This window comes from Methylobacterium sp. CM6246 (assembly GCF_054818005.1).
The window spans coordinates 2164807-2391036 of the sequence record NZ_JBTXKY010000001.1 but is presented as its reverse complement, the minus strand read 5'-3'; the positions used below and the strand labels follow the sequence as shown (position 1 = coordinate 2391036).

General features: G+C 68.8%; 208 protein-coding genes, 1 tRNA gene and 1 pseudogene (2 of these 210 cut by a window edge). 97 read left to right on the top strand and 113 right to left on the bottom strand.

The annotated features are described in order from the left end of the window. Nucleotides 1–1178: the 3' portion of a methyl-accepting chemotaxis protein gene (locus tag ACYQPG_RS11730; RefSeq protein WP_147937694.1), read on the top strand. Its footprint begins 970 nt before the window's first position; 1178 of the gene's 2148 nt are visible here — the last part of the coding sequence; its start codon lies off the left edge, out of view; the stop codon is at nt 1176–1178. Between the two features lie 126 nt (nt 1179–1304). Here ACYQPG_RS11730 and ACYQPG_RS11725 read toward each other — a convergent pair whose 3' ends face one another. Further along, nucleotides 1305–2717, bottom strand: coding sequence for an ATP-binding protein (locus tag ACYQPG_RS11725; protein ID WP_461231002.1), 1413 nt, complete (start codon nt 2715–2717; stop codon nt 1305–1307). After that, nucleotides 2714–3469: a response regulator gene (locus ACYQPG_RS11720; protein WP_187278305.1), complete on the bottom strand. Its 756-nt coding sequence runs from the start codon at nt 3467–3469 to the stop codon at nt 2714–2716. Before ACYQPG_RS11720 ends, ACYQPG_RS11725 begins: the two co-directional genes overlap by 4 nt. A 129-nt stretch (nt 3470–3598) precedes the next feature. On the opposite strand from ACYQPG_RS11720, the gene ACYQPG_RS11715 reads away from it, so the two are divergent. Next, nucleotides 3599–4843: an acyl-CoA dehydrogenase family protein gene (locus ACYQPG_RS11715; RefSeq protein WP_461231001.1), complete on the top strand. Its 1245-nt coding sequence runs from the start codon at nt 3599–3601 to the stop codon at nt 4841–4843. Between the two features lie 130 nt (nt 4844–4973). Continuing rightward, nucleotides 4974–6830 (top strand): glycoside hydrolase family 15 protein, encoded by a 1857-nt coding sequence (locus ACYQPG_RS11710; protein WP_461231000.1) that lies wholly within the window; start codon nt 4974–4976, stop codon nt 6828–6830. Between the two features lie 169 nt (nt 6831–6999). Here ACYQPG_RS11710 and ACYQPG_RS11705 read toward each other — a convergent pair whose 3' ends face one another. The 4 genes from ACYQPG_RS11705 to ACYQPG_RS11690 all read right to left on the bottom strand — a co-directional run bounded on the left by ACYQPG_RS11705 (nt 7000) and on the right by ACYQPG_RS11690 (nt 11181). Continuing rightward, a complete protein-coding gene (locus ACYQPG_RS11705) occupies nt 7000–8556 on the bottom strand; it encodes a DUF2336 domain-containing protein (protein ID WP_461230999.1) in 1557 nt (518 codons plus the stop codon). Continuing rightward, complete coding sequence (locus tag ACYQPG_RS11700; RefSeq protein WP_147906160.1) at nt 8553–9656, bottom strand: lytic transglycosylase domain-containing protein; 1104 nt, start codon at nt 9654–9656, stop codon at nt 8553–8555. The genes ACYQPG_RS11705 and ACYQPG_RS11700 overlap by 4 nt, the downstream gene beginning before the upstream one ends. Before the next feature lie 304 nt (nt 9657–9960). Then, nucleotides 9961–10590: a flavin reductase family protein gene (locus ACYQPG_RS11695; protein WP_147906102.1), complete on the bottom strand. Its 630-nt coding sequence runs from the start codon at nt 10588–10590 to the stop codon at nt 9961–9963. A gap of 27 nt (nt 10591–10617) precedes the next feature. Beyond that, nucleotides 10618–11181, bottom strand: a complete 564-nt coding sequence (locus ACYQPG_RS11690; RefSeq protein WP_147906103.1) for a nitroreductase family protein — start codon at nt 11179–11181, stop codon at nt 10618–10620. A gap of 136 nt (nt 11182–11317) precedes the next feature. Here ACYQPG_RS11690 and ACYQPG_RS11685 point away from each other — a divergent pair, with 136 nt between their 5' ends. Continuing rightward, complete coding sequence (locus tag ACYQPG_RS11685; RefSeq protein ID WP_147906104.1) at nt 11318–12241, top strand: hypothetical protein; 924 nt, start codon at nt 11318–11320, stop codon at nt 12239–12241. 9 nt (nt 12242–12250) lie between these two features. Here the strand turns inward: ACYQPG_RS11685 and ACYQPG_RS11680 are convergent, their stop codons facing one another. Further along, the gene (locus ACYQPG_RS11680) at nt 12251–13141 is read right to left on the bottom strand and encodes a DMT family transporter (RefSeq protein ID WP_461230998.1); all 891 of its coding nucleotides are present in this window, start codon (nt 13139–13141) and stop codon (nt 12251–12253) included. Between the two features lie 266 nt (nt 13142–13407). On the opposite strand from ACYQPG_RS11680, the gene ACYQPG_RS11675 reads away from it, so the two are divergent. Further along, nucleotides 13408–13806 carry a PRC-barrel domain-containing protein gene (locus ACYQPG_RS11675; RefSeq protein WP_461230997.1) on the top strand — a complete coding sequence of 133 codons (399 nt, stop codon included), beginning with the start codon at nt 13408–13410 and terminating at the stop codon, nt 13804–13806. Nucleotides 13807–13936: 130 nt separating this feature from the next. Here the strand turns inward: ACYQPG_RS11675 and ACYQPG_RS11670 are convergent, their stop codons facing one another. Next, nucleotides 13937–14332 (bottom strand): hypothetical protein, encoded by a 396-nt coding sequence (locus ACYQPG_RS11670; RefSeq protein WP_246692229.1) that lies wholly within the window; start codon nt 14330–14332, stop codon nt 13937–13939. A gap of 133 nt (nt 14333–14465) precedes the next feature. Between ACYQPG_RS11670 and ACYQPG_RS11665 the strand changes: the two genes are divergently transcribed. From ACYQPG_RS11665 to ACYQPG_RS11655, 3 genes are read left to right on the top strand one after another with little or no spacing between them, the layout of a single operon-like run. Next, on the top strand, nt 14466–14942 hold the full coding sequence (locus ACYQPG_RS11665; protein WP_461230996.1) for a DUF2231 domain-containing protein: 477 nt from the start codon (nt 14466–14468) through the stop codon (nt 14940–14942). Next, the gene (locus ACYQPG_RS11660) at nt 14939–16279 is read left to right on the top strand and encodes a PQQ-dependent sugar dehydrogenase (protein WP_461230995.1); all 1341 of its coding nucleotides are present in this window, start codon (nt 14939–14941) and stop codon (nt 16277–16279) included. Before ACYQPG_RS11665 ends, ACYQPG_RS11660 begins: the two co-directional genes overlap by 4 nt. Beyond that, nucleotides 16203–16559, top strand: coding sequence for a ribosome modulation factor (locus tag ACYQPG_RS11655; RefSeq protein ID WP_461230994.1), 357 nt, complete (start codon nt 16203–16205; stop codon nt 16557–16559). Before ACYQPG_RS11660 ends, ACYQPG_RS11655 begins: the two co-directional genes overlap by 77 nt. 69 nt (nt 16560–16628) lie before the next feature. Here the strand turns inward: ACYQPG_RS11655 and ACYQPG_RS11650 are convergent, their stop codons facing one another. The 8 genes from ACYQPG_RS11650 to ACYQPG_RS11615 all read right to left on the bottom strand — a co-directional run bounded on the left by ACYQPG_RS11650 (nt 16629) and on the right by ACYQPG_RS11615 (nt 23388). Next, a complete protein-coding gene (locus ACYQPG_RS11650; RefSeq protein ID WP_187193564.1) occupies nt 16629–16787 on the bottom strand; it encodes a hypothetical protein in 159 nt (52 codons plus the stop codon). A 324-nt stretch (nt 16788–17111) separates the two neighbouring features. Beyond that, complete coding sequence (locus ACYQPG_RS11645; RefSeq protein ID WP_461230993.1) at nt 17112–17456, bottom strand: hypothetical protein; 345 nt, start codon at nt 17454–17456, stop codon at nt 17112–17114. Nucleotides 17457–17489: 33 nt separating this feature from the next. Further along, the gene (locus ACYQPG_RS11640) at nt 17490–19178 is read right to left on the bottom strand and encodes a methyl-accepting chemotaxis protein (protein ID WP_461230992.1); all 1689 of its coding nucleotides are present in this window, start codon (nt 19176–19178) and stop codon (nt 17490–17492) included. Between the two features lie 185 nt (nt 19179–19363). Further along, complete coding sequence (locus ACYQPG_RS11635; RefSeq protein ID WP_461230991.1) at nt 19364–19930, bottom strand: helix-turn-helix transcriptional regulator; 567 nt, start codon at nt 19928–19930, stop codon at nt 19364–19366. Beyond that, entirely contained in the window at nt 19931–20332 is a 402-nt protein-coding gene (locus ACYQPG_RS11630) for an AraC-like ligand-binding domain-containing protein (protein WP_461230989.1), read from the bottom strand. A 434-nt stretch (nt 20333–20766) separates the two neighbouring features. Next, nucleotides 20767–21408 carry a hypothetical protein gene (locus ACYQPG_RS11625; protein WP_461230988.1) on the bottom strand — a complete coding sequence of 214 codons (642 nt, stop codon included), beginning with the start codon at nt 21406–21408 and terminating at the stop codon, nt 20767–20769. A 235-nt stretch (nt 21409–21643) separates the two neighbouring features. After that, nucleotides 21644–21719, bottom strand: a tRNA-Lys gene (locus ACYQPG_RS11620). Nucleotides 21720–21822: 103 nt separating this feature from the next. Next, on the bottom strand, nt 21823–23388 hold the full coding sequence (locus ACYQPG_RS11615) for a 2-isopropylmalate synthase (RefSeq protein ID WP_461230987.1): 1566 nt from the start codon (nt 23386–23388) through the stop codon (nt 21823–21825). A gap of 411 nt (nt 23389–23799) precedes the next feature. Between ACYQPG_RS11615 and leuB the strand changes: the two genes are divergently transcribed. From leuB to ubiB, 3 genes are all read left to right on the top strand, one after another. Next, nucleotides 23800–24909 (top strand): 3-isopropylmalate dehydrogenase, encoded by a 1110-nt coding sequence (gene leuB / locus ACYQPG_RS11610; RefSeq protein ID WP_461230986.1) that lies wholly within the window; start codon nt 23800–23802, stop codon nt 24907–24909. A gap of 86 nt (nt 24910–24995) precedes the next feature. Further along, nucleotides 24996–25778, top strand: a complete 783-nt coding sequence (ubiE, locus tag ACYQPG_RS11605; protein ID WP_147853575.1) for a bifunctional demethylmenaquinone methyltransferase/2-methoxy-6-polyprenyl-1,4-benzoquinol methylase UbiE — start codon at nt 24996–24998, stop codon at nt 25776–25778. 67 nt (nt 25779–25845) lie between these two features. Further along, nucleotides 25846–27408 (top strand): 2-polyprenylphenol 6-hydroxylase, encoded by a 1563-nt coding sequence (gene ubiB, locus ACYQPG_RS11600; protein WP_461230985.1) that lies wholly within the window; start codon nt 25846–25848, stop codon nt 27406–27408. Nucleotides 27409–27466: 58 nt separating this feature from the next. On the opposite strand, the gene ACYQPG_RS11595 is transcribed toward ubiB, so the two are convergent. After that, entirely contained in the window at nt 27467–30421 is a 2955-nt protein-coding gene (locus tag ACYQPG_RS11595; RefSeq protein ID WP_147937723.1) for a response regulator, read from the bottom strand. Further along, nucleotides 30418–31632, bottom strand: coding sequence for a cell division protein ZapE (zapE, locus tag ACYQPG_RS11590; RefSeq protein WP_461232458.1), 1215 nt, complete (start codon nt 31630–31632; stop codon nt 30418–30420). The genes ACYQPG_RS11595 and zapE overlap by 4 nt, the downstream gene beginning before the upstream one ends. Before the next feature lie 327 nt (nt 31633–31959). Here zapE and ACYQPG_RS11585 point away from each other — a divergent pair, with 327 nt between their 5' ends. Continuing rightward, the gene (locus ACYQPG_RS11585) at nt 31960–32553 is read left to right on the top strand and encodes a GNAT family N-acetyltransferase (protein WP_461230984.1); all 594 of its coding nucleotides are present in this window, start codon (nt 31960–31962) and stop codon (nt 32551–32553) included. A gap of 6 nt (nt 32554–32559) precedes the next feature. On the opposite strand, the gene ACYQPG_RS11580 is transcribed toward ACYQPG_RS11585, so the two are convergent. Together ACYQPG_RS11580 and ACYQPG_RS11575 are read right to left on the bottom strand one after the other, a co-directional pair. Beyond that, complete coding sequence (locus tag ACYQPG_RS11580; RefSeq protein WP_461230983.1) at nt 32560–33321, bottom strand: ComF family protein; 762 nt, start codon at nt 33319–33321, stop codon at nt 32560–32562. A gap of 18 nt (nt 33322–33339) precedes the next feature. Then, nucleotides 33340–33585, bottom strand: coding sequence for a hypothetical protein (locus ACYQPG_RS11575; protein WP_419829461.1), 246 nt, complete (start codon nt 33583–33585; stop codon nt 33340–33342). A 181-nt stretch (nt 33586–33766) separates the two neighbouring features. Here ACYQPG_RS11575 and ACYQPG_RS11570 point away from each other — a divergent pair, with 181 nt between their 5' ends. Further along, entirely contained in the window at nt 33767–34660 is an 894-nt protein-coding gene (locus tag ACYQPG_RS11570; RefSeq protein ID WP_419829460.1) for a methyltransferase domain-containing protein, read from the top strand. Further along, nucleotides 34657–35025 (top strand): DUF427 domain-containing protein, encoded by a 369-nt coding sequence (locus ACYQPG_RS11565; protein ID WP_461230982.1) that lies wholly within the window; start codon nt 34657–34659, stop codon nt 35023–35025. The genes ACYQPG_RS11570 and ACYQPG_RS11565 overlap by 4 nt, the downstream gene beginning before the upstream one ends. A 110-nt stretch (nt 35026–35135) precedes the next feature. Here the strand turns inward: ACYQPG_RS11565 and ACYQPG_RS11560 are convergent, their stop codons facing one another. The 5 genes from ACYQPG_RS11560 to fabA all read right to left on the bottom strand — a co-directional run bounded on the left by ACYQPG_RS11560 (nt 35136) and on the right by fabA (nt 40417). Next, nucleotides 35136–36665 (bottom strand): DUF6880 family protein, encoded by a 1530-nt coding sequence (locus ACYQPG_RS11560; protein ID WP_461230981.1) that lies wholly within the window; start codon nt 36663–36665, stop codon nt 35136–35138. A 29-nt stretch (nt 36666–36694) separates the two neighbouring features. Continuing rightward, a complete protein-coding gene (locus tag ACYQPG_RS11555) occupies nt 36695–36934 on the bottom strand; it encodes a DUF2188 domain-containing protein (RefSeq protein ID WP_461230980.1) in 240 nt (79 codons plus the stop codon). A 375-nt stretch (nt 36935–37309) separates the two neighbouring features. Next, nucleotides 37310–38140 carry an enoyl-ACP reductase FabI gene (fabI, locus tag ACYQPG_RS11550; RefSeq protein WP_147906123.1) on the bottom strand — a complete coding sequence of 277 codons (831 nt, stop codon included), beginning with the start codon at nt 38138–38140 and terminating at the stop codon, nt 37310–37312. Between the two features lie 371 nt (nt 38141–38511). After that, a complete protein-coding gene (fabB, locus tag ACYQPG_RS11545; protein WP_461230979.1) occupies nt 38512–39738 on the bottom strand; it encodes a beta-ketoacyl-ACP synthase I in 1227 nt (408 codons plus the stop codon). Between the two features lie 142 nt (nt 39739–39880). Beyond that, nucleotides 39881–40417, bottom strand: coding sequence for a 3-hydroxyacyl-[acyl-carrier-protein] dehydratase FabA (fabA, locus tag ACYQPG_RS11540; protein ID WP_461230978.1), 537 nt, complete (start codon nt 40415–40417; stop codon nt 39881–39883). 223 nt (nt 40418–40640) lie between these two features. On the opposite strand from fabA, the gene irr reads away from it, so the two are divergent. Next, nucleotides 40641–41156: a Fur family transcriptional regulator Irr gene (gene irr / locus ACYQPG_RS11535; RefSeq protein ID WP_147854769.1), complete on the top strand. Its 516-nt coding sequence runs from the start codon at nt 40641–40643 to the stop codon at nt 41154–41156. Nucleotides 41157–41672: 516 nt separating this feature from the next. Here the strand turns inward: irr and ACYQPG_RS11530 are convergent. Further along, nucleotides 41673–42236, bottom strand: a complete 564-nt coding sequence (locus ACYQPG_RS11530) for an SH3 domain-containing protein (RefSeq protein WP_461230977.1) — start codon at nt 42234–42236, stop codon at nt 41673–41675. Between the two features lie 358 nt (nt 42237–42594). Here ACYQPG_RS11530 and ACYQPG_RS11525 point away from each other — a divergent pair, with 358 nt between their 5' ends. Continuing rightward, nucleotides 42595–43593: a 2-hydroxyacid dehydrogenase gene (locus ACYQPG_RS11525; RefSeq protein ID WP_147906128.1), complete on the top strand. Its 999-nt coding sequence runs from the start codon at nt 42595–42597 to the stop codon at nt 43591–43593. Between the two features lie 15 nt (nt 43594–43608). Here ACYQPG_RS11525 and ACYQPG_RS11520 read toward each other — a convergent pair whose 3' ends face one another. Both ACYQPG_RS11520 and ACYQPG_RS11515 read right to left on the bottom strand, forming a co-directional pair. Next, entirely contained in the window at nt 43609–44235 is a 627-nt protein-coding gene (locus tag ACYQPG_RS11520) for a cyclic nucleotide-binding domain-containing protein (RefSeq protein ID WP_147906129.1), read from the bottom strand. Nucleotides 44236–44325: 90 nt separating this feature from the next. After that, nucleotides 44326–45663, bottom strand: coding sequence for a flavin monoamine oxidase family protein (locus ACYQPG_RS11515; RefSeq protein WP_461232457.1), 1338 nt, complete (start codon nt 45661–45663; stop codon nt 44326–44328). A 189-nt stretch (nt 45664–45852) separates the two neighbouring features. Here ACYQPG_RS11515 and ACYQPG_RS11510 point away from each other — a divergent pair, with 189 nt between their 5' ends. Beyond that, the gene (locus tag ACYQPG_RS11510) at nt 45853–46557 is read left to right on the top strand and encodes a sulfate transporter family protein (RefSeq protein ID WP_147906130.1); all 705 of its coding nucleotides are present in this window, start codon (nt 45853–45855) and stop codon (nt 46555–46557) included. 91 nt (nt 46558–46648) lie between these two features. Then, a complete protein-coding gene (locus ACYQPG_RS11505; protein WP_461230976.1) occupies nt 46649–47947 on the top strand; it encodes an efflux RND transporter periplasmic adaptor subunit in 1299 nt (432 codons plus the stop codon). Between the two features lie 289 nt (nt 47948–48236). On the opposite strand, the gene ACYQPG_RS11500 is transcribed toward ACYQPG_RS11505, so the two are convergent. Further along, complete coding sequence (locus ACYQPG_RS11500; RefSeq protein WP_147906166.1) at nt 48237–48593, bottom strand: cupredoxin domain-containing protein; 357 nt, start codon at nt 48591–48593, stop codon at nt 48237–48239. A 232-nt stretch (nt 48594–48825) separates the two neighbouring features. Here ACYQPG_RS11500 and ACYQPG_RS11495 point away from each other — a divergent pair, with 232 nt between their 5' ends. Next, nucleotides 48826–51705, top strand: a complete 2880-nt coding sequence (locus ACYQPG_RS11495) for an EAL domain-containing protein (protein WP_461230975.1) — start codon at nt 48826–48828, stop codon at nt 51703–51705. Between the two features lie 38 nt (nt 51706–51743). Here the strand turns inward: ACYQPG_RS11495 and ACYQPG_RS11490 are convergent, their stop codons facing one another. The 7 genes from ACYQPG_RS11490 to ACYQPG_RS11460 form a co-directional block, all read right to left on the bottom strand. Continuing rightward, on the bottom strand, nt 51744–53126 hold the full coding sequence (locus ACYQPG_RS11490) for a class II 3-deoxy-7-phosphoheptulonate synthase (protein ID WP_461230974.1): 1383 nt from the start codon (nt 53124–53126) through the stop codon (nt 51744–51746). 418 nt (nt 53127–53544) lie between these two features. Then, nucleotides 53545–53865, bottom strand: a complete 321-nt coding sequence (locus tag ACYQPG_RS11485; RefSeq protein ID WP_147906134.1) for an RNA polymerase sigma factor region1.1 domain-containing protein — start codon at nt 53863–53865, stop codon at nt 53545–53547. 54 nt (nt 53866–53919) lie between these two features. Further along, nucleotides 53920–55302, bottom strand: a complete 1383-nt coding sequence (gene gor / locus ACYQPG_RS11480; RefSeq protein WP_461230973.1) for a glutathione-disulfide reductase — start codon at nt 55300–55302, stop codon at nt 53920–53922. Beyond that, nucleotides 55299–56570 carry an O-antigen ligase family protein gene (locus ACYQPG_RS11475; protein ID WP_461230972.1) on the bottom strand — a complete coding sequence of 424 codons (1272 nt, stop codon included), beginning with the start codon at nt 56568–56570 and terminating at the stop codon, nt 55299–55301. The genes gor and ACYQPG_RS11475 overlap by 4 nt, the downstream gene beginning before the upstream one ends. Before the next feature lie 200 nt (nt 56571–56770). Then, complete coding sequence (locus tag ACYQPG_RS11470; RefSeq protein WP_147906137.1) at nt 56771–57334, bottom strand: DUF2059 domain-containing protein; 564 nt, start codon at nt 57332–57334, stop codon at nt 56771–56773. A 31-nt stretch (nt 57335–57365) separates the two neighbouring features. Next, nucleotides 57366–58079 carry a ribose-5-phosphate isomerase RpiA gene (gene rpiA, locus ACYQPG_RS11465; RefSeq protein WP_147906138.1) on the bottom strand — a complete coding sequence of 238 codons (714 nt, stop codon included), beginning with the start codon at nt 58077–58079 and terminating at the stop codon, nt 57366–57368. Nucleotides 58080–58209: 130 nt separating this feature from the next. After that, nucleotides 58210–58674, bottom strand: coding sequence for a hypothetical protein (locus ACYQPG_RS11460; RefSeq protein ID WP_147906139.1), 465 nt, complete (start codon nt 58672–58674; stop codon nt 58210–58212). Nucleotides 58675–58802: 128 nt separating this feature from the next. On the opposite strand from ACYQPG_RS11460, the gene gph reads away from it, so the two are divergent. Then, complete coding sequence (gph, locus tag ACYQPG_RS11455; protein WP_147937741.1) at nt 58803–59501, top strand: phosphoglycolate phosphatase; 699 nt, start codon at nt 58803–58805, stop codon at nt 59499–59501. Between the two features lie 4 nt (nt 59502–59505). On the opposite strand, the gene ACYQPG_RS11450 is transcribed toward gph, so the two are convergent. Further along, on the bottom strand, nt 59506–60660 hold the full coding sequence (locus ACYQPG_RS11450) for a pyridoxal phosphate-dependent aminotransferase (RefSeq protein ID WP_461230971.1): 1155 nt from the start codon (nt 60658–60660) through the stop codon (nt 59506–59508). A gap of 78 nt (nt 60661–60738) precedes the next feature. Next, nucleotides 60739–61398: a DUF1345 domain-containing protein gene (locus ACYQPG_RS11445; protein ID WP_147937742.1), complete on the bottom strand. Its 660-nt coding sequence runs from the start codon at nt 61396–61398 to the stop codon at nt 60739–60741. Nucleotides 61399–61534: 136 nt separating this feature from the next. On the opposite strand from ACYQPG_RS11445, the gene ACYQPG_RS11440 reads away from it, so the two are divergent. The 4 genes from ACYQPG_RS11440 to aat all read left to right on the top strand — a co-directional run bounded on the left by ACYQPG_RS11440 (nt 61535) and on the right by aat (nt 65390). Continuing rightward, entirely contained in the window at nt 61535–62341 is an 807-nt protein-coding gene (locus tag ACYQPG_RS11440) for a DsbA family protein (protein ID WP_147937743.1), read from the top strand. Nucleotides 62342–62602: 261 nt separating this feature from the next. Then, on the top strand, nt 62603–63070 hold the full coding sequence (gene accB, locus ACYQPG_RS11435) for an acetyl-CoA carboxylase biotin carboxyl carrier protein (protein WP_147906144.1): 468 nt from the start codon (nt 62603–62605) through the stop codon (nt 63068–63070). 195 nt (nt 63071–63265) lie between these two features. Further along, on the top strand, nt 63266–64618 hold the full coding sequence (accC, locus tag ACYQPG_RS11430) for an acetyl-CoA carboxylase biotin carboxylase subunit (RefSeq protein WP_147906145.1): 1353 nt from the start codon (nt 63266–63268) through the stop codon (nt 64616–64618). Between the two features lie 88 nt (nt 64619–64706). Beyond that, nucleotides 64707–65390 carry a leucyl/phenylalanyl-tRNA--protein transferase gene (aat, locus tag ACYQPG_RS11425; protein ID WP_147906146.1) on the top strand — a complete coding sequence of 228 codons (684 nt, stop codon included), beginning with the start codon at nt 64707–64709 and terminating at the stop codon, nt 65388–65390. Between the two features lie 3 nt (nt 65391–65393). Here aat and ACYQPG_RS11420 read toward each other — a convergent pair whose 3' ends face one another. Beyond that, on the bottom strand, nt 65394–66050 hold the full coding sequence (locus ACYQPG_RS11420) for a DUF2155 domain-containing protein (protein ID WP_147906147.1): 657 nt from the start codon (nt 66048–66050) through the stop codon (nt 65394–65396). A gap of 231 nt (nt 66051–66281) precedes the next feature. Further along, nucleotides 66282–66698: an NADH:ubiquinone oxidoreductase subunit NDUFA12 gene (locus tag ACYQPG_RS11415; protein ID WP_147906148.1), complete on the bottom strand. Its 417-nt coding sequence runs from the start codon at nt 66696–66698 to the stop codon at nt 66282–66284. A gap of 514 nt (nt 66699–67212) precedes the next feature. Here ACYQPG_RS11415 and ACYQPG_RS11410 point away from each other — a divergent pair. Beyond that, nucleotides 67213–70944, top strand: coding sequence for a vitamin B12-dependent ribonucleotide reductase (locus ACYQPG_RS11410; protein WP_461230970.1), 3732 nt, complete (start codon nt 67213–67215; stop codon nt 70942–70944). A gap of 481 nt (nt 70945–71425) precedes the next feature. On the opposite strand, the gene ACYQPG_RS11405 is transcribed toward ACYQPG_RS11410, so the two are convergent. Both ACYQPG_RS11405 and ACYQPG_RS11400 read right to left on the bottom strand, forming a co-directional pair. Further along, nucleotides 71426–71728 (bottom strand): DUF3862 domain-containing protein, encoded by a 303-nt coding sequence (locus tag ACYQPG_RS11405; RefSeq protein WP_461230969.1) that lies wholly within the window; start codon nt 71726–71728, stop codon nt 71426–71428. Between the two features lie 67 nt (nt 71729–71795). Continuing rightward, nucleotides 71796–73010 carry an efflux RND transporter periplasmic adaptor subunit gene (locus ACYQPG_RS11400; RefSeq protein WP_461230968.1) on the bottom strand — a complete coding sequence of 405 codons (1215 nt, stop codon included), beginning with the start codon at nt 73008–73010 and terminating at the stop codon, nt 71796–71798. A 135-nt stretch (nt 73011–73145) separates the two neighbouring features. Between ACYQPG_RS11400 and ACYQPG_RS11395 the strand changes: the two genes are divergently transcribed. Together ACYQPG_RS11395 and ACYQPG_RS11390 are read left to right on the top strand one after the other, a co-directional pair. After that, the gene (locus ACYQPG_RS11395; protein ID WP_461230967.1) at nt 73146–76298 is read left to right on the top strand and encodes an efflux RND transporter permease subunit; all 3153 of its coding nucleotides are present in this window, start codon (nt 73146–73148) and stop codon (nt 76296–76298) included. A 241-nt stretch (nt 76299–76539) separates the two neighbouring features. Continuing rightward, the gene (locus tag ACYQPG_RS11390; protein ID WP_147908554.1) at nt 76540–77532 is read left to right on the top strand and encodes a DUF808 domain-containing protein; all 993 of its coding nucleotides are present in this window, start codon (nt 76540–76542) and stop codon (nt 77530–77532) included. Nucleotides 77533–77781: 249 nt separating this feature from the next. On the opposite strand, the gene ACYQPG_RS11385 is transcribed toward ACYQPG_RS11390, so the two are convergent. The 4 genes from ACYQPG_RS11385 to ACYQPG_RS11370 form a co-directional block, all read right to left on the bottom strand. Continuing rightward, complete coding sequence (locus ACYQPG_RS11385) at nt 77782–78510, bottom strand: SDR family NAD(P)-dependent oxidoreductase (protein WP_461230966.1); 729 nt, start codon at nt 78508–78510, stop codon at nt 77782–77784. Continuing rightward, the gene (locus tag ACYQPG_RS11380; protein WP_461232456.1) at nt 78507–79142 is read right to left on the bottom strand and encodes a DUF938 domain-containing protein; all 636 of its coding nucleotides are present in this window, start codon (nt 79140–79142) and stop codon (nt 78507–78509) included. The genes ACYQPG_RS11385 and ACYQPG_RS11380 overlap by 4 nt, the downstream gene beginning before the upstream one ends. Before the next feature lie 598 nt (nt 79143–79740). Next, nucleotides 79741–80031 (bottom strand): hypothetical protein, encoded by a 291-nt coding sequence (locus tag ACYQPG_RS11375; protein ID WP_147908552.1) that lies wholly within the window; start codon nt 80029–80031, stop codon nt 79741–79743. 188 nt (nt 80032–80219) lie between these two features. Continuing rightward, nucleotides 80220–80471: a PilZ domain-containing protein gene (locus ACYQPG_RS11370; RefSeq protein WP_461230964.1), complete on the bottom strand. Its 252-nt coding sequence runs from the start codon at nt 80469–80471 to the stop codon at nt 80220–80222. Nucleotides 80472–80647: 176 nt separating this feature from the next. Here ACYQPG_RS11370 and ACYQPG_RS11365 point away from each other — a divergent pair, with 176 nt between their 5' ends. Further along, a complete protein-coding gene (locus ACYQPG_RS11365) occupies nt 80648–80848 on the top strand; it encodes a hypothetical protein (protein WP_147908550.1) in 201 nt (66 codons plus the stop codon). Between the two features lie 482 nt (nt 80849–81330). Here ACYQPG_RS11365 and ACYQPG_RS11360 read toward each other — a convergent pair whose 3' ends face one another. Then, nucleotides 81331–81555 (bottom strand): hypothetical protein, encoded by a 225-nt coding sequence (locus ACYQPG_RS11360; RefSeq protein WP_147908549.1) that lies wholly within the window; start codon nt 81553–81555, stop codon nt 81331–81333. A gap of 603 nt (nt 81556–82158) precedes the next feature. Between ACYQPG_RS11360 and ACYQPG_RS11355 the strand changes: the two genes are divergently transcribed. Further along, entirely contained in the window at nt 82159–82413 is a 255-nt protein-coding gene (locus ACYQPG_RS11355) for a hypothetical protein (protein WP_147908548.1), read from the top strand. A 556-nt stretch (nt 82414–82969) separates the two neighbouring features. Here the strand turns inward: ACYQPG_RS11355 and ACYQPG_RS11350 are convergent. The 5 genes from ACYQPG_RS11350 to ACYQPG_RS11330 all read right to left on the bottom strand — a co-directional run bounded on the left by ACYQPG_RS11350 (nt 82970) and on the right by ACYQPG_RS11330 (nt 84856). Continuing rightward, nucleotides 82970–83266, bottom strand: coding sequence for a hypothetical protein (locus ACYQPG_RS11350; protein WP_461230963.1), 297 nt, complete (start codon nt 83264–83266; stop codon nt 82970–82972). Between the two features lie 62 nt (nt 83267–83328). Beyond that, nucleotides 83329–83541, bottom strand: a complete 213-nt coding sequence (locus ACYQPG_RS11345; protein ID WP_147908546.1) for a hypothetical protein — start codon at nt 83539–83541, stop codon at nt 83329–83331. A gap of 98 nt (nt 83542–83639) precedes the next feature. Then, nucleotides 83640–84023, bottom strand: a complete 384-nt coding sequence (locus tag ACYQPG_RS11340; RefSeq protein ID WP_461230962.1) for a VOC family protein — start codon at nt 84021–84023, stop codon at nt 83640–83642. Nucleotides 84024–84068: 45 nt separating this feature from the next. Beyond that, nucleotides 84069–84308, bottom strand: coding sequence for a 3',5'-cyclic-nucleotide phosphodiesterase (locus ACYQPG_RS11335; RefSeq protein WP_147908544.1), 240 nt, complete (start codon nt 84306–84308; stop codon nt 84069–84071). Nucleotides 84309–84547: 239 nt separating this feature from the next. Next, nucleotides 84548–84856 carry a GCG_CRPN prefix-to-repeats domain-containing protein gene (locus ACYQPG_RS11330; protein ID WP_461232455.1) on the bottom strand — a complete coding sequence of 103 codons (309 nt, stop codon included), beginning with the start codon at nt 84854–84856 and terminating at the stop codon, nt 84548–84550. Nucleotides 84857–85236: 380 nt separating this feature from the next. Between ACYQPG_RS11330 and ACYQPG_RS11325 the strand changes: the two genes are divergently transcribed. Next, a protein-coding gene (locus ACYQPG_RS11325) for an IS5 family transposase (protein ID WP_461230961.1) occupies nt 85237–85994 on the top strand; the annotation gives its coding sequence in 2 pieces (ribosomal slippage) (nt 85237–85567 and nt 85567–85994; 759 coding nt in all). A gap of 350 nt (nt 85995–86344) precedes the next feature. Then, a complete protein-coding gene (wrbA, locus tag ACYQPG_RS11320) occupies nt 86345–86998 on the top strand; it encodes an NAD(P)H:quinone oxidoreductase (protein ID WP_461230960.1) in 654 nt (217 codons plus the stop codon). Here the strand turns inward: wrbA and ACYQPG_RS11315 are convergent. From ACYQPG_RS11315 to ACYQPG_RS11305, 3 genes are all read right to left on the bottom strand, one after another. Then, nucleotides 86995–87228, bottom strand: coding sequence for a hypothetical protein (locus ACYQPG_RS11315; protein ID WP_461230959.1), 234 nt, complete (start codon nt 87226–87228; stop codon nt 86995–86997). The genes wrbA and ACYQPG_RS11315 overlap by 4 nt on opposite strands. A 488-nt stretch (nt 87229–87716) precedes the next feature. Further along, nucleotides 87717–89762: an ATP-binding protein gene (locus tag ACYQPG_RS11310; protein ID WP_461230958.1), complete on the bottom strand. Its 2046-nt coding sequence runs from the start codon at nt 89760–89762 to the stop codon at nt 87717–87719. After that, nucleotides 89762–91270, bottom strand: a complete 1509-nt coding sequence (locus tag ACYQPG_RS11305; protein WP_461230957.1) for an ATPase domain-containing protein — start codon at nt 91268–91270, stop codon at nt 89762–89764. Before ACYQPG_RS11305 ends, ACYQPG_RS11310 begins: the two co-directional genes overlap by 1 nt. A 430-nt stretch (nt 91271–91700) precedes the next feature. Between ACYQPG_RS11305 and ACYQPG_RS11300 the strand changes: the two genes are divergently transcribed. Both ACYQPG_RS11300 and ACYQPG_RS11295 read left to right on the top strand, forming a co-directional pair. Then, complete coding sequence (locus ACYQPG_RS11300; RefSeq protein ID WP_461230956.1) at nt 91701–94664, top strand: response regulator; 2964 nt, start codon at nt 91701–91703, stop codon at nt 94662–94664. A gap of 247 nt (nt 94665–94911) precedes the next feature. Further along, the gene (locus ACYQPG_RS11295) at nt 94912–97554 is read left to right on the top strand and encodes an MHYT domain-containing protein (protein ID WP_461230955.1); all 2643 of its coding nucleotides are present in this window, start codon (nt 94912–94914) and stop codon (nt 97552–97554) included. Nucleotides 97555–97961: 407 nt separating this feature from the next. On the opposite strand, the gene ACYQPG_RS11290 is transcribed toward ACYQPG_RS11295, so the two are convergent. The 3 genes from ACYQPG_RS11290 to ACYQPG_RS11280 are packed head-to-tail and all read right to left on the bottom strand — an operon-like array spanning nt 97962 to nt 102222. Beyond that, nucleotides 97962–100460 carry a two-component system VirA-like sensor kinase gene (locus tag ACYQPG_RS11290; protein ID WP_461230954.1) on the bottom strand — a complete coding sequence of 833 codons (2499 nt, stop codon included), beginning with the start codon at nt 100458–100460 and terminating at the stop codon, nt 97962–97964. Further along, nucleotides 100457–101458, bottom strand: a complete 1002-nt coding sequence (locus ACYQPG_RS11285) for a cytochrome-c peroxidase (protein ID WP_461230953.1) — start codon at nt 101456–101458, stop codon at nt 100457–100459. Before ACYQPG_RS11285 ends, ACYQPG_RS11290 begins: the two co-directional genes overlap by 4 nt. A gap of 2 nt (nt 101459–101460) precedes the next feature. Continuing rightward, complete coding sequence (locus ACYQPG_RS11280) at nt 101461–102222, bottom strand: response regulator (protein WP_461230952.1); 762 nt, start codon at nt 102220–102222, stop codon at nt 101461–101463. A gap of 376 nt (nt 102223–102598) precedes the next feature. Between ACYQPG_RS11280 and ACYQPG_RS11275 the strand changes: the two genes are divergently transcribed. The 4 genes from ACYQPG_RS11275 to ACYQPG_RS11260 all read left to right on the top strand — a co-directional run bounded on the left by ACYQPG_RS11275 (nt 102599) and on the right by ACYQPG_RS11260 (nt 106390). Further along, the gene (locus tag ACYQPG_RS11275; protein WP_461230951.1) at nt 102599–102925 is read left to right on the top strand and encodes a hypothetical protein; all 327 of its coding nucleotides are present in this window, start codon (nt 102599–102601) and stop codon (nt 102923–102925) included. Between the two features lie 185 nt (nt 102926–103110). Then, the gene (locus ACYQPG_RS11270) at nt 103111–104274 is read left to right on the top strand and encodes a glycosyltransferase (protein WP_461230950.1); all 1164 of its coding nucleotides are present in this window, start codon (nt 103111–103113) and stop codon (nt 104272–104274) included. Continuing rightward, nucleotides 104265–105536, top strand: coding sequence for a multidrug effflux MFS transporter (locus tag ACYQPG_RS11265; RefSeq protein WP_461230949.1), 1272 nt, complete (start codon nt 104265–104267; stop codon nt 105534–105536). The genes ACYQPG_RS11270 and ACYQPG_RS11265 overlap by 10 nt, the downstream gene beginning before the upstream one ends. Further along, the gene (locus ACYQPG_RS11260) at nt 105533–106390 is read left to right on the top strand and encodes an alpha/beta fold hydrolase (protein WP_461230948.1); all 858 of its coding nucleotides are present in this window, start codon (nt 105533–105535) and stop codon (nt 106388–106390) included. Before ACYQPG_RS11265 ends, ACYQPG_RS11260 begins: the two co-directional genes overlap by 4 nt. Before the next feature lie 203 nt (nt 106391–106593). Here the strand turns inward: ACYQPG_RS11260 and ACYQPG_RS11255 are convergent, their stop codons facing one another. Then, nucleotides 106594–106848, bottom strand: coding sequence for a hypothetical protein (locus ACYQPG_RS11255; RefSeq protein ID WP_461230947.1), 255 nt, complete (start codon nt 106846–106848; stop codon nt 106594–106596). A 249-nt stretch (nt 106849–107097) separates the two neighbouring features. On the opposite strand from ACYQPG_RS11255, the gene ACYQPG_RS11250 reads away from it, so the two are divergent. Both ACYQPG_RS11250 and ACYQPG_RS11245 read left to right on the top strand, forming a co-directional pair. Continuing rightward, nucleotides 107098–108336, top strand: a complete 1239-nt coding sequence (locus ACYQPG_RS11250; protein ID WP_461230946.1) for a cytochrome P450 — start codon at nt 107098–107100, stop codon at nt 108334–108336. Between the two features lie 1014 nt (nt 108337–109350). Continuing rightward, nucleotides 109351–110247 (top strand): adenylate/guanylate cyclase domain-containing protein, encoded by an 897-nt coding sequence (locus tag ACYQPG_RS11245; protein WP_461230945.1) that lies wholly within the window; start codon nt 109351–109353, stop codon nt 110245–110247. Nucleotides 110248–110478: 231 nt separating this feature from the next. Here ACYQPG_RS11245 and ACYQPG_RS11240 read toward each other — a convergent pair whose 3' ends face one another. Genes ACYQPG_RS11240 through ACYQPG_RS11230 form a run of 3 tightly spaced genes read right to left on the bottom strand, consistent with a single transcriptional unit; the run spans nt 110479 to nt 115381 of the window. Next, a complete protein-coding gene (locus ACYQPG_RS11240; protein WP_461230944.1) occupies nt 110479–111825 on the bottom strand; it encodes an NCS2 family permease in 1347 nt (448 codons plus the stop codon). Continuing rightward, nucleotides 111825–114557, bottom strand: coding sequence for a molybdopterin-dependent oxidoreductase (locus tag ACYQPG_RS11235; RefSeq protein WP_461230943.1), 2733 nt, complete (start codon nt 114555–114557; stop codon nt 111825–111827). Before ACYQPG_RS11235 ends, ACYQPG_RS11240 begins: the two co-directional genes overlap by 1 nt. Beyond that, entirely contained in the window at nt 114554–115381 is an 828-nt protein-coding gene (locus tag ACYQPG_RS11230; protein ID WP_147908528.1) for an FAD binding domain-containing protein, read from the bottom strand. Before ACYQPG_RS11230 ends, ACYQPG_RS11235 begins: the two co-directional genes overlap by 4 nt. A 144-nt stretch (nt 115382–115525) precedes the next feature. Here ACYQPG_RS11230 and pucL point away from each other — a divergent pair, with 144 nt between their 5' ends. The 3 genes from pucL to ACYQPG_RS11215 all read left to right on the top strand — a co-directional run bounded on the left by pucL (nt 115526) and on the right by ACYQPG_RS11215 (nt 119926). Then, complete coding sequence (gene pucL / locus ACYQPG_RS11225) at nt 115526–116368, top strand: factor-independent urate hydroxylase (protein WP_461230942.1); 843 nt, start codon at nt 115526–115528, stop codon at nt 116366–116368. 574 nt (nt 116369–116942) lie between these two features. Further along, nucleotides 116943–118427: a methyl-accepting chemotaxis protein gene (locus ACYQPG_RS11220; RefSeq protein WP_461230941.1), complete on the top strand. Its 1485-nt coding sequence runs from the start codon at nt 116943–116945 to the stop codon at nt 118425–118427. A gap of 323 nt (nt 118428–118750) precedes the next feature. Beyond that, nucleotides 118751–119926: a glycosyltransferase gene (locus ACYQPG_RS11215; RefSeq protein WP_461230940.1), complete on the top strand. Its 1176-nt coding sequence runs from the start codon at nt 118751–118753 to the stop codon at nt 119924–119926. 395 nt (nt 119927–120321) lie between these two features. Here the strand turns inward: ACYQPG_RS11215 and ACYQPG_RS11210 are convergent. After that, nucleotides 120322–121414 (bottom strand): annotated as a pseudogene (locus ACYQPG_RS11210) (IS630 family transposase). Nucleotides 121415–121771: 357 nt separating this feature from the next. Here ACYQPG_RS11210 and ACYQPG_RS11205 point away from each other — a divergent pair. From ACYQPG_RS11205 to ACYQPG_RS11195, 3 genes are all read left to right on the top strand, one after another. Continuing rightward, a complete protein-coding gene (locus tag ACYQPG_RS11205) occupies nt 121772–122056 on the top strand; it encodes a cupin domain-containing protein (RefSeq protein WP_147910533.1) in 285 nt (94 codons plus the stop codon). A 402-nt stretch (nt 122057–122458) separates the two neighbouring features. Next, nucleotides 122459–124156 (top strand): methyl-accepting chemotaxis protein, encoded by a 1698-nt coding sequence (locus ACYQPG_RS11200; RefSeq protein ID WP_461230939.1) that lies wholly within the window; start codon nt 122459–122461, stop codon nt 124154–124156. 235 nt (nt 124157–124391) lie between these two features. Continuing rightward, nucleotides 124392–125351, top strand: coding sequence for a substrate-binding domain-containing protein (locus ACYQPG_RS11195; RefSeq protein ID WP_461230938.1), 960 nt, complete (start codon nt 124392–124394; stop codon nt 125349–125351). A 69-nt stretch (nt 125352–125420) separates the two neighbouring features. On the opposite strand, the gene ACYQPG_RS11190 is transcribed toward ACYQPG_RS11195, so the two are convergent. From ACYQPG_RS11190 to mdcA, 8 genes are all read right to left on the bottom strand, one after another. Next, complete coding sequence (locus ACYQPG_RS11190) at nt 125421–126902, bottom strand: aldehyde dehydrogenase (RefSeq protein WP_461230937.1); 1482 nt, start codon at nt 126900–126902, stop codon at nt 125421–125423. Between the two features lie 71 nt (nt 126903–126973). Further along, nucleotides 126974–127957, bottom strand: a complete 984-nt coding sequence (gene gmd / locus ACYQPG_RS11185) for a GDP-mannose 4,6-dehydratase (RefSeq protein WP_461230936.1) — start codon at nt 127955–127957, stop codon at nt 126974–126976. Between the two features lie 176 nt (nt 127958–128133). Beyond that, nucleotides 128134–129054, bottom strand: a complete 921-nt coding sequence (locus ACYQPG_RS11180; RefSeq protein ID WP_461230935.1) for an acyltransferase domain-containing protein — start codon at nt 129052–129054, stop codon at nt 128134–128136. Continuing rightward, a complete protein-coding gene (gene mdcG, locus ACYQPG_RS11175) occupies nt 129051–129746 on the bottom strand; it encodes a malonate decarboxylase holo-[acyl-carrier-protein] synthase (RefSeq protein ID WP_461230934.1) in 696 nt (231 codons plus the stop codon). Before mdcG ends, ACYQPG_RS11180 begins: the two co-directional genes overlap by 4 nt. A gap of 270 nt (nt 129747–130016) precedes the next feature. Further along, nucleotides 130017–130733, bottom strand: a complete 717-nt coding sequence (gene mdcE, locus ACYQPG_RS11170) for a biotin-independent malonate decarboxylase subunit gamma (RefSeq protein WP_461230933.1) — start codon at nt 130731–130733, stop codon at nt 130017–130019. Further along, entirely contained in the window at nt 130720–131649 is a 930-nt protein-coding gene (locus tag ACYQPG_RS11165; RefSeq protein WP_461230932.1) for a biotin-independent malonate decarboxylase subunit beta, read from the bottom strand. The genes mdcE and ACYQPG_RS11165 overlap by 14 nt, the downstream gene beginning before the upstream one ends. A 2-nt stretch (nt 131650–131651) precedes the next feature. Beyond that, nucleotides 131652–131960: a malonate decarboxylase acyl carrier protein gene (gene mdcC / locus ACYQPG_RS11160; RefSeq protein ID WP_147910524.1), complete on the bottom strand. Its 309-nt coding sequence runs from the start codon at nt 131958–131960 to the stop codon at nt 131652–131654. Between the two features lie 148 nt (nt 131961–132108). Then, nucleotides 132109–133755 carry a malonate decarboxylase subunit alpha gene (gene mdcA / locus ACYQPG_RS11155; protein WP_147910127.1) on the bottom strand — a complete coding sequence of 549 codons (1647 nt, stop codon included), beginning with the start codon at nt 133753–133755 and terminating at the stop codon, nt 132109–132111. Between the two features lie 224 nt (nt 133756–133979). Between mdcA and madL the strand changes: the two genes are divergently transcribed. From madL to ACYQPG_RS11140, 3 genes are read left to right on the top strand one after another with little or no spacing between them, the layout of a single operon-like run. After that, nucleotides 133980–134417 (top strand): malonate transporter subunit MadL, encoded by a 438-nt coding sequence (gene madL / locus ACYQPG_RS11150; protein WP_461230931.1) that lies wholly within the window; start codon nt 133980–133982, stop codon nt 134415–134417. A 5-nt stretch (nt 134418–134422) separates the two neighbouring features. Further along, entirely contained in the window at nt 134423–135223 is an 801-nt protein-coding gene (gene madM / locus ACYQPG_RS11145) for a malonate transporter subunit MadM (RefSeq protein ID WP_461232454.1), read from the top strand. Nucleotides 135224–135250: 27 nt separating this feature from the next. Beyond that, nucleotides 135251–135922, top strand: coding sequence for a GntR family transcriptional regulator (locus ACYQPG_RS11140; RefSeq protein WP_419829421.1), 672 nt, complete (start codon nt 135251–135253; stop codon nt 135920–135922). 402 nt (nt 135923–136324) lie between these two features. On the opposite strand, the gene ACYQPG_RS11135 is transcribed toward ACYQPG_RS11140, so the two are convergent. Then, on the bottom strand, nt 136325–136720 hold the full coding sequence (locus tag ACYQPG_RS11135) for a cell division protein ZapA (RefSeq protein WP_147910125.1): 396 nt from the start codon (nt 136718–136720) through the stop codon (nt 136325–136327). Between the two features lie 38 nt (nt 136721–136758). Further along, nucleotides 136759–137046, bottom strand: a complete 288-nt coding sequence (locus ACYQPG_RS11130; RefSeq protein WP_147910124.1) for a DUF4164 family protein — start codon at nt 137044–137046, stop codon at nt 136759–136761. A gap of 549 nt (nt 137047–137595) precedes the next feature. Between ACYQPG_RS11130 and gap the strand changes: the two genes are divergently transcribed. The 7 genes from gap to ACYQPG_RS11095 all read left to right on the top strand — a co-directional run bounded on the left by gap (nt 137596) and on the right by ACYQPG_RS11095 (nt 143523). Further along, nucleotides 137596–138600, top strand: coding sequence for a type I glyceraldehyde-3-phosphate dehydrogenase (gene gap, locus ACYQPG_RS11125; protein ID WP_147910123.1), 1005 nt, complete (start codon nt 137596–137598; stop codon nt 138598–138600). Nucleotides 138601–138682: 82 nt separating this feature from the next. Beyond that, nucleotides 138683–139153, top strand: a complete 471-nt coding sequence (locus ACYQPG_RS11120; protein ID WP_147941424.1) for a hypothetical protein — start codon at nt 138683–138685, stop codon at nt 139151–139153. A 25-nt stretch (nt 139154–139178) separates the two neighbouring features. Continuing rightward, nucleotides 139179–140381 (top strand): phosphoglycerate kinase, encoded by a 1203-nt coding sequence (locus tag ACYQPG_RS11115; RefSeq protein WP_461230930.1) that lies wholly within the window; start codon nt 139179–139181, stop codon nt 140379–140381. 22 nt (nt 140382–140403) lie between these two features. After that, nucleotides 140404–140598 carry a hypothetical protein gene (locus ACYQPG_RS11110; RefSeq protein ID WP_147941422.1) on the top strand — a complete coding sequence of 65 codons (195 nt, stop codon included), beginning with the start codon at nt 140404–140406 and terminating at the stop codon, nt 140596–140598. A gap of 165 nt (nt 140599–140763) precedes the next feature. Beyond that, a complete protein-coding gene (gene fba, locus ACYQPG_RS11105) occupies nt 140764–141834 on the top strand; it encodes a class II fructose-bisphosphate aldolase (protein WP_147910119.1) in 1071 nt (356 codons plus the stop codon). A 16-nt stretch (nt 141835–141850) separates the two neighbouring features. Continuing rightward, nucleotides 141851–142495, top strand: a complete 645-nt coding sequence (locus tag ACYQPG_RS11100; RefSeq protein ID WP_419829420.1) for a thiamine phosphate synthase — start codon at nt 141851–141853, stop codon at nt 142493–142495. Next, the gene (locus ACYQPG_RS11095; protein ID WP_461230929.1) at nt 142492–143523 is read left to right on the top strand and encodes a tetratricopeptide repeat protein; all 1032 of its coding nucleotides are present in this window, start codon (nt 142492–142494) and stop codon (nt 143521–143523) included. The genes ACYQPG_RS11100 and ACYQPG_RS11095 overlap by 4 nt, the downstream gene beginning before the upstream one ends. A gap of 363 nt (nt 143524–143886) precedes the next feature. Here ACYQPG_RS11095 and ACYQPG_RS11090 read toward each other — a convergent pair whose 3' ends face one another. The 9 genes from ACYQPG_RS11090 to ACYQPG_RS11050 form a co-directional block, all read right to left on the bottom strand. Beyond that, entirely contained in the window at nt 143887–144336 is a 450-nt protein-coding gene (locus ACYQPG_RS11090) for a cupin domain-containing protein (protein ID WP_461230928.1), read from the bottom strand. Further along, nucleotides 144333–144743: a carboxymuconolactone decarboxylase family protein gene (locus ACYQPG_RS11085; RefSeq protein ID WP_147910115.1), complete on the bottom strand. Its 411-nt coding sequence runs from the start codon at nt 144741–144743 to the stop codon at nt 144333–144335. Before ACYQPG_RS11085 ends, ACYQPG_RS11090 begins: the two co-directional genes overlap by 4 nt. A 10-nt stretch (nt 144744–144753) precedes the next feature. Then, nucleotides 144754–145179 (bottom strand): DUF779 domain-containing protein, encoded by a 426-nt coding sequence (locus ACYQPG_RS11080; RefSeq protein WP_461230927.1) that lies wholly within the window; start codon nt 145177–145179, stop codon nt 144754–144756. Nucleotides 145180–145329: 150 nt separating this feature from the next. Next, nucleotides 145330–146853, bottom strand: coding sequence for an aldehyde dehydrogenase (gene adh, locus ACYQPG_RS11075; protein WP_419829416.1), 1524 nt, complete (start codon nt 146851–146853; stop codon nt 145330–145332). 353 nt (nt 146854–147206) lie between these two features. Continuing rightward, on the bottom strand, nt 147207–147554 hold the full coding sequence (locus ACYQPG_RS11070; RefSeq protein ID WP_461230926.1) for a DUF3325 domain-containing protein: 348 nt from the start codon (nt 147552–147554) through the stop codon (nt 147207–147209). After that, nucleotides 147551–149041 (bottom strand): PepSY domain-containing protein, encoded by a 1491-nt coding sequence (locus ACYQPG_RS11065; protein ID WP_419829415.1) that lies wholly within the window; start codon nt 149039–149041, stop codon nt 147551–147553. Before ACYQPG_RS11065 ends, ACYQPG_RS11070 begins: the two co-directional genes overlap by 4 nt. A 29-nt stretch (nt 149042–149070) precedes the next feature. Beyond that, complete coding sequence (locus ACYQPG_RS11060; RefSeq protein ID WP_419829414.1) at nt 149071–149382, bottom strand: iron transporter; 312 nt, start codon at nt 149380–149382, stop codon at nt 149071–149073. A 320-nt stretch (nt 149383–149702) separates the two neighbouring features. Further along, nucleotides 149703–149972, bottom strand: a complete 270-nt coding sequence (locus ACYQPG_RS11055; RefSeq protein ID WP_147910109.1) for a hypothetical protein — start codon at nt 149970–149972, stop codon at nt 149703–149705. Between the two features lie 94 nt (nt 149973–150066). Further along, nucleotides 150067–150873: a cold-shock protein gene (locus tag ACYQPG_RS11050; RefSeq protein ID WP_419829413.1), complete on the bottom strand. Its 807-nt coding sequence runs from the start codon at nt 150871–150873 to the stop codon at nt 150067–150069. Between the two features lie 313 nt (nt 150874–151186). On the opposite strand from ACYQPG_RS11050, the gene ACYQPG_RS11045 reads away from it, so the two are divergent. From ACYQPG_RS11045 to ACYQPG_RS11030, 4 genes are all read left to right on the top strand, one after another. Further along, on the top strand, nt 151187–151660 hold the full coding sequence (locus ACYQPG_RS11045) for a response regulator (protein ID WP_147856525.1): 474 nt from the start codon (nt 151187–151189) through the stop codon (nt 151658–151660). Nucleotides 151661–151787: 127 nt separating this feature from the next. After that, complete coding sequence (locus ACYQPG_RS11040; protein ID WP_419829412.1) at nt 151788–152870, top strand: Ppx/GppA phosphatase family protein; 1083 nt, start codon at nt 151788–151790, stop codon at nt 152868–152870. Between the two features lie 10 nt (nt 152871–152880). Continuing rightward, on the top strand, nt 152881–153609 hold the full coding sequence (locus tag ACYQPG_RS11035; protein ID WP_419829411.1) for an RlmE family RNA methyltransferase: 729 nt from the start codon (nt 152881–152883) through the stop codon (nt 153607–153609). Nucleotides 153610–153618: 9 nt separating this feature from the next. Continuing rightward, entirely contained in the window at nt 153619–154374 is a 756-nt protein-coding gene (locus ACYQPG_RS11030) for a hypothetical protein (RefSeq protein WP_147908205.1), read from the top strand. Between the two features lie 224 nt (nt 154375–154598). On the opposite strand, the gene ACYQPG_RS11025 is transcribed toward ACYQPG_RS11030, so the two are convergent. The 5 genes from ACYQPG_RS11025 to ACYQPG_RS11005 all read right to left on the bottom strand — a co-directional run bounded on the left by ACYQPG_RS11025 (nt 154599) and on the right by ACYQPG_RS11005 (nt 162196). Then, nucleotides 154599–155762, bottom strand: a complete 1164-nt coding sequence (locus ACYQPG_RS11025; protein ID WP_461230925.1) for a DUF4167 domain-containing protein — start codon at nt 155760–155762, stop codon at nt 154599–154601. 420 nt (nt 155763–156182) lie between these two features. Further along, nucleotides 156183–157076 carry a peptide chain release factor N(5)-glutamine methyltransferase gene (gene prmC, locus ACYQPG_RS11020; RefSeq protein WP_419829408.1) on the bottom strand — a complete coding sequence of 298 codons (894 nt, stop codon included), beginning with the start codon at nt 157074–157076 and terminating at the stop codon, nt 156183–156185. An 8-nt stretch (nt 157077–157084) separates the two neighbouring features. Then, entirely contained in the window at nt 157085–158170 is a 1086-nt protein-coding gene (gene prfA / locus ACYQPG_RS11015) for a peptide chain release factor 1 (RefSeq protein ID WP_147908208.1), read from the bottom strand. Nucleotides 158171–158391: 221 nt separating this feature from the next. Then, complete coding sequence (gene ptsP / locus ACYQPG_RS11010) at nt 158392–160653, bottom strand: phosphoenolpyruvate--protein phosphotransferase (RefSeq protein ID WP_419829407.1); 2262 nt, start codon at nt 160651–160653, stop codon at nt 158392–158394. 307 nt (nt 160654–160960) lie between these two features. Further along, nucleotides 160961–162196, bottom strand: coding sequence for an aspartate kinase (locus tag ACYQPG_RS11005; RefSeq protein ID WP_147939223.1), 1236 nt, complete (start codon nt 162194–162196; stop codon nt 160961–160963). Nucleotides 162197–162477: 281 nt separating this feature from the next. On the opposite strand from ACYQPG_RS11005, the gene ubiG reads away from it, so the two are divergent. The 6 genes from ubiG (at nt 162478) to ACYQPG_RS10975 (ending at nt 166795) form a co-directional block, all read left to right on the top strand. Next, nucleotides 162478–163239, top strand: a complete 762-nt coding sequence (gene ubiG, locus ACYQPG_RS11000) for a bifunctional 2-polyprenyl-6-hydroxyphenol methylase/3-demethylubiquinol 3-O-methyltransferase UbiG (protein WP_147908211.1) — start codon at nt 162478–162480, stop codon at nt 163237–163239. Between the two features lie 46 nt (nt 163240–163285). Continuing rightward, nucleotides 163286–163858: a YbhB/YbcL family Raf kinase inhibitor-like protein gene (locus tag ACYQPG_RS10995; RefSeq protein WP_461230924.1), complete on the top strand. Its 573-nt coding sequence runs from the start codon at nt 163286–163288 to the stop codon at nt 163856–163858. A 163-nt stretch (nt 163859–164021) separates the two neighbouring features. Next, nucleotides 164022–164639, top strand: coding sequence for a PAS domain-containing protein (locus tag ACYQPG_RS10990; RefSeq protein WP_147908213.1), 618 nt, complete (start codon nt 164022–164024; stop codon nt 164637–164639). Between the two features lie 216 nt (nt 164640–164855). Continuing rightward, a complete protein-coding gene (gene ykgO, locus ACYQPG_RS10985) occupies nt 164856–164981 on the top strand; it encodes a type B 50S ribosomal protein L36 (protein ID WP_003601867.1) in 126 nt (41 codons plus the stop codon). Nucleotides 164982–165164: 183 nt separating this feature from the next. Continuing rightward, nucleotides 165165–165785 carry a tetratricopeptide repeat protein gene (locus ACYQPG_RS10980; RefSeq protein WP_419829405.1) on the top strand — a complete coding sequence of 207 codons (621 nt, stop codon included), beginning with the start codon at nt 165165–165167 and terminating at the stop codon, nt 165783–165785. Then, entirely contained in the window at nt 165782–166795 is a 1014-nt protein-coding gene (locus ACYQPG_RS10975) for an alpha/beta fold hydrolase (RefSeq protein ID WP_461230923.1), read from the top strand. Before ACYQPG_RS10980 ends, ACYQPG_RS10975 begins: the two co-directional genes overlap by 4 nt. Nucleotides 166796–166798: 3 nt before the next feature. On the opposite strand, the gene pyk is transcribed toward ACYQPG_RS10975, so the two are convergent. The 3 genes from pyk to ACYQPG_RS10960 form a co-directional block, all read right to left on the bottom strand. Next, nucleotides 166799–168235, bottom strand: a complete 1437-nt coding sequence (pyk, locus tag ACYQPG_RS10970) for a pyruvate kinase (protein WP_147854294.1) — start codon at nt 168233–168235, stop codon at nt 166799–166801. A gap of 119 nt (nt 168236–168354) precedes the next feature. Next, nucleotides 168355–168846, bottom strand: a complete 492-nt coding sequence (locus tag ACYQPG_RS10965; RefSeq protein WP_246692219.1) for a DUF1036 domain-containing protein — start codon at nt 168844–168846, stop codon at nt 168355–168357. After that, nucleotides 168812–170125: a glycerate kinase type-2 family protein gene (locus ACYQPG_RS10960; protein ID WP_147908216.1), complete on the bottom strand. Its 1314-nt coding sequence runs from the start codon at nt 170123–170125 to the stop codon at nt 168812–168814. The genes ACYQPG_RS10965 and ACYQPG_RS10960 overlap by 35 nt, the downstream gene beginning before the upstream one ends. A 194-nt stretch (nt 170126–170319) precedes the next feature. Here ACYQPG_RS10960 and ACYQPG_RS10955 point away from each other — a divergent pair, with 194 nt between their 5' ends. From ACYQPG_RS10955 to ACYQPG_RS10945, 3 genes are all read left to right on the top strand, one after another. Continuing rightward, nucleotides 170320–171084, top strand: coding sequence for an N-formylglutamate amidohydrolase (locus ACYQPG_RS10955; RefSeq protein WP_419829403.1), 765 nt, complete (start codon nt 170320–170322; stop codon nt 171082–171084). Nucleotides 171085–171145: 61 nt separating this feature from the next. Then, nucleotides 171146–171454, top strand: coding sequence for a DUF1244 domain-containing protein (locus tag ACYQPG_RS10950; protein ID WP_147939246.1), 309 nt, complete (start codon nt 171146–171148; stop codon nt 171452–171454). Between the two features lie 101 nt (nt 171455–171555). Further along, nucleotides 171556–171852 carry a DUF2312 domain-containing protein gene (locus ACYQPG_RS10945; protein ID WP_058190202.1) on the top strand — a complete coding sequence of 99 codons (297 nt, stop codon included), beginning with the start codon at nt 171556–171558 and terminating at the stop codon, nt 171850–171852. 111 nt (nt 171853–171963) lie between these two features. Here the strand turns inward: ACYQPG_RS10945 and ACYQPG_RS10940 are convergent, their stop codons facing one another. Further along, entirely contained in the window at nt 171964–173790 is a 1827-nt protein-coding gene (locus tag ACYQPG_RS10940; protein ID WP_461230922.1) for an alkaline phosphatase family protein, read from the bottom strand. 561 nt (nt 173791–174351) lie between these two features. Between ACYQPG_RS10940 and ACYQPG_RS10935 the strand changes: the two genes are divergently transcribed. The 4 genes from ACYQPG_RS10935 to ACYQPG_RS10920 all read left to right on the top strand — a co-directional run bounded on the left by ACYQPG_RS10935 (nt 174352) and on the right by ACYQPG_RS10920 (nt 179262). Then, a complete protein-coding gene (locus tag ACYQPG_RS10935) occupies nt 174352–175509 on the top strand; it encodes an ABC transporter substrate-binding protein (protein ID WP_419830018.1) in 1158 nt (385 codons plus the stop codon). Between the two features lie 105 nt (nt 175510–175614). Beyond that, the gene (locus tag ACYQPG_RS10930) at nt 175615–176487 is read left to right on the top strand and encodes a branched-chain amino acid ABC transporter permease (protein ID WP_147854574.1); all 873 of its coding nucleotides are present in this window, start codon (nt 175615–175617) and stop codon (nt 176485–176487) included. Nucleotides 176488–176492: 5 nt separating this feature from the next. Next, nucleotides 176493–178547 (top strand): branched-chain amino acid ABC transporter ATP-binding protein/permease, encoded by a 2055-nt coding sequence (locus ACYQPG_RS10925; RefSeq protein ID WP_147908220.1) that lies wholly within the window; start codon nt 176493–176495, stop codon nt 178545–178547. Continuing rightward, nucleotides 178540–179262 (top strand): ABC transporter ATP-binding protein, encoded by a 723-nt coding sequence (locus ACYQPG_RS10920; protein ID WP_461230921.1) that lies wholly within the window; start codon nt 178540–178542, stop codon nt 179260–179262. The genes ACYQPG_RS10925 and ACYQPG_RS10920 overlap by 8 nt, the downstream gene beginning before the upstream one ends. Before the next feature lie 76 nt (nt 179263–179338). On the opposite strand, the gene ACYQPG_RS10915 is transcribed toward ACYQPG_RS10920, so the two are convergent. Then, nucleotides 179339–180379, bottom strand: coding sequence for an aspartate-semialdehyde dehydrogenase (locus tag ACYQPG_RS10915; RefSeq protein ID WP_461230920.1), 1041 nt, complete (start codon nt 180377–180379; stop codon nt 179339–179341). Nucleotides 180380–180650: 271 nt separating this feature from the next. On the opposite strand from ACYQPG_RS10915, the gene ACYQPG_RS10910 reads away from it, so the two are divergent. Continuing rightward, nucleotides 180651–181553, top strand: a complete 903-nt coding sequence (locus tag ACYQPG_RS10910) for a hypothetical protein (RefSeq protein WP_419829400.1) — start codon at nt 180651–180653, stop codon at nt 181551–181553. A 136-nt stretch (nt 181554–181689) separates the two neighbouring features. After that, a complete protein-coding gene (locus ACYQPG_RS10905; protein WP_147939229.1) occupies nt 181690–182112 on the top strand; it encodes a hypothetical protein in 423 nt (140 codons plus the stop codon). A 264-nt stretch (nt 182113–182376) separates the two neighbouring features. Here ACYQPG_RS10905 and ACYQPG_RS10900 read toward each other — a convergent pair whose 3' ends face one another. From ACYQPG_RS10900 to ruvA, 7 genes are all read right to left on the bottom strand, one after another. Then, the gene (locus ACYQPG_RS10900; RefSeq protein ID WP_147908223.1) at nt 182377–183345 is read right to left on the bottom strand and encodes a hypothetical protein; all 969 of its coding nucleotides are present in this window, start codon (nt 183343–183345) and stop codon (nt 182377–182379) included. A gap of 123 nt (nt 183346–183468) precedes the next feature. After that, a complete protein-coding gene (locus ACYQPG_RS10895) occupies nt 183469–184113 on the bottom strand; it encodes an alpha-ketoglutarate-dependent dioxygenase AlkB (RefSeq protein ID WP_461230919.1) in 645 nt (214 codons plus the stop codon). Then, complete coding sequence (locus tag ACYQPG_RS10890; RefSeq protein WP_147908225.1) at nt 184114–184752, bottom strand: 2,3-bisphosphoglycerate-dependent phosphoglycerate mutase; 639 nt, start codon at nt 184750–184752, stop codon at nt 184114–184116. 24 nt (nt 184753–184776) lie between these two features. Next, entirely contained in the window at nt 184777–185574 is a 798-nt protein-coding gene (gene dapB / locus ACYQPG_RS10885) for a 4-hydroxy-tetrahydrodipicolinate reductase (protein ID WP_461230918.1), read from the bottom strand. Nucleotides 185575–185713: 139 nt separating this feature from the next. Continuing rightward, nucleotides 185714–186211 (bottom strand): bacterioferritin, encoded by a 498-nt coding sequence (gene bfr, locus ACYQPG_RS10880; RefSeq protein ID WP_147908227.1) that lies wholly within the window; start codon nt 186209–186211, stop codon nt 185714–185716. Nucleotides 186212–186254: 43 nt separating this feature from the next. Continuing rightward, nucleotides 186255–186527, bottom strand: coding sequence for a (2Fe-2S)-binding protein (locus tag ACYQPG_RS10875; protein WP_147908228.1), 273 nt, complete (start codon nt 186525–186527; stop codon nt 186255–186257). Between the two features lie 227 nt (nt 186528–186754). After that, nucleotides 186755–187372: a Holliday junction branch migration protein RuvA gene (gene ruvA / locus ACYQPG_RS10870; protein WP_147908229.1), complete on the bottom strand. Its 618-nt coding sequence runs from the start codon at nt 187370–187372 to the stop codon at nt 186755–186757. 154 nt (nt 187373–187526) lie between these two features. Here ruvA and ACYQPG_RS10865 point away from each other — a divergent pair, with 154 nt between their 5' ends. From ACYQPG_RS10865 to ACYQPG_RS10790, 16 genes are all read left to right on the top strand, one after another. After that, nucleotides 187527–188147, top strand: coding sequence for a YceI family protein (locus ACYQPG_RS10865; RefSeq protein ID WP_461230917.1), 621 nt, complete (start codon nt 187527–187529; stop codon nt 188145–188147). Between the two features lie 213 nt (nt 188148–188360). Continuing rightward, complete coding sequence (locus tag ACYQPG_RS10860; RefSeq protein ID WP_147939236.1) at nt 188361–188732, top strand: hypothetical protein; 372 nt, start codon at nt 188361–188363, stop codon at nt 188730–188732. A 177-nt stretch (nt 188733–188909) separates the two neighbouring features. Beyond that, complete coding sequence (gene rplU, locus ACYQPG_RS10855; RefSeq protein ID WP_147854182.1) at nt 188910–189224, top strand: 50S ribosomal protein L21; 315 nt, start codon at nt 188910–188912, stop codon at nt 189222–189224. 64 nt (nt 189225–189288) lie between these two features. After that, entirely contained in the window at nt 189289–189555 is a 267-nt protein-coding gene (gene rpmA / locus ACYQPG_RS10850; RefSeq protein WP_147908232.1) for a 50S ribosomal protein L27, read from the top strand. A 185-nt stretch (nt 189556–189740) separates the two neighbouring features. Continuing rightward, nucleotides 189741–190346: a GNAT family N-acetyltransferase gene (locus ACYQPG_RS10845; RefSeq protein WP_461230916.1), complete on the top strand. Its 606-nt coding sequence runs from the start codon at nt 189741–189743 to the stop codon at nt 190344–190346. Nucleotides 190347–190467: 121 nt separating this feature from the next. Further along, complete coding sequence (gene obgE, locus ACYQPG_RS10840; protein WP_147854180.1) at nt 190468–191502, top strand: GTPase ObgE; 1035 nt, start codon at nt 190468–190470, stop codon at nt 191500–191502. Between the two features lie 342 nt (nt 191503–191844). Beyond that, nucleotides 191845–192960 (top strand): glutamate 5-kinase, encoded by a 1116-nt coding sequence (proB, locus tag ACYQPG_RS10835; RefSeq protein WP_147908234.1) that lies wholly within the window; start codon nt 191845–191847, stop codon nt 192958–192960. A gap of 162 nt (nt 192961–193122) precedes the next feature. Then, nucleotides 193123–194421 carry a glutamate-5-semialdehyde dehydrogenase gene (locus tag ACYQPG_RS10830; protein ID WP_419829395.1) on the top strand — a complete coding sequence of 433 codons (1299 nt, stop codon included), beginning with the start codon at nt 193123–193125 and terminating at the stop codon, nt 194419–194421. A 34-nt stretch (nt 194422–194455) separates the two neighbouring features. After that, nucleotides 194456–195130, top strand: a complete 675-nt coding sequence (locus ACYQPG_RS10825; protein WP_461230915.1) for a nicotinate-nucleotide adenylyltransferase — start codon at nt 194456–194458, stop codon at nt 195128–195130. A 96-nt stretch (nt 195131–195226) separates the two neighbouring features. After that, complete coding sequence (gene rsfS / locus ACYQPG_RS10820; protein WP_147908236.1) at nt 195227–195577, top strand: ribosome silencing factor; 351 nt, start codon at nt 195227–195229, stop codon at nt 195575–195577. 222 nt (nt 195578–195799) lie between these two features. Beyond that, complete coding sequence (rlmH, locus tag ACYQPG_RS10815; protein ID WP_461230914.1) at nt 195800–196294, top strand: 23S rRNA (pseudouridine(1915)-N(3))-methyltransferase RlmH; 495 nt, start codon at nt 195800–195802, stop codon at nt 196292–196294. 69 nt (nt 196295–196363) lie between these two features. Beyond that, complete coding sequence (locus ACYQPG_RS10810; protein ID WP_461232452.1) at nt 196364–197668, top strand: murein hydrolase activator EnvC family protein; 1305 nt, start codon at nt 196364–196366, stop codon at nt 197666–197668. Then, the gene (locus ACYQPG_RS10805) at nt 197668–199008 is read left to right on the top strand and encodes a S41 family peptidase (RefSeq protein WP_147908238.1); all 1341 of its coding nucleotides are present in this window, start codon (nt 197668–197670) and stop codon (nt 199006–199008) included. The genes ACYQPG_RS10810 and ACYQPG_RS10805 overlap by 1 nt, the downstream gene beginning before the upstream one ends. Before the next feature lie 171 nt (nt 199009–199179). Continuing rightward, nucleotides 199180–200415 carry a divergent polysaccharide deacetylase family protein gene (locus tag ACYQPG_RS10800; protein WP_147908239.1) on the top strand — a complete coding sequence of 412 codons (1236 nt, stop codon included), beginning with the start codon at nt 199180–199182 and terminating at the stop codon, nt 200413–200415. A gap of 72 nt (nt 200416–200487) precedes the next feature. After that, nucleotides 200488–201054: an RNA pyrophosphohydrolase gene (locus ACYQPG_RS10795; protein ID WP_147908240.1), complete on the top strand. Its 567-nt coding sequence runs from the start codon at nt 200488–200490 to the stop codon at nt 201052–201054. Between the two features lie 21 nt (nt 201055–201075). Next, a complete protein-coding gene (locus tag ACYQPG_RS10790) occupies nt 201076–201708 on the top strand; it encodes a DUF2939 domain-containing protein (RefSeq protein WP_461230913.1) in 633 nt (210 codons plus the stop codon). A 184-nt stretch (nt 201709–201892) separates the two neighbouring features. Here ACYQPG_RS10790 and ACYQPG_RS10785 read toward each other — a convergent pair whose 3' ends face one another. Both ACYQPG_RS10785 and ACYQPG_RS10780 read right to left on the bottom strand, forming a co-directional pair. After that, a complete protein-coding gene (locus tag ACYQPG_RS10785) occupies nt 201893–202288 on the bottom strand; it encodes a photosystem reaction center subunit H (protein ID WP_147908242.1) in 396 nt (131 codons plus the stop codon). A 21-nt stretch (nt 202289–202309) separates the two neighbouring features. Continuing rightward, nucleotides 202310–202744 (bottom strand): response regulator, encoded by a 435-nt coding sequence (locus ACYQPG_RS10780; protein WP_461230912.1) that lies wholly within the window; start codon nt 202742–202744, stop codon nt 202310–202312. 207 nt (nt 202745–202951) lie between these two features. Between ACYQPG_RS10780 and ACYQPG_RS10775 the strand changes: the two genes are divergently transcribed. From ACYQPG_RS10775 to ACYQPG_RS10760, 4 genes are all read left to right on the top strand, one after another. Next, nucleotides 202952–203626, top strand: coding sequence for a YoaK family protein (locus ACYQPG_RS10775; protein ID WP_147908244.1), 675 nt, complete (start codon nt 202952–202954; stop codon nt 203624–203626). After that, complete coding sequence (locus tag ACYQPG_RS10770) at nt 203623–204636, top strand: WD40 repeat domain-containing protein (RefSeq protein ID WP_461230911.1); 1014 nt, start codon at nt 203623–203625, stop codon at nt 204634–204636. Before ACYQPG_RS10775 ends, ACYQPG_RS10770 begins: the two co-directional genes overlap by 4 nt. An 83-nt stretch (nt 204637–204719) precedes the next feature. Beyond that, on the top strand, nt 204720–205244 hold the full coding sequence (locus ACYQPG_RS10765) for a DUF2937 family protein (RefSeq protein WP_461230910.1): 525 nt from the start codon (nt 204720–204722) through the stop codon (nt 205242–205244). A gap of 115 nt (nt 205245–205359) precedes the next feature. Next, the gene (locus ACYQPG_RS10760) at nt 205360–206592 is read left to right on the top strand and encodes an AEC family transporter (RefSeq protein ID WP_461230909.1); all 1233 of its coding nucleotides are present in this window, start codon (nt 205360–205362) and stop codon (nt 206590–206592) included. An 8-nt stretch (nt 206593–206600) separates the two neighbouring features. Here ACYQPG_RS10760 and ACYQPG_RS10755 read toward each other — a convergent pair whose 3' ends face one another. Both ACYQPG_RS10755 and ACYQPG_RS10750 read right to left on the bottom strand, forming a co-directional pair. Continuing rightward, nucleotides 206601–207605, bottom strand: coding sequence for an alpha/beta hydrolase (locus tag ACYQPG_RS10755; RefSeq protein WP_461230908.1), 1005 nt, complete (start codon nt 207603–207605; stop codon nt 206601–206603). Between the two features lie 130 nt (nt 207606–207735). Next, nucleotides 207736–209046, bottom strand: coding sequence for an RsmB/NOP family class I SAM-dependent RNA methyltransferase (locus ACYQPG_RS10750; protein WP_419829391.1), 1311 nt, complete (start codon nt 209044–209046; stop codon nt 207736–207738). 206 nt (nt 209047–209252) lie between these two features. On the opposite strand from ACYQPG_RS10750, the gene ACYQPG_RS10745 reads away from it, so the two are divergent. Continuing rightward, nucleotides 209253–209438, top strand: a complete 186-nt coding sequence (locus ACYQPG_RS10745; protein WP_419829390.1) for a hypothetical protein — start codon at nt 209253–209255, stop codon at nt 209436–209438. 188 nt (nt 209439–209626) lie between these two features. Here ACYQPG_RS10745 and panE read toward each other — a convergent pair whose 3' ends face one another. The 3 genes from panE to ACYQPG_RS10730 all read right to left on the bottom strand — a co-directional run bounded on the left by panE (nt 209627) and on the right by ACYQPG_RS10730 (nt 213294). Next, nucleotides 209627–210571, bottom strand: a complete 945-nt coding sequence (panE, locus tag ACYQPG_RS10740) for a 2-dehydropantoate 2-reductase (protein WP_461230907.1) — start codon at nt 210569–210571, stop codon at nt 209627–209629. A gap of 176 nt (nt 210572–210747) precedes the next feature. Further along, complete coding sequence (gene guaB, locus ACYQPG_RS10735; protein WP_461230906.1) at nt 210748–212241, bottom strand: IMP dehydrogenase; 1494 nt, start codon at nt 212239–212241, stop codon at nt 210748–210750. Between the two features lie 162 nt (nt 212242–212403). Next, nucleotides 212404–213294 carry a DUF3313 domain-containing protein gene (locus ACYQPG_RS10730; protein ID WP_147909778.1) on the bottom strand — a complete coding sequence of 297 codons (891 nt, stop codon included), beginning with the start codon at nt 213292–213294 and terminating at the stop codon, nt 212404–212406. Nucleotides 213295–213500: 206 nt separating this feature from the next. Here ACYQPG_RS10730 and ACYQPG_RS10725 point away from each other — a divergent pair, with 206 nt between their 5' ends. Next, nucleotides 213501–214949 carry an MFS transporter gene (locus ACYQPG_RS10725; protein ID WP_461230905.1) on the top strand — a complete coding sequence of 483 codons (1449 nt, stop codon included), beginning with the start codon at nt 213501–213503 and terminating at the stop codon, nt 214947–214949. 5 nt (nt 214950–214954) lie between these two features. On the opposite strand, the gene ACYQPG_RS10720 is transcribed toward ACYQPG_RS10725, so the two are convergent. From ACYQPG_RS10720 to ACYQPG_RS10705, 4 genes are all read right to left on the bottom strand, one after another. Beyond that, nucleotides 214955–215485 carry a DoxX family protein gene (locus tag ACYQPG_RS10720; protein ID WP_461230904.1) on the bottom strand — a complete coding sequence of 177 codons (531 nt, stop codon included), beginning with the start codon at nt 215483–215485 and terminating at the stop codon, nt 214955–214957. Nucleotides 215486–215560: 75 nt separating this feature from the next. Further along, nucleotides 215561–216832, bottom strand: a complete 1272-nt coding sequence (locus tag ACYQPG_RS10715) for a multidrug effflux MFS transporter (protein ID WP_461230903.1) — start codon at nt 216830–216832, stop codon at nt 215561–215563. 87 nt (nt 216833–216919) lie between these two features. After that, nucleotides 216920–218218, bottom strand: coding sequence for an MFS transporter (locus ACYQPG_RS10710; RefSeq protein WP_147909775.1), 1299 nt, complete (start codon nt 218216–218218; stop codon nt 216920–216922). A 37-nt stretch (nt 218219–218255) separates the two neighbouring features. Beyond that, a complete protein-coding gene (locus ACYQPG_RS10705; RefSeq protein WP_461230902.1) occupies nt 218256–218741 on the bottom strand; it encodes a MarR family winged helix-turn-helix transcriptional regulator in 486 nt (161 codons plus the stop codon). A gap of 92 nt (nt 218742–218833) precedes the next feature. On the opposite strand from ACYQPG_RS10705, the gene ACYQPG_RS10700 reads away from it, so the two are divergent. Beyond that, nucleotides 218834–223678 carry an NAD-glutamate dehydrogenase gene (locus ACYQPG_RS10700; protein WP_461230901.1) on the top strand — a complete coding sequence of 1615 codons (4845 nt, stop codon included), beginning with the start codon at nt 218834–218836 and terminating at the stop codon, nt 223676–223678. A 15-nt stretch (nt 223679–223693) separates the two neighbouring features. Here ACYQPG_RS10700 and ACYQPG_RS10695 read toward each other — a convergent pair whose 3' ends face one another. The 3 genes from ACYQPG_RS10695 to ACYQPG_RS10685 form a co-directional block, all read right to left on the bottom strand. Continuing rightward, a complete protein-coding gene (locus ACYQPG_RS10695; protein ID WP_147909773.1) occupies nt 223694–224869 on the bottom strand; it encodes an MFS transporter in 1176 nt (391 codons plus the stop codon). Nucleotides 224870–225014: 145 nt separating this feature from the next. Beyond that, nucleotides 225015–226013: a LacI family DNA-binding transcriptional regulator gene (locus tag ACYQPG_RS10690; RefSeq protein ID WP_461230900.1), complete on the bottom strand. Its 999-nt coding sequence runs from the start codon at nt 226011–226013 to the stop codon at nt 225015–225017. 43 nt (nt 226014–226056) lie between these two features. After that, nucleotides 226057–226230, bottom strand: partial view of an IS5 family transposase gene (locus ACYQPG_RS10685; protein WP_461230899.1) — the 3' portion only. Its footprint extends 636 nt past the window's final position; only the last 174 of its 810 coding nucleotides appear in the window; its start codon lies beyond the right edge, outside the window; the stop codon is at nt 226057–226059.

The following is a 226230-nucleotide window of genomic DNA, read 5'->3' as shown; positions in this document are numbered from 1 at the left end:
TGGTGGCGGAGCAGTCGCAGGCGGAGGCGATCGACGCCGTGCGCGCGCTCTCCCGCAACCTGCTGCTGATCGGGCTCTGCGTCCTCGCCGGGACGGCCGTGCTCGGCCTGCTGCTGGCGCGCTCGATCGTGTCGCCGCTCGGCGCCCTGACCCGCGCCCTTAAGGCGCTCGCCGAACGCCAGGCGCTCAGCGACGTACCGGGCAGCCGGCGCCGGGACGAGATCGGCGATATCGCCCGCGCCGTGGTCATCATCCGCGACGTGTCGCTGGAGGACGCGGCGCAGCAGCTCCAGACCACCGAGGCGGCGCGGCTGCGCGAAGAGCAGGCCCGCCGCGCCATGCTGCAGGATCTGGCGAGCGGCTTCGAGACGTCGGTCGGCGGCATCGTCGATGGGCTGACCCGGGGCGTGGCGGCCCTGCAGGGCGCGTCCGGAACCATGCGGGTCGCCGTTAGCGGCACGTCGGAGCGCTCGACCAGCGTCGCCAGCGCCGCGCGCCAGACCGCCGACAACGTCGATGCCGTGGCTGCGGCCGCCGAGGAACTCGGCGCCACCGTGCAGGAGATCGGGCGTCAGGTCGAGCAGGCAGCCGGCATGTCGGCCACCGCGGTCGGCGAGGCCAAGCGGGCCGAAGGCACGATGGCGGATCTCGCCGCCGCCGCCACCCGCATCGGCGACGTGGTCGGGATGGTCTCGACCATCGCGGGCCAGACCAACCTGCTCGCTCTGAACGCCACGATCGAGGCCGCCCGCGCCGGCGAGGCTGGCCGCGGCTTCGCGGTGGTCGCGGCCGAGGTCAAGGAATTGGCGACCCAAACCAGCCGGGCCACCGAGGAGATCGGCCGGCAGGTTGCGTCGATCCAGGCGGTGACCGGCGGCGTCTCCGAGGCGATCCAGGGCATCGTGTCCCAGATCGAGGCGATGAACCACGTCTCCACCAGCATCTCGGCGGCCGTCGAGGAGCAGGGCGTCACCACGCAGGACATCGTCCGCAGCATGGGCCAGGCCTCGACCGGCACGAGCGGGATGACCGCCGACATCGCCGAGGTCGCCCGGGTCGCCAGCGATGCCGGCGAGGCCGCCGCCTCCGTGGCGCAGGCCTCGGACGAACTCGCCGCCCAGTCGGAGCAGCTCCGGGCCGAGGTCTCGCAGTTCCTGCGCAACGTCCGGGCAGCCTGAGCATCAATCCGAACGGTGGCCACCGGCGTTCGGACATCGTCGATGGGGATCAGAGAGCGAGCGCATCGTGCCGGTCACCGGCACGATGCGCGAAGCAGACCGAAGGCGGTTGGGCTCGGACGGCCGTCAGGCAGCCCGGGCCGGTAGCGAGCCTTGGGATCTCTGTGCCGCCCGGCTCGCATAGGCTTGCGCCGCGAGCGGCAGCTCGATGGCGGCGCACAGGCCGCCCTCGCGCCGGTTCTCCAGGGTCAGGCGGCCGTTATGCGCCTCGACGATCGCCAGCACGATCGATAGGCCGAGGCCGAAACCGCTGGCCTCGTTGAGATTGCGGGCGCGGTCGCCGCGCACGAAGGGCTGCAGCATCGCGTCGCGTTCGGTCTCCGGGATGCCGGGGCCCTGATCGAGTACGCAGATGCGGATGCCGCGCTCGGAGGATTCCATCTGGACCTCAGCCCCTCCGCCGTACTTGACGGCGTTGTCCACCAGGTTGGTGATCGCCCGCTGCAATTCCTCCGGGCGGCCCTGCACCAGGACGTGGCGGCTGCGGGCGACGCTCACGGGCGCGCCGAAATCCGAGAAGTCGTCGCAGACCGTCTGGACCACCGAGGCGAGGTCCACGAGGCTCAGGCTGCTGGCATCCCGCGTCTGCCCGTCCCGCACGAAGGACAGGGCCGCCTCCACCAGGCCGTTCATCTGGTCCAGGTCGCGCAGGGTGGCCGTGCGGGTGTGCTCGTCCTCGATGAACTCGGCGCGCAGGCGCAGGCGGGTGATCGGCGTCCGCAGGTCGTGGCTGATCGCCGCCAGCATCTGGGTGCGGTCGTCGATCAGGCGGCGCACCCGGGCCCGCATCCGGTCGAGCGCCCGGGAGACGGCCAGCACCTCGCGGGGGCCTGCCGTCGGAAGCGCGACGTGGTCGTCGTGGGTGCCGAACGCCTCGGCTGCTCCGGCCAGCCGCGCCAGCGGCGCCGTCAGCGCCCGGGTCGCCCAGACGCAGAGCAACGCGAGAGTGAGGGCCAGGAACACGACCGTGAAAATCAGGGCCCCCTGCCGGGGCGGGCGCAGCGGCGCGTTCGGCAGCGTGGCCTGCAGGGTCGCGCCCTTGGGCGTGATCATCCCGATATGCAGCTGCCCGTCCGACTGCGTCTGTGCCGGATCCTGCGTGCTCAGATCCACCAGGGTCACGTGCCGGCCGGCGCCGACGCGCAGGCGACGGATGACCGGGAGGTCGGGCACGGGGGCCGCGTCCGGCGGGACCGTCCCGTCCCAAGCCTCGACCCGCATCAGCGGGAGGCTGCGCCCGCTCGCCAGCAGGGCCGGCCGCGCGGCTGGGTCCGCCTCGTCGAGGAGCCGCACCAGCGTGGAGAGCCGGCCCGCCGCGACGCCCGGCAGCGTGTCCGGATTCTGCGGCTCGTGCAGGAGGAGGAACGCCGCGGTGGCGACCATGTGGGCCACCGCGATCCCGGCCACGACCAGCAGGGCGATCTGCCCCGCGATGCTCTGCGGACGCAGGCGGGCGCGCAAGGATCGGAACGCGCTCATGACCGGGTCACTTCGGGGGTGAACAGGTAGCCGCCCGAGCGGATCGTGCGGATGAATTCGGGATTGCGCGTATCCCGCTCGATCTTCTGGCGGATGCGCGAGATCAGCACGTCGATGCTGCGCTCGAACGGCCCTGCCGTGCGGCCCTGGGTCAGGTCGAGCAACTGGTCGCGCGACAGCACGCGGCCCGGCCGCAGGCAGAGCGCGTGCAGCAGCTCGAACTCCGCGCCCGTCATGGCGATGCGGGCGCCTTCCGGCGACAGCACCTGCCGGAGCGACACGTCCAGCGTCCAGCCCGAGAAGTGCAGGCGGCGGCGCTCGTCCGGGTCGGGTGCCTCGGCGGCCACCCGGCGCAGGATCGCCCGGATCCGGGCGAGCAGCTCGCGCGGATTGAACGGCTTGGCCAGGTAGTCGTCGGCCCCGAGTTCCAGGCCGAGGATGCGGTCGACCTCCTCGGATTTGGCGGTCAGCATCAGGATCGGGATCTGAGAGGCGCTGCGCAGGCGGCGGCACAGGCTCATGCCGTCCTCGCCCGGCAGCATCAGATCGAGCACGATCAGGTCGATCCGAGCCTCCGCCAGCGCCCGGTCCATCTCGTTGCCGTCGCCCGCAAGCGTCACGCGGCAATCGTTGCCGCGCAGGTAGCGGGCGACCAGGGCCGAGATCTCGCGATCGTCCTCGACCACGAGGATGTGGGGTGTGGCGGGTGCGTTCATCGCGAAGGATTCGGCGAGCGGATCGGCGAGCGTCATCAGGTTATTATGCGCCGACGCGGCGATTATTCGAAGATGGTTGCGGGAACCATTTTGTAAGCGCGTGTTTCCAGCTTTGCCGTGCCGCGTGGCCATGAATGCAGCGGTGGGTGAAAGCCGGGGGAACGCATGAGCACGATGGCGCACAAGCCTGATCCGATCGCCCCGAAGCCACCCGAGCTGGCCTCGCCCTGGCACGATCCGGCCCGGGCCGCGCTCCAGGCCGAGGCCCGGGCCTTCGCGCACGACGTCGTCCTGCCGCTTGCTGACGAGCTCGATCCGCAGAAGGCCGAGATGCCCCGCGGGCTCATCGAGGCCATGGCCGAGAAGGGCTGGTTCGGCATCACGATACCCGAGGCGCAGGGCGGCCTCGGTCTCGGGGTCTTCGAATATTGCCTCGTCTCGGAGGAGCTGGCCCGGGCCTGGCTGTCGGTGGGCAGCATCCTGGCCCGGGGCCAGGGCCTCGGCACCCAGACCCTCGACCCCGAGCGCCGGGCGGATCTGCTGCGCCGCTCGGCCCGGGGCCACTGGATCGGCTCGATCTCCCTGTCGGAGCCCAATGCCGGCTCGGATCTGGCCGGCGTGCAGACCCGCGCGGTGCGGGACGGCGACACCTGGGTGATCACCGGCACAAAGCGCTGGGCGGGCTTCGCCAAGGGCGCCGACTTCATCGAGGTCCTCGCCCGCACCCGAGACCCGGAGCCCGGCGAGTCCCGCTCGGCCGGTCTGGAGCCGTTCCTGGTGGTGAAGGAGCGCGACAGCTTCCCGCCCGGGGTGACCGGCCGGGTGATCGACAAGATCGGCTATCACGGCTTCCAGACCTTCGAGCTCGCCCTCGATGGTGTGCGCGTGCCCGAGAGCGACCGGCTCACCGGCCTCTACGGCGACCAGGGCGCCGACGCGGATTCCGGCGGCTTCGCCTCGGTCCAGCGCGGCCTCAACATCGCCCGGGTCCACACGGCGGCCCGCGCCGTCGGCGTGGCGCGCGCGGCGGTGGAGGACACCCAGGCCTACCTGCAGGAGCGGGTCCAGTTCGGCCACCCGATCGGCGATTTCCAGGCCCTGCGCTTTGCGCTCGCCGACATGGCCGCGGAGGTCGCCCAGGCTCGGGCGTTCTGGCAGCAGGTCGCCCACCTGCTCGACCAGGGCGAGCCCGCCGAGAGCGAATCCGCCATGGTGAAGCTTCTGGCGACCGAGATGGCGGTGCGCGTGACGAACCAGGCGATGCAGCTTCACGGCGGCAACGGCTACACCACCGAGCGGCGGGTCGAGCGCTACTGGCGCGACGCGCGCCTGACCACGATCTTCGAGGGCACCAGCGAGATCCAGCGGCGGATCATCAGCGACCGGATGCTGCCGCGGCCCAAGGCCTGATCGGTCGCTCCTGGCTTTAGACCCGTGCGGCGAATCGTCGAGCGGGACTCCCCGCCCGGGGTCGTTTGGCTAACTCACGATAGGTTCGTTCCATGCCGTACCAGCGGCGCGATCGCCTTTCGGAAGCCCTGTGTCCAAGCCCATCAGCGATTACGCCCTCATCGGCGACACCCATTCCTGCGCGCTGATCGCGCGGGACGGCTCGATCGACTGGCTGTGCTGGCCGCGCCACGATTCGCCGGCCCTGTTCCTGAAGCTCTTGGACGACGACAAGGGCGGCGCGTGCAGCCTCGCCTTCGACGGGCTCACCGAGACCGTGCGCCGCTACGTGCCCGACACCAACATCCTGGAGACCACCTTCACCACGTCGACCGGCCGCGCCCGGCTGATCGACGTGATGCCGGTGAATCCGCCGAGCCCCGAGCCCGAAGAGGGGCCAGACGGCGAGGGCGAGAGCCGCCTGATCCGGCTGCTCACCTGCGAGAGCGGGCGGGTCGCCGGCCGGTTCGTGGTGCGGCCGACCTTCGACTACGCACGCCGGCCCTGCACGCCGATCGTCGAGGACCGATCCGTGCTGTTCGAGGCCGGGGATTGGCGCCTGCGCGTCAACGCCTTCCCGGAGCCGCAGCTGCAGGGCGATACGTCCGAGGTCCTGTTCGACCTCGCCGAGGGCGAGACCGCCTACCTGGTCCTGACCCATGGCGAGGACCAGGAAGATGCCTGCATCGAGGATTTCGCCGGGGCCCAGCGCCGCATGGAATCCACGACCGAGTATTGGCGCCGCTGGAGCGCCCGCAGCAGCTACAACGGCGCCTACCGGGACGCGGTGATGCGCTCGGCCCTGTGCCTGAAGCTGCTGACCTACTCGCCCTCGGGCGGCATCGTGGCGGCGGCCACCGCCGGGTTGCCGGAGGCGGTGCCGGGGGACCGCAACTACGATTACCGCTTCACCTGGATGCGCGACGCGGCCTTCACGGTGACGGCCTTCGTAATGCTGGGCTACGTCCGCGAAGCCTCCGAATTCCTGCGCTTCCTGCGCGAGCGCGACGGCTCGTACGGGCGCGAAACCAAGCTGATGTACGGCATCAGCGACGGCATGCCGCCCGAGGAGGTGCTGGAACATCTGGCCGGCTGGGGCGGAGTCGGACCTGTCGTGATCGGCAACCTGGCCGAGGCCCAGGACCAGCACGACATCTACGGCGAATTGCTGCGGGCGCTGTGCGTGTTCCTGGAGGCCGTCGACTACGACCCGCCCGAGAAGGTCAACGACCGCCTGCCCGAGGTGCTCGACAACCTCACCGCCCGGGCGATCCGTCACCGCCACGATGCCGATCACGGCATCTGGGAATTGCGGACCGGCCCGCGTCAGCAGGTCCACACCAAGGCGATGATCTGGGTAGCACTGACGGACGCGGCCCGGATCGGCCGCAACATCGAAGGCGTCCCCGCGGAGAAGATCGCCGAATGGGAGCGGATCGCCGCCGAGATCCGGGCGGAATACCACGACAAGGGCTGGAACCCGGAGAAGCAGGCCTATACCGGGGCCTACGGCTCGCACCACCTCGACGCGGCGGTGCTGCGGGTCGCCCTGTTCGGTGCGCTGGATCCGAGCGACTCGCGTACCCGCTCGACGCTGGCGGCGATCGAGCGCGAGCTGGGCGACGGCGACCTGATCTACCGCTACCGCATGGATGACGGGCTGAAGGGCGACGAGGGCACGTTCACGGCCTGCGCGTTCTGGCGCGTCGGGTGCCTTGCGCTGGACGGGCGGACCCGCGAGGCCAAGGCGGCGTTCGAGCGCCTGATCGCCCGCGGCAACGATGTCGGCCTGTTCGCGGAGGAGATCGACCCGGCCACCGGCGAGCAGCGCGGTAACACGCCGCAGGGCTTCTCTCATATGGCGCTGATCAACGCGGCCCTCCGACTGGAGGACAGCATCGAGCGCTTCGGCCTCGTCGACGCGATCGAGCAACGGGCGGCCGAATAGGTCCATTCACGGACGCATCCGTCAGCCCGCCTGCGTCAGGCGAGATCCGATCTTCCCGGGCGTCGGAAGCGGCACGGATGCGTCAGGTGCCATCTCGTCATTCCGGGCTCGCCTGCCGCCCCGGAATGACGGGGCGTTTGCATGAACGGCGCCAAGCTGTTCGCTTCGATCAGGCTGCGATCCTGATCTCCTCGTCCGACCCGGTATCCGCGCCGGCGCGGCTCGCCTGGAACTCGTCTAGTAGGTCGGCGCCGAGCCCGTCGAGGACCTCCTGCATGGCGGCCTGGACCACCGGATCCTCGTCCTTCGGCTCCGTGCGGTACCAAGCCAGGATCTGTTCGGGCAGCGCGTCGAGGATCGCTCCGACCGGGTTGCGCGGTTCGGCTATGGCCGGCGCGCCATCCGCACGCGCCGCGATCGCGGGCTCGACCGTGGCCTGATCGGGCATCTCCACCGGCGCGGCGATCCCTTCCGCGACGATCTCGACGGCGCTCGCTGGCGCGAAGGCGGTACGCCGCTGGCTTTCGAGGGCGGCGCGCCAGGCGGCGTCCGCAGCTTCGGCCTCGCGGCGGGCGGTCTCGCGCGTCATCGCCTCGGCCGCAACGGCGCGGGCGACCTCCCGAGCCTCGTCGCGGGCGGCCTCGGCCTCGTAGCGGGTCAGCAGCGCGACCACGGCGTGCATCTCGGGCGCCGGCAGGTCCGTGCAGGCGTCGATGGCGGATTCGATCATCCGGCGCGACAGGCCGGCGCCGCGCAGGCCGCCCGCGGCCGCGTGCCGAGCCGCGAGTGCCGCCTGCATGGCCGGCAGCAGAGCCTCCGGCAGCCCGGCCTTGCGGTGCAACTCCGCGAAGGCCCGCGGATCCCGCGAGGAATCCCGCATGGCGCGGGTGATCCCGGCATAATCCTGTCCCGAAAGGTCGGCGAGGGCGGCGTGGACGAAATCGGTCCGGCCCGACAGGACGGCCCGGAGGATCAGGCCCGCGGTGAGCTGCCGGGTGGTGCGCAGATGCGCCACCAGGCGCGCCACCGCGGCGACCCCCGAATCGTCGCAGGTCTCGAGGGCCACGCGCTCGCCCGCCTCGCGGCTCATCCGGTCGCAGCGCTCGGTGCCGATCCAGCCGCGCGCGATCACGAACTGGGACAGCGCCTGGGCAACCGCGAGGCCGATCGTGTAGCGCACCTCCGGCGGCAGATCGGACCGGCGCAGCAGCGCCTCACGCAGGCGGGCTTCGGTGCCGTGGCGCTCGATCATGCGCAGCATCCGGCCCGCGGTGATCTTCGCGGTGGGATTCGCGGCGAGCACCACCAGGGTCCCCAGCTCGCCGATCTCGGCGAGTGCCCCCGACACCGGCGGGGACAGGTGGTGCCGGGCAGCGATCACCGCGCGGGTGGTCTCGTCGCCGAGCGCGGCGGCGTCGACCAGGTCCGCGTCGGTGAGCACCGGCGAGCGGGCCAGGACCAGGCGCGCCACCTCGGGCACGTCGCAGGACAGGGCGACCACCAGCGGCCGCGGCGTGCGGGCCGAGGCGGCACAGGTCTCGGCGAGCGCCCGGCGGACTAGGGGCGACGGGTCGTCCAGCAGCGACAGCAGCGCGGTCTTGGCCTCCCAGGCCTCGTCGGCGGAGAGGTCGCCGTACAGGAAGGCCCGCGCCAGCGCGGTGGTGGCCTCGGCCCTGCGGCCGGCCGAGGCGTTCTGGGTCCAGGCCAGGAACTCGCGGATGATCATGGGCCGCTCCGGGGGGCGAACAGGCTGTTCCTGATGCCGGTGGTGGATCCCGCGGCGGCGAGATCGGCCGGGCGGCGGGGCGGCAGCGGCGGGTTGACCAGGGCGAGGCCTGCCGGCGTCGGCGCCGGTTCTGCGAGCGCGCCGGTGGTCGCGGGCTCGGCGACGGAAGCGACGAGCGGCGCCTCCGCGCCGGAGCGCGGGAAGTAGGTGGGCGCAGGGTGCTGGGTCGGCGGCGCGGCGTTGCGGGCCTGCCAGAGGCGCGCTGCGGCGTCGGAGGCCGCTCCGCGCTGCTCGGTTTGGAACAGGCTGCGCAGGTCGGAGGTGCCGCCGAACGCGGTGGCGGTGCTGGCATAGGCCGTGGCCGCCTGCGTGGGCGGGGCGCCGTCCTGGCGCAGCACGGTCAGGTCGGTGGCGGCGGTGGCACTCTGCACGGCGCCCTGCGCGGCGGCTGCGAGGTTGGCGTAGAGTTCGGCGGCGCTGCGCGGCCGGCCCGTCCGGTCGTAGAACAGGGATCGGTTGGCTGCGGCCGCCTCCGGCAGGTCGAGGGCCGCGGCCCGGGCCGGGAAGGCGCGGGCGGTGGAGATCAGGGCAGCTGCGCCCTTCGCGCCGAGGACATGCGCGGCGTAGAGGTCACCCGCAGTGGGGTCGCGCCCGAGGGCTGACGCGAGGGCGTCGGAATTCTGCTGGGTCAGGGCGCCGGCGAGCGTCGCGGAGATCTTCGGATCGCGCCGCAGGTCGAGGATCGCCTGGCGCTGCTCGGCATCCGGGACCGCGTAGGTGCCGTCGGATTGCCGGGTTATGGCGTCCGCCTGCGCCTGGAGGCCGAGTTTCGGCCCGGCATTCTTCATCACCCCGAGCCAGGTCTGCTCGATGAACTGGAACAGGCCGGTGGCGGAGGAGGTCCCGGCCTTGGCCGCCGGATCGAGGGCGGATTCCCGCCGGGCCGTCGCCAGCAGGTAGTCGAACCCGACGCCGCTCGCCATCGCGCCGTCGCGGATCGCCTGGACCACCGGCCCGGAGGCGGCCGAGCCCGCGGCCGCCCGTGCCTGGGCGGGCGGGCTGCTTTCCGATGGGCTGGACGGCGTGGTGAACAGGAACATCCGGGCGCGCACGGGGTCTGAGGACACCGTGAACCTGCGCCGCTTATGGTAAACAACTCCTCAATCGATGTTGCGCTATGTTATGCGCGCTTCTCCATCATCGACGGAGAACCACGCCCCTCTCCTTGCCGCCTGGAACGTCAGTGGACGGGGATCCGCGACACGGCACGGAACGTGCCGCAGCGAACACGCCGCCCGCTGTCCCGGCCCGGATCCCGGGTCGCATCACGCCGGTGCCGTATGCGTGCGGGAAGGGGCGGTGCAAAACGTCCACCCCTCGGCATCGTCAGGTTCAACGGCGGCTTCAGGATCCGCTGAACTCGGCCGCACCCTTGGGCCGGCGCATCTGGAAGCGGGTTTCCGCGGTGGCATGGAAATAATCGAAATACCCGCCGCGCATGATGGGATGCATCGCGGCGGTGTCGACCATGCCGTCCGAGACGAACCGCTCATCGACGTAGATCGACACGACCTGGCCGATCACCAAGAAGTTCTCCGCCTTGCCGCCGCCGAGCGGCACCAGCGGGACGGTCTGGAGCCAGCGGCACTCCAGGGCGGCGGGCGAGGCCGCCACCCGGGGCGGGCGCACCTTCTGCGATGGGGCGGTCTCCAGGTTGGCGAACGCGAACTCGCTTTCGCCCCGCGGCAGGGGCGCCGAGGAATCGTTCATCCCGTCGCGCAAGTCCCAGGTCGCCAGGCTGCACACGAACTCCGCGCCCTCCTCGGCGAAGGTCATGGCGTCCTTCCGACCCGAGGACGAGAACGCCACCATGTCGTCGGCGACCGCGTTGAAGAACGAGTAGGGCGCGAGGTTGAGCTTGCCCTCGCGGCTCATGGCGCTGATCCAGCCGATCGGCCGCGGCGCCACGATCGCCTTGAGGGGGTTGTGGGGAAGCGCGCGGTTCTCGCGCGGAATCTCGAGATCGTAATGCACGAATGCGCCTTCTGAGACGGACCGCACTCAGAGATAGGTCACGATCTCGGAAAGACTCGGCCGCGGGCGATCTGACGGCACCTCGCGGGCCCGGCCGATATGCACGAACCCGGCGAGCTTCTCGGACGGCGCAAGGCCCAGCCCATCCAGCACGCGGCGATCGTAGGCGTACCATTCCGTCAGCCACGACGTGGCGAAGCCCGAGGCGTTGGCCGCGACTACGAGGTTCATGGTGGCGGCGCCGACCGAGAGAAGCTGCTCCCATTCGGGGATTTTCACGTGCGGGCCGGTGCGGGAGACGACCGCGACGGTCAACGGCGCGTGCATCAGGCGGCCGCGCTCCTGGGCGAGGCGCTCCGGGCTCGCTTCGGGATTGTCGGCCGCGAACGTGGCCGCGATGACGTCTCCGACCCGCTCCCGCGCCGCCTCGGCGATCACGATGAACCGCCAGGGGGCCAGCTTGCCGTGGTCGGGCACCCGGGAGGCCACGGTCAGGATGGTCTCGAGCTGCGCGCGGTCCGGCCCCGGGCCGTCCAGCAGCAGCGGCGGGACCGAACGGCGCGTCTTCAGGAGGTCGAGGGTGGCAGTCATGCGTCCTGTCCCGCGGATGAATCGGGACCCGGATGTGGCACGCAGGGGCACCCGGGGGAAGACCGTGCGGCCTTGCCGCCGCCATGGTCCCGAGGCACAGGCGGAACCGGACTGGGACTGGATGAGGATTCAACGGATGCGCACGAGGCTTGCCGCGATGGCGTTGGCAATTCTCTCGCCCTCCCTCTTGCCCGCGGATGCGCGCGCGCAGCAGGGCGTGTTCCAGAACCGCCTCGGCGATCCCCTGCCATCCCCGTCGATCACCAGCCCGACCCTGCCGCCCAACATGCCACCGGCCGAGCCCGAGGCGCAGCTGTCGCTGTCGGCGCTGCTGTCCGGAGCCGGGGTGCCGCTGCGCAAGGGCCTGGCTTGGCGCATCTATGAGGATCGCGGCGACGGCACCCGGCCTTCGATCGTGGGCCGCTCCACCGAGGCCGAGCCGAACTTCACCCTGCCCCCGGGCGCCTACGTGGCGACCGTCACGTACGGCTTCGCCAGCGCCTCGAAGCGCATCGTGATGGGCGGACAGCCGGCCACCGACACCCTCCGGGTCGCGGCCGGCGCACTGAAGCTCGCTGGGGCCGTGGGCGACCAGAAGATCCCGCCCGCCCAGGTCGTGTTCTCGGTGTTCGTGCCGGTGGGGACCAATTCCGAGGGCCGCCTCGTACGCTCCGGCATCAAGGCCGGGGAGATCCTGCGACTGCCCGAGGGCACGTATCACGTGGTCTCGACCTACGGGGAGTCCAACGCGATCCAGCGCGCCGACCTGCGGGTCGAGAACGGCAAGGTCACCGAGGCGACGCTTAATCACCGCGCCGCCACCGTCACCCTCAAGCTGGTCGCAGCCTTCGGGGCCGAGGCCTATGCCGGCACCGCCTTCTCGGTCCTCACCCCCGGCGGCGACACCATACGCGAGGCGATCGGCGCATTCCCGCAGGTGACCCTCGCCGAGGGCGACTACGTGCTGATCGCCCGGCATGACGGGCAGGTCTACACCCGCGAGTTCAAAGTCGAGAGCGGGCTGGACCGGGACATCGAGGTGGTGGCGAAGTCCGGCTGAGCGGTCTGTTCAGGCCATACGCCGCGCCAGGGCCACGCAAACCGCGACTGCGAGGGCCGCCCCGATCATCGCGGGCTCGATCCGCTCGCCCAGGACCAGTGCGGCCACCCCCAGCCCCATGAACGGCTGCAGAAGCTGGAGCTGCCCGATCGCCGCGATGCCGCCCCGGGCCAGCGCCCGGTACCAGAACACGAACCCGATGAACATGCTGAACAAGGCGACGTAACCCAGGCCGACCCAGGCCGGCAGCGGGATCGCGCCGGGATGTGCAGGGCTCAAGACCAGCGCCAGCGGCAGGGAGAGCGGCAGAGACAGGACGGTGGCCCAGGCGATCACCTGCCAGCCGCCGAGCCGCCGTGCCAGCTTTCCGCCCTCCGCATAGCCGAGGCCGCAAACCAGGATCGCCGCCAGCATGAAGGCGTCGCCGGGACCCGGCGGCCCGTCGAGCCCGCGCGCCGCGAACCCCACCGTCACGAGGGCGCCCAGGATCGACAGTATCCAGAACGCCGACGAGGGGCGCTCGCCCGACCGCAAGGCTCCGAACAGGGCGGTGGAGAGCGGCAGCAATCCGACGAAGACCGTCCCGTGGGCCGCGTTGACGGTGCGCAGGGCGAGCGCCGTCAGGAGCGGGAACCCGACTACGACACCAGCCGCCACGATGGCGAGCGCCCCCATGTCGCTCCGGCGGGGCCAGGTCTCCCGCAGGACAAGCAACGCGGCTGCCCCCGCGAGCCCGGCCAGGGCCGCCCGCGCGGCGCTGAGGAACAGCGCGTCCATGCCGGTGAGCGCCAGCCGGGTCGCCACCAGGGAGCCGCTGAAGATCGCGACGCCGACCAGTCCGTCGATCCACGCGCCCGGTTTTGCCGAGGCCAGGTTTCGCCCGGTGCCTGGGTTGGTCAACGCCGTCGATGCTTGCCCGGATCGTGCCACGACTGTCCCCTCGGTCTTGATCCGCCGGGACATGCACTTGCTGCGCGTGCTCAGATAGGGACGGTTCGGTCTGGCTCGGCCGAACTGTACCGGCCGCGCGGCAGGACACGCGCGCTGACCGGGCGATAGGGCCCCATGGTTCCATGTTCCGGTGATTAACATTTCTGCGATCTCGCGGAACGATGCGTGCAGGCAGGCCCTTTCCCCGCGCCCATCCCGGGCCGCTGGAGATCTCGATGCGCCGCCTCGTCCTCGCTACCCTCGCCGCTGCTGCCCTCGCCGGACCCGCCCTCGCGGCGAATACCACGCCCCCGACGGCGGCCCCCAAGTTCGAGAGCGTGCCGCAGGATGCGGTGCTGAGCTACAACCTGATCGGCCTCAACATCACCGACGCGCAGAACAACACCGTCGGTGAGATCAAGGACATCGCGATCCACAACGAGAAGGTCGTCGGCTACATCGTCTCGGTCGGCGGCTTCCTCGGCATGGGCGAGCATTACGTCGCCGTCTCCCCGGCCTCCGTGGCCCTGGGCTACGATGCCGACGCGAAGAAGTGGAAGGCGATCATCGGCGCGACCAAAGAGCAGCTGAAGTCCGCGCCGGAGTTCAAGTACGACGGCAAGTTCAAGCGCTGAGCGTCTGACGGGGCTGCCGGCGGTACGAGCTGGCCGGCGGCCCCGGTTCTTCTAGCTGATCCCGGCGATTTATCGCAGCGGATGCTTCGAGATTGCCGTCAAGCATGGTGCAGGCAGATAGGCGCCCGATCTAGTGCGTCACCCGATCCGCTTGCAGCGCCTCACGCGCCATCCGGTTGACCAGCGCGTCCCGCTTGGCCTGGCGCAAAATGATGCGGGCCGCTGCCCTGGCGTTGGCCGCGCGTAGCGTCGCCTGCGGCCCGCCTTCGCGCATCACGCGACAGGCCAGAGCCCGAAACCATTTCACGTTGGCGAGCGCGGCGGCTCTCCGGCTGATCGGGCCACCAACGTCGAGTGGCTTCTCTACTGTGGCAGCGGCCATTGGCTCAATCCTGGACTGCTTTTCGCCGCTTGTCCGCGAATGAGACAAGAAATGGCGATGCTGCTCAGACTCGGCAATAGTGGTGCCGGCCGATGATTTTAGAAAACGACACAGATCAGGGTTCCCGACGGTGCGCGGACGCACGCGCCCATCCGATGCCGCTGGAGGCTGACTCAGGCGGTTCGGCGAGCGATGCAGCCCCCGGGCGACCAGATGGCGCGCAGGCGGAACCTTTACCTCGACGCGCGGTAGGACCCGCAGTGCAGAATGCGATTTCATGACGAGGATGCGTGTGTCGGAGAACTTCCCGCGCTCGACTGCCAGCATCGCCGGGCATCCCATTCACCCGATGCTTGTGCCGATCCCGATCGTCTGCTTCGTCGGCACCTTTGTCACCGATATCGCTTATTGGGCGACCGCCAACATGCAATGGGCGAATTTCTCGGCCTGGCTGTTGAGTATCGGATTGATCGCCTCGGTGTTCGCGGGCCTCGCCGGCGTGATCGATTTCCTCGGCAGCCGGTCGATCCGGCGCCTGCGACCGGCTTGGATCCATGCGGTCGGCAACGTCCTCGTACTCGCTCTGTCGATCGTCAACGTGTTCGTGCACAGCCGGGACGCCTACACCTCGGTGGTGCCGACCGGCTTGGCGCTCTCCGGAACCGTGGTCGTGGTCCTGCTGGTGACGGGCTGGAGCGGCGCGGACTTGATCCATCGCCATCGCGTGGGCGTGCGGCCGGGAACACGAGCATGAGCCGGAAACGCTATCTCCTCGCCGCAGCCGCGCTGCTGCCGCTGTCGGCTTGCGGACCGGATCCTATCGATCCCCAGACCCAGGTCGGCCCGAATCCGCCCCTGCCAGACCTGCACCAGTACCTGTTGCCGCCGATGCACGTATCCCGGTCGGTGGGCTGGAAGGACGGTGAGGTTCCGCAAGTCGCAGCGGGTCTGCAGGTGAAGGCTCTGGCGACCGGCCTGAAAGGCCCGCGCTCGCTCCTCGTCCTGCCCAACGGCGATGTCCTGGTGGCCGAGAGCGGAGGCCCGACGCCGCCGATCAACCGGCCGAAGGAGATCGTCATGGGCTGGCTGGAGAGCCTGTCCCATCCCGCCGGCGAAGCGGGCCAGCGCATCACCCTGCTGCGCGATACCGACGGAGACGGCGTGGCGGAGACGCGGACCGTCCTGCTCGACAAGCAGAACGCGCCCTTCGGCATGGTGCTCGTCGACGACGCGCTCTACGTCGCCAACACCGATGCGGTGATGCGCTTCCCGTACACGGCCGGCACGACCCAGATCACCGAGCCCGGCGTCAAGCTCACCGAGCTGCCGGCGGGCCGGATCAACCATCACTGGACCAAGAGCCTGACCGCCAGCCCGGACGGCACCAAGCTCTATGCCGGCGTCGGCTCGAACAGCAACATCACGGAGAACGGCATCGACGAGGAGAAGGACAGGGCCGCGATCTGGGAGATCGACCGCGCCACGGGCGCCCACCGGCTCTACGCGACCGGCTTGCGCAACCCCAACGGTCTCACCTTCGAGCCGCAGACGAAGACGCTGTGGTGCGTGGTCAACGAGCGCGACGAACTCGGTCCCGACTTGGTCCCTGATTACATGACCTCGGTAAAGGACGGCGGCTTCTACGGCTGGCCGTACAGCTACTGGGGCAGCCATCTCGATCCACGGGTGATGCCGCAGCGCCCCGACCTGGTCGCCCAGGCGATCATGCCCGATTACGCGCTGAGTTCGCACGTCGCCCCGCTGGGGATGGCATTCGCCACCGGAACGGGCCTGCCCCAGGCCTACCGGAGCGGGGCGTTCGTCGGCGAGCACGGCAGCTGGAACCGCGATCCGTTGAACGGCTACAAGGTGGTCTACGTCCCGTTCGAGAACGGAAAGCCCGCCGGCAAGGCTCAGGACGTGGTCACCGGCTTCCTCAACGCGGACAAGCAAGCGCGCGGCCGACCGGTCGGGCTGGCGATCGACGGCCAGGGTGCCCTGCTCATCGCGGACGATGCCGGCGGCACGGTGTGGCGGGTCACGGGATCGGGCGCGCGCTCTGAGGCGCAGCCGCCCGCAATCGTACGATGATCCCGGCCTCGTCGTCCCGGAGCTCCCGTTACGTGGCGTGGGAAGAATCCATGACCGGGAGGACTGCATCGTGACGCTATTTAGCCGGTCGCCAACCGCGATCAGCGATGAGGGGCGCCACGCGCGAGACCGCGGAGAGCCGCTTTCGGCCAATCCCTATCCCGAAGGTTCGAACGAGCACCGCACCTGGGCGCGGGGGTATCGGATCCCCGATCACGAGGCGTCGGATCCGGCGTCCGATCGGCAAACTGAAGACGTTGGGCGCACGCGGTCGTCGTAATCGCGCGTTGCAATGAGGCGCGGCGTCGCTGACCCGGTTGTCCGCGGAGCCGCTGTTACAGCTAGTGCGTCAGGGTCTTGGCGGAACCGGCTCCATGGACTCGTCCTCGCCGCGTGCCGCGAACGGAGCTGCGGCTCCGAAGCCGATGACGGCATCGTCGAGAAGCGTATCGAGCGTGTCGGCGACCCAGGTCGCGCCGTCGAGCATGGCTATCAGGATGGCATGCATCGCTTGCCTCCCCGCACAGGGGTTTTGGGCTGGCAGGGGCAACGGAGCGCCGGGTTGCTGGGCGTTCCGTCGCCGGGTCCGATTAGCATCAGACGAAGTGGTTCGGCAGGGCGAGGCTCAAGGCCTGCACGTACGAGCCGGCCAGGATCGCAACGGTGGCGATCGTCGCGGCGGCGGCAATGGTGAGGCGGAATGCAAGGGGCATTGAAAGTCTCCATCAGGTCCGCGACTGTGTTCGCGGTGTGACCCTGATGTATGCCTAAGCTTTCCAGGCGGACGTGCTTCGGCACACCTGGGCCGTGATCGGGTTCGCCCGCATATGGTTCAGCGATTGCGGTGAAGCAGGCTCGCGGCCGCGCCCAGGCTCGAGCCGACCGCGAAAACCGCCAGCAACGTCGCGACGCGTGCTCCGGTCGGGTTCTGCTGCAACGTCAGCAAATGGAGCAGGTCCCGGACGATCAGCAAGCCGCAGGCGACCGATCCCAGCGCGGCCAGGAACGCCAAGACCTTGACCATTGCGGGATCCGCGTAGCCGCTGAGCGAAGTCCGCAATCTGGCTCTGGCGCCCTCCGGGACGAGCGGCTGGCTGTCGACGTGGTCAACCGATCGTTGCTGGGAACGCAAGACTTCGCTGGGGCCGACGCGCGCACCGGATCGGACTGCGCGCATCCGGCCTGCGATCCTGGCGGCCCCGCCGTTCGTTCAGGCCGCGCGCACGGTGGCGAGGAAGCGGCCCACCTCGGCTGAGAGGTGCTCGGACTGGCGCGAGAGTTCCGATGCCGCGCCCAGGACCTCGCTCGCCGCCGATCCGGTCTCCTCCGCGGCGCTGGCGACGCCGGTGATGTTGCTGGTCACCGCCCCGGTCCCCATCGCGGCCTGGCTGACGTTGCGAACGATCTCCTGGGTCGCCGCGCCCTGCTGTTCCACGGCGGCGGCGATCGAGGTCGTCACGCCGCTGATCTCCTGGATCCGCATTGCGATCGAACCGATCGCCGTGACGGCCTGGCCGGTGGAAGCCTGGATACGGGCGATCTGACCCGAGATCTCCTCGGTGGCCTTGGCGGTCTGCTCGGCCAGCGCCTTCACCTCGGAGGCGACGACGGCGAAGCCGCGTCCGGCGGCGCCGGCCCGGGCCGCCTCGATGGTGGCGTTCAAGGCCAGCAGGTTGGTCTGCCCGGCGATCGACGAGATCAAGCCGACCACGTCGCCCACCCGGGCCGCCGCCGTACTGAGCTCCTGCACCAGGACGGCGGTCTGATCCGCCTCGCTGACGGCGCGCTGCGCCAGGCTGGCCGAGCCGTCGACCTGGCGGCCGATCTCCTGGACCGACGAGCCGAGCTCCTCGGCGGCCGCCGCCACGGTGTTGACGTTGCTGGCGGCCTCCTCGGCCGCGGCCGCCACCGCGCCGGACTGCGCCGAGGTCTGGCCGGCCATGGCCGACATCGCCTCCGCGGTTGCCTGAAGCTCGGTGGCGGAGGCCGAGACCAGGCCGATGATGCCGCCGACCGCCTGCTCGAAGGTTTCGGCCATCTGGCGCATGCCGGTCTTGCGCTGCGCCTCGGCGGCGAGCCGGGCCTCGGCCGTCTCGGCCTCCAAGGCCTTCATCTGGATCAGCCCGTCCTTGAAGACCTGCACGGCGTCCGCGATCGTGCCGACCTCGGTCCGGGCGCCCTGGTGCGGGATCGTGACCGACAGGTCGCCGGCGATCAGGGCCTGCATCGGCTGCACCACGGACTGGATGCCGCGCGTGACCCCCAGGACGATCACCGCCCCCGACAGCACCGAAAGAATCAGGGCGAGCCCGATCGCGATCAGGGTCACCGTGCGGGTCTCCTCGAAGACTGTCAGACCCTGGGCCTCAGCGGCGCTGGCGCCTTCGTTGTTGAGGGCGATCAGCTTCTCGAGCGCGGTGGAGACGGCACGACGGGGCGCGAGCCCGTTCGTCTCGTAGAGTGCGTAGGCCTGCGCCTTGTCGCCCCGGCGCGATAGGGCCAGCACCTGGTCCCGGACAGCCCGGAAGGCGTCCGATGCACGGCTCAGCATCGCGTCCAATGCCTGCTCTTCGGGTGAGCTGATCAGGGTGCGATAGAACTTGGCCTTGTCGTCCACGGATCTGTCGAAGCTGCCAATGTCCTTCTCGATGGTGGCCAGCAGCGCCGGATCAGTCGCCTGCGTGTGACGCAGGAGAAGCCCACTGCTCCGGGCCGTCAGCGTGTTGATCTCGCTGAGCGTCCTGATGCTCGGCAGCCAGTTCGTTTCGATGGCGACGGTCTGATCGCGCAGCTTTTGCGTGCTCACGAGCCCGAGTATGCCCAGGCCGACCACGAAAACGGTCAGAGTGGCGAACGCCACAATCAATTTCGTGCGGATGGAGACAGATTGCAGCGTCACGGCACCCTCGAAATGCAGCGGAATAGGAACATTGCGCAAGCTGCAGCCGCGAATGCTTAACCAACAGATCTTAACAACCGCTGATTGCTCTGCACTTGGAGTTACGATGAGGCCCGGTGCGGGATCCGCGGGGTCATCGACGACCGACCGATCTGCGGTTGAGAAGCCAGCCCTGCGCGGCCGGATCACCGTTTCGGGATGCCAGGATCGGCCAGATGCCGGAACGCGCTCGGTGCCATCCCGTATCGATCCCTGAACCGCCGGGAGAAATGCGCCTGGCTGGCGAAGCCGCAGCCATAGGCCAGGGTGCCGAGGGACAGATGTCGACACCCCGGGTCGGCCAGGCGCTTGGCAGCGGCCTCCAGCCGGCGCTGCCAGATCCAATCGGAGATGTGCTGCCCGTGCTCGTGGAACAGTTCCTGAAGGCGGCGCAGCGAAACGCCGACGATCGCCGCGAGCTGGGGCGGGTCCAGGGTCAGGTCACCGAGGTTGGCCTCGACATGGGCTTTGGCCCGCTGGACCACGACGGTGCCGTGCAGTGGCCGGGGCACCTCCTTGGCCAGGCGCTCAGCGATGCTGGCCGCGATCAGGTCCACGACGATGGCCGACATCCGCTGGGCGACGTCGGCCGTGAGCACGTTCTCGAGTTGGAGCAACGTGTCGAGGAACGTCGTCACGAGGCGCGCGCTGCCGAGATGCTCTCCGATGGTCAGGGCCGTGAAGTGACGGGCATCACCGAGCAGGTTCTCCAATCAGTCCCGGGGGATTTCCAGGAGCAGGGATCGGGACGATCCGGACGTCTGGCGGACGGACGGGCTTGCCCGATCCAGGACGGTGATTTCGCCGGGCTGCAGCACGGCCTGGCGCCCGAACTGCTCGCACATCGACGTTCCGGACAGCTTGACCGTGACGGCGAGGGTATCCCGCTTGTGGCTTCGCCGGAGCGTGGCCGGGGTCGATTCCACCCTTACGGCACTGGACGTCGAGCGGGTGATCAGCAGCGAGCCGAGATCTGTCCCTTCAAAAAGGCCGCGGAAGTGGCCATCGTCTACCCGATACAGTTCGGCCGGCATCAAGCGGCTCGTGGCGAAATCTCTCCAGAGATTGAAATTTGTATTCGATTGATCGCCGACCGCCGAGAAAATGGTTTTCATTGATGCGCAGATCGATCCGGTAGCCCTCATCGAGGATTGTCGGATTATCCATCATCGCAAACAGAAATGGTAGGTTTTATAATCAACCTGACAAATTAGGGTTGATTCGCTGCATTCCCGTTCTTAGACTATATAGATGTGTTTTGGTCACAAAAATGTAAACATTAATCTGATCAGCGAAGCATGATTAAAAACGATTAAAATATCTTATTTGTATGAGTTAAAAAGTCGCGCCGCATCGACCTGTGCGCCGTGCGGCTTTCGGCAGCGTTCCAGGACGATGCCGTTATCCAACCTATCGCGGTATGTCGGTTGATATCGGTCTCAAGGCTGGCCGTTATCAGACAGTGGCAGGGGGGGGCGCGGCGCTGACGGCGGCGCTGACGGGACGGGCTCTGGCCCCGTTCGAGTTGCGATCGCGGCGCCGCGATCCATCAATCCGCAATCGGTGGTCCGGCATCGTCGGGGGCTGGCCGCTGCGCCGGCCTGGGCTTGCGCGCCGGCTTGGCCGGTTGGACGGTCCTGGCCTGCGGCGGCGTCCGCACGGCAGGCCGTTGCGGTGGCCTCGGTGGCCGAGCGATCTGGACGTTCTTCGGCGCGGCATCGGGCGTTCCAGTCGGCGCGGCGCTGGGGTTCGACGGCGGCGCGACGGCGGACCGGTTGTTCGGCGCCCCTCGCGGCGGCTGAGCCGCGCTCCCGGCCACCGAAGGCGCCGCCTGCCCGGCCGGTAGCGCCCGCGCAGCAGCGGCGGCCGCCGCGGGCTGCGGTGCGGCCTCGCAGGTCTGGCCGCAATTGCTGACGACCGCCTCTACAGTCTTGCCGTCGATGGTCGCCGACACGATGCACCGGCTCGGATGATAGACGAGTTCGTACTGGAACCTGCCCTTCTCGTCCGACTCGGTGCGGAACTTGTCCTCCAGCACCACCGGCACATGCGGACGCTCCGTAGTTCCGACGATGTAGAGCCGGCCCGTCGCGATCGCCGCGAGGGTGATCTCCGGCGCCGCCGAAGCGGGTCCGCACCACGCCAGGGCGCCTGCTCCTGCCGCGGCGACAATCGAGGCGAAACGAACCAACCGACAAATCTCCGAGTTCAGCCCGCGATATGCGAAAGCCAGACCATCTTCAGGCGGAGATAGTTCTAAACCCGAAATTGCACAGGCAGAACAAATTGTCTTCAGCTCTGTCGCCAAAGAATTGTTTTCGTTGTGCGTGGGTTGCGGCACGACGATGCAAAGCCGCCACGGCCCCGCGCCGCCTGTGCGGCGTCGATCCTACGAATGAGACTGTGAGGACCGTTCCGGGAAGTCTTGGTGGGCGCACTAGGGTTCGAACCTAGGACCCGCTGATTAAGAGTCAGCTGCTCTACCAACTGAGCTATGCGCCCGATCGCGTCTGCGACCCGCCCCGGTGGCCACCAAGTCCGTCCGGGGTGGCGGGCTGATACCAACGCATCCGGGGGCTGTCCACCCCCGGATGCGGGTTTTTTGCTATTCTGCTGCCGCGTGCTGTGCATGAACCCGCACGGCGTGGGCCGCGAGCTTGTTCAGGGCCGAGAGATAAGCCTTCGCGGACGCCACCAGCGTGTCCGGGTCGGCACCCCGGGCGGTGACGCTGCGGTCGCCGTCGCGCAGGCGTACCGAGACCTCGGCCTGGGCGTCCGTGCCGCCGGAGACCGCCTGCACCTGGTACAGCTCCAGTTCGGCCTTGTGCGGCACCAGGGCGGTGATCGCGTTGAACACCGCGTCCACCGGTCCGTTGCCATCGGCTTCCTCGATCCGGGTGCCGTCCTCGTCGGCGATGCGCAGGGTGGCGCGCTGGGGGCCCCGCGTGCCGGCGATGACCGAGAGCGAGACCAGGCGGATCCGGTCATGGGCGGTGGCGAGGTTCTCGTCGACCAGGGCCTCGATATCCTCGTCGTAGACGTGCTTCTTGCGGTCGGCCAACGCCTTGAACCGCTCGAACGCGTCCTGGAACTGGTTGTCGGACAGGTGTAGGCCGAGGTCGTCGAGCTTGGAGCGGAACGCCGCCCGCCCCGAGTGCTTACCCATCACCAACGCGGTCTTGCTCAGGCCGACCGAGGCCGGCGTCATGATCTCGTAGGTCTCGGCGTTCTTGAGCATGCCGTCCTGGTGGATGCCGCTCTCGTGCGCGAAGGCGTTGCGGCCGACGATCGCCTTGTTGAACTGCACCGGGAAGTTGGTGGCGTGGCTCACCAGCTTGGAAGCGCGGGTCAGCATGGTCGATTCGATTCCGGTCTCGTAGGGCAGCACGTCGGCGCGGGTGCGCAGCGCCATCACGATCTCCTCGAGCGCGGCGTTGCCGGCCCGCTCGCCGATCCCATTGATCGTGCACTCGACTTGCCGGGCGCCGCCCTCGATGCCGGCGAGCGAGTTGGCGATCGCGAGGCCGAGGTCATTGTGGCAATGGACCGAGAACACCGCTTGGTCGGCGTTCGGCACCCGCTCGCGCACCGCCGCGAACATGTCGCGGTACTCGGACGGCGTGGCGTAGCCCACTGTGTCGGGCAGGTTGATCGTGGTGGCGCCGGCGTTGATCGCGGCCTCGACGCACCGGCACAGGTAGTCGATCGGCGTGCGGGTCGCGTCCATGGCCGACCATTCCACGTCCTCGACGAGGTCGCGCGCTTGAGCCACGGTCTTGAGGATGATCTCCAGCACCTCGTCCTGGGTCTTGCGCATCTGGTGCGCGAGATGGATCGGCGAGGTCGACACAAAGGTGTGGATCCGTCCGCGCTTGGCGTGCCGCACCGCCTCGCCGGCCCGGGCGATGTCGGCGGGAATCGCGCGGGCTAAGCCCGCGATGGTGGCGCGCTTGGTGCGCCGGGCGATCTCCGACACAGCCTCGAAGTCGCCGATCGAGGCGATCGGGAAGCCCGCCTCAATGATGTCGACGCCCATCGTGTCGAGGAGCTCGGCGACCGCCAGCTTCTCGTCATGGGTCATGGTGGCGCCGGGGCACTGCTCACCGTCGCGCAAGGTGGTGTCGAAGATGACGATGCGTTCGCGGGCGGCGGTGGTGCTGGTGGTGGTCATGGCTTTACCCTGTCGCGGGCCGCCCGGCATATTGCGCGGAGCGGCGTGGTGCCCCGGGAGGGGCTGAGGTTCGCGAGTTCCGAAAATCCCCTGAAGGCCCAGGCGCGCGCGCCCGGACGGCCCTCAGGGGCGGGTAAGCAGAAGCGGAAGACGAAGCCGGGCACCAGGCGCGCGCAACCGCAACGCCGACGAAGCGGCGTGGGCGGTCTCGGACGCTGAGCCGGCTCTGGCCAAGGCTCGTCTCTCCCGGGTGAGTCGCGGACGGCGTGAAGCGGCATCCGCGCGAAGGGCCGCAGAGGTAGCCCCCGCGTGCCGGAAACACAAGGGCCGCCCTTGCCCGCCGCCTTGCCAAGCGCGGTCCGCCCTGGATAAAGCCCGCCGGCACGTCGAGAGAGAACCCGCGAGACCGCCATGGCCAGCTACAAGCTCCTGCTCCTGCCCGGCGACGGGATCGGCCCGGAGGTCGCGGCCGGCATGCAGGTCGTGCTCGGCGCCCTGAAGGAGACCGGCCTCGCCACGTTCGAGACCGAGACCGATCTCGTCGGCGGTTGCGCCCTCGATGCCCACGGCAGCCCGCTCTCGGACGAGACGCTGGCGCGCGCCAGGGCGGCGGACGCGATCCTGCTCGGTGCGGTCGGCGGTCCGAAATGGGCGGGCGTGTCCTACGAGAATCGTCCCGAGGCCGGCCTGCTGCGGCTGCGCAAGGATCTGGAGCTGTTCGCCAACCTGCGGCCGGCGATCTGCTACCCGGCGCTCGCCGATGCCTCCGCGCTCAAGCGCGAGCTGGTCGAGGGCCTCGACATCATGATCGTCCGCGAGCTGACCGGCGGCGTCTATTTCGGGGAGCCCAAGGAGATCACCATCCTGGAGGACGGCTCGAAGCGGGCGGTCGACACCCAGGTCTACACGACGGGCGAGATCGAGCGGATCGCCAAGGTCGCCTTCGATCTGGCGGGCAAGCGTTCCGGCCGGGTGGCCTCGGCCGAGAAGCACAACGTCATGAAGTCCGGCGTTCTCTGGAAGGAGGTCGTCACCAAGGTTCATGCCGAGCACTACGCCGACATCGAGCTGGAGCACATCCTGGCCGACAACTGCGCCATGCAGCTGGTACGCAGGCCGAAGCAGTTCGACGTGCTCGTGACCGACAACCTGTTCGGCGACGTGTTGTCCGACCTCGCCGCGATGCTCACCGGCTCGCTGGGCATGCTGCCCTCGGCGTCGCTGGGCGCGGTGGATGAAAGCGGCGTGCGCCGGGCGCTCTACGAGCCGTGCCACGGCTCGGCACCGGACATCGCCGGGCAGGACAAGGCGAACCCGATCGCCATGATCGGCTCGCTGACCATGTGCCTGCGCTACTCGTTCGGCCTCGGCGAGGCCGCGGACGCGCTGGACGGCGCCGTCATGGACGCGTTGGCCGGGGGGGGCCGTACCGCCGATATCGCCGGCGAGGGCACCAACGCGATAGGCACACGCGCCATGGCGAACGCCGTGGCGGACGCCCTGCGTGCCCGCGTCGGCTGAGGATCTGGCTCCGTCCGCGTCATAGGACGCATGGCGGATGGGCGCGGCCTTCGCTAAGACGCGCGGACGTGAGGAACGGGAGCGTCATGAAGGCCGGGGACGGGGCGACGGAGCGCGAAGGCGCAGATTTCGGTTTCGAGCGCGTGTCGCTCGACGAGAAGCAGGGGCGCGTCGACAGCGTCTTTCACTCGGTCGCCCGCCGCTACGACGTCATGAACGACCTGATGTCGGCGGGCCTGCACCGGGCCTGGAAGGCGCAGCTCGTGTCGATGCTGCGGCCGCCGCAGGGCCGGCCGTTCGCGCATCTCGACGTCGCCGGCGGCACCGGTGACGTCGCGTTCCGGGTCCTGGCCGCGGGCGGGCCGAAGACGCGGGTCACGGTGCTCGACATCAACGAATCGATGCTGCGCGTCGGCGCCGAGCGGGCCCGGGAGAAGGTCGAGGGCGCGGGCGACCGGATCGCCTTCGTCACCGGCAACGCCGAGACGCTGCCGCTGCCGGACGCCGCCTTCGACGCTTACACGATCGCGTTCGGCATCCGGAACGTGCCGCGGATCGAGACTGCCCTCGCCGAGGCGCGCCGCGTGTTGAAGCCCGGCGGCCGGTTCCTGTGCCTCGAATTCTCCGCCGTCGACATCCCGCTGCTCGACAGGATCTACGACGCCTATTCCTTTCACGTGATCCCGCGGATCGGTGCCCGGGTCGCCGGCGATGCCGAATCCTACCGGTACCTGGTCGAATCGATCCGGAAGTTCCCGAGCCGGGGTGCGTTCAGCGGCATGATCGAGCGCGCCGGCTTCCGCCACGTCACGGACCGGCCGCTCTCGGGCGGGATCGTGGCGATCCATTCCGGCTGGAAGGTCTCCTGATCTTGGCCGTCGAGCGCGATCTGATTCCCACCCCTGCATTGGGGGGCGGGAAGGTCTCGGTGCGTCCATGATCGGCGCCGCGATCAACCTGTTCCGCGGTGCCCGGGTCGGTTTCGTCCTGGCCCGGGAGGGGGCGCTCGCCCTCGCCGACCCGTCCGAACTGCCGGCCCACCTGCGCTTCGCCCTGAAGCTCGGACGGTCCCTGGAGCGCCGGGGTCTGGATGACGGCGCCGCCGGCCTGTCGTCGGCCCTGACACGGCTCGGTCCGTCCTACGTGAAGTTCGGCCAGTTCCTGGCGACCCGCCCCGATATCGTCGGCATGCAGGCGGCCTCGGACTTGGAACGCTTGCAGGACCGGGTACCGCCGTTCCCCCAGGCGACCGCCCTGAAGGTGGTCGAGATGGCGTTGGGCAAGCCGGTTCACGCGCTGTTCGTGTCGTTCAGCGAGCCGATCGCCGCCGCCTCGATCGCGCAGGTCCACAAGGCCGTCGTGCAGGATGCCGACGGCACGCAGCGGGCGCTAGCCGTGAAGGTGATGCGCCCGGGCGTGCGCGAGCGCTTCATGCGCGACCTCGAAGTCATGCGGTTCATGGCCCGGGTGGTGCACGCCCTCTCTCCGCAGGCCGAGCGGCTGCGCCCGCGCGAGGTGGTCGAGATCCTCGCCCGCTCGGTGCTGATGGAGATGGATTTCCGCCTGGAGGCGGCCGCCGCCTCGGAGATCGCGGAGAATACCCGGGACGACCTCGATTTTCGGGTGCCCAAGCCCGAATGGGAGCTGACCGCCCGGGAGGTGCTGTCGGCCGAGTGGATCGAGGGCGTGCGCCTGCACAGCGCGGCCGATCTCGTCGCGGCCGGCCACGATCCGCAGGCGATCGGGCGCACGGTGATCCAGAGTTTTCTGCGCCAGGCGATTCGCGACGGCTTCTTCCACGCCGACATGCACCAGGGAAATTTGCTGGTCGACGCCGAGGGCCGGCTGGTGGCGGTGGATTTCGGCATCATGGGCCGGCTCGGCCTGAACGAGCGGCGGTTCCTGGCCGAGATCCTGCTGGGATTCATCCTGCGTGATTACCGCCGGGTGGCGAAGGTACATTTCGAGGCCGGCTACGTGCCGGCGCATCATTCCGTCGAGGATTTCGCGCAGGCGATCCGGGCGATCGGCGAGCCGATCCACCAGCGCCGGGCCGACGAGATCTCGATGGCCAAGGTGCTGACCCTGCTGTTCGACATCACCGCCCTGTTCGACATGAGCACCCGCACCGAACTGGTGATGCTCCAGAAGACCATGGTGGTTGTCGAGGGCGTGGCCCGCTCCCTGGATCCGCGCCTCGACATGTGGACCACGGCCGAGCCGGTGGTGCGCAGCTGGATCGCCAAGAATGCAGGCCCGCTCGGGCGTGCTCAGAGCGGCTTCGAAGCCCTGCGTGTGCTCTCCGACGTGGTCGGCGACATCCCTGACCTCGCGACGCGGCTCAAGCGCGTGCTGATCCGCCTCGACGAGAGCGGGACGGGCGACGCCCAGCGCCTGGAGCGCTTCGCCCGCAACGAGCGCCGACGTGCGATCTGGTCGACGCTCGCCCTGTGGGGCATCGCGGTAGGGGCGCTGGTGATGGCGTTCCGGGGCTTCTGATCAGAAGGGAGACCGACAATCCCAACCGCACATCGTCCTGCTCGGGACGATGTGCGGGTCAGGCGACCTCGGTGTGCCCCGGCATCAGTGCCCGCAACTCGCGGGCGAGCTCGCTCAGTCCGGTCGTTCCCTTCGCGAGCACGCGGTCGGCCTGGCCGGCGAGGCGGCGGCGGTCTTCGGCGGTGATGTCCTTGGCGGTGAGGACGACCACGGGGATGTCGCGCCAGTCGGCCCGGGCGCGCATGGCCCGCAGGAAACCGAAGCCGTCCATCTCCGGCATCATCAGGTCGAGCAGCACCAGGCAGGGGCGCTCCGCCTCTAAGGTGTCTAGAGCGCGCAGGCCGTTCTCGGCCTCGACCACGGGAAAGCCCTCGCGGCCGAGATAGGCGCAGAGATGGGCACGCACGTCCGCCTCGTCCTCGACCACCAGGATCGGGCCGTCCACGGTCACCGGCCGGAAGCGGTCGATGACCTGCCGCAGGCTGCCCCAGTCGATCGGCTTCTGAAGATAGTCGGTGGCGCCGAGCGAGAAGGCGAGGTTCTGCTCGTCCAGTACCGTGACCATCACGATCGGCGTCGCGCCGATCTCGGGATCCGCCCGTAGGGCCCGTAGCACCGCCCAGCCGTCCATCTGCGGCATGGTCACGTCGAGTAGCACCGCCCGGGGGCGCAGGGCGCGGGCGCGTTCGAGGCCCCGGCGCCCGTCCTCCGCCACAGCCACGGAAAACCCCTCGCGCTCCAGGAAGCGGGCGAGCAGGTCGCGGGTCGCGGCATCGTCGTCCACCACCAGAATGGTCCGGCGGTCGCCGACGCCTGCGCCGGCCGCGTTCGCATGTTCGGCCTCCGGGCCCTGGAACTGCGCCGGCAGGGTCAGCGTGAAGACGGTGCCCTCCCCTTCCCGGCTCTCCACCACGATGGCGCCGCCGAGCATTTCCGAGAAAGCCCGGGTGATCGACAATCCGAGGCCGGTACCGCCGAAGCGGCGGGTGGTCGAGGCGTCGGCCTGGGTGAAGCGCTCGAACAGGCGCCCGACCTGCTCCGCGCTCATGCCGATGCCGGTATCCGCGATCGTGAAGCGGAGGGCCTCCGTGGTGCGGGCGACCCCGAGCGTGATCCGGCCGTTCTCGGTGAACTTCGCGGCGTTGCTGAGGAGGTTGATCAGGCACTGGCGCAGCTTGGTCACGTCGGTGTGCGCCGTGCCGACATCCGCCGCCAGGTCAAGCGTGAGCGTGTTGCCCTTCTTGGCGATCAGCCCCTCGACGGTGGCGGCGACGTCGTGGACCACCTCGGCGACGTCGAAATCCTCCGCGTAGATCTCCACCCGGTCGGCCTCGATCTTGGAGATGTCGAGCACGTCGTTGATCAGGCCGAGCAGGTGCCGGGCGTTGGATTCGATCTTCTTCATGTCGGCGATCAGGGCGGCCTCGCCCAGATCTTCGAGCTCCTCCTGGACCATCTCGGAATAGCCGATCACCGCCGAGAGCGGCGTGCGCAGCTCGTGGCTCATGTTGGCCAGGAACTGGCTCTTGGCTTCGTTGGCGGCTTCGGCCGCAGCCCGCGCCGCCTCGATGGCGGCCTCCGCTTCCTTGCGCTCGGTGATGTCGGTGTGGGTGCCGACCCATTCCCGCAGCGTGCCGTCCGCTTCGAGGATCGGCACGGCGCGCACGCTCATGTGCCGGTATGCGCCCGAGCGTGCGCGCATCCGGTGCTCGGTGGCGTAGGGCTGCAGGGTGGTCACCGCGCGGGACCAGTCGGCCTGGGTGTGGGCGCGGTCGTCGGGATGAATCACGTCGAGGAAGCCGAGGCCGGCATAGGCGGTCTCGTCCTGGCCGGTGAAGCGGCTCCAGGCGATCTGGCGCCGGTGCAGGCTGCCCTCCGGGTTCGCGGTCCACACGATCGCCGCGCTGGCCTCGATCAGCGAGCGGAAGCGCTCTTCGCTGCGCTTCGTCCGCACCTCCGCGAGGTGGCGGATCGTGTCGTCGACCACGACCAAGCCCACGCCCTCGACGTCCTGCCCGCTATCGGGCCCGGTCGCCTCGCCGCGCAGGGGGTAGAAGCTCATCGAGAACTGACGGACGCCCCCGGGCGCCGAGGGTGTCGGGATCGCCACCGGCACGTTGGGCGAGACCAGGCCCTCTTTGAGCGCCGCCGCGAGCTTGGGCGCCAGCGCCTCCTGCAGCGTCGGCAGCATCGCCCAGATCGGCGCCCCGAGATCGGCCCCGAAGCCGCGCTCGCTCATGGTGGCGAGCGCCCGGTTCATGTGACGGATCTTCAGGTCGCGGTCGAGGAATCCGAGGCCCACGGGGGCGTTGGCCAGCACCCCATCGAGCAGCCGCGACATGCGCAACGATTCCTGCCGCCGCACCAGGGCGAGGCGGGCGAGCAACACGATCGCGCCGAGCGCGGCCGCCCCCGAAAGCAGGAACAGGATCAGTCCGCGCCAGCGCTCCCGGGTCTGCACCTCGTCGAGGTGCTGGGCCGTGATCGCCTGGCGGGACGTCGCCTCCGCGCGGATCGCGTCCATCAGCTGCTTGCCCTCGCCGGTGCGCACGAGGTCGGTGGCCGCGTCGAAGCCCCGGTCCCGGCGCGCCGCGACCACCCGGGTGGCGAAATCGCGCTTCTGAGCCACGAGCCCGGCAAGCGACGGGCCGCCGCGTCGGACCGGCTCCTGCGCGGTCGCCCCAAGGGCGGCGAGCTCGGTCTCGAGCTTGCCGAGCGCGAGGGTGTAGGGCGTCAGGTAATCCTCGCTGCCGACCAGCACGAAGCCGCGCTCGCCGGTCTCCAGGTCCTTGACCTCGGAGAGCAGGCGCTCGACCCCCGTGATCGTGGCGTTGGCCTGCGCGGTGGCGCCCCGGTCGGCCTCACCGGCGATGTAGTTGGCCGTGCCCGCCGCGAGCGCGACGACCAGCAGGACGAAGGCGGCCGGCGAGCCGAGGAGCGGCCCGAGCGGACCGGCTCCACGCCAGTTCGGCCGACGCAGGCGGAAGATCGAGCCGACTCCCGGTCGGCTCATGTCTCCACCAGCCCGGTGCTGGCACCCGAGGCCTCGGAATCGGCCCGTCCGTGCGGCAGGGCAAGGTATTCCCGCGAGCGCATCTCGATCAGCCGGGAGACGGTTCGGTCGAACTCGAACGCCTCGCGCCCGGTCTCCGCCGTGTAGAGGTCCTGCGCCTCGGCCGCCGCCGAGGCCACGAGCTTCACGTGCCGGTCGTAGAGGGTGTCCACAAGGGTTATGAAGCGCTTCGCCTCGTTGCGCTCGGCCTCCCCGAGCACCGGGATCCCGTCGAGGATCACCGTGTGGAAGGCCCGCGCCAGGGCCATGTAGTCGGAGGCGCCGAGCGGCTGCCGGCAGAGATCGTCGAAGCCGAAGCGCGCGACGCCGTTGGCCTCCTCGGGGATCGCGACGTCTCGACCCTGGACCTGGATCGTCGCGGTGCGGCCTCGCGCCTTGCCGGTGAGCCCCTTGAACGCGGCGTCCAGGGCTGCCCGGGCGGCCGCATCCGCCGGCACGTGATAGACGGCGGCGCCGCCGAGCTTCTCCAGCCGGAAATCGGTTCGGGAATCGAGCCGCACCACGTCCACCTGCTCTTTCAGCGTCGCTATGAATGGCAGGAACAGAGCCCGGTTGAGGCCGCCCTCGTAGAGCCGGTCGGGCTCGACGTTGGAGGTCGCCACCACGATCACGCCGCGCCGGAACAGGTGGCCGAACAGGCGCCCCAGGATCATCGCGTCGGCGATGTCGGTCACCGTGAACTCGTCGAAGCACAACAGGGTCGCCTCGTCGGCGAGCTGGTCGGCGACGGGTCCGATCGGGTCGTCGCCCTTCACGGTGCCGGCTTTCAGCGCCTGTCGGTAAGCGTGGATGCGCGCGTGCGCGTCGGCCAGGAACCCGTGGAAGTGGACCCGCCGCTTGGGTCCCGGCGCTGCCTCGTGGAACAGGTCCATCAGCATGGTCTTGCCGCGGCCCACTGAGCCCCAGATGTAGAGCCCCTTGGGAGCGGGAGCCTCGTCCTTGCGCCGGAATAGCCAGCCCAGCGCGCTGGTCTTGTTGGCGCGCTTGCGGCGTCCGAGATCCTGGATCAGCCGGTCGAGGGCGCGCACCAGTTGCGCCTGGGCGGGATCCCGCTCGATGGCGCCGGTGCCGACCAGCGCCTCGTAGCGGTCATGGACCGGGCCGGGCGACACGGCGCTGGCCCGCGCCTCCGCGGATGGCGCGTGTTGCATCCCGGATTGCTCGCTCACGCCACCGGTCCCCTGAAACACGATACGGCGCCGGACCCGGCACCCCCCGCCCCCGGTCGACCGTTCCCGCCGGGGCCGCATCCCTGTGCCGCGCAAGCTCGACGCGAATCAAGCCCGCGCACCGAGGCAACCTGGAACACGGCGCAGCGAACCGTTCCAGAAAGCCGGCGCATGGCAGGCCTCCCGTGACCGGGCTCAGTCATATTGCTGCATTGCACAACAAGCTCGGGGATGCGAGATCAGCCTCGTCCTTCGGGAGGAACGTCCGGACCAACTTGCGCGACAACGCGCAGAGACCGGAGACCCACCATGGCCGTTCGACACCTCGCCGTGTCGGCCCACACGGTCCGGCGCCTTTGGCCGGCCGACCGCGTTGCGGTCCTCGACTACTTCCTGCGGCTCGATCCCGAGGCACGCGCGAATCGCTTCATGGGCAATGTCAGTGAGGGCGGCGTGCGGGCCTATGCCGCGCAGGCACTCACCGCCGACGGCGTGATGTACGGCGCCTTCGTGAGTGGAGAACTGCGCGGCCTGGCCGAGCTACGGCCGATGGCCCTCGGAGCGTCGCCCTACGGTCTTGGCCCACGGGCGGAGGCGGCCTTCGCGGTGGAGCGCGCCTACCGCCGTCAGGGTATCGGCGCGTCCCTGTTCGCCCGGATCGCCCGCGCCGCCCGCCATCGCGGCGTGGCCGACCTGCACGTGCGCTGCCTGTCCGGGAACGGACCGATGCTGCGGCTGGCGGCCAAGCAGGGCGCGGCGCTGCAGCGTGCCGGCACCGAGACGGAGGGCGCGCTTCATCTCCCCCGGCCGACGCCGTTCTCGCTCTGGCACGAGAGCATCGCGGAGGCGTTCGACTTCACTCTGGCGGTGAGCTTTCCGCATCGCGAGCGGGCGACCGTCTGAACCGCCTCATCCGGCTGCGTCACCGACCAGCGCGAAGGTGAGCACGTCTACGGACGCCGCCCCGCCGCGCAGCAGGGCCCGGGACGCGGCGTTGCCGGTCGCCCCGGTGGTCATGACGTCGTCGATCAACAGGATCCTCCGGCCGCGGATGAGGTGCGCCCGGGCGGCGTCCACACGGAAGGCACCGCTCAGGTTCTCGGCGCGGGCCGGTCGGCTCAGGCCGACTTGCGAGCGGGTTGCCCGCACCCGGACCAGTGTGGATGGCTCGAACGGAAGCTCGGCGCCCCGGGCGATCACCCGACCCAGAAGGGCGGCCTGATTGAAGCGGCGGCGCCAGAGCCGCCAACGGTGCAGCGGCACAGGGACGATACAATCCGCCTCGGCGATGAGGGCCCGGCCGCTCGCAGACATCATCCGGCCCATCACGGCGGACAGGTCGAGCCGATCCTCGTATTTCAGCCGGTGGACGAGGCGGCGGGCGACATCATCATAAAGGGCGACCGCACGCGCGCGTCCGAAGACCGGTGGTTCCGCGATGGCGCGGGGGGAGAGCAGAGGCCCGACCCCGAGATCGACCGCGGACGGCGTGCCGAAGCGCGGGCACAGGGGCTCCTCTATGAGACGCAGGCCGGTCCAGCAGTCTGAACACAGGCCTCCGGGATTGGCGGTGGCGCCGCCGCAGCCGGCGCACGTCGGCGGGTAGATCAACGACAAGGCCCCGCGCGGCAAGCCACGCAGGGCCGATGCGACGGCCCGCAGGGCCGTCATCCGGGTCGCAGACGGACGCTAGCGGGCCGAGACGGGACGCGCGCCCCGCTGATCGACCTGCTGATCCATCTCCCGGGCCTTGGCGTTCGCCCGGTGGCGGCCGATGGCGCAGCCGGCGGCGGCACCCATCAGGCCGTGATGGCCGGCATAGTGGCCGGCGATGCCGCCCACGATCGCACCCTTGATGCAGCCCTTCGCCTCGGCGCCGCCCGCGGCGGTGAGGGTGGCCAGCGCCATTGCGGCTCCAACGAGCATGCGCTTCATGACCTGCACTCTATAACCAATCTCGGCCTTGCGGCCAGTCGCAGCAGGAACGGCGACCCCGCCGAGTCGTTCCGCCACGTTATCCTGCCTCACGGCTCTGTGTGTGACGGCGATCGATCGGTTTCACAGGTGACTTCGAGGGTGCTGGCAGGATGCGTTCGAAAGCGCCATCTGCACCGTCATGGATTCCCCGGCCGCCCTGTTCGACACCGTCCTCGCCCGCGCACGCCTCGCCCGTGCCGAACGGAACGGCTATGCCGGATTCCTGCTCGACCGCGTCGTCGAAGACATGGACGACCGCCTTGGGGCGGTGCTGCGCAATTTCGCGACGGTGCTCGACCTCGCGACGCCGGGTGCAGGCGCGAGGCCGGTATTGGCCGCACGCTACCCTGACGCCATGCATCTTCGCTTGGCTGCCCTGCCCAAACCCCGCGGGCCGAACCTGATCGTCGGCGATCCGGAATTGCTGCCCCTGGCGGCCGGAAGCCTCGACCTCGCGGTCTCGCTGCTAGCGCTCCAGGCCGTCAATGACCTGCCCGGCACGCTGATTCAGCTGCGCCGGGCGCTGCGGCCGGACGGCCTGTTCCTTGGTTGCCTGCTGGGCGGTGCCACCCTGACCGAGCTGCGTCAGAGCTTCGCCCAAGCCGAAAGCGAGATCGAGGGTGGGATCAGTCCGCGGGTGGCGCCGTTCGCGGCGGTTCGCGAGGCCGGCGCCCTGCTGCAGCGGGCGGGCTTCGCCCTGCCGGTGGCCGACACCGACACCCTGACGGTGCGCTACGCCGACCCGTTCGGGCTGATGCGGGACCTGCGGGCGATGGGCATGACCAACGTGCTCACCGAGCGACGGCGTACGCCCCTGCGCCGGGCGACCTTGGTGCGTACAGCGGAGGTCTACGCCGAGCGCTTCTCCGATCCGGACGGACGGGTGCGGGCGACCTTCGAGGTGTTGTGGCTGTCGGGCTGGGTGCCGCACGAGAGCCAGCAGAAGCCACTTCGGCCCGGCACCGCCAAATCACGCTTGGCCGACGCCCTCGGTACTGTCGAACTGAAGCCCGAACCCGGGAGAACGCCGTGAAAAGCCCAAGCGCCGACCATCCGATCACGATCACGCCTGAGGCGCGCCGGGTGCGCGTTCTCGTGGCGGGCGTACCCGTCGCCGAGACGCGTCATGCCCTGCGCCTTCAGGAATCCCGCTACGAAGCCGTGTTCTACATCCCGCGGGCCGATATCCGAGCCGATCATTTCGTACCCACGGCACGGACCAGCCACTGCCCGTACAAGGGCGATGCCCGCTACTTCGACCTTCTGGTCGATGGCACGCGGCGATCCGATGCGGTGTGGAGCTATGAAACGCCCTTCCCGGCGGCGGCCGCGATCGCGGGCCACGTGGCGTTCTATCCCGATCTGGTCGATGTCATCGAGGTCTCGGACGCGCCATAGCGGGCGGCCATCCCGCTGGCGGCATCAGGGCGACACGACCGAAGGTCCTGCTCTATCGGGCTCTCTCGCGGCGAACACGCAACGCTGACGCGAACGGCAACCGGAGCCGTTCAATCCCTTAGCAAACCCCAGAAGGCGTGCTTGCGGCCGTGATCGCGTCGCACAGCCTCCCGATAGGCAGCCGGGGCCGGGCTGATCGCGCCCGTCTCCAGACGCTCGGCGAGGGTGTCGAGTTCCAGAAGGTAGCGGGCGCCGTGCGTGTACGCGGCGCTCCGGCCGGCATCGAGGATGCCGTCTAGCAGCCGCCGATACAGAATCGTGGCCGCCAGCGGATGATCCTGGACCAACGCGTCGGCGGCCGGGGCCAGAACGGGATAGTGCTCGCCCTGCCAGACCTCCCGGTTCCCCTCGACCAGCCTGGCGGCCCGCATGAGGTCCGGCCAGGTCACCAGGAAGGCGAGTGCCCGGTGCGGATTGGCGAAGGATTCCACGTGATCCAGCGCCTTGAGAAGCGCTTCCTCGTCCTCGAAATCCGGGAGCTTGGCGAGGTAGGCGCGCAGCATCGGGGCATCGAGGTCGCGCGCGAAGAGCGCCCAGCGCAGCGCCTGCGCTTCATCGCTCCGGCCCAGTGCGTCGAGGATGTCGATCTCCAGCGCCTGGCGCTCGCGCTCGGGACCGCGCGGGTCGTAGCCGGCGATCAGGTCGGCTCGCGTGACGATGCGCAAACCCTTCTCCGGCGTGCGCCGGATCCAGTCCAGGGCCTCCTCGGCGCGGCCGGCAGCGAGCAGCCGCTGCGCGATCGACACGCGGTCCTCTCGACCCGAAGCGATCTCCGTCTCAATCGCGATGAAGGCGTCGGTATCGTTGCGCCGGTCGGCGATGACCTGGCGCAGGCGCAGGATCTGGCCGCGGGCGGCGACGCGGCGGTATGCAGTCTCGTTCCGGGCTTCGCCACCCTTCGCCATCCCGAGAGCTGCCTCCGCGAGGGCGGCATCGATCTCCGAAAGGGTGTCCCTGTCGAGTGTCGGCATGATCTCGCCGAGCAGCGTGCCGAGGGGACCGAACGGGTCGGCCGTGAATGGGCCGACGAGGCTGGTCGCCAGTTGCGCGGCCGCAGCGGGCGGCAGATTGGCTGCTGTTTCGACGAAAGCTTCGCTGGCGCGCTCGTAGACGCCCTGCACCGCACCGGTGCTGTCGTCGACCCGGTTCAGCACCGCGTCGGCGCCGTCCAGGAACCGCCGGAGCCGCTCCAGGGCGGCGCTGGCATCGAGGGGGCGCAACTCGTCGACGATGACCGTTACGGTGGCGTTGAGATCGGCCGCGAAGGCCCTGCGCTTCTGCCAGTCGATGTAGCCCTGCGCAGATTCCAGCGCAGCCAGGCGCCGGTCGATCATCGCCGCCACGGCGTCCGGCCCCTGCAGAGCGGCGAGCGCTGCGGTGACCAGCTTCTTGAAGGTGGAGTTGCGCGCGGTCTCGCCCAGGATCAGGCCGATCAGACGGTCGGGCCCCAGGGCCGCCAGCGTCTCGGGCGACGGGGTCGTGCGGCGGGCGCCCTTGGGGCGCGCCGCCTTCGGAGAGGCCTCCGGCTTCGACAGGGCCTGACGCCCCGCCCCTCGGGTCATGGCCTTCGCGCGTGCCATGGCACCACCCGCCGATCCGCCGGATCGGCCTAATCGACCACCTTGGCGCGGGGGCGGTCGCTCCCCTGCGCCGTCTCGTCGTGCCAGCTGCCGGCCCGGTCCTGGTAACGGATACCCTCGGTCGAACCGGGGACCTGCTGCTCGGCGGCGGCAGCCTGGGCAGCCTGCAGTGCCTCCTCGCGGCTCGGGAAGGTCTCGGAGAACACGTCGCCGACCTTGTAGGCGAAGCCGCCATCGTGCTCGACGATGCGATAGGTAACCTCGGACATCTCGACTCCTGTACGCGCTGGGATTCGTTGAGCGCGAACACGTCGCGCGCCGCCGGGTTCCCGACCGGCCTCCGATCCGCCGGAAAGTGGGGCTACGGGCGACCGATGACGACGACGCTTCGACCGATCCTGGCCCTCGGCCTCCTCGTTGCTTCGACGAATGTCCACGCCGAGGAGAGCTTTTTCGACTCTCTCTTCGGCGGCTCTTCGCGGTCTGCGCCGCAGAATCCGTTCGCTTCGAACTACCCGTCGGCACCCCCGAGCCCGGACGAAGTTCGGATCGAGCGCCAGCGCCAATCGGTCCGGGGTGAGCGTTCGCGCAGCCGCGGACCGGTGCCGCCAGGGCGGGTCCCGGAGGAGTAGCCGGCTCGCGGTTCAGGCGTCGCCGACGACGCCGGCCGCGTCCTGGGCCTGGAGCACGTCGGGGCGCGGCATCGAGATGATGTTGTAGCCGGCATCGACGAAATGGACCTCGCCGGTGACTCCGCCGGAGAGCGGCGACAGCAGGTAGAGGGCGGAGCCGCCGACATCGTCGAGGCTGACGGTGCGGCGCAGCGGAGCGTGGGCCGCTTGGTGGTTGAACATCAGGCGGGCGTCGGCGATGCCGGCGCCGGCCAGTGTCCGCATCGGGCCGGCCGAGAGAGCGTTGACCCGGATTCCGTCCGGGCCGAGATCGCTCGCCAGGTAGCGCACCGAGGCCTCCAGCGCCGCCTTGGCCACGCCCATCACGTTGTAGTTCGGCATCACCCGGGTCGAGCCACCGTAGGTGAGGGTCAGCAGCGAGCCGCCGTTCGTCATGCGCTTGGCCGCGCGCTGGGCGATTTCGGTGAACGAGAAGCACGAGATCGTCAGGGTCCGGGCGAAGTTCTCGCGGGTGGTGACGTCGACGTAGCGGCCCTTGAGCTGCGCCTTGTCGGAAAAGCCGATGGCGTGGACGACGAAGTCGAGCCCACCGTCGAAGCGCTCGTCGAGGGCCGCGAAGGTCGCGTCCACCGAGGCGATGTCTTCCACGTCGCAGGGCATGACGATATCGGAATCGAGCCGCGCCGCCAGCGGTGCGACGCGCCGGCCCAGGGCGTCGCCCTGATACGTGAAGGCCAGGCGGGCGCCGTGGGCGTGGAGGGTCCGGGCGATGCCCCAGGCGATCGAGTGATCGTTGGCGACGCCCATGATCAGGCCGCGCTTGCCCGCCATCAAACCTGTCATGCCGACTCACATTCCGTACGAGCACGCCGCCACCGAGGACCGGCGACGGGTCGCGATGCCGTTGTTCGGGCCGCGACGAGGGTGCCTTAACGCGGCTTGCCGCGCGATCCAAACCGGACCGGTCTCTGCATCGGGCAAAAAAAAGCCCCGCCGGCGGGCGGGGCGTTCATCGCTGGGTGGATGAGCGGTCTAGAAATACCCGTCCGTATGCGAACGGGCTTCCTCAATCAGCGCTTGTTTGGCGTAGATTGCAGCGCAGCTTGCGAGCATCAGACCGCCCAGTGCACCGATCAGGAACGTACCCATCGTCACCACCTCATTCACCAAACCGTAAACGCCGCCCCCGTCGCGGTGGTTCCGAGAAGAGACAGTCAAGCGTCCACGTGCTTCAGGACCAGGGTGGCGTTGGTGCCGCCGAAGCCGAACGAGTTGGTCAGGACGTGGCCGAGCTTGGCGTCGTCCCGGCGCTGGCGCAGGATCGGCATGTCGGCGAAAGCCGGATCGATCGTATCGATGTGGGCGCTCTCGCAGATGAAGCCGTTCTGCATCATCAGCAAGCTGTAGATCGCCTCCTGCACGCCGGTGGCGCCCAGCGAATGACCGGTCAGCGACTTGGTCGCCGAGATCGGCGGGCAATCCTCGCCGCGGCCGAACACCTCTCGGATCGCCTCGATCTCCTTGTCGTCGCCGACCGGGGTCGAGGTCGCGTGCGGGTTGATGTAGTCGATCCGGGCACCCTTCAGACCTTCCATCGCCTGGCGCATGCAGCGCACCGCGCCCTCCCCCGAGGGGGCGACCATGTCGTGCCCGTCCGACGTGGCGCCGTAGCCGGCGACCTCGCCGTAGATCCGCGCGCCGCGGGCCTTGGCGTGCTCGAGTTCCTCGAGGACCAGCACGCCCGCGCCGCCGGCGATGACGAAGCCGTCCCGTTTAGCGTCGTAGGCGCGCGAGGCCCGGGCCGGCGTGTCGTTGTACTTCGACGACATGGCACCCATGGCGTCGAAGAGAGACGACAGCGTCCAGTCGAGATCCTCGCAGCCGCCGGCGAAAATGATGTCCTGCCGGCCACCCTGGATGATCTCGGCGGCGTTGCCGATGCAGTGGTTGGACGTCGCGCAGGCCGACGAGATCGAGTAGTTGACGCCGCGAATCTTGAACCAGGTCGCCAGCGTCGCCGAGGCGGTCGAGGACATCGCCTTCGGGACCGCGAACGGACCGATCCGCTTCGGGCCCTTGTCACGGGTGATCGCGGCGGCATCCACGATGATCCGGGTCGAGGGACCGCCGGACCCCATGATGATGCCGGTGCGCTCATGCGAGATCTCGGCCTGCTCCAGGCCGGAATCACGGATCGCCTGATCCATCGCGACGTGGTTCCAGGCGGAGCCGCCGCCGTGGAACCGCATGGCGCGCCGGTCGACCACGCCCTCGGGATCGAGGCTGGGCTTGCCGGAGACCTGGCTGCGGAAGTTGTGCTCGGCGTAGCTCGCGTCGCGCGCAATACCAGAGCGCGCCTCGCGTAAGGAGGCGAGCACCTCCTGCGTGGTGTTGCCGATGGATGAGACGATGCCCATCCCGGTGATGACGACGCGGCGCATGGTCGTGACGATTCCTCCGTCGCGGCGCCGGTCGCCCGGGCCGCGTCCCGGTCAGCTAAGGTGACGCGGACATAATCTCAACTGCCGAGGGCGCCGGGCGTTGCCGCCACGATGCGAAAGACGCCCCCGGAACGCGACTCGATCAGCTCTGGAACAGGCCGACCCGCATGTCCTGGACCTGGTAGACCCGCGCCCCGTCGGCCTCAAGCCAGCCGTCGCCGATGCCCAGCACCAGCTTGCCCTGGCGAACACGCTTGACGTCCACGTTGTAGACGACCTTCGTCATCGACGGCAGCACCTGGCCGGCGAGCTTCACCTCGCCGACCCCGAGCGCGCGGCCGCGGCCCGGAGAGCCGAGCCAGCCGAGATGGAAGCCCAGCATCTGCCACAAGGCGTCGAGCCCGAGGCAGCCCGGCATGACCGGATCGCCCTGGAAGTGGCAGGGGAAGAACCAGAGGTCGGGGCGGATGTCGAGTTCGGCGGTGACGTGGCCCTTGCCGTGGGCGCCGCCTTCATGGCCGATACTGGTGATCCGGTCGAACATCAGCATCGGCGGCAGCGGCAGCTGCGCATTCCCGGCGCCGAAGAGTTCGCCGCGCCCGCAGGCCAGTAGATCCTCGTAGGAATAGTGCGACTTGCGGCTCGCGGCCTGGGCTGGCGTCTCGGCGTCTTGCGGCATGAAGGTCGCTGTTTCCTCTGGATTGTCTTGGCGGGCAGGCACGCGATACGCGACAGGCGCCCGGTCGTTCGGCGCGCGGATTAGCACGGGGCGCAGCACCGTCAAAGCCGTCAACGCCTCCGGTGGGCGTGTGAGCCGGCTCGGGTTGCGACCGCATGTCCAGTTCCGTATAGTATGACGAATCCCATTCCTTCAGGGTCCTCGTCGAGCGTTCAGTCCCGAAATGTCCGAACTGCTGCCCCTTCAGGCGATCCTCAACGGCCGGGTCCCCGCCCCCCAGCTGGAAGCGAACGGCATGCCGCGTCGCGGCTGCCCGCTGTCCGATCTGCGCGACCGTCTGCGCCGGGCCGGCTTGCGGCCGACCCGTCAGCGTCTGTCCCTGGGCTGGCTCCTGTTCGGCCGCGGCGACCGGCACCTGACCGCCGAGATGCTGTACGACGAGGCCATGCGCGCCAAGGTGCCGGTCTCGCTGGCCACCGTCTACAACACGCTGCATCAGTTCACCGAGGCGGGGCTTCTGCGCCAACTCGCGCTCGACGGGTCGAAGGCCTATTTCGACACGAACCCGAGTGAGCATCACCACTTCTATCTCGAGGACGAGAACCAGGTGATCGACATGCCGGATTGCGGCATCACGGTCGATTCCCTCCCTGAGGCCCCCGAGGGCATGGAGATCGCCGGCGTCGAGGTGATCGTCCGCCTGCGCCGCAGCCGCCCGGCTTCCCGCCGCCAGAGCTGAGTTTTCCGGGGCGGCTTCGGCCACCTGCACCGACTTTGAGCCGCCCGATATCGGGCGGCTTTTTTATTGCGCGCCGGTTCTGGCCGAATGAGTGGCGGGTCCCCTCACCCGTGCGAGAGAGGTCTGCTCTCGCAGAGAGCCAAGTGAGGGATGCGCCCGTTCCGAAGAGACCTGTCCCCTCACCCCAACCCTCTTCCGCACGGGAGAGGGGGCACGTGACGGACTGCATGAACAGGGACTGAGAACCCGCGGCGCGTACGTGGGACGAGGCCTGCACCCCGCTTCGCGAAGGCGAGCGCCTGCCGGTCCTCAACCGACCGGCTGTCGGCCATTCTAAGCGCCGACCCTCCACCTCTGCCCCTCATCCTGGGGCCACGGAACGCAATGGAGGCCTCGAAGGCGCGCTCCAGCGATCGCGCGGGTGTTGGAGGGGTCCGTCGCGGGCGAGTCGACACGCCGCCCCCCTCGGGATGAGCGAGGGATTTGGAGAAGCCGGGTCGCCGCAACCACGAAAACCTACTCGACGACTTCGTTCGGATACACGCCCCAGAGGCGGTTCTGGCGGATGTAGCCGTCCACCTCCCGGCGGTTCGGCAGGGTCACGATCAGCCGGCACCAGCCGCTGCTGCAATTCTTCACGTTGCCGATCACGCCGGTCTGGAGCCGTGCCTCGTCCGCCGCGCCCTCGTCCGCCTTCGCGCGCAGTGAGATCGCAGCCTTCTCGGCGCCCTTGTCCGGGCCGGCATTGACGATCGCGGTCCGGCGCCCCGAGAGCAGCGAGTGCAGCACCCAGCCCTCCGTGCCCTCCGAATCACGGATCCGCCGCCAGGTCTCGAACTCGCCGACGATCTCCACCGGCAGGCCGGCCCGCTGGAACACCCACAGGGTGCGGTGATCCTTGGAGGGACCCTCGCGCAGGTTGACGCGATCGGTCTTGAGGCTGGCGTAGCGCGGCAGCGGCAGCTTGGTCACGGGGCCGACGCCGGTCTCGGGCGTGGCGACCGGCGGGGCCGCGGCCGCCGGGGCGAGGCCGGCCAGCAGCAGCGCTGCGACGGCGAAGCTCAGGCGTGACACGCGCATGGTCTTCTTCCTTTCCCGGGTGCAGGTGCCGCACGGAGCCGCCTCGGGCCGATCCGCACGGTCGGTTGATTTTGCATCCCGCGAACCGGCAAGATCCCCCGTACGGGCCAGGTCTCCTGAACGGGCACGGGATGTCGACAGGACGGCCCGTCGATGCGCGGATCCCGCCGGCATCCGATTGTGTTCCGGCCCACCTCTGGTAGAGAGGCCGATGGGTCGGAACAGGCTCCGGGACCGGTGCCTCGCACCTGACCTGTCTGGCCGAGTTCGGTTAACGGACGCTTGCCGCGGATGGTCCGGAACGGGGCCGCCGGGCGGGGATCGCCAACACGGCCGCGAGGCTGACGGGGAGAGAGACGTGTCGAAGCGCAAGCCGCTGGTGGTCGTGACGCGGCGCCTGCCGGATGCCGTCGAGACGCGGATGCGCGAACTCTTCGACGTTCGCCTCAGTCACGACGATGCCGCGATGCCGGCCGACGCCCTCGCGGCGGCGCTGCGCGAGGCCGACGTCCTGGTCCCGACCGTCACCGACGAGATCGATGCCGGGTTGCTGGCCCAGGCCGGCCCCAACCTGCGGTTGATCGCCAATTTTGGCAACGGCGTCGATCACATCGACGTGGCCGCCGCCCTGGAGCGCGGCATCACGGTCACCAACACGCCCGGCGTCCTGACCGAGGACACCGCCGACATGACCATGGCGCTGATCCTCGCGGTGGCCCGCCGGGTCACCGAGGGTGCGCGGATCATCCCGGACGACGACTGGACCACGGGCTGGTCTCCGACCTGGATGCTCGGGCGCCGCATCACCGGCAAGCGGCTCGGCATCGTCGGCATGGGCCGGATCGGCCAGGCGCTCGCCAAGCGCGCACGCGCCTTCGGCCTCCAGGTCCACTACCACAACCGCCGTCGGGTCCCGGCCGCGATCGAGAGCGCGCTCGACGCGACCTACTGGGAATCCCTCGACCAGATGCTGGCCCGGGTCGACATCGTGTCGGTGAACTGCCCGCACACCCCCGCGACCTATCACCTGCTCTCGGCCCGGCGCCTGAAGCTGCTCAAGCCCGAGGCGATCGTCGTGAACACCGCCCGCGGCGAGGTCATCGACGAGAGCGCGCTCGCGCGGCTGATCGAGGCCGGCGACGTCTCGGCGGCCGGACTCGACGTGTTCGAGCAGGAGCCGGCGGTGAGCCCGCGGCTGGTGAAGCTCGCCCGCCAGGGCAAGGTCGTGCTGCTGCCCCATATGGGTTCGGCGACCTACGAGAGCCGCACCGACATGGGCGAGAAGGTCATCATCAACATCAAGACCTTCATGGACGGCCACCGCCCGCCGGACCGCATCCTGCCGAGCATGCTCTGAGCGCAGGCGGCGACGCTACAGCGCGTCGCCGTGGGCTGCCACGGGCTGCGGGTCGTTCTGCACGCTCTGGAAAAGCCGTTCGCTGGTGAGCTTGAGGAAGTAGAATCCGAATTCCGGGTTCTGGTAGTAGAGCTGTTTCACGTCGGAATACGACACGCACAGCGCGTTGCCGGCCTCGATGCAGACCAGCGAGGCGGTGCGGGTGTTGCCGGGCGCGAGCAGGCCGAGCTCGCCGACGATCCCGCCCCTGCGCACCTCGATTCCGACCTCGGGGATCCGGAACGCGCCGCTCTCGACGTAGTACATCTCGCCGGCCGCCTCGCCCTTGCGGAACACCACCTCGCCGACCCCGAACGGGCGCTGCGACCCGAACGGACGCAGCCATTCGAGGGAGAGATTGCCGTCGGCTGCGGTCTCGACATCGCGCACCAGCCGCATCATCTGCCAGAGACGATAGGCGTTGAACGGGATCTGGATCGCCTCGGTGAGCACCACCGGCATACTGCCGATCAGGATGCCGTAGGTGATCACGGCGCAGCTGGCACAGAGCGAGATGATCCGCAGCGGGATCATGGTGCTCATCGCCGAGGCCGAGATGGTCAGCGCGGTACCGAGGTAGCCGATCGCCTCAATCCAATCCACGCGCGCCTCCACCACGTCCCGAGCTTGAGCGGGATGCCCGTCCCGCCGGGCTCCGGCAAGGCGCGCGGCCGTGGGCGGTGCGCGTGCGCCTCAGCCTGTGCCCGCGCGGATACGCTCGGCGGCGGCCGCGGCGGCGCGGGCGCCCTCCTCGTAGGCGCCGCCCACGGTGCCCCATTGCAGCCGCGACAGCGCCTCGCCGGCGAACCAGACGGTGTCGGCGAGCGGCGCGCGCAGGAAAGCGCGGGCCGGCGCGTGGCCGGGGGGCACCACCGCCCAGGAGCCGCGGGACCAGGGATCGTGCCGCCACGCGCTCACCGCCGGGATCGTCAGGTCGCGCAGCCGCCCCCGGCCGAACTGCTCGGCCAGGACCGCTCGGACATGGCGGCGCACCCCGTCCGGGCCCGAGCCAGCCGCGTCGAGTGCCTCGGCCTCGTGCACGTCGAGCTCGTAATAGTGGAACGGCGTATCGTCGATCCGGGTGAGCAGGCCGGCCGGCGCCGGTCGCGTGCCGTGGATCGCCGCCAGCCGGTCGCGGCCCCGGAACGGGCTGGACGGCCAGTGCAGCACCGCGTGCTCGTAGATCCCGGTGGAGAAGCCGTCGATCGCCGCCCGGACCGCGTTCGGCAGCGGCGGCGAGAAGGCCGGGCCGTTGCGCAGCACCATGACCGGCACCGTCACGATCACCGCCCGGGCCCGATAGGCGGTGCCGTCGGCCGTCTCCACGCGCACCGTGCTGTCCGACCAGTCGATGCGGGTCACCGGGCTCGCGAGCGCGATCGGCAGGTCGTTGGCGAGCCGGGCGATGTAGCTGCCGTAGCCCCCGGCCAGAAAAAAGTTCTCGCTGTATTCGAGGCTCGGGAAATCGTGGAGGGAGACCTCGTCGAGCGCTCGGCCCGAGACCAGCCCGTGGACCTGCGCAACGCGGTTGCCCCAGGGGCCGAGCCCCTGGGGAAGCGCGGTCTTGGCCGGGCGGTCCGGCCCCGGCTGCGCCGCGCCGCGGGTCATGGCCTGGTCCGCCCGGTCGAAGGCCCGGGCGTTGGCCCGGATCTCCTCGGGGCTGCCCCGGCGGCGGTCGACCCAGACGTGGCTCTCCTGGGGAGCCAGCTTCAGGCGCTCTCCGCGCGTCCGGCCCAACGCGACCAGCGGGTTGATCGGCCCGGCATGGAGCCAATGGGCCCCGAGGTCGAGGGCATGGCCGCGAATCGACACCGTGAAGGCCCGGCCGCCGATCCGCTCGCGGGCCTCCAGCACGGCGACACGCACGCCCTGCTCCACCAGGGTCCGTGCCGCGCCGATCCCGGCGGCACCGGCGCCGATCACCAGCACCTCCGGATCCCTGGGCAGCGGCGCCAGGCGCGGCCGGTAATCCGGCGCGCGCGGCGGATCCGCGGAGCGGACCTCAGCATGCGATGAAGTCGAGGCCTTCACCCTGGTATCCTGCACGCGCGCTCCTGTCCGCTCGCTCCGGTGCGGCCGTGCCCGGCCTTGCGCCGGTCGCCACACCGCTTCACAACGCTGCCGCGCCGCTTCCGGCGCCGCGTCCCCGAGGTCTCGCGCTCCTTCGCGCCGAACCGGTGTCTCATCGGCGGCAAGCGCTCAAGCCGGAAACCCCGCCCGATGATCGTCGAGTCCGCCGCGGCGGCTTTGCGCCAGACCTTCTCCCCGCCGCTGCGGGCGATCCTGTGGAAATCCCTGAGCCTGACGCTCGGGCTCCTGGTCCTGCTCTGGTTCGGCCTGACCCACCTCGTCGAGGCGTTCCAGGCGAGCCACCACATCTCCGCCCAGTACCCGATCCTCGACAACCTCGCCTACTACCTTGCGGGCTTCGGCTTGTTCGTGGTGCTGGCCTACCTCATGCCGGCGATCTCGATCCTGGTGGCCGGGTTCTTTCTCGACGATGCCGCCGCGATCGTCGAGCGCACGGACTTCCCGAACGATCCCCCGGGCCGGCCGATGCCGCTCGGCACCGCGCTCTTCTACGCGGTGCGCTTCGCGGGTGTGACGCTGCTCGTCAACCTGGCGGCCCTGGTGATCTTCTTCGTGCCGGTCATCGGGATCGCGGCGTTCTTCGGTGCCAACGCCTACCTGCTGGCGCGGGAATATTTCGAGATGGCGGCGGCCCGGTTCCGGCCACTCCCGGAGGCCGCCGACATGCGCAAGACCTTCGCATTCCGGACGCTCGGCGCCGGCTGCCTGATGTCGGCCCTGATGGTTGTGCCGATCCTCAACCTGCTGACGCCGCTGTTCGGGATCGCCCTGATGGTCCACCTGCACAAGCGGCTCAGCCGACGCCTGCGCTTGGAAGGGCCGGTGGCGCGATAGTCGCGATGCGGCGAAGCCTCGCTCTGTTCGTCGCGGTCTTCGGCCGCTACCGTGACGAGAAGAGGCGGTATTCGCGGCGGAGAGCCGAACGATGAAGGCGCAAGACGCGGCTCGAGACGCGGCTGAGGGTGGCCCTAAGGATATCCCCCCGCCGCCCGGCAAGCGCCCCTTCGTCCTCGTGGGCCTCACCGCGCTCGGATTGCTGGGTTACGGCGCCTACAACCACTGGCAGCGGGACGTCGAGGCCACCGCGACCCTGGAACGGATCAAGACCCTGGTCCCCCAGGTGCGCACCGTCGTGGCGGAGCGGGCCAACGGGCCCCTCGACCTGATGCTGCCGGGCGAGACACAGGCTTTCACGACCGCGGCGATCGCGGCCCGCGCCACTGGTTACATCGCCGAACGACGGGTCGATATCGGCTCCCGGGTCAAGGCCGGCGACCTGCTCCTGCGCATCGCGGCCCCGGACCTCGACCAGCAACGCGCGCAGGCCGAGGCTCAGGTCGGCCAGCTGAAGGCGCAGCTGCTGCAGGCTCAGGCGCAGGTCGAGCAGGCCCGGGCCAACGTCAACCTCGCCAACCTGACCAACAACCGCACCTCGACCCTGGCCGTCCAGGGCTGGGCCTCGCGCCAGAACGCCGACACGTCGCAGGCGAGCGTGCTCTCGCAGGCCGCAACCCTTGCGGCCGCCGAGGCGGGCGTGAAGGTCGCCACCGCCAACATCACGTCGCAGGAGGCCGTGGTCGACCGCCTAAAGGCACTCACGGCGTTCGAGCGGGTGGTCGCACCCTTCGACGGCGTGGTGACGACCCGCAACGTCGATGTCGGCGATCTGGTGAGAGCCGATAACGGCGGCACGCCGCTCCTCAGCATGGACCAGGACAGCGTCCTGCGCATCACCGTGAACGTGCCGCAGAACGATGCCGTGGGCGTCAAGCCGGGCGTCCAGGCCGAGATCAGCGTCCCGCAGATCCCGGGCCGCCGTTTCGGCGGCTTCGTCGAGCGCAGCTCGGTGGCGTTGAATGCCGCCTCGCGGACCCTAACCGCGCAGGTGGACGTGCCCAACCCCGACCGGGCGCTTCGGGCCGGGCTCTACGCCACCGTGACGCTGAAGATCCCGCGCACCGAGGAGAGCGTCTCGGTTCCAGCCGAGGCGACCGTCTTCAACCGCAACGGTTTTCAGGTCGCGGAAGTCGGCGAGGACGACCGGGTGACCTGGCGCACGATCAAGGTCCGGCGCGATCTCGGGCGGAGTCTCGAACTCGAATCGGGCTTGGCAGCCGATAGCCACATCATCTTCAGCCCGCCTCCGGAGCTGCGCGACGGCCAGACGATCGAGCGCGTGAAGCCGGCACAGCAGACCAAGCCGATCCGGGCCGCGGAGCGGTGATCGGCTGAGGCTGGAGGAGGGTTCTCTCGGCGCCCTCGCCTCTACGAACTCTCTTTCATACCGGGCTGCTTCTCGGCACCCCGAGAGGCGTGGGAACTGATCCTCCGGCGCTCGGCGTCGCGAGTTGGCGGAACCTTCGCCGCACGTCCAGCCACCTTGCGAACGTAGCCGCGCAAACCACGGAGGCGTCACGGTCTGAGATCGCGCGCGGCACTGGATGGCTGCGTTGCGCGAGCAAAACGGCCTGAGATCAGAAGCAAAGGGGCTTCCCCGGACCGTCGAACCGGTCTCAGTTCACCCGCACCACGAGCTTCATCTTCGGGTGGATGCCGCAGAGCACCTGAAAGGTACCACGCTCGGTGAAGGTGACCGGCGTGCGGCTGCCCGGCTCCTGATCGCCGGAATCGAAGCTGAACGTATCCGATTCCACGAACACGTGGTGCAGCAGGTCGCTGTCGTCGTTGACGAACGTCACCGTCTCGCCGCGGCTGAGTGCGATATTTCCCGGTTGGAACGCGCGGCCTTTCTGAGACACCAGCAATCCGGAGGCTTCCAGGTCGCCGACCAGGATCAGGCCGCAGATCAGGCCGAGGGCCAGCGCGAGGGTCGCCGGCAGAGCCGATTTCCAGCGGAGCGGGACGGGCATACTCGGCGCAGCGGGGGCCATGGCATTCCTCGGGCTGATCGAGGCAATCTACCTGAGACTTTATTGCGAAATCATTTTCGAAAACCCGCACGTTCCACGGAAATGGGCTGTTTGCGAGACCAGAAACGGCCCAAAACGTTTATCCATAAGACGAGCCGATAATCGCTCCGGCTAATCGGCTCTTAACATGTGGCAATTACGGTTCATGGAACCTGTCACACGGCGCGGTGCGATGCGAGACCCCGAGAGAGCGACGGCTGAGCGACCGCCTTCGGGTCTGATGCGCTTTATGCGCGGCATCACGGGCGTTTCGGCGACGATCCGCGGTCGGATCTTCGTCGCGTTCCTGGGCATGAGCCTGCTCTCGGGCGCGCTCGGACTCTATGCCGTGGTGGCGATCTCGCATGTCGGGGCGCTCGTCAATCGCACCTATGACGAGTCGCTGATGTCGATCAATTACGCCCGGGCGACCGCGGCGGATTTCGCGAAGATGCGCAGCGTCTTCGCGCGTCGGACTCATGTCCGCGACGCCGCCCAGGCGGCCAAGCTGGATGCCGAGATCGCCGATCTCTCGACGACGCTCGCCGAAGACCTGACCATCGCCGTGGAGCGCTCACAATCGGACCGGTCGGTGCGCACCGCGGGCGCCGTCCAGGCCGCGGTGGCTGCTTGGGAGGAGATGCGCCGCGGCCTCGACCCGGCCACCGCCCGTCCCGAGCGCTGGGACGCGCTGGACCAGTATGCCAGCGTGGTCGACAACCAGATCGACCTGCTGGTCAACTACACGGCGGGCGACGGCTTCTCCTTCCGGCAGGCGGCCCGGATGCTGGTGGCCCGGGAGATCCACGTCAACGCCATCGCGGCGGGGCTGGCGGTGTTCGCCTGCGCGCTGATCGCCTGGCTGCTCAACCGCCGGATCACCGGCCCCCTGGCCGATGCCTCGGCGGCAGCGGAGCGGATCGCCAGCGGACGCCTCGACGACCGGATCCCGGCCGGCGGCCGGGACGAGCTCGGCAGCCTGCTCCGCGCGATGGCGGTGATGCGCGACAACATCCAGGCGATGATGCAGCGCGAGGTCAGCCAGCGCCGGGTCGCCGAGGCCCTGGTGACGGACGCGCTGCAGACCTCCCGCGAAGGTGTGGTGGTGGTCGACGCCGTGGGGTGCATCGCGCTCGCCAACGCCCAGGCGCTGCGCTTCTTCGACGGCCTCGAGGCCGCGATCCTGGCCGGCATTTGCCCGTCGGATACCGAGGACGGTTCCGGCACCGGCTCGCAATCCCTCGACGAGTGCTTCCTGGCGCTCGCCCGCGACGGCGACATCCGGCTTGCGGACGGCCGCTGGCTGCGGGTGAGCCGAAGCGCCACCCAGTCAGGCGGCTTCGTGGCCGTGTGCAGCGACATCAGCCTGCTCAAGGAGCAGGAGGACCGGCTGACCGAGACCAACCTGCGGCTCGACGCAGCGCTGGACAACATGTCCCAGGGCCTCTGCCTCTACGACGCGCAGCATCGCCTGATGGTGGTGAACCGGCGCTACAGCGAGATCTACGGCTTGACCCCCGGGACGATCGTTCCGGGGATGTCGGCGCAGGACGTGATGCGGGCGAGCCTCGTGGCCGGCAATCATCCCGGCAGCGACCTCGCCGCCCTCCTCCACCAGGAGCACGAGGCGCATCGCGGTGGCATCTGGCACACGCAGTTCCAGGAACTCGCCAACGGCCGCACCGTCTCGATCGACCGCCGCGAGACCGCCGATGGCGGCTTCGTAGCAACCTACGAAGACGTCACCGAGCGCCGCCGCGCCGAGGCCCGCATTGCCTTCCTGGCGCACCACGACACGGTGACCGGCCTGCCGAACCGCGAAGCCCTGGGCCAGCAGATCGAGATGGCGGTGGCGCAGGCCGGACGCGATTCGGGCTTCGCCGTCTTCGCGATCGACCTCGACGACTTCCGCCCGGTCAACGAGACGCTCGGGCACGGGGTCGGCGACGAGCTGCTTGCGGCTGTCGGCGAGCGGCTCACCGCCTGCGTGCGCGAGATCGACTGCGTCGCCCGGCTCGGCGCGGACGAGTTCATCGTCGTCCAGCGCGGCGTCGACCGCCCGGAGGAGGCCGCGATCCTGGCCCGCCGGATCATCGCGGTGTTGAGCGCTCCCTACAGCCTGAGCAACCACGAGATCAGCGTCGGGCTGACCATCGGCATCACCCTGGCACCGAGCGACGGGGCCAGCTGCGAGAAGCTCCTGAAGAACGCCGAGGTCGCCCTCGACCGCGGCAAGACCGAGGCCCGGGGCTCGTTCCGGTTCTTCGAGCCCGAGATGGATGCCCGCCTTCAGGCGCGGCGGCTCTTGGAGCGCGATTTGCGCGACGCGCTGATCCGCGAGGCGTTCGAGGTCTATTACCAACCGATCTACAGCCTCGACACGGACCGGATCTGCGGCTTCGAGGCGTTGCTGCGCTGGGACCATCCGACCCGCGGCTTCGTCTCGCCCGCCGAGTTCATCCCGATCGCCGAGGAGCTGGGCCTGATCGTCCCGCTCGGCGAATGGGTTCTCCGCCGGGCCTGCGAGGAGGCCGCCCGCTGGCCGGACGGGCTCAAGGTGGCGGTGAACGTCTCTGCGGTGCAGTTCACCTCGGCGAGCCTCGTCACCGCGGTGCGCGAGGCCCTCCGCCGGACCGGCCTGCCCGGCCGCCGCCTGGAGCTGGAGATCACCGAATCGGTGCTGGTGGCTAATCCCGGCGCGACCACCGCGATCCTGCACAGCCTGAAGGCGCTCGGCGTGCGGGTCTCGATGGACGATTTCGGCACAGGCTACTCGTCGCTCAGCTACCTGCGCAGCTTCCCGTTCGACAAGATCAAGATCGACCAGTCCTTCGTGCGCGACCTGTGCGTGAAGGACGGGACCGACTTCATCGTCCGGGCGGTGATCGGGCTGGGCTCCAGCCTCGGCATGACCACCACCGCCGAGGGTGTGGAGACGGAAGCGCAGCTCGCGCATCTGCGCGCCGAAGGCTGCGACGAGGTCCAGGGCTACCTGATCAGCCGGCCGGTTCCGGTCGCCCAAGTCAGCGAGGTCATCCAGCGCTGGAACGGCGCCGCCCGGGCGATCGCCTGAAAGCATCCCTCCCCCGGCGCGGGGGAGGGATTGGCGCCTTACTCGGCCGCGTCGAGGCGCGGGCGCTCGATGTGGCTCCGCTCGGTCTTGACCAGCTCGGCCGTGCGGAACGCCACCTCCAGCGCCTGCTCGGCGTTGAGGCGCGGGTCACAGTAGGTGTGGTAGCGGTCCTGCAGGTCGTCGGCCGTGAGCGCCCGGGCGCCGCCGGTGCACTCGGTCACGTCCTTGCCGGTCATCTCGAGGTGGATGCCGCCCGCGAACGTGCCCTCGGCCCGGTGGACGCCGAAGAAGCCCTCGATCTCCTGCATCACCCGGTCGAACGGCCGGGTCTTGTAGCGGCCCGCCGCGACGGTGTTGCCGTGCATCGGGTCGCAGATCCAGACCACCGATCGCCCTTCCCGCTCGACCGCCCGGATCAGGCCCGGGAGGTGGTCGCCGACCTTGTCGGCGCCGAACCGGCAGATCAGGCTGAGCCGGCCGGGCTCGTTCTCCGGGTTCAACTGATCGACCAGCCGGATCAGGCCGTCCGCCTGCATGGACGGACCGCATTTCAGGCCGATCGGGTTCTTGATCCCGCGGGCGTATTCGACATGCGCATGGTCCGGCTGCCGCGTGCGGTCGCCGATCCACAGCATGTGCCCGGAGGTCGCGTACCAATCGCCCGTGGTCGAGTCGACGCGGGTCAGCGCCTCCTCGTAGCCGAGCAGCAGGGCCTCGTGGCTGGTGTAGAAATCGGTGGTCCGCACCTCAGGGTGGGTTTCCGGGTTGATGCCGATCGCCCGCATGAAGTCGAGCGCGTCGGTCATGCGGCCGGCGACATCCTGGTAGCGCGAGGATTGCGGCGAATCCTTCACGAAGCCCAGCATCCAGCGGTGCGCGTTCTCCAGGTTGGCGTAGCCGCCGGTGGCGAAGGCGCGCAGCAGGTTCAGAGTCGCGGCCGATTGCCGGTAGGCCTCGACCTGACGGCGCGGATCCGGCGTGCGGGCCTCCTCCGTGAAGCCGATGCCGTTGACGATGTCGCCGCGGTAGCTCGGCAGGCTCACGCCATCGAGGGTCTCGGTGGGGGACGAGCGCGGCTTGGCGAACTGGCCAGCGATGCGCCCGACCTTCACCACGGGCGAGCCGCCCGCGAAGGTGAGCACCATCGCCATCTGCAGGAACACCCGGAAGAAGTCGCGGATGTTGTCGGCCGAATGCTCGTCGAAGCTCTCGGCGCAGTCGCCGCCCTGCAGCAGGAAGGCTTCGCCCGCCGCGACGCGTCCGAGCGCCGTCTTCAGTTTGCGTGCCTCACCGGCAAAAACCAGCGGCGGAAAGCTCGCGATCTGGGCCTCGACCGCCTGCAGCGCTGCCGAATCCGGATAGGCGGGGACCTGCTGGATCGGCAGGTTCCGCCAGTTCTTCGGTGTCCAACGCTCGGCCATGACCTCTCTCCGCGCACGTTCGTCGTGCGATCGCGCATGACGCGCGAAGCGCGGCTTATAGAGAGGTTCCCCAGCGCATGCGAGGGGCGGATTCGTGAGGGCTGGCAGGAGCCTGAAGCAGAGTTGGGGCCGGGTTTGCCTGCGGGGGATGGTTTGGACGCCAAACCGAGCGCGTGAGGAACATGCCCCCTGCAGGTTTGAAGGTTCACCGAGGCGCGAACATTATTCTCGTCATCCCGCGGTCGCGAAGCGGAACCCGGGATCCATAATTACCGCCGCGTCAAGCACTTGCGTCCTCGGCGTCTCTGGATCCCAGGCACGCCTCAGGCTCCCCAGAATGGCGGCGGGAATTCTCCCGCGGCGTGAGCAAGCCGCGTTCACGGATGCCTCAAGGCGCCTGTGTGGAGTCCCCGCTCGCTCAGGCTTCGCCGTCCTCGACCTCGATCCCGTGCTCGGCCAGAATCCAGAAGATCGCTTCCAGATCCTCCGCGGAGACGTCGCGCGGCGGAAGCGCCTCCTCGAGGTCGTCGTAGGTCAGGCAGCGGCTGCGCTGGGTCTCGGCCTTCGCGAGCAGCCGGTCGATCGCCCGGCGGATGTCGGCGGGCAGCGCGTCGTGGCTCGGCACCCGATAGCTGAAGGCCGGCCGGAGGGCATCGGCCAGGAGGCCGTCTATGATCGCCTGACGGCGCGCGTACGCGTCGTCCTCGCGATTGCCCTTGCCTGCGCCTTGCTTACCCATCCCCCTGATATGGCTCGGCCGCGCACCGCGTCGAGACCCCGCGACGCGGGGAACTTACCCGACGCCGACCGGATGCTTGGTCACCTCCGGCACCCGCATGGTGACGAGTTCTTCGGCGGCGGTGGGGTGGACCGCGATCGTCCGGTCGAAATCCGCCTTGGTGGCGCCCATGGTGACGGCGATGCCGACGGCTTGGATCACCTCGCCGGCATCGTGGCCGAAGATGTGGACGCCCACCACCCGGTCGCTGGCGCAATCGACCAGCACCTTCATGAGGATCCGCTCCTCACGGCCCGAGAGCGTCGCTTTCATGGGTCGGAAGCGCGCCTTGTAGACGTCGATCTTGCCGTAGATTTCCCGGGCGGCAGCCTCGGTATGGCCGACGATGCCGATCTCCGGCGTCGAGAACACCGCGGTCGGGATCAGCCGGTGGTCGACGCAGGACGGCCTAACCCCGTAGACCGTGTCGGCGAATGCGTGGCCCTCGCGGATCGCCACCGGGGTCAGGTTGGCGCGGTTGGTGACGTCGCCGACCGCGTAGATCGACGGGACCGTGGTCTGGGAATAGGCGTCCACCGGGATCGCCCCGGCGGCGTCGGTCTCGATCCCGACCTTCTCCAGACCGAGCCCGGCGACGTTCGGGCGCCGCCCGGTGGCCACCAGGACCTGATCGACCAGGATCTCGGAGCCGTCGTCGAGCTGCGCGCACAGACCGGCTTCGCGCCGGTCGATCCGGATCAGCGTACGGCCGAGCCGCAGATCCATGCGCTGGCGATAGGCCTCGGCGAGGGCATCGCGGACCTCGTCGTCGAAGCCGCGCAGCAGCCGGTCGCCCCGGTGGAGCAGGGTCGTGCGGCTGCCGAGCGCCGCGAACACGCCGGCGAATTCCACCGCGATGTAGCCGCCGCCGATCACCAGGATTCGCTCGGGCAGGCCCTCGAGTTCGAACACCTCGTTCGAGGTGATCGCGAACTCGATCCCCGGCACCGCGGGCTCCTTCACCGGATGCGCGCCGACTGCGACCAGGATCCGCGCCGCCCGCACCGTCCGGTCCGAGCCGAGCAGGCGAATCGTATGCGGATCCTCGATCACCGCGCGTTCGGGCAGGATCTCGACGCCGGCGCGCATCAGGTTGGTGTCGTAGATCCCTTCGAGCCGGGTGACCTCCGCGTCGCGGCGCCGCTTGAGGACGCTCCAGTCGAAGCGCGGCTTATCGACCGTCCACCCGAAGCCCGCGGCATCCTCGAATTCGTCGGCGAAGCGGCCGGCATAGACCATGAGCTTCTTCGGCACGCAGCCGCGGATCACGCAGGTGCCGCCGACCCGGTACTCCTCGGCCAGCATGACCTTGGCGCCGTAGCCGGCCGCGATCCGGGCGGCCCGGACGCCTCCGGAGCCGCCGCCGATGACGAAGAGGTCGACGTCGAAAGCGCTCATGCGGGGCCGTCCATCTCGCGTCTCGTATCCGTGCGGGACGTCACCGCCTCACGCATCCAATTGGCTTCGCGCATCCACGTGATGGCAGCGCCGAGCCCGGCCGTCCACCACGCCGCCCAGCCATTGTGCTCGACGAACGCGATGGCGGCCGCGCCGGCGACGAGACCCAGTGCCGCGGCGCGGTCGGGCTGCCGCATCCCGGCGACGCGGCCGAGCATCAGCATCAGGACCAGCGCGCCGAGGAGCGCACCGGGCAATCCCAGTTCGGCCCAGACCTGCAGGAAGCTGTTATGCGGGTGGCCGACCCCGAGGAGGACCCGCATCTCGGGCGCGACCACCCTGGCCGCGGGAGCCTCGGCGAATCGCGCGCTGGTCCCGAACCCGGCCCCGCGCCACGGATCGGCCGCCACGGCCGCGCCGAAACTGCGCGCGATGGCGACCCGCGCCCGCGAGGAGGATTGCACCAGACGCTCATGCGCGGCGTCCGGCATGATCCGGGCGAGCAGGTCGCCCTCGACAGGGGCGAGTGCCACGGCGAGGCCGAGGCCAACGCCGGCAAGCGCGATCCCGACCCGCGTCGGGAGCAGCCGGGCCAGGCCGAACAGCCCGGCCCCGGCCAGGAGCCCCAGCTGGGCGGCGCCGCTGATCGAGCGCAGAATGCCGAGAGCCGCGAAGACCAGGCTGGCCGCCGCGAGGCCCCGGGACCAGGCGCGCCACAGCACCAGCGCGACGGGACCGGCGACGAGGTCCAGCGTCAAAGCCGGGCGATTGTGCACGAAGGCGGCGACCCGGCGTCCGAGCGCCCGTTCGAGGGCGAGGTCCGCGGCGAGGTCGACCGCGATGACGAGGCCCGCCAGAGCGGTCGCGGCCGCGGCGAGGCGGGGCGCGAAGGCCGGGATCCGCCCGGGGGCGAGGCAGGTGAGCAGGTAGGCGGCGGCCAGGGTCGGCAGGAATTCGCCGAGCACCCGCAGCGACGAGCCAGGGAACGGCGCCCAGGCGAAGGAGACGAGGCACCAGGCCAGGAAGGCGAGCGCCGCGATGCCGAGTGGCGTGCCCAGCGGAGCCAGCAGCCGGGGCACGAGGGTACGGCGATCCTCGAAGAAGCGTCCGACGAGGAAGGCGAGCGCGGCGAGGGCGATGACCGCCGGGCTCGACCGGTTGGCGAGCACCATGGCAAGCGGCAGGACGGCGAGCAGGATCGCACCCGCCGTGTAGAGGCGGCTGGCGAGCTTCTCGGAGGCCCTGTGGGCGTTAGACGGCGCTCGCATGACGTTCAGGGGCAACGGATCTCCAAACGACCCCCTCATCCCGAGGTGGGAGCACAGCGAGCTTCGAAGGAGTCCGCCAGACGGCCGTGCGATCTTTGGACGGCTTCAGACGGGCCTCCGCTGCGCTCCGTCGCCTTGGGATGAGCCCGTGGGTGGGACAGTCGGGGATGCAGCCGATCTCGCGACCGCCCGCGCCCCCTTCACTGCATCTGATGGCCGCGCTTGCCCATCTCGGCCCGAACCCGGACCATGACGTATTCGGACACTTCCTGCGTCCAGTCCTGCATCTCCTGCACCATCTCGTCGAGGAGCTGCGGCTGGGCCTCGACGTAGTGCTTGCCGGCCGGCGAGCGGAAGAAGGTCGCGATCTCCTTCAACTCGGGCTCCGGGAACTTCGCCGCGTAGGTGCGGGCGGCGATGTCGATCATGCGCTGCTTCTGCAGCTCCATCTCGGGCTGGAGGGCGGTCAGCACCTCGTCGAGATCCTTGGCGAGTTCCGGCCGGGTCACCGTCTGCTTGCGGATTTGGTCGGCGAAGGCCGGCAGGACCGAATCGAACGAGCGGGCGATGCCGGAGCTGAGCATTACCTCGCGGGCAAGAGCGAGGTGGCTCGCCGTGAAATTCGGCGTCGCGGCGGCCGGCGTGTTCGGCTGCGCCGCGGGCTTGCCCGGGGCCGGCTTGTTGGCTTGGGCCGAAGCCGCATGCGGGAGAATTGTGGCCGCGGCGAGCGCGAGGCCGAGCGCGGCGGTGAGGCGTCGGGACATGCTGAATGTTCCTGCGAAAGGGTTTGGCGCTTCAGACCAAGCTGCCGAGAATGGTGACCTCGGCCCGCCCACCGCGGTCCGCCGCCAGGATCGCGGCGTCGGCGATGCCGAGGAACAGGCCGTGCTCGACGACGCCCGGCACCGACCAGAGGGCGGCTCCGAGCGCGTCCGGATCGGGGATCGCGCCGAGATGGGCGTCGAGGATGTGGTGGCCGCCATCGGTGAGAAGCGGCTTGCCGGCCGGATCGCGGCGCAACCGCACCGGGCCGGAGCAGCCGACCTTGGCGACAGCCGCCTCGACCGCGCGGTGCGTGGCGGTAAGGCCGAACAGGTTCACCTCGATCGGCAGCGGGAAGGCGCCGAGCCGGGCGACATGCTTGGCCGCATCGGCGATCACAACCATGCGGCGGCTGGCGCAGGCGACGATCTTCTCCCGCAACAGCGCGGCGCCGCCGCCCTTGATCAGGCGCAGCTGGTCGTCCACCTCGTCGGCGCCGTCGATGGTCAGGTCGAGCTCGGGCTGTTCGTCCAGGGTAGCGAGGCGGATGCCGAGGGTTTCGGCCTGCACCCGCGTCGCCTCTGAGGTGGGCACGCCGACGATGTCGAGCCCGTCGCGGACGCGGTCGCCGAGCAGGGCCACGAAGGCCGCCGCGGTCGAGCCGGTGCCGAGGCCCAGCCGCATGCCAGGCTCGACCAGGTCGAGGGCGCGCGCCGCCGCCGCCCGGCGCAGGTCCGGTCCGCTCACCGCAGGGACGCCCGGTGAGCGGGGTGGATCGAGATGTCGCGCATGCGGGGCAGCCGGGCTTCCTGGGTCGGTCGCGCGGCCCCTAGCATGCCGCAGGGCGGACCGGAACGGCTCCGCGGGGCCGCTGGCTTCAAAAGCGGCCGCCCTGTGCCGGCGTGGCGCTGGCCCCGGCCCTGCCGGGCGCGGGTCCGGTCAGCGGCGCATCGGAGGCGCCCTCGGCGCCGGGCTTGGCCTGCTGAGTGCAGACCACCTGCTCCTTCTTCACCAGCACGAAGCAGATACTCATTTCGCCGGTCCGGTAGTTGACCCGGAACACGCCGGCCTCGCGTGTGTGGCGGCTTGCGACCAGCCCGTATTCCGACGGCGCCTGAGCCCCGGCGCCCTCCCCGGGGCCGAAGCACACGGTCTGGCCGATGCCGCCGGCCGATTCCTGAAGCCCGTACTGGCACGAGGTCACCTCGCCGGTAACCTTGTCGACCCGGTACATCCGGTTCAGGTCGGTCTGCGGCGCGGGCACGAACTCGAACGAGGTCGCGGCGGCCGGCGCGCTGGCGAGCGCAAGGCAGGTGGCAAGCAAGAGCAGAGACGGTTTCATCACGGGATCCGGGAACTGACGCCCCTCGCCTTTCGCTGGGCTTTCGGGCGAGTGTGGGGCGCCGCGCCGCCTTGCACCCGCCTCCGGCCGGCTTTAGCGAGGCCGTAGCCCAGCAGGAGCCCGTCCCGATGCCGCCCGAATCGACCGCCCGTCCGCCGATTGCCGTGTTCGACCTGGACGGGACCCTGGCCGAGACCGCGGGCGACCTCATCGGCACGCTCAACGTGCTGATGAAGCGCGAAGGCCTGGCCGAGCTGCCCCTGTCCCAGGCCCGCGGCCTGATCGGGGCCGGCGCCAAGGCGCTGATCCGGCGGGGCTTCGAGGCGGAGGGCCGCGCGCTCTCGCCGGAGGACCACGAGCGGCTGTTCAAGGCCTTCATCGCCCATTACGGCGAGCACCTCGCCGACACGTCGCACCTCTATCCCGGTGTGGCGGAGGCGCTGGACACGCTGGAGGCGGCGGGCTTCCGGCTGGCGGTCTGCACCAACAAGTTCGAGGGCCAGTCGGTGGAGCTGCTGCGCCTGCTCGGGATCGGCCATCGCTTCGCGGCGATCTGCGGGCGCGACACCTTCCCGGCCTACAAGCCCGATCCGAGCCACCTCACCGGCACGATCGAACGCGCTGGGGGCGACCCGGCCCGGGCCGTGATGGTCGGCGACTCGCGCACCGACATCGACACCGCCAAGGCCGCCGGCATCCCGGTGGTGGCGGTGACGTTCGGCTACACCGACGTGCCGGTGGCCGAGCTCGGGCCCGACCGGGTGATCGAGCATTTCTCGGATCTGGCCGAGGCGGTCCGCGCCCTGGTGCCGGTGGGCGCGGCCTGATCGTTCAGCGCAGCCAGGTCCGCAGCCGCACCACCGCCTCCCGGCACTCGGCCTCGGAGCCGGCGAACGAGAACCGGACGTGGTGGTGGCCGAGATCCGGATCGAAATCGAGCCCCGGGGTCGCGGCGACGTTGGCCTCGTCGAGCATGCGCCTGCAGAAATCGGTGGCGTCGTTGGTGAGGTTCGCCACGTCCGCGTAAAGGTAGAAGGCGCCGTCGGCCGGGTGAACGCGCCCGAGCCCGAGGCCGGGCAGCGCGTCGAGCAGGATCGCCCGGTTGCGGGCATAGCCGTCGCGGACGGCGTCGAGTTCTTCCGTGGCGTCCAGCGCGGCGAGCGCGCCGATCTGCGAAAGGTAGGGCGCCGAGATGTAGAGGTTCTGCGCCAGCCGCTCGATCGGGCGGACCAGAACCTCCGGCACCACCATCCAGCCGACCCGCCAGCCGGTCATGCAGTGGTATTTCGAGAACGAGTTGATCACCACCGCGTCGGGGTCGAACCGCAGGGCAGTCACGGTCGGAACGCCGTAGCTGAGGCCGTGATAGATCTCGTCCGAGATCAGCGGCAGGTTCAAGTCGCGGGTGGCCGTGCAGAGGTCCCGCAACGCGTCCTCCGTGATCACCGTGCCGGAGGGGTTGGCCGGGCTCATCACCAGGGCGCCGGCCACCGGTGCGCGCGCATGGGCCTCGCGCAGGAGCGCGGCCGTGGGAGCGAAACGGTCCTCGACGCGCAGCACCATCGGGGCCGGCACGAGATCGAGGGAGGCCAGGATGCTGCGGTAGGCCGGATAGCCGGGCTGCGGCACCGCCACCCGGGCGCCGGCATCGAACAGGCTCATGAAGGCCAGCACGAAGCCTGCCGAGGAGCCGGTGGTGATCACCACCCGCTCCGGGCTCACCGCGACGCGATGGCGCTCGGCATAATCCCGGGCGATCCGCTCGCGCAGAGCCGGCAGGCCGAGCGCCTCGGTATAGGGGACGCGGCCGGTGGCGAGCGCCGCCTGCGCCGCCGCGATCACCGCCCGCGGGGCCGTCGCAGAGGGCTGGCCGACCTCCATGCGCACCACGTCGTCGCCGCGCCGGGCCTTGGCGGCGGCCGCGGCCATGACGTCCATGGCGAGGAACGGCTGGACGGCGGCGGCCCGCCGGGAGATCGGGATCATGCTTTCCTGACGGGGCGCGAGGGCGGAGACGGTGCAGTGCTCGGGGTTAGCCCCTGGCGGCCCAGCCCTCAACCGGTGTCAGTGAGGCGCGAAGCCGGCAGCCATGTTGACCACCAGAGCCAGGATGCCGGTGTTGAACAGGTAGGCGCCCACCGTCTGCACCGTCGCGATCCTGCGCATCCTCTTGCTGGTGAGGTTGGTGTCGGAGGTGGCGGCCGCGGCCCCGATGGTCACGGTGAAGTACAGAAAATCCCAGAAATCCGGTTCGGTCTCGCCGTGGAAATCCAGGCCTCCGCGCTCGGCGCCCGCCTCGTCCTCGGCGCCGTAATAGACGTGGGCGTAGTGCACCGTGAAGATCATCTGCACGAACACCCAGGTGCAGAGCAGGCTCGTTCCGGCGAGCGCCAGGGCGTAGCGCGCGCCGGGCCCAGCGATGCGGCCGCCGACGACCAGCACCGCCACCGAGCCGAGGCTCGCGGCCGCCGCCAGCAGGGCGAAGACCGTGATCACCCTGGCGCTGTCGTCGAGCCGGGCGGCCTCGCGCCGCATGGCGTCCCGGGTCTGGCCGGTGGCTCGCCGTATGACGAGGCCGGCATGGACGATCACGCCGGCGCACCAGCCGACGAGCAGCCGCATCCCCGGGTCGAGGCCGGGCACCAGCAGGGCGGCGGCGACCGCCACCAGGATCGCGCAGAGCAGGTGCGGGCGTAGCCAGAAGGCGCGGAACAGCTTGGGCATGACGAAACCGGATGACGCGCGGCGGGCGGGATCTCCCGGCCGGGATCGCGATTTGACCCGGCGCCGCGAAAACGCCTAACCCACCCTTTACCGCTTGCGCCACGCGCGGGCCGGCTTGCCGCGCAAGCGAGGATCCATGCTCTTCAACCGCTCCCTGCCCGCGCTGGCCCTGGCGCTCGGTCTCGCCGCCGTCCCGGCTTCGGCGCAGGACGCTACGCAGTCCGCCGCTCCGGCCGCCGCTGCCGTGGGCTCCCCGTTCACGGACGCGCAGCGGGCCGGCATCGAAGCGATCGTCAAGGACTACCTGATCAAGCACCCCGAAGTGCTGCAGGAGGCCCTGGCCGAGGCCGAGAAGCAGCAGGCGGAGACGCAGCGCCTCGCTCAGACGGCGGCCCTCAAGGAGGCCCGCGAGGCCCTGATCAACGGCCCGCACGATGTCGTCGCCGGCAACCCCGCGGGCGACGTCACACTGGTCGAGTTCTTCGACTACAATTGCGGTTATTGCCGCAAGGCGCTGATCGACGTGCAGACCCTGATCAAGACGGACCCGAAGCTGCGGGTGGTGATCAAGGACTTCCCGGTGCTCGGTCCGGAATCCCTCGAGGCGAGCCAGGTCGCGGTCGCGGTGCGCCAGCAGCTGAAGGGCGACAAGCTGTTCGAATTCCACCAGAAACTGTTGGAGACCAAGGGCCGCGTGAACGGTGCCCGGGCGATCCAGGTCGCCAAGGACCTCGGCGCCGACACGGTCAAGCTGCAGAAGGACATGGCCTCCCCCGAGGTGAAGGCCGCGCTCAGCGAGAACCGCGGCCTGGGTGACAGGCTCGGCCTGTCCGGGACGCCGGCTTTCATCATCGGCGACGAGGTGATTCCAGGCGCCGTCGGCGTCGATCCGATCCGGAAGACGATCGCGGATGTCCGCCAATGTGGCCACGCCTCTTGCTGAGGCGCCCCACCGGAGCTTTCCACCGGCGGATGGCGAAGGGCGCGGCCTTGTCCCCCCCGGCCGCCTTCGTCTAGACCATCATCGCGAAGGGCGGTTGCCGCCTTTCGGAAAAAGATGATGCAAAACCAAAGTTCTAGCGCTTCGTGCCGGTTCCGATCCCCGGAACGATGCGCTAAGAGCCGCCAGCCATGAGGCTGTGATCGAGTGCCAGCGCGCATGCCGGATGAACCGACCGCCGCGGCGCGATACGAAGAAGGCCGGATGCCCAAGAATGATCCCATCGATTCCGAGCTCGTCCGCGAACTCGCCAACCTCGTCACCGAGACCGGCCTGTCCGAGATCGAGGTCGAGAAGGGAGACCTGCGGATCCGCGTCGTGCGGCGGCTCGAGCCCGTCAACGTCCAGGTAGCGGCTCCCGCACCGGTCGCCGCCGCCGCACCGCCCGTGGCGCCGCCGACGGGGGCCCTGGCTCCGGCGGAGCCGGCCCGGGCGCATCCCGGTTCGGTACCGTCGCCGATGGTCGGGACCGCCTACCTGCGCCCCTCCCCGGAGGCCAAGGCGTTCATCGATATCGGCTCCAAGGTCGAGGTCGGCGACAAGCTGCTCCTCATCGAGGCGATGAAGACCTTCAACGAGATCGTGGCGCCCCGTGCCGGCACGGTGACGGCGATTTTCGTCGAGGACGGCCAGCCGGTCGAGTTCGGCGAGGCCCTCCTGGTCATCGCCTGAGCGACGCGCGGGGCGGCCTGTTCGCTTCGCCGGTCCGTCCGCCTGCTGCGAGCAGGCGGCGATGACTTCCGTGTAGGCGGTTCGAGCGTCTTCCGCCGCATCGACCGCCACGTCAGGCCTGGAAAACGGCGCGCAACAAGAGGATAGATCATCCTGCGCGGTCCCGTCGGATCGCCTGGACGCTCTAAGGGTTCGATGTTCGACAAGATCCTGATCGCGAACCGCGGCGAGATCGCCCTGCGCATCCTGCGGGCGGCGAAGGAACTCGGGATCGCCACCGTGGCGGTCCATTCCACCGCCGACGCGGACGCCATGCATGTCCGTCTGGCCGATGAGAGCGTCTGCATCGGGCCGCCCGCCGCCCGGGACAGCTACCTCAACATCCCGTCGATCATCGCGGCCTGCGAGATAACCGGGGCGGACGCGGTGCACCCGGGCTATGGTTTCCTGTCTGAGAACGCCCGGTTCGCCGAGGTTCTGGCGCATCACCAGATCGGCTTCATCGGCCCCAAGGCGCAACACATCCGCACCATGGGCGACAAGATCGAGGCCAAGCGTACGGCCGTGAAGCTCGGCATCCCGTGCGTGCCGGGCTCTGAGGGCGGCGTCGAGGATATCGACGACGCCAAGCGGGTCGCCGCCGAGATCGGCTACCCCGTCCTGGTCAAGGCGGCGGCCGGTGGCGGCGGTCGCGGCATGAAGGTCGCCCGCACCGAGTCCGAGCTGGAGCAGGCGATCGGCATGGCCCGCTCCGAGGCCAAGGCCGCATTCGGCGACGACGCGGTCTACCTGGAGAAGTATCTGGAAAAGCCCCGGCACATCGAGGTGCAGGTGCTCGGCGACGGCCGGGGCGGCGCGGTCCATCTGGCCGAACGCGATTGCTCGCTGCAGCGCCGGCACCAGAAGGTCTGGGAGGAAGGCGGCTCTCCCGCGCTCAACGAATCGATGCGCGCCGAGATCGGCGGCATCTGCGCCAACGCCATGAAGGAGCTGGGCTATCTCGGTGCCGGCACGGTCGAGTTCCTCTACGAGGACGGGCGGTTCTACTTCATCGAAATGAACACCCGCATCCAGGTCGAGCATCCGGTCACCGAGATGATCACCGGGATCGACCTGGTGATCGAACAGATCCAGGTCGCCTCGGGGGGCTCGCTCTCGGTGTCGCAATCCGACATCAAGGTCGAGGGTCACGCCATCGAGTGCCGGATCAACGCCGAGCACCCGGAGACCTTCCGGCCCTCCCCCGGCCAGATCACCCATTACCACACCCCCGGCGGCCTCGGGGTCCGGGTCGATTCCGCGGCGTTCCAGGGCTACCGGATCCCGCCGCATTACGACTCGCTGATCGGCAAGCTGATCGTGCACGGGCGCACCCGCAACGAGTGCCTGATGCGCCTGCGCCGGGCGCTGGACGAGTTCGTGATCGACGGTATCGACACCACCCTGCCGCTGTTCCGCACCCTGGTGCGTAACCCGGACGTCCAGAACGGCCTCTACGACATCCACTGGCTCGAGCATTTCCTCGAAGACGGCGGGATGAAGGTCTGAGCCCGGCCGGGATCGCACCGCCGGCTTGCGGCGATCAGGTCCGATGCCGGCTCTGGCATTTGGATCGGCGCCGCGCGACACTCGTCCCATGCACGATCCGACCCGCGTGGACATCACCCCCGAGATCCTGCTGAAGGCCTACGCGGCGGGCATTTTTCCGATGGCGGAGGATGCGACCGACCCGACCCTCTACTGGGTCGAGCCGCGGGCGCGCGGGGTGCTGCCGCTCGACGGGTTCAGGGTGTCCCGGCGCCTGGCCCGGACCGTGCGGTCCGACCAGTTCGAGGTCCGGTGCGACACGGATTTCGACGGGGTGATCAGTGGCTGCGCCGCGCCCCGCCGAGACAGCGAGAAGACCTGGATCAACGGGCGGATCCGTGAGCTCTACGGCGCGCTGTTCGACCTCGGGCATGTCCATACCGTCGAGGTCTACGCCGGCGCGGACGGGCGCCTGGTGGGCGGCCTCTACGGCGTCTCGCTGGGGGCGGCCTTCTTCGGCGAGAGCATGTTTCACGAGGTGCGCGACGCCTCGAAGGTCGCCCTCGTTCACCTGATGGCCCGACTGCGCGCCGGAGGCTACCGCCTCGCCGACACCCAGTTCGTGACCGATCACCTCACGCAGTTCGGTGCCGAGGAGTTGCCGCGGCACATCTACAAGCGGCGGCTCGCCATTGCCCTCGACGCGGACGCCGACTGGAACGTATGGCCCTGCGACGGGACTGTCCCTGGCGCGCGGGTGCTGGATGCGCTCGGCGTCGGCGCGGGCGACTGAGCTTCAGCGGAACAGCGCGTCGAACAGGTTTTGCGGCTGCGGCGGGGGCGGCGGGGCCGGAGCCGGTCCCTCGTTCGACGGGAAGAACTTTCGCGAGGGTTTCTGGCGCGGCTGCACCGGCACGCCGCGCGGCGCCTCGACATCGACTTGGCCGGCGGCGTTCAGCTGCTGGGCAGTCTTGGTCGAATCCCGGCCCGCGCGCTTCGTCCGCTCCGGCTTGGCCGCCACCGCCGGCACGTCCTCCTGCTCCTTCGCCTCGGCGATCACGTCGCTGCCGCCTTTGCAGTCGACCAGCCAGACATCGTAGATCGGGTGCTCGATGGCGTGCAGGCCGGGGCTCGACGCGAACATCCACCCGGTGAAGATGCGCCGGTACTTGTTGTCGAGGGTGACCTCATCGACTTCGAGGAACGCGGTGGTCTTGGCGCTCTCGGTGGGCGGACGCGTGTAGCAGACCCGCGGGGTCATCTGCAGCGACCCGAACTGCACGGTCTCGTCCACCGCGACCTCGAAGGACACGATGCGGCCCGTGATCTTGTCGAGGCCGGAGAAGACCGCGGTCGGATTCTTGATCTTGTCGGCCGCGGCAGGGCTGGCCCCGAGGGCCAATGCCAGACCGAGGGCCAGGACGGGGCGTGCGAGGGCTTTGGTGCGGCTCAAGGCTCGGACCCCTAATGCATCGTCCCGAAACGGGGTGGCCGACTCTCGGAAGACGACGATGCGGAACAAGGACCCCAGGGCCGCAGCCCGGATCCGGGACGAGGCTCTAGAGGAAGGCCGGTCGCGCCGTCACGGGCGCGGCGGTCGGATCGGGTGGCCTCGCGATGAACACCGGAACGGTGGCGGTAAAAGGGCGCCGCAGCCGCAAGCCTCCTGATCCGGCGACCAAGCCTACTCGCCGGGCGTCCAGGACACGTAATCGCCGGTCGCGGCCGGACGGGAGCCCCAGGAAAGCTGCGAGCCCTGCGGCCGGTAGGCGTTCGGCGTGCCGGTCTGGTTCTCGACATGTGGCTGCTGCCAGGCGCGCGGCGTGTAGGCCTCCTCGCTCGGGGCGAGATCGACGTTGTGGCAGAGCCAGCCGCGCCAGCCGGGCGGTACCTTCGACGCGTCGGCGTAGCCGTTATAGACCACCCAGCGCCGCTCCGAGCCGACCGAGCGGTCGATCAGCGCGCCTTCGGCCTTGTAGTACTTGTTTCCGAAATCATCCTCGCCGACGAAGATGCCGGTGCGGGCGGTCTGGAGCGCGAGCGAGACGGTCTGGCCGTTCCACCACGTGAAGACGCGCAGCAAAGTGTCCTTCAGCGCCATCGCCGGTCCCGGTAGCAAGCCGCGCCGCAGAGGCGCTTCTGGCGCCGTTATGGTGAGCGCGCGCGCCCGAGTCCAGCCATGGGGCCCAACTGTCGCTGCGCCGCAACGCCCACCCCGGACCTCAGCCGGCTATTTACGACCCGCGATAAAGTGCCTCTACTTTAGGGTGTGGATCGAAAATTTTTCCGCTCCGAATCCCGAATGCCGGAAGGGCACTTATCCAGGGCGCTGCGGATATCCACAGGTTTATACGAGCCGGCACAACATCTAGCGGGGAACCGCGCCGGCGCACACTACTTGTTGACGTGAGAGCGATGGCGGCGGTATTGTCCCTTCATCGGTCGCGCCGCCCCCCGTGGTGCGTTTCGGCAGGTTCGACCGTCCTAAAATCATCTTCGCTGAGTCGCCTCGCTTCCGGTTTCCGGGTGCGAGCGAACGCGACCCCCTTATTGGGAATCGACCCCGCGTCCAGCGGGGCCGGGACATCCGTGTCCCGACGGGAGAGGTGTGTCTTATGCGGTTCGAGCGTCGCTACACCACGGCCGGACAGTCGCCCTATACCGGTATTCCGTTCCGCAAGGCCTTGAGCGAAATTCGCAACCCCGATGGCTCGGTGGTGTTCCGCCTCGACGGCATCGACGTTCCGGAGAGCTGGAGCCAGGTCGCGAGCGACGTGCTGGCCCAGAAGTACTTCCGCAAGGCCGGCGTTCCGGCGCGCCTCAGGAAGATCGAGGAAAACGACGTCCCCTCCTTCCTGTGGCGCTCAGTCGCCGACGAGGCCGCCCTGGCCGAGCTCCCCGAGGAGGCGCGGATCGGCTCCGAATCCTCGGCCACGCAGGTGTTCGACCGCCTCGCCGGCTGCTGGACCTACTGGGGCTGGAAGGGCCGCTATTTCTCCTCTGAGGAGGATGCCGCGGCGTTCTTCGACGAGCTGCGTTTCATGCTGGCCAAGCAGATGGTGGCGCCGAACTCGCCGCAGTGGTTCAACACCGGCCTGCACTGGGCTTATGGGATCGACGGCCCGAGCCAGGGCCATTTCTACTGCGACTACCGCACCGGTGAGCTGACCCGCTCGGCGTCGAGCTACGAGCACCCGCAACCGCATGCCTGCTTCATCCAGGGCGTGCAGGACGACCTCGTCAACGACGGTGGCATCATGGACCTGTGGGTCCGTGAGGCACGCCTGTTCAAGTACGGCTCCGGCACCGGCTCGAATTTCTCCGCGCTCCGCGGCGAGAACGAGAAGCTCGGTGGCGGCGGCAAGTCCTCCGGCCTGATGAGCTTCCTCAAGATCGGCGACCGGGCCGCCGGCGCGATCAAGTCGGGCGGCACCACGCGCCGCGCGGCCAAGATGGTGATCGTCGACATCGACCACCCGGATATCGAGGCCTTCATCGACTGGAAGGTGAAGGAGGAGCAGAAGGTCGCCGCCCTGGTGACCGGCTCGAAGGTCGTCTCCAAGCATCTCGGCCTGGTGATGAAGGCCTGCACCCAGTGCGAGGCCGAAGGGGATGCCTGCTTCGATCCGGAGCGCAACCCCGCCCTGAAGCGCGAGATCAAGGCCGCCCGCAAGGCTTCCGTGCCGGACGCCTACATCAAGCGCGTCGTCCAGTTCGCTCGCCAGGGCTTCACCAAGATCGATTTCCCCGTCTACGACACCGATTGGGATTCCGAGGCCTACCTCACGGTCGCCGGCCAGAACTCCAACAACTCCGTCTCGCTGACGGACGATTTCCTGCGGGCGGTCGATGCGGACGCCGACTGGCACCTGACCCAGCGCACCACCGGCAAGGTCGCGAAGACCATCCCGGCCCGCGAGTTGTGGGAAAAGATCGGCGAGGCGGCGTGGGCCTCGGCGGATCCGGGCCTGCACTTCAACACCACGATGAACGACTGGCACACCTGCCCGCAGGGCGGCCGGATCCGGGCCTCGAACCCGTGCTCGGAGTACATGTTCCTGGACGATACCGCCTGCAACCTGGCCTCGGCCAACCTGCTGACGATGTACGACCGGCAGGCCAAGCGCTTCGATGTCGAGGCGTTCGAGCACCTGAACCGCCTCTGGACGGTGGTGCTCGAGATCTCCGTGATGATGGCGCAGTTCCCGTCGAAGGAGATTGCAGAGCTGTCGTTCCGGTACCGGACGCTCGGCCTCGGCTACGCCAACATCGGCGGCCTGCTGATGACCATGGGCCTCCCCTACGATTCCCATGAGGGCCGCGCCCTGGCCGGTGCGCTGACAGCGATCATGACCGGCGTGGCCTATGCCACGTCCGCCGAGATGGCGGCCGAGCTGGGCCCGTTTCAGGCCTACGACGACAACGCCGACGCGATGCTGAAGGTGATCCGCAACCACCGTCGCGCCGCCCACGGCGAGGCGGAGGGCTACGAGTTCCTGAGCATCGCGCCGGTGCCGCTGGACCACGCCAACATCCCGCAGGACAACCTCGGCGCCCATGCCCGCGCGGCTTGGGACCGGGCGCTCCAGCTTGGCGAGACCCACGGCTACCGCAACGCCCAGACGACCGTCATCGCGCCAACGGGCACGATCGGCCTCGTGATGGATTGCGACACCACCGGCATCGAGCCCGACTTCGCCCTGGTTAAGTTCAAGAAACTCGCCGGCGGCGGTTACTTCAAGATCATCAACCAGGCAGCGCCGGATGCGCTGCGGGCGCTGGGCTACCGCGAATCCGAGATCGCCGAGATCGAGGCCTACGCGGTGGGCCACGGCTCCATGGGCCAAGCCCCCGCGATCAACCCGACGACCCTCCGGGCCAAGGGCTTCACCGACGACAAGATCTCCGCGATCGAGAAGGGCCTGAAGTCGGCCTTCGACATCAAGTTCGTATTCAACCGCTGGACGCTGGGCGACGAGTTCCTGATCCAGACCCTCAAGGTCCCGGCCGAGAAGCTCTCGGACCCGACCTTCGAACTGCTGCCGTTCCTCGGCTTCACCAAGAAGGACATCGAAGTCGCCAACACCCATATCTGTGGGGCGATGACGCTCGAAGGGGCGCCGGGCCTCAAGCGTGAGCACTACCCGGTGTTCGACTGCGCCAACCCGTGCGGCCGCATCGGCAAGCGCTACCTGTCCGTGGAGAGCCACATCCGCATGATGGCGGCGGCCCAGCCGTTCATCTCGGGGGCGATCTCCAAGACGATCAACATGCCCAACGACGCCACGGTCGAGGATTGCATGGCGGCCTACCGCCTGTCGTGGACCCTGGCGCTGAAGGCGAACGCCCTCTACCGCGACGGCTCGAAGCTGTCGCAGCCGCTCAACGCCGCCCTCATCGTCGACGAGGACGACGAGGCGGATGACGCCCTGGAGACGCTGATCCAGGCCCCCGCCGCCGCCAAGGCCGCTCAGATCGCCGAGAAGATCGTCGAGCGGGTGATCGAGCGGGTCGAGCACATCCGGTCCCGCGAGAAGCTGCCGGCCCGGCGCAAGGGCTACACGCAGAAGGCGGTTGTCGGCGGGCACAAGGTCTACTTGCGCACCGGCGAGTACGACGATGGCCGCCTCGGCGAGATCTTCATCGACATGCACAAGGAGGGCGCGACCTTCCGGAGCCTGATGAACAACTTCGCCATCGCGATCTCGCTCGGGCTCCAGTACGGCGTGCCGCTGGAGGAGTATGTCGAAGCGTTCACCTTCACCCGGTTCGAGCCGGCCGGCTTCGTTCAGGGCAACGACGCGATCAAGAACGCGACCTCGCTCCTCGATTACGTGTTCCGCGAGCTGGCCGTGTCCTATCTCGGTCGCGCCGACCTCGCCCATGTCAGCCCAGCCGAGATCGGCGGCACGGTGCTCGGCGGCGGCGAGGCCGGCGACACCACGCGCGACGGGTCCAAGCCTGCACCGGCCTCCTCGGTCGTCTCGCGCGGCCTGCTGCGCGGCTCGGCCGACCGCCTCACCCTGATCCAGGGCGGACCGGCTGGCGGCACGGTCGGCGTCGGTGCCGGAAGCACCGGCCAGACCTCTCCGGCCGGCGGGACCGTCCATGCGATCCATGGCACCTCGGCACTCAAATCCGAGCCGGCGGTGGCCCGGCAGACCGAGACGATCGCCGACACGCTCCCCTTCACCAAAGTGGAACGCACCGTCGCCGACCGGCGGGCCGAGGCGAAGATGAAGGGCTACGTCGGCGAGGCATGCCCGGAATGCGCCAACTTCACGCTGGTTCGCAACGGCACCTGCCTGAAGTGCGACACCTGCGGGTCCACGACCGGTTGCTCGTAAGCGCCGCGGTTGGATTGCCGCGAACTGGCGATTTCCATCGCTGATATCCGACGCGTGATAGGCGGCGGCGAAGCTTAGATTGGCCCGGTGTTCGAAAGCGTGACGGATCTAACCATCCGGGTGGCTGAACTGTTAGCCACCCGGATCGTTTTTCCGGAAAGGTGCGTGTTCGGTCGTGCGGAGTGCTTCGTCGCCCTGGCTCAAACCTCAGCCTGTCCCGCCGTGGCCTTTCGGTCGTAGCAAGCGGTAATACGGGTTCTGACGCGCGCGGGCCGCGGATCGGCCGTTGTCCGTGCCACCACCTGGACTGGCGGGGAGGCGATCAACCGATTCCAATCGCTCCGATTCACCCTCAGAGGTGAACGGCCAAACGTGTTCTGCGCGATCTTTCCGACCTTAAGACGTGCCTGACCCGCATGCGCATGCGCGCCCCCGTCGGTCCCATCGATTGGCGCCGGACGCTGGAACGGGTCGGTCGCTCTCAGTTGAGGCCGAGCTGCGACTTGCTCGTGAGCCGACCATTGCGGAAGGACAGGTTCAGGTTGGCGCCGGTGCGGCCGGTTCCGCGCCAGGAATACGTCGCCCGCTGAACGGTGCCGATCTCCATGTGGGTCACTCGACGGCCCGGGCAGCCGAGGATCTTCACCGCCTGATCGTAGTGCGTCCCCTGCTTCAGCGACGCGTAGGCGTCGCGGGTGACCCGGCACTCGGCCGTGCGCGCAGTCGCGGGCAGGTCGCCAACGATCAATAGTAGGCTTGCGAGGGCCAAGTGAAGCTTTGACATGCAGAACTCGTCCCGTGACGACAGAATCTCGACGTGGCGCGAAAATGGACCGCGTGGCCAGCTAGGCTTACCCGGGCTCGCCTGAGGCGGGCGCGTCCCCGTGTCCGGGCTTCCGGTCTGGTTCGACCTCCCTCGCCGACTGGGCGACGACTTTCAGGTTCTGCCGCATCTCCTGCAGGTGATCGACGACCACCTGGTGGTCGCCATCCGCGAGCCCGTCCAGGATCGCCGTGTTCTCGCCGTAGGTGTCTCCCGTCGTCACGGGCTTCTGCTGAATCTTGCCGCCCGCGTCGACCGTGTAGACGATCTGTTGGGCCAGCTGCGAGTCGAGGGCGGCGGTCGGCACCAGCAGCCTTTCCTTCGTGCCCGTCCGGATACTGGCGCGGACGAACTGGCCCGGCAGGAAGCGCTCGTCGTCGTTCGGCATCAGAGCCCGGACGAGGCGGCGCGCCGTCCGGGGATCGAACCGGTTGTCGAGCTGGTAAATCTTGGCCTCACGCACTGGCTTCCCGTCCTCGCCGAGGACCGACACGGTGACGCCCCCATCCCGCATCGCCGCCCGGACCGCTTCTGAATCCTCCGAGGACAGGGCCATCTGGATGTCGATGGGATCGAGCTGGACCACGGAGACCAACTGGGTCTGGTTCTCGATGACGAGATCGCCCGGGTTGATGGTGGACAGGCTGGCGCGCCCGTCGAAGGGGGCGTTCACGACCGCGTAATCCAGATTGAGGTTCTGCCGGGCGATGGCGGCCTCCGCCCCCTGGACCTGTGCGACCGCCGAGGTCCGGTTCGCCTGGAGCTGCTGAAACCGCTGCTCGGTGGCGTAGCCCTTGTCGGCGAGCGTCTCAGTGCGGTCCACCTCCGCCTGGGCGAAGGTGAGCTGGGCCTGGGCCTGGGCCTGCTGCGACTTGGCGGTCTGCAGTGCCACCTCGAAGGGCCTCGGATCAATATGGAAGAGCACCTGCCCTTTCTTGACGTGGCCCCCCGGCTCGAACGGGCGCTCCGTCACGTTGCCGGTCACCCGCGCCTGCAACGTGGCATCCTGCTGGGAAATGATCGTTCCGGTGTACGTGAAGGCGATCGGGACCTTCACCTTGCGCACGGTGATGACCCGGACGTCCAGCGGCGGCTCGGCCGGTTCGGTCGCCGTGTCGCCACCGGTGAACGGGAGCGCCGCGACCATCCGCTCCGGCGTGGGACGCCCTGCCGCGTACCAGCCCCCTGCGCCCGCCAGGACGATCAGCCCCGCCCCCACACCAACCTTAACTGCTGTCCGCACCACTGACGCTCCCAAGACCCGAGGCTCGGCCCTCCGCGATAGCGAGCGCCCGGCGGCAGAGGAACACGCTCATCGGCCAGACGTTGCAACGCGGCCTCCACGTCGGCGGCGCACGACCGGAAGTCACGATCCCGTATGTTCGCCCGCTTCGTCGATCGGCCGGTCCTGGCTGGCGTCATCTCCGTACTGATCACGCTGATCGGCGCGGTCGCCGGCCTGACCTTGCCGATCGCTCAGTTTCCCGAGATCGCCCCACCGATCATCAACATCCAGGCGACCTATCCGGGGGCCAGCGCCCAGCAGGCCTACGAGGCCATCGCGATCCCACTGGAGCAGGAGATCAACGGCGCTCAGAACCTGCTCTACATCAACTCGACCAGCAACACCGACGGCAGCGTCAGCATGGACGCGACCTTCGAGGTCGGCTCGGACCTCGATGCCGCGGCCGCCGAAGTGCTGACCCGCGCCAACCGGGCGGAGGCCAAGCTTCCGCCCTCGGTCAACGCCCAGGGTTTGGAGATCACGAAGAGCTCACGCCAGCGGCTCGGCAACATCGTCCTCTACGCTGAGGACGGGGCGCCCTACGACGAGCTGTTCCTGGCCAACTGGGCCGAGACGCAGGTGATCAAGCCGCTGCGCCGGGTCCAGGGTATGGGCCGCATCGTCAACTTTTCCAACAAGCGCTACGCCATGCGGATCTGGCTCGATCCGTTGAAGATGGAGGCCCTCGGCATCAGCCCGGGCACGGTCACGACCGCCATCACGCAGCAGAACGCGCAGATCACCACGGGCACGCTCGGCAAACCGCCGGTCGATCAGGCGACCGCCTTCGAGCTGCAACTCGTGACCCAGGGGCGCCTGCGAAAGCCCGAGGAATTCGGCAACATCCTTCTGCGTGCGAACCCGGACGGCTCCGTGGTCCGCATCCGCGACGTGGCACGGGTCGAGCTCGGCTCCGAACAATACGGCGTCCGCTCGAGCTTCGACGGGGCAGCCTCGGCCACGCTCGGGCTCTATCAGAATCCGGACGCCAACGCGGTTCAGGTGATGGACGGCGCCCGTGCCACGATGGTGGACCTCGCCAAGCGCTTCCCGCCGGGCCTCAAATACAAGATCGCACTCGACCGTACGGAATTCGTCAAGGAGGCAATCTTCGAGGTCGTGCGTACCCTGTTCGAGGCGCTCGTCCTGGTGGTGATCGTCACCTACCTGTTCCTCCAGAACTGGCGGGCGACCCTGATCCCGGCCATCGCGGTGCCGGTGGCGCTGGTCGGGACCTTCGGGCCGATGGCCCTGCTCGGCTTCTCGTTTAACACGTTGAGCCTGCTCGGCATGGTGCTGGCCGTGGGTCTCGTGGTCGACGATGCGATCATCGTGGTCGAGAACACCGAGCGCCTGATGGACGAGGGCATGGCCCCCTCAGCCGCTTCGCGGGAGGCCGTGACCGAGGTTGCCGGCCCCGTCATCGCCACCACCCTGGTCCTGGCCGCCCTGTTCGTACCGGTGGCCTTCATCCCCGGCCTCACCGGCAAGCTGTACAACCAGTTCGCGCTGACCATCGCCATCTCGGTGATGATCTCGGCGGTGGTTTCGCTGACTCTGACCCCGGCCCTGTGTGGGCTGATCCTCAAGCACCGTGAGGCGGACGCCAAGGATGAGAGCCGCTGGCGGGCACCCCTGCGCTGGTTCAACGCCGGTCTGGAGGGCGCGAGCCGCCGCCTCGTGGCTGCGATCGGCTGGCTGACCGGCCACATCGCCCTCGTCGCCATCGTGTTCGTGCTCTTCGCCGCCGTGACCGTGTGGATGACGATGCAGCGGCCCTCCGGTTTCGTGCCGGACGAGGACCAGGGCTACTTCTTCGCCGACGTGGTCCTGCCGAAGGGCGCCTCCGTGGCCCGCACCGATAAGATGGTCGACCGTGTCGGCGAGGCCCTGCGCGAGATCCCGAGCGTGGAGCACACGATCGGGGTGACCGGCCGCAGCATCCTCGCGGACGCGATCGCGCCGTTCTACGGGTTCCAGATCCCGACGCTGAAGCCCTGGGGCGAGCGCGACCAGAGCGTCACCGATGTCATCGCCACGGTGCAGAAGCGCTTCAAGCACGACCCCGATGGCCAGATCCGGGTGGTGAACCCCTCACCCCTCCCCGGGCTCGGCTCGCGCAGCGGCCTTACGCTGGAACTGCAGGACCGCAGCGGTTCCGGTGGGCTCAAGCTCGCGGAGGCTGCACAACGCTTCATCGCTGAGATGGAGAAGCTGCCCTCGGTCGGCCGTGCGATCCCCACGACCAGCTACGGCGTCCCGCAGATGCGCCTGGAGATCGACCGGGCCAAGGCCGAGCAGCTCGGTGTGCCGCTCCAGAACCTGTTCGACGCGCTGGGGACCTATGTCGGCTCGAGCTTCGTCAACCTCTTCAACCGGTTCGGCTACGTCTATCAGGTCTACGTGCAGAGCGAGGCCTCGGGACGCAGGACGATCGAGGATGTCGAGGCGCTCACCGTGCTCAACAACCGCGGCGAGCCTGTCCGCGTCGGTTCGCTGATCCAGACGCACTTCGTCACCGGCCCGACCGCTGTCCTGTCCTACAACACCTATCCCACCATCGAGATCGCCGTGGACACCGCGGCCAACGCCAGTTCGGGCACCGCCATCGCGGCGATCGAGGCCCTGGCCGATTCCAAGCTGCCGTCCACCTACGCGGTGGAATGGACCGACGTCGCCTACCAGGAGAAGATCGCCGGCGGCTACGCGCCTCTGATCTTCGGCCTCGGCACGCTGATGATCTTCCTGCTGCTGGCCGGGCAGTACGAGTCCCTGCGCCTGCCCTTCGTGATCCTGCTCGGCACGCCGATCGCGATCTTCGGCGCGGTGGGCTTCCTGGCCATCCGGGGGCTCGCCCTCGACATCTTCGGGCAGGTCGGTCTCCTGCTCCTGGTCGGGCTGGCGGCCAAGAACTCGATCCTGCTCGTGGCGTTCGCGGAGGATCTGCGCAAGCAGGGCGAGGACGTGCTCAAGGCCGCCCAGGATGCGGCGCGCCTGCGCATGCGCCCGATCCTGATGACCTCGTTCGCGTTCATCATGGGCTCGGTGCCGCTTGCCATCGCCAGCGGCGCCGGGGCCAACGCCCGGGTCTCGATGGGCACCGTGGTGATCGGCGGCCTCCTGGTGGCGACCTTCATCACCCTGTTCGTGACGCCGACCTTCTACGTCGCCTTCGAGCGGCTCCTGGGTAAGCCTGCCGCTTCCCGGGAGCACGACGACAGCTCCGCACCTCAGCCCGCCGAGTGACCCGGCGGTTCGGACAACCGACGCAGCCGCCTTAGGTTCGACCGTTCGGCGGATCGATGCGCCCCCGGCGCCTTGAGAGCCGCGTCGCATCCGATCGATAGCGCGCGAATCGGATCCCGAGCCTGTCAGGTCCCGGGTCGGCGCCTCCGGCGGCCTTGTCGCACCGACCTCCCTGTGTGACGGATCAAATCCGGTCGCGGTTCGTCTGTCTGGCGGACCGATCTTTGACGAGGGAAGACCTGTGAGCGTTGGATTGATCGCCCTGCTGGACGATGTCGCGTTCATGGTCAGGGCGGCGGCGGCATCCCTCGACGACGTAGCGGGGCAGGCCGCGAGGGCCGGAACGAAGGCGGCCGGCGTCGTCATCGACGATGCCGCGGTCACGCCGCGCTACGTCGTCGGCTTCGCGGCAGAACGCGAGCTGCCGATTGTCGGCAAGATCGCCCTGGGATCGCTCCGGAACAAGCTCCTGTTCCTGTTGCCCGGTGCCCTCGCACTCAGTGCCTTCGCGCCTTGGGCGATCACGCCGCTCCTGATGCTGGGCGGCGCGTATCTCTGCTACGAGGGCACCGAGAAGGTCTACGAGGCCCTCTTTCCTCATCATGCGCACGGCCACGACGCGGAAGGCCCGGGCGACGCAGGGAGCGACCAGGCCCGGGAAGACAGCCGCGTCGCGAGCGCGATCAAGACCGACTTCATCCTGTCGGCCGAGATCATGGCCATCACCCTGGCCGCGCTGCCGGAGGGCACCTTCTGGATGCGGGCGGCCGTCCTGGCCATCGTCGCTCTCGGCATCACCGTGGGGGTCTACGGCGTGGTGGCGCTCATCGTGAAGGCCGACGACGCAGGCCTTGCCCTCGCTGGCAGCGCGGCGGGACCGCCGTTCGGAAGTCTCGTCCGTGGTCTCGGACGCGGGGTGGTTTATGGCATGCCGATCCTGCTTAAGATCCTTGCCGTCGTCGGCACGGCGGCGATGATCTGGGTCGGTGGCGGGATCCTGATGCACGGGATGGAGGCCTACGGCCTGTCGGCCCCGGCACACACCGCGCATCAGGCCGCGGTCGGCGCAGCCTCATCCGTCCCGTTCGCCGCGGGCATCGTCGAATGGCTCGTTACCGCGATGGCGTCGGGCCTGATCGGGTTGGCGGTCGGTGGATTGTTGATCCCGCTCACGGGCTTCGTGCTGGCACCGGCGTGGCGGACACTGTCGGGCGTGTGGAGGCGGGGCGTTTGACGCTGAAGTTTTAGTCCGTCGCCGAAGATCTCAGAGGACAATCGACTATAGCTCATGCCCTCGAACCGGCGAGGCGCCGCGCGCCGCAAAGATCTTCCGTGAGGCTGGATTTGCGACTCTATTATATCCATCCTCGCTTGCTGTAATGTGTGCTGAGCGGTCGACGGATGTCGCTATCGAGGGGTTGCAAGCAGCGTTTGCCGGCCCAGCAGTTGGCCACCACCGGGCGCATCTCGGTCGGTACCGCGTTCAGGCTGGGATCCGCGTGCCGTCCCAGGCGAAGACGCCGCCGGTGTCGTTTGCCGCGAGGCTATCGAGCACGCGGAGGAGATGAGCCGCGCTCACGTCGGGCTGAACGACGCCGTGGGCGTTGGGATCAGACCGAAAAGGCCGCGACAACTCGGAAGCGACCGTCCCCGGATGCAGGCCGACGACGAGTGCCTCCGGCCGGGTGCGAGCCACTTCGATCGCAAGGGTCCGCAGGATCTGGTTCAACGCCGCTTTCGACGCGCGGTAGGAGTACCAGCCGCCCAAAAGGTTGTCCTCGATGGATCCGACCCGCGCCGACAACGCCGCAAACACGCAGCGTCCCCGGCGCGCCAGCAAAGGCACGAAATGCTTCGCCACGAGCGCCGGGCCGATCGTGTTGACCGAAAAGACGGTCGCCATCGCGGCGGGATCGAGCGCCTTGAATGTTTTCTCAGGCAAAACGCCGTCTTGATGAAGGAGTCCGGTTGCTACGATGACCAAGCCGACAGGTCCGGCCGCACCGATGCTTTCCGCAGCCGCAGCGATCGTGGCCTCGTCACCGAGGTCGATCGCAACGGTGCGGACGCCATTCGGTGCTAACGGCTTCGAGCGGGAGAGCGCGAAGACCGAGCTGTAGGCTTGGTTCGCCGCGAGGGCGCACACGAGAGCCTGGCCTATCCCTCCCGAGGCACCGATGACGACCGCGCTCGTCGAGGCGGAGGCCGTCATCGCGCAGATCCGCCACCGTTCGCGGAGGGGCAATCCAGCTTGCGGAAGATCAGGCTGAGATTGTTGGCGGGCATCGCGACGCGCTCAGAGAGACGGAAGCCGTGCCTGTCGGCGGCAGCTGCAACAGCCTCGATGTCACGCACACCCCAAGAGGGGTTCCGCATGCGCAAGCTCTCGTCGAAGGCGGCGTTGCTCGGCGCGGTGTGGGCATCATTCTCCCGAAACGGGCCATAGAGATAGAGGATTCCACCCGCAGGTAGCGTCGCGCCCGCACCGGCCATCAGCCCGATGGTCGCGTCCCAGGGCGCGATATGGATCATGTTGATCGCGACGATCGCGTCGGCCTTGGCTACCGGCCATGGCTGCCGGGCCGCGTCGAGCGCCATCGGGGACCGGAGGTTCGAGAGTCCCGAAGCAAACGCATGGGCGACGATGCTGCGCCGCGCCGCCTCGTCCGGATCACTGGGCTGCCAGTCGAGGGCGGGCATCGCACGAGCGAAGTGAACGGCGTGCTCGCCCGATCCGCTTGCGATCTCCAGAACGAGGCCGCTCGGCGGAACAACGCGCTTCAGGACTTCGACGATCGATGGGGCATTGCGCTCGAAGGCGGGCGAGAACAGCGCATCTGACATCGGGAACTTCAAGCGACGATCCAACGGGGCCACATCTCGTTCCACGGCAGCATGGCTGTTTTTGGCGGCTCGCGCACGGTCTTCGATGACGCGCATGGGCATCTGAGTGGCGGGCCACTCCACGAGCCCCGCAGCGCGACCGCCGATGCTTCAAACGCGCGAACTTCGGTGCCCTCCGCCAGGGCGGGCGCATCCTCCCCGTCGATCCCGATCTCGCGTTCCGGCCGTCGGTCTTCGGATGCCCGCGAAACATTTGTAGGGCCAGCAGGCCGCCGGACGTACTCGCACGTGCCGATCCGCGCCGCGTTGTCGAGCCGAAACGCGTCACAGCCGGCCGCGCAAGGAGGCAGATCCGGGCTGATTCAAGACGTCCGAACGGAACGGGTTGGCCGTTCCTGCGCTGGACCACCGCCGTCCCTAAACGTACATCGCCGCCGCCGCCGCCGCCGACGAGCTTGCGGATTGCGTTCCAGGGCCGTCGGCCCCTCGAAACCGAGCCGTGTCCAGAATATCTCTTCGCGCCTGTGACACCTGGCCCTGGCCGGCAGCGAGGCGAAGGCCGCGCGGTCCGCGGTCCTGTAGTAATCAAACCGGACCTCTACGCGACCTTGTTGCGACGCGACGACGTATTCGCCGATATGGGCGACACGGCCTTGGCATGGTCGGCAGCCGCCCGGAGGGCCGCCACCATCGCGTCCGCCTGTTCGTCGAGGACCGTTACATCGCCGCCGGCGCGGGCACTGCGCCACCCGATGAGAAGGCACGCAAGCCCGGTCGCGACGCTGGCGACTAGCGGCGCCGTGAGGAGCGCCGCCAGGGGACTCAGCGGCGCGAGGACGATGGCCGTCACCAGACCGCTACCGATCGCGGCCGCTATCAAAAGGATCATCGGAGGCTCGCCCGACATGCGCGGCAGACCACCTCCACCGACCGTCCATTAACCACTATGGCGAAACCGTTAACGAGTGGTTAACGACAAGATCTGCAGCGAAAATCTGCTTTAGATTCCCGCTCATAGCCAAGGTTCGATCAGCATCGAGCGCCTGAGATTGACCGACGCGGGGGTCGGGTCGCCGGTCATTCCATCAAGTCGGTCAGGGCGCCGATCTCATCGGAGCTTTTCCAAACGGTCTCGCACCCGATCACCTTCTCGGTGGCATCGAATATAATTGTGAACTTGTCCGGGACGCGCTCCGTACCGTCGAGCCGGACCCGAACGCCCCATTTCGAGATGTCATGGATCACGCAGGGAATTGCCGCCTCATCGGGCACGGTGATGCGTCCCATCATATTGATGGAGACACGACGAGCCGATCTTTGATTGTCCATGGGATCACTCAACGCAGGGCCACGTCGAGTATAGGCCCAGGATCCTTCGCGGGCGGTTCGCCATTTACATCAAATTCGACTTATTCGGGTCGGCTGCGGACGATCGACGCGGTGACAGCCTCGCCAATTGAGCATAGCATCGGGATGATTTCTGGCTGTGCGCATCATGGAGGCAGATGTTCGTCCCTCCCGATCAGCGATCTGTCCCGCCCCGGTGGGAGCCGCCGCGCAAACCCTCACGGGATGCCAAGCGGGCCGAGAACGCTGCCGTCACGCTCATCATCCTGATCTCGATCCTCGGCTTGTTCGCGCCGATTGCGGGCGGGACGCTGATCGCCGTGGTCGCCGCCGTGATCAAGTACCTCTCTCCGCACTGAGCCCGATGAAATCCAGTGCCACGGCTGAAGAACGTGACCGAACTGGCCCGAGCGGTAGCGGCGACTGCATGCCGGCACGGCCTGACGGGTTCAAGAATACGTCCGGCAGGGCGCGCTGACTTTAGCCTGTGCCGGTTTCGGCTCCGCCCGGTGGCCCCGGCACGGTGCCTGCTGCGCCCTGCCCTCCATCCGGTTGCGTATGGATGGCCCGCGACATGATCAGGCCTGGTCGCGGACATCCGTCGCGACCGTAACGTTGACCCGATCGTCGGATTCGGCCGCGTTCGTCGAGAGCCGCAAGGCTGCGCCGCGTCACGCCGCCCGTAGCTCTCCGCGGCTGCAACGCTCAGTTGCAGCGGGCTCTGGGGGGCGTCAGGGGGAAGACGGTGGAGGCCACCATCGACGGTCCGTCATCCGCGCTACCGTCGCCGCTGCGCAGGCGCGAGAAGAACGACTCGGCACCAGGTTTCGATCAGGTCTCGTCACCGGTCGGCATCAAAAGCGCGTGGCCCTATCGGCTCGCACGAGACGAACAGGCTCGCAAACCAAAACAGCGTCATAGCCGCAATCGCTGCCGCCGTTCCGACCAATGGGCTGACGAGCAGCGCAGCCAGCACGCCGTGTTTCCACATCAGGGTGAGTGCGATGAGCCAGCCGAGGCTCGCCGCGACCGTCACGCGGAAGATGCAGCATTCGGATGCCTGCATGGGGATCTCCTTCCATGTTGCAACTAGTACGTGCAATCATGGATCCCTCACTCAATGTGTTGGAATACTGAGGCGTGGGCGTCTCGCGAACGCTGTGATCATCCTGTCACATCGACCCAAGCGGCCCGGGCATCATCTCGCCCCCTGGCGCCATAGAGGCCTGAGACACCTTCAGGCGCGGCACCCCCGGCGGCCGTCCCTGCGAATGCGCCAACCGCCGTCGCTGGACGCGCTGCCAGGCGCGTAAATAGGACGGCGCAATGCGATCTCGATCGGATGGTCCTGCGGTGACAGCACCATCGAACAGGGATCCGACGCCTTCGCGCCTCGGTCTGCCGCGGCGCTCGAATATTTCGGTGTGGCGGCCGTCATCGGGGCCATCCCTTCGTGTTTCGGGGGCGTCCTGAGGGTCACTCGACGGATCGCCTCGGTCGTCGTGGCTCCGTTCTGAGGAACCTCGCCCACTGGGCAGGCCCCATGGCTGAGGGGACGACTACTCGCTCCCGGAAACAAATATCGAGCGGTCGCCGGTTCCGTTAAACGCACCTTTACCCTGCTAAAGCCCCCATGAAACGCAGTGTGGCCCGGCCTCGTACTAAGTGAATGATCGACGTGCCTATCGTACCGGCCGAGCCGATGTCCCAGAGCGAGGACGCGCTCACCCACATGTCGCAGGCCGCGTTCGTGGCAGCGTGGCAAATCTTTGTGGGAGAACCACCGGCCATGATGCTGGACAGCCGATCCGCGATGATCCGGCTTCTGGTCGAGAGCACGCCGGCAGCGCAGCTGGAACAGCTTAGCGAACCCGCGCAAAGCCACCCGACGGGTCATAAGGCGTCGGTGCGCGCAATCCCGTGACACGCGCGTGGAGCCCGGCTGGCAAGGCCGAGCCGAAGGATGTCTCGCATCAGCGCGTCCAATGATGCTGCACGAGTGCGGGGCACTCAAGGCCCAGAAATAGGCAAGGCCCGCCCGGGTGTTCCCGTAGCGGGCCTAATGCGAGCGCGTCGGCGATTCCGTTCCGTTGGCGCTCAGCTCCCCAGCCGATCGCCAAGAGCATCCTGCTGCAACATGGTTAACAACCTGTTGACTTGGGCCGGTCAAATCATCATGCGCAGGCTGCTCGTCAGCTTAGAGGACTATCCGGAGTGTTTCTCCGTTTTACAAAATCTTGGTTGCTATTCAGAGCCCGGCATCAGGGCATGGAGCTGTAAGGTTGACCGCTATTCGGAACGACAACTAACTCGGCAACGGGCGTCGTTGCGACGCCGGTTGCCCCCCTGCCCTTCGCAGACTCGATGCGTTGGATCGCTCGTCGCCCAGGTCAGCGTCGCGCTCGTCAGCACGGCCATCAGATGGCCGATGGCTGGAACGGGGTAAGCCCGCAGGCGGATTGCCTACGGGCCAGGAATCGTCAGCAGTTGTCGTCACCCGGCTTCACCGGCTGGCCCTCGGGGGCCTTCTTCTCGCCCTTGTCCGCCATGGTGCCCGCGCCGGCGTTGTTCATCGCGCCGACCGTACCGGGCGACTCACCCTTGGCGCCTGGCGTCACCTTCGCGGTCGAACCACCTTCGACGTTCGAGCTGGTGTCCTTGGTCGTAGGGCCATTGGCGCTGGTGGTCGTGCCCACCTTGCACGGGGCCGCGAAGGACGTCGTCGCGGTCAGCGCGAGGATGGCGACGGCGCCCGTCAGCGTAGCAATACGTGGCATAGTTCCTCCTGATTTGGTGAAGGAGGAAGACGCAGAATCGAGCGATAGTTCCGTCTTGAGCTTCAGTCTTCGCGGCCGTGCTCGACGGCAACGTCATTGGGCTCCAGGAGCCAATCCGGGAGGATCGGGACGACCTCTCCAGCCACCTCGCCGGCGGTCTTCAAGGCCGCTTCCGCCTTCGACTCCGGACTTTCGGCCCGAACCTCGGCGAACAGCTTGCGCGCGAGGTGGTCCAGCTCTTCGTCCGATAACGTTTGGCCTGGCTCGACCGACATGGGCTGCCTCTCGATAACGGTTTCGCCGGCACTGCCCCGCCGCCCGATCTGAGCACGGGTTGGCGGGACAGTCGCCTACGTCGCCAAACGAACGGGTCTCAGCCTGCGATCCGGTGGAGGGCACAAAGTTTGTTGCCGTCCGGGTCGCGGAGATACGCCAGGTACAACCGGCCGGAGCCGCCTTGGCGTTCACCCGGCGGATCTTCCACCGAAGTGCCACCGTTCGCGACGCCCGCATCATGCCAAGCTTTGGCCTGCTCCGGGCTATCCATGGTTAACCCGATGGTGCCGCCATTCGCGCCACAAGCGGAATTTCCGTCGATCGGCTTGCTGATCATCAAGCGTGCGCCTTTGTGCGTGTAGACCAGGCGTCCCAGCGCATCCTCTGCGCCGGAGCCGGCCCCGCTTGCAGCGAAGAGGGCATCGTAGAACGCTTTCGATCGCTCCAAATCGTTGCTGCCGACCATGATATGACTAAACAAATCGATCTCCCGGCTTTTTCGGTATTACCTATTTTGACGATAAAATTACTTGCCGCCGCCGCTCTTGTACGCATCGATCGCGCTGCGGCAATTCGGTGACATCTGGCTCATGTTCTTCTTGAAGCAGGCGTCCATCTGCGGGCTATTCGGGTCGATGCCGGCGCAGAACGTGATGGCGTCACCCGCACAATAGGTCTGCAGATCCGCATTGCCGCGCTTCGGGGCTTGTGCCGAGGCGGGGACGGCGATGGCGACGAGGCCGAAGGCGAGGATGAGCGTGCGCATTTTTGATCCCTAACCGAAGCGGTTTGTAGCGCCCTAACGAACTCAGCGCCGGTTTTATCCCTCCCCAAACCGGATCTCGCCTTCGGCGCCGTAATTGGGGAGGCATTCAAGGGCGGATGCCCCCTCGGCCGATCGGGATTCGCGCGTGCATTGCGCCCTCGGACAGCCGTCTGCGCCGTGCCCGACAACAGCAGAACCGGCCAGCCGACCTGCGCCCCGCAGGCCGGTGCCGCGCCCTCTTATCGGTAGCCGCCGCCCGGCAGCCGGCCATGGAAGGGCGTATTCCGGCAGTGTCCCCACGGGCCGCGCCAGTAGCCCGGAGGGCACCCGTTCCCGGCACGAACCTGATACCAGCCCCCCGGGAGAGGGCCGAAGTAAGGGGTGTTCCGGCAACGCCCCCACGGACCACGCCACGCGCCTGGTCCGCAACCGCCCGCGACACGGGTAACCGGAGCCGCGCCGCCTAGGTCGGCCGCGATCGGCATCGCTTGTGCCGTTGCGACCGGCAGAGCGGTGAGAGCTGCGGCAACAATCATCGTGTTCATCATCGTCATGATTGTCTTCCTTCCTGTTCGATCACCGAGGTGCTCGCGTCAGCCGCCCAGACAACTTGGAAGTTGTTCGGTCAATGCATTAAATATTGGCGATGAAACGAAATGGTTTCGTAAAATACGACGATGCCATGCGAATGCGACTAACAAATCAGCCGAAGCGAGCGAGGGATTTTACGGTCCGTGCCTTGCCGGGCCCTGACCTGCAATCCAAGGGCAATTTGCCATCGTGCTGCAGGTCAGAGCGACAGAGCCGGTGCCGAGGTTCGGCATCGGTTACGTGTGCTCGGACTGGCCTAGGGTGTGAACCGCACCAAGCTCTTGCGAGCTTTGCGCTTTCGTGATTCAGGGCCGCCGCGTGCAGCACGGAGGCGACGATGGCGGAGCTGTTCTGGCTCTCGGATGCGCAGTGGGCGGTGATCGAACCGTTCATGCCGAAGGATCAACCCGGACCGGCGCGCAAGGACGACCGGCAGATCATCTCCGGCATCCTGCACGTACTCACCTCTGGCTGCCGCTGGCGCGACTGCCCGGCCGCGTATGGCCCACGTACCACCGTCTACAACCGCTTCAACAGGTGGTCACGGCGCGGCTTCTGGAAGGCCATGCTGGCGGCGATGGCCCAAGCCGGATGGTCGGGCGAGGCGACGGCCATCGACAGCACCTACGTGCGGGCGCACCGTTCGGCCCACGGCGGCAAAGGGGGGCGCGTGCGCAAGCCATCGGCCCGTCGCGCGGCGGCCAGACGACCAAGATCCACGCCCTCACCGACGTCCTCGGCCGGCCCGGCGTCCTCCTGCTGACGCCCGGCAACGCCAGCGATGTCACCACAGCTCCAGCCGTGCTGGCTGAGGCCCCCGGCCGGATCCGCCGCCTGAGCGCCGACAAGGGTTACGACGCCGATTGGCTGCGCGCTGACCTGCGCGCAAAGGGCATCACGCCGATCATCCCGGGCAAGCGCGGTCGGAAGAAGAGGATCCGCCACGACAAGCGCCGCTACCGCGAACGCTGGCGGATCGAGGCGACCTTCAACCGCCTCAAGGATTTCCGCCGCATCGCCACACGATACGACAAGCTCGCCCGTAACTACGCCTCAGCTGTCGCTCTCGCCGCCGTCATCGCGTTCTGGTGCTGATCGAGTCCAGACCCTAGGAGCCATGGCGCCACAGGCGCGGACCTATTGGGTAGAGCATCTGTTGCTACTTCGGATCCGCAAACGTGGATCAGCGAGGTTCTTAGGTGGCAGAACGGCCTTCCAGTCGATACGGCCAGCGCGGCGGTCCCAGCACGCCGCTTGTCTGCGGGATCATCGGTTGCCCAAGTCTCAGGCAGACCGTGCTGATGGCTGGCCCGATGGTGAAGTCGCATCGAACCACCGGCCGTGGAGCCGTGGCTTCAGCAGGCTGCGGAATTGCCGCCAGATCTGACGCTCGCTCGTCCGACCCGCAACCGCCGGCCCATGGCACCAACCCGTAGGAGCGTGCTGTGACCGATTCGACTCCCACCTCAACCCGACTGTTGATCGTCTACTACTCACGCAGTGGCAGCGTGGAAGCGCTCGCAGGCGCCGCAGCGGAAGCTGCGCGGGATGCTGGCGCGGACGTGCGTGTACGCAGAGCGCGCGAAGTCGCCGACGCGGCCTCCATGGCGAAAGTCGACGGGTGGACAGAGAGCGCCGCCCGACAAAACAGCCTGTACGAGGCTCCCACGCACGAGGATGCCGAGTGGGCTGATGCAATCCTGTTCGGCACACCCTGCTACTTCGGAGCGATGGCGACCGAACTGAAGAACTACCTCGATCTGCTCGGTCCACAATGGAAACGCGGGTCGTTGGCCGGCAAGGTCGGTGGTGCCTTCGCAGCCGCATCCTGGCCGCATGGTGGATCCGAAGTCGTCACCCTGTCGCTGTATGCCCCGATGGCGCATCTGGGCATGGTCATCCTGCCGACCGGCTACACCGACGAAGTGATGCTCGAAGCGGGATCACCCTACGGCGCGTCTACCATCGTGGGTTCGAAGAACCAGCCACTTCGGATGGAAGACCTCGATGCAGCCCGCCATCAAGGTCGGCGAATGGTGGCGATCGCCGGTGCGTTGATCGCGGCTGGCGAGATGCCGAACCGCCGTACGGACAGCTAGGCCAAGCCGTCCTTGGCGGCATGGTCCGGATCGTCCGGTTGGCTTTCGGCATCTTTGACCACGTCCTTGTTCCCGGGCTCGCGCCCCTTCCTTTTGTCGGGCACGTCGTCGTTTCGGCTCTGCACCGTGGGCGGCACGACGCTCACAGCATGGGGTTCGTCCGTTTCAGCCATCATACGCCCTCGAATATCGACCGGATCAACGCTTTGATGTTCGAACCGCTCGCTCAAGCCGATCGCTGGGTTCGGTGCCGCTCGTGCCGCCATAGCGCGACGGCGACGCGACGCGCTTCATAGGATCGCCGAAGCGGGGTCCCGAGCCCGCCCTGGCCTTCCGGGGCATAGGCGTACATCAAGACGCCCTCCGGACCATAGGTTCGGCGCATCTCGGCGCGCCAAAGACCGTCTGCCGTCGTCAGGGCAGCCTCCGTGAGGGCGAGGCGGGCACGGTCGGGTGAAGGCGGCGGCTGAGCGATCATCTCGCCCAACGCGCCGATCCTGCAGAGGGTCCCTCCTTACCGACCTGAACGGGTACCGTTTCGAACGTAGGCTCGGGCCTTACGCCTGCGCCCGCGATCGACAGCGGAAGTTGGCGTGTCGATCCACGGTCAGTCCTATGGTTTTCGCATCGGCGTTTGAGTGAAGAAGAATATCATCCGACAAAATAAAAATTCGCAGTGATCGACCTCGATTATAAAAGTATCAGGTCGTCACGATCCTCAGCAACGCTTTCCTCCGAGGACGAGACGGAGTGAGTGGGCCAGTTCATCGCGCCGGTATGGTTTGTTCAGGACAGGAAGATCGCCGCGCCCGATCACCTGTCCCTCTTCGAGGTTTGCCACGTAACCCGAGGTCAGGAGGACCTTGAGGCCGGGCCGGAGGCGCTGCGCCTCGATGGCGAGCTGCGAGCCGTTCATGCCGCCCGGCATCATCACGTCGGAAAACAGGATGTCGATCCGCTCGACGCCCTGGAGGTGGACGACGGCCTCGGCGGCGTTGCGGGCCACCACTACGCGGTAGTGGAGTTCCTCGAGGCTTTCGACAGCCATGCCGAGAACCTGCTCGTCATCCTCGACCAGAAGCACGGTGTCGCCTTCGGTAGCCCGACGAAGCGGGAGGGTGCCGCCGCCGGTGCCAACCTCGTCTCCGGCTGGCTCGGCCGAACGTGGGAACAGGAGGCGGAACGTGGTGCCGACACCAAGCTCCGTGTCGATGCCGATGAATCCACCTGCGCTGCGGGTGAAGCCGTAGACCTGGGACAGGCCGAGGCCTGTTCCTTTCCCGACCTCCTTCGTCGTGAAGAACGGTTCGAACACCCGAGCCATCGTCTCGGGGGTGATGCCGCTGCCCTGGTCGATCACAGAAACTTCGACGTAGGCCCCCGGCGGTACGCCCTTGCCGGCAACCGCCGCGGTATCGAGGTGCAGGTTCCGGCTCCGCACGACGATCCTTGAGCCACCCCCCTCCATCGCGTCGCGCGCGTTGACCACAAGGTTCAGGACCGCCGCCTCGAACTGCGCCGGATCGATCCGGATCGGGTCGATGAGGGCGTCGAGATCCAACCGGAGCTCCAGTGCGCCGCCGACCGCCCGCTCGGCCAGCGGCTTGAACTCGGTGAGGAGGCGGTTCGGGTTGATGGTCTGGGGCCGCAGCATCTGCCTGCGCGAAAACGCCAGGAGTTGCTGGGTGAGCTGCTCGCCGCGCCGCGCCGCATTCATCGCGGCTTCCGCTAGGCGGACGACGCGCTCGGTGTTCTCCGGCTTGCGGATCATCATGTCGAGGCCGCCCACGATGACGGTGAGCAGATTGTTGAAATCGTGCGCCACGCCTCCGGTCAGCTGCCCGATGGCTTCCATCTTCTGGGCCTGGCGCAGGGCCTCCTCGGTGTTTCGCTGGTCGGTCCGGTCGACGACGATGCCAGCCATACGGACAGGGCGTCCGTCGTTTCCATACTCCACCTGACCCTTGGCCGCGATCCAACGGATCGCGCCATCGGCCCGCGACATCCGGTATTCGATGTCCAGTGTCCCAGTCCCGACCGCCGTGGCGAAAGCGGTCTCTACCAAGAGCCGATCCTCCGGCACGGTGTGGTTCAGAAACTCGGCCATGCCCCACGACGCAATCGGCACGTCGTAGCCGAAGATCGCATCGTGTCGGCGCGAGCGTCGTGCTGTATCGTTGACGAGATCGAGATCCCACGACCCCATGCCGGCGGAATCCAGCGCGAAGGCCAGGGTCTCGCGCGCCGCTTCCACCTCGCGCGTACGCTCCTCGACACGACGTTCCAAAGTCTCGTTCGCGATGCGCAGCCGCTGCTGGGCATCCTCGCGTTCCCGGATATGCTGCCGAGCCTGGTATTGGCGGCGGCGGACCCGCAAGGCCGAGGAGACCGCGCTGAGGAGCGTTTCCGCGTTGATCGGGCGTTCCAGCAGGACGACGTTGCCGAGGCGTTCGATCATGGCGGCGGCCGAGGAGGTGCGTCGTCCGGCCTGCCGCGTCGCCAGCATGATGAAGGGGAAGTCCGACCACGGCGGCTGGGACGAGACCCACGCGTTCAGCGCTGTGGGATCGACGTCGAGAAGCGCCTCTTCCGTCACGATCGACGTCGCAACGGAGGTGCGTAGGCCGTCGAGCCATGCGGCGCCATCGGCACAGACGGTGGTGAGGACGTCGGATTTGTACAGCAGCTGCGCCATGACGATCGCGTCGCGTCCGCGCGGCGCAAGGATCAGGACGCGTTCCCCGTCAGGGTCGAGAGACGGCATCACGGCGCCTCCGCCGCGTCGCCGCCGGGGATCAGCGCCACCTTGCCGTCGTAGGTCGGCAGGCCGGACAGGATGCCTTGGAAATCGGTCAGGGCGGCGCCGACCTGGAGGCCGATGGGGGAGAGCTTGAGCTCCCGAATGGTGCGCTCATGCGCGTTGACGCGGCTCTTCACCACCGAGAGAGCGGTCCGAACCGAGCCATTGGACTCAAAGTACCGGAACAGGAGGATGCCGTCGCTGAGATAGCTGAGGTCGATATCCGATCGGACGTCGCCGATCACGCCGTGCTGACCGAGAACAAGCAGGGTCGTTGCGCCCTTCTGGTTCAGGTAGTTCAGGAGTTCGTGCATCTGCAGGACAAGGTGTTCCTCGCCGGGCATGGCGTGGATATACGCGTTCAGGCTGTCGAACACGACGAAGCTGGCGCCCCGCGTCTCGACGGTGCCGCGTACCCGGCAGGCGAATTCACCGGGCGAAAATTCGGCCGGCTCGATCTCGTCGATGACCAGCCTGCCGCTGGAAAGATGCGCGTCGAGATCCATTCCCAGCGCCCTGCCGCGCGTGAGCATGGTCTGCCGACCCTCGTCGAACAGGAAGTAGGTCGCCTTGTCCCCGCGATCCAACGCTTCCAGCATGCAGCGGACCGCCGTGGTGGTCTTCCCAACCCCCGAGGGACCGAGCAGCAGGGTATTGGTCGAGGGAGCTAGCCCTCCACCCAGGAGAAGGTCGAGCTCATGCGAGCCTGTCGATGCCGGGGTCATATCGAACTTCGCGGCATGATCGTTCGCAACGAGGCTGGGGAAGACTTCGACGCCGCCGGTATCCAGGACGAAGTCGTGCATTCCGCCGTGGAACTTGACGCCGCGCATCTTCAGGACATTGAGACGCCTGCGTGCGGCGCCGAAACCGCGCCGGATCTGCTCCAGCATGATCACCCCGTGGGCGATGCTGTGGAGTTGGACGTCAGCGGTCCCATCATCGAGCAGGAGAACCGTGCATTTCCTGGACGCGAACATCTGCTTCAAGGCCAGGATCTGGCGCCGGTAGCGGAGGGGGTTCTGTGCCAGCAGGCGAAGCTCGGACAGGCTGTCGAAAACGACCCGCTGCGGTTTGAGGCTGTCGACGCGGTCGATCACCTCGCGCACGGTTTCTCCGAGTTCGACCTCCGACGGATGCAGGACGGATTGCTCACTGTCGGGGTCGAGGCCGAGTTCGTTGACGAGTTCGTAGACCTCAATGCCGTCCAGAGACCACCCGTGCGTCCCGGCAGCGAAGGAAAGCTCGTCGGCGCTTTCCGAAAGGGTGACGTAGAGACCCTTTTCCCCGTGGGCGACGCCGTTGAGGAGGAACTGAAGGCCGACAGTCGTCTTGCCGGTCCCGGGCGTCCCTTCGAGCAAGTAAAGGCGGCTGCGCGTTAGCCCACCATCGAGAATCTCGTCGAGGCCATCGATCCCCGTCGACAGGATGTCGCGAGGCCGGGGGACGTGCGTCGTAACGGACTCGGCCATCGGGCCCCATCTGGATAGCGGCATCCGGCTCCCGCATCAGGAGCTCCCGGGTACCTTGGGAGACGTGTTCGGACGACAACTCCGGCTTGGCGGTTTGGTCCCATCGCAATTGCCATGACGTGAGCCCGGATTTGTCGTGGGGCAGCAGCCCCCTAACAGGGCTTCGATCAGACCGACGACGCCGTGGGTGCAATCGTTGCGCGCGGCGGGACGAGGGCGGTCAGCGCGTCGGCACGAGCTTGGACCGCCGCGCTCGAATCCGACGCGTCGCGTCACACCCCGGTGCGGGAAGCGCCGCCCGGAGACGTGGCCGGGGCGGGCCAGCAACCACTGCGCGGTCACCGTGTTGTCGGGGGCACCCGAACTCCGCATCCCGTCACATCGCGGCCTTGCGTCGGCGAGCGCATCCGTTCCCGACAGCGAGCCGCCCATGACCGACACCCGTACGCTCCCGCCTCATGTCGGCGACGCCCGCCGGCTGGAAGCGCTTCGCGAGTACGACATCCTCGACACGCCTCCCGAGAAGGGGTTCGACGATATCGTCGAGCTGGCTCGGCTGATCTGCTCCGCCCCGGTCGCGCTCGTCAGCCTCGTGGCGGGCGACCGCCAGTGGTTCAAGGCAAAGTCGGGTTTTGCCTCGTGCGAGACATCCCTCGACAAATCGATCTGCGCGCACGTTCTGGGCGCACCGGACATTCTGGTCATCCCGGACCTGTCGCTGGACCCTCGCACGCGAGACAATCCACTCGTCACCGGCGAACCGAGCCTTCGCTTCTACGCCGGCGCGCCGTTGGAGGCCGTCGACGGCCAGCGCCTCGGCAGTCTCTGCGTGATCGACTTGGCTCCTCGACCGGACGGTCTCACGGACCGGCAGGCGACAGCCCTGCGCGCGCTCGCCGGACAGGTCATGTCACAGATGGAGCTGCGCCGCTCGGTCGCCGAGCGCGAGGGCCTTCTCTCCGGCCAGGCCGCGCTGATCGATCAGCAGAACGCGCTGATCGCCGCCCAGGCCGCCGTGACCCAGGCGGCCGGGGATCGCGACGTCATTCTCGATACCCTTGTGGGCGGCGTCATGGCCGCGGTCTCCCAAACCGAAGGGGCGGTGATCGAACTGCGCGAGGGCGACGAACTGGTCTACCGCTCGGCACGCGGTGCGCTCGGCGCCCACGTGGGGCTGCGCGTCCCGATCGCCGGCAGCCTCTCAGGCCACTGCCTGATGAATGCCAAGCCGGTCCTCTGCCCGGACCTCCTCGTCGATCCCCGGGTCAGGCGAGACCTCGTCGAAGCGCTCGGCGCCCGCTCGGCCGTCTGCGTCCCGATCCTCCGCGGAGGCGAGGCCGTCGGCGTCCTGAAGCTCCAGTCCAGCCACCCCGATGCCTTCACCGGCCTCGACCTGCACGTCGCCTCGCTGTTCGCCGGCACCATACCGGCCGGGCTGGCGGAAGCCGGCGAGGCCGAGGCGCGCCGGGGCATGCGGGCGGGCGAGGCTACTCTGCGGACGGTGATGGAGACGCTCCCCGTCGGCGTCCTCATTGCAGAGGCGCCGTCCGGACGCATCGTCGGTCACAACGCCCGCGCCGGAGCGATTCTCGGGCACGAGGTGGCTGACGATACGACCGGCGAGCGGCCGGAACGCTGGATCGGGTTCCACGCCGACCGGCGCCGGGTCGATCCCAAAGAATGGCCGCTGGCCCGGGTGGCGCGGGACGGCGAGCCGCGCGCGGATCTCGAGGTGGACTACCAGCGCGGTGATGGAAGCCGCGCCTGGGTCGGATTCTCGGCTGTGCAGATGCGCGACATCGACGGTCGCTGCATCGGCGCCGTCATGGTGGTGACCGACATCGACGGACGCAAGCGGGACGAGCTACATCTGGCTGCCGCCAAGCAGGCCGCGGAGGAGGCCAACCGGGCCAAGAGCGAGTTCCTCGCCAACATGAGCCACGAGCTTCGGACGCCGCTTTCGGCGGTGATCGGCTACTCCGAAATGCTGCAGGAGGAGATGGAGGACGGCGGCCACGACGACCTGCTGCCCGACATGCGCAAGATCGAAGCGAACGCCCGCCACCTCCTCGGGCTCATCAACGACGTGCTCGACCTCTCGAAGATCGAGGCCGAGCGCATGGAGACCTACGTCGAGGACTTTGCCGTCGACGCCATCGTGCGCGACGTCGCGGCGACGGTGGAATCTCTCGTGTCCGCCAAGGAGAACGCCCTATCCTTGGACCTCGCCGCCGACCTCGGCGACGCGCGCACCGACGTGACCAAGCTGCGCCAATGCCTGATCAACCTCCTGAGCAACGCAGCCAAGTTCACGGAAGGCGGACGGATCACCCTGTCGGCGGAACGGGGCGAACGCGACGGCGTCGATTGGCTGACCTTCCGGGTGAGCGACACCGGAATCGGCATGAGCCCGGATCAGCAGGCACGGCTGTTCGAGCGGTTCACGCAGGCCGACGCCTCGACCACGCGGAAGTTCGGCGGGACGGGGCTCGGCCTCTCCATCACACGGGCGTTCGCATCCATGCTGGGCGGCACCATCGCGGTGGCCAGCGAGGCGGGGCGTGGGACGACCTTCACGGTGTCGGTGCCGGCGCGCATCGCCGGAACGAACGACGCACCTCAGGTGGACGAGGATACCGGGCCGACGCCGTCCGATGACGCATCCGGGCGGGGCGTCGTCCTCGTCGTGGACGACGATCCTGCAACGCGCGATCTCCTGACCCGCTTCCTCAAGCGCGACGGGTTCCAGGTCGCGGCCGCCGTCGACGGCAGGGAGGGCTTGGACATGGCCCACCGCCTGCGGCCTCGGGTCATCCTCCTCGACGTGACCATGCCGCAGATGGACGGCTGGTCGGTCCTCCGTGCGCTCCGTGGCGATACCGAACTCGGAAACACGCCGATCATCATGGTGACGGCGCTGGGCGAGCGGAACCTCGCGTTCTCCCTCGGCGCCACGGACTACCTGCAGAAGCCGGTGGATTGGGACGAACTCCATGGCGTGATGGACCGCTTCCGTCCCCAGGACCATGAAGGTCCGTTGCTCGTCATCGATGACGATGACGACACGCGTGACCGGATGGCGGCGAGGCTGTCCCGGGAAGGCTGGCGGATCGTCGCCGCCGAGAATGGAAAGGTCGGGCTCGCCGCCGTCGCCGCCGAGCGGCCGTGCCTCGTACTGCTCGACCTCATGATGCCCGAGATGGACGGCTTCACCTTCCTGAGCATCCTGCGGGCCAAGCCGGAATGGGGCTCGATCCCGGTCGTCGTGCTGACCGCCAAGGACGTCGACGGCGAGGACCGGCGGCGACTGGCGGGGCAGGCCGACAGCGTCCTGCGCAAGGGCCAAGTCGGCCTCGACGAATTGCCAGCGCTGCTGCGCTCGGTAGTCACGTAGCCCGGGGCTGCGGCAAAGCCTGCAGACGCGATCGGGCGCTGCCGAGCCACCGGCGCGAGAGCCATTCCCTATCGCGTTGCGCTCGGGAGCTGCTCCAAGTCCTTGATCCGATACGTTCGCCGACGCTGGATCCGTATCCGGTTCGGCGGCGAGCGCTCCCGCCGGAAGCGGGCCTTCACGATTCGGAGATCGACCGAAGACCGCAGTCGTTCGGTGCTACGACCGCCCACCACGCACCGGAAGTCCTATGGTTCACACCGGATACAATCCTCTCCTCGTCGCACTCTCCATCATCATCGCGATTTTCGCCTCGTACGCAGCCCTCGATCTCGGCGCGCGGGTCCGGCGCCCCGACGCCGGACCCCGCTGGGCCTGGGGCGCCGGCGCCGCAGTGGCGATGGGCGGCGGCATCTGGTCGATGCATTTCGTCGGCATGCTGGCCTTCGAAATGGGGATGGTGGCCGCCTACGATCTCGGACTGACCCTCCTATCCCTGCTGATCGCGGTGGGCGTCACCGCCGGAGCCTTCGCTTGGGTCGCACGCAGGGGAACGGGCGCGGGTTCGCTGCTGGTCGCCGGCCCGCTCATGGGCCTTGGCGTCGCGGCGATGCACTACACCGGAATGGCGGCCATGCGGGTCCCCGGCAACCTCGCCTACGATCCGGCCGTGGTGGCGGTGTCGGTCGCCATCGCGGTCACTGCTGCCACCGCTGCGCTATGGCTCACCTTTCGCCGCAACCGGCCCTGGCAGAAGCTCGCGGCCGCCTGCGTGATGGGGTTGGCGGTCGCCGGAATGCACTACACCGGGATGGCCGCGGCGACCTTCACCGCGCAGGAGGCCGGCGCTCATGCGCCCCACGTGGCCGCCCTCGCGGCGGGCCAGCGCGACCTCGCTTTGGCGGTGGCGGGCGTCACCTTCCTCATCCTGTTCCTGGCGATGATCGCCTCCTCGCTCGACCAGCGCGGGGTGCAGCGCCGCCTGCACGTCAGTGAGGCGCGCTTCCGCTCCGCCGTTCGGGCCGTGAACGGCGTGATGTGGACGACCGATGCCACGGGGCGCTTCGTCGAGGAGCAGGCGGGATGGGCCGCCATCACCGGGCAGGCACCGGAGACCTACATGGGCGCGGGATGGGCCGAGGCGATCCATCCCGAGGACGTCGCCGCGACGGTCGCGACCTGGACCCAGGCGCTGCGTGACGAGGCCCCCTACACCGTCGAGCATCGCGTGCGCACCGCCGAAGCCGGCTGGCGCCGCTACGTGGCCCGGGCGGTGCCGGTGCGTGATGCCGACGGGACGGTTCGGGAGTGGGTAGGGGTCCATGAGGATATCACCGAGCGCCACGCGTTCGAGGTCGCGCTCAAGGAGGCGCGGGACGCCGCCGAGGAGCACAGCCGGGCCAAGAGCCGGTTCCTGGCCAACATGAGCCATGAACTCCGCACCCCTCTCTCGGCCGTGATCGGCTATTCCGAGATGCTGGAGGAAGAGGCGGAGGAACTCGGGCAGGAGAGCCTCCTGAAGGATCTCGGCAAGATCAAGTCGAACGCCCAACATCTCCTCGGGCTGATCAACGACGTGCTCGACCTGTCGAAGGTCGAGGCTGAGAAGATGGAGCTCTATCCCGAGGACATCGATGTCGCCGCTTTCGTCGCGGACGCGGCCGCCACGGTCGAAGCCTTGGTGAAGAAGAAGGGAAACGTCCTCGTACTCGACGTGGGCGACGATGCGGGCCAAGCCCGCACGGACGCGGTGAAGCTGCGCCAGTGCCTGTTCAACCTGCTCTCCAACGCGGCCAAGTTCACCGAGGGCGGCACCATCACCCTGGAAGCCGGACGGGAGACGGGCCCCCGTGGCGACTGGCTCCGGTTCACGGTCCGGGATACCGGCATCGGCATGAACCCCGAGCAGGTCGGCCGCCTGTTCGAGCGGTTCACGCAGGCCGACGAGAGCACCACGCGCAACTACGGCGGGACCGGGCTCGGGCTGGCGCTCAGCCGTGCCTTCGCTCAGCTGCTCGGCGGCGACATCACCGTGACGAGCGCGACGGGTGAGGGAACGAGCTTCACCCTGCGCGTGCCGGCGGCAGCACCGGACCGGACGGTCGATGACGGGCCGGACGCGGTGCCGGAGAACGGCGAACGCACGGGGGACTTGGTGCTCGTCATCGACGACGAGGCGTCCCAGCGCGAGCTCATGACCCGGTTCCTCGAACGCCAGCGGTTCTCCGTGCGCACGGCGGGGGACGGGCGCACCGGCCTCGATCTCGCTCGGTCGCTCAAGCCCCGCGCCATCCTCCTCGACGTGATGATGCCCGACATGGATGGTTGGTCTGTGCTCGCTGCCCTCAAGTCGGACCCAGAAACCGCCGGCATCCCGGTGGTCATGGTGAGCTTCGTCGCCGACGCGACGCTCAGCGCCTCGCTCGGAGCCGTCGATGCCGTGCCGAAGCCGGTGGACTGGGGACGTCTCCGGACGATCCTGGACCAGTTCCGGGCCGCGGACGGCGATGTCCTGGTGGTCGACGACGATGCGGACATGCGGCACCGTCTCCGGACCGCCCTCGAACGCAACGGCTGGAGCGTCCGCGAGGCCGGCGACGGCCGTGAGGCGCTGGATCAGGTCGGGCTCGGCGTGCCACGCCTCATCCTCCTCGACCTCACCATGCCGGTGATGGACGGGTTCTCGTTCCTCGACCGTCTGAGAAGACTGCCGGGTTGCGCCGACGTGCCGGTGGTGGTCCTCAGCGCCCGGGATGTCACGGCCGAGGAGCGCGACCGGTTGTCGAAGGCCGACCGCGTCCTGCGCAAGGGCGATGCCAGCCTCCAGGACATCGCCACCGCATTGCGCAAGCTCGACAACCGCCAGGAAACCAGCTCGGCCCAGGATCACTAGTTCGACTGCGTCCGTGGCCGAGCGACGGGAAACCGAATCCCATTATTCAAGCGTAACTGATTGGGAATCAAACTGGTTTCGCCAGCAATGTTTCTAGGCCACCCCTTATATCCCGTGTGACGTAAGTATAAATCGGATCAATATCGCAAATTATTAATCGCCACTGTGCTAGGTCTGGCCAAAGAAAAGGCGTCGATGCCGGAAAGCAGGCCATCCGCGCTACCGTCTGCGAGCAAAGGTGGTTGCAGCTTGAGCGTTCACCGCCGAAATAAATCCCGGTTCGGTGGACGTGAGAGCATCGGATCAGGGACTTAATAACGTCCCCGATGGCAATGCGCTCGCAAGCGGATCTCAGGGAAACGGCGGGGACTTACCAAGCCGAAATAGCAGTAGATCCGGGTCTCTGATCAAGTACTCTTCTGAAAACGCTTGGCTTTCGCGGCGTCGCGCCGGGATGGTGCGCTCCGCATCTCGGATCCCAGATGTCGTCGCAGCGTTAGCGCGAGCGCGGTCGAGCGCCAGGGTCGGCGTGCGACATCGACGATGGGGACGGCCGAGAGGACCTCCGGCCTCACCGTGTCTGCGGCCGAGAGCGAGAGGACGATCGGACGGTTCACGATCGCGGCGGCCCGGCGGGCGAAGGCGAGACCCAACGGACCCGACAGCCTGTTTTCGACGATCAACAGGTCGAAGCGCTCGGGCTCCGCGCGCAGGGCCGCCAGCGCTGCCTCCGTATCGGTGTAGCCGATGGGCTCGTAGCCCAGTGCCGCAAGGGTCTCCTCATCCTCTTGCACAGCCGCGCGCACGCCCCCGACAACCATGACGGTTGCGCCGGCGACCGAGGTGGCGGTTTCTGCCTGCGGGATCACGGGCAACCACACCTCGAACGTGCTGCCCTCTCCCACTGCGCTGTGCACGTCGAAGGCCCCATCCTGCTCCTGGACGAACTCGAAGGCGGTGGCGAGCCCGAGCCCGGTTCCGGCCGGACGGGTGGTGAAGAAGGGCTCGAAGATGCGCGCGAGCGTCCCGTCATCCATTCCGCGGCCGGTATCGGCCACGCGGATACGGACGTACTCGCCCGCTGGCAGCTCACCGTGGGAGACGGTTCGCCGCTCGGGTAGCCGGACGCGCGCGAGCTGCACGTCGACCGCCGCGCCCGGTTCGGAGGCCTGCATCGCGTTACGGATGAGGTTGTGGACCACCTGCTGCAGCTGTGCCGGCTCGCCATCGACGACCGCGCCTTCGGCAGCCCCCGTCAGGCGGATCGTGGTCGGGTCGGCGGTCGAGGTTCGGATCTGCGCCACCGTCTCGGACACGATCGCATCCACCGCGCTTGTGCTCTGGGCGGCGCCGCCCCGCCGCCCGTAATCGAGGATCTGCGCCGCGATCTCGTGCGCGCGGCCACCCGCCTGGACCAGAAAATCGATCTGCTTGCGAGCCCGTTGCGGATCGGCCGGCAGGGCGTCCGCTGCGATCTCGGCATGGCCGAGCATCACGTTGAGCACGTTGTTGATGTTGTGCGCCACGCCGCTTGCGAAGATCCCGATCGCTTCGAGCCGTTGCGCTCGCCGAAGGGTCGCCTCGATCTCGCGGCGCTCCGCCCAGACATGCTGCCGCTCCAGGGCGGCCCCGAAGCTGTCGGCGACGACCTGCAGGAGGCCACGCGAGTGCCGCATCCAGGGCGGCAGGGTGCTGCTGGTGCGCTCGAAGCACAGCACGCCGACGATTCTGCCCTGCCGACGCATGCGCGCGCACGTGAATGTGGTGACCCCACGCCGTGCGAGGGCTTGAAGCAAAGCCGGAGGGCCATGCCGGTCCGCCGTTTCGATGAAGATGTAGTCTTCCGGGGCGGCCGTGATCTCGGGCACCAGGGCCCGTTGCGCATCTGGCCATCCGCAAGGCGCCCGATGCCCCGGCCGATTCCAGAGATGCACCGCATCCGTGCCGTCGAGCATGAGGACGTAGCAATTGTCCGTCCCCGCTCCTTCGCCCACGATGGCCATGGCATCGACGATGTGGCCTTCGATCTCGTCGGGCTGGCTGGCGAGAAACAGGTTGGTGGCCCGCGCCACGACGGCTTGGAAAACGATCGTCCGGCGCAGGATCACGGTGCCGGCCCGCATCAGGAAGCCGACGCGAACCACCAGGGCGAGCAGCGCCAGGGCCGCCGCGTAGAGGGCGAGTCGGAAACCGTCCGCGCGGGCCTGCCGCCGGTCCTTGAGGGCGCGGCGGGCCTCCAGCAAGGCTTGCCGCGCCGCCTCGCTCGACGCTGCCGGAAGGGAGCGGGTGATAGTGTCGACCTGCGGCAGCAGATCCAGGAGTTGACGGCCGTGCAGGACGATGGCGCCTATGTCCGCACCCCTGTCCGCTCCCCAGGGGGCCGCAGCGAGGGCGTCGAGCCGGGCGCGGATGGCGTCGAGCCGCTCGGGGCTCGCGTCCCGGGCAAGCTCCGAGACCCGTATCTGCAGGGCGGCGACCGCGCGGGCGAGCCGGGGATCGATATCCGGCTCGGACATGCGGTCGCTGAGGGAGTCGAAATAGGCGATCGAGTTCTGCACGAGGGCGTTGCCGGTCTTGAAGCGCTCGACCATCTGCGCCTCTCGGCTGATCGCCTCGGCCAGAACATGCATCTCGCCGTCGTCGGGGCCGTTCGCCGCGCGCATGCCGGCCAGCGCCGCGCGCATGTCCCGGAGGTGGGCCACGATCGGATCGTAGTTGCGCAGGAGCCCGGTCCTGGCGCGGAGCACGTCGTGCTGCATCCGGGACTCCGCGAGGGCGATGGCGTCGATCGTTCGCTGGGTCCGCACGTAGGCGGCGTCCATCTCGCCTTTGCCGTTGATCATCAGCCACGTGAGAAGCGCGGCCAGCAGCGCGCCGAGGACAGCGGCCTGCGCGGTCAGCCTCATCGTTGCGGCACCGCGGAGGGCGCGTTCGGAGCCGTGAGGGGGCGTCCCGCGTAGGAGCCGGTCAGGGTCCCGAGGAACGCCACGATCGCGTCGGTCTGCGAAGCCGTCAGCTCCCGGCCGAGCTGGGCCCGCGCCATGAGCCGCACCGCCTCGGGTAGCGTCGCGATGCCGCCATCGTCGAAATAGGGGGCCGTGACCGCGACGTTGCGCAGGCTGGGGACCCGGAGCACCTCGGCGGCCTTGTTGGGGATCGTGACGAAGATCCCGACCTTCTCGAACAGGTTTCCGCCGACATTGACGCCCTGGTGGCAGGCGGCGCAGCCGATGCCCCGAAACAGGGCGAAGCCCGCCCGCTCCGCCTCGGTGATGGCGTGGGCGTCGCCGCGCAGCCACCGGTCGAAGCGGCTGTCGGGGGTGAGCAGGCTGCGCTCGAAGCTGTTGATCGCGTCGATCACGGCCTCCCGATCGGCCTCCCGGCCGTAAGCGGCGCGGAACGGCTCGGCGAGCGCCGGATCGTCGCGGATCACCGCAAGGATATCGGGCCACGATCCGCCCAGGAATTCCGGTCGCGTCAGGGCGAGCTCGGCTTGGTCCTGCAGGGTCGGGATATCGCCCGCCCAGCCGAGGCGGAAGCTCAGTGCCGCATTGAAGGCTGTGGGCGTGTTGCGCGGGGCGGGCGTGCCGTCGGCGGTGAGATTCCGCGCGACCGCGCTCGCGCCGTTGCTGAGGATGTCGTGGCAGGTGATGCAGGCCCGGTCGCCCCCGCGCGACAGCCGGGTGTCGGTGAACAGCATCCGGCCGAGTGCGATCCGGTCCGGATCCGACCCGAGGCTGGTCGGGACCGGCGTGATGACGTCCAACGCCTCCACGGCCTCTGCCGGAAGACGGCCGCCGGCCGGCTGCTCCTGGGCGAACGGCGGCAGGACGGCCAGGGCGCTGCCCACGAGGCCAGCCACGAGAACGGCGGCGGCGGACCGGGCCAAGCGCGGCAGGGCCACGGCTATAGTTTCTCGACGTGCGCGGCGAAGACGTAGCCGACGCCGCGCTCGGTGACGATCAGGCGCGGTGTGCTGGGATCCGCCTCCAGCTTTCGGCGTAGCCGCAAGATCTGGACGTCGATGCTGCGGTCGAACACGTCTTCGTGGACGCGGGTGGCCTGAAGGAGCTGCTCGCGGCTCAGTGGACGCTGAGGGGCGTCCAGGAAGGCCACCAGCAGCGCGTATTCGCCCTTGCTGAGGGCGACATTCGCGCCCGCGGGGTTGGTGAGCCGCCGGCGACGCCGGTCGAGAACCCAATCGTCGAAGCGGCTCCGGTGAGATTCCTGGGCCCGGGCTGGAACGGGTACGACCTCGGCTCGCCGCAGGATCACCCGCACCCGGGCGAGCAGCTCACGCAAACCGTAGGGTTTGACGAGGTAATCGTCCGCGCCGAGTTCGAGTCCGATCACCCGGTCGATCTCGTCCCGGCGGTGACCGGTGGTGATGATCACCGGCAGGTCACTCCTGGCGCGCAGGTCGCGCAAGAGATCCAGCCCGTTCTCCGACCCCAGTCTCAGGTCGAGCACGACGAGATCGAAAGTGCCTTCCGCAAGCCGCTTCTCCGCCTCCGCTCGGTCGGTCGCCGGGGTGACGTCGACGTCGTGGTCGGCGAAGTGGTCCGAGACGATGCGCTGCATGCCCGCATCGTCCTCGACGAGGAGGATGCGCGTCGTGCCGGGACGTGCGCTCCGCCCGTGACTTCGGTCCAGACTGGGTTCGATCATGGCCAACTCCGCTTCGCGGCAGCCTGCCGCGACGGCACGATCTCGATGCGCCGGCTCAAGGACAAAGGCAGCTGCCCCGGATTGGGGGACTGCGCCGCCCGGGAGACCGACCCATCCTTCGCCGACCCACCCCGGCCGCCCTTCAGGGGACGTCCGGACGTCGGGCCTTGCACGGCGAAGCTGATATCATGCCCCCCAAAGGATTGCGCCCTTCATATTGTGCGGGGCAACACAACACGAGCATTCGCCCTGGACATAGCTGTATCGGACGAACGAAGAGACGGTTTGTTACAGCTGTAATATGAATTGATGCTGACCGACATGGCGATGTAACTCGAAAATACAATGGTCGACTTCTCGTAGTGGAGAGGTGGCCATGATTGATGCCGTGATCGCGGCGGTCTGCCCGCGCAGCCGCAGACACTTCCGTAAGTCTGGACCAGATTGGCGGGATTCCGTAGCGGACACTGGGCAGCCGCCGGGCAGCCGATCCCGGGATCGTACCGGCCCGACTCCACCGTTGGTCGCTGGCCCCTCAGCGGGACGTGGCGCCTTCGCATGGCTGCTGGAGGCTTTGACGATCGGCTTCGCCTACGGCGGATGTATCCACAATACGCATCCTGATTATATCGAATTTCTTGCCGATATTAGTGCAATTTATCAGAGCAATAGTAAATCAGATTTATTGCCATCGACCGAATAAGTTCGATTTACGGCATATATAAGCTGAGTTGCAATCCGAAACAACGCCTGCATGCGCGATCGTATTGGGAGATCAAGACCATGCCGCTTCATGTCTTATGTATCTCATGGGGAACCGCGGGCAATCTTAGCCCTGTGCTTACGGCAGCCCGGCAGTTGCACCGGGCGGGCCACCACCCGCGCGTCATGGCCGAGTTGGCGATGCGTGGCGAAGTCGAGGCGGCCGGCTTCCCGTTCATCGGGTGGCGCCGGGCTCCGACCGGCATCGATGCCGACCCGGCCGATTTCTCGGATCTGGCTGACTGGCTGCGTAAGACCATGTTCGCGCCGGCGCGTGCCTACGCGGCGGATACGCTGGACGAGATCCGCCGCGTTCCGACCGACGCCGTCCTGAGCATCGATCTCCTGGTCGGCTGCGCCCTTGCGGCCGAGGCCGCCGCACTGCCGCACGCAGTCCTGTCGCCGCATGTCAGCATCCGTCCGCTACCCGGCATTCCGACAGCAGCCAGTGGCTTGGCGCCGCCGCGGAACGCGGAGGAGCAGGCCGCAGTGGAGGCAGCGAAAACCGCGATCGTGTCCGCGATGGAACAGGGAAGGCCGGTGCTCAACGCAGCACGGCGCGCCTTCGGGCTGCCCCCGGTCGCCACCGCGTTCGCGCACTTCGAAAAGGCGGAGCGCGTCCTCCTGGCCATCAGCCGCACCTTCGACTTCGACACCGAAGCGCTTCCTGCCAACTATCGGTACATTGGGCCCTTGCTCGATGAACCGGGCTGGTCCCGCGGGGCTCTGACCGCATGGCCCGGGGCGCGCCGGCCCCGGATCCTCGTCGCCGGCAGCACCGGCGCCCAGAACCAGACCGACCTCCTGCGGCGCATCGCGTGTGCCCTCGAAACGGTCGATGCCGAGACCGTCGTGACCACCGGCCACAATGTCGTGGCGGAGGATCTCGCTGCCCCGGCCACCATCCGTGTCGTGGCGGCGGCCTCCCATGACGCCCTCATGGCAGAGGCGGATCTGGTGGTGTGCCAGGGCGGTCACGGCACCGTCAGTCGCGCGCTGCTGCACGGCGTGCCCCTGCTGGTCATCCCGCTCGCGCGCGACCAGGCCGACAACGCCGCCCGTATAGCCCAGCGCGGCGCCGGCCTGCGTCTTCCTGCCGGGGCGCTCGAGACCGAGATTGCGACGGCGACCCGCCGGCTTCTGGCGGAACCGAATTTCCGGGCAGCCGCGAGGGTCCTCGGCGCGGCCGTGCGGGCGGATCTCGACGCGGCTGGTCTCGTCCGAGAGATCGAGGCGATGACAGCGTCGCACAGGGCTTCGGATCGGGGCGGAGACCGGCGTTGGGCCTGATCCGGGCCCTCGTGCCGGGGTATCCCCGCATCCGCCCCGGCTCAGCCGCCTTCTCCGCCCTGCTCGGGCTGTTGGCGGCCCTCCCGACCTTCGGGATCGACATGATCCTGCCGAGCCTGCCGGACACGGCGGCCGCGCTGCATGTCCCGCCGTCCGCGATGGGCGCGACCATGAGCGCCTACCTGCTCGGCTTCGGGTCGGCGCTGCTGGTCTACGGTCCGGCCTCGGACCGCCTGGGCCGCAAGCCCGCCGTCGCCTGCGGCTGCCTGCTCCTCATCGGCGGCAGCTTCGGCTGCGCTACGGCGCGGACGTTGCCGCACTTCCTATTGTTCCGCGCCCTCCAGGGGATCGGTGCCGCGGGCCCGGGCATGGCGGTCCTGGCGATGGTGCGGGACTTGTTCAGGGGCGAGGCGGCGCGCGCGCAGATGTCGTTCGTCGTCCTCATCATCAACGTTGTGCCGATGGTGGCCCCGGCGGTGGGCGCGGAAGTTATGGATCTCGGCAGTTGGCGTCTGATCCACGCCGCGCCGATCGCCGCCGCCCTCGTGGCTCTGGTAGGGATCCGGCACATCGACGAGCCCCTGCGGCGGCGGCCCGGTCCCGAGCCGGCGGCCACCGGGATCCTGCGCGGCTACGGCCGGATTCTGGCGAGCGGGGCTTTCCTCGGCCACGCGCTGTGCAACGCCGCGGCGGCAGGCGCGGTCTTCGCCTACATCACCGGTTCCGCACTGGTGTTCATTGACGCCCTCGGCTTCAGTCCGCTGGCCTACGGGCTGGTGTTCGGGGCGAGTTCCTTGTCGGTGATGGGCGGCGCGTTCCTGAATGGGCGCCTCTCGGCCCGGGGCATCGCTCCTGAGCGGGTGATCGGTGCCGGCCTCGTTTTGGCGACGAGTTCGGCGGCAATCCTCCTCGCCGCCACGCTGATCGGACCTCCCGTGGCCCCGCCGGTGATCGCCGCGATGGTCGGCGTGGCCCTGGCCTTCGGCCTCATCTCGCCCAACGCCATGCACGGCGCCACGGATGTCAGCCCGGAAGCCGCAGGCTCGGCCAGCGCCGTCGCGGTCTTCCTTCAGATGCCCAGCGCGGCCTTCGCGAGCGACGTCGTCGGCCGGTTCTTCGACGGCCGGTCGGCTCTGTCGATGGCCGCCGTCATGCTCGGCTGCTGCCTCACGGCGTTCGCCGCCCATGCCGGCCTCACGCGGCCGGCACGGCGGCAGCCCTCATCCCCGTCCCCCTCCCGACAGAACGGAGAGCCCGCATGACCTTCGACCCACCCTCCTGGCAGCCGCGCCACCTGACGCGCGACGGCACCCGGCTTGCCCATATCGACGCCGGACCGCTCACGCCTGTTGAGCATCCCTTGCTGCTGATCAACGGCTGGACCGGCGATCATGGCATCTTCACGCCGCAGATCCGGCACTTCTCGAAGACGCACCGCGTCGTGGCGGTGGACCTGCGCGGCCACGGCGCCAGCGACGCGCCGGAGCAGGACTACACGATGGAGGGCTTCGCCGAGGACATCGCGTGGCAATGCCGGACGCTGGGCTTGGTGAAGCCGCTGGTCATCGGCCACAGCCTCGGCGGCGCGGTGGCGTTGGAGCTGTGTGGTCGCCATCCCGACCTCGCCGCCGGTCTCGTGATGATCGACACGATCGTCCTGCCCTCGCCCGACGCGGCGGGCATGGCCGAGATCGAAGGATTGTTGACGGGCGTCGGCAGCCCGGATTACCGGAGCGTCGTGCGCAACACGGCCTGGGCGATCGGCTGCGATCACGACCATCCGGCGCGGCGGCAGGCACTCTTCGACACGTTCATCCTCGGCCCCTGCCTGAGAACGCCGCAGCATGTGGCCTATTCGGCCCTCAGCAACATGGTACGGCACCACGATCCGGTGCCGGCGGCGCGCGCCTGCCGGATACCTATGGCCTACATCTCGGCGGACGTGCCCCTGGTGGAGGCGGCGCGCGATCTCGACCGACTGCGCGAACTCTGCCCGCAACTCGTCACCGCCAAGACCCTGCTCGCAGGCCATTTCAATACGCTCGAGGTGGCCGACCAGGTCAACGCGATGATCGAGCGCTTCCTGTCGGTCGGCCTGACGACCCGCGCGCCGTAGACGAAGGTGGCGCGAAGGCCTTCGGACGGGCTCCGTTAGTCCTGCAACGGCGCGGGCATGCGCACCGTGACTCGCTCCCTGGAAGGAGAGCGGCCCGCGCCCTCCCGAACCCGCGGTGTTGGGTCCGAAGCATGGCCCGCTCGGCACGGATCAGCGGGACGGCATCCTGACCGGACGCCGTCAAACGTCATGGCGCACCGTCGTCAGGGCGCACCAACGTCACGGTACCGGCCCATCTCCGACCGGTCGCCGAGAAGGCGCCGCGCCGAAGAAATGACCTGGAGTGTCTGCGTGCTCAGCTGCTCCTGGAGCGCCCGTCGCTCATAATGCCGTAGGCGAGCAATGAGGTCTTTAGAACCCGAGACCCCGTGTTCCTTGCCGCCGATCACAGAGTCCGTGATCGTTCGTCTGAGCAACGCCTCGAAGACGTCGTCGCTATTCGCCAGCCCTGCAACCATGAAGACTTCTCCTTCTGCCAAGCGACAGCTTTTTCGAAGGGCTAAGTTACGGCGTGATTTCCGAGTCTCTGACGCACGAAACACGCTGCACTGGACGTGCTCCTGCGCACACCGGAGCCATTCGCGCGTCCTTTCTCACAGGCCGCGGCGCGGAATGTTATGATCGTAACCATCGGACGAGCCTCCGAAATCATCCGGTAGCTCGGGCCTCCGACGGTTCTCGCGCAGTTCAGCAGCGAGGCCCCCAGGATGAACGGTACCGAAGACAGTCTGCTCGACGCTGGCATCCCCGAGCCGTCCATCGGCATTCCGACGCTGACGGTGGCGGAGTTGGAGGCCGATCCGCACGGGGTGTTCCGCACCTGGCGACCCCAGCTGCCCGTCGTAGGTCACGAGGTCGCCGGCTTCCTCGTCCTCCGCGCCCGCGATGTCGATCTGCTGATGCGCGACCCTCGCGTCCAGGCGACGGAGACGCTCTATCCCAAGGCGCGCGGGATTCCGGAGGGCCCGCTGTTCGACATCTTCGCGCACGGTATGCTCAACGCCAACGGGGCGGTGCATCGCCGGCGCCGCTCGCCCTTCACCCGCACCTTCGCGGCCCGGATCATCGAAGGTCTGCGCTCGCGGATCCGCGCCGCCGCGGAGAGCCTCGTCCAGGACTGGATGCCGGGGGAGGAGATCGACCTTGTCGCGCGTTACTCCGCCCTGATCCCGGCCCAGACCATCGCCGAAATCCTCGGCCTGCCGCGTGGGGACATCCCCCATTTCACGCATCTCGCCTATGAAGTCTCACGGGTGCTGAGCTTTACCTTCGGACCGGAAGACATCCCGGAACTCGAGGCGGCCGCGGTCGCGCTCCACGATTACGTGCAGGCCCTTCTTGAGGCGCGCCGGTCGGCACCCCGGGACGATTTCCTGACGCGTTTCCTCGCGGAAGCCGAGGCGGCGGGTGAACTCACTCCCGAAGAGGTGATCGTTCAACTCGTGCAGATGATCATCGGCGGCACTGATACGACCCGTGTCGCCGGCGCCATGCAGGTGGCGCTGCTGCTGCAACATCCGGAGCAATGGGCGGCGGTGCGCGGAGATCCCAGCCTGATCCCCGCCGCGGTGGCGGAATCCTTGCGCTACGAGCCGAGCGTCGGGTCCGCCGGGCGGGTCGCCCGAGAGGAGATCCGCCTCGACGGGTATGTCGTGCCGGCCGGAAGCCTGATCCTGCTCTCGACGCTGTCGGCGTTGCGGGACGAGGCTGTCTACGCACATCCCGACACGTTCGACACCCGGCGCACCGACCTACCACGCCTGCATCCGGTCTTCGGCGGTGGCGCACACCGGTGCATCGGCGAGGCCCTGGCGCGGATCGAACTGGAAGAAGGCCTGGGCGCCCTGACGCGCTTAGCCCCACGCTTGCGTATGACCGGGGCGATGCCGGTCCTTCAGGGCCACAGCGGTATCCGCCGCATCGATGCGCTGAGGGTTGCTGCTTAGCGCGGCCTACCGCCTCCGCCGTCCACGGTAGGCGCAACCGCGTCGATCGCGTTCCGCAGCTGCGCCCCGACAGACCGCCCCCGGCCTCGCTCCCGGTTGCCGTCGCGACAGCACGGCAGCCGTCTTCCCGGCGCGCAAAGGGCGCCCGACGAAGGTTTTTCTTCGCGCGAAGCCAGCCGCGGGGCGTTCCAATCCGATTTCGCGTATCGCCCGCCTGTTGGTCGACGGTGCCCACAACGTTGTGGTCCTGTCGGGCTCGACTTGTCCTGACGCATCCCGCTTGAACCGTCGGCGCCGGTGAGCCCGACAATCCGCCCGTGATCACGGACGACGGCGGCCGAGTGCGCGGAGCCGCCGGATCGAACACTGGATCTCGCAGAGAGCTGCCGCGGGACGGGCTGACGTTCCAACGGTGCGTCCGACCGCACCTGACCCACCGGACTGGGTGCGGTCATGCGTGTTTGCACATGCTAATCGAATACAATCGAAATCGATTACGGCGCGTACGTGCGACGGGAACTGTTTTTACGTATTTCCACTGTCATAAGTATTCAGATCGAAGAAATCGTGGCGTAAGATAGCTGCCGCACTCCTGATGCCTCACTGTCGGGAGTACGAAACCATGATCGCTCATCGGACCAGAATCACGGCGGGCGCGGCGATTGCAGCCCTTCTCTTGCCCCTGTCGGTCCCGACCGCCGTACGATCGCAGCCGGCCCCACGCTTCACGCAGCCCGACGTGCCGAGCCTCGCCGCGACCACTGTCCCCCTTTCGTCCCGAACGAGCCGGGACTGGCGTTCTCCCGCTGTCGAGCGTGAGCATCTCAGGGCACAGCGCGTCATCAGCCGCGTCTGCTCGGGATGCTGATGCCGGCGATGTTCCTTTCGGAAACTTCCGCCGTGAGGGTGGACACCTTGTCCCGGCTGGGTCCCGCGCGGCGGGGGGCTGAGTGGGCCGAGAGCCTCCGCCGAGGCTGGACTGCCGCCGCAGCATGGGACGGTCCGCTCCTCGCCGTGGCGCCGATACCACTGGTTCTGGGGCTGGCGTCCGCGACCGCGCCTGAACCCGTCGCGCTCGGCGTCGCCGGGCTTGCCGCCACGTGTCTCGCGCTGCGCGTTCAGCGCCTGCGCTCCGCAGCCCGCACGGTGATGCAGCAACGGGACAACCTCGCACGCTTGGCCGCCCCTACAGTCGCCCGATGGGTTGCCGAGACCGATTCCAACGCTCTGCGCGCAGGTTGGGAGCAGGAGGCAACGGTGCTGTTTGCCGACATCTGCGGTTTTACCGATCTCTGCGAAACTATGCCGCCTGGGGATGTCGCAGCGTTCCTCGCCGACTTTCGGGTCCGCGCCGCGCGGGCGATCGAGGCGGCGGGCGGCCTTGTCGACAAGTTCGTCGGCGACGAGGTCATGGCCGTGTTCGGCGTGCCGCAAGCAGCGCCCGAGGATGCAGCGCCCGACGATGCCGATCGCGCCGTCGCGGCGGCCCGCGCGCTTGCTGGCGCTATGTCGGACTGGAGCCGCGAACGGGAGCAGATGGGTCTGCCGCCGGTCCGCATCGGCATCGGACTGCACCGCGGTCCGGTTTTCGTCGGCGCCATTGGGGCGGAACGCGTCGAGTTCACCGCGGTCGGCGACACCGTCAACGTGGCGCGTCGCCTGGAGCAGATGACTCGCACCCTCGCCTGCAGCTGCCTCGCGTCAGAAGCTGTGGTGCAGGAGGCGACGTCCAGCGAGGGACAGCTCATGGCCGTCAGGCCCGTGCGCGGAGCCCGTACCGTCCTACGCCTGTTCGCGATTCCGCTTCACACCGGGCGGCGGACCGGTATGTCCCTCCGCCCGGAGTGTCTTCCGAAGGCGCGCGGAACAAACTCGACGATACCTAGGTCGGAAGCACCATCCGGCCAGTGATGCGTGGGGCACCCCCTTTCGGCGGCAGGCGGGGCACGATCAGCGAAACGAGGGCGACTGGTCCGCCGAACTTTTCGCGGGGCCAAACTGCGATTTCGGCGTTGCAATCCGGGTCGATGAAGCCGGGCCTTTTCACGACACCATCTCGAAGGCATGAGCGAAACCGTCGATCTCGCGACGGTTTCGTCGGCGGCCACGCGCTTATGATCGGTCTTTTTCCTCGGCACGTTTTCAATGCGCGCTGCCGGTCTCAAAGAACTTGAACAGGAATAGCGCTGCGATCATCCACACCACCGGCTTTACCTCGCGCGCGCGGCCGGTGAGCAACTTCAGCGCGGCGTAGGTGATGAATCCGAAGGCGACGCCCGTGGCGATCGAGTAGGTGAACGGCATGAGCAGCGCGGTCACGCAGGCGGGAATCACCTCGGTGGAATCGTCCCAGGCGAGGTCGACCAACTCACGGAGCATCAGGCAGGCGACGTAGAACAGGGCCGGCGCAGTGGCGTAGGGCGGGACCGCGCCGGCCAGCGGGGCGAAGAACAGGCAGGCCAGGAACAGTACGGCCACGGTGGCGGCGGTCAGGCCGGTGCGTCCGCCCTCGGCCACCCCGGAGGCGCTTTCCAGGTAGGCGGTGGTGCTCGACGTGCCGAGGAGCGAGCCCACGAAGATCGCGGTGGAATCGGCCAGGAGTGCGCGGTCGAGGCGTTGCATCCGGCCGTCGGTGAGCAATCCGGCACGGCTCGCCACTCCCATCAGGGTGCCCGTGGCGTCGAACAGCTCGACCAGGAACAGCACCAGGACGACATGCAGCAGGCCGCCCGACACGGCGCCGGAGAGGTCGAGCGCGAACAGGGTCGGGGCGATCGCGGGCGGCATCGAGACGACACCCTGGAACGTGTTGCCGGCGACCAGGAAACTCAGCACCGTGACCGTCAGGATGCTTGTGAGAAGGGCCGCCCTCACCTTCCGGGCCGACAACGCGGCGACGATCAGAAAGCCGATCACCGCCAGCATCGTGCTCGGCTTGTGCAGGTCGCCGAGGGTCACGAACGTCGCCGGGCTGGCGGCCACGATGCCGGCGTTCTTGAGCGCGATGACGGCCAGGAACAACCCGATCCCGACCGTGAGGGCGATCCGCATCGAGCGCGGGATGCCGTCGACGATGATCGCCCGGAGGCCCGTCAGGGTGACGGCCAGGAAGCAGAGGCCGGAAATGAACACCGCGCCCAGCGCCGCCTGCCAGGTGAAGCCCATGCCGAGCACGACCACGTAGGCGAAGTAGGCGTTGAGCCCCATCCCGGGCGCCAGGGCGATCGGGTAGTTGGCGTACAGGCCCATCACCAGCGAGCCGAGCGCCGCGACCAGGCAGGTCGCCACGAACACCGCGCCCTTGGGCATGCCGGCATCGGCCAGGATGCTGGGATTGATGAACACGATGTAGGCCATTGTCAGGAAGGTGGTCAGGCCGGCGAGCAGCTCCGTGCGCACGGTGGTCCCGTGCTCGGCGAGCCGGAACCGGCGCTCCAGGAAGCCGGGCCGCCCGGGCGCCGGGATCGCCACCTTGCGCACGCCGTCCATCACCCCTCCCCGCCGCAGCCGGCCATCGTGGCGCGGAAGATCCTGTCGGGCGCGAAGGGTGTCGCGGTGAGCCGGGCCCGGGTGGCGTCGCGGATCGCGTTGCCGAGAGCTGCCGCAACCGGATTGAAGGGCGACTCGCTCATCGACTTCGCGCCGAGCGGCCCGACGCTGTCGTGGGTCTCGGCGAACAGCACTTGCGTATCCGGAACGTCGGCGCAGGCCGGGATGTGGTAGTCGCGCAGCGTTCGGGTGGCGACCCGGCCCCAGGCGTCGATGGAGAAATCCTCGTACAGGGCAGCGCCGATGGCCTGTGCGATCCCGCCCTCGACCTGCCCGCGACATTGCATCGGATTGATCACCCGGCCCGCGTCGGCGGCGTGGACGCTCCGAAGAATGCGGACTTCACCGCTTATCGGGTGGACCGCCACCCGGAAAGCTTGCACGTTGAACGCCACCGAACGGGGGCTGCCATCGGCCCGGCCGCGAGCCTCGAGGGGCCCGATCTTCATGAGCGGGATGGAGCCGCCCGGTACCGCCACGGCGTCTCTGTCCAGCCGGCATGCGTCGACCTCCGTACCGGACATCTCGGCCGCGCGCGCCCGGATCATCACCGCCAGCGCCTCAGCCGCGCGGAGCACCGCGAAGCCGGCGACCACGGTGCCGGTGCTTCCGTAGGCGCCGGTGTCGTGGTCGACGGCGTCGGTATCGGCGCCCGCGATCCGGACGCGGTCGGGGGCAGTGCAGAGGGCCGAGGCCGCGATCTGGCGATGGACCGTGGCGGTGCCGTTGCCGAACTCGGCCGTGCCGACCCGCACGATGAACCTGCCGTCCGGGTCCAGGCTCACCCGCGCGTCGGCATGGTGGCCGCGGGGCGGGATCGTGTCGATCATGGCCATCGCCATGCCGGTGCCGGCCCGCCAGCCGGGCTCGGGTTCCGGCCCCGGATCGGCGCGCAGGGCCTCCTCAGCACGATCGAGGCATTGGTCGAGTCCGTAGCTGCCGAAGACCACGTCGTGCGGCTCCAGGCTATTCGACACCATCGGGTCGCCCGGACGGACGGCGTTGATCCGGCGCAACGCGAACGGGTCGATCCCGAGCGAGCGGGCGACTTCGTCGAGGGCCGATTCGACGGCGAAGATCGTCTGGCTCAGCCCGTAGCCCCGGAAGGCGCCCGACGGCACCGTGTTGGTGAAGACGGCACGGCCGTCGACCCGCTTGTTCGGGCAGGTATAGGCGGCCAGCACCTCGTTGCAGCCGTGGTGGATCACGCCGCCGGCATGGTTGCCGTAGGCGCCGGTATCGGAGAGCACGTCGAGGCTGATCGCCGTGAGCCGCCCGTCCCGGCGGGCGCCGACCTTCACGGCGACCTGCATCGGGTGGCGGGTGGTGGTCGCGATGAACTGCTCCTCGCGGGTCAGCTCCCAAACCACCGGCCGGCCGGTGCGCAGGATCGCGAGCGTGACCAGATCCTCGGTCAGCATCTCCTGCTTGCCACCGAAACCGCCGCCGACCCGGCCGCACAGCACCCGCACCGTGTTCCGTCCAAGTCCGAACAGGTCGCATAGGGCGTCGCGGGTCAGGAATGGCACCTGGCTGCTAGTGCGCAGCGTCAGGCGCCCATCGGGGTCGCGCCACCCGACGGTGCCGTGCGTCTCCAGGGCGACGTGCTGGACCCGTTGTGATCGGAACGTATCCGCATAGACGACATCGGCCTCGGCGAAGCCCGCATCCACGTCACCGATCTGGCCATGCACCTCCGCAGCCAGGTTCGGATGGCGCGCCAGCGGAGGCGCGTCGGCGCCGGGCCGGTCCCCCGGATCGTGGATGATCGGGGCATCCCCGGCGAGGGCCAGGGCGGAATCGAGGAGGGCCGGTCGCAGTTCGTAGGTGACGTGCAGAGCCCGGCAGCCGGCCTCCGCGGCGCCCTCGGTTTCGGCCACGACCGCCGCGACCCGCTGGCCGACGAACCGCATCACCGAATCGAGGACCCGCGTGTCGGCGGCGTCGTCGCGCGGGTCTTCGTGGCGGCCAGTGGAGAACGCCTGCTGCGGCGCATCCGCGTGGGTCAGCACCACGACGACCCCCGGGACGGCGCTTGCTTCCGCGGTGTCGATCGCAACGATGCGGGCATGGGCGTGCGGCGAGCGGAGTACCTTTATGTGCAGCGCGCCCTCCGGCGGCGCGTCGAGGGTGAAGCGCGCCTGCCCGGTCACCACCAGGGGCGCAGCCGGGGCGGGCAGGTTCCGGCCGATCGGGTCCCCCTCCCCGGCGACATCGCGATGGGCGATCCCGCCGATGGCATCCCGGATGGCACGGTATCCGGTGCAGCGGCACAGGTTCCCTTTCAGGGCCGTGCCAAGGTCCTGCTTCTGCCCCTGGTTCAGGGTCGCGGCGGTCATGATCATGCCCGACGTGCAGAAACCGCACTGGAAGCCTTGGGCCGCGAGGAACGCGACCTGCACCGGATGGATCGCGTCGGGCGTCGAATCGCCGGGACGGCAGGGACCGGCTAGACCCTCGATGGTGGTGACGCTGCGGTCCTCCGCGCGGAAGGCCGGGACCAGGCAGCTATGCACCGGCTCGCCATCGAGATGGACCGTGCAGGCGCCGCAATCGCCGGCGTCACACCCCTTCCTGACGCCGTACCAGCCGGACTCGCGCAGGTAGGTGCGCAGGCACTGGCCGGGTCGCGGCTCGCCGGCATGCGCGTGGCCGTTGACGGTGAATCTCATGCCGCAGCCTCGTCGGCCAGCGCGTCGCGGATTTCCTCCGCGAGGTGGCGGGTCATGTGCGCGCGCCAATCCGGTCGGCCGTGGACGTCGTCGTACCAGAGGTCGTCCGGGATCGCGGCATCAAGCGCCCGTGCAAGCTGCCGGCTATCCGGCAGGCCGGCGAAGGTGAGGCGCAGGGGTCGGCGGATCGAGGCGGTGACGGTGAGCGCGAAGGCGCCGTCGGATCCCCTGGTTCCGATCAGCAGCGCCCCGGAACGGCCGTTCGGGCTCAAGCTGATGCGCCGGAACGCGGTCCGGCGCATCAGAGCCGCGGCCGGGATGATCACGTTGCGCAGGATCTCCCCCGGCTGCAGGGCATTCCGCTGCGGCCCGAGGACGAACTCCGTGACCGGCAGACGACGCTCGCCACCGTCCGGCGCCCAGACCACGCAGGTCGCCTCAAGAGCGGCGGCCAGCGCGGTCATGGGCCCGGCGGGCAGCGCCATGCACAGGTTGCCGCCGACCGTCGCGACGTTCCAGATCTTGAACGACCCCAGCAGGGCCCGGCAGCATTGCCCGACCAGGGGAGCCGCAATCCAGTTCGCCGGCAGTTCCAGCCGGTCGAGCTGGGCGATGGTGCAGGTCGCCGCCAGCGTCACGCCGTCGGAACCAACGGTATGCGGCGACCAGCCGAGCGATGTCAGGTCGATGAGACGCCGCGTCGTCGGCTGCGGCTCCGAGAACAGCCAGGTTCCACCGGCCAGACAGGCGTCGCCATCCTGCCAATTCGGCAGCTCGGCGCGCGCGTTCGGGCGGAGGACGGTCTCGATCGTGTTGAGGTCCACACGCCCTCCATGTCCGTGGGTCGCGCCGATGCCGCTCGACCGCACCATATGCCGGCCGATGTGCCGAGTCGGTCAAGGGACTCGGTAGAGATACGGCGCCTCCGGTCCTAAGCTCACGCTTCGAACATCCTCTCGGAGATCATCATGGCTCTGACAGCATCGCGGTATGGCAAGGATCGGGTCCGTGTCCTGCGGCTGACCCGGTCCGGCGACCACCATGTGCCGCGGGAGCTGACGCTGTCCGTGATCCTGACCGGGCGATTCGAGGACGCCTGGACACGGGGCGACAACCGGGCCTGCATCGCCACGGACAGCGTGAAGAACATCGTCAACGTGACGGCGGTCAAGAACCCGTCCCTGAATGCGGAAGCCTTCGTGGCTGCCGTGGCGCAGGTCCTGCTCGCGACCTACCCTCAGGTCGAGGCTGTGGCGATCGAGGCCGAGGAGACTCGCTGGCTCCGCCATGTCATCGCAGGAATACCGCACGGCCATACCTTTACCCGCGACGGCAACGGCTTCGGCTTCGTCGGGCTCCACGCCGACCGGTCCGGGTCGATCCTGTCGTCGGGCTTGCGCGGCTACACTTTCATGAAGACCACGCAATCCGGTTGGACCGGCTTCGTCGCAGACGGCTACCGCACCTTGCCGGACGCCACCGACCGTATCGCCGCCACAAGCATGGATGCGACCTGGACCTGGTCGTCGGCTCCGGCGGATCACGAGGTCGCGAACGCGCGGATCCTCTCGACGCTGCTGACGGTGTTCGGGACGGGTTACAGCCGCGGCGTGCAGGACAGCATGTATCGGATGGGCGAGGCTGCGCTCGAAGCGGTTCCGGAGGTGGCCGAGATCGCCTTCGTGATGCCGAACAAGCACTACGTGCCGATAGATCTCAGTCCGTTCGGATTGGACAATCCCGGAACGGTGTTCCTTCCCACGGACGAGCCCTCCGGCCGGATCGAAGCCACGATCGGCCGAACCGCCTGAGCGGGCGTCCTTTGCTTCGTTTCGGAACGGCTGGGCCGATCCAGCGATGCGCGCCTCTCAAATCCTCGCGATCGTAACGGCCCTGCAGTGAGCGACGGGTACGCGTGCAATGCACGGAGACGTTGCAAAACCGCGTGAGCCAGACAGGTCCGACCGACCGGGCGCTCCCGAAGATGCGCGGCCCGATCGGATGAATCCGCGATATTTCGCGTGGTTGGGGGATGTCTCGGCAACCAAGGGGCATCGCGGTCCGAATGACCGCGGGGTGGCCGAAGCGATCGTGCCCGATGCGCGGCAGGTGTACCGATCGACTACGACCGAGTGTATAACTATGGACGGAGTTCGGCAGAGAGACGTATCATAGATCAAGCGGCGACATTTACGCATGCAACCCCTGCGTGCGCCCCTAAAAACTCTGAGTTGGACGCCGCATGCAGGCCGAGCAGGCGCCGTTTATCTCGCGTTCGACCGTTTAACCTGCAGTCAATACGCTCTTGATACAGCCGCCTGAAGAAAAACCGCGACGCCCGGCGCGAACGCGCCGCGCATCCCGTCAGAGCTTCCGGAGGACATCATGTTCAATCGCTTGGTGGGCGCGCGCGACCGGGACGCCAAACTGGCGGCCCTGAGCCGGTCGCTCGCGACGATCGAATTCGCCTTGGACGGCACCATTCTGGATGCCAACGCGAATTTCCTGGCGGTGATGGATTACTCCCTCGCGGAGATCCGCGGTCGCCACCATGGTCTGTTCGTCGACCCCGCGGAGCGCGAGGGCGAGGCCTATCGCCTGTTCTGGGATAAGCTGCGGCTCGGCACCTACCAGACCGCGGAATACAAGCGTATCGCCAAGGGCGGCCGCGAGGTCTGGATCCAGGCGAGCTACAACCCGGTGCTCGATCGTGCCGGCAGGCCGACCAAGATCGTCAAGTTCGCCACCGACATCACGTCGCAGAAATTGCGCGCCCTCGACCTCGACGGCCAGATCGCCGCCCTTCACCGGTCGCAGGCGGTGATCGCCTTCTCGCTCGATGGGACGATCCTGAGCGCAAACCAGAATTTCCTGGACGCCGTTGGGTACCGGCTCGACGAGATCGTCGGACGCCACCACGGGCTGTTCGTCACCGACGTGGAACGGTCGAGCGAGGCTTATCGCGCTTTCTGGGCAGCGCTGGCGGACGGCGAGTTCCAATCTGCCGAGTACCGCCGGATCGGCAAGGGCGGCCGCGACGTCTGGATCCAGGCGACCTACAACCCGATCAACGATGCGAGTGGACGACCGGTCAAGGTCGTCAAGTTCGCCACCGACATCACCGCGCACGTCCGAGAGCGTCAGCGCCGCGCCGAGGCCCAGCAGGCGATCGGTGCCGACCTCGACGCGATCGGCCGAGCCGTCGAGGACGTCACGCGGCAAAGCGGTACAGCGGCCGCCACTGCCGGCCGCGTATCCGTCGATATCCAGGCCATGGCGTCCGGCGCCGAGCAACTTTCGATCTCGGTCAGCGAGATTAGCCAGCAGGTGAGCCATGCGGCGTCGATGGCCGGCCAGGCCGTGACCCAGACGCAGCAGACCGGTAGCATCGTCGCCGGCTTGAGCGATCAGGCCACGCAGATCGGCGACGTGGTCGGGCTCATCGCCGGTATCGCAGCGCAGACGAACCTCCTCGCACTCAACGCGACCATCGAGGCGGCGCGAGCCGGCGAGGCCGGCCGCGGCTTCGCGGTGGTCGCCTCCGAGGTCAAGGCTCTGGCCGAACAGACGGGTCGCGCCACGGACCAGATCCGCGGTCAGATCGCTGCCGCCCAATCAGCCACCCGTGAAGCGGTGGGCGCGATCGACACCATCCAGGGCACGATCCGGACCCTGAGCGACGTCTCCTCGACCATCGCCGCGGCCGTGGAGGAGCAATCCGCGGTCACACGCGAGATGTCCGGCAGCATGCAGACGGTCTCCCATGGGGTCTCGACCATCGCGGCCGGCATGGACACGATCGCCCAGGCCAGCGAGCAGGTTGATCGCGCCACCCGCCAAGTGCGCGAGGCTTCGCGCGCGGTGGGGTGAGATGGTGATGGCATGGTCGCGGGTGCATTGGATCGGAGCGTTCCCGTTCAAAGGCGAATAAGATCAAACGTCTAAATCCTAAATGCTTCGAAGATATCAATGGTACTTTTGCTAAATAACCGGTTAAATTATGAATGTTACAATGTATCAATTTATATATTACAATATCTATCCGTTTAATCAGGTAAAAATATCCGGCGGATCTCAGTTAGCTTCCAGCGTACCAGGGCGCCACCGCTTTGCGAATGTCGCATCGTCGCGGTACAAACTGGAATCACCACCAACGGAAGCGGCGTATCACTTCGCCGGAAAGTATCTCCACGATGACTTCTTCTGGTCAAAAAGTGTGCTTGTCAATGATTGTCAAGAACGAAGCTCGGGTTATCCTGCGCTGTCTCGACTCTGTACGTGCCGTTATTGATCATTGGGTAATTGTAGATACCGGTTCAACCGATGGAACCCAGGACATCATTCGTACCGCCATGTCCGATGTGCCGGGCACCTTGCTGGAGCGTCCATGGGTCGACTTTGGTCACAACCGCACCGAGGCGCTTGAACTCGCTCGACCACACGGCGATTACACGCTCGTCATCGATGCCGACGATGAACTGATCACCGCCCAAGGCGGAATGACCATTCCAGCCGACTACAAACTGCCAAATCTCGATGCTCCCGGGTACACCCTACAAATTCATGACACCACTATGCGGTACCCACGGACGCAGCTGTTCAAAAACGCGTTTCCTTGGCGTTATCGGGGCGTCCTGCACGAGTTTGCAGAATGTAAAGAACTGGTCTGGACTGACACGTTGCCGCTCGCAATGCGGCGGGGTCACGATGGCGCGCGGCGTCGCGATGAGAGCACGTATGTACGTGACGCTGAGCTGTTTGAAAAAGCTCTCAAAATCGAAAAAGACCCATTTCTATTATCGCGCTACACGTACTATCTCGCAAATAGTTATCGCGATTGCGGCGAAAAACGCAAGGCCCTGCAGGCCTACCTCCATCGTACGACAATGGGCTTTTGGGAGGAAGAAATCTACATCAGTTATCTGGGTGCCGCCCTGTTGATGGACAATCTTGGCGATCCATTTGATGAAGTTATTGCGTGCTTCGATAAAGCTATCGCGATCAATCCTCGCCGAGTCGAGGCGATGTATTACGTCAGTCGATATTGCCAGGATAAACAGCGCTACGTCGAAGCGTACCATTATGCAGAATCGGGGCTTGGACTATCGCCGCCAACGGAAGGACTTTTTGTGCAGCATTGGATGTATAATTATGGATTGATGGATAAGTTTTCTGTGATAGCTTTTAATACAGGACAGTATCGAGCCTGTCTATCGGCATGTATCGGCGTTCTTGGATGCCCAGAATTTCCCCATGAAGAACGTCAACAACGTGTAGAAATTGCAAGAAAAGCGCTAAATAAGATGGTCGATCCAGCTTGGGGTGCCAATCATTCATCTTATAGCGCGGTCTATAGCCCAGACTGGTGATTGCGGCACTTAAAGCTGCAGATCGACGAGATTTTGGGCAGTATCAACGAATTTCAACTAAAGAAGCAGCCGCGGCAAGAAAGTCTGTCGTCAATGAAACTTTACTTCTAGACAAGTTTTTGAGATCTCGATTATTGTAAAATATTGAGTATCACCCATGATTGTAAATAATAAGTGATTAATTTGCTTGAATGTTTATTAATTCGATTGTAATAAAAATCAGTTTATGGTTACTTTAGTTTTGAATATAGTCATCTGACACGAAGTGAAAAATGCATTCATTGGGCCGGTTGACGCCATGTGCTGCAGCGAGTTGCAAGGGACACGTTCAAATCATTCCAGGCGGTATCCCCATCGTCCACCGCGCTCGTTCCTGGCTGGCCTAGTGCACTGACTCAGACGGATGGTTCAGGGGCTCGATTGAGGGCGTCGAAGATGGCGGCGGCGGGCTTGGTCCAGACGAAGGGTCGTGGGCTTTGGTTGTGCTCACCGATGTAGCGTTTGATGGCGGCCTGCAGGTCGACGATGCCGGTGAAGGTGCCTCGCCGGAGGCGACGGCGCGTCAGCGTGGAGAAGAAGCCCTCGACGGCATTGAGCCAGGAAGCCGAAGTCGGTGTGACGTGGAACGTCCATCGCGGGTGGCGGGTGAGCCAGGCGCGCACCTTCGGGTGCTTGTGGCTGCCGTAGTTGTCGAGCACCACGTGGATCGCCTTGCCCGCTGGGACTGCCGCCTCGACGGTGTTGAGGAAACGGATGACCTCACCGTGGCGATGGCGCTGCATGCAGCGGCCGAGCACCGTGCCTTCCAGGACGTCGAGGGCGGCAAACAAGGTCGTGGTGCCGTGGCGGGTGTCGTCGTGCGTCTGAGCGGCGGGATGCCCGGGCCCGAGCGGCTGGTCGGGACGGGTTCGCTCCAGGGCCTGGATCTGGGACTCCTCATCCTGAGCGTGTCGAAGGACCGTCGATGGACAGCACGACGGCGTGGGCGGGCGGTTGCATATAGAGACCGACCACATCCTCGACCTTCTCGGCGAAGGCCGGGTCGTGGGAGTGCTTGAAGGTCCGCACCCGATGCGGTTGCAGGCGGTGCTCCTGCCAGATCCGCTGCACGGAGCGGAGTGAGATGCCGGTCCGCGCAGCGACGGCGCGGCCGGTCCAGTGCGTGACCTCGTCCGGCGGTTCCGAACACGTCAGCGCCAGCACCGTCGCCACGGTGCGGGTGGAATGCGGCGGGGTGCCGGGTGGGCGGGTCTTGTCCCGCAGCAGGCCCTCGACGCCCTCCTCGGCAAAGCGCTGCTGCCAGCGCCAGACTGCGGGCCGGCTGACGCCGGCCTGCCGAGCCACGTCCTGCACGCTCAAGCGTTCGAACGAGAGCAGGACGATGCGCGCCCGCAGGATGTGCTTGAGCGGGCGGGATCGGTCTCCGGCGATCGTGGACAACGCCAACTTGGTGGCGTCGTCGAGGAGCACGCAGACGGTCTGAGCCATCGCCCAGACTCGCATGCATCACCCCCTGCGTGAATCCTCTGACCACGTCAGTGCACTAGCCTTTCACCACTTGTATGTCGGATGGGGTATTAGCGATCCCGTCCGAAACTAATCCGTTCTCCCAAGTGGCGATCAAGCATGGATTTGATGTTGCCTGGAGTTTGATCTTTGGGAGTACATTTTCAAATCTGTGTGTTAATCTTCCTCATCCTACTAAGCGATTGGATTCGTTGCCGTCGGGAGGAAAAATGGTCGTCCGATCGAAAAAGGTCATCCTAGGACAGTCGTATTCTGTGCGGTGTTGTCGGCTCATCGAGCAGAGGACGAACCACCATATTACCTGAGAGATGATACACTATGAATACGCTCAGCAACCAGCATTTCGCGACATTCGGTAGTGGTGCTTTAACGCTAAGTCTTGCCTTCGCAGAGCTGCGGGCGGGCATCACTTGGCCGCACTATCATGCGCACGGGTGCGCTGCCCTAGCGAGTGCGCTCAACGAAGGTCTAATGCCCGAAGAGGTCGCAAGTATCCTCGATGGACGAGGGCTCATCGAAGCTTTTCCGGTTTGGCAGGGCGAAACTCCGGCGGATTATGCGGTCCGCGCTGTAGCCGAAATGTTCGTCGTCTACCTGCAATAGGCTCTGCTGAGTCGTCCCATTCTAACGTCCGACCCCTTGACTGTAGCTTAGGTTGACGCCGTGCGGCGGTCAAGAGTAGTGCGCTCCAGTCAAGAATGTTGGATCATACCAACGAGGCAAACGATTGGGCAGGGTCGCCCGGCGAGTCCCGGCGATTCACCGGGCCCTGCAACACTCCGCATCACGTATTGGATGAAGATCTTCAGCTGAGTAAATTCGGGCATATATCTGTTTTTCATTCATTAAGATGAGTCTATATTAGTATATAATTTGTTATAATCCGTTCTATCAACGACTCAGCGATCAATTAATACTGATAAATAAAAACCTTTGTGGCTATAAGTTGAATGAACAAGAAAAATATGCTAACAATTAATGATCGTTTATCCCGGGTAATTCCAAATGGACGTCGCATTACAGCGAAAAAGAAAAGCCTCTGCAATCAATATACGATCGATCATCATTGGCTCTTCGGTAGCTCTGTTCGTTATATCCACAGTAATAGGATTGTTTTCTGTCGTTCGGATCGGTATGATCAACACAGTGAGTCGATCCGTCTCCGGCGAGATCGAAGCGGTCACGATCCTCGGACGGATGAAGGCGCTCAGCCAGGAGCTGCGCGCCCTGGGCGTCCTAGGCCACAATGCCCGGTCGGACACGGAGCGGCGCCGTTACCTCGATGAGGCCGGCAAGGCCCAGGAGGCGTTCTCCGCCGCCTGGAGTGCCTATGCCCCCACCGTTATGGGCGCAGACGAGCGCATTCTGGCGCATCGATTGCGCGAGGCCTGGCAACACTTCCTCGCCGTGGAGGCCGAAGCGACCGCGTTGGATCGGGCCGGTGAGCGCGAACTCGCCGATACGGTGTTCGCCGAGTCATTCCAGGCGGATGCCGTGGCGTTCACCCAGTCGGTGGATTCCGTCCTGGTCCACCGGCAGGCGCGGGCCCTCGAGCAAATGGCGGAGGCCGATGCGGTCGGCGCCACGTCGCGCCTCGCGGTCATCGTTGCGTTGGCCGTCGCGGCACTCCTGACCCTGGCCATCAGCTGGTTCATCGTCCGTCGTGTGGCCGCGCCGATCGCGACGATGACTCGGGTCATGGCGCGGCTCGCCGAGAACGATCTCACCGTGGCGATCCCGGACGGCGATCGGGCCGATGAGACCGGTGCCGTGCAGGTGTTCAAGGAGAACATGCTTCACGCCAAGTCGCTGGAAGACGAGGCCACCCGGATCCGCGTTGAGGCAGACCAGGAGCGCAAGTTCGTCCTGCACGACATGGCGGAGCGCTTCGAGGAGACGGTGGGCGAGATTGTCGGCACCGTCACCGCTGCGGTTTTGCAGTTCCAGGGGACAGCGCGCCAGATGAGCACGACGGCCGGCCAGACGGCGAGCCAGTCGACCACAGTGGCCGCGGCCGCCGAACAAGCCGAATCCAACGTGCGGATGATCGCTGCCGCCGCAGACGAACTCGGTGCCTCGGTCCAGGAGGTGGGGCGTCAGGCTGAACTGTCCGCCGCCATGGCCGATGGCGCCGCCACGGAGGCCTCCCAGACCATCGCGTTCGTGCAGGTTCTCAGCGGCGCAGCGGACCGGATCGGCGACGTGGTCAAGCTGATCGCCAAGATCGCGGCGCAGACCAACCTGCTTGCCCTGAACGCCGCGATCGAGGCGGCCCGCGCCGGTGATGCCGGTCGCGGGTTCGCAGTGGTTGCCGCCGAGGTCAAGCAACTCGCGGGCGAGGCCAGGCGCGCGACCGACGATATTGCCAGCCATGTTTCGGTCATCAAGGCATCCACCTCCGATGCCGTCGCCGCGATCGAGGGGATTGCCACGCGGGTCCGCGATATGAGCGGGACAGCTGCCTCGATCGCCGCGGCCGTCGAACAGCAGGGCGCGGCAACGCAGGAGATCGTGCTCAACATCTCGCAGGCAGCCAACGGCACGGGCGAGGTGACGGCGAACATCACCACGGTCGCCGGTGCGGCGGAGCATACCGGCGCGGCCGCCGACCAGATGCTCGTCTCGGCGAGCACCCTGTCGCGCGACGCGGAACGCCTGGGCGACGAGGTTCAGCGGTTCCTGAAAAGCATCCGGGCGGCCTGACGTGACGATCCCATCGGGCCGGCGACACTCTGCCAAGCCGATACACCATCGATACCGCCGGCTCGATCGCGGCGCCGTCGGCGTCGCCTCGAACCCGTCGATTCTTCGCGCGCTGATGCCGGACCGGAGCGGATCTCGGCGGCGCGCGCTCCAGGCAGGTGCAAGGACCATGATCGGAACGCTCTGCGGATGGCCCATCTCCCGAATACTCGGTGGCGTGCCGGCGGTTCTTTGGATGTCTACTGGCGATCCGGCCTTTGGATTCGAACGGGTGCGGGGCTGGTGGCCGGCGGCGTTCATGGTCGTCTTGGCGAGCCTGCCGACACCGGCCGCGTCGGCCGCAAACGGCGTGGCGATGGCTGAGCCGAGCGGGTTCACCGCGCTCCTCCGGGACGGCATCCAAAGCTATGCCAAGAGCCTGCCGGATCTCTCCGTGCGCTTCGCCTACGCGCCTCAGGGCGAGGGTGAGAAGCAGGTCGAGCAGGTCCGGCAATTCATCTCCGCCAAGGTCGATGCCCTCGTGGTCCTGCCTGCCGATACGACGACGAACGCGACGATCACGCGCTTGCCCCAGGACGCCGACATCCCCCTCGTCTACGCCAATAACGGCCCCCGGGAGGATTGGTTTGCCGGGCGCGTGGCGTTCGTCCTGTCCAATGATCTCGTCGCCGGACGGTTGCAGATGAGAAAGCTCGCCCAGATGCTGGACGGCAAAGGTCGCGTCGCGATCATCCAGGGTCCGCCGAGCCATACAGCTTCCGCACTCCGCACGCAGGGCGTCAGGGAAGTCGCCGCGGCCTTCCCGGGGATCAGCATCGTCGCCGAAGGCGCCGCGGATTGGGACCGCAAGAAGGCCGCAGCGCTCGTGGCCGGATGGCTGGCGAACGGGACGGCGCCCGATGCCATCGTCGCCAACAACGACGAGATGGCGATTGGAGCCGCCGACGCGGTGGACGCAGCCGGGATCCCCACGGATCGAATCCTGATCGGCGGCGTCGATGCGACACCCGACGGCCTCCGGGCGATGCAGCACAAGCGTATGGCCGTGACCGTCTATCAGGACGCCGGCCTACAGGCGCGCAAGGCGGTGAACGACGCCCTCAAGCTGGTCCGGCACGAGCCCGTGCAGCAATATGACTGGGTTCCGTTCGAGCTCGTGACGGACCGGATGTCGACCACGCATTTTTCGAAATAGGAAATTTGCCAGCGCGCTGGGACAGGACCTGCCGCGCCGGGGATGATGTCGCGCGGCGCGGCTTTGCCCCTATCGCATGACGAACGGATTTTCTGGCGCGTCGCGGCTCGTCGAGATCCAGACGCTCTTGGTCTCCAGGTACTCGCGGATGGACTCGATGCCGCTTTCACGGCCGATGCCGGAGCGCTTCATGCCGCCGAATGGCATCATGTAGCTGACGGCGCGGTAGGTGTTCACCCAGACCGTTCCGGCGCGCAGGCCCTTCGACATGCGCAGGGCACGGCCGATATCCTGTGTCCAGACGCCAGCCGCCAATCCGTAGATCACGTCGTTGCCGAGGCGCAGCGCCTCGGCCTCGTCCTCGAAGCCAATGATCGACAGGACCGGGCCGAACACCTCCTCCTGTGCGATGCGCATGTCGTTGGTGACGCCCGTGAAGATCGTCGGCTCGACGAACTGACCACCGATCACGCCGGGACCGGAGGCTGGGTTGCCGCCGAACACGCAGCGCGCACCCTCGCTCTTGGCGAGCGCGATGTAATCCAGCACCTTCGCATACTGGGGCGGCGTGGTAATCGGCCCGATGTTGGTGTCCGGCTGCATGGGATCGCCGAGCCGGGCGGTGCGGGCAAGATCCACCAGTCGCTCGACGAATGCCTCGCGGATGCTGTTCTGAACGAGCAACCGCGAGCCGGCGATGCAGGTCTGTCCAGTGGCAGCGAAGATGCCCGAGATCGCCCCGGCAGCCGCGGCTTTAAGGTCGGCATCGGCGAAGACGATGTTGGGCGATTTGCCGCCGAGTTCGAGGGAGACCCGCTTGATCTGGCGCGCGGCCGCCTCGTAGACCTTCGCGCCGGTGATATCTGAGCCGGTGAAGGTGATCTTGGCGACATCCGGGTGCTCGACGATGGCGCTGCCGGCCTCGCCGCCGTAGCCGGTGACGACGTTGAACAACCCGTCCGGGAGCCCGGCCTCCTTAGTCAGCCGGGCGAATTCCAGCGTGCTCGCGGAGGCGAATTCAGACGGCTTGACCACGACGGCGCAGCCGGCCGCGAGCGCCGGTGCGCATTTCCAGGCGACGAACAGCAGTGGCGAGTTCCAGGCGGTGAGCGCCCCGACGACGCCCACCGGCTCGTGCCGGGTGAACGCGAACGTCTCGGGTTTGTCGATCGGCACCTGGGCGCCTTCGACCTTGTCGGCGAGGCCCGCGTAATACCACCACCATTCGGGCTGGTAGCGGGTCTGCCCGTACATCTCGGCGAACAGCTTGCCGTTGTCGCGGACCTCGACCTCGGCGAGCGCCTTCGCATCGCGCTCCACGAGATCGCCGATCCGGCGCAGGACCTTGCCCCGGGCCGAGGCGGTCATGGTGGCCCAGGGCCCCTCCCACATGGCGCGCTTGGCCGCCGCCACCGCCTTGTCGACATCGGCCTTGGACGCGCGGGGTATGCGGGCCCAAGACTCACCCCGGTAGGGGTCCACGGACTCGAACCACGAGCCGTCAATCGGATCGACGTCCTGGCCGTCGATGTAGAGCTGGTAGGTTTTCACGGCGCGCCTCTCACGCGGTTGAGGCGCGTGTTATGGGCGGGAACGCAGTCGGTGACGAGGCTCGCTGCGCCCTACGCGTTGGCGCTGAGGCGCTTGATGTCAGCCTCGACCATCTCAGTGATCAACGACTCGAGGCTGGTCTGCGCCTCCCAGCCGAACACGGCCTTGGCTTTGGCCGGGTTGCCCAGCAGCACCTCGACCTCCGCCGGCCGGAAGAACGCCGGGTCGATGATCAGGTGGTCGTCGATGTTCAGGCCGACATGCTTGAACGCGATCACGCACATGTCCCGCACCGTGGTGGTCCGGCCGGTGGCGATGACGTAGTCGTCGGGCTTTTCCTGCTGCAGCATCAGCCACATCGCCTCGACGTAGTCGCGGGCGTGGCCCCAGTCGCGCTTGGCGTCGATGTTGCCCAGCCGCAGCTCCTTCTGCATGCCGAGCTTGATCCGGGCCACCGCGTCGGTGACCTTGCGGGTGACGAACTCGACGCCGCGCAGCGGGCTCTCGTGGTTGAACAGGATGCCGTTCGAGGCGTGCAGCCCGAAGCTCTCGCGGTAGTTGATGGTCATCCAGTGCGCGTAGAGCTTGGCCACGCCGTAGGGCGAGCGCGGGTAGAACGGCGTCGTCTCGCTCTGGCGCTCTTCCTGGATCAGCCCGAACATTTCAGAGGTCGAGGCCTGGTAATAGCGCGCATTCGGCGCCACCGAGCGCAGGCATTCGAGCATATGCACGGCGCCGAGACCGGTCACCTGGCCGGTGAGCAGCGGCTGTTGCCATGACGAGGTGACGAAGGACTGGGCGGCGAGGTTGTAGATCTCGTCCGGCTTGGTGCTCTGGACGATCCGCAGCAGCGCGGACTGGTCCAGCAGGTTGCCGTCCACGAGTTCGACATCGCCCAGGATGCCGAGCCACTTCAACCGGTGGTCGAACACCCCGGCATGGCTGGAGCGGCGTACGATGCCGGCGACCGTGTAGCCCTTGTGCAGCAGCAGCTGCGCCAGATACGCGCCGTCCTGGCCCGTAATCCCCGTGATCAGCGCGCGCTTGGCTGTCATGAAACCGTCCCGTCCCGTTGCTGCCCGGCTGCTACGACCGGTCCGGCCTTCGCGTCAAGGTGAGGCCACACTGCGCATAGTCTTCGTGGGCTGGCGCGTCGGCCAGCCACATGACTCAGTGTATGCGAAGAAGTGCGCATGGGCGGCCGAATTCTTCGCGGGTAAGCCACTTCGCCCTAGGGTTGGGTCAGCCAGGCGGTGACGCCACCAAGGGACCGGAATTCCTCCAGCGCGTGGACCCGGGCGTCAGGCAGGGCCGACCGCGCCATCGTGGCCAGCGCGCGGCCGGGGCCGAGTTCGATGACCCGGTCGGCGCCGTATTCCCGGGCGGCTTCGAGGCAGGCTGCCCAGTCGATGGTAAGGGAGATCTGGCGTGCCAGCTTGTCGAGGCCGTCCTCGGGCCGGAACATCGTCGCCCCGTCGAGCCCGCTGACGAGGCGCGGGGCACCGGCCTGCGGGCGGTGCAGGGTGACGGCATCGAGCGCGCCGCGGAACGCATCGCTGGCCTCGGCCAGCAGCGGCGTGTGCGAGGGCGTGTGAACCGGCAGCACCACCGCCCGCTGCGCGCCGGCCCCGATGGCGTCCCGGCACAGGACTTCGAGCGCATCGCATCGCCCCCCCACGACGCCGCTGTCCGAGGCGTTGCGGATGGCGAGGTAGCATGCGTGACGCCCGGCCAGGGCTTCGAGTGCGTCGAGCCGGAGGCCCCGGATCCCGGCGAGCCCGAACCCCTCCCCGGAGGCGGAATCCATGGCCTCTGCGCGCCGGGCGGCCAGCGCCAGGACGTCGGCGTCGACGATCCGACCGGCGACGCCCCAGGCGGCGAGATCGCCGATGCTGTAGCCGGCCACGATGGCGCGGCCGGACAAAGCCAGCCCGCGCCAGGCGGCGAGCGCGGCGACGCAGCACAGGATCTGGCCCGTCCGGTTGCCGTGGAGCGCGTCGCCGCCGCTGCGGGCGAGGTCGCGCGGGTCGGTGCCGCCCAGCAGCGGCGCGGCGGCAGCGAAGACGGCCTGCGCCGCAGGATGGCCGGCGGTGAGGTCGAACATCCCCGGATGCTGGCCGCCCTGGCCGGAGAGCAGGATCGCGACACTCATGCGGTCTCCCGGGAGCGCAGGGGGGCGACAGGCCACATGGCGAGCCCGTCGAGGCCCTTGGCCAGCACGGTGCCGCCCTCGGGCGCGTCGCGCAACTCGCGCCAGTGCAGGCCGGTCCCGTCCGGCAGCAGGATCTCGCCGTCGAGACGCATCGGGGCGTTGTCCGCGATGGCAGCGAGCCGGTCGAGCAGGCCGGCCGGTACCGGCCCCGGGCAGGGCCAGAGCAGGTCGAGGTCGGAGGCGGGACTCAGATACGTCAAGCCGGTGACCGCCTGCCACAGGAGACCACCGAACGGCCGCGGTGTCACGCCGTAACGGTCACCGAGCGCCACCACGGCCGCGATGGTCCCGTGCCAGGCGGGAGGCGCATGGGGAGCCACCTCGACGAGGCTCGGGCTGTCCAGGCGGGTCAGGCGTTCGGCCGGCAGGGCAAGGCCGATCCGGCGCTTGCCGTCGGCGGGCGGCAGCGGCAGCCCGAGGGGGACCGTCCCGGCGCCCTCCCCCGGGACCCGGCGGCGGACGATCAGCGGACGCCCCGCCCCGGCCCAGACGGCGAGGTGCGGCACACCGGCGAGGTCGGCGCGGGTGCCGAGCCAGGATGACCAGGCTTCGGGATCGACGCGGACGAGGTCCTGCCGGGTGAAAATGCGAGGCGGGCGTGGTTCGATGTGCGCTCTGTGGATCTGTGCCATCCTCGACCTCGTTTTGAGGTCTCAGGTGAACGTGTCGGAGACCCGATGTCCGCCCACTCCTGTAACGTGACGAACGGCGGAGCAGCCACTTCGTCATCTGGGGGCCGCGCAGTGGAGCCCGGGATCCATAGACGCGAACCGATCAAGATCTGGCGTCGTCGGCGGATCTGGGTTCCGGGCTCGCCTGCAGCGCCCCGGAAAGACGAGGCGGTTTATTCTGCTACGCCCGATCGGCACGTAAGCATCCCACCGCGTTCACTCGGCCTCGCGCTACCCGCGCCGGGCCTGCGCGATCACCGCCTCCGCGATCTCCTGCGCCACCGGCCGACCGCCGCGTTCCGCGCCGAGGCGGTCGCGATTGTCGCCGGGTGTCTGGGTGGCGATCAGGTCGCGGATCTGGGCGTCGAGCGGCCGGGCCGGATCGAGCACCACGTGGACCGCGCCGGCGGCCACCATGTTGTCGAGCCCCGGGGCGAAGACCGGGGTCGACTTCGCCATCTCGTGAAGCTTGTCCAGCGGGAGCTTGGTCACCTTCGCCACGGAGGGTAGATCCATCACGCTCGGGTTGGCGCCCGGCAGCGCGGCGAGCACCCGGGTCGCCAGCGCGGTGGCGATGAACGCGCCGGCGGCGGAGTGGCCGTAGATCAGCCCGATGGTCGGGTGGCCGGAGCGGTCGGCGAGCAGCAGCGCCTTGGCGAGATGGGCCAGGCACTCGTTGAGCCCCAGCAACTCGTCGCGCCGGCTCATGCGCTGGCTGTCGGAATCGACCACCACCAGGATCGGCGCCTTGTCGCCGGCCCGCACGACATCGAGCACGGCCCGCGACAGGACCAGCGCGCCATCGACCCCGAGCGGCGTATCGCCGTCGATTCCGACGACGTGGATCGTTTCCCCCGCGAACGGGCCGCTGCCGGTCACGAGGCCGTCGCGCACAGTGACGGAATGGCCCTGCGGAAAGAGCCCGGCCAGGATCTCAGCGAGCGTCATGGTCGGCCTCCCCCACCCGGTATACGGTCTCGTCGAAGGCGCGCGTGTCCATGGCGGGTACCGCCTCCGGATCGTTGACGCCGAGCCGAGCCCAGATTTCGGTGGCGTCCCGGCAATCGCCGAAGCGCGCGATCCGGGATTCGAGCCGGGCCTGCTCGGCCTCCAGCGTCGCGAGATCGAAGGTCGGCGCCCGGCCGATCAGGTCGAGCGCCGCCCGCCGGAAGGCCGATACGGAGTCGGCGCAGAACGCGTCGGCCCCGCCGATCAGCCGCCGGTGCTTGCCGCCCATGGTCCGCCAGACCAGGGCCCGGTCGCGGGAATCGAACTCCTCGGCGCCCTTGTTGGTCTCGATCACCTCGGGGCCCGAGACCGAGATCCGGCCGCCCTCCGAGACGGCGAGCCGGGAGCAGGTGCCGGCGATCAGGCCGCCGCCGCCGTAGCAGCCGGCGCGGCCGCCGATCAGCCCGATGACCGGGATGCCTGCCGCCCGGACGTCGACGATCGCCCGCATGGTCTCGGCGATGGCGGTCTCGCCGGCATTGGCCTCCTGCAGCCGGACGCCGCCGGTGTCGAACAGGATCAGCACGGCCGCCGGCTTCAGGGTGAGCGCGGCGCGCAGGAGCCCGACGAGCTTCGCCCCATGGATCTCCCCGAAGGCGCCGCCCATGAACCGGCCCTCCTGGGCGGCGACGAGCACCGGCTTGCCGTCGAGCGCGGCGCGGCCGACCACGATACCGTCGTCGAAGGCCCGCGGCAGGTCGAACAGCGGCAGGTGCGGGCTCATGCGCCGCTCGGTCGGGGGCAGGAACTCCTCAACGCTGCCGGGATCGGCCAGCGCCACCACGCGCTGGCGGGCGGTGGCCTCGTACCAGCTCAGGGCGTCCGGGTTGGTGCTCGCGGCACGTGCGCCAGCCATGGTCAGGCCTCCATCAGCCGGGCGCCCTGGAGCAGGCGCAACGATACGGTGTCGGGACGGGCGCCGCCGTCATTGATGCTGATGCGCAGGCCCCCGGGCTGGGCGCGTGCGACGAAATCCGCCACCACCGCCTCCCAGACCGCGCCGTAGCCGGCGATCGGCGTCTCGATCGCGACTTCGCAGGCATCCGGCGGAAGCACCCGCTCCAGCAGGATCTCCAGGTTGCCCGACGCCACCACGCCCGTGATGGCGTTCGAGACCGAGCCGGGCAGCGGCTTTCTGGTAGTGTGGCGGAAGGTCAGGGATTCCATCCGACTGTTCCTCGCGTGCGCCTCTCCGCCCCGTGGCGGGGAGGATATGAAGGTGGGGGTGGTTGAGGGGGTACCGGGCCGCTTGGTCCTGCACCGCCCCCACCCGCGACCCCTCCCCGCAAGGGGGAGGGAAAGATCGGGATCGACCCTACCAGTTCCGGAACTTCGCGGGCGGCTCGTAGAGGCCCCCCGACCAGTGCACGAGATCCTTGATCGACTTGGCCGCGAGCAGCGCGCGGTCGGCGTCGAGGGGCTCGATGCCGAGATCCTCCGGCCGGCGGATCACCCCGCGGGCGCGCAGCTCCTCGACCTTGGCCCGGTCCCGGCCGCGGCCGACCTCGGTGTAGCCCGCGACCCCGCGGATCGCCTGCTCGCGCTCGTCGGCGTCCCGGCACAGGAGGAGGTTGGCGATGCCCTCCTCGGTGACGATGTGGGTGACGTCGTCCGCGTAGATCATCACCGGGGCCAGCTCGAGCCCAATCTTTTTGGCCAGCTCCAGGGCGTCGAGCTTCTCGACGAAGGTCGGCACCAGCTTCTCCCCGAAGGTCTCGACCAGCTGCACCACCAGCTTGCGCCCGCGCATCAGCGCCGGATCGCCGACGACCTGACCTTCGCGCCCGGCCTTCATCCAGGCATCGGACGGGTGGCGGCGGCCATGCGGATCCGAGCCCATGTTGGGCGCGCCACCGAAGCCGGCCACCCGCGACTGCGTGATCGTCGACGAATGGCCCATCAGGTCGATCTGGAGGGTCGCGCCAATGAACATATCGCAGGCGTAGAGGCCGGCGGTCTGGCAGAAGGCCCGGTTCGAGCGCAGGGAGCCATCGGCCCCGGTGAAGAAGATATCCGGCCGCGCGCGGATGTAGCGATCCATGCCGACTTCCGAGCCGAAGCAGTGGACCTGTTGGACCCAGCCGGATTCGATCGCCGGAATCAGCGTCGGGTGCGGATTAAGCGCCCAATGGGTGCAGATCTTCCCCTTCAGGCCCAGCTTCTCACCGTAGGTCGGCAGCAGCAGCTCGATTGCGGCCGTGCCGAAGCCGATCCCATGGTTGAGCCTTCGGATGCCGTATTCCGCATAGATCCCCTTGATCGCCATCATGGCGATCAGGATCTGGGTCTCGGTCATCGCCGCAGGATCGCGGGTGAACAGCGGCTCGACGTAGAACGGCGTGTCGGCCTCGACCACGAAGTCGATTCGGTCGCCCGGGATGTCGACCCGCGGGACCTTGTCGACGATCTGATTCACCTGGGCGATGACGACGCCGTTCTTGAAGGCGGTGGCCTCCACGACGGTGGGCGTGTCCTCGGTGTTGGGCCCGGTATAGAGGTTGCCGTCTCGGTCCGCCGAGACGCCGGCGATCAGCGCGACGTGGGGCGTGAGGTCCACGAAGTAGCGGGCGAACAGCTCGAGATAGGTGTGCACCGCGCCGAGCTGGATCTGGCCGCCGTAGAGCATCTTGGCGATGCGCGCGCCCTGCGGGCCGGAATACGAGTAGTCGAGCCGCTTGGCGATGCCGGTCTCGAACACGTCGAGATGCTCCGGCAGCACGATGCCCGACTGGACCATGTGCAGGTCGTGGACCTTGCCCGCGTCGCAGGCCGCAAGCCCCCGGGCCAGGCAATCCGCCTGCTTCTGGTTGTCGCCCTCCAGGCAGACCCTGTCGCCGGGGCGCAGCACCGCCTCCAGCAGATCGACCACGGAGCCGGCCGGCACGACCTTGCCGTCGGCATGGGCGCGCCCCGCCGCGATGCGTGCGTCGCGCGCCTCTCGTTCGCCGCGCCACTGGGTCATCCGCGCGTTCCCCTTGTGTATGCAGTGACCGAGATAAAGCGCTGGTCAGGCATTTTCTAGCACGTTCTAGTCACGGTTCCGTATACGGGATTGCCGATCTGTCAACATCCTGCATATTTATCCCAACAAGACAGCAGGCGATTCGGGAGGGAACGCAGCATGCCGAGCGCGTCGAGACGGGCGCTGCCGCGCGCCGCAAGCACCGCCGCGGGAGGGCAAGGCCGATGATCGTCCTGGGTGTTGCCCTCCTCGCCGCGTGCACGCTGGTCGGCGTGTATCTCGGCGATCTCCTCGGCATCGCGCTGGGGGTGAAGGCCAATGTCGGCGGCGTCGGCATCGCCATGATCCTGCTGATCGTCGCCCGGCTCTGGCTGTCCTGCCGGGGCGGCCTGACCAAGGGCGTGCAGTTCGGCGTCGAGTTCTGGGCCGGCATGTACATCCCGATCGTTGTCGCCATGGCGGCCCAGCAGAACGTGGTCGCGGCGGTGAGCGGCGGCCCGATCGTGATCATCGCGGCCACCGGCTCCCTGGTCCTGTGCTTCGGCGCGGTGGCGCTGCTGAGCCGGATCGGCCGGCGCGATCCTGGCAGCCCGGAGGTCGAGTACGGCGGCTCCGTGATCGGCGGCGAGGCCGATCCGGTGCCGACTGGGAAACAGGGGTGAGCGCCATGGAACACGCGATGGACAACGACCTCGGACATTGGATCTGGAACGGAATCGAGCACGTCTTCATCGAGCAGAGCCTGGTGGCGGCCTTCGCGGTGGTGGGCGCCTTGATCCTGGTCTCCAACCTGGCGGCCAAACGCTTCACGCGGGGCCGCGTTCACGGCTCGGCCATCGCGATCGTGCTGGGGCTGGGGCTCGCCTATGTCGGCGGGCTCTACACCGGCGGGAAGAAGGGCGTCGCCGACATCCCGGCGCTGGCCGGGATCGGCCTGATGGGCGGCGCGATGCTGCGCGACTTCGCAATCGTGGCCACCGCGTTCGAGGTCGACGTGATCGAGGCGCGCCGGGCCGGGCTGGTCGGCGTGCTGGCGCTGGCGCTCGGCACGATCATCCCGTTCCTGGTCGGCACGCTCACCGCGGTGGCGTTCGGCTACCACGACGCGGTCTCGATCACGACCATCGGGGCGGGAGCGATCACCTACATCGTCGGCCCGGTGACCGGGGCGGCGATCGGAGCGGATTCCACCGTCATGGCGCTCTCCATCGCCACCGGGGTGACCAAGGCTGTGATGGTGATGGTCGGAACACCATTGGTTGCTAAGCTGATCGGCCTCGACAACCCACGGTCGGCTATGGCCTATGGCGGCCTGATGGGGACGGTGAGCGGGGTCGCGGGCGGGCTCGCGGCGACGGACCCGAAGCTAGTCCCGTACGGGGCGCTCACCGCGACCTTCCATACCGGGATCGGCTGCCTCGTCGGTCCCTCGATCTTCTACTTGACGGTGCGGGCTCTGGTCGGTTGACCAACCGCGGGGGCGCGGGACGAAGTGATGCACGGCGAGTTCCAGAAGATCGACAGCGGGCTTCTCTCCGACCGGATCCGCAACGCGCTCACCGACGCGATCACGTCCGGTGAGATCCCGGCCGGCACGGCGCTCGACGAACAGAACCTCGCGCAGCGCTACGGCGCCTCGCGCACACCGGTCCGGGAGGCCCTGCGCCAGCTCGCGGCCTCCGGACTGGTGGAGGTCCGCCCGCGCCGGGGCGTGGTGGTGGCCCGGCTGACGCCGGAGCGCATCGCCGACATGTTCGAGACCACCGCGGAGATCGAGGCGATGTGCGCCCGGCTCGCAACCTACCGGATGACGCCGCTGGAGCGCGGCCGGCTGATGGACCTGCAGGAGGATTCCGCCGCCGCCGTGGAAGCCGGCGACGTCGACGCCTACGACCGGCTCAACCGCGCCTTCCACGAATCGCTCTACGCGGCGACCCACAACAGCTTCATGGCCGAACAGGCCCTGGCGATCCGCGAGCGCCTGGCCGCCTTCCGCCGGACCCAGCTCCGCCACGGCGACCGGATCCGCCGTTCACGGGACGAACACGGCGAGATTCTCGCGGCTATCGCCGAGGGGGATGGGGAATTGGCGGCTCGGCGGATGCGGGCCCACATGCTGCGGGCCGCGGCGGCGTTGGGGCGGTATATTGCGGATACGGTGGGTTGATGGGCTTTCAGACTTCCATCGTCATCATGCTGGCTGCCGGTTGCATCAACCCGCAGGATGTTTTGGTTAAAAACTCGCATAAGCCCGAGTTTGTTGATTAAATTTGCGAATTAAAAACTCTACATCGCAATAATCTTCAGGCCAAACGCTCACTTGTAGCTATCGTGCCTCGACCACGTCGCGGTATTCGACTTCGAAAAATGCGACCGGGCAAACAAAAGGCATCCGGCCGGATTCTTGATCGATGCGGCTGAGATGAGCTACAGTCGCAGCATCAGGCATTGTTCCAGCATTCAACGGAGCGGCCCGCAATATAGCAGATCACTGCAGAACTGCGTAACACCACGGTGAGGCGGCCAAGCTTAATGGTCTTGCGGCTCATACCGAAGATCATCAGGGCCTTTACACCACCTCCCGCGCCACGCCCCCCTTCCCGGCCCCGCTTCCACCCAGCGCCTCCGCCAGCTTCCCGATCCGCTCGGCGGCTCGCCCGATCCCGTCGGCGGCGCGGGCGGCGTCCTCGGCCCGGGCGCGGTCGGCGGCTTCGGTGGCTTTGCGGAGATCCGCCGTCTCGGCCTCCAGGGCGGCGTGGCGGGTGCGCAGCTCGGCCAGCTCGTCGGCGATGGTCAGGGCGGCCATCACCTGGAGGCGCATGTCACCGATCTCGCCGAAACTCTGGCGCATCTCGCCGATGCGCGCGCCAAAGCTCTCGGCCAGCCCGGTGAGATGGGCCTCCTCGCCGGCGCCGCAGGCCATGCGGTAGAGCTTTCCGTCGATGGTCACGTTGATCTGAGGCAAGGATCGCTCCGATGGACGGCGGCGCTGGACGGAACCGGTCAGGCCCGGCCGAGCACGCCCTGGACGGTCTGGATCGCGCGGTCGAGTCGCTGGCCGACCAGTCCGGTCGTGGCCTCGACATCGGCCAGATGCGCGCTCGCGGCGTCGAGGGCGGCGGCGAGCCGGGCCCGGTCCTCGTCCATCAGCGCCAGCTCGGCGTCCCGGTCGTCGGGTTCGGCCTCGGCCTCCAGGCGGCGGGCCACCACCGCGTCCAGGCGGCTCAAGGCGGAGTCGAGCCGGGCGAAGGCCGCGTCGATGGGGTTCGTGTCCGTCCTGTCGTCGGCCATGGGGCTCCGCTCGCCGGGCGCATCGTCCCGACGGGCGGGCTCACGGGCGACGATGCTTCGGGGTCTTAAGTTTCGGCCGGATGCGTCCGGAATTCCAGTCCGAAATGTTGGTGCGTGTCCGCGCCGTCGCGCCTCAGCAATCGCCGTCGCACAACCCTGTTTATTGGATGTGGGAGAGAACCGTGTTTGTCACGGGCGTGCGTTTGACAGGTGGAGACGCCATGTTAGACAGCCGCGCGCTCCCGTAAGGGGCCGCCCAAGATATGCCGGATGGCCGGTCCGTGACAGTCCCGTGGCCTCAGCCAACGCCGTCGGATCCGATCGGCGCGACCGGAGCGGCCCGGCCTGTCACGGCACGGTTCATCGCAGGTTCAAACCCGCCCGCCCAGATCGGCCCCGCCCGGTCGGCCTGGAGGCGGGCCGCCACGGCGTCATCCCGAAAGGCGGGGTTCGGCTTTCGGACAGGATGAGGCCACACGAACGACACTGCGCCGAGGACCGGGTGACCGGCCCGGTGCGCGGTGCTCCGCAGCAGGAAGGAGTCACACCGTGACGAAGGTTGCCATCAACGGGTTTGGACGCATCGGCCGCAACATCCTGCGCGCCATCGCGGAATCCGGCCGGACCGACATCGAGGTCGTGGCGATCAACGATCTCGGCCCGGTAGAGACCAACGCCCACCTGCTCCGCTTCGATTCCGTCCACGGCCGGTTCCCGGGCGAGGTCGCGGTGGACGGCGAGTTCCTGGTGGTCAACGGGAAGCGCATCAAGGTCACGGCCGTGCGCAACCCGGCCGAGCTGCCGCACCGCGACCTCGGCGTCGACATCGCGCTCGAGTGCACCGGCATCTTCACCGCGAAGGACAAGGCCAAGGCCCATCTCGACGCCGGCGCCAAGCGCGTGCTGGTCTCGGCGCCGGCCGACGGCGCCGACCTCACCGTGGTCTACGGCGTCAACCACGACAAGCTGACCGCCGAGCACCTCGTCGTCTCGAACGCCTCCTGCACCACCAACTGCCTGGCGCCGGTCGCCCAGGTGCTGGACGCGGCCGTGGGCATCGAGCGCGGGTTCATGACCACGATCCACTCCTACACCAACGACCAGCCGTCGCTGGATCAGATGCACAAGGATCTCTACCGGGGCCGCGCCGCCGCGCTCTCGATGATCCCGACCTCCACGGGCGCCGCCAAGGCCGTGGGCCTGGTCCTGCCCGAGCTGAAGGGCAAGCTCGACGGCACCGCGATCCGCGTGCCGACCCCGAACGTCTCGGCGGTGGACCTGGTTTTCACGGCCAAGCGCGCCACCTCGGTTCAGGAGATCAACGACGCGATCAAGGCGGCCGCCGCCGGTCCGCTCAAGGGCGTGCTCGGGGTCACCGACCAGCCGAACGTCTCGATCGACTTCAACCACGATCCGCACTCGTCCACCTTCCACCTCGACCAGACCAAGGTGATGGACGGCGTGCTGGTGCGTATCCTGACCTGGTACGACAACGAGTGGGGCTTCTCGAACCGCATGGCCGACACTGCCGTGGCGATGGCCAAGCTCATCTGAAGACCCCGACGCCCGCCGGTCCCGACCGGCGGGCGCCTTTTCGACCGAACGGCCTCACCTCGAACCAGGGGATCATCCCGGGATGACCGACGCTTCGCAGGGCACGTCGAGCGGACAGGGCGCCGTCGTGACGCCCACGCCCAAACCCGCACCCACGCCGGCGGCCACGACCGCCCCGGTGGCGACGGCGCCCGCGCAGGGGCTGCCGGCGAGCCACCTCCTCGATCAGCTCGCGCGAATCGAGGACAAGTGCTCGCGGATCGAGGACAAGTACGCGCGCTCCGAGTCCCTGCTGTCGCGGGTCGAGGACAAGGTCGAGAACGCCGCCAACCGGATGAACGAATCCGCCCGGCAATCCGATCTCGCGGCCCTGCGCACCGAGATGCGCGGGCTGGCCGACCGCACCCGGCGCCTGCCCGGCACCGGCGCGCTTGTGCTCACCGCGGTAATCACCGCGATCCTCACCGTCGTGCTGATGGTGGCGGTGCAGCGCCTCAACCTCGACCGCCTGATTCCGGCGCCGGCTGCCACGTCCGGCACCACCGTTCAATAACAGCCCCCGACCCGAACAGGACCGCATGAGCGCCTTCCGCACCCTCGACGACGCCGGCGCCCTGACGGGCAAGCGCGTGCTGATGCGCGTCGATCTCAACGTGCCGATGGAGAACGGCCGCGTCACCGATGCGACCCGCATCGAACGCGTCGTGCCGACCATCCGGGAGGTCGCCGAGAAGGGCGCCCGCGTGATCCTGCTGGCCCATTTCGGCCGCCCCAAGGGCAAGCGTGAGCCGAAGGATACCCTGGAGCCGGTAGTGCCGGCGCTGAGCCGGGCGCTCGGCCGGAACGTCGCCTTCGCGGCCGATTGCGTCGGCGACGACGCGGCCCGGGCCGTCGCCGCGCTGAAGGACGGCGACGTCCTGCTCCTGGAGAACACCCGCTACCATCCCGGCGAGGAAAAGAACGACGCGGCCTTCGCGGACGCGCTTGCGGCCAACGGCGACGTCTACGTCAACGAGGCGTTCTCAGCGGCCCACCGCGCCCACGCCTCCACCGAGGCTCTGGCCCATCGCCTGCCGGCCTATGCGGGCCGCGAGATGCAGGCGGAGCTCGAAGCCCTGACCAAGGGCCTCGAAGCGCCGCAGCGGCCGGTGATCGCGCTGGTCGGCGGCGCCAAGGTGTCGTCCAAGATCGACCTTCTGGAGAACCTGGTCGCCAAGGTCGACATGCTGGTGATCGGCGGCGGCATGGCCAACACCTTCCTGCACGCGCAGGGCAAGGCGGTGGGCAAGTCCCTGTGCGAGAAGGACCTCGCCGAGACCGCCCTGCGCATCCTGGCGGCCGCGGACAAGGCCGGCTGCCGGATCATCCTGCCGGTGGACGCGGTGGCGGCCACGGAGTTCAAGGCCCAGGCCCCGCACGAGACCGTGCCGGTGGATGCGGTGCCCGCGGGCAGCATGATCCTCGATGCCGGCCCGCGCTCGGTCTCCGACATCAACGCCGCCATCGATGACGCCAAGACCCTGGTCTGGAACGGCCCGCTCGGCGCCTTCGAGCTCGCACCGTTCGACGCCGCCACGGTGGCCGCCGCCAAGCACGCGGCCGCACGCACGGCGGCCGGCCAACTGGTCTCCGTCGCCGGCGGCGGAGACACCGTGGCCGCGCTCAACCACGCCGGCGTGGCCGCCGCCTTCACCTACGTCTCGACCGCGGGCGGTGCCTTCCTCGAATGGCTGGAGGGTAAGGCCCTGCCGGGCGTCGAGGCGCTGCGGGCGCAGGGCTGACTGAGGACGGCGCGGCTCTCTCATGCGCTTCTCCCCCGCCACCGCGCACCGATCTATCTTTCCGGCGTTGGAAGTCGGGGGTGTCGAATGGCTGCGTGACGACGGGCAGAACGCGCGGATCGAGATCCTGACCGGCGTTCGGGCCGCCATAGCGCCGTCGCAGGCCAGGCCGCTCACGCCGAGGCGCGCCACGACCTTGGAGGTGCGGGCGCTGTAGACAACAGCATTCCCACCGGTCGAGACCGGCTCCGGGGATGCTATGTTGCGCATTCGATATGCGCGTGTCCGAGGGTGGATCCGGTATCCGTACTCGGGCGCTCTATTTCCGTCGCCGTGGGCGATCGGGCAAACCACCAGACGGCAAGCGGGAAGACAGACGACGATGGCACGGATCACCCTCAGGCAGCTCCTCGACCACGCGGCCGAGCACGAATACGGCGTGCCGGCGTTCAACCTGAACAACATGGAACAGGGTCTGGCGATCATGGCGGCGGCCGACGCCACCGACTCGCCCGTGATCCTGCAGGCCAGCCGCGGTGCCCGCGCCTACGCCAACGACGTGGTTCTGGCCAAGCTGATCGACGGCTTGGTCGAGATCTATCCGCACATCCCGGTCTGCATGCATCTCGACCACGGGAACAACGAGGCGACCTGCGCCACCGCGATCCAGTACGGCTTCACCTCGGTGATGATGGACGGCTCGCTCAAGGGCGACGGCAAGACCCCCGCCGACTACACCTACAACGTCGAGATCACCCGCAACGTCACTCAGATGGCTCATTGGGCGGGCGTCTCGGTCGAGGGCGAGCTTGGCGTGCTCGGCTCCTTGGAGAGCGGCCAGGGCGAGGCCGAGGATGGCCACGGCGCCGAGGGCGTCCTGAGCCACGATCAGCTGCTCACCGACCCGGACGAGGCGGTGAAGTTCGTCGAGGCCACGAAGGTCGACGCCCTCGCGGTTGCTATGGGCACCAGCCACGGCGCCTACAAGTTCACCCGCCAGCCCGACGGCGACGTGCTGGCGATGAACGTGATCGAGGAGATCCACCGCCGCCTGCCGTCGACTCACCTGGTCATGCACGGCTCGTCCTCGGTGCCGCAGGACCTGCAGGACATCATCAACCAGTACGGCGGCCAGATGAAGCCGACCTGGGGCGTGCCGGTCGCGGAGATCCAGCGCGGCATCAAGCACGGCGTACGCAAGATCAACATCGACACCGACAACCGCATGGCGATGACCGGCCAGATCCGGAAGATCCTGACCGAGAACCCGTCGGAGTTCGATCCGCGCAAGTACCTGAAGCCCGCGATGGATGCGATGACCAAGCTGTGCAAGCAGCGCTTCGAGGAGTTCGGCACTGCCGGCAAGGGCTCGAAGATCCGCCCGGTCTCCGTCTCCGAGATGGCTAAGCGCTACGCCAGCGGCGCGCTGGACCCTAAGATCGGCGCGCGTTGACGGTCCGGCCGGCCCGATGAGCAGCAATCAGCGCCTCGCCCTCCTCGGGCCCCACAACCTGGATGCCGACGGCATCGACGCCTTCGCGGCCGCGCTCGGCGCGGCCTGCGGGGCGGGCGATGTCGCGGCCGTGATCCTGCGGCTCGCCGCCACCGACGAGCGCGGGCTCACCGCCCGGGTGAAGCAGGTCGCGCCGATCACGCAAGAAGCCGGTGCGGCCCTCGTCGTGGCCTGCCCGGGGTTCACCGGCGACCTCGTCTCGGTGGCGACGAGGGGTGGCGCCGACGGGGTGCATGTTGACAAGCCGCGCGACCTGAAGGACCTGCGCGACCGTCTCCGGGACGGGCGCATCCTCGGGGCGGGCGGCATCGAGACCAAGCACGGTGCCATGGAGGCGGGCGAGGCCGGCATCGATTACCTGATGTTCGGCGGACTCTATCCGGACGGCGTCGCTCCGGAGGCCGAGACCGTGCTGGCACGCGCCGAATGGTGGGCCGAGATCTTCGAGACGCCCTGCGTCGCGGTGGCCACGACGGCGGACGAGATCGCCTCCCTAGTCGCCACCGGGGCCGAATTCGTCGGCCTGGAGAGCGCCCTGTGGCTGCCCGGGACCGAAACGGTCGCACGGGCGCAAGCCGCGATCGCGGAGCGGGCCGCGTGAGCCTGCGCGTCCTGGATCTGCCCGTCCTGGTCCTCGCGGTGGCGCTGGCCACGGCTCTGCCGGCGCTGGCCGCGCCCGGCCCGCTCGATCCGGCCAAAATCGTCGCGCCGTCCGACAAGACCACGATGCCGGAGCTTCCGAGCCCCTACACGCCGAACTATTCCCGAGGCGCCGTCCCGCCTGCCAGCGGCCAGCCGGCGGACCTCGCCTACGGTGCCTATCAACGCGGCCAGTACGTCACCGCCTTCCGGGAGGCGACCAAGCGGATCGAGGCCAATCCCAAGGACGCCGCCGCGATGACGCTGTTGGGCGAGCTCTACAACCAGGGGCTCGGCGTCAAGCAGAACCCCGTGAAGGCGGCCGAGTGGTACCGCCTTGCCGCCGCCCAGAACGACGCTGCCGCGATGTCGTCGCTCGGCCTGATGGCGCTCGACGGGCGCGGCATGCCGAAGGATCCCAAGGCCGGCCGGCGCTGGCTGGAACAGGCCACGGCCCAGGGCTCGTCCACGGCCGCATACAATCTCGGGCTGATCCTGATCGGTACCGGCGCCACCGCCGACGAGACGGCGGCCGCCACGCAGTTCCGGAAGGCCGCCGACGCCGAGATCGGCCCGGCCCAGCATGACTTAGGCGTGCTCTACCTCCAGGGCCGCGGCGTCCAGAAGGATTCGAGCCAGGCGGCCCAGTGGTTCCGCCGCGGAGCCGACAACGGCGACCTCGCCAGCGAGGTCGAGTACGCGATCCTGCTGTTCAACGGCAACGGCGTGACCAAGGACGAGCGCTCGGCCGCCCGCTACTTCCTGCACGCGGCCTCGCGTGGCAACGCCATCGCGCAGAATCGGCTGGCACGACTCTACGCCGTGGGCCGGGGCGTGTCGAAGAACCTGATCGAGGCCGCGGCCTGGAACCTCGCCGCCGCCGCGCAGGGCCTGTCCGACGCCTGGCTCGACCAGACCCTGGCGGGGCTCAGCGGCGACGAGCGCAGTCGCGCCGAGCGGCTGGCCAACGAGCGCATCGAGCAGCGCTGAGGCGGACAGTGGCCGGTTGGGCCTGGCGGTACAATCCAGCCGCACCCTCATTCTGAGCGGCTCCGCGTCGATCCGTCGTTTGTCCTTCGCTCCACGATCAAACGGACGCGGGTGCGGCCACCGACAGATGGAAGCGCCAGGACGTCGCGCGAGGCCCGTCTCTCGGGTGAGCGTCCAGATTAACTTATCGAACTCTGGACTGGCCCTGGCGGCATGAGACGTTCTCCCGAAGCCAAGCGCGCCCTCTCCCACGGATAGGAGAGCGCATCTGGCACCGGCCGTTGCGCACGTCCGGTCACGATCCGTGGATATAAAAGCCTGCCTGAGACCGGGCCCTGTCGCGCTGCGTCATCGACGGAGAGCTCAAACCTCCGGCTCCTCGGCCTTCGACCAATCCACACCGGCTTCCAGTTCCGGCAGCAGGACCACGCTCTCCTGCTCGTTCGGGTCGGTCCGGGCGATCACCGCCGTGACCGGCTCGGTCCGGCTGCGGTTGTAGGGCAGGTGCGGCATGTCGGCGGCGATGTACACGAACTCGCCGGCTCCCGCGATCACGTGGTGCTCCAGGCGCTCGCCCCAGAAGCAGCCCGAGATGCCGGACAGGACGTGGATCGCGGTCTCGTGAGATTCGTGCTTGTGGGCGTGGGCACGTTCGCCGGGTGGAATCTCCAGAAGCTGAAGATGCAGCGCCTTGGCGCCCACCGCCTCCGCCGAGATCGCGGGCCGGTAGATATGCCCCTGCTTGCCGCGGAACGGCGCACTCTCGCGCAGGACCACCAGGCCGGGCCGTGATGTCTCGGATGCGTCGCTCATGATTCGCCGACCTTGAACGCGGAATCGACCGGGATCTGCATGCCGTTGACGAGGGCGTTGGTCTGGTTCGCCATGCCGACCACCGCCAGGAACTCGCCGTGCTGCTCCGCGGTCAGGCCTTTCGCGCCGGCCGCGGCGGTGTGGGAGTGGATGCAATAGGGACAGCCGTTGGCGATCGAGACCGCGATGTAGACCAGCTCCTTGGTCAGCGGGTCCAGGCTGCCCGGCCCCATCACGACCTTGAGGCTCGCCCAGGTGCGCTCCAGCAGGCCCGCATCGTTGGCGAGACCGCGCCAGAAGTTGTTGACGAAGTCCGAGCCCCGGGTCGCCCGGATGTCGGCGAACACCGCCCGCACCCGCGGGTCGGCCTCCGCCTCGGCATCGCTCCACAGCGTCACAGTCGCCATCTTGCCTCGCTCAGAGCTTGCAGGCGCCGTCGAGCGTCCGGTTCTCGGCCTCGGTGAACAGGCGCGAGCGGATATGGAAGCGCTTTTCGCGGCCGTTTTCCAGAGAGAACATGCCGCCGCGACCCGGCACCACGTCGAGCAGGATGTGGGTGTGCTTCCAGACCGCGAATTGCGAACGGGAGATGTAGAAATCCGCGCCGCCGACCTGCCCGAGATGGACGTCGCCGTCGCCGATGATGAAGTCGCCGACCGGGTAGCACATCGGCGAGGACCCGTCGCAGCAGCCGCCGGACTGGTGGAACATCACCGGTCCGTACTCGGACCGGAGCTCGTCGATCAGTGCCAGCGCCGCCGGCGTCGCGGTGACCCGCAGGGGCGTGCCGTCGGCGCCAGCCTGCTCGGCCGTGGTGGCGTCGTTCGTGGAAACGGCGGTCATGCTTCACTCCCCTGCTGGCTGTGGGATATGCGCGCCGGGGTTCGGATTTCTACGGCGCGGCCCGGTTCGGCAGCAAACCCGGCCCCCAAAAGAAAAACCCCGGCCGCGAGGCCGGGGTGAAGTCGGCTCGGGAGTAACCCGGACCAGGACTCAGAAGAATCCTAGCTTCTTGGCCGAGTAGCTGACCAGCATGTTCTTGGTCTGCTGGTAGTGATCGAGCATCATCTTGTGGGTCTCGCGGCCGATGCCGGACTGCTTGTAGCCGCCGAAGGCCGCGTGGGCCGGGTAGGCGTGGTAGCAGTTCGTCCAGACTCGGCCGGCCTGGATCGCCCGGCCGAAGCGGTAGGCGCGGGTGCCGTCGCGGGTCCAGATTCCGGCGCCGAGGCCGTAGAGCGTGTCGTTGGCGATCGCGAGCGCGTCGGCATCGTCCTTGAAGGTCGTGACCGACAGGACCGGGCCGAAGATCTCCTCCTGGAAGATCCGCATCTTGTTGTGGCCGCGGAACACCGTCGGCTGCACGTAGAAGCCCTCGGCCAGCTCGCCATCCTTCACGTTGCGCGCGCCGCCGGTGAGCAGCTCCGCGCCCTCCTGACGGCCGATGTCGATGTAGCTGAGGATCTTCTCCATCTGCTCGCCCGAGGCCTGGGCGCCGATCATCGTGGCGGGATCGAGCGGCGAGCCCTGGGTGATCGCCTCGACGCGCTTCACCGCCCGCTCCATGAAGCGGTCGTAGATCGACTCGTGCACCAGCGCCCGGCTCGGACAGGTGCAGACCTCGCCCTGGTTGAGGGCGAACATCGTCAGGCCTTCCAGGGCCTTGTCGAAGAAGTCGTCGTCCTCGTTGGCCACGTCGGCGAAGAAGATGTTAGGCGACTTGCCGCCCAGCTCCAGCGTCACCGGGATCAGGTTCTGCGAGGCGTATTGCATGATCAGGCGGCCGGTGGTCGTCTCACCGGTGAACGCGATCTTGGCGATGCGCGGCGACGACGCCAGCGGCTTGCCGGCCTCCAGGCCGAAGCCGTTGACGATGTTGATGACGCCCGGGGGCAGCAGGTCGGCCAGCAGCTCCATCACCACCAGGATCGAGGCCGGGGTCTGCTCGGCGGGCTTCAGGACCACGCAATTGCCGGCGGCGATCGCCGGGGCCAGCTTCCAGACCGCCATCAGGATCGGGAAGTTCCACGGGATGATCTGGCCCACGACGCCGAGCGGCTCGTGGAAGTGGTAGGCCACGGTGTCGTGGTCGATCTCGGAGATCGAGCCTTCCTGCGCGCGGACGCAGCCGGCAAAGTAGCGGAAATGGTCGATCGCCAGGGGGATGTCGGCGTGAGTCGTCTCGCGGATCGGCTTGCCGTTATCCCAGGTCTCGGCCAATGCGATCAGATCGAGGTTCTCCTCCATCCGGTCGGCCATCTTATTGAGGATGCGCGCGCGCTCGGCCGGGGCGGTGCGGCCCCAGGATTCCTTGGCCGCGTGGGCGGCATCGAGCGCCTTGTCGACGTCGGCGGCGTCGGAGCGGGCAACCTCGCAGATCACCTTGCCGGTGATCGGCGAGGTGTTCTCGAAGTAGCGGCCGGCGGTCGGGGCGACCCACTGGCCGCCGATGAAGTTGTCGTAGCGGGCCGAGAAGGGCGACTTGGTGCGGGCGTCGCCGAGAAATTCCGGCTTGTTCATGGCTCTGTTCCCTCCGTAGGCCCCGGCCTCGCGAACCGCGGCTCTTGGGCTGAAGCTGGAACGCGGACGGCCGATTCGATCGGCGGCGTCCGGTTCGGCTCTGGTGGCAGCCAATGGCTTTTGGCGTGCCGAATCAAGGTGGACTTTTGGCCAGTGCGCGAGCGAGCGGATCCTACGCCCTCCCGGTCAGGATCGCGACAGGACAAGTGTCCGTCAACCCAGGACCCGGTGGTTCAAGCGTGAAAACCCCTCGGATGTCCGGCCGCGCCAAGACAGGCTCGACCAACACTTCGGCATTATTCTCAAGCCAGATCGCTGACCTTGAGGGTTAGCTTGGCAGGCGCGTCGAGGCCTTACGATCCGAGCGCGAAGGGCAGCGCCAGCATCGCCAGAGGCAGCGCGGCAACGGCCGCCGCTCGCAGCCAGGCCGGGCGGTAGGACATCACTGCAACGACCAGTAGCGCCGCGCCGGTCAGGGCGCCGATCCACTGGACCGGGCCGAAATTCCAGCCGGCACAGGCCACCGAGGCCGCGAACGACACCGCAAGACCGGACCATCCGGCCGCGCGGAGGCTCTTGGTCCGGCTCCGGGGCGCGGGCACGCGGAACACGGCGCGGTGATGCCGGCCGAGGCTGAGCGCCAGGGCGGCGAAGCTCGAGAAGCTGAGGCACAGGCTCAGCGCAAGGGCGGCGGCGGTCACGCTTCCACCGTCCGCGACAAAGCCGGCTTGGCCGCCCAAACCCGGCCCAGTCGCCGGTTCGCGAAACGGGCACCGATGGCGAGCAGGATCGCCACCGCGAGCATCGCCGCGTCGAAGCCCAGGAAGCGGGTCTGGCCAACGGTCACCACGTCCACGACCGGGATCGCCACGAAGGCGAGCGCCGCCGCCGAGAGCCCGGCTGGCCAAGCCTTCGCGCTGGGGACCAGCGTCGAGGCAACGGCTGCGAGGATCCAGGCCCCGAAGAAGGCGCGCACCTCCCAATCCGCCCGGGCGGCGAGGTCGAGGGGCAGCAGCCGGTTGGCCAGGAAGTAGGCGGCCAGGCCGGTCGGCAGCCCGGCGATCGTGCCGAGGTTGAGCACCCGCACGAGGCGCAGGCCGAAACCCGCCGGGTTCGCGCCCTTCGGCATGCGGGCGACTGTCCAGAGAACGAGGCCCGACGCGATGGTGGCCGCACCCATCACGCCGCAGAGGAAGAACACGATGCGCAGGGGTGCGGCGGCGAAATGCGCCTCGTGTAGGCCGATCATCACGGCGCCGGTGCGGGTCGCGCCGCCGGCCTCGCCGGTCCGGGACAGCTCAGTACCGGTATCGCCCGCGTAGACGATCTGCGGATGCAGGTGTGCGAGGCCGGGCGGCTCCTCGAAGAAGGCGGTGACGCTCGAGGCCGCATCGCCCGGCATCGTCACCATGACGACCTCCGGTGGCTCGCCGCCATCCGCGGTGGCGCGGGCCACGATCTCGCCGAGCGGCGACTGGATACCCGGCCTGCCCGCAGGCTTGCGTGCCGCCGCCATGATCCCGGACTCGGCGTAATACGCCAGGACATCGTGCTGGTAGGCCGCCTTCACGCCCCAGGGCATCAGCATCGGGCCGAGTTCGATCAACCCGGTGTAGACGATCATCAGGTGGAACGGCAGCGCCAGCACGCCGAAGACATTATGGGCGTCGAGCCAGCCGCGCTGCGCCGAGCGGTCCCGCCGGAACGTGAAGAAGTCGGCGAAGATGCGCCGGTGGGTGACGATGCCGGTGATCAACGACACCAGCAGGATCATCGCGCAGATGCCGACGATCCAGCGGCCCCACATCGACGGCAGGGCCAGCTCGAAATGGAAGCGGTACAGGAAGTCCCCGCCCTTCGTGTCGCGCGCCCGGGAAGGCTCGCCGGTCGTGGGATCGAGGAGCGCGTGGTGGTACGGCCCGCCGGGATTCTTCCACCAATAGACCTCGACCTGTGGCGTCTCGACGGTCGGAAGCCGGACCGACCAGGCCATGGCATCCGGCATAACGCGCCCGAGATAGGCCGCGGCGCGGGTGGCGGCCGCGGACGGGTCGACCGCCGTCTCGGACAATTCGGGCCGCATCCAGTGCGAGACCTCGGCGCGGTAGTAGCTCGCCGTCCCGGTCACGAAGATCGCGAACAGCACCCATCCGATGACCAGTCCGGACCAGGTGTGCAGCCACGCCATCGACTGCCGGACGCTTCTTCCGGGCCCGCTCATTGCGCCACGGCCCCGGTGAATGCGCCGGCGAGCCACAGCCCCCCGGCCAGGGATGCGGCGATCAGGCCGAGGAACAGCGCTGCGCGGCCGAGGGTCCGGGCCGCGAACACCCAGATCACCGCGCCGGCCATGATGGCGAAGCTTACGAGCGTCCCGGTCGAGACCGCCTCGGACCGCGGCATCGGCAGGATCAGGGCCAGCAACGCCGCCGAGAGGGCCGCGACGCCGTAGCCGCCGAAGACCGCCAGCACGACGCGTCCGGCTACCGCCAGACGGTCGATCAAACCTGGCATGGAGCGGGCGCTCATCGCGCGGCCTCCCGGTTTCGTGATCTCATTCCCGCGGCCTAGCAGCGGCGTACCGCGAATCGCAACGGCTATGTTCCGGAACGATTCCAGTGTTGCCCTGTCCGCTTGAAGATGTTCCCGACCGCTGTGCAATCGTGAGTCGCTCAAAGCTCGGATCGTCACGTACCGAACCGGCCGCTCGTTCGGCGGTGGCGGTGCGGCTTCGATGCGCATGGACGAGCCGGGGACGCCAAGCCTCCCAAGCCCTCAAATCCCTCAATGCCCCTCCGGGAACTTCAGGAGCGAATCCCCACGGCTGATCAGCCGCGACGTCCCATTGCTCAGCGTCCGAGTGTCGTACCCGCATTGTTGCGGCCGGCTCTCTGCAGGGCGGCGGCGGCGCTGCTTGCGCTCGGCGGCAGATCCGGGCCAGCGCTGGATCGGCCGGATCCGGTGTGCGGCCCTGGATTCGGCATCGTCCCGATACGGTCTCCGCTCTTGCCCCAGGCGAGGCCGGCATTGAGGCCCGCGTAGAAGCCGGTGAAATCTTCAGCCCGCGCCGGCGCCACCGCGAGAATCAGCAGGATCGTCGGCATCAGCACGCGGCGCATGGCGGCTCCGAAACAAGAAAGGCGGCGACCCCGCTGAGGGCCACCGCCTTGGAGAATTTCGAGGGATCGCGGCAGCAAGACGGCCGCGAGACCGCTAGTCTTCGACGTTGATGCTGGAGGCCTCGCGGCCCTTCTGACCATCGACGACGCCGAGGGTGACCTGCTGGCCTTCGGCCAGAGATTCCAGGCCGGCACGGGACAGGGCGGAGCGATGGACGAACACGTCCTTGCCGCCGTCGTTGACCGAGACGAAGCCGAAGCCCTTGGCGGGATCGTACCACTTCACGGTGCCGCTCATCTCGACCGAGGGACCGGACGCAGCCCGGCCACCACCGCCGAAGCCACCACCGCCGCCACCGGCGCCGTAACCACCGCCGCCGCCACCACCGTAGCCACCACCGCCACCGCCGGCGAAGCGGTCGGCGCCGAATCCGCCAGTGCGCGGGCGCAGCTCACGCCGGGGCGCGGGCGCCTCGGCCGTGGAGGTATCGACGCTGGTGACGCTCGTGACCTGCGGGCCCTTCTGGCCCTGCGCCGTGGTGACCGTCAGCCGGGTGCCCGGCATCAGGTCGGCGTGGCCAGCAGCCTCGACGGCGCGAATGTGGAGGAAGGCATCGCCCGAGCCGTCGCCGAGTTCGACGAAGCCGAAGCCCTTCTCCTTGTTGAACCACTTGACCGTCGCATCACGCTCCGGCCCGGTTGCCACCGGCGCAGCGCCGGGACCGCCGCGGGGCGGGCCGCGGTCGAAACCACCGCCGCCGAAACCGCCGCCGCCGCCGCCACCACCGAATCCACCACCGCCGTATCCGCCGCTGGGGGGAGCCTGATCAGGCCATCTCGGCTCGCCAGCCTCGTCGAAGCCGCGCTTCTGCGGCCCCCTGAAATCACGACCACGTCCCATCGAAAGCTCGCAAAAACCGTCCGCCGCCCTGGTCTTGAATACCGCGTGCGCGCCATCCCAGACAGCCCACGCCCCGCACTATCATTACCCCCGGTCGCGGTAACCAAGAATAACGCCCCAGTCCTGACGCAATCGGGCCTTGACCGCAAGGACCTTCTTCGCCAAGACGCGCCCGTTTCGTTACTTTCTTGCGATAAACAACGCAGGTTGCGGGCCCTGTGGATCCAGGCGTTCGCCTTGGACGAGAGGGCGTTAGCGAAACGCAAAGGCTGTTCGGCTAGACTCGCGTCGCGCCCCGCAACGGCACCCGGCCATGATCGCGACTCCGACCTTCCCCGATCTTTCGGCCCTCGTGGTCGATGAGAGTCTCTACATCCGGCGAATCGTGCGCGACATGCTCATGCGCGTCGGCATCAAGCGCGTGCTGGAGGCGCCGGACGGCGCCGAGGCGCTGGGCGTGCTGGCCGAGAGCAAGCCCGACATCAGCATCATCGACTGGGACCTGTCGATCCTGTCCGGGGAAGAGTTCATCCGGCTCGCGCGCACGCCCTCGACCTCCCCCTGCCCGACCATCCCGATCATCCTGATGCTGGCCCAGCCGCGCCGGAACGTGGTCGATCGGGCTGTCGCGCTGGGGGTCAACGAGATCATCGCCAAGCCATTCTCGCCGAAGACCCTGTGGTCGCGGCTCGACGAGGTGATCAACCGGCCCCGCCCCTATTCCCAGGTCAAGAGCCTGCTGCGTCCGATCCCGCGCCGGTCGGGCGCCATGAAGGCAGTCGCATGACGACCGCGGCCTGAGGTGGGTCGCGACGATCGGACATTGCAGTTCCCGACCGACCCTGTAGGGTCTTCCATCAAGAATGGCCGAGCGCGACGCTCCTGGCTGACCCGAAGGACCGACGGCCGCGCCGATGAGGGACGAGACCGCTGCGGCCGCGCCGTCCCGCACGTCGGCCGGCGCAGTGCCGCTCCAGCCGACGGCCCCGTCGCCGGGCCGTGACAGACGACGCGTCGCCTACGCGGCGCTGGATCTCGGCACCAACAATTGCCGCCTTCTCATCGCCGAGCCGACCTTCAGCGGTTTCCGGGTGATCGACGCCTTCTCGCGCATCGTCCGCCTCGGCGAGGGACTGGGCAGCTCGGACCGTCTCAACGACGCCGCGATCGAGCGCACCGTCGAGGCCCTGCGGATCTGCCGGACCAAGATGCAGGCCCGGGGCGTCCGCCGGGCCAAGGTGATCGCCACGGAAGCATGCCGCCTCGCGGTGAACGGCGCGGCCTTCGTCGAGCGCGTCCGCCGGGGCGTCGGCCTCGACCTCGAGATCGTCGACCGGCAGACCGAGGCGTATCTCGCGGTGACGGGCTGCGCGGCGCTCGCCGACCCGGACGCGGAATCCGTGGTGATCTTCGACATCGGCGGCGGCTCCACCGAGATCGCGTGGCTCGACGGTGAGGCGGCCAACCCGTCCACCGACCCGACCCTGCGGATCCGCGCCTGGGATTCCTTGCCGGTCGGCGTCGTCACCCTGGCCGAACGCCATGGCGGCGCCGAGGTGACCCGGCGGATGTTCGAGGGCATGGTCGAGGAGGTGGCGGAAAAGCTGTCCGCCTTCGCGATCCGGGCGGCGGCGGCGGCCACGGCGCCGCATTTCCACCTGCTCGGCACGTCCGGCACGGTGACCACGATCGCCGCCATGCATTTGCGGCTGGCCCGCTACGAGCGGCGGCGGGTGGACGGCCTGTGGATGAGCGACCATGAGGTCTCCGCGGCCATCGACGATCTGCTCGACACGCGGCTGGAGCAGCGGGCCGACAATCCCTGCATCGGACGCGATCGCGCGGATCTGGTACTTGCCGGCTGCGCGATCCTGGAGGCGATCCGGCGGGCCTTCCCGTCCGAGCGCCTGCGCATCGCCGACAGGGGCCTGCGCGAAGGATTGTTGATGAACATGATGCGGGAGGACGGCGTCTGGAACCGGAAGGCCGTCCGATGAGGACACCACGATGACGGACCGGCGCGGGGGCGCGGGCTCCACGGGCGGCGTGCGCGGCGACCTGAAGCAGCGGGTGAAGACCGGCCGCGGCCGGACGCTGTCGCAGAAGCGGTGGCTGGAGCGCCAGCTCAACGATCCCTATGTGGCCCGGGCCAAGCGCGAGGGCTATCGCTCCCGCGCGGCCTACAAGCTCATCGAGATCGATGAGCGCTACAAGCTGCTCAAGCCCGGCCAGCGGGTGGTCGACCTTGGGGCAGCGCCGGGCGGCTGGTCGCAGGTGGCGGCCCGGATCGTGGGGACGACGGGCCGCGTCGTCGGCATCGACCTCCTTGAGATCGAGCCGATGCCGAACGTCGAGTTCATCACCCTCGACTTCCTGGATCCCGAGGCACCGGTGAAGCTGACCACGCTGCTCGGCGGCCCGGCCGACCTCGTCCTGTCCGACATGGCCGCCAACGCCACCGGTCACAAGAAGACCGACCACCTGCGGATCATCGGCCTGGCCGAGACCGCGGCCGAGTTCGCCCGCGAGATCCTGGCCCCGGGCGGCGCCTACCTCGCCAAGGTGCTGCAGGGCGGCACCGAGAACGCCCTGCTGGCCGACCTGAAGCGAGACTTCACGGCGGTGCGCCACGTGAAGCCGGCGGCGAGCCGGTCCGATTCCAGCGAGCTTTACGTGCTCGCGACTGGCTATCGCAGCGTCGCGGCGCGGGCGGCCGCGGCGGTCGACGAGGCCTGAACCTCCCCGATGCTGTTCGAGTGGGCGCTGTCGCTGGTCAATCCCGCGCCGTTGCGCCTGCGCCGCCTCGGCTATGTCCGCCAGAGCGGCCGTCTCCACGCCCGGTCCCGCCGGTGCCGCGCGGCCTGGGCGCCGCACCTGACCCGGGCGCGCGGCGTGATCATCGCCGCCGCCGAGGCGACGGCCGGGCGCGGGTCGGTGGTGGTGCTCGGGTCCGGGCTCCTTGACGACGTCCCGCTCAAGGCCCTCGCGGACCTGTTCGACCGGGTGTCTCTGGTGGACGCCGTCCATCCCTGGCCGGCACGGCTCACCGCCCGCCGACACCGCAACGTCGCCCTGGTGACCGCGGAGATCAGCGCGGGCTTGGGCGATCCAGGCCTTGCCGAGGTCTGTGCGTCCGCCGACCTGATCGTGTCGGCCAACCTGCTGTCGCAGCTCCCGATCGTTCCGATCGAAGCTCACGAAGCGCGGGGCCGTGAGGCGCCGCCGCAACTGGGCACCCAGATCGTCGAGACTCATCTCGCGGCCCTGGACCGGCTCGCATCCGGGACCGCGCGGGTCTGCCTGGTCACCGACATCGTGCAGCGTGTGGAGGACCGGGCCGGGCGGGTGACCGACAGCCTAGACCTGATGTTCGGGGTGGCTCTGCCGCCGCCAGTCCAGGTTTGGGACTGGGAGATCGCGCCGTTCGGCGAAATCGGCCGACGCCACCGGCTAATCCACCAGATCCATGCCTACCCGGACTGGCGGGCCGCCCGGGCCTGATCCGTTTGCGAGCCGACAGTCCCCGCTCACCGTCGTTGCGAGCGGAGCGAAGCAAGCCAGGGCATCACATGATTCGCGAAAGTGGCGCATCACTGGACTGCTTCAGCGCGCGCGACGATGGAGAGCGATCATCAACTGAGGGTGCCAACCGACCAGCATGACCCATGCAAAAAGCCGCCCCGGTGTCCCGGGACGGCTTTCTCAGGTGGCGTCGGCGTTCCGCCTCACTCGGTCGGGGCGTCCTCGGCGGGTGCGCGGGCCTCGCCCTCTTCCGGGGCGATTCCCTCGAAGCGCGGCCGGCGACGGCGGCGCGGCTTCACGGGCGCCTCCTCGGCTGCGGCCTCGGGGGCCGGGACCGCCGGCTGCTCGACGGGAGTCGTGGCCGCCACCGGACGGGGCGGCGTCATCAGGAACGCCGGCAGGCTCGCCGGATCCTCCGCCGTGACCGGAGCCGGAGCGGCCTCGCGGCGACGCTCGCGACGGGGCGCGGGCTCGGCCTGACGGGGCGTCTCGCTGCGAGCGACCGCCTCGCCCCTGGGTTCGCTCCGGCGCGGCTGACGCTCGTCGGAGCGGGTATCCTGGCGGGCGTCCTGGCGAGTTTCCTGGCGGCTCTCCTGCTGCCGGGGCTCCGCACGCGCGGTCTCGGCCCGGCCGGACTCGTAGCGGTTCTGATCGCCGCGGGCGTCCTGCCGTGTCTCCTGGCGCGTCTCCTGCCGGTAATCCTGGCGGCCGTAATCCTGCCGTCCGTCCTGGCGGGTGTCTTGGCGGTTCTCTTGCCGGCTGTCCTGCCGATTATCCTGGCGGGTGTCCTGCCGATCCTGCCGGTAGTCGGGACGCTGCTGATAGTCCTGCCGCGGGGAATCCTGCCGCTGGTAATCCTGCCGGGGCTGATCCTGGCGCCGGTAATCCTGGCGACCATTGTTGTCGAAGCGCCGCTGGTCCCGGTTCTGGAAGCGATCGCGGCCCTGCTGCTGACGACCGTCCTGCTGCTGGTTCAGGTCCTGCCGCATCTCGTAGGGCTGGGGCTGCTGACCCGGGTCGCCGTCGTCGTAGCCATTGTAGGGCTGGCCGTTCTGCGACGCGCCGTTGCCCTGGCCCTCGTCGTCACCCTCGTCCATCTCGTCGTCGTAGGCGCGGCTGGCATATCCACCGGTATTCGTCGGCCGAGTCTGCTCCTGGGCGCCGGATACGATCCGGAAATAGTGTTCGCCGTGCTGGAAATAGTTTTCGGCCGCTACGGGATCGCCGGCCGCCTGCGCGTCGCGGGCGAGCTGCGCGTACTTGTCGGCGATGTGTTGCGCCGTGCCGCGGACTTTGACGTCGGGGCCGTTGGATTCGTAAGAGCGCGTCAGCGGATTCGGACCTTTCGGCCGGTTACGGCCGCGCATCCGTCGATTCTGGTTTGGTCTCATCGGTCTTCAGTGACCCTCGTTCACGCAAACGACGTTCTTCGGGGCGTCCGGCGTCGATCTTCAGACGCGCTCCAGCCAAATGCACCCGGTGAAGCCGCACGGTCGACCGCCTCACGGTCCGCGCGTTCGCCTGACCATCCCTCGCACCGCGCGTCCGGGCACAGACGCCAGAAACCAGTCGATTGTCAGGTTCGAGTGTTGTCGAACTGACGCGCAGTCGCACGCGCGCTCAAGTCCAACAATACGGGGGATCAGCGAACCGGGCGGGGACCTGCGATCGTTGCCGACCGTATAATCGTCCGTCTTAACGAACCGTTCGCGACCTTCAAACGGACTCTAGCGTTCCCCGGGAGATGCAACAAGCATTTTCTCAGCCCACCGATCGTCGTCGCGGATCTAGGCATCCGTGTGGCCGAATGGAAGGCCGAATGTCAGGACGCGATCGTGGCCCGCCAGATCGCGCCTGAGCCCCAGGTCGGCGTAGCCGGCACCGCGTCCAAGCGTTCGCACCGCCTCGGCCTGATCGTACCCGATCTCGAGCAGCAGCCGTCCGCCCGGCGACAGCAGCGCGGCGTCCCGGACCCCATCGAGGATCCGTCTGTAGGCGTCGAGCCCATCCGGCCCACCATCGAGAGCGGCGTGGGGATCATGCAGCCGCACGTCACGGTCGAGGTGCTGGATGACGTGGCGGACGATGTAGGGCGGGTTCGAAACCACAAGGTCGAAGCCGCCCCGGAGGGCGTCGCACCAATCCCCCGCCGCGAAGGCCGCCCGGCCGCCGACCCCGTTGGCGACCGCGTTGTGCCGGGCGATGCGCAGGGCTGCCGGTGACCGGTCGAGGCCGAGCCCGTTGGCCTGCGGCAGCTCGCTCAGGAGCGCCACCAGGATACAGCCAGAGCCGGTGCCGAGGTCGAGGCACCGGAGTGGTGCCGCCCGGTCCGGAGCGCAGGCGAGCGCCGCCGCCACCAGGGTCTCGGTATCGGGACGCGGAACCAGGGTTTCGGGCGCCAGCCTGAATGGCAGGCCCCAGAACTCCCAGGCGCCAAGGATGCGGGCCACGGGCTCGCCGGCGAGCCGCCGCGCGAAAGCCGCGTCGAGGGCGTCGCCAGCCTGCGCGTCGAGAATCCGGTCCCCGTCGAGAAGGAGGTCGCGCACGTCGAGGTCGAGCAGGCCCAGCAGGAGGAAGCGCGCGTCCCCCGCGGCTTCCGCGTTGCCGCCGGAGCTGAGCAGGGTGGTTCCCCGACGCAGGGCCTCCCGCCGCGATAGGCCCCGGCTCGTTCCCGCGATCACGCCGCCGCTCAGGCCATGCCTTCGGCGGCCAGCAACTCGGCCTGATGCTCGGTGATGAGCGCGTCCACCACCTCGTCCAGCGCGGTGCCGGCCATGACCTCCTCCAGCTTGTAGAGGGTCAGGTTGATGCGGTGGTCGGTCACCCGCCCTTGGGGGAAATTATAGGTCCGGATGCGCTCGCTGCGGTCGCCGGACCCGACCTGCGCCCGCCGGTCGGCGGCACGGGCGGAATCCTTTGCGGTCCGCTCGGCGTCGTAGAGCCGGGCGCGCAGCAGCGACATCGCCCGGGCGCGGTTCTTGTGCTGCGACCGCTCCTCCTGGACGAAGACCACGATACCGGTGGGCAGGTGGGTGATGCGGATTGCCGATTCCGTCTTGTTGACGTGCTGGCCGCCGGCGCCCTGGGCCCGCATCGTATCGATCTTCAGGTCGGCGTCGTTGACGACGATGTCGACCTCCTCGGCCTCCGGTAGCACCGCCACGGTGGCGGCCGAGGTGTGGATGCGGCCCTGCGTCTCGGTGTTCGGCACCCGCTGCACGCGGTGCGCGCCGCTCTCGAACTTCAGGCGCGCGAACACGCCCTTGCCCTTCACCTCCGCCACGACCTCGCGGAACCCGCCGACGGTGCCCTCGCTCTCGGAAATCACCTCGACCCGCCAGCCCTTCGACTCGGCGTATTTCGCGTACATCCGGAACAGGTCGCCGGCGAACAGTGCCGCTTCGTCGCCGCCGGTGCCGGCACGGACTTCCAGGATCGCGCTCTTCTCGTCGGCGGCATCCTTGGGCAGCAATATGAGCTGCAATGCCCGGTAGGCGCCTTCGAGCTGATCCTGGGCCTCCGGTTTCTCCTCGGCCGCAAGGGCGCGCATCTCCGGATCGGTGCCGGCCTCGTCGATCATCGCCTCCAGGCCCGCCAGGTTCGCAAGCGCCGACCGGTAGGTGTGGATCGCGTCCACCACGGGATCGAGATCGGACAGCTCACGAGAGAGCTGGATCACGGTCTCGGATTCGCCTTCGCCGGTGGCGAGCTGCGCGGTGACGAATTCGTGCCGCGCCAGGATGGCGTCGAGGCGCTCGGTGGGAAAGGGGATCATCGCCCGTGTTTCTGCAGGTTCTGGCGCACGACGTTCCAGGCCGGGCGTGGTCTCGTCTCAGGGGTGGGAGCGCGGGATCTTAAAGTTGACCGACGCGGCAGGACAGAGGCCCATCCCACGCCGCCTCCCTTCGCGCGCGGAAACCGCAGCGCACCGACGGAAAGCGTCGTGGCTGTGCCGTACAACCCCGGCCGAACCTTCGGCAAGAGCGGCAACACGGGTTAGATAGGAACGCCGTGGGCGTGTGCGAAGGCGGTGAGCGCCGGGCGCAGGGAATCGCCGTCGTGCATCCGGGCCATCTCGGCGTCGATCAGCTCCGACACGGCGGCCGCATCGAGGCTGAGCACCATCGCCTTGACCGGGCCGATGGCGGCCGGCGACATCGACAGGCTGCGGTAGCCGATGCCGATCAGCGCCATCGCGTCGAGCGGCCGGCCGCCGATCTCGCCGCAGACCGTCACCGGGCAACCGGCCGCGTTGGCCCGCTCGGCGATCAGCCGGAACGCCCGCAGGGCCGCGACGCAGAGCGGGTCGAACCGGTCGGCGACCCGGCGGTTCTCGCGGTCGACCGCGAACAGGAACTGCATCAGATCGTTCGAGCCGACGGAGAGGAAGTCGGCTTCCTTCGCGATCTCGTCGATCTGGAACAGCAGCGAGGGCACCTCGACCATCGCACCCAGCCTGCACTCGGTGGGGAGCTGGTAGCCGTGGCGGCGCAGATAGGCCTTCTCGCGTTCCACGATGCCGCGGGCGCGGACGAACTCGTCCACGGTGGCCACCATTGGGAACATGATCTTGAGCGGATCGCCGTCAGCGGCCTTCAGGAGGGCGCGCAGCTGCATCCGCAGCAGGGCCGGCCGGTCGAGGCCGATGCGGATCGCCCGCCAGCCGAGCGCCGGGTTCTCCTCCTCGAGCTTGGCCATGTAAGGCAGGATCTTGTCGCCGCCGATATCGAGCGTGCGGACCGTCACGGGCTTGCCGGCGGAGGCCGCAAACACCTTGCGGTAGAGCTCCTGCTGCTCCGCGGCCGACGGCATGCGCTGGGCCACCATGAACTGCAATTCGGTGCGGAATAGGCCGACGCCCTCGGCGCCGGTCTCGTGCAGGTGGCTGAAATCGACCAGCAGGCCGGCATTCAGCTGCAGGCCGACGCGAACCCCGTCCCGGGTCTGGGCCGGGACGTCCCGAAGGGCCCGATACTGCTCCTGCCGACGGGCGCGCAGCCGCACCATCTCGGCATAGGCCGCCTCGACCTCGGGGCCGGGCCGGACATGGATCTCGCCGGCCACGCCGTCGACGATGATGGCATCGCCGGCATCGCACAGGGCGGAGGCGTTCTCGACTTCGCCCACCGCCGGGATGCCGAGCGCCCGGGCCACGATGGCGACGTGGCTGGTGGGACCGCCCTCCTCCAGGACGATGCCGCGCAGCGTCGAGGAATCGTAGTCGAGCAGCGCGGCCGGCCCCATGGTGCGCGCCACCAAGATGGCGTTCTCCGGCAGGATGACGGCTCCACCGGCCTCCGGACCGATCAAGGTGCGCAGCAGCCGGTTGGCGAGGTCGTCGAGGTCGTGCAGGCGCTCGCGCAGGTACGGGTCCGCCTGGCGCATCATCCGGGCGCGGTTGTCCGACTGTACCCGCTCGACGGCGGCCTCGGCGGTCAGGCCGGAGGCCACGGCCTCGCGCATCCGCCGGAGCCAGCCCTTGTCGTGGGCGAACATCCGGACGGTCTCCAGCACCTCGCGCGATTCGGCGGTGCCGATCCGGTCGCCGCGCTCGACCAGCGCGTCGATGGCGGAGCGGACCTCCTCGATCGCCGCGTCGAGCCGCGTGACCTCGCGCTCGACGTTCTCGGCGATCAGCGTCTTCACCACCACGCGCGGCTCGTGAAGCACGACGTGGCCGAGCCCGATGCCGTCCGCCAGCGCGATGCCGCGGGCGACGACCGGGCGGCGAGCGGCGGTGCCGGCATCCGGCGCCAGGCCCTCCAGCTCGCCCGAGGCGATCATCTCCGAGAGGACCATCGCGGTCGTCTGGAGCGCCTCGATCTCCTCCTCGGAATAGACCCGGTAGGTCTGGTTCTGGACGGTAAGCACGCCGAGCGTGTTGCCGGCCCGCAGCAGGGGCACGCCCAGGAACGCGTGATAAGCCTCCTCGCCCGTTTCCGGCCGATAGGAGAAGGCCGGGTGGTTCTGCGCGTCCGAGAGGGAAAGCGGTTCGGCGGTCTGGGCGATCAGGCCGACGAGGCCCTCGTCGGCGTTCATACGCGTCTGGTGGACCGCCTCGCGGTTCAGGCCCTCGGTAGCGAACAACTCGAGGGTGTTGTCGTCCCTCAGGACGTAGACCGAGCAGACCTCGGCCACCACGTTGGCGGCGATCAGGACGACGATGCGGTCGAGGCGTGCCTGGGGACTGACCGGCTCCGCCATCGCTTCGCGGAGGCGGCGCAGCAGCAGGCGCGGGCCTCCGGGCGCAGCGGGCATCGATTCGTCGTTCCAACGTCGGCGAGCGGCCTTGGCGTCGACCACCCTGCAACCTTGGCGCCGACTGGGAAACGTCCGGCGCCGGATGGACCGCGCCGCGAGCCCCCGGAAGATCTCCGGGTTCGGCGGAAAGGCCCGTGACTGTTCTAGCTCAAGACACCCGATCCGCTGATGAGACCCCGACCGCTCGCCATGCGAGTGGACGTGATTCCAACCCCTTACCTGATCTCTTGTTTCAGCGCGCCCTCGTCCACCGAGCCGACGTTCCGGTCAGGCCGTGGGCGCTCTCGTCGAGAACCCCCCAGGCTCAGGCCTGATCCAGGCCGTATAGCGAGTGGAGCGTGCGCACGGCAAGCTCCGTATAGGCCGCATCGATCAGCACGGAGAACTTGATCTCCGACGTGGTGATCGCGCGGATGTTGATGCCCTTCTCGGCCAGAGCCCGGAACGCCTTGGCTGCGACGCCCGCGTGGCTGCGCATCCCGACCCCGATCGCCGAGACCTTGACCACGTCGGTGGCCCCCTCGATCTGCGCGTAGCCGATCTGCGGACTCGCCTGGTCGAGGATCGCGCGGGTGCGCTCGTACTCGGCGGCCGGCACCGTGAAGGTCATGTCGGTGGTCGACTGGTCGCCCGACACGGTCTGGATGATCATGTCGACGTTGATGTTCGCGTCGGCCAGCGGCCCGAAGATGGCGGCGGCCACGCCGGGGCTGTCCTTGACCCGGCGCAGGGTGATCTGCGCCTCGTCCCGGGAGAACGCGATCCCGGTGATGATCTGCTGTTCCACGATGTCGTCCTCGTCGCAGATGAGGGTGCCCGGGCGCGCTGCGTCCGGCGGATCGAAGGAGGACCGGACCGTGGTCGGCACCCGGTGGACCATGGCGAGTTCCACGGAGCGGACCTGCAGGACCTTGGCGCCGAGCGACGCCATCTCCAGCATTTCCTCGAAGGTCACGCGCTCCATGCGCCGGGCCTTCGGCACGATGCGCGGATCGGTGGTGTAGACCCCGTCCACGTCCGTGTAGATGTCACAGCGCTCGGCCTGGATCGCGGCCGCCACGGCCACCGCCGAGGTGTCCGAGCCGCCGCGCCCGAGGGTCGTCACCCGGCCGGTCTCGGCATGGATGCCCTGGAAGCCGGCGATCACCGCGACCTCGCCCTTCGCGAAGCCCGCCTCGAGGTTCTTCGGGTCGATCTCGGCGATGCGGGCCGAGCCGTGCGCATCCGAGGTCAGCACGGGAATCTGCCAGCCCTGCCAGGAGCGAGCCTTGAGGCCGTCCTTCTGCAGGGCGACCGCCAGGAGGCCCGCGGTCACCAGCTCGCCCGAGGCCACCACGGCGTCGTACTCCCGCGGGTCGTAGAGCGGGTTGGCGTCCTTCACCCACTCGACCAGCTCGTTGGTCTTGCCGGACATGGCCGACACGATCACGGCGACCTCGTAGCCGGCCGCGACCTCGCGGGCGACGTGGCGGGCCACGTTGCGGATGCGGTCGAGCGTGGCGACGGAGGTGCCGCCGAATTTCATCACCAGACGGGGCATGATGGTTCTTCGCGGGTTCCCGGCGGCGACTGGGGACGAACCGCCCTGGCGGGTCCCGGACAGTGCCCGGCGGGTACAAGCGGCTCGTTGAGGTGTCAACAACCGGCCAAGCATGGAACCCGCCAAGCACGGTGCCGGCGCGCCGCGGCGACGGCCCCGGGGCAGCCGTGCTATGGCGGCCCGGATATGCCGCGTCGGCCGCCCCGATCCGGACCGCCCGGCGACGGCCTGGCGTTCGGGCATCGCAGGCGGGCCGCCGGCCTCGACGGAACGGATCGCGCATGGACAGGGCAGCCACGAACCCCGGGACGGACGGCTTCGTCGATCGCGGCGAGGTCGCGCGCTTCGACGCGCTCGCCGCGACCTGGTGGGACGAGGCCGGGCCGATGCGGGTGCTGCACCGGTTCAACCCGGTGCGCCTGGCCTATATCCGCGACGCGCTCTGCCGCCGGTTCGACCGGGATCCGCAGGCGCCGTTCCCCCTGGACGGCCTGACGCTGTGCGATGTCGGCTGCGGCGGCGGCGTGCTGTCGGAACCCCTGGCCCGGCTCGGCGCCACCGTGACCGGCCTCGATCCCGCGGAACAGAACATCGCGGTGGCCCGCGCCCACGCCGCGGCCGGCGGCGTGCCGGTGGATTATCGCGGCGAGACCATCGAGACGGTGGTCGCGTCCGGCCAGATCTTCGACGCCGTGCTGATCATGGAGGTGGTGGAGCACGTCTCCGATATGCCGGCCTTCGTGCGGACCGCCTGCGCCGCCGTGAAGCCTGGCGGGATGCTGTTCGGCGCGACCCTCAACCGGACCCTGCGCTCGTTCGGGCTCGCCATCGTGGGCGCCGAGTACGTGCTCGGCTGGTTGCCGCGGGGCACGCACGATTGGGAGAAGTTCGTGACGCCCGACGAGTTTCGCCGCGCCATCCAGGCGGGCGGCCTCGACGTCACCGACACGATCGGCGTCGCCTACAATCCCTTGACCGACGGATGGCGCACCAGCCGGGACAAGGCGGTGAACTACATGGTCGCGGCCGAGCGCCGCGCCTGAACCGGAGCCTCCGCGCGCGGTTGAGACCGCAGCGGAGGCCCGAACCATGCTCGAGAAGATTCCCCACGCGCTCGGCGCGGCCCTGTCCGGCCTCAAGGCCGGGATGCAGAAGACCGCCTTTCACGCGGATTTCGCCGACGTCCCGGAGACGCTGACGCTGACGAGCCCCGCCTTCGCGGACGGTGCCGAGATCCCCGCACACTACACCGCGGACGGGCCGGGCCTCTCGCCGCCCCTGGCCTGGAGCGGCGTGCCGGCGGGGACCGGCACGCTGGTCCTGCTGGTCGAAGATGCCGGCAGCCCCACGCTGCAGCCCTTCGTTCACCTGATCGTGTGGAATGTTCCGCCCTCGGTCGACAGCCTCGACGAGGGGACGCTGGCGAGCCCCGACCGGGCTGGCACCCCGATGAGCCTCGGCAAAAACAGCTTCTTGCGGCCCGAATGGCTCCCGCCCGATCCGCCGAGCGGCCATGGACGCCACGCCTACCTGTTCCAGATCTACGCGATCGGAAGCGTGCTCGACCTGCCCGACAGCCCTGGTCGGGGCGCCCTCCTCGACGCGATGCGCGGGCGGGTGATCGGCAAGGGCCAGCTCGCGGGCGGCTATGCCCGCCCCTGAACCGGACCGATCGATGGGCGGGGATTGGACCGGCCCGCGGCTTCGTTTGCGTTGTGCCGCAGGGGGCGCCGGGCTAGTGAGTCGACCAGATACCGCGTGCGCGCACAAGGACTTCTGCCGCGTGCGTGGACCTGGATTTCCCCTCAGTTTCGGAGCGTGACCGGTGGGCTTGGATGCGCGCGCGCGGCGGAAGGACACGGACATCGTCGCCCGCGCCCTCGCGGCGTCGAATGTCGGGACCTGGGAATGGCGGATCGCCGACGATGTCGTGCGTTGCGATTCCGTCGCCGCTACGATGCTCGGCATCCCACGCTCGGCCACCGGCCACGGCACGACCTACGCGCTGTTCTTCGAACGCGTCCATCCGCAGGACCGGCAGCGGGTCGGCGCGATCGTCAAGAACCTCCAGCGTCACGGTGGGCTGTACGTCGCCCAGTACCGCACCGTGCTGACGCCGGACGACGTCCGCTGGGTCCTGGCGCGCGGCCGCTTCGTGGTGAGCGCGGACGGGATCGTGAGCGAGGCCCGCGGCATCGTCATCGACGTGACGGAGAGCAGCCGCGACGGCTTCCTCGACGAGTCCGCCTTCTGCGCGATCGATGCGCCCGGCAGCGGGATCGACCGGGTGGCCGAGCTGGCGCTGGCGCTGTTCAACGTCGCCGAGGGCCTGGGCGAGTCGGATTTCGTCCGGCTGAAGCCCCTGATGGACGCGCTGCTGCACGAGATCGGGCGGCAGCTGGTCGAAAGCCCCGCGGTCCCGGCTGCCGACAGCGTCCATTGAGGCACCGCGGCTTCCACGCCTCGCCTGCCTGCCTCACCTGCCTCACCTGCCTCACCTTTGCCTGCGACGCCTTGCCTTGCGGTGGCGAATCCTGATATGGCGGCGCCATCCCGCGATGCGTGTTTCGTGATCGCTGGACGCGACCCCGCGTCCCGCCTCGCTGACACGTTCCCGATCCCCCGTGAATGGACGGCCCCGCCCGGGCTCGAGAAACCGATGAAGATCCGTAATTCCCTCAAGTCCCTGCGCGGCCGTCACCGCGACAACCAGCTCGTGCGCCGCAAGGGCCGGGTCTACGTGATCAACAAGACCCAGAAGCGCTTCAAGGCTCGCCAGGGCTGAGGCCGTCTGCCCGGCTCAGGCCGGGTATCGGAGCGACGTCCCGTCAGGCCGTGCTCGGTCTTTCGGGAGTGTGCAGATCGTCACGCGAAAGCAGCCGCGCCCGGCCGGGCCGCGGCTGCTTTCGCGTGCGCGGCACCGCGGCACGTTGACGAGCGCGACACCCGCGCACACTCTGCTGGCATCATGCCGACACGCTTCATCGCCGCCCTGGTCTGCCTGCCGGTTCTGGCCGCGACGCCCGCCGACGCGGCACCCGATGCCATCCGGCCCGGCCGCGCCGCGCCGGAGGTCAAATCGGCGCCCGAGGCCAAGCCGGCGCCGAAGCCGGTCAGCCTCGATGACCTGTTCACCCGCCTGCGCGCCAGCGAGGATCCCGCCGAGGCGAAGGGCATCGCGAAGCTCATCGAGCGCCGTCTCGACGCGTCCGGCAGCCCAACCGCGGACCTGCTCACCGATCGTGCCCGGCAGGCCATCTCGGCTCACGACTTCCCCCTGGCGGCCGAGCTGATGGACCGGGTCACCGCCCTGGAGCCGAACTGGTCGGAGGGGTGGAACCGCCGCGCCACGGTGTTCTGGCTTCTGACCGACAAGGACGACGCCATCGCCGACCTGCGCCGGGCACTGGTTCTGGAGCCGCGCCATTTCGAAGCCTGGGCCGCCATGGGCAGGATCTACGAATCCCTCGATGACAAGGCGCGGGCACTCGCGGCCTTTCGCCGGGCGCGGGCGCTGTATCCCAAGATGGAGAAGATCGGCGAGGCGGTCGACCGCCTAGCCCCGGAGGTTGACGGCCGCGACCTGTGAGCCGCGTGGTCGGACTGCTCCTCACGCTCCTCGCCCTCCCCTTCGCGATCCTGGGCCTGGTTCTCGGCCTCAGCGCGCTCGCGAGCCTCGTGATCGACCTGAAGGTCGGGGCCGCGAACCCGCCCGCCGGACCCTTCGTCGAGGTCGCCGGCGGGCGTCTGGCGACGATCCAGGCCGGTCCGGCGAACGGCCGGCCGGTGGTCCTGCTGCACGGTGCCTCGGCCAACGCCTCCGATCCGATGGAGTGCATCGGCCGCCGACTGGCAGCGGCGGGCTATCGGGTGATCGCCTTCGATCGGCCGGGCTTCGGGTGGAGCGACCGGATCGACGGCGGCGAGGCGGCGGCGCCCGCGATCCAGGCCCGGATCATCGCGGAGGCGCTCGACCGAATGGGCGTCGGCCCGGCGCTGGTGTTCGGGCATTCCTGGGCCGGAGCCCTGGCCCTGGCGCTCGCCCTCGACCATCCGGCGCAGGTCTCGGGCCTTGTTTTGGCCGCTCCGGTCGCGATGCCGATGCCGTCGCGGATGCTGGTCCTGCCTTGGTACTGGCGTCTCGCCATCAAACCGCCCGTGGCCTGGCTTCTCAGCCGCACGATCGGGCCGCCCGTCGCCCAGTATTTTCTTCCCGAGACGGCCAAGCGGGTCTTCCTGCCCCAGTCGGAGACACCCGGATACCCGGAGCTCGTCCGGGCCTCCCTCGTGCTGAGACCCGGGACGCTGCTCGCCAACGTTCAGGATCTCGTCGGCCTGCCGGCCGCCCTGGCGGCTCAGAGCCCGCGCTACGGTGACCTGCGCGTTCCGACCCTGGTGATATCCGGCGATGCGGACCCGATCGTCCGCAGTGAGAGCCAAGCGGTGCCTCTGGCGAAGGCGATCCCAGGCGCTCGGCTCGTGCTCCTGCCCGGGATCGGTCACATGCTCCACTTCGTGGCGGCGGAGCGCGTGACCGACGAGATCGTCCGGTTCGCGGGTGAGCAAAGGCGCGAGGCTGCGCCGCTGCTCAAGGATTAGGACTCACGCCTTCTCGGCGTGCTCCCGGGTGATGAAGGTGAGCCGCACGAGGTTCGTGGCCCCAGGGGTGCCGAACGGCAGGCCCGCCACCACGATGACCCGGTCGCCCACCGCGGCGAACTTCTCGCGCACGGCGAACTTGGCGGCGCGGAACGACATGTCGTCCACGTCGCTGGCATCCTTGGTGACGATCGGGTGCGTGCCCCAGGCGAGGGCCAGGCGCCGGGCGGTCTCGCGCCGAGGCGTGAGGGCGATCACGGTGGCGTTCGGGCGCTCGCGTGACAGCCGCAGGGCCGTCGAGCCCGAATTAGTCCAGGCCATGATCGCGTCGAGATTGAGCGCATCGACCATCTGGTGGGCGGCCGCCGCGATCGCGTCAGCCGCGGTCTCGTCCGGCGTCGCGCTCTGCGCCCGGATGATCGACCAGTAGACCGAGTCCCGCTCCACCTGCTCGGCGATGCGGTTCATGGTCTCCACGGCCCCGACCGGGAAGGCGCCCGAGGCGCTCTCGGCGGAGAGCATCACGGCGTCCGCACCCTCGTAGACCGCGGTGGCCACGTCCGAGACCTCGGCGCGGGTCGGGACCGGCGCCGTGATCATCGATTCGAGCATCTGGGTCGCCACCACCACGGGCTTGCCGAACCGGCGGGCGCTGCGGGTGATCCGCTTCTGCACGCCGGGGACCTGCTCCAGCGGCATCTCCACGCCCAGATCGCCGCGGGCGACCATCAGGCCGTCCGAGATCTCGATGATCTCGTCGAGCCGGGTCAGGGCCTGCGGCTTCTCGATCTTGGCCATCACCAGGGCGCGCCCGGCGCAGACCTTCTTGACCTCGGCTACGTCTTCGGGACGCTGGACGAAGGAGACGGCGATCCAGTCGGCGCCGGCGTTGAGGCCGGCATCGAGGTCGGCCCGGTCCTTCTCGGTCATCGCCGGCACCGGGATCACCGTGTGGGGCAGCGACACGCCCTTGCGGTTCGAGATCTTCCCGCCGACCTCGACCCGGGTCACGGCCCGGTTCTCCGAGGTCTCCAGCACGGTCAGACGCAGCTTGCCGTCGTCCAGCAGGATGGCGTGGCCGGCCTCGAGCGCCTCCAGGATCTCCGGGTGCGGCAGGTGGCAGCGGCTGGCATCGCCGGGCGTGGGATCGCCGTCGAGCACGAAGGTCGCGCCGGTCTCAATCATCACGGCGCCCTCCGCGAAGGTGCCCAGCCGAAGCTTGGGGCCCTGCAGGTCGACCAGGATGCCGATCGGGTGCTTGGCCTCGCGCTCGATCGCCCGGATCACCTCGACCTTCTCGGGCAGCTTCTCGCGTGGCAGGTGGCTCATATTGAGCCGGAACACGTCCACGCCCGCCCGGAACAGGCGTTCGATCATCTCCGGCGAGTCCGAGGCCGGCCCAAGGGTGGCGACGATCTTTGTACGGCGCGAGCGTTTCAAGCGGGATCCTCCGGGTATTCCGCGGCGCTCGTCTCGGGGTTGGACCCGGACGGCGTCGGTTCGTTGGGGGCGGGTGTAGGCATCCCGCCCGGGGCAGCGTCAAGGGCGCGACGGCATCCTCAAGGCTTGGCCGGCGCGTCCGCCCGGTTGGGATCGGTGAGTTGGATCGTCCAGCTCTTCTGCTCGCCCGTATCGACCTCGAAGAAGCCGTTCCGGTCGTAGCCGCGAGCCAGGCAATCCTCGACCCCGCGGATCGTGAATTCCGAGTCGCGGGTGCACATCAGCGAGCGCCCGCTCCACTCGCCGCCGCGCGTGTAGTCGACGGCGAACACGTAATAGAAACGCGCCGCCAGCGCCCCCTTCAGGAGCGTCTCGCAGGCCTTCGGGGCCAGATCCCACCAGCCCTCCGTGACCCAGCCCTGCGGATCACGGTAGCCCAGCGAGATGCCGACCTTGCTGGCGGTCTGGTTGCACAGGCGCAGGTCGGCCTTCGCGGGGCCGGCGCCGAAGAGCGCGATGCCGAGCCCCAGGATCACCGGCACGGCGGCCGGCGAACCGGTCGCCCCCCTCAAGAACCTACCCGACGAGGATGATGCGGCAATCGTTGACATTGGTACGGGTCGGACCGGGGTTCACGAGGTCGCCAAGAGCCGCGAAGAACGCGGTCGAATCGTTCTGCTCCAGCATCGCGGCCGGGTCGAGGCCGGCGGCGCGGGCGCGATCGAGCGTCGTCGGGTCGACCAGGCCGCCGGCCGGATCGGTGGCGAGGCCGCGTCCGCCGTCGGTGCCGTCGGTGTCGGCGCTGATCCCGGAGATGCCGGGCGCGCCGTCCAGCGCCACGGCGAGGGCCAGGGCATATTCCTGGTTCGGGCCGCCATGGCCCTCGCCCCGGATGGTGACGGTCAGTTCCCCCCCCGAGATCAGCGCGACGCGCTGCCCGGCCGCTTTGTAGCGCTTGGCCTCGCTCGCGTGCACGGCCGCCACCTCCCGGGCCTCGCCTTCGAGGTCGGCGCCCAGCATGATCGGCTCGTAGCCCGCGTCCCTTGCCGCCTGGGCGGCCGCCTCCAAAGCGTCGATCGGCCGGGCGATGATGCGGTACTCGGCCCGGGCGAAGGCGGGATCGCCGGCCTTGGGGGTCTCGTTGTTCGGGTCGTTCAGGAGCCGGACGGCCGTCTCCGGCAGCGGGATGCCCCGGCGCTCGCAGATGGCGCGGGCATCCGCCAGGGTCGAGGGATCGGGCACGGTCGGGCCCGAGGCGATCACCGCCGGATCGTCGAACGGCACGTCCGAGATGGCAAGCGTCAGGATCCGCCGGGCGTTGCGGGCGGCCATGGCCAGCCGGCCGCCCTTGATCCGCGAGATGTGCTTGCGGACGGTGTTGATCTCGCCGATCGGGGCGCCGGAGCGGAGCATCGCCCGGGTGATCGCCTGCTTCTCGGCGAGCGTCAGGTCCCCGGCCGGCGCGATCCAGTTGGCGGAGCCGCCGCCGGACAGGAGCACCAGAACCTCGTCGTCCGGACCGGCCTCGGTGGCGAGCCGCAGGGCCTCCTGGGTCGCGGCGATGCCGGCCTCGTCGGGGACCGGGTGTCCCGCCTCGACCATGTGGATGCCCGGAGCGTCCTGTCCGTAGCCGTGCCGCGCCACCGCGAGGCCGACGATGCGGTCGTCACCGAGCCCGTGCTTCTGCCGGTAGAACCGGCTGGCCACCGCGCTCATGCTGCCGGCCGCCTTGCCGGCCGCCAGGATGATCAGGCGTCCCGGGCTCGGTTCCGGCAGGTGCGCGGGCAGGCACAGGTCCGGATGGGCGGCCCGGATGCCGGCGGTCAGGAGGGCTTCTAGGAGCGCGCGCTGCTCGGCGGGGGCGGCGATGGGCGGGACGGTTTCGGACATGGCGTCGGACGGGCTCCTCACAGGATGTTCTTGCGTGCGATCCCCGCCCACGCATTGGTGGACGGCGGGCCCGTTTCTTGCCGTGAGCGCACGTTGTTTGGTAGGCATCTCGCCTCGTCAGGTGATCTGCCCGAGCCGCCGCCCCACGGCAAGCGCGATCGGCGCCGTCCCACAGATCCAACCCTCGGAGCCCCGTGACCCGTCCGGAGACTGAAGCGCTTGCCGACGCCCCGCACCCGTGCGAAATCCTACCCGGAGATCCCGCCTGCGGGCTGATCATCGCGTGCGATCATGCGTCGAACTTCGTGCCCCCGGACATCGAGCTCGGCGTGCCGGAATCCGAGTTCGCCCGGCACATCGCGTACGATATCGGCGCCGCCGCGGTGACGCGCGGGCTCGCGGCCCGGCTGAACGTGCCGGCGATCCTGACCAACTTTTCGCGTCTGATCATCGACCCGAACCGCGGCCGGGCCGACCCGACCCTTGTGATGCGCCTCTCCGACGGCGCCGTGGTGCCGGGCAATGCCCGCATCGACGAGGCCGGCAAGCAGGCCCGGATCGCGCGCTTCTACGCGCCGTTCGATGTGGCCATCGACGCGGCGATCGCGGCGGCCCAGGCGGCCGGGCGTCCCCCGGCGATCCTGACCATGCACAGTTTCACGCCCTACTGGCGCGGGACGGCACGGCCCTGGCAGGTCGGCATCCTGTACGACCGGGACGAACGCCTCGCCCGGCCGCTGATCGAGGCGCTCGCGGCCGATCCGGCCGGGCTCACCGTGGGCGACAACCAGCCTTATGGCGGCGGCTTGCCGGGCGATACGATCGACCGCCACGCCACCGCGCGCGGCTTGGCCAACGCCCTCGTGGAGATCCGCCAGGACCTTATCGCCGGCCAGGAAGGGCAGGAGGAATGGGCCGAGCGCTTCGCCCGCATCCTGCGTCCGCTGATCGGAGCTTGATCGCGACGCCGGCGATCCCGAGATGCGTGCGGCCGTCCGCAACCGGAAAGCGTACCACACCATGCCCGAGATCGACCCGCAGACCCAGACCGAACTCGAAGCCGCGGTGTTTCGACGGCTCGTGTCGCACCTGCGCAATCGCACCGACGTGCAGAACATCGACCTGATGAACCTGGCGGGCTTCTGCCGGAACTGCCTGTCGAACTGGCTCAAGGATGCCGCCGACGAGACCGGCGTGCCGCTAACCAAGGACGAGAGCCGTGAGGCCGTCTACGGGATGCCCTACGGCGAGTGGAAGGCACAGCATCAGACCGAGGCGAGCCCCCAGCAGCAAGCGGGATTTTCGGCTTCCCAGGCCAAGGATCACTGACCGGGCGAAAGGGGCGGCGAGAATCGGCTAAGCTTCCGGTAAGTTCGGACCGTTAACCACCGGTCCAGGGCGCACCTGCGCCGCGCATCCCGGAGAGCCCCATGAACGCCCATTCGATGCCCACCGCAGCAGCCCAGCGGCCCGGTGGCGACGTCTCGTCCTCCGAGGGCGTGGCCGCCGACGAGCTCAAGCAGTTCATCGAGCGCCTGGAGCGGCTCGAAGAGGAGAAGGCCGGCATCATGGGCGACATCAAGGAGGTGTTCGCCGAGTTGAAGGGCCGGGGCTTCGACGCGAAAGCGGTGCGGACGATCATCAGGATCCGCAAGCAGGATCACAGCGAGCGCCAGGAGCAGGAGGCGATCCTCGAGCTCTACATGCAGGCGCTGGGCATGGCGTAGTCTCGCCGCCGATCCGGACACCGGTTCGGCCGAGGGATGAGATTGGAATGCGAAGGGCCGTACCCCGCCGGGTACGGCCCTTCGTTTACTCCATGATATGCCGGTCGGAGGTCAGTGGCCGCCCGAAGCGTGCGTCTCTTCGACCAAGCCGAGCGTCCGGCCCGGATAGCCGGCGGCATCGAAATACCGGGTCTCGCCGACCGTCTGGTAGTTCAGCACCGTCACGATGCCGGCGGCGTCCGGCTCCGAGCGGCGGGTATGCGTCTGAGCTGTTGGGCGGGCACCGTTGACCATCGCTTCCGTCAGGACGCGGCCGACCAGCTTGCCCTTGTCGGAGATGTCCAGGTTCAGAATCTGCGCGATGGTCTTGCCGAGGTCGGCGTTGCTCGCCGGGATGTCGCTGTCCAGGCCGCCCCGGAAGCTCGGCCCCACAGCGCCCATGGCGTTGCGGGTGTCAGAGCGCGCGAAGCTGCCGTGCATGCCCTGCCCCTGCTGAAGCGTGGTGTCCGATACCTCGACGCCGCAGGTCGTGGGATCGACGCAGCCCGTGGTGAAGCGGCGGAAGTTCACCACGATCGCGGGCATCGGCGTCAGGGCCGAGCCGTCGAGGGCGATGGCCGAGAGCGGCAGGGTCCCGGGGATGGCGCCCAGCGCGTCGCTGACGAACAGGCCGCTGACGTAATCCTGGCGGGACAGCGCCGCGACGACCTGCCGGGCGAGCGCGGTGTCGCCGTTCGGCACGTAGACGAGGTCCGAGCCGCCATTGGCCGCCACCACCACGTCGGGCTTGGCCGGATCGGTGCCGATCAGGCCGTTGGCGCGGCTCGGGAACGTCCCGGCCTCCACCTTGGCGCCTTTGGCGTCCGGGTCGAACAGCGTCAGCCCGAGGTCGTGCGCCAGGTCGATGGCGAGGAACCCCGGGGGCAGTTGCCGGGCCGGCACGCCCTTGTAGGTTTGCCCAGCGGCGAAGCTCGACGCGCTCTCCTTCGAGATGGTCGAGAAGCCGTGATCCGAAGTCAGGACGATGTCGGTGGTCTCGGCCAGCCCTTGCTCGAGCAAGGCGGCCTGGAGGGCGGCGAGGTTGTCGTCGGCGTTGTGGATGGCGGCCAGGCTCGTCGGTCCGTTGATGCCGGGCACCAGCCGCCCGAGACTGTCGCCCTGGTTGTGCTGCGTCCCGTCCGGATCGCGCGACCAGAACACCAGCACGAACGGCTGCTGCCGGGCCTTGAACAGCGGCAGCACCGCCTTGGTGGCGACCGCGGTGAAATAGGCCTGCTGCTCGACATTGGCCGCGGCGGTACCCGGCGTCTCGGCGGTGCCGGCCTGACCGTTCGCGCCCCGGGCGGGCGCCTGGGCCGGCAGGCCGACCTCCGTCAGGCGGGCGCGGATCGCGTCGCCCAGCGGGATGCCGCCGGTCCGGCCGGTGCTGTCGTCGATATGGATGTTGGACTGGCCGGAACGCTCGGTGTGATCGAAGACCAGGGACGGTCCGAGCTTGCCAATGCTGGCGGTGGAGAACCCCTTGGCGCGGGCGGCCTTCAGGATCGTTTCCTCGTTGAGGTAATTGCCGACGAAATGCTCGTCGACATCGCCGAGCACGGGGTCGCTCTCAAGGAACGGGGTCAGGCTGTCGCCGGCGCCGGGCACCGGGAAGGCGGTGTAGATCGTGTTCCCGAACTGGCCGGTATCACCGAGCATGTGGCCGGTCGCCATCGCGGTGGCGTTCGGCATCGTGAAGGTCGGGAACATCGAGTGCGAGTTGGTGAAGCGCACGCCGGTCTTCATCAGCCGGTCCATGGTCGGGGTGTTCTGCGCATTCACCATGCCCGCCCTCAGGCCGTCGGCCACGAACAGGACGACGTTGTGGGGCCGCGTCTCGGCGCGAGAGGCGCCCGAGGCGTACAACCCGACGAGGCCTGCAATGACGACGCGACGCATGACGAATCTCCGACCGTACCGGCCAGCGGCGTGGCCGGGGAACATCACAGCGCCATGACAGGCGCGGGCCCGGCGGCGGCGGTTCGGTCCGGGGCATTGCTCCCGATATGGGCACGGAGACTTTCGGATCGCGCAGTCGCGGCGCCCAAAATCGCCGGAAACACGTAGAGCGCGGGGTCTTAATCCGAACCGGTCCGATCCTTCCAGGCGGAGGAACCGGAGGATAAATGCTGAGGACCGGGTTTCTTCCACAGACAACGTCCGACGTCGCGTAACGCCGTCGCCGAGACCTTGACGGTAGCGAGTTCTTTCCTGAAAGAGTGAGTAACCGCATCCGGTATGCCACATTGAAGGGCAGCCCGCGGACGCTCGAACGCTCTTGAGACGCGGCCTTCACGGGCCTGTCGACTGCAGGCGCGCAGCGGATCCAACACGATCGACATGCCAGACCGGGATGCGCCGATGCGGACGCGGCCCGCGACGCGCTTGGGAGAGGAAACGATGATCCTGACGAAACGCTCTCTTGTGTCCGCCCTGCTCGGTGCCACCGCGCTCGGGCTGATGCCGGCCCATGCCGCCGACCCGATCAAGATCGGGCTCACCGGTCCCTACACGGGGGGCTCCTCCTCGATGGGCGTCTCGATGCGCGACGGCGCCAAGCTCGCCGCCGCCGAGATCAACAAGAACGGCGGCGTCCTGGGCCGCCAGATCCAGCTGATCGAGCGCGACGACGAGGCCAAGAACGAGGTCGGCGCCCAGGTCGCGCAGGAGCTGATCAACAAGGAGAAGGTCGTCGCCACGGTGGGCTTCATCAACACCGGCGTGGCGCTCGCGGCCCAGCGCTTCTACCAGGAAGCCGAGATCCCGGTGTTCAACAACGTCGCCACCGGCACGGTCATCACCAACCAGTTCAAGGAGCCGGATTACGACGTGAACTACGTCTTCCGGAACTCGGCCTACGACGTGCTGCAGGCCGGCATGATGGTCGATGAGGCCCTGGCGCAGAACTTCAAGAAGATCGCGATCCTGGCGGACTCGACCAATTACGGTCAGCTTGGCCGCGAGGACATCGAGAAGTACCTGGCGACCAAGGGCGTGAAGCCGGTCGCGGTCGAGAAGTTCAACATCAAGGACGTCGACATGACGGCCCAGCTGCTGAAGTCGCAGCAGGCCGGCGCCGACGTGATCCTCGCCTATGGCATCGGCCCGGAGCTGGCTCAGGTCGCCAACGGCATGGCCAAGCTCGGCTGGAAGGTGCCGATCATCGCGTCCTGGCCGGCCTCGATGCAGAGCTTCATCGATATCGCCGGCACCAACGGCAACGGCGTGATCATGCCGCAGACCTTCATCGAGGATAAGACGCTGGCCAAGCGCGCGTCCTTCCTCGACGATTACTACAAGACCTACGGCGTGACGAAGATTCCGACCCCGGTGGCCGGTGCCCAGGGCTACGATTCGGTCTACCTGATCGCGGCGGCGATCAAGCAGGCCGGCTCGACCAACGGCCCGAAGATCCGCGAAGCCCTGGAAGCCCTGAACACAAAGGTCGAAGGGGTGGTGACCACCTACGATCACCCGTTCACCGCCAAGGACCACAACGCGATCTCGCGCAACATGGTCGTGTTCGGCAAAGTCCAGGACGGCAAGATCGTCTACGCCAAGCCGGACGACGCCAAGAACGCCGGCGTCGTCCGCGTCAAGGAAAAGTCCTCGAACTGACGCGCGCGGACCCGTGCCCTTCGGCATGGGTCCAGACGACGGGCAGCTGAGCCTGCACGGCCGGCTGCCCGCCTGCCCCGTGACGCCTGGGACGGCTTCGACACCATGACCATCTTCCTTCAGCTCGTCGCCTCGGGCGTCGCGGTCGGCATGATCTACGCCGCCATCGCGTTCGGCTACCAGCTCACCTTCGCCACCTCCAAGACCCTGAATTTCGGCCAGGGCGAGGCTCTGGCGTTGGGCGCGCTGTTCGGCCTGACGCTGGCGCCGTTCACCGGCTACTGGCTGATGATCCCGCTGGTGCTGGTCTTCGGCTTCGCCCTCGGCGCCGTGGTCGAGCGGCTCGCCGTCCGTCCGGCGATCAAGATCAAGTCCGAGTACGGGTGGATCATGGCCACCATCGCTCTCGGCATCATATTCCGGAACCTCGCCGAGAACATCTGGGGGCGGGACGATCTGAAGTTCCCCTCACCGCTGCCCGACGCGGCGGTGGAGGTCGGTGGCGTCCGCGTCCTGCCGATGGAGATGCTGATCGTGGCCGGCGCACTGCTGATGATGCTCTGCGTCGAGATCTTCAATCGCAAGTCGATCTGGGGGAAGGCGGTCGTGGCCACGTCCAACGACATCGACGCCGCCGGCCTGATGGGCATCAACACCAAGCGGATCATCACCCTGTCCTACTCGATCAGCGCCATGACGGCGGCCTTTGCGGGCGTGCTCGTGGCCCCGGTGACGCTCACCGGCGCCACCATGGGCGCGGTGCTGGCCCTGAAGGCGTTCGCGGTGGCGATCATCGGCGGGCTGGAATCCGGCCTCGGCGTGATCGTCGGCGGCCTGATCCTCGGCGTCGCGGAGACGCTGACCGGCTTCTACATCTCGACCGGCTACAAGGACGTGCCGGGCCTGATCCTCCTCCTCGTTGTGCTCTCGATCCGCCCGGTCGGCCTGTTCGGCAAGGCCGTGATCAAGAAGGTCTGACATCTATGGCGCAATCCGCCCTCGCGCCCGCCGCCGCCGGTCACGCGCCGGCCCCGAACGCCCGCGGCCTCGGCCTCGTCGGCGCCGTGCTGCTAGTCGTCGCCCTCGTGGCGTTCCCGCTGGTGGTGACGAGCACCTATTACATCCACCTGCTGACCGTGATCGCGATCTACGCGATCCTGATCCTCGGCCTCGATATCGTGGTCGGCTATACCGGCCAGGTCTCGCTCGGCCATGCCGGCCTGTTCGGTATCGGAGCCTACGCGGCCGCGACGCTGTTCCTGCACTTCAAGATCGGCATCTGGCTCGGGCTTGTCGCGGGCGTCGGCGTAACGGCGGCCTTCGGGGTCCTGCTGGCGGTTCCGGCGCTGCGGGTGACCGGGCCGTATCTCGCGATGGTCACGCTGGCCTTCGGCACGATCATCCAGATCTTCATCAACGAGCTGACGCCAATCACCAACGGCCCGCTCGGCATCACCCTGCCACCGGCCCGGGTGCTCGATTTCTCGCTGATCGGCATGCAGGCCCCCTGGGGGGCGGCCGGCCGGAAGCTCGAATTCTACTATCTCGTCTGCGCCGCGCTGCTGCTCACGATCCTGGTGGTGAACCGGGTGGTGCGCTCGCCCTTCGGCCGGGCCTTCGAGGCGCTGCGCGACTCGCCGATCGCCTGCGACTGCATGGGCGTCAGCGTCTACCGCTACAAGGTCTACGCCTTCGTGGTCTCGGCAGCGCTGGCCGGCCTCGCCGGAGCCCTGTTCGCCTGGTCCGAGCGCTACGTCGCGCCGAACTCCTACGGGTTCGAGCTGACGGTGCTGTTCCTGCTGGCCGTCACCATGGGGGGCCGCAAGTCACGCTCGGGCCCGCTGATCGGCTCCGCGATCATCGTGATGATGCCCAACATCCTGGCCGATATCGAGCTGGTCCGGATCATGGCCGGGATCATCGCGGCAGCCGCAATCATCGTCGGCGCACTTGCCTTCATCCGCAAGCAGCCGAACCGCTACGCCATCCTGGTACCGGTGGTGCTGTGCGTGCTGTTCCTGCCGGCGACCCTGGCGCTGCAATCGGTAACCGATTTCCGCCTGACGGTCTTCGGCCTGATGATCCTGTTCGTGGTCTACTACCTGCCGGACGGCATCGTCGGCTTCCTGCGCCAGACGATCCCGGCCCTGCGCCCGGCCCACACGGCCGAAGGGCGCGACCTCGCGGCCAGCGGTGCGGCGCTGATCGCCCAGCGCGGCGATGCGGGCGGGGACGCGCTGCTCAAGGTCGAGCAGGTCCTGATGCAGTTCGGCGGCCTGAAGGCGCTCGCCGGGATCGACCTCACCGTGAAGCCCGGCACGATCCACGGCCTGATCGGGCCGAACGGTTCGGGCAAGAGCACGATGATGAACGTGCTCACCGGCATCTACAAACCCACGGCCGGCTCGGTGACGCTGGCGGTGGCGGGCGGCCGGCGCATCGACGGGCGCACGCCCTCCGAGATCGCCCTGTCTGGTGTCGCCCGCACCTTCCAGAACGTGCAACTCTTCCATGAGATGACCGCGCTGGAGAACGTGCTGGTCGGCCTGCACCACACCTTCCGGGGCACGATCTTCGACGCGATCCTCGGCACGCCCCGCCGTCGGCGCGAGGAGCGCGAGGCCCGGGCCCGCGCCATGTCGATCCTCGACTTCATGGGCTTGAGCGCCCTCGCCCAGGAGGAGGCGCGCAACTTGCCCTACGGCAAGCAGCGCCTCCTCGAGATCGGCCGCGCGCTGGCCCTAGACCCCGTGCTCCTGCTGCTCGACGAGCCGGCTGCCGGCCTCACCGCGCCCGACATCGCGGACTTGGTGGCGATCATTCGCAAGATCCGCGACGCCGGCATCACGGTGATCCTGATCGAGCACCACATGGATGTCGTCATGGGGCTGTGCGACCGGGTCAGCGTCCTGGATTTCGGCCACAAGATCGCCGAGGGCGGTGCGCGCGAAGTGCAGCAGGATCCCAAGGTGATCGAGGCCTATCTCGGCGCCCCCGACGACATGGGCGGCAGCAGCCCGGAGCACGCCCATGCTTGAGGTCTCCGATCTTCACGCCGGCTATGGCCAGAACGAGGTCCTGCACGGCCTCACCTTCCGGGTGCCGAAGGGCCAGGTGGTGACGCTGATCGGCTCCAACGGCGCCGGCAAGACCACCACCATGCGGGCGCTCTCGGGCATGATACGGCCGCGTGCCGGCACCATCCGGCTCAACGGTCGCGAGATCGGCGGCCTCGACAGCCACGACGTCGCCCGCGAAGGCCTCGCGCATTCGCCGGAGGGCCGCCGGGTGTTCCCGACGCTGTCGGTCGAGGACAACCTGACGCTTGGCGCCTTCCCGCGGCTGACCGGATCCCGTCCGAAGGGCGATGTGGCGGCCGACCGCGAGCGGGCGTTCACTCTGTTCCCGCGCTTGAAGGAGCGGCGCACCCAGCTCGCCGGCACCCTGTCGGGGGGCGAGCAGCAGATGCTGGCCATGGGCCGGGCATTGATGCTGCGCCCGGAGATCCTCCTGCTGGACGAGCCGTCCATGGGTCTGGCGCCCAAGCTGGTGGAGGAGGTGTTCCGCATCATCCGCCAGCTCAAGGAGGAGCGTGTGACGATGCTGCTGGTCGAACAGTTCGCCATGGCGGCGCTCGGCGTCGCCGACCACGCCTACGTGCTGGAGAACGGACGCATCCGGTTCCAGGGGCCGGCCGCGCAGCTCAAGAGCGATCCGGCGGTGCGCGCGGCCTATCTCGGCGGCGGTCATTGAGCCAGACAGCCACCTAAAACGACGACGGCCGTGATCGTTTCCGATCACGGCCGTCCGGCTGGCTTGTCGGGCCGGCTTACATCGACTTGGGCTTGGCCCGGGTGAGCAGCTTGCGGTTCACCAGAACCTCGGCGATCTGCACCGTGTTGAGGGCGGCACCCTTGCGCAGATTGTCGGACACGCACCAGAAGTTCAGGCCGTTCTCGATGGTCGCGTCCTCGCGGATGCGCGAGATGTAGGTCGCATCCTCGCCGGCCGCCTCGTGCGGGGTCATGTAGCCGCCGTTCTCGCGCTTATCGACCACAAGCACACCGGGGGCGGAGCGCAGGATCTCCGTGGCCCGCTCGGCCGAGAGCGGACGCTCGAACTCGACGTTCACCGCCTCGGCATGGCCGATGAACACCGGCACGCGCACGGCGGTCGCCGTCAGCTTGATCTTCGGGTCGAGCATCTTCTTGGTCTCGGCGACCATCTTCCACTCTTCCTTCGTGTAGCCATCCTCCATGAACACGTCGATGTGGGGGATGACGTTGAAGGCGATCCGCTTGGTGAACTTGCCGCCTTCCTTGATGTCGCCGGCGGTGAAGACAGCGCGGGTCTGGTTGAACAGCTCGTCCATCGCCTCCTTGCCGGCGCCCGAAACCGACTGATAGGTCGAGACCACCACCCGCTTGATCGTGGCAGCCTCGTGCAGGGGCTTGAGGGCGACGACCAGCTGGGCGGTCGAGCAGTTCGGGTTGGCGATGATGTTGCGCTTGGTGAAGCCCACGACCGCGTCGGCATTCACCTCCGGCACGATCAGCGGCACATCCGCGTCGTAGCGGAACGCCGACGAGTTATCGATTACCACGCAGCCCTGCTCGCCGATGCGGGGCGACCACTCCTTGGAGGTCTCGCCGCCCGCCGACATCAGGCAGATGTCCGTGTCGGAGAAATCGTAGGTGTCGAGGGCTTTGACCTTGAGCGTTTTGTCGCCGAAGGAGACTTCCTGACCCTGGCTGCGGCGCGAGGCCAGCGCCACGACCTCGTCGGCGGGGAAGGCCCGCTCGGCCAGGATATCCAGCATCTCACGGCCCACGTTGCCCGTGGCGCCTACGATGGCGACCTTGTAACCCATCTCTCGTCTCCGCGCGGAAAGCCCCGGCTGATCCGGGTGCCGCGCTCCTGCCAGCAAAATCGGCCGAAGGATCGTTCGCGCCGAAGGGGCACCCGCCGAACGGGCACGGCCGCGAACACCCACGAGGTGGGTGCGGCAGCCGCGTCGAGCAAGGCGCCGATGGCGCGGGGCTGTCAAGACTAGCGACCGCGGTGCAAGGATCGATTCACCCTGTGGCGGGAATGCCGGGCATGACACCCGCTTGGAGGGTGGTGATCAACCTCGTGCAGCGATGATCGGGGGCGGCCGAGACTTCCGGCCGAGCCTTTCGGCCAAGATCCTGCGGCCGTCCGCACGGGGCATCATGCACGCCGACGATCCGAGCCGAGATAGGGAGCGCTCGCCCGAAGAGCCCGAAGGCCGCCGCAAGCTCTCGCTGGCCGGTTTGGGCCTGCGCCTTGTCGTGGCCTCGGCGATGATCGCTACACTCTACCTCTATGCGCGGCCGGCAACACCCGTGTCTCCGGACGCCGTGGTCGCGGTCCGGCCCGAAGCACCCTTCGTGCCGTCGACCCCCGCCGCGAAGGTTCCCACCGTGGCGGCGCCCGCCCGTTTCGGGCTTGCGGAACCCGGGATCGATCCGGTCCGGATCACCCCCGGCCGGATCGACCCCTCAACCGGCCTTCGCGAGGATGCGCTGACGCGCGGCGCGTTCGAAGCCCTCGAAGCCCCGGCGCTCCGGGTTACGCTGATCCGCGGCGCCGCCGCCCGGGCGGCAACGGGTCTGTTCATCCTGATGGCCCGGCGTGCCGCGGGCGGCCCGGCCACCGACGGGCCGGCGCTGGCGGTGGTCCGGACCGGCCCGGGCGGCCGGATCGTCACCAAGTTCGGTGTGGTGGAAACGCTGGAGGTGACGCTCGGAGGGCCGACACGCCGGACCTGCACCGGCTTCGTCACGCGCGACCGAGCGTTCCGGCTCGACGGCTGGCTCTGTGCACCGCTCGGTCATCCCCCCGAAACACGCGCCCTGGGCTGCATGATCGACGCGCTCAGCCTCGACGATCCGGCGGATCCCGATGCGACCGCGGCTTTCATGGCGCCGCGCCCCGACCGCGGCTGCAGCGTGGCGACGATGGCCGACGCCTCCGATCCGACCGGTTCGCTCGGCCATCGGCGGTCGCACACGAAAAAATGAGGCCATAATACGGCAAATCGAAGAAGCTCGGCCATTTTGGCGGAACCACAGCCCCACTCAAGCGTCGTTCTATCAAAGGCGGCGAACTGTTAAGCTTCGGTCGCCATACTGGTGGCACTCACAGACAAGGTTGGCCATGCGCTCGCTTAAGATCGCTCTTCTCGGCGTCATCGCCGCCACCGGCTTCGGCGCCCTGGCGTCTGCGCCCGCCCAGGCCCAGGAGGGTTTCGGTCCGGGTCGCGTCTATAGTGTCAGCCGTCCGCTTCCGATCCGCGTTCGCCCGCGCAGCTGGCTCGACGCCGGCAACGTGCCTCTGACCTCGAACGTTCCGGGCGCCGGCGGTTCGCGCAACCCGGCCCTCAACCCCTACCTGATCGCCGCCTCGAACCAGCTGAACCCGGCCTTCGGCCCGAATGACCGCTTCGGCCGTGGTATCCTGCCGGATCCGATCACCAACGGCCCGTTCATCGGCGCGCGCTCCTCGGCCATCCGCAACGTCGACCTTTCGTTCGTCGACCGTCTGGACCCGACTTCGCCGCTGTACGGCCGCCCCTACTAAGCCAAGCGTCATTTTCGGAATATTTGAAGCGCGGGCCTTCGGGTCCGCGTTTTCTTTTGTGGGTCGCCCATCCCCGCGGTCGGGCATGCCCCGACACCGGCTTCGACGGCATCGTCCGTGCAGCCGCACGACCTCCGAAGCCGTCCGTCGAGACACGTGACGTGCTGACCGTAGTACGCGGGGTTCGAACACCAGGGTGGGCGAGCGCGGCGTATTCCCGACACTGTCCACCCCGAACGCAAAACGCCGAGGGGACAGCGCGGATTACTTCAACTGCACGCTGTCGACGACGGAGCGGAACTTGGCGAGCACGCCGGTCCGCTGATCCTCCCGGACCACGCCCAAGGCACGCAAATAGCCGTCCGGATTGAAGCGGATCGTCTGCGAAACGACCACAGGCACGTTGGTGGGCATGTCGACGGCCCGGGCCACGATCTCGTGCCAGTCGACCCCATTCGAACGGTAGCTCTGTGCGCGCTCGATCACGAAGTCCTTCATGGTTTGGTTCGAGGCCAGGGCCGCCCTGGCGAAGGCGTCGCGCTGCTCGGCGGTGGGCGGCTGCTGGACTGCCTGGGCTAAGACCAGGATCGGCTGTTCGAGGTTCTGCATCTGGTCCTTCGGACCCGCGGTGAGCAGGACCGAATTGCCCGCCATCACGCGCACCGGTCGGAACCCGGCCATGTCACCGATGCGGAAGGGCAGCGCGTCGACCTGCTGGGTCAGGGTCAGGGCCGGGCGCAGGGTGACGCCGGTCACCAGCTTGCGCATCGTCTCTTCGGTTTCCGCATCCGGAAGCGCCTGCGCGATGATCAGGCCGGTCACGGAGGGCGTACCGACCACGAGGATCCACTTGCGGATCGCGGGCGCGGTGGCGTTCGGATCGGCGGGCTGCTCGCCGGTGTAGAGCATGCCTTCGTTGTCGCCGATCTTGACCTCTTCGCGCTTCTCCACCGCGAAACCCTGGCTGAGCAGGTTCGCGTCGGTGAAGCCGCTCACGAGTTCCGCGAAGGCGTTCGGCGGCAGTTCCACCACCGACACGGTAGCGCCGCCCTCCTTGCGCTCGAAGCCCGAGAAGCGCCGCGACAGCGACATGTCGGCCGGCGGCTCGAAGCCGAAACGGGAGCCCGGCGGGAAGACCGGTTCGGCGGCCTGCGTCACGGAGCCGTATCCGGCCAGCAGGACGGCCAGGGACAGAACCCGTCCGAGACGCAGCGTCAGGTTACCCACCAGCATCGGAAACCGGTTCTCCTCAAGCCAAAGCCCACATGGGCTCGCCTTGTGCGATGGGTCCGACGGCGGGCAGCCAGTGTCAAGCGCCTGCGGGATCAGGAGATCGGGAGATCCGCTGCCGCGCCGTCACGCCGTCGGCGTGCTGACCCGGCGCAGCGTCAGGTTGCAGCGGCCGCCGGCCGGCAGGAAGCGCGGCAGCGGGTTCTCGGCGAGCAGGCCGTCGTCAGGGTAGAGCCGGTCGATTCCGTGGTGGATCAGGCGCGAGGCGCCGCCGATGACCAGGGCGTCGCCGGGACGCAGACGCACCGAGCGTGTCGGGTCCGAGCGCCGGAGACCGCCGTAGCGGAACAGGGCCTCCGCCCCCAGGGACAGGGACAGAACCGGGGCGGAGAAGTCGGCCTCGTCGCGGTCCTGGTGCAGGCCCATGCGAGCGCCCGGTCCGTAGAGATTGATCAGGCAGGCTTCCGGCAACGCCGGGAAGCCGGAGAGCGCTTCCCAGGCGGCTAGGGCGATCGGCGGGATCGCCGGCCACGGCGCGCAAGTTCCGGGATGGGTCGGCTGGTACCGGTAGCCCTGCCGGTCGGACACCCAGCCGAGAGGGCCGGCATTCGACATCCGGACGGAGAACGGTTTCCCGGTCCGCGGCATGGACGGGGTGAAGGGCGGCGCAGCTGACAGGACGGCATCAACCTCGGCGGCGAGGCGCGTGCGGGCCGCCAGGTCCAGCAAGTCCGCGTGAAGAATCAGCCCGGGCGCGAGCTCAGTCGCCAATCAGCCACCCGCCGCGACGTCGCGGGTCAAGATCTCCTTGGAGGCCACCGCGGTGTCGGCGCCGAGCTGGTAGATCAGCGGCTCGCCGGTCCTGATCTCCAGGCTGGCGATGGTGTCCGGCCCCAGATGGTCGAGGACCATCACCAGAGACCGCAGGGAATTGCCGTGGGCTGCGACCAGGACCCGCTGGCCGGCCATCACCCGTGGCAGGATCGTCTCGATGTAGTAGGGCAGCACCCGGGCCGCGGTATCCTTGAGACTCTCGCCCCCGGGCGGCCGAACATCGTAGGAGCGCCGCCAGAGGTGGACCTGCGCCTCACCCCACTTGGCGATGGCATCGTCCTTGTTGAGGCCGGCCAGGTCCCCGTAATCACGCTCGTTCAGCGCTTGCGCGCGTACGATTTCGATGTCCGAAACACCCATCGCCTCCAGCATCAGTGCGCAGGTGCGCTGTGCCCGGACGAGTCCGGAGGTGAAGGCGACATCGAATCCGTAGCCTGCGCGCCGGAGCGCCCCTCCCGCGGCCTGCGCCTCGGCGACGCCGCGCTCGGTCAGCCCGGGATCGCGCCAACCGGTGAACAGGTTCTTGAGGTTCCATTCGCTCTGGCCGTGGCGAGCGAGGACGAGCAGGCGCTCCATCGGACGGTCGTATTCCCTGATGGTCTAAAGCCCGAGCACGTCCGCCATGGAGTAGAGACCCGGCGGCTTCGGATGCGCCCAGAGGGCGGCCCTCACGGCGCCGGCGGCGAACAACCCGCGGTCGGCGGCGTGGTGGCTGATGGTCAGGCTCTCGCCGGCCCCGGCGAAGATTACGCTGTGGTCGCCGACCACGGATCCGCCCCGCAACGTGGCGAAGCCGATATCGCCCGGCCTGCGGGCGCCCGTATGCCCGTCCCGGGTCGAGACCCGCACGTCCTTGAGCTCGACGCCCCGCCCCTCGGCGGCAGCCTCACCCAGGAGCAAAGCCGTGCCGGAGGGCGCATCCACCTTCATCCGGTGGTGCATCTCGGTGATCTCGATATCGAACTCGTCGCCCAGCGTCTTGGCGACCCTGCGGACCAGTTCGGCCATCAGGTTGATGCCGAGCGACATGTTGCCGGAGCGCACGAGGCGGGCATGGTAGGCGGCAGCCTGCAGCTTCCCGAGGTCGTCGTCGGACAGGCCGGTCGTCCCGATCACGTGGACGATGCGCGCCTGGGCGGCCAGTTCGGCGAACTGCACGGTGGCGGCCGGGGCCGTGAAGTCCAGCACGCCGTCGGCGGTTGCGAACGCGGTCAACGGGTCGTCGGTCACCGGCACGTCGAGGGGCGGGAGGCCGGCGAGCACCCCGGCATCCTGCCCGAGGACCGACGAACCCGCGCGCTCGATCGCCGCCGCCAGGGTACACCCCTCGGCCTCGGACACCGCGCGGATCAGCATCCGCCCCATGCGCCCGTCTGCGCCGACCACCACGAGCCGCATCTGTCGTTCCTATCGTCGTTCCGTCTCGGACGACCCTGGCCGATGCCGGGCGCCCCATCAATGGGCCCGACCTCGGCGAAGGGCCGTCGGGTTCCCGCGTCGCCGCTTCGAGGAGCGCGACCTGGGAACCCGGGCCGGCTCAGGCCTTCTCGGGGGCGATCGCCTCAAGGCCGCCAATATGCTTCTGGGCGTAGAGCGGCAGGCCGATCTGCTTGATCAGCTCGAGTTGGGTCTCAAGGAAATCGATATGGCCTTCCTCGTCCGTGGCCAGATCCTCGAACAGGTTCTTCGAGACGCGCTCGTTGATCGATTCGCAGTACTGCGCGGCCTCGAGATAGAGGCTGCGGGCGCCGTTCTCGGCAGCCAGGTCGCACTCGATGATCTCCTGCACGGTCTGGCCGATGCGGAGCGGCTCCAGCTCCTGCAGGTTCGGGAATCCGTCGAGGAACAGGATCCGGTCTACGAACCGGTCGGCGTGGTTCATCTCCTCGATCGATTCCTTGCGCCAGAACTTGGCCAGATCGATATAGCCCCAGTCATTGAGCATCCGGAAATGCAGCCAGTACTGGCTGACCGCAGTCAGCTCGCTCTTCAGGCCGCGATTCAGGTACTCGATGACCTTGGTGTCGCCCTTCATGCCCCCGTACTCCTTACAGCTCTTTTGGCGGGGGGCTTAGGCGTTACGCCGTGATTCCGTCCTCCGCAGTTTGGAATAAGACCAAACTGCAAGCGTTAGCGCAAGTCGTCGAGCATTCATGGCTGCCCTGATCGGCTGCCGCTTCTCCCAGCGCGCTGCGCATGATCTCCCGAATGGTCCGGGCGCAGCGCCCGCATTTCGGGCTGCAGCCGAGGCAGGCGTAGACCTGCGCCGGGGTGCGGGGACAACCTGGGCCGGGTGACAGGCAGCTGCGAACGGCGCCATCGGACAGGACGTTGCAAGAACAGACGATCATGCGCGCTGCAGAACCCGTCTTCCTAGGGCCTGACCCGACCGTGTCGGACAAGGCGTTTCGGACCTACCAGATTAGAACGACTGAAAAGTAGAAGCTTTTTCAATAGTTTACTGGTCGCCGAGGGAGATGGCACCCAAGGCGGCCTCGGTCAAGACGGTGCAACTCTCAGCGCTTCGAGCGAATCGTCCCCATCCGATCGACCAGCCGGCGGCCCGAACCGGCCGGCGTCAGCGCGCGAGTTCGCGCAGCCCGAGCCGAATCAAAACCTTCGCCTCGGCGCCCTCCCCGGCCCCCTTCAGGACCGACGCGATGGCCGAGGCCGCCTGCACCTGTGGATAGCCGAGATTGACCAGCGCCGAGATCGCGTCGGCCACCGGTCTGGGCGCGGCGCCGTCCTCGACCGCGCCGGTCAGGGCGACCAGGGCGGGGTCGATCGGTGCGAAGGTGGGCGCCTTATCCTTCAATTCGGCGGTCAGACGGGCGGCGAGCCGCGGCCCGACTCCGGGCGCTCGGCTGATCGTGCCCTTGTCGCCTGTGGCGATGGCGTTCGCCAGGGCATCGGGTTCCAGGACAGAGAGGATCGCCAGGGCGACCCGGGAGCCGACGCCCTGGACGGTCTGAAGCAGCCGGAACCACTCCCGCTCGGCATCCGAGCGGAATCCGTAGAGCCGGATCATGTCCTCGCGGACATACGTTTCGATCGACAGGTCCGCCGGCTCGCCGACCTTCGGCATGCGCTGGAGCGTCCGCGCCGAGCAATGCGCGATGTAGCCGACGCCGGAGACGTCGAGGATGACGAAATCCTCGCCGAACGAATCCACCACGCCCCTGAGCTTGCCGATCATTCTGTGCCCGTCCGCTGCCGTCGCGATGCCTATAGAAGCCGGGGCGCGTCCGCCAGACGCGCTTGAGCCCGTGGGCACTTCGTGGAATCAGGGGCGCCGTGACGGCCAGGCTTGAGGACGACCGAGATCCGGCCGGACGAGCGGGGAAACGACCATGCGCGCGCCCATTCTCGCCCTGATCGGTCTTCTGTGCCTCGGCCCCGCCCAGGCCGCAGACGATCCGGCCGCCACGACGCCGAGCAAGGACCCGACCCAGGTCCGGCCGGGCGCCTACGTCCTGGATCCGGATCACGGCAAGGTCACATGGTCGGTGAGCCATCTCGGCTACTCGACCTATTACGGCCAGTTCACCGGCCTGACCGGCACACTCACGCTCGACCCGAAGGCACCCGACAAGAGCCGCCTGGAGGTCAGCGTGCCGCTCAGCGGGGTCAGCACGGGCAGCACTCGCCTGAACGAGAATTTGGCGGCAGCCGATTTCTTCGACACGACCAGGTTCCCGAGTGCCACCTTCACGGCCACCACCGTGGAGCCGACGAGCCCGACCACCGCGCGGATCACCGGCGACCTGACCCTGCGCGGCGTCACCCGGCCGCTGGCGATCGACGCCACGTTCAATCAGGCGGGCATCCACCCGGTGGACAAGCGCTACACCGTCGGCTTCGACGGACGCGCGATGGTGAAGCGCTCGGATTTCGGCGTGAACGCCTACCTGCCGGCCCTCGGCGACGAGGTTTCGCTGCGCATCGAGGGTGAGTTCAAGGCGGCTCAATGACCTGCGGGAAGGATCGTGGCCGCAGGAAGGATCGGAGACACGGAAAGCAACGTCGGCCCGGCGCGTCGGCGCGATCGGACCGGCTCGACGTTGGCGCAGGCGGCCCCACCGGTTAAAGGCAGCCCAGGTCGCGCCCTCGCCGCGGACAGGTCGCCGGATGCGTCCGGGCCTGTCGCGGACGGCGCGCCGATCGCTGCCATGGAGATCTGAGCGTTGCGCGGAGCTTGGCTGATTTCGGTTCTGGTGCTGGCGGGTCCGGCCCGCGCGCAAGCGCCGGCGGTGCCTCCTGCGTCCACCCCGCTCGACAATTATGCCGAGGCGGCGGCCACGACCATTATCGCCGAGCAGGCCTGTCCGGGCATCCAGGTGAAGGCCGGGCAGCTCACGACCCTGCGGCTCGCGACCAAGGTCGCCGCGGCGCAGGAAGCCATCCTGCAGGAGAAACTGCGGACCCGGGCCACGCAGGTCCGGCAGCAACTCGCCGCGGACGGGCGAGAGGCGTGGTGCACGCAGGCGCTGGCCGCGTTCGGCCCCCAGGGTAGCGTCGCCAAGGGCATTCTCGCGACCGGCGCGCTAATCCGCTGATCCCGTCCAGGATTGACACGGAGCCACCCCGCCCCTACTGACCCGGCATGGCGCGCGGCCTCCTCGACGAGGTCCGCGCGTTTCGCGTTGTCCGGGTCCGCCCGTGCAATGACTTCAAACAAGAAGCCGGTCCAGGGGCAGCCGCCCCGGAGGCCGTTCGAGAACACGAGAGCAACGATGTTCGCAGTCATCAAGACGGGCGGCAAGCAGTACCGCGTCGCCGCCAACGACACCATCACCATCGCCACCCTGCCTGGCGAAGCCGGTGAAACCGTGACCTTCGGTGAGGTCCTCCTGTTCGCTGACGGTGCGGGCGCGACGCAAGTCGGTGCGCCGACCCTGTCGGGCATCAGCGTCACGGGCGAGATCGTGAGCCACGGTCGCGACAAGAAGGTCATCGCCTTCAAGAAGCGCCGCCGCCAGAACTCGCGCCGCAAGCGCGGTCACCGCCAGCACCACACCGTGGTGCGTATCACCGCCATCTCCGCGTGATCGAGCGCGGGCCTCCGGCGAGGCCCGCGATCCGCGCGACCCACACGCATTCGGAGCAGATCCCATGGCACACAAGAAAGCAGGCGGCTCGTCCCGCAACGGCCGCGACTCGGCCGGCCGTCGTCTCGGCGTCAAGAAGTTCGGCTCGGAAGCCGTGATTCCGGGCAACATCATCGTGCGCCAGCGCGGCACGAAATGGCATCCCGGCAGCAATGTCGGCATGGGCAAGGACCACACGCTGTTCGCGCTGGTCCCGGGCCATGTCCGCTTCGAGACGCGCCGGGGGCGCGAGTTCGTAGCCGTAACCCCGCTGGCCCAGGCCGCGGAATAACAGGCGGGCGCCCGAGCGGCGAAGCTGGCGTCCCGCCCGGTGTCCCACACCGGACCGGAGACGTCGATGCCGAGCCCCTGACGGGACGGATCGGACGGAACACCGGGGAGGATGGGGCACCATCCTCCCCTTCGTCGTCTTGAGGCGGTGCCCTGGAACCGGGAACGCCGCCCTGCGAGGGCACGATGTTCCCCGATCTCACCCGCGACGACGTTTTCCGGATCGAGACGCGCAGGCTCTGGCTGCGCTGGCCGACCGCCAAGGACAGGGACGCGGTCCTGACGCTGGCGGGCGACCGCTCCGTGGCCGAGATGACCGCCCGGATCCCGCATCCGCTCGACCGGCACGCCGTCGATGCGTTCCTGCTCGAGACACGGGTCGCCAACACCGCCGGCCGCGGCCTGACGCTGGCGCTGACCGAGCGATCGGCCCCGGCCAAGCTGATCGGCCTGGTCGGGATCTCGGGTGGCGGTACGCCGGCGCATCTGGGCTATTGGCTCGGCCGGCCCTGGTGGGGCAACGGCCTGATGGGCGAGGCCGCGCGGGCCCTGGTCCATGCCTATTTCGCCTATGCGGGCGGGGACCGGATCGTAGCTTCGGCGCTGCCGGCGAACCCGGCCTCCCGGCGTGTCTTGGAGAAGGTCGGTTTCCGGGTGACCGGGCGTGGCCCGCGCGCCTGCCCGGCCCGTGGCGGCGACCGGGAGGTCGACCTGTTCGGCCTCGACCGCAACGACTGGGTGGCCCATGTGGATGCTTCCGATTCCCCAGCGGAATTCGCAGCGGCGTCCTGAATCACAGCGTTCCGGCCTCCCCGAATGGAGGGGCCGGGCGCGGCGTCGAACAGTCCGACGCACCCACTCTATGCCTCGACGACTCCCGGGTTGCCGAGGCTAGCCAGCGACGAGATGCACCGTGAAATTCCTCGACGAAGCCAAGGTCTATGTCCGCTCCGGTGACGGCGGTCCCGGCTGCGTCTCGTTCCGGCGGGAGAAGTTCATCGAGTTCGGCGGCCCGAACGGCGGCGACGGCGGCCGGGGCGGCGACGTCTGGGTCGAGTGCGTCGAGGGGCTCAACACCCTGATCGACTACCGCTACCAGCAGCACTTCAAGGCCAAGAAGGGCGAGCACGGCATGGGCTCGAACTGCCACGGCGCCAATGGCTCCGATGTGGTTCTGAAGGTCCCGGCCGGCACGCAGATCTTCGCCGAGGACGGCGAGATCCTGATCGCGGACCTCACCGAGGTCGGCCAGAAGATCCGGCTCGCAAAGGGCGGGAACGGTGGCTTCGGCAACGCCTACTTCACCACCTCCACGAACCGCGCGCCCAAGCACGCCAATCCAGGCCTCGAGGGCCAGGAGATGTGGATCTGGCTGCGGCTCAAGCTGATCGCCGATGCCGGCCTCGTCGGCCTGCCCAACGCCGGCAAGTCGACCTTCCTGGCGAGCGTCACCGCGGCCAAGCCGAAGATCGCCGATTATCCGTTCACCACGCTGCATCCGGGCCTGGGCGTCGTCCGCTCGGACAACCGCGAATTCGTGCTCGCCGACATTCCGGGCCTGATCGAGGGCGCCCACGAAGGCGTCGGGCTCGGCGACAAGTTCCTCGCCCATGTCGAGCGCTGTCGCGTGCTCCTGCACCTGGTCGACGGCACCACCGAGCATGCCGGCAAGACCTACAAGCTGGTCCGCGGCGAGATCGAGGCCTATGGCAATGGCCTGGCCGACAAGCCCGAGATCGTGGCGCTTTCGAAGGCCGACGCCCTCGATGCGGAGACGCTCAAGAGTCAGGTCGCCAAGCTGAAGCGCGCTGCCGGCCGGGCGCCGCTGGTCCTGTCTTCGGCCAGCCGCAAGGGCGTCCCGGAGGCGCTTCGGGCCATCCAGACCGAGATCGATGCGCGCATGGCTGAGGAGGCGAATGCCCGGCCCGTCGTCGCTTGGGAGCCGTGAGTGACGGGGCGGCACGCGCGCGTTCGTGGCGTACCGGCACCTTCGACGACGGGGAGCGGCTCGGTTAGCCCCCAGGGCCGACTCGGACCGGGCAGATGCGCGAATCCCTGATCTTTGCCTACGCTTGCCGATCGGCACGGAACGCCGTTCGATAGGCCCGTGATCGACGCGCTGCCGGGCCGCCGTCTCAACGTTCGATGAGGCGCAGTCCAGCGTAGCGCGCAAGCTGAGCATGCCGGATGTGCCCGCGGTCGTGACATACTCGCGGTCGCGTCCCAGCCGCTGTTCATTCGCAAAAACATCGTCCAAACCGCATCCCGTGCCTCGTCTCTGCGAAGAATTATGATCCCGGCCCTCGAAGAATTCCGCCGCGTCGTCATCAAGGTCGGGTCGGCTCTGCTGGTTGATCGCAATGCCGGCCGGCTGCGCCATGCCTGGTTGGCGGCTCTGGCCGAGGACATCGCGGAGTTGCATGCGCGCGGCGTCGACGTGCTGGTCGTCTCCTCGGGCAGCATTGCGCTCGGTCGGACGGTGCTGGGCCTGCCGCCGGGGATCCTGCGGCTGGAGGAGAGCCAGGGCGCAGCCTCCGTGGGGCAGATCACCCTCGCCAGGCACTGGGCCGAGGCGCTCGGGCATCACGGCATCGTGGCGGGCCAGATCCTGGTGACCCCGCAGGACACCGAGGAGCGACGCCGCTACCTCAACGCCCGGGCCACCGTACTGAAGCTCCTGGAGATGCGCGCCGTCCCGGTGGTCAACGAGAACGACACGGTGGCGACCTCCGAGATCCGCTACGGCGACAACGACCGGCTGGCCGCCCGGGTCGCCACGATGATCGACGCCGACGTGCTGGTCCTGTTCTCGGACATCGACGGCCTCTACACCGCGCCGCCCCTGTCGGATCCCGATGCGCGGCACCTGCCCGTGGTCGAGCGCATCACCCCGGAGATCGAGGCGATGGCCGGCGGCCCGGCCTCGGAGCTGTCCCGGGGCGGCATGCGCACGAAGGTCGAGGCGGCCAAGATCGCGGCCTCAGGGGGCACCCACCTGGTCATCGCGGACGGACGGGGCAAGAACCCCCTGAAGGCGGTGCGGGAGGGCGCGCGCTGCACGTGGTTCCTATCCGGCTCCACCCCGACCGCGGCACGCAAGACGTGGATCGCCGGCTCCCTGGAGCCGCGCGGGACGCTGACCATCGATGCCGGGGCCGCCAAGGCGCTGCTCGGCGGGGCCAGCCTGCTGCCGGTGGGCGTCCGGGCGATCGAGGGCAGTTTCTCCCGGGGCGACGCGGTGCTGATCCGGGATCCGGACGGGCGCGTTCTGGGCCGCGGCCTCGTGGCCTACGACAGCGCCGAGGCGGCGCTGATCATCGGCCATCCGAGTGCGCGCATACCGGATTTGCTCAACTATCCCGGCCGCGCCTGGATGGTGCACCGCGATGATCTGGCTCTGTTTTGAATTGAACTGACTCAGATCAATTATTCGCGTGCGGTCGATGGTGTGAACTCTGTCACGATTGCCGTGCCGACACACTTGTAGGCCCATCGCCCGATGTGCAAATACGACCCTCTCCCCCTGTCGGGCCGGTTTTCGCGGCCCTCGAACACTGAGGACGCCAGCGTGCCCGTCCTGAACTTGAGATCGGATTTCGCCGAGGCTGAGGCGCTGCCGGAGCAGATGGCGGCGATCGGTCGGCGGGCGCGCGTCGCCGGCCGGCGCATGGCGCTCGCCTCGGCCCAGACCAAGGACAGGGCTCTCCGGCTGATCGCCGAGCGCCTGCGGGCCAACGCTGCGGAGATCCTGCGGGAGAACGCCCGCGATGTCGCCGCCGCCCGCCAGGCCGGCCAGAGCCCGGCCCTGATCGACCGGCTCGCCCTCGATGCCGCCCGCGTCGCGGCGATTGCGGATTCCGTCGACAAGGTCGGCTCCCTGGCCGATCCGGTCGGGCGCCAGCTCGCCGCGATCGAGCGGCCGAACGGCCTGCTGATCGAGCGCATCGCGGTGCCGCTCGGCGTGATCGGCGTGATCTTCGAGAGCCGCCCCAACGTCACCGCGGATGCCGGCGCGCTCTGCCTCAAGGCCGGCAACGCCGCGATCCTGCGCGCCGGCTCCGACAGCCATCGCAGCGCCATGGCCATCGCCAAGGCGATGAGCGAAGGCCTTACCGAGGCCGGCCTGCCGGCCGACGCGATCCAGCTGGTCCCGACCCGGGACCGCGCCGCAGTCGGGCTGATGCTCGGCGGCCTCGACGGCTGCATCGACGTGATCGTGCCCCGGGGCGGGCGCGGCCTCGTGGAGCGCGTCCAGGCCGAGGCGCGGGTGCCGGTCTTCGCGCATCTCGACGGCGTCAACCACGTCTACGTCGCGGCCGGGGCGGATCTCGACATGGCACTGGCCGTGGTGCTCAACAGCAAGATGCGCCGGACCAGCGTCTGCGGCGCGGCTGAAACGCTGCTGGTCGATCGGGCCTGTGCGGCGACCCACCTCGCGCCCCTCATCCGCACCCTGCTCGATGTCGGTTGCGCGGTGCGCGGGGATGCCGAGGTTCAAACGGCGGATTCCCGGGTGACGGCGGTCTCGGAGGATGACTGGCACACCGAGTATCTCGACGCGATCATCGCGGCCCGCGTGGTCGATGGGATCGACGCGGCGATCGAGCATATCGAGACCTACGGCTCGCATCACACCGACGCGATCATCACAGGTGACCGCGCCGAGGCCACGCGCTTTTTGGCGGAGGTCGATTCGGCGATCGTCACCCACAACGCTTCGACCCAGTTCGCCGACGGCGGCGAATTCGGCTTCGGGTCCGAGATTGGCATCGCCACCGGTCGGATGCATGCCCGCGGCCCGGTGGGCGTGGAGCAGCTGACCACGTTCAAGTACCGGGTCCACGGCAGCGGCCAGATCCGCCCGTGATCCCGTTCGAGGCGTTCGCCCCAGAAGACCCGGCGTGCGGCTGACCCTGCCGCCGAGCGCGCCCGGTATGCGGATCGGCCTCTACGGCGGATCCTTCAATCCCGCCCATAACGGACACCGCCACGTCACCGTGACGGCGTTGCGGCGCCTCGGGCTGGACCGGGTCTGGTGGTTGGTCAGCCCGGGCAACCCGCTCAAGAGCCGGATCGCCCTGCCATCCGTGGAGGCACGCTGCGCGCAGGCCCGCGATATCGCCCGGCACCCGCGCATCGCGGTGACCGGGATCGAGGCGGCCCTCGGCGTACGATTCACGGTCCAGACCCTGCGCCACCTCACCCGGCGCTGCCGCGGTGTGCACTTCGTCTGGATCATGGGCGCGGATTCGCTCGCCACCTTCCACCGCTGGAAGGGCTTTGCGGAGATCGCGCGGCTCGTCCCCATCGCGATCATCGACCGGCCGGGCTACACCATGACGCCTCTGAGCGCCCGGGCGGCCCATCGTCTGGCGCAGGCCCGGGTGCCGGAGGCGGCGGCGCACACCCTGCCGGTGCGCCCGCCGCCGGCCTGGACGTTCCTCCACGGACCCCGATCGCCCCTGTCGTCGACCGAGATCCGCAATGGCCGCGGGGGGACTCGGGGACCTCCGTACCCGACGCAGTTGCAATCGCCGCACGTTACCGCCAATTTCATACCGGTTCGCGTGCCCTGAGAGGGCTGCGCGGCAACACGAGGAATCAGGACGCTGCCCGAGACTATTCGCACGGAGACCATCCGCACCAATGCCCCCGTTCCGGAAGAGCCCGGGATGGCGCGCTCGGACGACCTGAAGGCGCTCGCCCTCTCGTGCCTCGACGAGATGAAGGCCGAGGAGACCATCGCGATCGACCTGGCGGGAAAGACCTCTCTCGCCGACACGATGATCATCGCGTCCGGCCGGTCGCAGCGCCATGTCGGCTCGATTGCCGACAAGTTCATCCAGGAAATGAAGAATCGCGGCTACGGCAACGCCCGGGTCGAGGGCATGCCGGCCTGCGACTGGGTGCTGATCGACGCCGGCGACGTGCTCGTGCACATCTTCCGTCCCGAGGTGCGCGGCTTCTACAATCTGGAGAAGATGTGGGGCGCCGACCGCCCGCTGGGTCTGGCAGCGGATTAATTTCAGGGGGGCTGACGCTCGTCAAAACCGTCTCCGTCATTCCGGGACCGCGCAGCAAAGCGCGGAAGCCGGAGCCGCCGAGGAGCCGGACGCGATCGTCCCGCATGGCCCCATTGGTTTGGTGATTCTCAATTCCGCGCTCTCGCCCGCGGCGAGCCCCGGAACGAGGTGTCATCGGGCCAACATTTCCTTGACAGCCGACACAACAAGAGATCCCGCCCCGTGCGCCTCGTCCTGGCAGCGATCGGCCGTCTGAAGACCGGACCGGAGCGAGAGCTCGCGTCCCGGTATCGCGACCGTGCCGCCCAGCTCGGCCGCGGCCTCGGCTTCCCCGCCTGCGACGGCGTCGAGATCGTGGAATCCCGGGCCCGCCGGGCTCCGGACCGCTGCGCCGAGGAGGCGTCCGCCCTGCTCGCCCACCTGCCGCCCGGCGGAGTGCTGGTGGCCTACGACGAGCGCGGCCGCTCGGACGTCGCCAGCGAAGCCCTGGCCGAGCGGATCGCCGGATGGCGCGACACCGCCCGGCCGGCCCTGATGGTGGCGATCGGCGGGCCGGACGGCCTCGATGCCTCAATTCGGACGAAGGCGGAGCTGATCCTGTCCTTCGGGGCCGCCACCCTGCCCCACGGACTCGTGCGCGTGCTCGCCCTGGAACAGATCTATCGCAGCCTGACCATTCTGGCGGGTCACCCGTATCACCGCGGCGAGCCGGGCTAGGGCGCCGTGCGGATCGATGATGGTGCCAAGAGCGGTGTCCTCCAGCGGTCGGCCCTGCGCGCCGCCCTGATGCTCGCCCTGGCCTGCGTGGCGGTCCCGTCGCGGGCCCAGGAGCCAGCCACGACCGCGGAATCCGAAAAGATCCAGCGTACCAACGAGGAGCGCGACCGGCGGGCCGAGAATCTCAAGCGCGTTCAGGATGCGCTCGCCGCCAGCGCGGGCCAGCGCACGCAGTTCGAGAGCGAGATCGCCGCCATCGGCTCGGACCGTGCCAAGCTCGACAGCGCCCTTTTGGACGCCGGACGCCAGGCGCAGGCGACCGAGGACCGGCTGAGCCGCCTTGAGGACCGCCTGAAGGCGATGACCGAGAGCGAGGCCGCGATCCGCCGGTCCCTGCACGCCCGCCGCGGCATCGTCGCCGAGATCCTGGCCGCGCTCCAGCGGATGGGCCGCCGCCCGCCGCCGGCCGTCCTGGTGAGCCCGGAGGACGTGCTGGCGGTCATCCGCACGTCGATGCTGCTCGGCGCCGTGGTGCCGGAGCTGCGCGGGGAGGTCGACACCCTGGCCGCCGACCTTGCCGAGATGATCCGCCTGCGCGGCCTGATCGCGCAGGACAAGGAGGGGCTGGCCAACGATCTCGCCGGCTGGGCTCGGGAACAGCAGCGCCTGCAGGCTCTGCTCACCGCCCGGCGCGCCCGGCAGGCGGAGGTCGAGGGCGGCCTGACCGCGGAGCGCAAGCGCGCGGTCGAACTCGGCGCCCAGGCGAAATCCCTCAAGGACCTGCTCGACCGCACGGAGGCCGAGGTCGCGGCGACCCGGCGCTCTGCCGACGAGGCCAAGGCGGCCGCCGAGCGCGAGGCCCGGGTGACGCAGGAACGTTTCGCCGCGGCCGGGGTCCGGGATCCGGCGCGCCTGGCTCCGAAGGTGCGTTTCGCGGAGGCGCGGGGCGAAGTGCCGCGGCCGGTGAGCGGGCGGCTGGCGCGGGGCTTCAACCAGCCCGATGGCAACGGCGGGATCACCCGGGGCGTCTCCTTCACGACGCGGCCGAAGGCGCTGGTCGCCTCCCCGGCCGACGGATGGATCAAGTTCGCGGGGCCGTTCCGGTCCTATGGGCGTCTCTTGATCATCGATGCGGGCGACGGCTACTATCTTCTGCTGGCGGGGATGGATCAGATTAGCGTAGAGGTCGGTCAGTTCGTTCTCGCGGGTGAACCGGTGGGCAGCATGGGCGAGGGCGGCGCGGGCCCGTCGGGGTCCGAAGGCGATCCATCGCTGTACGTCGAGTTCAAGAAGGACGGCGGCTCCGTCGATCCGGAGCCGTGGTGGGCGAAGAGCCCCAGTGACAAGATACTTGGCGAGAAGGTTCGCGGCTGATGCGCAAGACGTCCCTGATCATGCTCGGCGCCTTCCTGGGTGCCGGCACCTCCATGGTGGCGACCCAGACCGACTTCCTGTCGGGACCGCGGGCCGTGGCCGCTTCCGCCGAGACCTATCGCCAGCTGAGCCTGTTCGGCGACGTCTTTGAGAAGGTCCGCACCGACTACGTCGAGAAGCCCGACGAGTCGAAGATGATCGAGGCGGCCGTCAACGGCATGCTGACCTCCCTCGATCCGCATTCGAGCTACATGGACGCCAAGGCGTTCCGTGACATGCAGACCACCACCCGCGGCGAGTTCGGCGGGCTGGGCATCGAGGTCACGATGGAGGACGGCCTGATCAAGGTCGTCACCCCGATCGACGACACTCCCGCCGCCAAGGCGGGCCTGCTGGCCAACGACATCATCACCCAGATCGACGACGACCAGGTCCAGGGCCTGACCCTGAACCAGGCGGTCGACAAGATGCGCGGTCCGGTGAACTCGGCCGTGAAGCTCAAGATCTCCCGCAAGGAGTCGAAGGACCCGATCGACGTCACGCTCACGCGCGACGTGATCAAGATCAAGCCGGTGCGCTCCAAGGTGGAGGGCGGCGACGTCGCCTACATCCGCCTGACCCAGTTCAACGAGCAGACCTTCGACGGTATGCGCGCGGCGATCGAGAAGCTCTCCGGCGAGATCGGGGCCGACAAGCTCAAGGGCTACGTGGTCGACCTGCGCAACAACCCGGGTGGCCTGCTCGACCAGGCCGTGATGGTCTCGGACGGCTTCCTCGATCGTGGTGAGATCGTCTCCACCCGTGGCCGTAACCCGGACGAGACCCAGCGGTTCTCGGCCAAGGCCGGCGACCTGACCAAGGGCAAGCCCGTGGTCGTTCTGGTCAACGGCGGCTCGGCCTCGGCATCCGAGATCGTGGCCGGCGCCCTGCAGGATCACAAGCGCGCGACCATCATGGGCACGCGCTCCTTCGGCAAGGGCTCGGTGCAGTCGATCATCCCGCTCGGCGGCTCCGGCGCGCTGCGGCTGACCACGGCGCGTTATTACACGCCCTCGGGCCGCTCGATCCAGGCAAAGGGTATCGAGCCCGACATCGAGGTGCTGCAGGACGTGCCCGACGAGCTGAAGGGCAAGGACGAGACCAAGGGTGAGGCCGGTCTGAAGGGCCACCTGAAGCAGAAGGATACCGACGAGCGCGGCGGCTCCTCCGCCTACATCCCGCCGGATCCCGCCAAGGACAAGCAGCTCCTGTCGGCCATCGACTTCCTGCACGGTATCCAGAAGGGCGCCGCCAACAGCGGCACCCCCGCCCAGCAGCAGAAGCCCAGCCTGCCGAACTGATTTCTTTCCACCCACCGAAAATAAATCACCCCGTCCGGCAGGCCTGCTGGGCGGGGTTTTTCGTTCCAAACAGCGATGTTAGCAAAAGATTAACCATACCGACCGGCAATACGTGATGGGATACGCGCCGCTGCTATCGGGCGTGGGACGCGATTCCGTATCGAGTGCCGCTTGACCGAGTCCACCGACGATATCCTCACGCGCCCCCTAGGGGTGCCGGAGGCGCAGGCGCCGGAGCGGCCCCAAGGTCGGTTCGCACGCTTCGTCGCGCCGCTGCGCCGGCCGAGGATCGCCGCGGGGGCGCTCGCCGGCGCCATGCTGTTGGCCTGCGGGCTCGTGCTCGCCTTGGGAGATCCCCGTGGCGGCGAGCCGCGCGTCGAAGTCGCGATCACGGTGCGCGAACCGGCCTCCCGGCCGGTGGTCGCCCCGGTTGCGGCCGCCCCGGAACCGCAGGGCGTGGTGGTGGTCAACGCGGGCGGCGCACAGCAGCGCACCGCCGAGGAGATCGAGACCGCGTCGGGCGTGACGGTGGTGCGACCGCCGGGCTCCAGCCCGAGCGAGGCCGTCGTGATCCGCGTCCCGCCGCCGAGCGCGCCGCGGCTCGCGCCGGCGCCGGATGCGCGCATCAGCGAGCAAGGCCGCCACGGCACGATGCCCAAGCTCGGCGACGGCCGAACCCGCGCCCTCGACGTCTATGCCCGGGCCGAGGAGCCCGGCACCGGGCCTCGCATCGCGGTCCTGGTCACGGGCCTCGGTGTCGGGCAGGCCGCCACGGCTGGCGCCACCGTGCGCCTGCCGACCGCAATCAGCCTCGCGTTCCTGCCCTACGGCGGCGAGGCGGAGCGCGCCGCCGCCCGGGCGCGGGATGCCGGCCACGAGGTCTTCCTCCAGCTGCCCATGGAGCCGTTCGACTATCCCGACAGCGATCCCGGGCCCCAGACGCTGCTCACCGCCCTCAAGGGGGTCGAGAATGCCGACCGTCTCGCCTGGTCGCTGGCCCGCTTCCCCGGCTATGTCGGCGTCGCGAACTACATGGGCGCGAAGATGATGGCCGACCCGGCCTTCGACCCGATCCTGCGTGAGATCGGTGCCCGCGGCCTTGGCTTCCTTGACGACGGGACCGGGCCGAAGCCGAGCTTCGCCAACAAGAGCCGCACCCCGGTCGCCCGGGCGGAGATCGTCCTCGACGCCGTTCCGCGGGCCGACGCCATCGATGCGGCGCTCGGCCAGGCGGAGGCGCGAGCCCGCGCGACCGGATTCGCCCTCGTGACGGCCAGCGGCTCGGCGCTCGGCGTCGACCGGATCGCGCGCTGGGCGCGGGACCTCGATACCCGCGGCATCCGGCTGGTGCCGGCGAGCGTGGCGCTGCGCGGGGCGGTGGAGAAGCGGGTCAGCACGGCGAATTGACGGCCTCCCGGCCGCGCTTTCGCCGCCGCCGCCGTTGCCGCGTGACTTGCGCCTGACCTATGGTCGCCCGCGATGACCACAGATTCCGACTCGGGCGCTGCGCTGCCCTACCGCCCCTGCGTGGGCGTCGCGTTGATCGCGCCCTCGGGCGGCGTCTTCGTTGGCCGCCGGACGAAGGATGCCGGACCGGAGCACGTCGCCGGCCCGTACATGTGGCAGATGCCGCAGGGCGGCATCGATCCCGGCGAGGATCCCGAGGCGGCCGCCCGCCGGGAGCTCTACGAGGAGACCAACGTGCCACCCGATGCGATCCGCCTGCTCGGCGAGATCCCGGACTGGCTCGCCTACGACCTGCCGCCGGCGGTGATGAAGCAGGCCTGGAAGGGGCGCTATCGCGGCCAGACCCAGAAGTGGTTCGCCTACGGCTTCCTCGGCAGCGAGGACCTGATCGACGTGCTGACCCCCGGTGGCGGCGCCCACAAGGCCGAGTTCGACGCCTGGCGCTGGGCGCGGTTCTCCGAGCTGCCGAACCTGATCGTGCCGTTCAAGCGCCCGGTCTACGAGGGTGTGGTCGCTGCTTTCTCGGGGCTCGACGGCTGGGCGGCCGAGACCGGTGCGACCGCGCCGGCGCAGCCGTGACGTCCCGGGGGGGATCGTAGGGTGGTACGCTGGCTCGCGATTCCGCTCGCGCTCGCGCTGGCGTGGCTCGCCTTCACGGTGAGCCCGCTCTGGTCGCTCTACGACCTGGCTCAGGCCGTGCGCCGGCATGACGTGGCCTATATCGAGGGCCACGTGAACTTCCGGACCCTTCGGCTGTCCCTGGTCCGCCAGATCACCGCGGCGGTGCGCACCGCCTCCGACACCGACCTGGATCTGGAGCCCCGCGACCGGCAACGCCTCAACGACGTCGCGTACGGCCTGGCGCTGGCGCTGGCCGAGACCCTGGTCACACCCGAGACGGTGATGGACCTGCTCGACAACGGCTGGCCCGACAAGCTGGACATCGAGCGCCCCGCCAGCTTCAAGCCGGAGGGTTTGGCGATCCGGAATGCAGGACGACTCCTGCCCTATTACGCCGCCCTGGAGATGCGCGGGTTCCGGGCGGTGGTCATTCCGGTCCCGCCCGAGGGGCCCCGGGCCGAGCGCAACCGTATCCGGCTCCGTCTGCGCGGCTTCAGCTGGCGGCTGGTGGACATCGAGATGGCCGACATCCTGCGCGCGCAGATCGCCGCCAAGCTCGGCCGTGCGCTGGCCCGCGCCAAGGGCGGCGCGAGTGCTGCGGAGGAGCGGTAGGAGTCCGTCTCCGGTGTGTTGCGCCGCCGCCCTAATCCGGCGGCGAGATAGTTACACCAAACCTTCCGGACCCCAGCCACCCGTGAAACCCCCAAAGGCCACGTTCGAGGCTTTGTAGCGCTCCGGGGTGTGGTCGGTCGTCGGAGGAAGCGTCGATCGCTGCTGCGCGGGGTGACTCCCGGCTTCAATTCGCCTTGGGAGCCGTCTTCGGAGCCGCTGCCTTCTCGTCCGCCGGTGTCTTCGCCTTGGGCTCGCGCGCCTCGACCAGGCTCTCGGCCTCGTCCTCGTCGGTGTTGCCGCCCTGCACGATCGTCTTGTCGGGATTGGAGAGCAGCGACTTGGCGATGCCGAGCAGCACCTCGCACTCGCCCGGGAATTTGTAGGTTTCCAGCACGATCGCCGCGTCGCGCAGCGTGCGCAGGTCGCGCACCGTCTGAGCGTTGGCGTCCTCGCGCAGTTCCTTCTTGGCCGCGATTCCCTCCTCGATCTGCGCGCCCTTCACGTCGCACGCGGCCCGGGCCGGCACGGCGACGGCCGCGAGGGCGAAGGCGAGACCGGTGGCGAAGAGGGGGGGCCGCATGGCGGGATTCCTTGGGGTGGGTCAGGCGTGATGGGGATGGTGCGCGGCGCGCAGGATGTCGTTCGTGAGCGCAACGAGCTGGCTGGGGCGGTACGGCTTCGGAACGAACACCGATTCGGAGACGGCGTCGGCGGGCGACAGGCAGGCACGCCCGCCGGACGTGTAGATGACGGGCAGGTCCGGGCAGACGCTGCGGGCCCGGCGTGCCAGCGCCAGCCCGTTCGTGTTGCGGGCGAGGTCGATATCGGTGAAGAGCATGTCGACGCTCTCCCGTACCAGGATCGCTTCGGCCTCCCAGGCATCCGCGGCGGTGAGCACCCGATATCCCTCTTCGAGAAGCGCTTCGGCCGCGAGCTCGCAGACGGTCGGCTCGTCCTCGACCACCAGGATGGTGGCGGCGGCCGAATCCAGGGCGGGCATGGACGGGCAGGCGAAGGCGGCGACGAACGGCATCATGACGCAACTCCCACTCACCCGGCGGGGGCGCTGGAGCCCCGTGCCGGATCGAAGGAGCAACGGGCCCCTGCGCCCCGGCGTTCGCCGTGATTGCATCGAATTGCCCGGACTTGGTGCACGGCCCGTTAACCCCGCCCCTGCGCAGATGAACGGAGTGGCCGAAATGGTTAATGGCTCGTTACCGGGATGCTGCGGGAGGCTTGATTTGTGAACCGCTCCTGGCAATTGGGCACCGGCCTGCTCCTCACGGGGCTGGCGGGATACGTCGATGCGCTGGGCTTCGTGCGGCTGGGCGGCCTGTACACCTCGTTCATGAGCGGCAACACCACGCAATTCGCGGTCTTCGGCGCCGAAGCGAAGCTGCAGAAGATGGTGATGCCGGCGATTCTGATCGCGGCGTTCCTGACCGGCTCGGTCCTGGGCAGCGGCCTGGCGATCCTGGTGCCGTCGCGCTGGAGCACCCCGGTGGTGCTCGCCTACGAATCGCTGCTGATCCTGGGCGGCCTGGCGCTCGGTCTCGCTTCCCCCGAGCTGGGCCTTGCCGCGTTCTTCGTAGCCGTGGCCATGGGCGCGCAGAACGCCGTGCTGGCGCAGGTGCAGGGTTTCCGGGCCGGTACCACCTTCGTCACCGGAGCCCTGTTCAGCCTGGGCCAGAAGATCGCCCGGGCGCTGACACGCACGGGCGACCCGCTCGGCTGGATCGGCGACGGGCTGGTCTGGTTGTCCCTGTTGCTGGGCGCCTTCCTGGGGGCGCTGGCCTACGATGCGTTCGCCCTCTACGCCCTGATCGCGCCGGCGGCGGTCTCGGGGGTGCTCGCGCTGATCACCGCGTTCCTGGTCCTGCGCGCCGGCCAGAGGACCACGAAGGTCGAGTTTCCATGAGCGATTCCGTCAGCCATCCGTCCCTCACCGAACACGTCGCGCCGCTGGAGGCGGGCGCCCACGTGGTCGCGGCGCAGTTCCTGAAGGACGCCCCCGCCCTGGCGCTCGGCGACGGCACCGTGGCCCTCATGCAGGGGGATGCGCTGACCCGGATCGCCGCCCATCCCGACAGCGGGATCCTGGTGGCGGCCGGGAGCAGCGACCGCCTCGTCACGGGCGGCGACGACGGCCGGGTCGTCGAGATCCGGGCCGGTGGCGCCGTACAGGAGCTCGGCGCGGCCAAGGGCGGTGCCTGGATCGACGCTCTGGCGCTGCATCCGGACGGCGCCGTGGCCTGGTCGGCCGGTCGCGCGGTCGTCGCCCGGGATGCCAAGGGCCGGGAGCGCAGCTTCACGGCGCCCTCGACGGCCCGGGGGCTGGTCTTCGCCCCGAAGGGCTACCGTCTCGGCGTCGCCCACTACAACGGCGTCAGCCTCTGGTTCCCGAATCTCGAGACGCCCGCCGAGGTCGTGAGCTGGAAGGGCTCGCATATCGACGTCACGTGGTCACCGGACGGCCGCTTCGTGGTCTCGACCATGCAGGAGAACGCGCTGCACGGTTGGCGCCTGCAGCCGGATCGCGGCCACATGCGGATGTCGGGTTATCCTGGCAAGGTCCGCTCCGTGTCCTGGTCTTCCGATGGGCACTGGCTTGCCACCGGAGGCGCCGAGGCTGCGATCGTCTGGCCGTTCGATTCGAAGGAAGGCCCCACCGGCAAGGCGCCGCGGGAATGCGGCGTCCGCCCCGCCCGGGTGACGCGGGTCGCGTTCCACCCCAAGGCGCCGGTCCTGGGAGTGGGCTACGAGGATGGCTGCATCCTGCTGGTGCGCTTCACCGACGCCTCGGAGCTACTGGTGCGGCGCGCCGTGCCGGGCAGCGGGATCACGGCACTCGCCTGGGACGTACGCGGCAACCGCATGCTGTTCGGCTGCGCCGACGGCCAGGCCGGCCTGCTGACCCTGCCAGCGTGATCTGCCGGTGCCCCGATCTTTTGGTTCTCGGCCGAAGCCATGCTTTTTAGGCCGTGTCCTGTCTCCGACCCGGAGGGTCTGACGTGTTCCGCGTGTTCCGCACTCTCGGCCTCGCCCTCGGCCTGCTCGGCGGCGTGATCGCCGCCCAGGCCCCCGAATTCGCGCAGCAATATGCGCAGCGCCTCGGCGGCGCGGTGGACGAGCTGCGCCGCCAGGTGGCGGTGCTCGAATCGGACGCGCAGGCCTCCGGCACCACCCGCGACGGCGCGGTCGACCGGCTGCGCACCAACCCTGACCAGTTGGTGGCCCGGCGCGGCGATGCCGCACAGGCCGACATCTCTCGGCTGGCAAGATTGAGCGCGCAGGAGCAGGTCCTCGCCTCGGCGACGAGCCCGCTCGGCAAGGTGGTGGCGATGCTGCGCGACCCCGACGTGCCGGTAGCGCAGGCCGCCTACCAGGATTTCAGCCCGGCTGTGCCGACCAATGCCGACGGCCTCGCCGCCGGTCTGATCGGGTTCCTGACCGCCTGGGGCGGCTGGCGCGTGCTCTCGGATGTCGGCCTGCGGTTCGCCCGCAAGCGCCCACGAACGGCGACCCGGACGGCCTGATCCGCCACCGGCGCGACGCGCTGACCCGGGAGTGTTGCTCAGGGTCTACAGCGGCTTGCGCGGAGCTTGCGTATCGAGCGTGATCCGGCCATCTCGGTCCGAGAGAAGGCGCAAGATGCCGCGGGCGTCGAACTCTACCACGATCGATCCGGCGCTCGACGCCGCCGCCCTGCTGCGGCGCGTCGGCTTCTTCGGCCTGTTCGTCATCCTGCCGGTGCTGGCGCAGGTCGCCCGCCGCGCCACCGTGATCCTGGCGCCGATCGCCGTGGTGCTGCTGATCATCGCCAGCGCGATCGACCGCCGCCAGCGGCCCGTGCGCCCGGGTGTGTCCCGTCTGCTCACGGCGCCGGCCTTCCTGGCCGCCATGCTGGTGGTGCTGTGGTCGGTGCTGTCGCTGACCTGGACGCCGTTCCTCGGCCCGGCCGTGGAGCGTCTGGCCAACCTCGCGGCGACGATCGGGTTGGCGCTGCTCGGCTATTTCGCCCTGCCGGACCGGATGCGCTCGGCCAATCTCTACCTGCTGCCGCTCGGGCTCGTCGCGGGCGCGATCGTGGCGATCGTGCTGGGGCTGTTCGGGGCGCACATGGCGCCGCCCGGCATCGACGACGACGGGGCCCTCGATCGCGGCCTGATCCTGCTGATTCTTCTGGTCTGGCCGGGGCTCGCCTGGCTGCGATCACGGCGGCGCGACCGCGAGGCGCTCGGACTCGCCCTGCTGGTCGCCCTGGCGCTGACGGTCCAGCCGGACGCCACCCAGATCGCTGCGCTGGCGGTCGGCGCGCTGGCCTTCGCGGTGACGAGCTACCGGCCGAAGCTCGGCGTGATGCTGACCGCGACCCTGTCGGCCGCGCTGCTCGCCGTGGCGCCGCTGCTGCCGTTCCTGGCCCGGCCGATCGGCGCGGCGTTGTTCGGGCCGCTCTCGCCCGCGGTGCTGTCACTGAAGAGCTGGCAGAAGGTGGTGACCACCGATCCGGTGCGGCTGATCACCGGCCACGGCTTCGAGACGGCACTGCGCGGGCGCCTGGTCGGCATGCTGCCGCTGAACGCGCCGACCACGGCCCTGTTCGAGTTCTGGTACGAACTCGGGATCGTCGGCGCGCTGGCCGCCGCCTTCGCGCTCTACGCCTCGATCCGCCGGGCCGGCCGGGACATCCCGGCCCTGATCCCGGGAGCGATGGGGTGCTTCTCCGCCGCCTTCACGGTCGCCTGCCTGGGTGTCGGCCTCACGGCGATCTGGTGGCTCAGCATCGTCGCCATCGTCATCGTGGTGTTCGTGGCGGTGGAGCGTGGCCAGTTCCGCACCAACCGCCCCAAGGTCGCCAAGCTTCCCCGGCTGCGCGCGGACTGATCCTCGGCTCACCGGTTCAGGAAGCCGTGCAGCCGGATCCAGGCCAGGAACAGGCCGGGCCAGGCGGCGGCCGGCGTGCCCGGGGCGCCGAGCCCGAATCCGTGCCCACCGCGCTCGAACAGGTGCAGCTCGGCCGGCACCCGCGCCCTCCGCAAAGCCGCGAACATCAGCAGCGGGTGATCGGCCACCGCCACCGGATCGTCGATCGCCTGGACCAGGAAGGTCGGGGGCGTCTGCGGCCCGACCTGGAGGTCCACCGAGTAGGTCTTCATCTCGAGCGGGGTGACCTCGTCGCCGACCAGGATCCGTCGCGTCGCGGTGCCGTCGAACGGCTTGCCCATGGTGATGACCGGGTAGATCAACCCTGCCAAGACCGGCCGAACCGGCTGCGCGTCGGCTTCGTCCACCGGGGTGTAGAGGTCGCTCGCGGTGCCGACCGCGGTCTCCCCCATCAGGTGGCCGCCCGCGGAAAAGCCCAGTACGCCGACCCGGGCGGGGTCGATCCCGTATTCCGAGCCCCGCGCCCGCACCAGCCGCAGCGCCCGCTGCGCGTCCTGCCGCGGTGCGTCTGGGCCTGCGCCCCAGCCCTCCGCGGGCAGACGATAGACCAGCAGGAAGACTGTGATCCCCGCTGCGTTGAGGACGCGCCCGACCGGCACGCCCTCGTTGCCGAGCGCGATGAACTGGTAGCCGCCGCCGGCCGCCACGATGATCGCCGCGCCGTTGGGATTGGCCGGCCGCATCGCCAGCAGGCATGGCTTGGCCACCCGGGTGACGTCGCCCGAGCGGCCCTCGACATAGCGGTAGCCGTCCGGATCGGGCCCGCTGCCGCCCCCCGGAGGCTGGCCGGGCCACAGATCGATCACCTGCAGGTCCGCCCCGGGCAGCGAGCGTGGCAGCGCGCGGATCGCCTCGTGGGGCGCCGGCTCCGGCGGCTTTTCCTGCGCCTTTGCCGCGCGCAGGCCGAAAGCGGTGGTCAAGCCTGCGAGCAGCAGGCGGCGGTCGAGATTCATGGACCGGTCCCGGGGGCCGCTCAGGACAGGGCCCGGATGGCGGGACGGGCGGACTCGGGCATGGCGCTCTCCTGAAACATTCCTCGCCCAACGTCGTGGGACGCGGGGACGGTTCCGGAGAGGCGCGTCCTCAGGCGCGCCGGGTGATCACGGATACGTAGAAGCCATCGGTGCCGGTCCGCAGCGGGGTCATCTGCAGGCCGTGTTCCGTCTGGCGAACAGAGGATGCGAGGCTTGGCGGTCCCGCCGCCAGCACGGTCTCGGCCGGCACGGCATCGAAGCGGCCACGCCAGCGGGACAGCAGCCCGGCCACCGCCGCGTCGTTCTCCGCGGGCAGGAGCGAGCAGGTGATGTAGACGATCCGCCCGCCGGGCCGGACCAGCTTGGCTGCGCGGTCGAGGACCTGGGACTGCTCGGCGATGCGCAGGGCCAGGCTGCCGGGCCGCAGCCGCCACTTGGCATCCGGGTTGCGCCGCCAAGTCCCGGAGCCGGTGCAGGGTGCGTCGACCAGCACCCGGTCGATCTGGCCGTCCAGATCCTCCAGCACGTCGGCGCGGGCTTTGCCACTGCGCGGTGTCCGGACTTCGGCCGCGGCCCCGGAGCGGCGCAGGCGCTCGTGGATCGGCGCGAGCCGGCGCGGATCGCCGTCCGTGGCGATCAGGCGGGCGCCGTTACGGGTCTGGGAGGCCAGCGCCAGGGTCTTGCCGCCACCGCCGGCGCAGAGGTCGACGAGGGTCTCGCCCGCGTGCGGATCCACCAGGAGGGCGGCGAGCTGCGAGCCTTCGTCCTGGATCTCATACCAGCCGTCCAGGAACTCGGCCTCGACGTGGAGCGCCGGGCCGCGGCCGTCAGCGCCGATCGGGATCCGGACGCCGAGTGGTGCGTGCGGGGTCGGGGCGGCATCGAAGCCGCTCAGCGCAGGCATCAGGTCGTCACGGCTGCCCCGTAGGGCGTTGACCCGGATATCGAGGGGCGCGCGCCGGGCGAGCGCCTTCAATTCGGGGATCAGGTCGTCGCCCAGCGCGGCCTCCAGCTCGGGCAGCACGAAGGCCGGGGCATCGCCGGCCACTTCGGGCGGGGCTTCGTCCAACGTGCCGGATTCGAGGCGCGCGCGCTCGTCGTCGCTCAGCGGCTCGGGGGCGAAGCGCTCGCCGGAGAACAGCGCGGCCACAGACGCGGCGGCGAGCCCCTGCTGCAGCCGCAGGGAGCCAATCAGCACGGCGCGCGGCGCCTCGGAATCCATGATCCAGGCGGCGGAAGCCCGCCGGCGCAGGGCGTCGTAGACCAGACTGGCGATTCCGGCCCGGTCGCCGGAGCCGGCGAAACGGTGGGCGAGGCCCCAATCCTTCAGCGCGTCGGCGGCGGGGCGGCGGCGCTCCGCGATATCGGTCAGGACTTCGATGGCGGCGGAGCAGCGGGCGGCGGGGGTCAGGGTCGACATCCTTTAAAACGGCGCTCGGCCGACGCGAAACGGCCACGCTTGGCCCACGATGCCGCCACGGTGCGGCCGAGCTTCCAGCACGATCCCGGCTCAGACCGGGTCGCGGGCGGTCCCGCGATGCGGGCCGGCCCCGTGTCGTATGGCATCCTCCCGCCGCGGACCAGTGCGTTCCGCGGACGGAGGTCTGTCCGGGAGTGCCTCAGATCATGTCTTCCCTCGTTCGCGTAACCCGGTCCGTGACCCTCGCCGGATTCGTCGCCGCCGCCCTCGCCGCCTGTGCGAGCGCCCCGGCCGCCCCCGATCTCACCCCGCCGCCGCGCCGGCCGCTGGATGCCAAGACGCAGCTCGAATACGGCAACCCGCCTCCGCCGCCTCCGCCCGGCCGCTACTGAAAAGCGACGACTCGCCCATCCCCACCTCATCCCGGTGTGACGGAGCGAAGCGGAGGCCTTGGGGGAGGCCTCCGGCCGGCAGCGCGAAAGCCGGAAGCGCCCTTCCAGGGTTGCCGTCGCAGACATCCGGGACCAGCGGATCTCTCGATCGTGTCGCTGGGTAAAACCGGACGGTTGCGGCGCGCGGCTCAGGCCGCCTCCCTAGCTCGCCGGGCCTCATAGGCCTTCAGGCCGGCATAAACCTGACCGAGCAGCGGGAAGGCCGCCTCCGGACTGAGGCGGCCACCCCGGGTGATCAGGTCGCCGATCACGTGGTCTGCCTCGATCCGGCCGCTGTTCTCGATGTCGCGCAGCATCGAGGCCGTGAAGGTCGAGCCCTCCGCGGTGAGCTGCGCCCGAGCCCGCTCGGCGACGACTCCGCGCGGCTCGAACCCACTCGCCGCGGCCACCGCCGTGCATTCGGCGTGAAGGGCGGCGATGAAGGCCGTGCCGCCGGGCGCAGCCACGATGTCGCCGACCGCGGCCCGCATCAGCGTCGTCGCGCCCGCGAGCGTCGCCAGGAACACCCATTTCTCCCACATCTCCTGCAGGATCACGTCGCTGAGGCGCGCCTGGAACTTCAGGCCGCGCATCAGGTCATCGACGGCCTCGATGCGGGCCGAGCGCGACCCGTCGCGCTCGCCGTAGGTGATGCTGCACAGCTCGCTCATGTGCCGGATCGCGCCGTCCGGCGCGAGGGTCGCCGCGATGGCGCAGGAGCCGCCCAGCACCCGCGCAGCGCCGAACTTGGCGTCGAGCGCGTCGAGATGGGACATCCCGTTCAGCAGCGGCAGGATCGTGGTGCCCTCGCCTATGGCAGGCGCGAGGTCGGCAAGGGCGCTGTCGAGGTCGTAGGCCTTGCAGGAGAGCAGCACGAGGTCGAACGCGCCCGCCTGGGCCAGCGTGTCGGCCGTGACGGTGGGCGGCGCGGGCAGATGCAGGTCGCCCAGTGGCGAGCGCAGCACCAGCCCGTTCACCGCCAGTTTCTCGGCCCGGGCCGGCCGGACCAGGAAGGTCACGTCCGACCCCGATTCCGCGAGCCGCGCCCCGTAATAGCCGCCGGTCGCCCCGGCTCCGACGATCAGCGTGCGCATTGGGTCTCTCCGGGGCGAGATCGTTGTCGGCCGCATCGGTCCGTGCCGGCCCAGCCATCGGAGGTCGCCCACCGGACCGAGTCAAGGCGGTGATGATCGGTGGGCCTAGGCTGACGTGCCTGTCCCCTCGCCGCCGCGGGCGAGGGGACGCTTCGTGACCACATCGAACGTGGGCGTCAGGTCCGCGACGGGTAGTTCGGGCTCTCGCGGGTGATGGTCACGTCGTGGACGTGGCTCTCGCGGAGGCCGGCATTGGTAATGCGGATGAACTGCGCCCGCTCCTGGAAATCCGGGATGGTCGCGCCGCCGACATAGCCCATGGCGGCGCGCAGGCCGCCGGCGAGCTGGTGCAGGACGTTGCCGACCGGGCCCTTGTAGGGGACCTGGCCCTCGATACCCTCCGGCACGAGCTTGTGGGTGTCGTTGACTTCGGCCTGGAAGTAGCGGTCGGCCGAGCCGCGGGCCATGGCGCCCACTGAGCCCATGCCCCGGTACGACTTGTACGAGCGGCCCTGGTACAGAAACACCTCGCCGGGCGCCTCGTCGGTGCCGGCCAGCAGAGAGCCGAGCATCGCCACCGAGGCGCCGGCCGCGATCGCCTTGGCGAGGTCGCCGGAATACTTGATGCCACCGTCGGCGATGACCGGGATGTCGGCCTCGCTGGCGGCCTCCACGGCCTCAAGCAGGGCGGTGAGCTGGGGCACGCCCACGCCCGCCACGATGCGGGTGGTGCAGATCGAGCCCGGGCCGATGCCGACCTTGATGGCGTCCGCGCCCGCGTCGATCAGCGCCTTGGTGCCCTCGCGGGTGGCGACGTTGCCGGCGATCACCTGGACGGCGTTGGAGAGCTGCTTCACCCGGGCGACGGCGTCGAGCACCTTGATCGAATGACCGTGGGCGGTGTCGACCACGATCACGTCGCAGCCGGCGTCGATCAGGCGCTCGGCCCGCTCGAAGCCGCTGTCGCCCGTGGTGGTCGCGGCGGCGACCCGCAGCCGGCCCTGCTCGTCCTTGACGGCGAACGGGTAGGTCACGCGCTTCTCGATGTCCTTGACGGTGATCAGGCCGATGCAGCGGTAATGGTCGTCGACCACCAGCAGCTTCTCGATGCGGAACTGGTGCAGGAGGCGCTTGGCCTCGTCCTGGGTCACGCCCTCGCGGACGGTGATCAGCCGATCCCGGGTCATCAGCTCGGCAACCGGCTGTGCGGGGTTCGTCGCGAAGCGGACGTCGCGGTTGGTCAGGATGCCGACCAGCTTGCCCCGGGAGCCGTTGGGCCCGCGCTCCACCACCGGGATCCCGGAGATGCGGTTGCGCTTCATCACCTCGAAGGCGTCGGCCAGGGTCTCGTCGGGATGGATGGTGATGGGGTTCATCACCATGCCGGACTCGTACTTCTTGACGAGACGGACTTGCTCGGCCTGCTCTGCGGGCTCCAGGTTGCGATGGATCACCCCCATGCCGCCGTTGGCCGCCATGGCGATGGCCATCGGCGCCTCGGTGACCGTGTCCATGGCGGAGGCGAGGATCGGCAGGTTCAGCGGGATCGAGCGGGTCAGCCGCGAAGCGACGTTGACCTCGGTCGGCATCACCGAGGAGGCGGCGGGCCGCAGGAGCACGTCGTCGAAGGTCAGGCCTTCGATGATCGTGGCGGAATCGACTCGGGCCATGTGCCAACTTTCCTCGGACGGCCGCGCTTTGAGGGGGTGCGCAGCGGGATCGGGTTGGCAAGTGCCAGTATCATGGGGTCCGCGGCCGCGCCAATGCGCCGTCGCCGCGCCGCAGCGGGAAATCGCGCATGGCTCCCCCGCTTTTTTGTACCGGCGGTCGGGTCAGCGTGTTGCCGGAACGGCAGCGCCCCTGTCGGTGTATTCCGGCGGCAGGCCGATATAGTCGCCCAGGATGCCGTCGATGCCCGGCGCCCGGCCGTAGGCCTCGCAATCGGGGTCGAGCGGTGCCTCGCCGAGCGTGGTGATCCGGATGCGGTCCCAGGTCGGCAGGGTGTTGGGGGCGTTGAACGGGTCGTCGCCGGTGGCCAGCATGAAGCCGAAATCCTGGCCGAACTCGCCGGCGAGGTCGTAGGCGTCGCTGGCGCGCGAGAAGCGCGGCTGGCTCGTGAACGAGTTCGCGGCCCCGCCCCAGACCATCGCGGCGCGCTGCTCGCGACGACGATCCAACGCCTCGGCCTCGACCGTGAGGCTGCCGAGCCCGATCGGGATGCGCGGGATCGGGATGCGGCCGATACCCTCGACGGCGCTAAGCCCCACCTGCGAGGCCACCGTCACGCCGGCCGAGCCCGCGATGGTGGCGCCCGCGCCGAGCAGGTCTGTTGGCTCGACCCGGGTGACCTGCGCCCGCACGGTGAGATCGGCGTCGCGACCGGTCACCACGTCGTAGCGCAGCGACAGGTCGTAACAGAGCGCGCGGTCGGCCGCGTTGGCGATCAGGCGGCGTTCCGCCTGAGTGAGCGGCGCGGCGCCCGCGACGTCGGCGTGGAACGCGGTCGGGATGATCCGCACGGTGCGGGCCTTGGCCAGGGCCGGCCGGTCCACGTAGAGCCGCGAGGCCGAGGCGACGGCGCTGCTCGCCTGCAGCCGATCGTAGCGGGTGAGCGAACCGCGGTCGTTGAGCAGCACGGTGCCGCAGGCCGTGACCGTCGACAGGAGCGCGACGGCGGCGGCGAGCCGCGACAGGGAACGGCGCTTGCTCGGACTGGGCTGCATCGAGTGTCTCGTGGCCGGCACCGCGCCGGTATCGACGGCCGGAAGACCGCTCGCGCTAAACGTAGCCATTGGATCACGCGCACAAAAGGTGGTGTTCGGTCACGACGCAACCCCTGTTGCGTTGCGGATACAGGCGCGAAACACGACCGTGCGAGTTCGCGGCCCCGCCGTGCAACCGTCTCGGCACGACACGCGTCTGCTGTCCGATGCCTGCCTCGACCCAAAGACCGCTCTGGATCGTCCCCCTGACGGTGGCCACCGCCCTGTTCATGGAGAACACCGATTCCACGGTGATCGCCACGGCGCTGCCGAGCATCGCGGCAAGCCTCGGCGAGGATCCGATCGCCCTGAAGCTGGCGCTGACTTCCTATCTGGTCAGCCTGGCGATCTTCATCCCGGTGAGCGGATGGATGGCCGACCGCTATGGCTCGCGCACGGTCTTCCGGGCCGCGCTCGTCGTGTTCATGCTGGGATCGCTCGCCTGCGCGGCGGCTAACGGGCTGGCGTGGTTCGTCGCGGCGCGGTTCCTCCAGGGCATGGGCGGGGCCATGATGGTGCCGGTTGGGCGCCTCGTTGTGCTGCGCAGCGTGCCGAAGTCGCAGCTGGTGACCGCTCTGGCCTACCTGACCTTCCCGGCGCTGGTCGGCCCGGTGCTCGGACCGCCGCTGGGTGGGCTGATCACCACCTGGTTCGACTGGCGCTGGATCTTCTTCATCAATCTGCCGATCGGCGTCGCCGGAATTGTGCTGGCGAGCCTGTACTTCGAGGATGTGCGCGAGCCGGAGCGTCCGCCCCTCGACCTGATCGGCTTCTTCGTGCTCGGCACCGGCCTCGCCGCCCTGATGCTGGGGCTGGCCTCGATGGGACGCCATCTGCTCCCGGCCTCGGTCTCCTGGGGATGCCTGGCCGCGGGGGCGATCCTGCTGCCGCTCTACGTCGCGCATGCACGGCGGGCCGCCCACCCGATCGTGCGGCTGGACCTGATGAACCGCCCGACTTTCCGGGTCGCGATCCTGGGCGGCAGCCTGTTCCGGGTCGGGACCGGCGCGATCCCGTTCCTGCTGCCGCTGATGCTGCAGGTCGGGTTCGGGCTCGACGCCCTGCATTCAGGATTGATAACCTTCGCGGCGGCGGCCGGCGCGATGTTCGTGAAGACCCTCGCGCCCAAGATCCTGCGCCGCCTGGGATTCCGCGCCGTGATGGTCTTCAATGCCGTGCTGGCTTCGGCCTTCCTGGCGGTGAACGGGCTCTACACCGCCGACACGCCGCACTGGATCATGATCGCGCTGCTGTTCCTGGGCGGCTGCTCGCGCTCGGTGCAGTTCACCTGCGTCAACGCCATCGCGTATGCCGACCTCGAATCCCGTGAGATGAGCGCGGCCACGAGCTTCGCCAGCGTCTGCCAGCAGCTTTCGCTGAGCCTCGGGGTGACCCTCGGCGCGCTGGCGCTCGAAGGCGCGGCGGGCTTCCACGGCCGGACCACGATCGAGGCCGGCGATTTTGGGCCGGCCTTCTTCGCCGTGGCTGTCTTGTCGGCGGCCTCGGTGCTGGCCTTCCGCAAGCTGACGCCCGATGCCGGGGCCGAGATCTCCGGCCGCAGGATGGTCGCGGCGACCCCGCCGGCGTCGGCCGAGATGAAGCCGCGGGCGAACTGACCCGATCAGGCCGCGGCGCGGGCCGGCGCGCGACCGCCGGATTTCTTGCTGGCGCCGCCCCGCGCCGCAGAGATCTTGGTCGGTGCCTTGGTGGGCGCGCGCTTCGAAGTCGGCCGCTCCGTCGCGAGGCCAGCGCGCCAGCCCTGCCAGCTGAAGGCGCCGGGACCGGTCAGGGCGTAGATCAGGAACCCGCCCGCGAGGCCGAGATCGGCCAGCATCAGCGTCCGCTCGGCGACCGCCGCCGGCCCGACATATTGCCAGAACGCGTGCAGCATCACGGCCGTCACCGCCGCGAAGACCGCGAGGGCCAGCCCTGTCAGGCGCGGCAGCACACCGAGGATCAGGGCCAGCGGGCCGAACACCTGCACCACCACGGCGGCGGTCGCAACCGCGTTCGGGAATGGCATGCCGCTGCCGGCGAGGGTCAGCGCGAAGCCCGAGACGTTCAGCGCCCGCGCGATTCCGGTTGGCAGGAGTGCGGCGGCCAGGAGCAGGCGCGCGGCGAGAAGGGTTCCGTCCTGGGCGCGGGCGATCATGGTCGAGTCCGGTCGGCTGTTAGGGCTGACCGGAGGGTGCCGTATTGGTTTGAAGGCTGGGTTAAGTCCGAACGCTCAACCCGCCACCCCGCCCCGGAACAACCGGCCGCGCTCGGTCCAGAGCACCACCAGCAGCGCCAGGCCCCCGAGGGTAGCGTAGCCGATCCCGACCGGCAGCACGGTCCCGTCGAAGGCCTGGCCGATCACGTAACCCGAGAACGCCCCCAGCATCGTGGTGTAGAACCCGACGAACGACGAGGCCGTGCCCGCGATGGCGCCGAGCGGCTCGAGCGCCAGGGCGTTGAAGTTCGGCAGCGCGAAGCTCATCAGGAACTGGTTGGCCGCCAGGATCGACAGGAACGCCGCGAGCGGCGGGTGGCCGTGATAGGCGAGCCCGACGCCGACCTGGGCCAGGGCCACCAGCGTGAAGGCGATGATGCCGGCATGCGAGAGCGCCCGCATCCCGAGCCGCCTGACGATCCGGGCGTTGATCAGCGTCGCCGCCCCCATGGCGCCGGCCACCAGCCCGAAGGCCAGGGGGAACAGCGGCCCGAGATGGTACAGCCCGGTGTCGAACACCTGCTGGGCCGATCCGACATAGCCCATGATGCAGCCGGTGAGCAGGCCGAGCGCCGTGGCGTAGCCGATGGAGACCCGGGTCGTCACGGTGGTGCGCACCGCGTCCCAGGTCGCCCCGAGGGAGAGCGGGCGACGATATTCCGTGTGCAGGGTCTCCGGCATCCGCAGCGAGAACCAGGCGGTCAGCCAGAAGGCCAAAGCCAGCATCGAGACGAACACGTAGACCCACGACCCCAGCGCCAGCATCAGGCCGCCGATCGCCGGGGCGATCATGGGGACGATCAGGAAAACCATCATGGTGAGCGACATCACGCTCGCCATCTCGCGTCCGGCGAACCGGTCGCGCACGATCGCCACCGAGAGCACGCGCCCACCCGCTGCGCCGATGCCCTGGATGACCCGGGCCGCCAGCAGCCAGCCGAAGCTCGGCGCCACCATGGCGAGCCCGCAGCCCACGACGTAGATCGCAAGGCTCGCCAGGAGGACCTTCCGGCGCCCGAAGGTGTCCGAGATCGGCCCGTAGGCGAGCTGGGCGATTCCGAATCCCGCCATGAACACGTAAACGAGGAGCTGCAGCCGGTTCGGATCGGGCACGGAGAACCGGGCCTCGATCGCCGGGAAGGCCGGCAGCAGGTTGTCGATGGAGATGGCGGTGACCGCCATCATCAGCGCGATGATGGCGACGAACTCGGTGAAGCCCGGTCCCGACCGGGTCTGCGCGGCAGGAACGTCCTGGACCGGCGGGTTAGGCCGGATCGCGATTGTCACAATACGCCCTCGTGCTGCGAAGGAATCGCCCGACGGAGGCGCCCCCTTCGCGGCACGCTTATGGCCGACGTGCCTGCGCGGTGCAGCTCAGGCCGGCAGCGGGCGCAGGGCCGGCTCCCGGGGGTTGCGCCCGACGAAGCCCGCCATCAGGGCGGCGACCAGGCAGAGCAAGCCGGCCGACACGAAGGCGCCGAGATAGGTCCCGGTATCGGTCCGGACCATGCCGGCGAGCCAGGCGGCCGAGGCGGCGCCGATCTGGTGGGCGGCTGCGATCCAGCCGAACATCAGCGCGGCATTCTCCTCGCCGAAGGACTTTCCGGCGAGCTGCACGGTGGGCGGCACGGTGGCGATCCAGTCGAGCCCGTAGAACACCGCGAACAGGGATAGGCCGTAGAAGCTGAGGTCGAACGAGTAGGGCAGGAAGATCAGCGACAGGCCGCGTAGGCCGTAATACCAAGCCAAGAGCTTGCGGGAATCGAACCGGTCGGTGAGCCAGCCCGAGGCCGTGGTGCCGATCAGGTCGCAGATGCCCATCACCGCGAGCAGGCCCGCGGCCGTGACCTCGGCGATCCCGTGATCGATGCAGGCCGGAATCAGGTGGGTGCCGATCAGCCCGTTGGTCGAGGCGCCGCAGATGAAGAACGTGCCCGAGAGCAGCCAGAAATCCTTCGATTTGAGGCCGGTCCGCAGACCGCGCAGGGCACGCACCGCTGGGTTCTCGGTGAGCACCGGGGTCGGCGTGATCGTGGTCTCGCCGTAGCGGGGCAGGCCGAGATCGGCCGGCCGGTCGCGCAGCAGCAGGGCCGCCAGCGGGATCAGCAGCAGGGTCACGGCCGCAACCAGAAGCGAGACCGAGCGCCAGCCCGATCCGACGGCCAGCGAAGCCAGCATCGGCAGGAAGATCAGCTGCCCGGTGGCGCTGCTGGCGGTGAGCAGCCCGACCACGAGGCCGCGCCGCTTGCCGAACCAGCGGCCCGCCACGGTGGCGCCGAGCACGTTGGCGACCATGCCGGAGCCCGATCCGACCACGATGCCCCAGAGCAGCACCATCTGCCACGGCGCCGTCATCAGGCTGGTGGCGGCCGTGCCGACGGCTAGGACGAAGAGCGAGCAGCACACTGCGGTGCGCAGGCCGAAGCGCTCGATGATCGCCACCGCGAACGGCCCGATCATGCCGTACAGGAAGATGTTAAGCGCGATGCCGACGCTGATCGTGGCGGCCGTCCAGCCGAATTCCCGCTCCCACGGAACGATCAGCACGCTCGGCGTCGCGCGAACCCCCGCCCCGATCAGCAGCACCAGGAAGGTCACCGCGACCACGATCCAGGCATAGTGGAGGCGCGGCACGGGGGGCGGCGCGGGCAGCGTCTCGACGGGAACGGGCATGTTCGGGCTCCGGGGTGTTGAGACGGCCGGCGGCGTGTCAGGGGGCGGCTGTGAGGGCTTCGGTCAGAGCCGCGACGGCGGCGGGTTCAATTCGCGCGTTGATGCGCCCTTGCGCGACCCGCCAATGGGGGATTGCCGCCGCCAGGGCGGCGCGTCCGGCGTCCGTCAGCGAGACCACGCGAGCGCGCGCATCCGCTTCGCCGGCTTCGATCCGCACGAGGCCGCGCCGCTCCAACGGATCGAGGTTGCGGCCCATCGTGGTGCGTTCCAGGGCGGCTTCAGCGGCGAGCCGCGTCACCGGGCTGGGACCCAGACGGTCGAGCAGGCGCAGGATCGCGAATTGGGTGACGCGCAGCCCGCAGGGACGCAGCGCCTCGTCATAGATCGTGGTCACCGCCCGCGTGGCACGGCGCAGAGCGGAACAGGTGCAGGGCTCGCTCGGACGATCCGTCATCACGATGCGTGTATATGCACGGATATGCCGCACGACAAGCCGGCCCTGACGGTTCGGCCGGTTCGACATGCAGCGATAGGGAAATCCGTCACGCTGTCATCGACACGGCGGATCTCCCTGATAACGCTGCGCCGGCAGGCTCCCGGTTCGTGAGAGGCGCGATGACACTCGAAACTTCCACGGCGTTGTCGTCCTCGGAACAGAAATCGGCCCGGTCCGGACTCATCGAGGCTGCGGCCGAGATCGTGGCACAGAGGGGCGGCCCCGGCGGCTTCGTCCGCGACCTGTTCGGGCGCGTGACCCCCGAGGACGTGGCCCCCTACCCGGGCGATTCCTTGGCCGAGCTCGCGGTCCGCGCCCGCGCGTTCCTGTCAGAGCCGCGCAAGCCCGGCGATCCGGCCCGACTGCGCCTGAGCGACACCGAGCTTGTTCGGGACGGCCGGTCGCGCGAGGTGACGATCATCGAGGTCATCAACGACAACCGGCCGTTCCTGTTGGATTCGACCCTGGCCGAGCTGACCGAGCAGGGCCTGACGCCGGATCTCGTCGCCCACCCGATCCTCGGGGTCGAGCGCGACGCGTCCGGGGCGCTGGTGCGCGTGGTCGGCGAGACGACCGCGGATGCCCATGGCAGCCTGGCGCGCGAAAGCTTCATCCACCTCCATCTCGGCCGCCTCGACGGCGAGGCCCGGGCGCGGCTGGAGGAGGCCCTCGCTCAGGTCTATCGGGACGTGGCCCTGGCGGGCGACGACCACGACGCGATGCTAGCCCGCATCTCCGCACTGTCCGAAAGCCTGGGCCGCGCCCCCTCCCCGCTGCCGGAGGCCGAGGTCGCCGAGGCGCGCGCCTTCCTCGACTGGCTGACGGACGGGCAGTTCCTGGTGCTGGGCATGCGCCAGCACGGTATCGAGGGCGACGGCCATCCGCTGATCGAGGGCTCCAGCCTCGGGGTGCTGCGCGATCCGGGCGCCACGCCGCTGCGCCGGGGCCGGACGCCGGTCGACTACACGCCCGAGATCCTCGCCTTCCTGGAGGAGCCGCAGGCGCTGATCATCACCAAGGCGAGCGCGAAGTCCCGGGTCCACCGGGTCTCCTATCTCGACTATGTCGGCGTGAAGCTGTTCTCGAACACCGGCAAGCTGTCGGGCGAGGTGCGGATCGTCGGCCTGTTCACGGCCGCGGCCTATACCAGCCCGGCGCGCGAGGTGCCGGTCCTGCGCCGCAAGGTCGAGGCGGTGGCCGAGCGGGCCGGCCTGGACCCGACCAGCCATGCCGGGCGCAGCCTCCTGGCGGTCCTGGAGACCTATCCGCGGGACGAGCTATTCCAGATCGATATAGACCGGCTGTACCGGTTCACCCTGGCGATCGCCAACCTCGCCGACCGGCCGCGGCTGCGCGTGCTGTCGCGCCCGGACCGGTTCGGCCGCTTCGTCTCGCTGCTGGTGTTCGTGCCGAAGGACCGGTTCGACTCGACGGTGAGCGCCCGGATCGGCGCCTACCTGGCCGAGGCCTATGGCGGCCGCCCGAGCGCGGCCTACTCGGAACTGCCCGAAGGCCCGCTGGCCCGGACCCACTACATCATCGGTCTGCCGGAGGAGGGCATGCCCGAGCAGGACCCCGCAGCGCTGGAGGCCGGAATCGCCGCCCTGGTCCGCACCTGGGGCGACGCCCTCAGTGCGGCCCTGGCGGAGGCCCACGACGGCGGCCGGGCTCGCCGGCTCGCGTCGCGCTACGCGGAGGCGTTCACGGCGGCCTACCGGGACAACTTCCAGTCCGGTGCGGCGGTCGCCGACATCGCCATCCTGGAGGCACTGAGCGACGTGCAGCCGCGCGCGGTGCATCTCGGCCGCCGGGCGGGCGATTCGGATGCGCAGGTCCGCCTAAAGGTGTTCTCCCGCGGCACCGCGATCGCCCTCTCCGACCGCGTGCCGGTGCTGGAGAACCTCGGCTTCCGCGTCATCGATGAGCGAACCTACCAGGTCCGCCCGGCCGGGCTCGACGAATCCGCCCGGGTCTGGCTGCACGACATGCGGATCGAGCGGGCCAGCGGCGCCGCGATCGACCTTGCTACGCTGGAGCAGCCCCTCGAGGAGGCGATGCTGGCGCTGGCCGACGGTGCGGCGGAATCGGACGGCTACAACCGGCTGGTGCTGGAAGCCGCCCTGCCCTGGCGCGATGCCGCCCTGCTCCGGGCGCTCGGGCGCTACCTGCGCCAGCTGCGCATCCGCTACGGCCAGGACTACATGGCCGGAACGCTGAGCCGGCATCCCGGGATCGCCCGGGCGATCGTCAGCCTGTTCCGGACACGCTTCGACCCGCTGATCGACGGCGACCGGGCCGCACGCGAAGCCGAGACCCGTGCCCTGATCGAGGAGGCGCTCGGCGACGTCACCAGCCTGGATGACGACCGGATCCTGCGCCGGTTCGTCAATCTGGTCGAGGCCGCGGTGCGGACCAACTTCTTCCAGAAGGCCGAGGGTGATCGCCCCCGGGAGACGATCAGCTTCAAGTTCGCCTGCGCCAAGGTGACGGCGATGCCGCTGCCGCGGCCGTTCTTCGAGATCTTCGTCTATTCGCCCCGGGTCGAGGGCGTGCACCTGCGCTTCGGCTACGTCGCCCGCGGCGGCCTGCGCTGGTCCGACCGGCCGGAGGATTTCCGCACCGAGATCCTGGGCCTGGTGAAGGCGCAGCAGGTCAAGAACGCCGTGATCGTGCCTGTGGGCGCCAAAGGCGGCTTCTTCCCCAAGCGCCTGCCCCCGGCCTCGGACCGGGCGGCCTGGATGCAGGAGGGCACCGAGAGCTACCGGCTGTTCATCCGCACCCTGCTCGAACTCACCGACAACATCGTGGATCAGGCGATCGTGCCGCCGCCGGACACGGTGCGGCACGACCCCGACGACGCCTACCTAGTGGTGGCGGCCGACAAGGGCACCGCCACCTTCTCGGACATCGCCAACGCGCTTTCCCTGGAGAAGGGCCATTGGCTCGGCGACGCCTTCGCGTCCGGCGGAAGCCAGGGCTACGACCACAAGGGCATGGGCATCACCGCCCGGGGTGCCTGGGAGGCGGTGCGCCGCCACTTCCGCCAGATCGACATCGACGTCCAGACCGACCCGATCACCGTGGTCGGAGTCGGCGACATGTCCGGCGACGTGTTCGGCAACGGCATGCTGCTGTCCGAGAGCATCCGCCTGGTGGCGGCCTTCGACCACCGCGACATCTTCCTCGACCCGAACCCCGACGCGGCGAAGAGCTTCGCCGAGCGTAAGCGCCTGTTCGACCTCGGCCGCTCGTCCTGGGCGGATTACGACACGGCGCTGATCTCGCAGGGCGGCGGCGTGTTCGCGCGCAGCCTCAAGACCGTGCCGCTTTCTCCGGCCGTCCAAGCCGCCCTGGGGTTCGACCGGGCCGAGGCGACGCCGACCGAGCTGATGCAGGCAATCCTGAAGGCGCCGGCCGACCTGCTCTGGTTCGGCGGCATCGGCACCTACGTCCGCGCCACCGCCGAGACCGACGAGGATGCCGGCGACCGCGCCAACGACGCCGTGCGCATCACCGGGCCGGAGCTGCGGGTGAAGGCTGTCGGCGAGGGGGCCAATCTCGGCCTCACCCAACGCGGGCGCATCGAGGCGGCCCGGGCTGGGATCCGGCTCAACACCGACGCGATCGACAATTCCGCCGGCGTGAACACCTCCGACGTCGAGGTGAACATCAAGATCGCCCTCATGGTCCCCGAGCGGGATGGGCGGCTCGACTATGCGGCGCGCAACACATTGCTCGCCACGATGACCGACGAGGTCGGACGGTTGGTGCTGCGCAACAACGAATTGCAGACCCTCGCCCTGTCGCTCGCCCAGCGCGGCGGCCTCGGCGAGACCGGCTTCGCGATGCGCACCATGCAGGCGCTGGAGGCCGAAGGGCGCCTCGACCGCGCCGTGGAATACCTGCCCGACGATGCGACGATCACCGAGCGGATGCGCCGCGGCGAGGGGCTGACCCGGCCGGAATACGCCGTGCTGCTCGCCTACGGGAAGCTGTCGCTGCACGACGCGATCCTGGCCAGCACGGTGCCGAACGACCCGTATTTCGATCGCGAATTGCAGCGCTACTTCCCGAAGGCGCTCCGCGAGCAGTTCCCCGATGCCGTGAAGGGCCACCGGCTGCGCCGCGAGATCATCTCGACGGCGCTCGCCAACATCATCGTCAACCGCGGCGGCCCGTCCCTGGTCACCCGGCTGATCGACGGCACCGGGGCGGACGCCGCGACCATCGCCAAGGCCTACGCGATCACCCGCGACGCCTTCGGACTGATGGAGTTGAACCTCGCTATCGACGGTTTGGGCGGCGGCCTGTCCGGACAGGACCAGCTCGGCCTCTATGCCGAGGTGCAGGGCCTGCTTACCAACCGGATCGTCTGGTTCATTCGCAACCTCGACTTGACCGGGGGTCTCGCCCCCCTGGTTGCGCGCTACCGTGACGGCGTAGCGGCCGTGGAGGCGGCGTTGCCGAAGGTGCTCGACGCCGAGGCGCTCACCGCCATCGGCAACCGCGCGTCGGAGCTCGAAGGCCACGGCATGGCCCGGCAGCAGGCCCGGCGGCTCGCCTCCCTCGACGCCCTGATATCCGCGCCCGACATCGTCCGCGTCGCCGAGGCCAGCGGCCGCCCGGTCGAGGAGGTGGCGGCGACGCATTTCGCCCTGGAACACGCGTTCCGCCTCGACGAGCTCGCCGCCGCGGCGCGAACCGTGCCGGTGGCCGATACGTTCGACCGGGTCGCGCTGGAGCGCGCGGTGGCCGGCATCGCCGCCGCGCACCGCAAGCTCACGGCCGAGGTGGTGGCCGATCTCGGCGCCGGGCCCGAGGCGGTCGAGGCCTGGGCCAAGGCCCGGGGCGCGCCGCTGGTCCGCATCCGTGATGCTGTCGACGCGATCAGCGCCTCGGGCCTCACTGTCTCAAAGGCCACGGTGGCGGCGAGCCTGCTCGGCGATCTGGTCCGGGCGGATTGAAGGGTCGCCCGGTGGTCAGGCGCCCGGCGTCGAGGCGGAGAAAATCCGGCGGCCGCTTCGGCTGACGGCGGTGACCGTCAGGCCGAGGCCCAGGATCGAGACGGCGGCTGCGAGCAAGGGAAGCTGGCCGTAGCCCGCCCCGAACGTCAGGGCGGTGCCGCCGATCCAGGCGCCGGTGGCGTTGCCGAGGTTGAACGCACCCTGATTCAGCGTAGAGGCAAGGTTCGGCGCGTCGCTGGCGGCCTCGACCACCCAGATCTGCAGCGGCGAGACCAGCGCGAAGGCGAGGCCGGACCACAGGACCAGCACGGCGACGGTCGGGATGGCGTGGTGGGCGACCGCCGCCAGGACCAGCAGCACCGCGACGATGCCGATGAACCCGCCGATGATCGTGGCCATCAGGCCCCGATCGGCGAAGTGGCCGCCCGCGAGGTTGCCGACCGTGAGGCCGATACCGGCGGCGAACAATACCCCGGTGACGCCCTGCGACGAGAACCCGGTCACGCCGGTGAGGAACGGCGTGATGTAGGTGAACACCGTGAAGAAGCTGACCGAGGAGAGGGTCGAGATCAGCATCGGCCGCAGCACCGGCCAGCGCCCCAGCGCCCGGAACTCCTTGACCAGGCCGCCGCGGGTACCGGGCAGGCCGGCGGGCACGAACAGCTGGATCGCCAGCCCGGCCAGCAGGCCGATCACCACCACGGCCCAGAAAGTCGAGCGCCATCCGGTGACCTGACCCAGGGCCGTTCCCAACGGCACACCGAGGACGTTGGCCAGGGTCAGCCCGGCGAACATCAGCGAAACCGCCTGGGTCCGCTTCTCGCGCGGCACCAGATCGCGCGCCACCACGGCGCCGATGCCGAAGAACGCCCCGTGCGCGAAGGCGGTGACGATCCGGGCCGCCATCAGCAGGCCGTAGCTCGGCGCCAAGGCGCAGCCGACGTTGCCGATCAGGAAGACCGCCATCAGGGCGAGCAGGGCCGTCTTCCGGGGCAAGCCCGCGGTGGCGATCGCCACGATCGGCGCGCCGACAACGACGCCCATGGCGTAGCCGGACACGAGGTAGCCGGCCTGTGGGATGGTGACACCGAAGCCGTGCGCCACCTCCGGCAACAGGCCCATGATGACGAATTCGGTGGTGCCGATGCCGAATGAAGCGACGGCAAGGGCGAGGATCGGCAGGGACAGCACGTCGGCTTCCTTCGTTCAGACGGCGGGCGTCGCGTTGTGCAACGCAGCATGATGAAGGATGGAGCAGCGCGCGCTTTTGCATAGCGATGCACACGCGACGCACGGTTGCGCCGCGCGCAAGGTGTCGGCCGTCGATCCCGGGCGATCAGGCCCGAGTGCTGCCGCGCTCGATCAGCCGAGGCGGGATCAGCACGCGCTCGCCGAGGGCGGTTTCAGGCCCGGACATCCGGGCGATCATGGCCAGCGCCGCCTCGACCAATGCCGGCACGTCCTGGTCGAAGCTCGTGAGATCGTAGCCGCTCCACCCCGCCGCCGGAATGTCGTCGTAGCCGATCACGCGGACCTCGTCGGGGACGCTACGGCCAGCGCGCCGCAGCGCGTCAATCGCGCCCAGAGCGCAGAGGTCGTTGGCGCAGAAGACGCCGTCGAACGGGGCGTCCGCGCGGATCCGCATCGCCGCCTCGGCGCCGCCCTCATACGTGTAGGCGGATCCCGCGACGTGCGGCTCCGGCAGTCCTGCCGCGCGCAGTCCGTCGCGAAAGCCCGCGAGCCGCTCGGCGCTGGCCGGGCTGTCCGCCGGACCGGCGAGGAAGGCCGGATGGCGCACGCCCCGGTCGTGAAGGAGCGCGGCGGCCTGCCGACCTCCCAGCGCGTTGTCCGAGCCGACCGAGCCGATGCGCTCGGCCGTCACCGGGGTATTGAACGAGACGACCGGGATTCGAGAGGCCGAGAGCGTCTCGGCGGCGTCCTGCGACAGGACCGCCAGGGCGCTGACGATCGCATCGACCCGGTACTGGGCGAGGCGCGCGGCAACGGCATCGAGGGTGTAGTCGCTGTCGACCGGGACCAGCACGATCTGGTTGCCGGCTTCCCGGAGCCGCGCCGCAAAGATCTGGACGACGCGCGCGTAGAACGCGTTCTCCAGGCCCCCGACCACGAGGGCCACGAGGCCCGACCGATCGGTCAGCATGATCCTGGGGATCAGGCTCGGCTGAAAGCCCAGGGTCTCGGCCGCCGCCAGGACCTTGTCGCGGGTCCGGGCCGACACGCTGGCACCCGGCGTGAAGGTGCGGGACACCGCCGATTGCGAGACCCCGGCGAGGCGGGCGACCTCGACCGATGTCGGGTAGCGCTTCAAGACCATGATGTGCGTGCATCGCTTCGGGAGAGAACGCGCTTAGAGCGTGTTATGAACCTGTCATAAGTCGTTCGGCCTGTTTCAGCATGAGACAGACGAAGGCGACCATATGAAGTCCTGCCAGCGTGCTGGCATAACGCTCGTAATCCTTGACCAGGCGCCGACAGCGCGTCGCCCAGGCGAAGGACCGCTCCACCACCCAGCGACGCGGCAGCAGGATAAA

Excerpts from the sequence above, each read along its gene's own strand:
- ACYQPG_RS11360 (WP_147908549.1), bottom strand. The coding sequence starts at position 81,555 with ATGCAGGCATCCGAATGCTGCATCTTCCGCGTGACGGTCGCGGCGAGC.
- ACYQPG_RS11720 (WP_187278305.1), bottom strand. The coding sequence starts at position 3,469 with ATGACGCTCGCCGATCCGCTCGCCGAATCCTTCGCGATGAACGCACCC.
- ACYQPG_RS11235 (WP_461230943.1), bottom strand. The coding sequence starts at position 114,557 with ATGAGATTCACCGTCAACGGCCACGCGCATGCCGGCGAGCCGCGACCC.
- accC (WP_147906145.1), top strand. The coding sequence starts at position 63,266 with ATGTTCGACAAGATCCTGATCGCGAACCGCGGCGAGATCGCCCTGCGC.
- ACYQPG_RS10810 (WP_461232452.1), top strand. The coding sequence starts at position 196,364 with ATGCTCGCCCTGGCCTGCGTGGCGGTCCCGTCGCGGGCCCAGGAGCCA.
- ACYQPG_RS10770 (WP_461230911.1), top strand. The coding sequence starts at position 203,623 with ATGAGCGATTCCGTCAGCCATCCGTCCCTCACCGAACACGTCGCGCCG.
- ACYQPG_RS10720 (WP_461230904.1), bottom strand. The coding sequence starts at position 215,485 with ATGATCGCCCGCGCCCAGGACGGAACCCTTCTCGCCGCGCGCCTGCTC.
- ACYQPG_RS11385 (WP_461230966.1), bottom strand. The coding sequence starts at position 78,510 with ATGACGGCCTCCGCCTCGACGAGCGCGGTCGTCATCGGTGCCTCGGGA.
- ACYQPG_RS10980 (WP_419829405.1), top strand. The coding sequence starts at position 165,165 with ATGCCGACACGCTTCATCGCCGCCCTGGTCTGCCTGCCGGTTCTGGCC.
- madL (WP_461230931.1), top strand. The coding sequence starts at position 133,980 with ATGATCGTCCTGGGTGTTGCCCTCCTCGCCGCGTGCACGCTGGTCGGC.
- ACYQPG_RS10750 (WP_419829391.1), bottom strand. The coding sequence starts at position 209,046 with ATGTCGACCCTGACCCCCGCCGCCCGCTGCTCCGCCGCCATCGAAGTC.
- ACYQPG_RS11475 (WP_461230972.1), bottom strand. The coding sequence starts at position 56,570 with ATGCGAGCGCCGTCTAACGCCCACAGGGCCTCCGAGAAGCTCGCCAGC.
- ACYQPG_RS11050 (WP_419829413.1), bottom strand. The coding sequence starts at position 150,873 with ATGGGACGTGGTCGTGATTTCAGGGGGCCGCAGAAGCGCGGCTTCGAC.
- ACYQPG_RS10755 (WP_461230908.1), bottom strand. The coding sequence starts at position 207,605 with ATGAATCTCGACCGCCGCCTGCTGCTCGCAGGCTTGACCACCGCTTTC.
- ACYQPG_RS11500 (WP_147906166.1), bottom strand. The coding sequence starts at position 48,593 with ATGCCCGTCCCGCTCCGCTGGAAATCGGCTCTGCCGGCGACCCTCGCG.
- mdcE (WP_461230933.1), bottom strand. The coding sequence starts at position 130,733 with ATGACGCTCGCTGAGATCCTGGCCGGGCTCTTTCCGCAGGGCCATTCC.
- ACYQPG_RS11035 (WP_419829411.1), top strand. The coding sequence starts at position 152,881 with ATGACGGACCGGCGCGGGGGCGCGGGCTCCACGGGCGGCGTGCGCGGC.
- ACYQPG_RS11195 (WP_461230938.1), top strand. The coding sequence starts at position 124,392 with ATGTCTACTGGCGATCCGGCCTTTGGATTCGAACGGGTGCGGGGCTGG.
- ACYQPG_RS11165 (WP_461230932.1), bottom strand. The coding sequence starts at position 131,649 with ATGGCTGGCGCACGTGCCGCGAGCACCAACCCGGACGCCCTGAGCTGG.
- ACYQPG_RS10945 (WP_058190202.1), top strand. The coding sequence starts at position 171,556 with ATGAACGCCCATTCGATGCCCACCGCAGCAGCCCAGCGGCCCGGTGGC.
- ACYQPG_RS11570 (WP_419829460.1), top strand. The coding sequence starts at position 33,767 with ATGGATTCCCCGGCCGCCCTGTTCGACACCGTCCTCGCCCGCGCACGC.
- ubiB (WP_461230985.1), top strand. The coding sequence starts at position 25,846 with ATGATCGGCGCCGCGATCAACCTGTTCCGCGGTGCCCGGGTCGGTTTC.
- ACYQPG_RS11505 (WP_461230976.1), top strand. The coding sequence starts at position 46,649 with ATGAAGGCGCAAGACGCGGCTCGAGACGCGGCTGAGGGTGGCCCTAAG.
- ACYQPG_RS11005 (WP_147939223.1), bottom strand. The coding sequence starts at position 162,196 with ATGCCCCGTCTGGTGATGAAATTCGGCGGCACCTCCGTCGCCACGCTC.
- ACYQPG_RS11310 (WP_461230958.1), bottom strand. The coding sequence starts at position 89,762 with ATGCCGTCTCTCGACCCTGACGGGGAACGCGTCCTGATCCTTGCGCCG.
- ACYQPG_RS11040 (WP_419829412.1), top strand. The coding sequence starts at position 151,788 with ATGAGGGACGAGACCGCTGCGGCCGCGCCGTCCCGCACGTCGGCCGGC.
- ACYQPG_RS10900 (WP_147908223.1), bottom strand. The coding sequence starts at position 183,345 with ATGCTGGTGGGTAACCTGACGCTGCGTCTCGGACGGGTTCTGTCCCTG.
- ACYQPG_RS11530 (WP_461230977.1), bottom strand. The coding sequence starts at position 42,236 with ATGCGCGTGTCACGCCTGAGCTTCGCCGTCGCAGCGCTGCTGCTGGCC.
- ACYQPG_RS11080 (WP_461230927.1), bottom strand. The coding sequence starts at position 145,179 with ATGACCGCCGTTTCCACGAACGACGCCACCACGGCCGAGCAGGCTGGC.
- ACYQPG_RS11295 (WP_461230955.1), top strand. The coding sequence starts at position 94,912 with ATGGTTCACACCGGATACAATCCTCTCCTCGTCGCACTCTCCATCATC.
- ACYQPG_RS10865 (WP_461230917.1), top strand. The coding sequence starts at position 187,527 with ATGCGCGCGCCCATTCTCGCCCTGATCGGTCTTCTGTGCCTCGGCCCC.
- zapE (WP_461232458.1), bottom strand. The coding sequence starts at position 31,632 with ATGCAACACGCGCCATCCGCGGAGGCGCGGGCCAGCGCCGTGTCGCCC.
- ACYQPG_RS11140 (WP_419829421.1), top strand. The coding sequence starts at position 135,251 with ATGCACGGCGAGTTCCAGAAGATCGACAGCGGGCTTCTCTCCGACCGG.
- ACYQPG_RS11405 (WP_461230969.1), bottom strand. The coding sequence starts at position 71,728 with ATGTCAAAGCTTCACTTGGCCCTCGCAAGCCTACTATTGATCGTTGGC.
- ACYQPG_RS11700 (WP_147906160.1), bottom strand. The coding sequence starts at position 9,656 with ATGTTCCTGTTCACCACGCCGTCCAGCCCATCGGAAAGCAGCCCGCCC.
- ACYQPG_RS11595 (WP_147937723.1), bottom strand. The coding sequence starts at position 30,421 with ATGAGCCGACCGGGAGTCGGCTCGATCTTCCGCCTGCGTCGGCCGAAC.
- ACYQPG_RS10705 (WP_461230902.1), bottom strand. The coding sequence starts at position 218,741 with ATGTCGAACCGGCCGAACCGTCAGGGCCGGCTTGTCGTGCGGCATATC.
- proB (WP_147908234.1), top strand. The coding sequence starts at position 191,845 with ATGATCCCGGCCCTCGAAGAATTCCGCCGCGTCGTCATCAAGGTCGGG.
- gor (WP_461230973.1), bottom strand. The coding sequence starts at position 55,302 with ATGAGCGCTTTCGACGTCGACCTCTTCGTCATCGGCGGCGGCTCCGGA.
- bfr (WP_147908227.1), bottom strand. The coding sequence starts at position 186,211 with ATGAAGGGCGACACCAAGGTCATCGAGTACCTGAATCGCGGCCTGAAG.
- ACYQPG_RS11460 (WP_147906139.1), bottom strand. The coding sequence starts at position 58,674 with ATGAAACCGTCTCTGCTCTTGCTTGCCACCTGCCTTGCGCTCGCCAGC.
- gph (WP_147937741.1), top strand. The coding sequence starts at position 58,803 with ATGCCGCCCGAATCGACCGCCCGTCCGCCGATTGCCGTGTTCGACCTG.
- ACYQPG_RS10875 (WP_147908228.1), bottom strand. The coding sequence starts at position 186,527 with ATGATCGTCTGTTCTTGCAACGTCCTGTCCGATGGCGCCGTTCGCAGC.
- ACYQPG_RS10950 (WP_147939246.1), top strand. The coding sequence starts at position 171,146 with ATGCCCGAGATCGACCCGCAGACCCAGACCGAACTCGAAGCCGCGGTG.
- fabB (WP_461230979.1), bottom strand. The coding sequence starts at position 39,738 with ATGCGCCGCGTCGTCATCACCGGGATGGGCATCGTCTCATCCATCGGC.
- ACYQPG_RS11275 (WP_461230951.1), top strand. The coding sequence starts at position 102,599 with ATGATTGATGCCGTGATCGCGGCGGTCTGCCCGCGCAGCCGCAGACAC.
- fabA (WP_461230978.1), bottom strand. The coding sequence starts at position 40,417 with ATGCCGCAAGACGCCGAGACGCCAGCCCAGGCCGCGAGCCGCAAGTCG.
- ACYQPG_RS11255 (WP_461230947.1), bottom strand. The coding sequence starts at position 106,848 with ATGGTTGCAGGGCTGGCGAATAGCGACGACGTCTTCGAGGCGTTGCTC.
- ACYQPG_RS11240 (WP_461230944.1), bottom strand. The coding sequence starts at position 111,825 with ATGGACGGCGTGCGCAAGGTGGCGATCCCGGCGCCCGGGCGGCCCGGC.
- ACYQPG_RS11555 (WP_461230980.1), bottom strand. The coding sequence starts at position 36,934 with ATGTCCGAGGTTACCTATCGCATCGTCGAGCACGATGGCGGCTTCGCC.
- ACYQPG_RS11335 (WP_147908544.1), bottom strand. The coding sequence starts at position 84,308 with ATGCGCACGCTCATCCTCGCCTTCGGCCTCGTCGCCATCGCCGTCCCC.
- fba (WP_147910119.1), top strand. The coding sequence starts at position 140,764 with ATGGCACGGATCACCCTCAGGCAGCTCCTCGACCACGCGGCCGAGCAC.
- ACYQPG_RS11280 (WP_461230952.1), bottom strand. The coding sequence starts at position 102,222 with ATGATCGAACCCAGTCTGGACCGAAGTCACGGGCGGAGCGCACGTCCC.
- ACYQPG_RS10925 (WP_147908220.1), top strand. The coding sequence starts at position 176,493 with ATGGCGCAATCCGCCCTCGCGCCCGCCGCCGCCGGTCACGCGCCGGCC.
- ACYQPG_RS11355 (WP_147908548.1), top strand. The coding sequence starts at position 82,159 with ATGATCGACGTGCCTATCGTACCGGCCGAGCCGATGTCCCAGAGCGAG.
- ACYQPG_RS11110 (WP_147941422.1), top strand. The coding sequence starts at position 140,404 with ATGCGCTTCTCCCCCGCCACCGCGCACCGATCTATCTTTCCGGCGTTG.
- ACYQPG_RS10995 (WP_461230924.1), top strand. The coding sequence starts at position 163,286 with ATGCTCGAGAAGATTCCCCACGCGCTCGGCGCGGCCCTGTCCGGCCTC.
- ACYQPG_RS11445 (WP_147937742.1), bottom strand. The coding sequence starts at position 61,398 with ATGCCCAAGCTGTTCCGCGCCTTCTGGCTACGCCCGCACCTGCTCTGC.
- ACYQPG_RS11055 (WP_147910109.1), bottom strand. The coding sequence starts at position 149,972 with ATGCGCCGCGTGCTGATGCCGACGATCCTGCTGATTCTCGCGGTGGCG.
- ACYQPG_RS11440 (WP_147937743.1), top strand. The coding sequence starts at position 61,535 with ATGCTCTTCAACCGCTCCCTGCCCGCGCTGGCCCTGGCGCTCGGTCTC.
- prfA (WP_147908208.1), bottom strand. The coding sequence starts at position 158,170 with ATGATCCCCTTTCCCACCGAGCGCCTCGACGCCATCCTGGCGCGGCAC.
- ACYQPG_RS11705 (WP_461230999.1), bottom strand. The coding sequence starts at position 8,556 with ATGATCATCCGCGAGTTCCTGGCCTGGACCCAGAACGCCTCGGCCGGC.
- rsfS (WP_147908236.1), top strand. The coding sequence starts at position 195,227 with ATGGCGCGCTCGGACGACCTGAAGGCGCTCGCCCTCTCGTGCCTCGAC.
- ACYQPG_RS11395 (WP_461230967.1), top strand. The coding sequence starts at position 73,146 with ATGTTCGCCCGCTTCGTCGATCGGCCGGTCCTGGCTGGCGTCATCTCC.
- rpmA (WP_147908232.1), top strand. The coding sequence starts at position 189,289 with ATGGCACACAAGAAAGCAGGCGGCTCGTCCCGCAACGGCCGCGACTCG.
- ACYQPG_RS11205 (WP_147910533.1), top strand. The coding sequence starts at position 121,772 with ATGAATACGCTCAGCAACCAGCATTTCGCGACATTCGGTAGTGGTGCT.
- ACYQPG_RS11250 (WP_461230946.1), top strand. The coding sequence starts at position 107,098 with ATGAACGGTACCGAAGACAGTCTGCTCGACGCTGGCATCCCCGAGCCG.
- ACYQPG_RS11510 (WP_147906130.1), top strand. The coding sequence starts at position 45,853 with ATGATCGTCGAGTCCGCCGCGGCGGCTTTGCGCCAGACCTTCTCCCCG.
- ACYQPG_RS11100 (WP_419829420.1), top strand. The coding sequence starts at position 141,851 with ATGAGCAGCAATCAGCGCCTCGCCCTCCTCGGGCCCCACAACCTGGAT.
- ACYQPG_RS10785 (WP_147908242.1), bottom strand. The coding sequence starts at position 202,288 with ATGCGGCCCCCCCTCTTCGCCACCGGTCTCGCCTTCGCCCTCGCGGCC.
- ACYQPG_RS10845 (WP_461230916.1), top strand. The coding sequence starts at position 189,741 with ATGTTCCCCGATCTCACCCGCGACGACGTTTTCCGGATCGAGACGCGC.
- ACYQPG_RS11220 (WP_461230941.1), top strand. The coding sequence starts at position 116,943 with ATGTTCAATCGCTTGGTGGGCGCGCGCGACCGGGACGCCAAACTGGCG.
- madM (WP_461232454.1), top strand. The coding sequence starts at position 134,423 with ATGGAACACGCGATGGACAACGACCTCGGACATTGGATCTGGAACGGA.
- ACYQPG_RS11380 (WP_461232456.1), bottom strand. The coding sequence starts at position 79,142 with ATGTCAGATGCGCTGTTCTCGCCCGCCTTCGAGCGCAATGCCCCATCG.
- ubiE (WP_147853575.1), top strand. The coding sequence starts at position 24,996 with ATGAAGGCCGGGGACGGGGCGACGGAGCGCGAAGGCGCAGATTTCGGT.
- ACYQPG_RS11090 (WP_461230928.1), bottom strand. The coding sequence starts at position 144,336 with ATGAGCGACGCATCCGAGACATCACGGCCCGGCCTGGTGGTCCTGCGC.
- dapB (WP_461230918.1), bottom strand. The coding sequence starts at position 185,574 with ATGCGGCTCGTGGTGGTCGGCGCAGACGGGCGCATGGGGCGGATGCTG.
- ACYQPG_RS11350 (WP_461230963.1), bottom strand. The coding sequence starts at position 83,266 with ATGCCACGTATTGCTACGCTGACGGGCGCCGTCGCCATCCTCGCGCTG.
- ACYQPG_RS10795 (WP_147908240.1), top strand. The coding sequence starts at position 200,488 with ATGACCACAGATTCCGACTCGGGCGCTGCGCTGCCCTACCGCCCCTGC.
- ACYQPG_RS11675 (WP_461230997.1), top strand. The coding sequence starts at position 13,408 with ATGCGCCGCCTCGTCCTCGCTACCCTCGCCGCTGCTGCCCTCGCCGGA.
- ubiG (WP_147908211.1), top strand. The coding sequence starts at position 162,478 with ATGGACAGGGCAGCCACGAACCCCGGGACGGACGGCTTCGTCGATCGC.
- ACYQPG_RS11200 (WP_461230939.1), top strand. The coding sequence starts at position 122,459 with ATGGACGTCGCATTACAGCGAAAAAGAAAAGCCTCTGCAATCAATATA.
- ACYQPG_RS11025 (WP_461230925.1), bottom strand. The coding sequence starts at position 155,762 with ATGCGCGGCCGTAACCGGCCGAAAGGTCCGAATCCGCTGACGCGCTCT.
- ACYQPG_RS10805 (WP_147908238.1), top strand. The coding sequence starts at position 197,668 with ATGCGCAAGACGTCCCTGATCATGCTCGGCGCCTTCCTGGGTGCCGGC.
- ACYQPG_RS11180 (WP_461230935.1), bottom strand. The coding sequence starts at position 129,054 with ATGAGTGTCGCGATCCTGCTCTCCGGCCAGGGCGGCCAGCATCCGGGG.
- ACYQPG_RS11685 (WP_147906104.1), top strand. The coding sequence starts at position 11,318 with ATGCGCACGAGGCTTGCCGCGATGGCGTTGGCAATTCTCTCGCCCTCC.
- ACYQPG_RS11130 (WP_147910124.1), bottom strand. The coding sequence starts at position 137,046 with ATGGCCGACGACAGGACGGACACGAACCCCATCGACGCGGCCTTCGCC.
- ACYQPG_RS11650 (WP_187193564.1), bottom strand. The coding sequence starts at position 16,787 with ATGCATGCCATCCTGATAGCCATGCTCGACGGCGCGACCTGGGTCGCC.
- ACYQPG_RS11585 (WP_461230984.1), top strand. The coding sequence starts at position 31,960 with ATGGCCGTTCGACACCTCGCCGTGTCGGCCCACACGGTCCGGCGCCTT.
- ACYQPG_RS11300 (WP_461230956.1), top strand. The coding sequence starts at position 91,701 with ATGACCGACACCCGTACGCTCCCGCCTCATGTCGGCGACGCCCGCCGG.
- ACYQPG_RS11615 (WP_461230987.1), bottom strand. The coding sequence starts at position 23,388 with ATGACCACCACCAGCACCACCGCCGCCCGCGAACGCATCGTCATCTTC.
- ACYQPG_RS10935 (WP_419830018.1), top strand. The coding sequence starts at position 174,352 with ATGCCGGCCCATGCCGCCGACCCGATCAAGATCGGGCTCACCGGTCCC.
- mdcA (WP_147910127.1), bottom strand. The coding sequence starts at position 133,755 with ATGACCCAGTGGCGCGGCGAACGAGAGGCGCGCGACGCACGCATCGCG.
- ACYQPG_RS11030 (WP_147908205.1), top strand. The coding sequence starts at position 153,619 with ATGCTGTTCGAGTGGGCGCTGTCGCTGGTCAATCCCGCGCCGTTGCGC.
- ACYQPG_RS11490 (WP_461230974.1), bottom strand. The coding sequence starts at position 53,126 with ATGGCCGAGCGTTGGACACCGAAGAACTGGCGGAACCTGCCGATCCAG.
- ACYQPG_RS11065 (WP_419829415.1), bottom strand. The coding sequence starts at position 149,041 with ATGGCGTGGCTGCACACCTGGTCCGGACTGGTCATCGGATGGGTGCTG.
- ACYQPG_RS10965 (WP_246692219.1), bottom strand. The coding sequence starts at position 168,846 with ATGTCAACGATTGCCGCATCATCCTCGTCGGGTAGGTTCTTGAGGGGG.
- ACYQPG_RS10700 (WP_461230901.1), top strand. The coding sequence starts at position 218,834 with ATGACACTCGAAACTTCCACGGCGTTGTCGTCCTCGGAACAGAAATCG.
- ACYQPG_RS11365 (WP_147908550.1), top strand. The coding sequence starts at position 80,648 with ATGTTCGTCCCTCCCGATCAGCGATCTGTCCCGCCCCGGTGGGAGCCG.
- ACYQPG_RS10920 (WP_461230921.1), top strand. The coding sequence starts at position 178,540 with ATGCTTGAGGTCTCCGATCTTCACGCCGGCTATGGCCAGAACGAGGTC.
- ACYQPG_RS10915 (WP_461230920.1), bottom strand. The coding sequence starts at position 180,379 with ATGGGTTACAAGGTCGCCATCGTAGGCGCCACGGGCAACGTGGGCCGT.
- ACYQPG_RS11655 (WP_461230994.1), top strand. The coding sequence starts at position 16,203 with ATGCCGGCGGCACGGTGTGGCGGGTCACGGGATCGGGCGCGCGCTCTG.
- ACYQPG_RS11715 (WP_461231001.1), top strand. The coding sequence starts at position 3,599 with ATGAGCACGATGGCGCACAAGCCTGATCCGATCGCCCCGAAGCCACCC.
- ACYQPG_RS11575 (WP_419829461.1), bottom strand. The coding sequence starts at position 33,585 with ATGAAGCGCATGCTCGTTGGAGCCGCAATGGCGCTGGCCACCCTCACC.
- irr (WP_147854769.1), top strand. The coding sequence starts at position 40,641 with ATGTCCGAACTGCTGCCCCTTCAGGCGATCCTCAACGGCCGGGTCCCC.
- ACYQPG_RS11580 (WP_461230983.1), bottom strand. The coding sequence starts at position 33,321 with ATGACGGCCCTGCGGGCCGTCGCATCGGCCCTGCGTGGCTTGCCGCGC.
- ACYQPG_RS11375 (WP_147908552.1), bottom strand. The coding sequence starts at position 80,031 with ATGATCCTTTTGATAGCGGCCGCGATCGGTAGCGGTCTGGTGACGGCC.
- ACYQPG_RS11370 (WP_461230964.1), bottom strand. The coding sequence starts at position 80,471 with ATGGACAATCAAAGATCGGCTCGTCGTGTCTCCATCAATATGATGGGA.
- ACYQPG_RS11450 (WP_461230971.1), bottom strand. The coding sequence starts at position 60,660 with ATGATCCCGATCTCCCGGCGGGCCGCCGCCGTCCAGCCGTTCCTCGCC.
- guaB (WP_461230906.1), bottom strand. The coding sequence starts at position 212,241 with ATGGCCCGAGTCGATTCCGCCACGATCATCGAAGGCCTGACCTTCGAC.
- ACYQPG_RS11560 (WP_461230981.1), bottom strand. The coding sequence starts at position 36,665 with ATGGCACGCGCGAAGGCCATGACCCGAGGGGCGGGGCGTCAGGCCCTG.
- pucL (WP_461230942.1), top strand. The coding sequence starts at position 115,526 with ATGGCTCTGACAGCATCGCGGTATGGCAAGGATCGGGTCCGTGTCCTG.
- ACYQPG_RS11645 (WP_461230993.1), bottom strand. The coding sequence starts at position 17,456 with ATGCGCGCAGTCCGATCCGGTGCGCGCGTCGGCCCCAGCGAAGTCTTG.
- ACYQPG_RS11270 (WP_461230950.1), top strand. The coding sequence starts at position 103,111 with ATGGCCGAGTTGGCGATGCGTGGCGAAGTCGAGGCGGCCGGCTTCCCG.
- ACYQPG_RS11660 (WP_461230995.1), top strand. The coding sequence starts at position 14,939 with ATGAGCCGGAAACGCTATCTCCTCGCCGCAGCCGCGCTGCTGCCGCTG.
- ACYQPG_RS10960 (WP_147908216.1), bottom strand. The coding sequence starts at position 170,125 with ATGTCCGAAACCGTCCCGCCCATCGCCGCCCCCGCCGAGCAGCGCGCG.
- ACYQPG_RS11725 (WP_461231002.1), bottom strand. The coding sequence starts at position 2,717 with ATGAGCGCGTTCCGATCCTTGCGCGCCCGCCTGCGTCCGCAGAGCATC.
- ACYQPG_RS11060 (WP_419829414.1), bottom strand. The coding sequence starts at position 149,382 with ATGAGCGCCCGCTCCATGCCAGGTTTGATCGACCGTCTGGCGGTAGCC.
- ACYQPG_RS10780 (WP_461230912.1), bottom strand. The coding sequence starts at position 202,744 with ATGATGCCGTTCGTCGCCGCCTTCGCCTGCCCGTCCATGCCCGCCCTG.
- ACYQPG_RS10890 (WP_147908225.1), bottom strand. The coding sequence starts at position 184,752 with ATGGAGCGCCTGCTCGTCCTCGCTCGCCACGGCCAGAGCGAATGGAAC.
- accB (WP_147906144.1), top strand. The coding sequence starts at position 62,603 with ATGCCCAAGAATGATCCCATCGATTCCGAGCTCGTCCGCGAACTCGCC.
- ACYQPG_RS10690 (WP_461230900.1), bottom strand. The coding sequence starts at position 226,013 with ATGGTCTTGAAGCGCTACCCGACATCGGTCGAGGTCGCCCGCCTCGCC.
- ACYQPG_RS10730 (WP_147909778.1), bottom strand. The coding sequence starts at position 213,294 with ATGCAGCCCAGTCCGAGCAAGCGCCGTTCCCTGTCGCGGCTCGCCGCC.
- ACYQPG_RS11215 (WP_461230940.1), top strand. The coding sequence starts at position 118,751 with ATGACTTCTTCTGGTCAAAAAGTGTGCTTGTCAATGATTGTCAAGAAC.
- ACYQPG_RS11115 (WP_461230930.1), top strand. The coding sequence starts at position 139,179 with ATGAGCGCCTTCCGCACCCTCGACGACGCCGGCGCCCTGACGGGCAAG.
- ACYQPG_RS11045 (WP_147856525.1), top strand. The coding sequence starts at position 151,187 with ATGATCGCGACTCCGACCTTCCCCGATCTTTCGGCCCTCGTGGTCGAT.
- ACYQPG_RS11690 (WP_147906103.1), bottom strand. The coding sequence starts at position 11,181 with ATGACTGCCACCCTCGACCTCCTGAAGACGCGCCGTTCGGTCCCGCCG.
- ACYQPG_RS10710 (WP_147909775.1), bottom strand. The coding sequence starts at position 218,218 with ATGCCCGTTCCCGTCGAGACGCTGCCCGCGCCGCCCCCCGTGCCGCGC.
- ACYQPG_RS11665 (WP_461230996.1), top strand. The coding sequence starts at position 14,466 with ATGACGAGGATGCGTGTGTCGGAGAACTTCCCGCGCTCGACTGCCAGC.
- ACYQPG_RS11410 (WP_461230970.1), top strand. The coding sequence starts at position 67,213 with ATGCGGTTCGAGCGTCGCTACACCACGGCCGGACAGTCGCCCTATACC.
- ACYQPG_RS11305 (WP_461230957.1), bottom strand. The coding sequence starts at position 91,270 with ATGGCCGAGTCCGTTACGACGCACGTCCCCCGGCCTCGCGACATCCTG.
- ACYQPG_RS10910 (WP_419829400.1), top strand. The coding sequence starts at position 180,651 with ATGATCGGGGGCGGCCGAGACTTCCGGCCGAGCCTTTCGGCCAAGATC.
- ACYQPG_RS10905 (WP_147939229.1), top strand. The coding sequence starts at position 181,690 with ATGCGCTCGCTTAAGATCGCTCTTCTCGGCGTCATCGCCGCCACCGGC.
- fabI (WP_147906123.1), bottom strand. The coding sequence starts at position 38,140 with ATGACAGGTTTGATGGCGGGCAAGCGCGGCCTGATCATGGGCGTCGCC.
- mdcC (WP_147910524.1), bottom strand. The coding sequence starts at position 131,960 with ATGGAATCCCTGACCTTCCGCCACACTACCAGAAAGCCGCTGCCCGGC.
- panE (WP_461230907.1), bottom strand. The coding sequence starts at position 210,571 with ATGCGCACGCTGATCGTCGGAGCCGGGGCGACCGGCGGCTATTACGGG.
- ACYQPG_RS10930 (WP_147854574.1), top strand. The coding sequence starts at position 175,615 with ATGACCATCTTCCTTCAGCTCGTCGCCTCGGGCGTCGCGGTCGGCATG.
- ACYQPG_RS11260 (WP_461230948.1), top strand. The coding sequence starts at position 105,533 with ATGACCTTCGACCCACCCTCCTGGCAGCCGCGCCACCTGACGCGCGAC.
- ACYQPG_RS11495 (WP_461230975.1), top strand. The coding sequence starts at position 48,826 with ATGCGAGACCCCGAGAGAGCGACGGCTGAGCGACCGCCTTCGGGTCTG.
- aat (WP_147906146.1), top strand. The coding sequence starts at position 64,707 with ATGCACGATCCGACCCGCGTGGACATCACCCCCGAGATCCTGCTGAAG.
- ACYQPG_RS11630 (WP_461230989.1), bottom strand. The coding sequence starts at position 20,332 with ATGAAAACCATTTTCTCGGCGGTCGGCGATCAATCGAATACAAATTTC.
- ACYQPG_RS11085 (WP_147910115.1), bottom strand. The coding sequence starts at position 144,743 with ATGGCGACTGTGACGCTGTGGAGCGATGCCGAGGCGGAGGCCGACCCG.
- ACYQPG_RS11120 (WP_147941424.1), top strand. The coding sequence starts at position 138,683 with ATGACCGACGCTTCGCAGGGCACGTCGAGCGGACAGGGCGCCGTCGTG.
- mdcG (WP_461230934.1), bottom strand. The coding sequence starts at position 129,746 with ATGGCACAGATCCACAGAGCGCACATCGAACCACGCCCGCCTCGCATT.
- ACYQPG_RS10745 (WP_419829390.1), top strand. The coding sequence starts at position 209,253 with ATGTCTTCCCTCGTTCGCGTAACCCGGTCCGTGACCCTCGCCGGATTC.
- ruvA (WP_147908229.1), bottom strand. The coding sequence starts at position 187,372 with ATGATCGGCAAGCTCAGGGGCGTGGTGGATTCGTTCGGCGAGGATTTC.
- ACYQPG_RS11485 (WP_147906134.1), bottom strand. The coding sequence starts at position 53,865 with ATGGGTAAGCAAGGCGCAGGCAAGGGCAATCGCGAGGACGACGCGTAC.
- ACYQPG_RS11290 (WP_461230954.1), bottom strand. The coding sequence starts at position 100,460 with ATGAGGCTGACCGCGCAGGCCGCTGTCCTCGGCGCGCTGCTGGCCGCG.
- ACYQPG_RS11470 (WP_147906137.1), bottom strand. The coding sequence starts at position 57,334 with ATGTCCCGACGCCTCACCGCCGCGCTCGGCCTCGCGCTCGCCGCGGCC.
- ykgO (WP_003601867.1), top strand. The coding sequence starts at position 164,856 with ATGAAGATCCGTAATTCCCTCAAGTCCCTGCGCGGCCGTCACCGCGAC.
- ACYQPG_RS11415 (WP_147906148.1), bottom strand. The coding sequence starts at position 66,698 with ATGGCGCTGAAGGACACTTTGCTGCGCGTCTTCACGTGGTGGAACGGC.
- leuB (WP_461230986.1), top strand. The coding sequence starts at position 23,800 with ATGGCCAGCTACAAGCTCCTGCTCCTGCCCGGCGACGGGATCGGCCCG.
- gmd (WP_461230936.1), bottom strand. The coding sequence starts at position 127,957 with ATGACAGCCAAGCGCGCGCTGATCACGGGGATTACGGGCCAGGACGGC.
- ACYQPG_RS11330 (WP_461232455.1), bottom strand. The coding sequence starts at position 84,856 with ATGATGAACACGATGATTGTTGCCGCAGCTCTCACCGCTCTGCCGGTC.
- ACYQPG_RS10940 (WP_461230922.1), bottom strand. The coding sequence starts at position 173,790 with ATGCGTCGCGTCGTCATTGCAGGCCTCGTCGGGTTGTACGCCTCGGGC.
- ACYQPG_RS10760 (WP_461230909.1), top strand. The coding sequence starts at position 205,360 with ATGCCGCGGGCGTCGAACTCTACCACGATCGATCCGGCGCTCGACGCC.
- adh (WP_419829416.1), bottom strand. The coding sequence starts at position 146,853 with ATGAACAAGCCGGAATTTCTCGGCGACGCCCGCACCAAGTCGCCCTTC.
- ACYQPG_RS10725 (WP_461230905.1), top strand. The coding sequence starts at position 213,501 with ATGCCTGCCTCGACCCAAAGACCGCTCTGGATCGTCCCCCTGACGGTG.
- ACYQPG_RS11345 (WP_147908546.1), bottom strand. The coding sequence starts at position 83,541 with ATGTCGGTCGAGCCAGGCCAAACGTTATCGGACGAAGAGCTGGACCAC.
- ptsP (WP_419829407.1), bottom strand. The coding sequence starts at position 160,653 with ATGCCCGCTGCGCCCGGAGGCCCGCGCCTGCTGCTGCGCCGCCTCCGC.
- rplU (WP_147854182.1), top strand. The coding sequence starts at position 188,910 with ATGTTCGCAGTCATCAAGACGGGCGGCAAGCAGTACCGCGTCGCCGCC.